This window comes from Luteipulveratus flavus (assembly GCF_029439465.1).
GTDB classification, from domain to species: Bacteria; Actinomycetota; Actinomycetes; order Actinomycetales; family Dermatophilaceae; genus Luteipulveratus; species Luteipulveratus flavus.
In genome coordinates this window covers 57,672-276,866 of record NZ_JAROAV010000033.1, presented here as the reverse complement: position 1 = coordinate 276,866, position 219,195 = coordinate 57,672, and the positions used below count along the sequence as shown (strand labels likewise).

Sequence of the window (219,195 nt, the reverse complement as noted above, 5' to 3'; positions counted from 1 at the left end):
CGCCGGTTGAGCCGGGCGAGCCGCGCCCCTTCGCCGGTTGAGCCGGACGAGCCGCTAGGCGAGCCCGAGTCGAAACCTGGTGACGTACAGGGAGACCGACCGTGCGCGGTCACCGGGTTTCGACTCGGCTCCGCTGCGCTCCGCCGGCTCAACCAGCGGGGTGGGTGGGGCAGTGCACAGCAATGTCCGAAGGGGTCGTCTCAACCGCCGGTTGAGCCGCGTCCCTTCGCCGGTTGAGCCGGACGAGCCGCTAGGCGAGTCCGAGTCGAAACCTGGTGACGCGCAGGGAGACCGACCGTGCATGGTCACCGGGTTTCGACTCGGCTCCGCTGGGCTCCGCCGGCTCAACCAGCGGTGGGTGGCGCTCCGCCGGCTCAACCAGCGGTGGGTGGCGCTTCGCTGGCTCAACCAGCGGTGGGTGGCGCTCCGCCGGCTCAAGCAGCGGGAGCCAGGTACTGGCTACGGGCGGCCCTCGAAGATGGCGAACGAGGCGGCCCGTGCGTCATATGTCCCGCCGGTAGGAACGGTCTCCTGCGGCACCTGCTCCGGTCGCTCGAACCTGCTGTCCCACAACAGGTTCCAACCGGCGACGTCCGCCTGCCGTGGCAACGTGAGCCGGGCGTCCTCCGATGCACCGTGCAGCACCATCAGGAGGCGTGAGTCACCAACGTCAGCACCGTCGAAGACCACGGCCAGAGTTCGGGTCGAGCCGTCCTCCCACTGCTCTGGCGTGAGGACGCCGCCGTCGGGGCCGTGCCAGTGCAGCGCGGCCAGCTCGTCACCGTCGATCGGGTCGCCTGGGAAGAACTGCCGCTGCCGCAGCACCACGTGCTCACCCCGCAGCCGGCTGAGGAAGGCCGTGGTCTCCAGCAGGTCGCCCTGCCAGTCCTCGAGGTTCCAGTCGTACCAGGCGATCTCGTTGTCCTGGCAGTAGGCGTTGTTGTTGCCGTCCTGGCTCAGCCCGATCTCGTCGCCGCCGCGCAGCATGGGTACGCCGGAGGAGACCAGGAGGGTCGCGAGCAGGTTGCGCATCGAGCGCCGGCGGACGGCGGCGACCTCGGCCGGGACGTCGTCGTACCCCTCGACGCCGTGGTTCCACGACCGGTTGTTGTCGCTGCCGTCGCGGTTGCCCTCGCCGTTGGCCTCGTTGTGCTTGCGGTCGTACGCCGTGAGGTCGGCGAGGCTGAACCCGTCGTGAGCGGTGACGACATTGATCGACGCGAGGGGACTGCGGTGGCCGCGGCCGAACAGGTCGCCGGACCCCGCGAGGCGGGTCGCGAGGTCGTGAACCCCGGAGCCCGCGCGGCCGGCCTCGTCGAGGGCCAGATCGGGCAGCCAGAACGTCCGCGCGGTGTCGCGGAAGCGGTCGTTCCACTCCGAGAACGGCGGCGGGAGCTGACCGGTCCGCCAGCCGTCGTGACCGACGTCCCACGGCTCGGCGATGAGCTTGACGCCGGCCAGCACCGGGTCGGTGCGCAGGGCCATCAGGAACGGGTGGTCCGGGTGGAACTCGCCGTCCTTACCCCGGCCCAGGGCGACCGCGAGGTCGAACCGGAACCCGTCGACGTGCATCTCCTGCACCCAGTAGCGCAGGGAGTCCAGCACGAGCCGCATCGGCACCGGGTGCGTCAGGTCGACCGTGTTGCCGCAGCCGGTGACGTCCTGGTCGCGGCCGTCGTCGTCGAGGCGGTAGTAGACGCGGTTGTCCAGCCCGCGCAAGGACAGCGTCGGTCCGCTGTAGGAGCCGTCCTCGCAGGTGTGGTTGTAGACGACGTCGAGCAGCACCTCGATGCCGGCCGCGTGCAGCAGCTTGACCATGCCCTTGAACTCGTCCAGGACGCCCTGCGGGTCGTTCGCGCTGGCGTACGCGGCGTGCGGGGCGAAGTAGCCGAGCGTGTTGTAGCCCCAGTAGTTGGTCAGGCCGGACTCCGCCAGGTGCAGCTCGGAGACGAAGGAGTGCACGGGCAGCAGCTCGACCGAGGTGACGCCGATGCGCCGCAGGTGCTCGATGGTCACCGGGTGGGCGACGCCGGCGTACGTCCCCCGCAGGTGCTCGGGTACGCCGTCCAGCCGCCGGGTGAGGCCGACGACGTGCGTCTCGTAGACGACGGTGTCCTGCCACGGCACGTGAGGAGGCCGGTCGCCGGCCCAGTCGAACCCGTCGGTGAGCACGACGCTGCGAGGGACCGAGGCGGCGCTGTCCCGGTCGTCCCTCGTCGTGCCGTCACCGAGCAGGGACTCGTCCACCACGTGTCCGAAGATCTCGGGGGTCCAGGTCAGGTCACCCTCGATCGCACGGGCGTACGGGTCGACCAGCAGCTTGGCCGGGTTGTGCCGCAGGCCCTCACGCGGTGACCACGGGCCGTCCGCGCGGTAGCCGTACCGCTGCCCCGCGCGTACGCCCTCGACGTGGGTGGACCAGGTCCCGTCGGAGTGCCGTGCCATGGGGACCGAGCGCTCGGTGCCGGCCTCGTCGAAGAGACACAGGTGGACGGCGTCGGCGTGGCCGGCGTAGACCGCGAACTCGACCCCCGTGGCCGTCACCGTCGCACCCGGAGGAGGCGCGATGTTGGGGGAGCGGACCGGGTCGAGGACGGGGTTCGGGCCTGACATGGCTGCCAGGGTATTGATCGCGGGAGCGGCATCGTCGGGGACCGGCCCGACGGGTACGTTGGGCGCATGACTGATCCCACGTCCCTGCCCAACTTCCCGCCGCCGGCCGACGAGTCGCCGCTGCGCGGGCGCGTCCTCGATGTCCTGCAGGACGAGGGCTTCCGCCCCGACCTGGACGCCGACGGCGACGTCAGCTTCAAGGTCCAGGGCCAGCAGCTGTTCGTCCGCTGCATGGAGGGCGAGGTCCCGATCATGCGCGTCTTCGGTCAGTGGCAGATCTCCGAGGACCTCCCGCAGGACCTGGAGAAGCAGCTCCTCGCGGCGAACGACGTCACGCTGAGCCTCAACATCATCAAGACCGGCATCGCCAACGGCACCCTCGTCGCCACCGGTGAGCACCTGGTCGGGCCCGACGCCGACCTGAAGATGCTCGTCCAGACCACCATCCAGATGGTGCTGCAGTCGGTGCAGATGTGGCACCAGGCCGTGACCAGCGAGGGCCCGCACGCCGCCAACGGTGGCGTCCCGCAGGTCCAGCTGCCCGAGCCGCCCGCCGAGGGCGAGGACCAGGGCCAGGGCGGCACCCAGGCATGAGCCAGTATGGCGAGTACGTCTCGACCTCGGTCGAGGCGGGCATCGGCACGATCCGGGTCGACCGGCCCAAGATGAACCCCCTGGACGTGTCGATCCAGGACGCGCTCGGCGACGCCGCGCGTGAGCTGGGCCGCGACGACGCGGTGGCCGCTGTCGTCGTCTGGGGCGGCGAGCGCGTCTTCGCCGCCGGGGCGGACATCAAGGAGATGCTCGACATGTCCTATGCGGACATGGCCAAGCGCGGCGCGGTGCTGCAGGCGCAGTTCACCGAGGTCGCCCGCATCCCCAAGCCGACGGTCGCGGCCATCGAGGGGTACGCCCTCGGCGCCGGCTGCGAGCTGGCGATGACCTGCGACTTCCGCGTCGCGGCCAGCAACGCCAAGCTGGGGCAGCCCGAGATCCTGCTCGGCGTCATCCCCGGCGCCGGCGGCACGCAGCGCCTCACCCGGCTGGTGGGCCCGGCCAAGGCCAAGGACCTGGTCTTCTCCGGCCGGATGGTCGAGGCGGAGGAAGCCCTGCGGATCGGGCTCGTCGACGAGCTGTGCGAGCCTGGTCAGGCGTACGCCGCCGCCCTGGCGCGGGTCAAGCCGTACGTCGGTGGGCCGGCGATCGCGCTGCGCGCGGCCAAAGAGGCCATCGACCGCGGACTCGAGGTCGACCTGGAGACGGGTCTGGCCATCGAGTCGCAGCTGTTCGCCGGCATGTTCGCCACGCAGGACCGCGCGGCCGGGATGCGCTCGTTCGCCGAGAACGGTCCGGGCAAGGCGACCTTCCAGGGACGCTGACGTGAGGGTCGGGTGAGCCGAGCCGGTTCACCCGACCCCGCTCACGCGACCCAGCGGTAGCCCCGGCCGCGCACCGTCTGCAGGTGCTCGGCGCCGTACGGAGTGCCCAGCTTGCGCCGCACCCGCGCGATCATCTGGTCCACGACGTTGGAGTCCGCCTCCTGGGCTGCCGGGTCCCATGCGACCTCGAGCAGCTCGGCCCGGGTGACCACCCGTCCCGGATGGCGCAGCAGCTCGGCCAGGACCGCCAGCTGACCGGGGGAGAGCTCGACAGGGACGCCGTCGCGAGTCACCTCACCGGACGCGAGGTCGCACCGGACGGGCCCCGACACCAGGGGCGGTGGCACCGGGTCGCCGCGTCGACGCCCCAGGGCCCGCACCCGCGCGCTGATCTCCGTCAGGCGCACCGGCCGGGCGACGACGTCGTCCGCACCGGCCTCCAGCGCCGAGACCACCCCCGCGGCCGAGGCGTGGTGGGCGACGACCAGCACCGGCGTCCAGGCGCCCGCGTCCCGCAGCCGGGTCGCGACCTCGCGGTCCCGTCCGCCGGCGTCGTCCACGCACACCACCGCCACGCCGGGCCCGGTCTCTCGGCACAGCCAGACCGCCTGCGTCACGGACTGGGTGGTCTCCACCGCGAACGTGTGGGCCCGCAGCGCGCCGGTGAGGTTCGGATGGGTGTGGCGGCCGAGATCGACAATGAGCACCTTCATACCGCTCCAGGGGACGGCACCAGTCTGTGCCGGCGCTGTCGTGCAGCCGTGAGCCGGATGTTCGTACGGACATGGTCGACACATCCGAGCGTCATGCGGGCCTGTCCACCATGGCCGCTCCCCATCACAGGAGGCCAGATGAACAAGCACGTACGACGCACGATCGCGACGATCGGCACTGCGACGGTCCTCGTCGGTGGCGGAGCCGCCGTGGCGAGCTCCGCCCACGCCGACACGGGCGTGCCGGTGCTGGAGGCGATCAAGCAGTGCGAGAGCGGTGGCGACTACACCGCGCAGAACCCGTCGTCCTCGGCGTCCGGCGCCTACCAGTTCCTCACCTCGACCTGGCAGTCGCTGAACGCGTCGCAGGGCTACGCCACGGCCGCCTCGGCACCCGCGTCGGTCCAGGACGCGGCGGCACTGGAGCTGTACCAGGCTCAGGGCACCTCGCCCTGGGCGGCGTCCAGCTCGTGCTGGTCGAAGGCGTCCGGCTCGTCCACGGCGACGAACGCCTCGACCGGTTCGACGGGCTCGTCGTCCACGACGACGAACGCCTCGACCGCGACGAACGCCTCGAGTGGCTCGTCGTCCACGGCGACGGGCACGTCCGCGAGCGACTCCTCGAGCTCCTCGCGCACGTCGACGTCGACGAAGGCCGACGAGCGCGGATCGGGTCATGCGGCGAGCAGGGCGTCACGCTCCGACGCGACCGACCCCGCCCGCCACGCCGCAGCCGCGCACCGGGCACCGGTGAAGCAGGACGCCCGAGCGGGCGCCCAGCACGCTCACGGCGGCGAGGTCCAGCAGGACTGCGCGCGCTGAGTGACGCGCACGCACGGCGGCCCGGTCCCTTGCGGACCGGGCCGTCGGCGTACGCCGGGACGTACGAGCGCTGCCGTACGCCGGCACGTCGCCCCGTATGCGGCGCGTCGCGCTCCCTGGACCGCCCCGCGCGCGGGGGTAGAGTCCGAGCGAGTGCGACGGGTCGCCGCCGACCCGTCGTGAAGCCTGGTCGAGCGCGACCACTGCCCGGGAGGTAAGCCCGTGACCATCAAGGCCTGGCGTGTGGAGAAGGAGTGGCAGGAGCCGTTCGTCGAGGCGCTGCAGGCCAGAGGGGCCTCCGCCCAGGTGGTCGGTGACGCGCTCGGGAAGGTCGACGACGCGCTCACCCGCAGCGGCAGCACGGCTACTGCGCAGTTCGGTGACCCGAGGTCCTACGCTGCGACCGTGGACATCTCCGGAAGTGTTGACCAGCGAGTCTCCCGGATCCGGGCGATCCTGCTCGCGGTCGCGGGCCTGATCGGCCTGTTCCTGGCCCTGTGGGGCTTCACCGGCATGGTGCGAGAGGGCGTCGACACCATCGCCGGCATGCCTCCGGTGCTGCCTTTCGTGGTCGGCCTGGTGATCGTCGTGGCCGCGGCCGTCGCCGACACCGTCCTCGGGCGGCACGCCGACATCTTCGCGACCCCGGCCGGGCAGACCGAGGCGCCGGGCATGCTGGCCCTGGTGCTCAACCGGCTCGCCCCCTGGATCATCGTGGCGCTGACCCTCATCGGCATGCTGCTGATCTGGATCAAGGAGAGCTGAACCACCCCGGGCAGATCCTGCCCTCGCGCACGACCCGCTGTTACTGGCGGGTAGCATCGTGTGCGGAAGTCCATTCCACGCACCCAGAAGAAGAGGACGAACGACATGAACATCGTCGTCTGCGTGAAGTACGTGCCGGACGCCCAGGGCGACCGCACCTTCAACGAGGACAACACCACGGACCGCGCCAACGTCGACGGTCTGCTCTCCGAGCTCGACGAGTACGCCGTCGAGGCGGCGCTGAAGATCGTCGAGGCCGGCGAGGGTGAGGTCACCGTCGTGACGGTCGGCCCCGAGCAGGCCGCGGACGCGCTGAAGAAGGCGCTGCAGATGGGCGCCGACAAGGCCGTCCACGTGAGCGACGAGGCGATCCACGGCTCGGACGCCGTCGCCACCTCCTTGGTGCTCGCCGAGGCCGTCAAGAAGATCGGCTCCCCGGACCTGGTACTCACCGGTCTGTCCTCCACGGACGGCACGATGAGCGTCGTCCCGGCCATGCTCGCCGAGCGCCTCGGGCTGCCGCAGGTCACCCAGGTCTCGACGCTGGAGGTCGCCGACGGCACGGTCAAGGGCCGTCGCGACGGCGACGCGGTGTCGGAGTCCCTGGAGGCCTCGCTGCCGGCGCTGGTCTCGGTCACCGACCAGATCAACGAGCCGCGCTACCCCTCGTTCAAGGGAATCATGGCCGCCAAGAAGAAGCCGGTCGAGACGTGGTCGCTCGCCGACCTCGGTGTCGACGCCGGCCAGGTCGGCCTGGACGCCGCCTGGACCAAGGTCGAGTCCTTCGCCCAGCGCCCGCCGCGCGAGCAGGGCGAGATCGTCACCGACGAGGGCGACGGCGGCACCAAGCTCGCTGAGTTCCTGGCCGCCCAGAAGTTCGTCTGAGGAGTTATCACCCATGGCTGAAGTACTCGTCCTGGTCGACCACGCCGATGGTCAGGTCAAGAAGACGACCGCCGAGCTGCTGACGATCGCGCGCAGCCTCGGCACCCCGTCCGCGGTCTTCATCGGCGGCAACGTCGAGGCCGCTCGTCCGCGGCTGGCGCAGTTCGGCGCCGAGAAGGTCTACGTCATCGACAACGACGACGTGGAGAACTACCTCGTCGCCCCGCTGGCCGAGGCGCTGCACGCCGTCGTCCAGCAGGCGTCCCCGGCGGCCGTGCTGCTGCCGTCGACGACCCACAACAAGGAGGCCGCCGCGCGCCTGGCGATCAAGACCGAGTCCGGTCTGATCACCGACGCCGTCGCGGTCGAGGCCGGCGACGCGGGTGTGTCCACCACGCAGTCGGTGTTCGCCGGGTCCTACACGGTCAAGGCGACCGTCACCAAGGGCACGCCGATCATCACCGTGAAGCCGAACGTCGTCCCGCCCTCGGCCTCCCAGGCCGGCGCGACCGTCGTCCCGGTCGACGTCCAGGTCTCCGACGCCGCCAAGGGCGCGAAGATCGCCGGCCGCGAGGAGAAGCAGAAGTCGGGTCGCCCCGAGCTGACCGAGGCCGCCATCGTGGTCTCCGGCGGTCGTGGCACCGGCGGTGACTTCTCGCCGGTGGAGACCTTCGCCGACACCCTCGGTGCAGCCGTCGGCGCCTCCCGCGCCGCGGTGGACGCCGGCTGGTACCCGCACAGCAACCAGGTCGGCCAGACCGGCAAGCAGGTCAGCCCGCAGCTGTACGTCGCGGCGGGCATCTCCGGCGCGATCCAGCACCGGGCCGGCATGCAGACGTCCAAGACGATCATCGCGATCAACAAGGACGAGGAGGCGCCGATCTTCGAGCTGGTCGACTTCGGCGTCGTCGGTGACCTGTTCACCGTCCTGCCGCAGGCCACCGAGGCGGTGCAGAAGGCGCGCAGCTGACGCGCTCGCCCGCACCACCTACGACGCCCGCCCCGGGTCCGACCGGGGCGGGCGTCGTACGTTGTGCGGCGTGCCTGCTTCCGCGAACGACCTGACAGACGCCGAGTTCCACCGCCTCTACGGGGCCTGGGCCGGACGCGGGCCGGCTGACGTGGCAACGCTGTTCGCGGACTACGGCCGACCGTGGTGGATCGCCGGCGGGTGGGCGATCGAGGCATTCACCGGCGTACGCCGTGCCCACGAGGACTGCGACCCCTCGATCCTGCGCACCGATCTGCCTCGCCTCCGCCGCCTGGTGCGCGGGCGGTACGACGTGTGGACAGCCACCCGAGGCGCGCTGCGCCCGGTCCTCGATCTCACGCCGGCGGGGGAGGACCTCCCGGAAGCGTGCGGGCAGGTGTGGTTGCGTCCCTCCTGGGACCAGCCCTGGGAGTACGACGTGCTGCTGGCTCCGGGGGACGCTCGCACCTGGGTGTACCGCAGGGATCCATCGATGACGATGCCGATGAGAGAGGCGTTGTGGCGCAAGGACGGCATTCCGTACCTTCAGCCACAGATCCAGCTGCTCTACAAGGCACCCGGGCTGCGGTCCAAGGACCAGGCGGACTTCGATGCCACCCTGCCGCTGCTGGACGCCCGGCAACGGGCCTGGCTGGCGGAGGCGTTGCGCCGGACGCGGCCCGGCCATCCCTGGCTGGACCGGCTCTGACCGATCGGGCTACGACCAGGCCGCGTCGGCGGTGCCGGCGTTGGTGTCGTGGCGGTACGTCGCCTTCCAGCCCTTGAGGTGTGAGCCCTTGGGCACCCAGAAGATCATCGTGTACGTCTTGGGCTTGCCGACCTGGACCAGGTCGCTGGTGAGGTTCTCGCCCTCGGTGCCGAGCTGGCTGTAACCACAGACCGTCCCGGCGCCGTCGATCAGCTGGAACATGTTGCGGTCGACGAACGCGACCGAGCCGATCGCCTCCACCCTCACGGTCAGGGCGACGCCGTCGACGTTGTTCGGGTGGCGCTCGCTGGGCTGCAGCGGCCGTGCCGCCGGAACGCCGACGGTGACCCGGTGACCGACGGTGTCGGCGTCGCCGAACGTTGCCGTCCTACCGAAGCCGATCGACGGGCCGCCCTTCTCCAGGGCGAGCGTGCTCTTGGTGGTGCTGCAGCTGCGCGCGGCCGACTCGGCGCCCGCCGCGCCCGTGGCGGACCACGCGGCCTCGGCGGTGCTCCCGCCCTTGCCGTTGTAGAGCACCTTGTAGCGCGACAGCGGCGCTCCCTGGGGGACCAGGAACGCGACGGAGCCCTTGCCCGGGCGCTTCTCGTCGACCTCGGTCATGCCCAGCGGCGACGTCAGCGGGTTGGACTTGGGGCGTGCGCACTGCTTCCCGGCCGGGTCGACCAGCACGAAGGAGTCCGGGCCCACGGCGAAGACGCCATTGGTCACGACCTCGGCCTTGATCGGCAGCTCGGCGATGGCCCAGCCCTTGATGCCCGCGGACTTGGTGGACAGCACGGGCGTGCTGACCCGCGCCCCCACGGCCTGGCCGGCCTCGACCCGAGCCTCCTCGTCGAACCCGGTCGCACGACCCGCGTACGCCGGTGCGGCGGGACCGTCGCAGCCGGAGGGTCGGGCGGTGTCGGAGGCGTCAGAAGGCGCAGCGGCACCGCCCGACTTCTCGTCGAACGCGGAGCAGCCGCTGAGGACGATCAGGCCGGTCAGGGCGGCGGCGCAGGCGGTCGTGCGGGCAGGGCGTCGTAGCATCGAAAGACCTTGGGTGGGGGGATGGTGCGACGCACAGTCTCGCAAACGGTCCGCGTGTCTCGGGCGCGGGACCGGCGTTCCGGCGTGGACGTCCCAGATCCCGGGTCCGGCGAGCCGCCGCCGCAGCCGAACGAGGTGGTGGTCGGAAGGTGAGGTATGGCTCACGTTCTGACCACCGGAACGGGCCGGGGGAGCCGCCCGGACGGCCGCGTAACATCGATGGGTGCCCGTCTACCTCGACCACGCAGCGACCACGGCCGTCCTCCCGGCGGTCGTCGAACGCGTCGCCGAGCAGATGGGCGGCCTCGGCAACGCCAGCTCGCTGCACACCGCCGGCCGCGCGTCGCGCCGGGTGGTCGAGGAGAGCCGCGAGACCATCGCCGCCGCGCTCGGCGCCCGTCCGTCCGAGGTGGTGTTCACCTCCGGGGGCACGGAGGCGGACAACCTCGCCGTCGTGGGCACCTACCGCCGCCGCCGCGCGGACGACCCGAGCCGCAACCGGCTGCTGGTCAGTGCCGTGGAGCACCACGCCGTCCTGGACTGCGTCGAGCACCTCGTCGCGCACGAGGGCGCCCGGGTCACCTGGCTGGAGGTCGACGGCGAGGGTCGCGTCGACCCGGGTACCGTGCGCGCGGCCATCGAGCAGCAGCCGGACGACGTCGCGCTGGTCAGCGTCATGTGGGCCAACAACGAGGTCGGCACCGTCCAGCCCGTACGCGAGATCGCCGCGATCGCCCACGAGCACGACATCCCGTTCCACACCGACGCGGTGCAGGCGGTCGGTCAGATCCCGGTCGACTTCGGCGAGAGCGGCGCGGACCTGCTCGCCCTGACCGGCCACAAGATCGGTGGACCGCTCGGCGTGGGCGTCCTGGTCGCCCGGCGCGACGCCGCCCTGGAGCCGCTCACCTACGGCGGGGGCCAGGAGCGGCAGATCCGCAGCGGCACCCTGGACACGCCGGCCATCGCCGGCCTCGCGGTCGCCGTCGACCACGCGGTCGGCCACCTGCACGAGCACGCGGCACACCTGGCCAGCCTGCGCGACAAGCTTGTGCACGGCGCGACCGCCGCTGGGTACGGCATCACGGTGAGCGGACCGTACGAGGTGGGCGACGTGACGCGTCGTCTGCCGGGCAACGCCCACCTGCGGGTGCCGGACTGCGAGGGCGACTCCCTGCTCTACCTGCTGGACGCGGCCGGGGTGGAGTGCTCGACCGGTTCGGCGTGCCAGGCCGGCGTACCCCAGCCCAGCCACGTGCTGCTGGCGATGGGGGTGCCCGAGGCGCAGGCGCGCGGCGCGCTGCGGCTCACCCTCGGCCACACCTCCACCGACGCCGACGTCGAGGCGTTCCTCGCGGCGCTGCCGGCCGCGGTCGAGCGTGCCCAGCGAGCGCATCGTGCCTCGCGGGGGAGCGGGCGATGAGGGTCGTCGCCGCGATGAGCGGCGGCGTCGACTCCGCCGTCGCCGCCGCGCGGATGCTCGACGCCGGTCACGAGGTCGTCGGTGTGCACCTCGCGCTCAGCCAGTCCGCCGCCACGCTGCGGGAGTCCGCCCGCGGCTGCTGCACCATCGAGGACGCCGGCGACGCCCGCCGCGTCGCCGACCGGCTGGGCATCCCGTTCTACGTCTGGGACATGGCCGAGCGCTTCCGCGAGGACGTGGTGGAGGACTTCGTCGCCGAGTACGAGGCCGGGCGCACCCCGAACCCGTGCCTGCGGTGCAACGAGCGGATCAAGTTCGCCGCGCTGCTGGACAAGGCGCTCGCCCTCGGGTTCGACGCGGTGGCCACCGGTCACTACGCCCAGATCGTCCAGGGGCCGGACGGCCGCGAGCTGCACCGGGCGGTCGACCCGGCCAAGGACCAGTCGTACGTCCTCGGCGTCCTCACCGCCGACCAGCTGGCCCGGTCCTTCTTCCCGCTCGGCGACACCGCCAAGCCGCAGATCCGCGAGGAGGCCGCCGCCCGCGGCTTCGCGGTCGCCAAGAAGCCGGACAGCCACGACATCTGCTTCATCGCCGACGGTGACACCAAGGGCTGGCTGACCGGTCGCCTCGGGGCCCAGCCGGGCCCGATCGTCGACACCGACGGTGAGCAGGTCGGCGAGCACGAGGGCGCGTTCGCGTACACCGTCGGTCAGCGGCGCGGGCTCGGCCTGAAGGTCCCGCGGGCCGACCACGCCAAGCGGTACGTCGTCGACGTCCAGCCCCGCACCAACACCGTCGTCGTCGGGACCGAGGAGCTGCTCGGCGTCGATGTCGTCCGCGGCGACCACCTGCGCTGGTGCGGCAACCCGCCCACCGGTGAGGCCTCGTACGGCGCCCAGCTGCGTGCCCACGGCGAGGAGGTCCCGTGCCGCGCGAGCACCGACGGCACGACCGTCACGGTCCGTCTCGACCACCGCGTCCGCGGCGTCGCGCCGGGTCAGTCGGTGGTGCTGTACGACGGCACCCGCGTGGTCGGTTCGGCGACCATCACCTCGACCGGACGCAGCACCTCGCGCCCGCTCTGACCGGTCGGACGCACGGTTCCGGGGAGCCGAACGCCGACCACGCGCGTCGAACCCTGCGGGCCGGGCGACCGCCCGGCCGTGCCGTCGCTAGGCTGCGGCGGACGACCGTGACGAAGGGGATGCACGATGGTGCGACGGACTGCAGTGATGGCCGTACTGGCCGCGGGTGTGATGACCATGACGGCAGCGTGCGGGGGAGGGGACGACGTCTCGGTGGCTCCGGCGAGCACGGCTACCAGCAGCGCCGCGCCGACCGGGTCCGCGGCCCCCTCCAGCAACTCGACCTCCGAGTCGTCCTCGCCCAGCACCACCAGTGCCGCACCCTCCACCAGCAGCTCTGCGGCCGCGAAGTCCTTCACCGTGGGTCAGTGCCTCGGCGACAAGCCGTCCTACACCGCCATCGACTGCTCGGCACCCCACGACTTCGAGATCACCGCGGTCGTTCCCAGCACCGCCCACCAGGGCGACCTGGTCAAGCGGTCGGCGTACGGCACCGCCACCTGCAACGAGCAGACCTCCACCTACCTCGGCACCCAGGCCTGGCCGGTCACGCGGGTGCAGAGCGCTCCGCTGCCGAGCGTCGCCGACCCGCAGAACGCTTCCCGGTTCGTCTGCCTGACCTACCGCGTCGACACCTCCCTCGACAAGCGGGAGAAGGTGAGCGGCTCGATGAAGGGCAAGCTCGCCGGCGACGGGATCCGGCCGTACGTGATCTGCCTCAAGGGACGCGCCAGCCAGTCGAACGACGTCGAGTTCGTGCCCTGCAGCCAGCCGCACGTCTCAGAGGCCGTCGGCGGGAAGCTGAACGGCAAGGCCGACTCCCCGTTCCCGGGCGCGAGCAAGATCTCCAGCGACGCGCTGAAGTTCTGCACGCCGGTCGGCCAGAAGTTCCTCGGCACCAAGGTCCGCAAGGACATCGTCGTGTCGCAGAACTCCGGCGGTCCTGGGCCCTGGTCGCGTGGCCAGATGGTCACCGGCTGCTTCGTCGAGGTGACCAGCGGAACGGTCTCCAAGACGCTCGCGGGGATCGGCGCGAAGCCCCTGACGTCCTACCGGTGATGCGCACCGCGGCTCCCGTGTGCGTCGCCGCGGGTGCGCTGGCGCTCTCGATCGGCCTGAGCGGGTGCGACAACGCCTCGGTGACCGCGCCCACGACGGCGCCGTCGGTGGCCCCGTCGGGGTCGTCGACACCGGCGGCCACGACCCCGACGGCGGGCGCGTCCGCGGGGTCCGGTACGGCGGTCCGTCCGACGATGCCGACCGCGACGGGTGCCGACCCGGCACTCGCGGCCGGTCAGTGCACCCGCCAGGAGCCCCAGTGGACCCGCCTGGCCTGCACCGCGGAGCACACCTACGAGGTGACGGCGGTCGTCCCGAGCACCGCCCACCAGGACGACATGCTCAAGCGTCACGAGGCCGCGGTCGCGACGTGTGAGCGCAAGGGCGCCGAGTACCTCGGGTCCACGGCGCTGAACACCACGAGGTTCCGATCGGTCACCTACCCGATCGCCAAGGACCCGAAGGCTGCCACCCGATTCATCTGCCTGATCGGCATGTTCGACGAGGGTTTCGGCGGTGTGACGCAGGTGACCGGCTCGTCCAGGGGCCGGCTCGCGGGCACCGGCGCGTACGACCTGCGCGCCTGCATCGCGGAGAAGATCGCCGCCCGCCCGGACGTCTCGCCGGCGTCCTGCTCGGCCCCCCACACGACGGAGGCGGTCGGCGGCGGGTTCATCGGGCAGCCCGCCGACCCCTATCCGGGCGAGGCCGAGGCGGACAAGCGGACGTCGGCGCTGTGCGCGCCGCTCTACCGGGCGTTCGTCGGCGCCGCGACCAAGCCCCGTGCGGACATCGGGATGGTGACCGTCCCGCCGGCGCGGCAGGGCTGGTCGGCGGGGAGCCGTCGGGCGACCTGCTGGGTCGAGCTGAGGGCGGGCCGGACCACCGCCACGCTGAGGGGCATCGGCGACAAGCCGGTGCCGACGGCATGATCCGCGCGTCCGGCGTCGGCTCCTGGCCGCAGGAGCCGGTCCGCGAGGTCGTACGGCGGCTGCGTGACGTGCTCGCCGACGGTCACGTGCCGTACGCCCCGGAGATCCCCTCCCGTGGTCCGGGCGCGGACCTGGTCGGGCGGACCGCGGCGCAGCTGGCCGAGATGCCCGTCGACCTGCAGCCGCCCGGCTGGCGCCTGACCGACGCTCCGGGGCGAGACGTCTCGCGAGCGGGCGCGTACCTGCGGGAGGACCTGGACGAGCTCGCCGAGGCGTACGACGGCTACACCGGACCGATGAAGGTGCAGCTGTGCGGTCCGTGGACCCTCGCGGCGTCGTTGTGGCTGCCGCGCGGCGACCGGGTGCTGGTCGACGCCGGGGCCTCCCGCGACGTCGTCCAGTCGCTCGCCGAGGGTGCCCGGGAGGTGCTGACGCGGGTGCGCCGGCTGGTGCCGGGCGCGGAGCCGGTGCTCCAGCTGGACGAGCCCTCGCTGCCGGCGGTGCTCACCGGACGGCTGCGGTCGGCGTCCGGCTTCGGGCGGCTGCGCGCCGTCGACCCCGGCGTCGTCGAGTCCGGTCTGCGGACCGTGGCCGAGGCGGTGGACGGTCTCGCCGGGTCGGTGTCGGTGCACTGCTGCGCCCCGGACGTGCCGTTCGCGCTGCTGCGCCGGGTGGGCGCGGTCGGGGTCTCCGTCGACACCTCGCTGCTGACCGAGCGCACGTGGGAGTCGGTGGCGGCCTCGGTCGAGGGAGGCACCACGCTGTGGGCGGGCATCGTCCCGACCGACACGACCGCGACCCACCCGCGGCAGGTCGTCGAGCCGTTCCTGGACGCCTGGAGCCGGGTCGGGCTGGAGACCGCTCGGCTGTCGCAGGTCGTCGTCACTCCCGCCTGCGGGTTGGGGACGCGCACCCCCGCGGAGGCGGCGTCGGTGCAGCGGCTCGCCGTCGACGCGGCCGGCCTGATCGCCGAACGGCTCTGAGGTCCGCGCCGGCGGGAGCACACTGTCCGCGCCGTACGGCAGGATGGCGAGGGTGAGCACGACGGAGCAGTCAGCAGCCTCCAGCGCGGACGCGGACCTACCGGTCCCGGACGACGCGCGGCACGAGTGGGAGGACGTCGCCGAGCAGGTCCGCGCCCACCAGTTCGCCTACTACATCAAGGACGCGCCGACCGTCAGCGACGGCGAGTACGACCGGCTGCTGCGCCGGCTGGAGGAGCTGGAGGACGGGCACCCGTCGCTGCGGACGCCCGACAGCCCGACCCAGCAGGTCGGGGGCACCTACTCCACCGAGTTCGCTCCCGTCGACCACGTGGAGCGGATGCTCAGCCTCGACAACGCGTTCAGCGCCGAGGAGATCGCGGCCTGGGCGGCCCGGGTCGAGCGGGACGCGGGTGGCGCGACCGTGCACTACCTGTGCGAGCTCAAGATCGACGGCCTCGCCGTCAACCTCCTGTACGAGAATGGCCGGCTGGTGCGCGCCGCCACCCGTGGCGACGGCCGGACGGGCGAGGACGTCACGCTCAACGTGCGCACCATCGACGGAGTCCCGCACCAGCTCACCGGCGAGAACGTCCCGCGGCAGGTGGAGGTGCGCGGCGAGGTCTTCTTCCCGGTCGAGGACTTCGAGGCGCTCAACGCCTCCCTCGTCGAGCAGGGCAAGCCGCCGTTCGCCAACCCGCGCAACACCGCCGCCGGCTCGTTGCGGCAGAAGGATCCTCGCGTCACCGCGAGCCGCAACCTGCGGATGCTGGTGCACGGCATCGGTGCTCGCAAGGGCTTCGACATCACCCGTCAGTCGCAGGCCTACGACCTGCTGGCGGGCTGGGGGCTGCCGGTCTCCTCCCACACCAAGGTCTTCGGGGACGTCGCGGCGGTCCAGCGCTACATCGAGAAGTACGGCAAGGCGCGCCACTCGGTCGAGCACGAGCTGGACGGCGTCGTGGTCAAGGTCGACGAGGTGAGCGTGCAGCGCCAGCTCGGCTCGACCTCGCGGGCGCCGCGCTGGGCGATCGCGTTCAAGTACCCGCCGGAGGAGGTCAACACCCCGCTGCTGGACATCCGGGTGGACGTCGGACGAACCGGCCGGGTCACGCCGTACGGCGTGATGGAGCCGATCAAGGTGGCGGGCTCCACCGTCGAGCGCGCCACGCTGCACAACGCGTTCGAGGTCCGCCGCAAGGGCGTCCTCATCGGCGACACCGTCGTCCTGCGCAAGGCCGGCGACGTCATCCCCGAGATCGTCGGGCCGGTCGTCGACCTGCGGGACGGCTCCGAGCGGGAGTTCGAGATGCCGACGGAGTGCCCGTCGTGCGGCACTGCGCTGGCGTACGAGCGCGAGGGCGACAAGGACATCCGCTGCCCGAACTCCCGGACCTGCCCGGCCCAGCTGCGGGAGCGGCTGTTCAGCCTCGCCGGTCGCGGGGCGTTCGACATCGAGGCGCTCGGCTGGGAGGGCGCCACCGCACTGCTCGACTCCGGGGTGATCATCGACGAGTCGACGCTCTTCGACCTCACGACCGCCGACCTGGTCAAGGTGCCTCTCTACACCCGGGCGGCGAAGAAGACGGACCCGCAGGACGCGGTCGTCGACGGGAAGACGTTGTCCGCCAACGGGATTCGTCTCATCGCCAACCTGGAGCAGGCCAAGCAGCAACCGCTGTGGCGGGTGCTGGTCGCCCTGTCCATCCGCCACGTCGGCCCGACCGCCGCTCGCGCGCTCGCGTCCGAGCTCGGCTCGATCGAGGCGCTGCGCGAGGCCGATGCCGAGCGCATCTCGGCGACCGCGGGCGTCGGGCCCGTCATCGGTGAGGCCGTCGTCGCCTGGTTCGGCGTCGACTGGCACGAGCAGATCGTGCAGCGCTGGGCCGCGTCGGGCGTGCGGATGGCCGACGAGCGCGACGGCTCGATCGAGCGCACCCTGGAAGGGCTCGCGATCGTGGCGACCGGCTCGTTGGAGGACTTCACCCGCGACGAGATCAAGGAGGCGATCATCGCTCGCGGTGGGAAGGCCTCCGGCTCGGTCAGCAAGAAGACCGACTTCGTCGTCGTCGGCGCCAACGCCGGCAGCAAGGCGACCAAGGCCGAGGAGCTCGGGCTGCGGATCCTGGACGAGGAGGGCTTCCGCACCCTGCTCGCGCAGGGGCCGTCGGCGTTCCAGCAGGAGACCGAGGCCGACGGCGAGACCGAGGGCGACGGCGAGACCGAGGACGCGACGACGGCCGCCGAGGACGAGGACGGCGGGGCATGACGTCGGGTCGGGCCGTGCTGGTCGAGGACGTGCTGATCCACGTCGACCGCGCGCTGCGCGGGATGTGCGCCACGCTCACCGACCTGGGCGACGAGCTCGCCAACGTGCGGCCGGCGCTGCCGGGGGCGAACTCCGCCTACGCGATCCTCACCCACTGCCTGGGTGTCATGGAGTTCTGGGGCGGACAGGTGCTGGCGGGCCGCGAGATCGTCCGCGACCGGGCGGCCGAGCTGGTCGCCTCGGGTCCGGTCGCGGAGCTGGTGGCCCGGGTGCCGGCCGGTCGGGACCGGCTGCTCGCCGACCTGGTGGCGTACGACGGCGCGGCGCCCCCGACCGGACCCCTGGAGGACCGGGACCGCGACGACCTGCCGGAGTTCACGCGTACCCAAGGAGGAGTGCTGATGCACATCTACGAGGAGCTCGCCCAGCACCGCGGCCACGTCGACCTCACGGCCGACCTGGTCCGACACGCGTCCGGGGTCAGGCTGTGAGCGCCCACGACGTCACCATCTACTGGCGGCCCGGCTGCGGGTTCTGCGCGTCGCTGCGGGCCGCTCTCGGGCCCGACGCCGGCCGCGCCCAGTGGCGCAACATCTGGGAGGACCCGGAGGCCGCCGCCACGGTCCGCGACCTCAACGACGGCAACGAGCTGGTGCCGACCGTCGTGATCGACGGCGTCGGCTACTCCAACCCCGACCCCGCGCTGGTGCACGAGGCGTTGCTGGAGTAGCCGACCCCGATCAGCGGCGCGAGCCCTTCGGCGCGGCGTCGTGCCAGCCCCGTACGGCCCCGCGCGTCACTCCCTTGAGGCGCCGCTGCACGGCCCGACCGTAGCGACGGGCGAACGGCGGCTGGGCCTGCTGGGGACGCGGTGCCGGCGGCGCGGCAGCGGCCTGGGGCGCCGGAGCGGTCGGCGCAGGCTTGGCCGCGGCCGTCACGGACGCCGAGCCCGGGTACCAGTAGGGCTGCCACTGCGCGTTGAGCCCGGCCCGCTTGTCGTCCTTGACCTCGGCGGGCATGTCCCTCACCGTGACGCCGATCGCGTCGAGCTCGGCGACGTGCTCGGGCGTGAAGGGACGCCGACGCCAGGCGTTGACCATGTAGGTCCTGGTCTTGAGGTAGTCCAGGTAGCGACGGCCGTGCTTGTCGTCGGCGCCGAGGTGGGCGAAGATCGCCATTCGCTCCTCGTGCTCGGGCGCGACCTGGTCGGCCGGGAAGGCGTTCCACTCGTTCGGCTCGGGGAACCGTGCGCCCGGGTCCTTCAGCAGGGTGCCCGCGCCGGAGTGCGTCATGCGCATGCTCCAGACCAGCAGGTCACCGGGGTTGTTCTTGACGTAGATCGTCTCGCCCGAGGTCAGGTCGCAGAACACGTGCGAGCCCACCTTGAGGTTCAGGCCGCCGCTGTGCTCGGTGTGATCCTGGAGGTACACCCCGAAGCGCAGCTGGGTGTACTGGTCGTCCCAGTCGGGAGCCTCGGCGTCCTCCCGGTCGGTGTTGTCCTTGTGCCAGGCGCGGATCTTGCCGTTGATGGTCGCCGAGCTGTCACCGCCGTAGATCACCGTGTCGCTGCCGAGGAGCTTCTGTGCCACCTGGGCCATCCGCCCGTCGGTGAGCACGTGCCGCAGGGGTCCGGTCATCAGCTCCCCGCCGATCCGGCACTGCTCGGTGACCCCCTCGCGCATGCGCTCGACCTCCTCCGGGGAGTACACGTCGTGAAGAATCGCGTACCCCTTGTCCCAGAAGTCCTCGACGTCCAGGTCGGCGAGCTCGCGCTCGAACGCCTCGGTCATCGTGTTCGTCATGTGTTCTCCCTCACCCTCGGTTACGCACGAAAGTAACACCAGAGGTGACCTCCTACCGAGGCACCCGCGAAGCTCGCCGTGCCCGTGGCGCCGGTCCCTCCGACGGGCCGCGCCCGGGTGTCGACAACGCCGAATAGACTGCCCCGCATGTCCACGCTCTCCCGTGACGAGGTCGCCCACGTCGCCATGCTCGCCCGCATCCAGCTCACCGACGCCGAGCTCGATCACCTCGCCGGCCAGCTGGACCAGATCGTGGAGTTCGTCGCCGGTGTCGGTGAGATCGCCGCCGACGACATCCCGCCGATGTCGCACCCGCTGCCGCTGACCAACGTGACCAGGCCGGACGAGGTCCGGCCGAGCCTCACCGCCGACCAGGCGCTCGCGAACGCGCCCGCCTCGGAGCTGCAGCGCTTCGAGGTGCCGCGCATCCTCGACGAGGACTGACGAGCCGACCGAGACGCAGAAGGAACACATGACTGACATCACCCGGCTCACCGCTGCCGAGATCGCCGACCGGCTCGCGGCGCAGGAGATCAGCTCCGTCGAGGCCACCCAGGCGCACCTGGACCGCATCGCGGCCGTCGACGGCGACGTCCACGCCTTCCTCCACGTCGACGCGGAGGGCGCGCTCGCCGCGGCCCGCGAGGCCGACGAGCGCCGTGCGCGCGGTGACCACGTGGGCGCGCTGACCGGCGTCCCGATCGCGGTCAAGGACGTCGTCGCGACCCAGGGCCAGCCCACGACCGCCGGCAGCCGCATGCTCGAGGGCTGGGTCCCGCCGTACGACGCGACGCTGGTCACCCGGCTGCGCGCGGCCGGCATGCCCATCCTCGGCAAGACCAACATGGACGAGTTCGCGATGGGTTCCTCCACCGAGCACTCCGCGTACGGCCCGAGCCACAACCCGTGGGACCTCGAGCGCACGCCCGGCGGCTCCGGCGGTGGTTCCTCGGCGGCCGTCGCCGCGTTCGAGGCGCCGCTGGCCATCGGCACCGACACCGGCGGCTCGATCCGTCAGCCCGCCGCCGTCACCGGCACGGTCGGCGCCAAGCCGACGTACGGCGGTGTCTCCCGCTACGGCCTCATCGCCCTGGCCAGCTCCCTCGACCAGGCCGGTCCGTGCACCCGCTCGGTGCTGGACGCCGCACTGCTGCACGAGGTGATCGGCGGTCACGACCCGATGGACTCCACGTCCATCGAGGCGCCCGTCCCGCCGGTCGTCGAGGCGGCCCGCCGCGCGGACGTCACAGGCATGCGGATCGGCATCGTCAAGGAGATCTCCGGCGAGGGCTTCCAGCCGGGCGTGCAGCGTCGGTTCGAGGAGTCGGTGCAGCTGCTGGTCGACCGTGGCGCCGAGGTGGTCGAGGTCTCCTGCCCGACGTTCAGCCAGGGCCTGGCCGCGTACTACCTGATCCTGCCGAGCGAGGCGTCCTCCAACCTCGCCAAGTTCGACGCGATGCGCTACGGCCTGCGCGTCGGTCCGCAGGGGGTCGAGAGCCCCAGCGCCGAGCAGGTCATGGCCGCGAGCCGCGACGCCGGCTTCGGCGACGAGGTCAAGCGACGGATCATCCTCGGGACGTACGCGCTGTCCAGCGGCTACTACGACGCCTACTACGGGCAGGCCCAGAAGGTCCGCACGCTGATCGCGCGCGACTTCGCCGCGGCGTTCGAGAAGGCCGACGTGCTGGTGTCGCCGACCGCCCCGACGACGGCGTTCCGGCTCGGGGAGAAGATCGACGACCCGATGGCGATGTACCTCAACGACATCGCGACCATCCCGGCCAACCTCGCCGGGGTCCCTGGGCTGTCCCTGCCGAGCGGCGTCGCCGACGAGGACGGGCTGCCCACCGGGTTCCAGGTCCTCGCGCCCGCGACGCAGGACCACCTGATGTACGGCGTCGGTGCGGCCCTGGAGGCCGCGCTGCTGGAGAAGTGGGGCGGCCCCGTGCTGGCGAAGGCCCCGGAGCTGACCGCGAAGGAGACCGTCCGATGAGCGTCACGACCGCCGACGCGGTGCTGCCCTACGACGAGGCGCTCGCGACGTACGACCCGGTGATGGGCCTGGAGGTCCACGTCGAGCTCGGCACCGCGACCAAGATGTTCTGCGGCTGCTCGACGACCTTCGGCGCGGACCCGAACACCCAGACCTGCCCGGTGTGCCTCGGTCTGCCGGGTGCGCTGCCGGTCGTCAACGCGACGGCCGTGGAGTCGGCCGTCCGGATCGGGCTGGCGCTCAACTGCCAGATCGCGCAGTGGTGCCGGTTCGCCCGGAAGAACTACTTCTACCCGGACATGCCGAAGAACTTCCAGACCTCGCAGTACGACGAGCCGATCGCGTTCGAGGGGTACCTCGACGTCGACCTGGATGACGGCTCGACCTTCCGCGTGGAGATCGAGCGGGCGCACATGGAGGAGGACACCGGCAAGTCGCTGCACGTCGGTGGCTCCACCGGCCGCATCCACGGCGCGGAGTACTCGCTCGTCGACTACAACCGGGCCGGGATCCCGCTGATCGAGATCGTCACCAAGCCGATCCTCGGCGCCGGAGAGCGCGCGCCCGAGGTGGCGCGGGCGTACGTCTCGGCGCTGCGCGACCTGCTCAAGGCGCTGGACGTGAGCGACGTCAAGATGGAGCAGGGCTCGATGCGCTGCGACGCCAACGTCTCGCTCAAGCCCCGGGGCGCCGAGAAGCTCGGCACCCGTACCGAGACCAAGAATGTCAACTCGCTGCGCTCCGTCGAGCGCGCGGTGCGGTACGAGATCTGCCGGCACGCCGCGGTCCTGAACGGCGGCGGGTCGATCCTGCAGGAGACCCGCCACTGGCACGAGGACACCGGCGCGACGACGTCCGGGCGGCCGAAGTCGGACGCGGACGACTACCGCTACTTCCCCGAGCCGGACCTGGTGCCCGTGGCGCCGGCCCACGAGCTCGTGGAGCGGCTGCGGGGCACGCTGCCCGAGCCGCCCGCCGAGCGGCGCAAGCGGCTGCAGGCCGCCTGGGGCTACAGCGACCTGGAGATGCGCGACGTGATGAACGCCGGCGCCGTCGGCATCATCGAGGAGACCGTGGCTGCGGGAGCCTCTCCGGCGGCCGCCCGCAAGTGGTGGACCGGAGAGCTGGCCCGCCGCGCCAACGCCGAGGGGAAGTCCGTCTCGGACTTCAACGTCACGCCCGCGTACGTCGCGGAGCTGGACGGCCTGGTCGGGTCCGGACGGCTCAACGACTCGATGGCCCGGCAGGTCCTCGACGGCGTCATCGCCGGTGAGGGCTCGCCCACCGCGGTCGCGGACGCCCGCGGTCTGGAGCTCGTGCAGGACGACGGCGCCCTGGAGGCCGCGGTCGACCAGGTCATCGCCGCCAACCCCGATGTCGCGCAGAAGGTGCGCGACGGCAAGGTGCAGGCGGTCGGTGCGCTGATCGGTCAGGTGATGAAGGCGATGAAGGGCCAGGCCGACGCGGGGAAGGCGCGCGAGCTGCTGCTGCAGCGGCTCACGTAGTTGCCCGGACGAGGTCCTCGGCGCAGGTCCGGCGACGTACGCTGTCCTCGCGGCTCCCGGGGGAGAACGCGGCCGGCACCGGGCCGGTCGGCGTCAGAGCAGTCCGCGATCGAGAGGCTTCACACCGAGATGAGCACCACCAGGTCGTTGCGCGTCCGCGCCGCCGTCGTCGGCGCCGGGATCGTCCTCGCCACGCTGTCCGGGTGCGGCGGCGACGAGAAGACGTCCGCCGAGCCGTCCGGTGGTGGGACCGGTGGTGGGACCCCGACGTCGTCGGCCACGACGGCGCACCCCGACAGCCAGGGCGTCGGCCTCAACGGGTCCACCAAGGAGGCCGGCGGGGCCAGCGCGCCGGCCTCGTCGCGCGCCAAGGGCGACCCGGTCCGTCTGGTCGCGCCGTCGATCGGCCTGGACAAGAAGCTCGTCTCGCTCGGGGTCAACAGCGCCGGCGAGATCAACCCGCCCGCCGGCGTGCCGCAGTGGTACAACAAGTCCGTCCGGCCGGGCAAGGACGGTATCTCGGTCATCGCGGGCCACGTCATGTACGACGGGCCGGACGTCTTCTACAAGCTCGACCAGCTGGACAAGGGCGACGTCGTCACGGTCCAGTTCGCCGGCGGTCAGCAGAAGAAGTTCAAGGTGTACGACGAGGCGTCGGTCGACAAGAAGACGCTGCAGACCGACGCCCGGGTGTGGGGCTCGTCCAAGACTCCGGTGCTCGCGCTCATCACCTGCGACGCCGGTTCCAAGGTGGTCGGCAATCACCACGTCTCCAACTACGTCGTCTGGGCCGCGCCGATCTGATCGCTCAGTACGTCCGGGTCACCATCCCGCCGGTGAGGCCGTCTCCGGTGACATCCGGGTCGGTCTCGGCGATGGTGAGCAGGGGCCAGGTGCCGAGCGGCCGTCCGTCGGCGTCGTACGTGCGGACGGTGAGCCGCAGCGGATCGGTGAACCACCCGCGGGCGGCCAGCTCACCGCGGAAGACGCCCGGCGCGACCCGGGTGAGCCGGACCTGGCCGGAGTCCTTCCCGGAGATCTCGACGCGCTGGGCGTCGGGCGCGAGCAGGACGGCCTCCTGGTGCTGCTCCTGGTCGGTCGACAGCGCGAGCAGCGGACGCCGCTGCCACCGTCGCGCGTCGGTCGGCGCGTTGTAGACGACGGCCGCTCCGTCGTTGCCGGACGGGTCGGGCGTCACCGCGCGGACGCGCCCGCTGCGGAAGACGGTCCCGTCCGGACGCTGCAGCACCACGACCGAGCCGATCCAGTCGACGTCCGGTCGCGGCAGCGGAGTGACCTCGCTCTGCCGGCCCAGGTTGTCGAACGGCGCCGGCGCGGGCGCGCGGAAACGGAAGGTCCGGGTGTCGAGCACGGAGACCGCCGTCCGGGCGAGCCGGTGGCTGGACAGGAACTGGTCGATGAGATCGGCGTAGTCGCCGCTGTACCGAGAGCTCGGGGCCGGCGAGGGCGGCTGCGACTCCGACTGCTGGAAGGGCCACTCCACGATCGCGTTCTCGCCGGACTCGCCGCGCACGAGGGTGCTGTTGGGACCCTGGGCGGGCAGGGTCGCCGTACCGACGCCGTGGTCGAGCGCGACCGTGGTCCAGGTGCGGGTCGCCGAGCCGTCGAGGTGGTACAGCGGTCCCGGCGACACGCGGACGGCCGTCGGCACGTCGGGACCGAGGATGAGCATCTCCCCGGACGCGTCCGGCAGCTGGTGGACGCTGGTCAGCAGCGACGCGCCCGCGCCGAAGGACAACGTGGGCTGCAATGACCGGGGCGGTGCACCGCGCGGCCCGGTCCAGATGACCACGCCGGCCGGCCCCCCGTTGGTGGTGATGTCCTTGGTGTAGCCCAGGACGTAACGGCTGCGGCCCACGTCGCCGGCGTAGATGAAGCGGTCGATGTAGATCTGGGTCCCGGAGAGCTCGTCCAGCCGTGGTGAGCTCCGCAGCGGTTCCAGCAGATCGAGCCGGCCACGCAGGGAGCCTCGCAGCGGCCAGCGGGTGAGGTCCGTGCTGCGCGCGTCCAGCGGGGTGGACATCGTCCGGGAGCTCGTCGCGGTGGGGGAGTCGTTTACTGCCTGCGGCGCAGGTGAGTCGTCGGTCAGCGCGACGGTGGCGCCACCGGCCGCGACCAGCGCGAGGACCAGTGCGCCGACGAAGGCGCCGGCCGTCCGGCGGCGTCGTCGGCGCGCGGTGACGAGGGCGAGCTGCGTTGTCTGCCAGGGGTCTTCGTCGGCGAGTACGCGGTCGGTACGTCCGCGCAGTGCGCCACGCAAGGCACTCTCCAGCTGGGCGTGCGACCAGCTAGGCGGAACAACGGAGTGCAGCTCGGCGAGCCCATGATCGACCTCCTGGGCGACCTGCGCCGGCGTCGAACGGCTGACCACGGCGATCTCGTCGTCGGTGAGGTCCTCGATCGCCCGGAGCGCGAGCGCCAGGCGAGGGCCGACGGGAAGCCCGGCGTACGCCGTCACGAGACGGGCGGTGTGCTCGCTCTCGCCGATCGGCACGAGATCGTCGGACGGGTCGGACGGGTCGGACGGGTCGAACGGGTCGGACGGGTCGGACGCGTCGACGGGCTCGGGCGGCTGGTTCGAGGTCGACTCCGCGCGGTCACGGACGCGACGGACCAACGCGGTCAGGGCGGAGACGGACGGTGAGCCGGGCAGCTCCGCCCAGTCCTGATGGGTGCGGACGAAGGTCGCGAGTACCGCGTCGTGGGCCTGGCGCTCGTCCTGGAGCACGAGGAACGCGACAGCCGACCACCGGTGCCAGCGCGCCTCCACCAGCTCACGGAACGCCGCGTCCGATCCTTCGGGCTCGTTCACACCGTCGATTTTCCCACGCTCGCCGCTGGTGCGCGCCGATCAGGTTCACATCCGCACCGTCAGCGCGAGGATCCGGTCGTCGCCGTCCCGCGGCGAGCCACGGAAGGTGTTGCTGGTGACCACCCACAGCCGCCGGTCAGGGGCGACCACGACCGTACGGATCCGTCCGACCTCCTCGTGCAGCAGCCGCTGCGGCTCACCCGCGGCCGCGCCGGCCAGCGGCACCCGCCACAGGGTGCGGCCGGCGAGCGCTGCGATGTACGCCGCTCCGTCCGGGCCGATCGCCAGGCCGCTGGGGGAGGCGTCGGACGTCCGCCACTGCACGAGCGGGTCGACGTACGGCTGCTGCCCGGCCCTGCCCTCGACCCGCGGCCAGCCGTAGTTCGCGCCGGGCCGGACCAGGTTGAGCTCGTCCCAGGTGTTCTGGCCGAACTCGGTGGCGAACATCCGGCCCGCGGTGTCCCACGCCAGCCCCTGCACGTTGCGGTGCCCGAGGCTCCACACCGGTGAGCCGGGGAAGGGGTTGCTGCTCGGCGGTCTTCCGTCCTGGTCGACGCGCAGGATCTTCCCGCCGAGGTTCGAGCGGTCCTGGGCCCGGTCGCGCTCGCCCGCGTCGCCGGTGCCGACGTACAGCTGCCCGTCCGGGCCGAAGGCGATCCGGCCGCCGTCGTGGAAGCCGGCGCGCGGGATGCCCTGCACGACGACCGGGCCTGCTCGCAGCCGCCCCTCGTCGAGCGTGAACCGCTGGACCCGGTTGTCCGACTCAGTCGTGTAGTAGACGAAAACTCTTCTGTCCGAGGCGAACCGGGGAGACACCGCGATGCCGAGCAGGCCGCCCTCGCCGTCCGGCGACACCCCATTGATGTGACCCACGGGCATCGGCGCGGCACCTGCGCTGCTCACCGCCACCACGTCGGCCTTGTCCCGCAGCGTGACCAGCGCCGAGCGGTCGGGGAGGAACGCGACGCCCCACGGCACGTCGAGGTCCTGGGCGACGGTCGTGCGCGCGCCGACCACGTCTCCGGCGGGTCCCGTGGAGGCCGCGCTGTCGGGCGACTCGCCGCCGTCGGTGCACGACGCGGACAGCAGGACGAGGCTCGCCGCCGCGGCCGCGGCGAACCGGCGATGACGGGATCGGTCCATGACTCATTCTGACGGCCCGGGTGCCCGGCCGCACGGTGCTACGCGTACGTTGCCGACCATGCCCGTGATCTCCGTGCCGGACCCCCACTGGATCACCGCCCTGGAGGGCATCGAAGACGCCGAGCTGGTCGCCTGGGACCTGAAGGACTCCGTCCCCCGCGACGACATCGAGGTGGTCGTGCCGCCCTACATGGGCAACGCGGCGCGCCTGGCCCGGCTCGCCGAGCTGCCTCGGCTCCAGGCCGTCCAGCTGGTCACCGCGGGCTACGAGCACGCGGTGCCGTACCTGCCGTCCGGGGTCGCGCTGGCGAACGGCGCCGGCATCCACGACACCTCGACGGCCGAGCTCGCGCTCGCGCTGATGCTGGCGTCGCAGCGGCGCATCCCCGACTTCGTCCGCGCTCAGGAGAGCGGGAAGTGGTTGCGCGCCGCAGGAGCGCCGTCGCTCGCGGACCGCCGGGTCCTCGTGGTCGGGTACGGGTCGGTCGGGCGGGCGATCGTGAGTCGCCTGCAGGCGTTCGAGGCTCAGGTCACGGCGGTCGCGTCCCGCGCCCGCGGCGGGGACGAGCTGGTCGACCGGGTGCACGGCGTCGACGAGCTGCCCTCCCTGCTTCCCGACGCCGAGATCGTCGTCCTCATCGTGCCGCTGACCGACTCGACGCGACACCTGGCCGATGCGGGGTTCCTCGCGGCACTTCCGGACGACGCCCTCGTGGTGAACGTCGCCCGTGGCGGCGTGGTCGACACCGACGCGCTGCTGGCCGAGTGCCGTACGGGTCGGCTGCGGGCCGCCCTGGACGTCACCGACCCCGAGCCCCTCCCGAGCGAGCACCCGCTGTGGCGTACCGAGGGCGTCCTCATCAGCCCGCACGTGGGCGGGGCGAGCACGGCGTTCGAGCCACGCGCGCTGCGGTTCCTGCGGCGTGAGCTGGCCGCGTACGCCGAGGGACTCGGCCTGCGCCACATCGTCCACCGCGCCTGACATGCTGCACCCATGAACGACGCCACCCACCGGCAGCTCGTGCTGCTGCGCCACGCCAAGGCCGAGGACCCCGAGGCCGCGGTCGACCACGAGCGTTCCCTCACCGACCGGGGCCGGGCGGACGCCGAGGCCGCCGGGAAGTGGTTGCGCGAGCAGGGTTTCGCGCCCGACCTCGTGCTGTGCAGCACCTCGGCCCGCACCCGCGAGACGTGGGCCGGCGTGGTGGAGGCGAGCGGTCTGGGCACGGTCGTCGAGCACGACCCGCGCATCTACAACGCGCCGGTCGAGCGGTTGCTGACGGTCGTCCGGGAGGCGGACGAGGACGCACTGGCCGTCGTCCTCGTCGGTCACGCGCCGGGCGTGCCCGACCTGGCGGTCGAGCTGAGCGGGGAGGGCAGCGAGCCGGAGGCGAGGGAGGAGCTCGCCCACGGGTTCCCGACCTGCACGCTCGCGGTGCTGGACATCGACACCCCGTGGCGCGACGTCGCACCGGGGTCCGCGGTGCTGCGCACGGTGATCACCCCGCGCGGTTGAGCGACCACATCGCGGGACCATCGTCCCATTCCTCGGACACCGTCCTACGATCTGGTCATGAACCGGACGCCTGACCTGAAGCCCCGCAGCCGCGACGTCACCGACGGTCTGGAGAAGACCGCCGCGCGTGGGATGCTGCGCGCGGTCGGTCTCGGCGACGAGGACTTCGCCAAGCCGCAGATCGGCGTCGCGAGCTCGTGGAACGAGATCACCCCGTGCAACCTCTCGCTCGACCGGCTGGCGAAGGCGGTCAAGGACGGCGTCCACGCCGGCGGCGGCTACCCGCTGGAGTTCGGCACGATCTCGGTGAGCGACGGCATCTCGATGGGCCACGAGGGGATGCACTTCTCCCTCGTCTCGCGCGAGATCATCGCCGACTCGGTCGAGACGGTGATGAACGCCGAGCGCCTCGACGGCTCTGTCCTGCTCGCCGGCTGCGACAAGTCGCTGCCCGGGATGCTGATGGCCGCGGCCCGGCTCGACCTGGCGTCGGTGTTCCTGTACGCGGGGACGATCCTGCCCGGCGTGGCCAAGCTCTCCGACGGTACGGAGAAGGAGGTCACGATCATCGACGCGTTCGAGGCGGTCGGCGCCCACTCCCAGGGCCTGATGCCGCGCGAGGACGTCGACGCGATCGAGCGGGCGATCTGCCCGGGTGAGGGCGCGTGCGGCGGGTTCTACACCGCGAACACGATGGCCGCGGTCGCCGAGGCGCTCGGCATGTCCATCCCCGGGTCGGCGGCACCGCCCGCGGTGGACCGGCGCCGCGACACCTACGCGCGTCGCTCGGGTGAGGCGGTCGTGGAGATGCTGCGCCAGGGCATCACCGCCCGGCAGATCATGACCAAGGAGGCGTTCGAGAACGCCATCGCGGTCGTCATGGCGTTCGGCGGGTCGACCAACGCCGTCCTCCACCTGCTCGCGATCGCGCACGAGGCCGAGGTCGACCTCACCCTCGAGGACTTCCGCCGGGTCGGCGCGAAGGTCCCGCACCTGGCGGACGTGAAGCCGTTCGGCGCGTTCGTCATGAAGGACATCGACCACATCGGCGGCATCCCCGTCGTCATGCGCACGCTGCTGGAGGCCGACCTGCTGCACGGCGACTGCCTCACCGTGACCGGCAAGACCATGGCCGAGAACCTCCGCGAGATCGACCCACCGCACATCGACGGCAAGGTCATCCGCGCGATGGACCAGCCGATCCACCGCACCGGCGGCCTCACGATCCTCAAGGGGTCACTGGCGCCGGAGGGTGCCGTCGTGAAGTCCGCCGGCTTCGACAGCGACGTCTTCGAGGGGACGGCGCGGGTCTTCGACGGCGAGCGGGCCGCGATGGACGCGGTGTCCGACGGCTCGCTCAAGGCCGGCGACGTCGTGGTCATCCGGTACGAGGGTCCCAAGGGCGGCCCGGGTATGCGGGAGATGCTCGCGGTGACCGGCGCGATCAAGGGAGCCGGCCTCGGCAAGGACGTGCTGCTGCTGACCGACGGCCGGTTCTCCGGCGGGACGACCGGTCTGTGCGTCGGGCACGTCGCGCCGGAGGCCGTCGACCTCGGGCCGATCGCGTTCGTGCAGGACGGCGACGGGATCCGGCTGGACGTCGCCGCCGGCACCCTCGACCTCCTGGTCGACGAGGACGAGCTGGAGCGGCGGCGTACGGCGGGGGTCACGGCCCCTGCGCCGAAGTACACCCGCGGCGTGCTCGCCAAGTACGTCCGCCTGGTCGGCAGCGCCAGCACCGGCGCCGTCTGCGACTGACCGGCCGAGGTCTCACCCCCGTTCGTCGCGAAGATCGTCTGTCCGGTCATCCATGCAGGGCCGGGCAGACGATCTTCGCGGGAGGGGGCGCGTCGCGAGGATCAGGCGAGTCCACGATGTGGGATCGCGTTCTCATCCGTTGACACGACGCAGGGTGTGGGTCAGGCTGGGGGCGTGGCACGAATTCTCGTACTTCCCAGGCGCGCCTGCTGACGACCGGTCAGCTCGCGCGCCAGCCCTCAATGCCGTCACCGGCTGAGGGTTTTTTTGTGCCCGGACAACGCCATATCCGCCAACCGTGACCGAAAGCGGTGACCGACCGTGACCGAGACGACGACAGCTGCAGCAGCAGCGTCGCGGCCGCCCACGCCAGCCGACCTGGCAGCCCGCCCCAGCCAGAGGGAGCGCACCGTCACCGGCGCGCAGAGCCTCGTCCTCTCCCTGGAGGCGCTCGAGGTAGGCACGGTCTTCGGCATCCCCGGCGGCGCGATCCTGCCCGCGTACGACCCGTTGCTGGACTCGGTGAAGGTGCGGCACGTCCTCGTCCGCCACGAGCAGGGCGCTGGTCACGCCGCGACCGGGTACGCCGCGGCGACCGGCGCGGTCGGCGTCTGCATGGCGACCAGCGGCCCGGGTGCCACCAACCTGGTGACTCCGCTCGCCGACGCGTACATGGACTCCGTGCCGATGGTCGCGATCACCGGCCAGGTCGCCTCGCGCGTGATCGGTACGGACGCCTTCCAGGAAGCCGACATCCGCGGCATCACGATGCCGATCACCAAGCACAACTACCTGGTCACCGACGCGGCGGACATCCCGCGGGCGCTCGCCGAGGCGTTCCACGTCGCCTCGACCGGACGCCCCGGACCGGTGCTCGTCGACATCACCAAGGACGCCCTGACGGCCACGACGACGTTCGCGTGGCCGCCGGAGATCGACCTGCCGGGCTATCGGCCGGTGACCCGCCCGCACCACAAGCAGATCAAGGCCGCCGCCGCGCTCATCCGGCAGGCGAGGAACCCGGTGCTGTACGTCGGCGGCGGCGTCATCCGTGCCGAGGCCAGTGAGGTGCTGCGCGAGCTCGTCGAGCTGACGCAGATCCCGGTGGTCACCACGCTGATGGCGCGCGGCGCGGTGCCGGACAGTCACGAGCTGCACCTGGGGATGCCCGGCATGCACGGCTCGGTCGCTGCGGTCACGGCGCTGCAGAAGTCCGACCTGCTCATCGCGCTCGGCACCCGGTTCGACGACCGCGTCACGGGCGAGCTGTCCTCGTTCGCCCCGCTGGCGAAGGTGATCCACGCCGACATCGACCCGGCGGAGATCTCCAAGAACCGCGTCGCGGACGTGCCCATCGTGGGGGACTGCAAGGAGGTCGTCCGCGACCTGCTGACCGTGCTGCGCGAGGACATCGACGCCGGTCGCGGCGGTGACTACCGCGCCTGGCGCGAGACCACGGCCGGCTGGAAGCGGACGTACCCGCTGGGGTACACCGCGCCCGAGGACGAGAGCGCCCTCGCACCGCAGTACGTCATCGAGCGGATCGGCGCGCTGACCGGTCCGGAGGCGACGTACGTCGCCGGCGTCGGCCAGCACCAGATGTGGGCGGCGCAGTTCGTGCAGTACGAGCGACCGAACGCCTGGCTGAACTCCGGCGGCCTCGGCACGATGGGCTACTCGGTGCCGGCCGCGATGGGTGCCAAGGCTGCCGAGCCCGACCGGGTGGTCTGGGCGATCGACGGCGACGGCTGCTTCCAGATGACCAACCAGGAGCTCGCGACCTGCGTCATCAACAACATCCCGATCAAGGTCGCGGTCATCAACAACTCCAGCCTCGGCATGGTGCGCCAGTGGCAGACGCTCTTCTACAACGAGCGCTACTCCAACACCGACCTGCACACCGCGGCCGGCGGCAGCCGCGTGCCGGACTTCGTCAAGCTGGCGGACGCGTACGGCTGCGTCGGGCTGCGCTGCGAGCGGCCCGAGGACGTCGACGCGACCATCCGGCAGGCGCTGGAGATCAACGACCGTCCCGTCGTCATCGACTTCGTCGTCGAGCGCGACGCGATGGTCTGGCCGATGGTGCCGGCCGGTGTCAGCAACGACCAGGTGACGATCGCTCGCGCGATGACCCCCGTGTGGGACCGCGAGGACGACGAGGCGAGCGAAGATGGAGCGGCACGATGAGCTCACACACCCTGTCCGTGCTGGTCGAGGACAAGCCCGGTGTGCTCGCGCGCATCTCGGGCCTGATCTCGCGGCGTGGCTTCAACATCCACTCGCTCGCGGTCGGACCGACCGAGCACCCGGACATCTCGCGGATGACCATCGTGGTCGACGTCGAGTCCATCGCCCTGGAGCAGGTGACCAAGCAGCTGAACAAGCTCGTCGAGGTGCTCAAGGTCGTCGAGCTCGAGGAGGGCGCGTCCGTCCAGCGCGAGGTGCTGCTGATCAAGGTGCGCTGCGACGCCGTGGCGCGCAGCCAGATCCTGCAGCTGGTCGACGTGTTCCGCGCCAACGTGGTCGACATGGCCCCGGACTCGGTGATCATCCAGACGACCGGCCACCGCGACAAGGTCGACGCGTTCCTCGCGGCGCTGGAGCCGTACGGCGTCCGCGAGCTGGTGCAGTCCGGCGTGATCGCGATGGGGCGCGGGCCGCGCTCCATCACCGACCGCGCCCTCCGTTCCGCCTGACCCCACCCGACTCAACCATCAACACAAGGAGTTCCACCGTGGCCGAGATGTTCTACGACGACGACGCCGACCTGTCGATCCTCCAGGGGCGCAAGGTCGCCGTCATCGGGTACGGCAGCCAGGGGCACGCGCACGCCCTCAACCTGCGGGACTCGGGCGTCGACGTACGGGTCGGTCTCAAGGAGGGCTCGAGCTCGCGCGCCAAGGCCGAGGCCGAGGGCCTGCGGGTGGTCACCGTGGCCCAGGCCGTCCAGGAGTCCGACCTGGTGATGATCCTCGCGCCGGACCAGGTGCAGCGCACGCTGTACGCCGCCGAGATCGAGCCGCACCTCAAGCCGGGCAACGCGCTGCTCTTCAGCCACGGTTTCAACATCCGGTACGGCTACATCACGCCGCCGCAGGGCGTCGACGTCGCGATGGTCGCGCCGAAGGGTCCGGGCCATCTGGTCCGCCGTGAGTACGTCGACGGGCGAGGCGTGCCCGTGCTCGTCGCCGTCGAGGTGGACGCGTCCGGGTCGGCGTTCGAGCTGGCGAAGTCGTACGCCAAGGCGATCGGCGGCCTGCGCGCCGGCGGCATCCGGACCACGTTCAAGGAGGAGACCGAGACCGACCTGTTCGGTGAGCAGTCGGTCCTGTGCGGTGGCGCCTCGCAGCTGGTCCAGTACGGGTTCGAGACGCTCGTCGAGGCCGGCTACCAGCCGGAGGTCGCCTACTTCGAGTGCCTGCACGAGCTGAAGCTCATCGTCGACCTGATGGTCGAGGGCGGCATCGCCAAGCAGCGCTGGTCGGTCTCCGACACGGCCGAGTACGGCGACTACGTCTCCGGGCCGCGCGTCATCGACAGCTCCGTCAAGGAGAACATGAAGGCCGTGCTCGGCGACATCCAGGACGGCACGTTCGCGAAGCGCTTCATCGACGACCAGGACGCCGGGGCGCCGGAGTTCAAGGCCTTCCGTGAGAAGGCGGCCCAGCACCCGATCGAGGCCACCGGCAAGGAGCTGCGCGGCCTGATGAGCTGGATCAAGGACGACGTCAACGACGCCGACTACGTCGAGGGCTCGTCCGCTCGCTGACGCCACCTGTTCCGTACGCCGGCCGGTCACCTCTCCCCGAGGTGACCGGCCGCCGTCCGTCCCGCCTCCCTTGCCACCCCTCCCTCCCTTCCTGGCCGAGTGCGCGTGTCCTGTCACCGTTCCGCCCGGAACGGTGACAGGACACGCGCACTCGACCGGACGGGAGGCGCGGGACACGCGCACTCGGCCCGGCCGGTCTTGGCAGCGGAGAGCCGGCTGAAACCGAGGTGAAACCGGGCTGAAGGCGAGCCGCGGCAGGCTGCTGGGCAGTTGCACACCCGCTGTCCCAGGAAGGAGCCCACCATGACTCTGGCCGTGCATGCCACCGGGCTGGTGAAGCAGTTCAAGGACCTGCGTGCCGTCGACGGGATCGACCTGCAGGTCCACCAGGGCGAGGTCTACGGGGTCCTCGGCCCGAACGGCGCCGGCAAGACCACGATGCTGCGGATGCTGGCCACCCTGCTGCGCATCGACGAGGGGGAGGCGCAGGTCTTCGGCGTCGACGTCCGTCGGGAGCCGCACCAGGTGCGTCAGCTGATCGGCGTGACCGGTCAGTACGCGTCCGTCGACGAGAAGCTCACCGCCCGCGAGAACCTGCGGCTGTTCGCCCGGATCTACGGGCAGTCCAGCAAGCAGGCCGACCGGACCGCCGACGACCTGCTCGAACGCTTCGGTCTGACCGACGCCGCGACGCGGACGCTGGAGAAGTTCTCCGGTGGTATGCGCCGCCGGCTGGACCTCGCCTCGAGCCTGATCGCCCAGCCGCCGCTGATCTTCCTCGACGAGCCGACCACCGGCCTGGACCCGCGCACCCGCGGCCAGATGTGGGACACGATCCGCGACCTGGTCGCGCAGGGCTCGACGATCCTGCTCACCACGCAGTACCTCGACGAGGCGGACCAGCTGGCCGACCGCATCGCCGTCATCGACCGGGGCCGCAAGGTCGCGGAGGGCACCTCGGGGGAGCTCAAGGCGTCCGTCGGCAGCTCCACGCTGTCGGTGCAGCTGTCGGACCCGGTCGACATGGACGCCGCCGCGCGCTCGGTCGCCCAGGCCCTCGGGCGTACGGCGAACCGGACGCCCGAGTCGGCTCGCCTGACCGTCCCGCTCAACCGTCCGGACGAGGCTGCCGAGGCGCTGATCGCGTTGCGGCGCAACGACATCAGCGTCGCGGCCGTACAGGTCGAGCAGCCGACCCTGGACGAGGTCTTCCTCGCCCTGACCGGCGAGCACGTGAGCGACCGCGCCGAGGGCGAGGCCGACGACGACCACGACACCCGCGCTGCCGACGAGCGGCTCGACCCCATGGAGGTGACCCGATGAGCGTCGTCACCACCACCGGACCGGCCGCGCCCGCCCTGAAGTCCCACGTCAGCGTCCTGGAGACGATCCGGCAGAGCTGGCTGATGGCCGGCCGGGCGCTGCAGAAGATGCGCCGCAACCCGGAGCAGTTCTTCGACGTGCTGATCCAGCCGCTGCTGTTCACGCCGATGTTCGGCTACATCTTCGGCGGGGCGATCGCCGGCGGCACCAGCAAGTACCTGCCGCTGCTCGTACCCGGCCTGCTGGCCCAGACCGCGCTCACGACGTGCATGGGCACCGGCGTGACCCTGCGGGAGGACATGGAGAAGGGCGTCTTCGACCGGTTCAGATCGTTGCCGATGTCGCGGGTGGCGCCGCTCGCCGGACCGGCCCTCGCCGATGTCGTCCGGTACGTCGTCGCCACCGTCATGACGCTCGCCGTCGGCATCGCGATGGGCTACCGCCCGGACCCGTTCGGTCTGGTCCTGGCGACGCTGCTGATCGTCTTCACCGCCTGGTCGCTGGCGTGGGTGTTCACCGCGCTCGCCACGGTGATGAAGTCGGCCCAGGGCCTGCAGGGCGTGTCGATGATGATCATGTTCCCGCTGACGTTCCTGTCCAACGCCTTCGTCCCGGCATCGTCGTTGCCCGGCTGGCTCGAGGCGTTCGTCAACGTCAACCCGGTCTCGCACGTCGTGACCGCCCTGCGCGACCTGATGAACGAGGGTCAGGTCACCGGACAGGTCGGCTGGGCGGTGCTCGCCTGCCTCGCGGTCGTCGCGATCTTCATGCCGCTCGCCGTGAAGGGCTACCGCCGGCAGGTCTGAACCAGCTCCAGCGCCACACCCGCCGCCGCGGTGGGAGTCAGGTCGGCGTACGACGAGACCGCCTCGTCGTACGCCGACCTGCTGCGTTCGCGGGCCCGCTCCTGCGCGAACGGGTGGGTCATGCTCGGGTGGGTCCGCGGGTAGGCGAACCGCTCGGCCAGTGCCACCAGCCGCGCGCCGAAGGCCGCCTGCTCGTCGTCGTACGCGGGATCGAGCAGCGAGGCGCCGACCGCCCGGATCGCGCAGCCGGTGACGGGGAAGTCGAGGAACGCCGCGTGCTGCTCCTGCAGCGGGCTGCTGAGCAGCAGCCGGATCTTCTCGATCAGGTGGTCGACCAGGCCGGGCACCTGGTCGAGCCGGTACGCCCGCGCGTGGGCGGCCAGGGCGACGGACTCGGTGGCGACCGTCCACGGTTCCAGGCCGGGCGGGTCGGTGATGAAGAAGTCGTGCAGGCCCGAAGCGACGCGGTCGACGACCGTGCGCCACGCCAGCAGTCCCGCCTCCACGTCACCCTTGACCAGGTCGATCTCCGCGCGCACCCCGGCACTCAGCGTGCCCAGCCCGAACGGGTCCTCGGCGGGTTGAGCGCTCGCCTCATCGAACCACCGCTCCGCCTCCGCCACCTCGCCCAGCTGGAGGCTGGCGAGCACGAGGTTCCAGCGCAGCTGCTTCACGTCGGACCAGGCCCCGAGCTGCTCCAGGGTCGGCAACGCCTCCAGCGCGTTGCGGACGGCGGCGTCGTAGTCACCGACGTGGGCACTGAGCTCGGCGAGGCTCACTCGCTGGCTGCTGATCAGCCAGGGGCTGAGGGCGTCGATGTCGCGGAGGCGGACGGCGGCCGCGCGGCTCATCTCCAGCGCCTCGGCGACGCGGCCCTCGTTCTCCCAGAGCTGGCCGGCCATGCTGGAGGCAGCTGCGCCGAGCACCGCGTCGTCGCTGCGGACGAACGCCAGCAGTACCGGCGAGTCCGGCTGCAGGATCTCCCGCAGGTTCAGCAGCAACGTGCTGAACGCGCTCATCAAGGTCCCGGGCTCCGCCGGCGGCAGCCGCTTGAGGGCAGCGAGGGAGCGGGTCGCGGTCAGCCGCGACAGCATCAACGTGTTCGTCGCACACAGCACGAGGGCCAGTCGTCTGGTGTCGACCTCGGTCTCGTCCGGTACGTCGTGCGAGAGCACCCAGGCGACCTCGGGCGCGACCGCCACCACCCGGTTGTGGTTCGACTCGGCGGTCCACAGCCCCGCGAGCGCCGCGAAGATCGGCGTCACGCGCCGGGCGTCCTCGTGCTCCAGCGCCATCCGCAGCGCGGCGAGCAGGTTGTCCTGCTCCGTGCGGACCAGCGTGGTGGCGGCGATCTGGTCGGGGCCGAACATCGTCCACGCCTGCACCTCGCCGTACGCCGCCGCCCAGTCCAGGTACGCGGCCCGCACCGGTGCCGTGCGGTGCTGACGCTCGAGCTGGACGGCGCCGAACTCCCGCACGGTCTCCAGCATCCGGAAGCGCGTGGTGCGCGGCGCGTCGTACACCTTGAGCAGCGACTGACCGATCAGCTGCTCCAGGATCTCCAGCGTGGCGTCGGACGCCCCCAGCACGTGGTCGGCGGCCTCCCGGGTGAACCCGTCCGGGAAGACGGACAGGGCGGCGAGCGCGGACTGGTCGCGCTCGTCCAGCAGGTTCCAGCTCCAGTCGATGACGGCCTGGAGGGTGCGGTGCCGCTCCGGGGCGTCCCGCGGGCCGCCGCGCAGGAGCGCGAACCGGTCGGTCAGCCGCTGCTCGATCTCGGCGACCGACATGACCCGGGTGCGGGCCGCGGCGAGCTCTACCGCCAGCGGCAGGCCGTCCAGGTGAGCGCACAGCGCCTCGACCTCGTGCTCGGGCAGCTCGACGTCCGGGCGGGCGGCGCGAGCACGTTGGACGAACAGGTCGACGGACGTGCGGTCGTCCAGCTCGGGCAGCAGGTACACCGCCTCCGAGCTGATGCCCAGCGGTGCTCGGCTCGTCGTGAGGATCCGCAGGTCGGGGCTGAGGGAGATCAGGGACTGGACGACCTCGGCGACGCCGTCGATGACGTGCTCGCAGTTGTCCAGCACGAGCAGGGCCGGCCCGGGCTCAAGCGCCTCGACGATGCCGGTGACGACGTCGCGCGCGGCCGCGAGTCGCAGGGTGGTGGTGCGCAGCCGCGGGTCACGCACCCCCAGGACCGAGGCGATCTCGCCGAGGACGCCGTCGTCGGCGGAGACGCCGGCGAGTCCGACCAGGTGGACGATCCGTTGTGGGGCCCCGCGGCTCACGACGTACGCGAGCCGCGTCTTGCCGAGGCCGCCGGCGCCGACGATCGAGGTGACGCGGGTGGTGCCGACCAGGCGGGTGACGGCGGCGACGTCCGCCTGTCGCCCCAGCAGCGGGTTCGGGTCGTGCGGGATGCCGGTGCGCACCTGCGGCGCGTCACTGCTGAGCAGCTCGCGGTGGACCTGAGTGAGCGCCGGCCCGGGGTCGGCGCCCAGCCGGTCGCGCAGGCTGCGCCGGTAGGACTCGTATCGTTCCAACGCCTTGGCCGGACCGCTGACGGCCGCCTCGCTGCGCAGGAGGGCGGCGAGCAGCTCCTCGTCGCGCGGACGGTCCTGCAGCAGGGCGAGCAGCGCAGGTAGCGCGCGGTCGTGCTCTCCGGCCCGCGACAGCGCGATGGCGTGCACGCGGCACAAGGTGTCGTACGTCGACTGCGCCTCGTCGCGGACCTGGGCGAGTGCGCCGTCGCTGCCGTCACCTCCCGGGGCGGAGCCGTTCCAGTACGCGAGTCCCGCCTCCGCGTACGCCTGTGCGGCGTCGGCGTCCCCGTCGCGCGCCGCTCGTGAGGCGGCCGTCGCACACCGCTCGGCGTCTGCGATGTCGACCTGATCGGGTTCGAGGGAGAGGCGGTAGCCCGTGGGAGTGCTCACGATCGTGTCGTGACCGAGCTGGGACCGGGCGCGGGACACCAGCACCTGCACGGCCTTGGGCGGGTTCGCCGGCTGATCCTGCGGCCACAGCCCGTCGACCAGGCGGTGGATGCTCACGCCGGTACGCAGGTCGCGCGCCAGCAGGGCGAGCAGGTGGCGCAGCTGAGGACTCTCGATCTCCGCGTCCTGGTAGGCGACCCGCGTCAGCAGCGTCAGGGCAGCGGTCACTCGGACCAGCCTAGACGGCGCTCATCACCCGCGCTCTCGACATTCGTCCGCGCCGGCCTTCGGGCGTTTCACCATCTGAGAAAGCGGTTCCGCCTGCTGGACGCTGAGGCGTACCGTCACGGGCATGACGCGGCTGGTCCTCATCCTTCGGCGCCGCGGCGAGTCTCTCTAGTCAGCAGCTCGCCGCGGAGATCCCGCGTTGCCGCTGACTGAGACCACACGCACGTACGACCCGCTCACGAGACGTGAGCACCATGGAGGACTGATTCGGATGACCGAAGAGCAGAAGGAAGCCCGTCGCGCACTGCAGGAGTCCCTGGACCTGCGCGACTGACGATCGCCGCTCATCGAGCCCCCGGCCGCCACGGCCGGGGGCTCGTGCGTGCTCAGGCCGGGGCGATCCAGGCGCCGTGCGGGTGGGCGGTGCCGACCAGCGCCGGGCTCGCCTCGTGGCCGCCTCGCCAGCGCCGGAGCCCGAGGCTGGTGACACCGCCGTCCCGGACGTGCTCGTCGGGGATGCCGGGTACGCATCCCGGCGGCTCCGCCGTCGCCCAGGTGACCGGCACGCCGTCGGCCGCGACCGACTCCAGGGACGCGGCCACCTCCACCCGGCGGTGCGGCTCGACGTAGGTGAGCGCCCACGAGGTCAGGACCACCAGGTGCGCCCCGGCGAACGCACTCGCCAGCGCCTGCTCCGCGACGGCGGGGAGGTCGTCCACGATGTCGCCCCGGACGACGTCCACCGGGTGCTCGCGCGCCACCCGCACGGCCGCCCGGAAGCGCTCGACCCGTCCCTCGACCTCCGGCCACAGGCACGCCTCCAGCCACCGGACCCGGTCCTGGTCGGCGAGGTCGACGGGGGACCGGTCCAGACCGGCCCGGCCGGCGATGCGCGGCACCGTCATCGGGACGGCCGCAGGCGCACGCAGCTGCCCCCGGCAGTGCACCGCGGAGTCCGGGTCGCCCAGGGTGGTGTCGCCGATGTCGGTGCGGTAGCGGTCCACCTGCAGGAGCAGTCCGGCGCTCGCGCCCAGCTCGAGCAGCACGACCGGCGTCCTGGACAGGTCCGCGGCCGCGGCCGACAGCAGCGCCGCGACGTACACGCTGCGGTTGACCTCGTTGGTCTGGGTCGACCGGGTGCGCATCACCTCACCGAGCTCGTCCGCGTGGTCGAGCACGGTCCGCCGCACCTTCGGCCACGGGTCGCCCTCGACCCGCTCGTGGGAGCCGGTGACGCTCGGGTACCACCGGGCGATCGGCAGGTCCGGCTCGCGCAGGACGAGGTCGTGCAGGGCCGCCAGCCACAGCACCGGACGCCGCTGTCCCGGTGCGGCGTCCATCAGCAGCGACGCGGTCTCGTCGTCGTCCGCGACCGCCCGGGCCAGCCGGGAGTACAACGACAGCTCCGGGTAGGCATCGGCGAACTGACGGAAGTGCTCCTGGACGTCGCGCAGGGCGACGGCGTCACCGTACGCAGGCATGTCGCCCAGCCTAGGGACAGGCGGGCCTACGCTGCGGACATGACCAGCACCGAGGCCCTCGTCGTGACCGCGCCGGACCAGCTCGAGCTGCAGCAGGTCGAGGTGCCCGACCCGGAGCAGGACCAGGTGCAGGTCCGGGTCGCAGCGGTCGGGGTGAACTTCATCGAGGTCTACCAGCGGCAGGGCGTGTACGACGTGCCGCTGCCGTTCCGGATCTGCTCCGAGGGGGCCGGTGAGGTCGTCGGGACCGGTGAGCGCGTGGCGTGGGCGCAGGTCCCGGGCAGCGCGGCGCAGGTCATCAACGCACCGCGCGATGCGCTGGTGCCGGTGCCCGACGGCGTCGACCTGGAGGTGGCGGCTGCGGCGATGCTGCAGGGCATGACCGCGCACTACCTGGTGAACAGCACGTATTCCGTCAAGCCGGGTGACGTCGCGCTGGTGCACGCGGCCGCGGGAGGCGTGGGCCGGCTGCTGGTGCAGATGATCACCGAGCGAGGGGGCGAGGTGATCGCCACGGCCGGGACGCAGGGCAAGCGCGACATCGCCCTCGCCCTGGGTGCGCGTGCCGCGATCGACTACACCCAGGACGATGACCTGGCCGAGCAGGTGCGCGATGCGAATGACGGTCGGGGCGTCGACGTCGCGTACGACGGGGTCGGCAAGGCGACGTTCGACGCGTCGCTGGGGTCGCTGCGGCCGCGCGGGATGCTCGTCCTGTTCGGCGGCTCGAGCGGTCAGGTCCCGCCGTTGGACCTGCAGCGGCTCAACTCCGGCGGCTCGTTGTACGTCACCCGCCCGACCCTCGGGCACTACATCGCCACACGCGAGGAGCTGCTGCTGCGCTCGGGGGAGGTGCTGGAGTCGATCAGGACCGGCTCGCTCGACGTCGAGATCGGGGGGCGCTACCCGCTGGCGGAGGCGTCGCAGGCGTACGCGGACCTCGAGGGACGCCGGACGGTGGGCAAGCTGCTGCTGGTGCCCTGAGGTCGCCCGTCCGTATGCCAAGATCGTGATACCAGAATGCAAGACGCGGAACTAGCGTGGCCCCATGAGCACGGGAGCGCGAGACAGCATCGACCTGGCGGTCATCGGGGGAGACGGGATCGGTCCTGAGGTCGTCGCCGAGGGGCTGAAGGTCCTGGAGGCGGCCTCGGACGCCAAGGTCAACCGCACCGAGTACGACCTCGGCGCGCGCCGCTGGCACGAGACCGGTGAGACCCTGCCCGACTCCGTCCTGCAGGAGCTGCGCGGCCACGACGCGATCCTGCTCGGTGCGATCGGGGACCCCTCCGTCCCGAGCGGCGTCCTGGAGCGCGAGCTGCTGCTGCGCATCCGCTTCGAGCTCGACCACTACGTCAACCTGCGTCCCGCCCGGCTCCATCCCGGCGTCATCACTCCGCTCGCCGTCGACCGCGTCGCTCCGGACGGGGTCGACCTCGTCGTCGTCCGTGAGGGGACCGAGGGCCCGTACACCGGCAACGGCGGAGCGCTGCGGGTCGGTACGCCGGCCGAGCTGGCCACCGAGGTCAGCGTCAACACGCGGTTCGGCGCCGAGCGGGTCGTCCGCGACGCGTTCGCCCGCGCGCAGGCGCGGCCGCGCAAGCACCTCACGCTCGTCCACAAGCACAACGTCCTGCGGTACGCCGGCCACCTGTGGCGGCGGACCGTCGAGGAGGTCGGCACCGAGTTCCCCGACGTCGAGACGGCGTACGCCCACGTCGACGCCGCGACGATGTACCTGGTCCAGGACCCGGGCCGCTTCGACGTCATCGTCACCGACAACCTGTTCGGCGACATCATCACCGACCTGGCGGCCGCGGTGACCGGAGGCATCGGCCTGGCGGCCTCGGGCAACATCAACCCCGACCGGAGCGCCCCGTCGATGTTCGAGCCGGTGCACGGCTCGGCGCCCGACATCGCCGGCCAGGGCAAGGCCGACCCGACCGCCACCATCCTGTCGGTCGCCATGCTGCTCACCCACCTCGGGCGCACGCAGGAGGCTGCGCGCATCGAGCGCGCCGTGGCGGGCGACCTCAGCGACCGGCGCAACGCCGTCCGCACCACCGGCGAGGTCGGCGACGCCATCGCGTCCCGCCTGGCCTGAACGACCGTCCGCCCGGCCGGTCCCGCCCACCGCACCGCCCGGTCTCGACTGGAGAGACGGGGCTTGTGATCGGCGCCACCATGGGAGTCGTACGCTTCGGGTGAGCAGTCCGCGCCGTCCCGATGTCCTCGAGGAGCGAGTCATGTCCACGTCTTCGACCCTGTCCTTCACCGTCACCGAGCGGACGGACCGCGCGTCCGAGGCCGATCGCGCGGCGGTGCTGGCCAACCCCGGCTTCGGGCAGCGGTTCACCGACCACATGGTCCTGGCGACCTGGCGCAAGGGCGAGGGCTGGGGCGACGCCCGCGTCACCGCGTACGGCCCGTTGCAGCTGGAGCCGTCGGCCGCCGTCCTGCACTACGCGCAGGAGATCTTCGAGGGCATGAAGGCCTACCGGCACGCGGACGGCTCGGTGTGGACCTTCCGCCCGGAGGCCAACGCGGCACGGTTCGCCCGCTCCGCGCACCGGCTGGCGCTGCCGGCGATGGAGGAGGCCGACTTCCTGGGCTCCCTGCGCGCGCTCGTCGAGACCGACATCGACTGGGTGCCGGACGCGACCACCGGTGAGTCCAGCCTGTACCTGCGGCCGTTCATGTTCGCCTCCGAGGCGTTCCTCGGTGTACGACCGGCCAACGAGGTCACGTACTGCCTGATCGCCTCCCCGGCCGGGTCCTACTTCGCCAGCGGACTGAAGCCGGTGTCGCTGTGGATCTCCGAGCACTACTCGCGCGCGGGTGTCGGCGGCACCGGTGCAGCCAAGTGCGGTGGCAACTACGCCGCCAGCCTCGCCGCGCAGATCGAGGCCGCCGAGCACGGCTGCGACCAGAGCGTCTTCCTGGACTCCCTGGAGCAGAAGTACATCGAGGAGCTGGGCGGCATGAACGTCTTCCTCGTGTACCGCGACGGCCGGCTGGTGACGCCTGAGCTCAGCGGCTCGATTCTCGAGGGCGTGACGCGGTCCTCGATCCTGGAGCTCGCCAAGGACCTGGACCTGGAGCCGGAGGAGCGCCGGATCAGCCTGGAGGAGTGGCGCGCCGGTGCCGAGTCCGGCGAGATCACCGAGGCCTTCGCGTGCGGCACGGCGGCCGTGGTCACCCCGGTCGGCCGTCTCGTCTGGAACGGCGGCGAGGTGCGCACCGGGCCGCAGGGCGAGGGCGGCGAGGTCGCCACCAAGATCCGCGAGGCGCTGCTGGACATCCAGACCGGACGCACCGAGGACACCCGCGGCTGGCTCACCCGCCTGGCCTGACATGCCACCCCGCGTGGTCGCGACCGACCTGGACGGCACGCTGCTGGACCCGTCCGGGGCGGTCAGCGCTCGGACGCGGTCGGCCCTGCGCCGCGTCCAGTCGCTCGGCGTCGAGACGGTCTTCGTGACCGCCCGGCCACCGCGGTGGCTGGACGCACTGGCGAACGACGTCGGCGGCCACGGCATCGTGCTGTGCGGCAACGGCGCCTTCGTGTACGACGTGCGCTGCCAGCAGGTGCAGCGCACCCACGGGTTCGACCGGCCCACCCTCGACCGGCTCGTCCAGCGGCTGCGTACGACGGTGCCCGGCATCGCGTTCGCCGCCGAGTGCGCCGATGGCAGCCACGCCGAGCGCGCGTACCCGCCGTACCTGCCGGACTGCAAGCCCGCGGATCTACTGGTGGAGGAGATGGAGCGGCTGCCGGCGCAGACCGTCGTCGGCAAGCTGCTCGGCCGGCACCCCGGGCTGGACCCGCAGGAGTTCCTGGACCAGGTGGTCGCGGCGGTCGGCGAGGAGGCCGTCGCGGCCTTCTCCGGTGCCGAGGGCCTCGCCGAGATGAGTCCGGTCGGGGTCAGCAAGGCCATCGCGCTGGAGCGGTGGTGTGGCGAGCGCGGCCTCGGCCCGGACGACGTGTGGGCCTTCGGCGACATGCCGAACGACCTGCCGATGCTCGACTGGGCAGGCACCTCCTACGCCGTCGCGAACGCCCACCCGCAGGTCCTGGCGGCCGCCGACCGCCGGTGCGCGAGCAACGCCGAGGACGGGGTGGCGCAGGTGCTGGAGGCGCTGGTCGGCGAGCTCGCCGCCACGATCTGAGACGTGCGTTCCGATGACCGGACGTCGGTGCGAGACTGGCCGCGTGATGAGCCCTGGGTCTGCGGTCACCCCCGCAGTGACGATCATTATCTGCTAGCGCGCTGGATCTGCTCCGGCGCGCGAACCTCCCGTACCCCGGGAGGTTTTTTCGTCCCCGGGCACCATCACCGCACCGGAGGCGAGCGGCCGGAGCTCGGGAGTCACGCCCGAGCCATCACCACCTACCGACCACCGAGCACCTCCGTTCCCGCCAGAGGATGGGCCGCGATGAGCACCGTTCACGTCTACGACACGACCTTGCGCGACGGCGCGCAGCAGGAGGGTCTGAACCTCTCCGTCACCGACAAGCTGGCCATCGCCGCTCACCTGGACGACCTCGGCGTCGGGTTCATCGAGGGCGGCTGGCCGGGCGCGAACCCCAAGGACACCGAGTTCTTCCGGCGGGCCCACGACGAGCTGGACCTGCGCACCGCTCGGCTGGCGGCGTTCGGGTCCACCCGGCGTGCCGGCGCACGGGCGGCGGAGGACCCGCAGGTCGCCGCCCTCCTGGACGCCCGTACGCCCGTCGTCACCCTCGTCGCGAAGTCCCACCCCCGGCACGTCGAGCTGGCCCTGCGGACCACGCTCGCGGAGAACCTCGCGATGATCGAGGACACGGTCTCCCACCTCGTGGCCGCCAGTCGGACGGTCTTCCTCGACGCCGAGCACTTCTTCGACGGCTACGCCCTCGACCCGGCGTACGCGCTGGAGGTCGTCCGGACCGCGGCCGGTGCGGGCGCCGAGGTCGTGGTGCTCTGCGACACCAACGGAGGCATGCTCCCGCCGCAGGTCGGCCAGGTGGTCCAGCAGGTCGCCCGGGACACCGGCGCCCGCCTCGGCATCCACTGCCACAACGACACCGGGTGCGCGGTCGCCAACTCCGTCGCCGCGGTGCAGGCGGGCGCCACCCACGTCCAGGGCACGATCAACGGGTACGGCGAGCGCACCGGCAACGCCGATCTCGTGACCGTCATCAGCAACCTGCAGCTCAAGCTCGGCCACCCGCTGCTCCCGCCGGAGCGTCTCGCCCGAGCGGCCGCCCTGTCCCACCAGATCAGCGAGATCACCAACGTCGTCCCGTACAGCCGGCAGCCGTACGTCGGGGCCAGCGCGTTCGCGCACAAGGCCGGCCTGCACGCCAGCGCGCTGCGGATCGACCCGGACCTCTACCAGCACACCGATCCGGCGCTGGTCGGCAACCAGATGCGCACGCTGGTGTCGGACATGGCCGGTCGAGCCAGCATCGAGCTCAAGGGCAAGGAGCTCGGGTACGACCTCTCCGACCGTCCCGAGCTGCTGGCCCGGATGGTCCGGACGGTGAAGGACCTGGAGCTGCAGGGCTGGACCTTCGACGCGGCGGACGCCTCCTTCGAGCTGCTGCTGCGCCGGGAGGTCACCGGGGAGCCGCTGCGCTACTTCGACGTCGAGTCCTGGCGCGTCATCACCGACTCGGGCTCGGACTCCTCGCTGTCGGAGGCGACGGTGAAGCTGGTGGCGGCGGGGGAGCGGCAGGTCGCCGTCGGCGAGGGCAACGGCCCGGTCAACGCCCTCGACCACGCCCTGCGGCAAGCGCTCGCCGTCGCCTACCCCGAGCTCGACAAGCTCGAGCTCATCGACTTCCGGGTACGCATCCTGGACGCCTCGCACGGCACGGACGCGACCACCCGCGTCCTCGTCGAGACCTCGGACGGGAGCTCCTCCTGGGAGACCGTCGGTGTCGCCGGCAACATCGTGCACGCCAGCTGGCTCGCGCTGATCGACTCCTTCACCTACGGGCTGCTCTCCCAGGGCGTCGAGCCGCGCTGAGTGCCGATTCGTCCAAGCGGGGACCGCCCGGCGCGGCGGATACTGCCGGCATGGAGACGATCTACGAGCGCCTCGGTGGCGTCGACGTGGTGCTGGCCCTCGCGCGGGCCTGGCACGCGCGCTGCCTGGCCGACCCGGTCGTGAGCCACGCCTTCTCGCACGGCTTCCACCCCCAGCACGACGAGCGGCTGGCGGCGTACTGGGGCGAGGTGCTCGGCGGGCCGCCGACGTTCACGCGGACGCTCGGCGACCAGTCCACGGTGACGCGGATGCACTCGGGCAACGGCGAGCACCACGACATGGACCGGCGCGCGCTCGCCTGCTTCGAGGCGGCGCTGGACGACGTGCCGGTGTCCGACGACCCGCAGCTGCGGGAGGCGCTGACGACGTGGTTCGGATGGGCGATCCAGCGGATGGGCGACTACCACGAGTCGGCTGACGACGTCCCGGCCGGCCTGCCGATGCAGCACTGGTCGTGGGACGGCCCGACGTCCGGCTGAGACCGGTCAGGCGGGGGAGAGCGTCCGGTCCAGGAGCGCGCGCAGCTCGGTGTACATCCGCTCGGTCGCGGCCTCGTCGTACACCGCGGTGTCGGCCATCGTGTAGCCGTGCGCGGCGTCGGAGTACACCTCGTTCGTGGCGGTGAGCCCGGCGGCTTCCATGGCGTCGCCGAGGCGTTCGATCGCTTCCGGCGGCATCGACCGGTCCTGGTCGGCGTGGCCGAAGACGAGCTCGGCGCGCGCGTTCGGCAGACCCAGGTGCGGGCTGTCGGGCTCGTCGGTCGCGAGCCGCGCGCCGTGGAACCCGCCGACGGCGACGAAGCGCTGGTCCTGGCCGGCGGCTCGTACGGCGAGCTGGGCGCCCATGCAGTAGCCGACCGTCCCGAACCGGCCCCCGGTCACCCCGTCCAGGTGAGCGAGCGCGTCGGTGTACGCGGCGATGTCGGCGGTCGTCCGGTCGGCGGTGAGCTCGTCGACCCGCGGCATCGCCTGCTGGAAGAACTCGTCCCGGGCGCCGGGCTCGCGCAGGTCGCGCGTGGGGCTGGTCTCGGCGGCGGTGCCGCTGCGGTAGAGGGTGTTCGGTGCGAGGACGACGTACCCCCAGCTCGCGATGCGGTCGGCCATGTCGGCGATCTGCGGCCGCAGCCCGATGGCGTCCACGAACAGCAGCACGCCCGGACCGTGGCCGGTCTCCGGGCGGGCGACGTACGCCTCGCTCGGGCCGTCGGGGGCGGCGATCGTCATCAGCTCCATGCCCGCACGCTAACCGTTGTGCAGGACCGTCTCGCAGACCGCCAACAGCCGGCGGCGCAGGTCCTGGCCACGCGCGGCGAACGCGCGCTGCCGCCGGACGTACTCCGCCTTGCCCTCGGCGGTCTCGATCCGGACGGGCTCGACGTCGAGCTCGCTGAGGTCGTACGGCGCCGCCTGCATGTCGAGCAGCCGCACGTCACGGGCGAGGTCGAAGCAGTCCATCACCAGCTCCGACGGCACGGCAGGCGTGAGCTTGTACGCCCACTTGTAGACGTCCATGCCGGCGTGCAGGCAGCCCGGCTGCTCCATCAGGACTTGTGTGTCCCGTTGCGGCGCAACGGAGTTCAGCGGCCGGGCGGATGGGGTGAAGAACCGGTATGCGTCGTAGTGGGAGCAGCGGACGGTGTGCGACTCGACGACCTCGTCGGTCCCGGCCCCACCGAGGCGCAGCGGCCAGTCGGCGTGCCGGACCTCGTCCTGGTCGAGCCGGTAGACCATGGCCCACTCGTGCAGCCCGAAGCAGCCCAGGTGAGCGGGACGGTCGAGCGTGGCCCGCAGCAGGTCGCGGACGAACCGCACGGCATCACCGCGAGCGGACAAGAACTCCTCGACGTCGACGACCGACGCGCCGTGCCGCTCCACGTAGAACCGCCACGGTCGACCGGCACCTTCCAGGGCGACACCGACGCCAGGGTGCCAGCGGCGCAGCTGGGCGGGCCGGTGGGAGTAGTAGGTGAACAGGAAGTCCTCGACCGGGTGCGCCCGCGCGTCCTGTCGCCGCGCTCGGTGGGCGGAGGTCGCCCGGTCGACCCGGTCGTGGTGCGTTGACTGGATCGTTACCCAGGAGTCACGCGGGAGGAGTCGAACGGCCATCGCCACTACTGTATTCGTGCGACAGTGTCGTGATCTGCAGCACATCAGGAGGCACCATGCAGCGTCGCCGCGCGACCGTCATCCTCAGCGCCACCGCACTCGCCGCGACCTCGGTCATCGGCGTGGTCGCCTCGGGCTCCACCACGGCCTCGGCCGCCGGCTCCGACGGGTGGTACGTCGCGATGGGCGACTCGCTGGCCGCGGGCTACCAGCCGGGCCAGGGCGACGACAAGACCGGCGGCTACGTCGGCGGCGTCCTCGCCGGGGCGAAGAAGTCGGGCTCGGACCTGCAGCTGAAGAACTTCGCCTGCTCGGGCGAGGACACCACGACGATGACCAGTGGCGCGATCTGCGGCAGCTACGACGAGGGCACCAACCAGCTGGCCGCGGCCGAGAGCTTCCTCAAGACGCACCCGACCACCCGTCTGATCACGCTCGACATCGGTGCGAACGACGTGCAGCGGTGCGCGAAGGGGAGCAACGTCGACCTCCCGTGCATCACCGCCGGTCTGCAGAAGGTCGCCACCAACCTCCCGCCGATCCTCACCCGCATCCGCGCGGCGGCGCCGGACGCCCGCATCGTGGTCGCGAACTACTACAACCCCTTCCTCGCCGCGTGGCTGCTCGGCCCGGACGGCCAGTCGCTGGCCAAGGTGTCGGTCAACCTCCAGCGCAGCCTGAACTCGACGATCGACGGGGCCGCGAAGGGCGTCAACGCTCGGGTCGCCGACGTCGGTGCCGCGTTCAAGAGCGAGGACTTCACCTCCTCGACCACTCCGTCGCCGGTCGACCCGACCGCGAAGCTGCCGACCAACGTCGCGCTGATCTGTGCCTGGACCTGGATGTGCGCCAAGAACGACATCCACGCCAACGACACCGGGTACGGCGTGATCGCCCGGACCGTCCTCGGCGTCGTCGGCACGCTGCCCACGCCGACCCCGACGCCGACCGGTGAGCCGTCCTCTCCGACGCCGTCCAGCCCCACGCCGACCGGTGGACCGGGTAGCCCGACGACCACGGGCGGGCCGACCCCGACCGAGCAGCCGAGCACCACTCCGGTGCCGACACCGACCGGTACGGCCACCGGACCCATCGTCCAGACCGGGTAGGTCCTAGGCTCGGTTCGTGCGCATCGCGAGGTACACCACAGGCGAGGACCCCACGTACGGGCTGGTCGACGGCGCCGGCGACAAGATCGCCGAGATCTCCGGCGACCCGCTCTACAGCAAGATCGAGCTGACCGGCCGGACCACGACGGTCGACGAGGTCCGGCTGCTCGCGCCGGTGATCCCGCGCAGCAAGGTCATCGGCATCGGCAAGAACTACGCCGAGCACGCCCGGGAGATGGGCGGTGAGGCGCCGACCGAGCCGCTGATGTTCCTCGTCCCGAACACCGCCGTCGCCGGGCCGGACGACCCCGTGGTCATGCCGCCGCAGTCGCAGCGGGTCGACTACGAGGGTGAGCTCGCCGTCGTCATCGGGCGGATGTGCAAGGACGTGACCCCGCAGGAGGCCCGCCAGGTCGTCTTCGGCTACACCGTCGCGAACGACGTGACGGCGCGCGACCTGCAGAAGTCGGACGGTCAGTGGTCGCGGGCCAAGGGGTTCGACACCTTCTGCCCACTCGGCCCGTGGATCGAGACCGACCTGGACGTCAGCGACCTGCGGCTGCAGACCCGGGTGGACGGCGAGGTCCGCCAGGACGGGACGACGGCGGACATGATCCACGACGTGTGGACGCTGATCTCGCACGCCTCGCAGGCGTTCACGCTGCTGCCGGGCGACGCCATCCTGACGGGCACTCCGGAGGGAATCGGACCGGTCGAGCCGGGTCAGCGGGTCGAGGTCGAGATCGACCAGATCGGCGTGCTCGGCAACCCGTTCCTGCGCCGCTGATCTCGGCTGCCGCCTCGCGGTGCCCGAACTGCGTCTGGCGCTCCTCCCGGTGTCCTGACTGCGTCTGGTGTTCCTGACGCAGCTCGAACCGCGTCAGGAACACCAAACGCAGTTCGATCGCCGGTGGACGTGGACGCCTGCCGGTGTCGGAGGCCAGCGCTAGCGTCCACGCATGACCTCGATCGGTGTCATCTCCCCGCCCGACCAGCCGCCGGAGCTGTTGCGCGGCGTCGCCGTCGCGACCGAGGAGGCGGGCCTGGACGAGCTGTGGCTGTGGGAGGACTGTTTCGCCGAGAGCGGCGTCGCGGCCGCCGCCGCAGCGCTCGGCTGGACGCAGCGGATCGCGGTCGGCATCGGGCTGATGCCGGTGCCACTGCGCAACGTCGCCCTCACCGCGATGGAGATCGCCACGCTGTCCCGCCTCTTCCCGGGCCGGATCCTGCCGGGCATCGGGCACGGCGTCCTGGAGTGGATGGGCCAGGTCGGGGTGCGTGCCGAGTCCCCGTTGACCTTGCTGCGCGAGTACACCACGGCGCTGCGGTCCCTGCTGGACGGCGAGACGGTCACCACCGACGGCAGGTACGTCCGCCTGGACGACGTCCGGCTGACCTGGCCGCCCGCAGCCCGACCGCCGCTGCTGGTCGGTGCCGTCCGCCCGAAGACGCTCGCCCTGGCCGGTGAGCTCGGCGACGGAGTGATCTTCACCGGTGACACCTCGCCCGACCAGGTCGCCGACGGAGTCCGCGTCGTCCGTGAGGCCCGGGAGCGCGCGGGCCGCGCCGGCGCCCCGGACGTCGTGGCCTTCACGGCCGCACCTGTCGGCAGCCGCGCCGAGACACTGGCGGCGCTGGTACGCGAGCACGCCGACGCCGGCGCGACGCGGGTGACCGTCTGCGGGCTGGACGACGAGGGCCGTCCCGTCTCGGACGAGCGCATCCTCGACCTGGTCGGCGCGCTGGGCGAGGTCCGGGCGGCGGGCTGACCGGGCCGGACGCCCCAGGACGTGAGGAGACCGACACCGTAGATGACCGATCCGACGCGGATCGGCACTTAGGCTGGTGCGGTGTCTGACGCGCCGATCGGGATCTTCGACAGCGGGTACGGCGGACTCACCGTCGCCCGAGCGGTGCTCGACCAGCTGCCCCACGAGTCCATCGCCTACCTCGGCGACACCGCGCGCGCCCCGTACGGCCCTCGCCCGATCGCCGAGACCCGTGCGTTCGCCCTCGAGTGCCTGGACCGGCTGGTCAGCCACGGCGTCAAGGTCCTGGTCATCGCCTGCAACACCGCCAGCGCGGCCATGCTGCACGACGCGCGCGAGCGCTACGACGTCCCGCTCGTGGAGGTCATCCGCCCGGCGGTCCGGCGCGCGGCCAGCGCCACCCGCAACGGTCGCATCGGCGTCATCTCCACGCGGGGGACCCACCAGTCGCGCGCGTACCTGGACGCCTTCGCCGCTGCTCCCCACCTGCAGGTGACCAGCGAGCCGTGCCCGCGGTTCGTGGAGTTCGTCGAGGCCGGCGTCACCGGCGGCAAGGAGCTGATCGACGTCGCCCGTGAGTACCTCGAGCCGCTGCAGCAGCGCGACGTCGACACCCTCGTCCTCGGATGCACGCACTACCCGCTGCTCACCGGCGTCATCTCCTACGTCATGGGCGACACCGTCTCGCTGGTGTCGTCGGCGGAGGAGACCGCCAAGGACGTCTACCGGGTCCTCGCCGACGCCGACCTGCTGCGGGCCGACGACGCGGGGGCGCCCGGGATGTCGTTCACCACCACCGGCGACGCGGAGGAGTTCCGTCGTCTGGCGCGCCGCTTCCTGGGCCTCGGTCCGGAGTTCGACCACGTCTTCAGCAACGACTTCCAGCACGCTGCCGGGCGGGTGGCCGCCCGATGAGACTGATCGTGATCGGCTGCTCCGGCTCGTTCGCCGGACCCGACTCGCCGGCGTCCTGCTACCTGGTGCAGTCCGAGCACGAGGGCCGGACCTGGAACCTCCTGCTCGACCTCGGCAACGGCGCGCTGGGTGCGCTGCAGCGCCACGTCGCGCTGGACGCGGTGGACGGCGTCATGCTGACCCACCTGCACCCGGACCACTGCGCCGACCTCGCCGGGTACTTCGTGGTCCGCAAGTACATGCCCGGGGGTCCACTGCCGGGCGGTCTGCCCGTCCACGGGCCTGCGGGTACGCGGGAGCGGCTTGCGCGCCTGTACGGCGCCGACGCGCCGGAGGACGTCGGCGACCAGTTCACCTTCACCGAGCTCGCCGACCGCGCGCCGGTGCGGATCGGCCCGTTCGCCGTGACGCCGTACCTGGTCCACCACCCGGTCGAGGCGTACGGCTTCCGGGTGGAGGCCGACGGCGCCGTGCTGGCGTACACCGGCGACACCGACGCCTGTCCCGCGCTCGACGAGCTGTGCGCGGACGCCGACCTCGTGCTGGCCGACTCGGCGTTCGTCGACGGTCGGGACGACGACCTGCAGGGGGTGCACCTGACGGGCAGCCGCGCGGCCCGCGCGGTCGTCGACGCCGGCGGGGTGAAGCGCCTCATGCTGACCCACATCCCGCCGTGGAACGACCCGCGGGTGTGCCAGGACCAGGCCGCGACCGTCTGGTCCGGCGACGTCGAGCTCGCCTGCGCCGGCCGGACGTACGAGCTGTAGCCGAACGGTCCGCCGTTCCGCTTCCGGAAGACCGCGACCGGCGCGGCCGCCTCGACCGGCGATACTGGCCGACATGAGAGCTGCCGTCCTGGGTGCGGGGAGCATCGGGTGCGTCGTCGGAGCGGCCCTGAGCGAGACGGCGGAGGTGCGGCTGATCGGGCGGCCGCGTGTCGTCGACGCGGTCCGCGAGCACGGTCTGCGCGTGACCGGCTACGACGGCTCCGAGCACCGGGTACCGGCCGGCACGCTCGAGGCCACCACCCACGCCGCAGCGGCCGAGGGGTGCGACGTCCTGCTGGTGACGGTGAAGTCCGGCGCCACGCAGGAGGCCGTCCGCGAGGTTCAGCCCTACCTGCGGCCGGACACCGTCGTGGTCAGCCTGCAGAACGGCCTGCGCAACACCGACCGCATCCGCGAGGTGCTGCGCGCGCACGCCGTCCTGGCCGGGATGGTGTCGTTCAACGTCGTCCAGACCGACCCGGCGGTCCTGCACCGGGCGACGTCCGGGGAGGTGATGGTGGCCGACGACCCGGCCGTCGCGGACCTCGCCGACCTCGCGTCACGGACCTGGCTGCCGTTCCGGACGCGGACCGACATGGTCGAGGTGCAGTACGCCAAGCTGCTGCTCAACCTGATGAACGCCGTGGTCGCCCTGGCCGACCGTCCGCTGAAGGAGTGTCTTGGCGAGCGCGACTACCGGCGCGTCCTGGCCGCCTGTCAGCGGGAGGCGCTGGCCGTGTTCGCTGCCCAGGGCGTACGTCCGGCGCGTCTCGGCCCGATCCCCGCGGCGGCCGCCGCGCGGGTGCTCACCCTGCCCGACGCGCTCTTCACCCGGCTGGCCGCGGCGCAGCTCCAGGTCGACCCCAACGCCCGCTCGTCGATGTGGGACGACCTGCAGCGGGGGCGGACCACCGAGATCGAGGAGCTGCAGGGCGCCGTCGTCCAGCTCGGCGCCGAGCACGGCGTCGCGACCCCGGCGTGCGCGCGGATGGTCGAGCTGGTCCACGACGCCGAGGACGCCGGTCCGGGGCGCGGGGCCTGGTCGGGTCCCGGCCTGCTCGCCGAGGTCGCGACCGGACGCTGACGGCGGCGCTGGCGCAGCGCCGACGCTCAGACCGGCTGACCCGCCGGGCGCAGGACGATGTGCGCCACCTCGGCGCGTACGGCGTCGGCGAGGCTGCTGACAGCCGCCTTCGTCGCGCCGTAGGGCGAGCCCGGCACGGGCCGGCGCGCCGCCATCGAGCTCACCAGGACGTAGTGGCCGGACTCTCCTCCCACGAGGCGACGTCGCACGTTCTTACCAGCGCCCGGTCCTGGTCCAGGCCGAGGTCGTCGACCAGCGCACGCAGCCGTTCCTCTCGGCGCGCCGCCAGCACCACGCGGTAGCCGGCGTCACTGGCGCGTCGGGCACACGCGGCGCCGATGCCGCTGGACGCACCCGTCACCACGAGCACGTCGTCCTGCGGGGTGGTTCGCTCCATCGATCGAGCGTAGGACGCGGTACGTAGGCTGGGAACCATGACGAACGACGCCACGCCCCGGCACGACGGCCGCGCACCCGACCAGCTCCGTGACATCCGCATGACCCGCAACTGGAGCGACCACGCGGAGGGGAGCGTGCTGGTGGAGTTCGGCCGTACGCGGGTGCTGTGCACCGCCTCGTTCACCGAGGGCGTGCCGCGCTGGCTCAAGGGGCAGGGCACCGGCTGGGTCACGGCGGAGTACGAGATGCTGCCGCGCGCGACCAACACCCGCTCCGACCGTGAGTCGCGCAAGGGACGCGTCGGCGGACGGACGCACGAGATCTCCCGCCTGATCGGACGCAGCCTGCGCGCCGTCATCGACACCAAGGCGCTCGGCGAGAACACCATCGTGCTCGACTGCGACGTGCTGCAGGCCGACGGCGGCACCCGTACGGCGGCCATCACCGGCGCGTACGTGGCGCTGGTGGACGCGATCGCCGACGCCAAGGTCCGCAAGCTGATCCCGGCGAAGGCCGAGCCTCTCACCGGGTCCGTCGCCGCGGTGAGCGTCGGCATCATCGACGGCCGAGCCGTGCTGGACCTGGACTACCCGGAGGACTCCACCGCCGGCACCGACATGAACGTGGTGATGACCGGGCGGGGTGAGTTCGTCGAGGTGCAGGGCACCGCCGAGGGGACGCCGTTCGCCCGGGCCGAGCTCGATGCGCTGCTCGACGTGGCCGCCAAGGGCATCGCCGACCTGACCGCGCTGCAGGAGAAGTCACTCGCCGAGCAGGCGCGGGACCGGGTGCTCTGATGGGCCGCCGGCTGGTCCTCGCGACGCGGAACCCCGGCAAGCTGCGCGAGCTGCGCGGCCTGCTGGCGGGCGTCCCCGAGCTGGCCGACGTCGAGGTCCTCGGAGCCGGTGACATCGACGGCGTCGCGGAGGTCACCGAGACCGGCGTGACCTTCGAGGAGAACTCCCGGCTCAAGTCACGGGCTGTGTGCAGAGCGACGAGCCTGCCTGCCATCGCTGACGACTCGGGCCTCACCGTCGACGTGCTCGGTGCCGCGCCGGGCGTGTGGAGCGCGATGTGGTCCGGGCGCACGGGTGACGACCAGGCCAACATCGACCTGCTGCTGGCTCAGCTCGCCGACGTCGACGAGGAGCGGCTGACCGCGTCCTTCAGCAGCACGGTCGTCCTGACCCTGCCGGACGGCACGGAGCGCGTCCACGTCGGGCGGCTCGACGGCCGCCTCACCCGGGACCAGCGGGGCAGCAACGGCTTCGGCTACGACCCGATCTTCCTGCTGCAGGACGGGCGGACCCTCGCCGAGCTCGACGACGCGGAGAAGAACGCGATCTCTCACCGTGGCAACGCGTTCCGCGCGCTGCTGCCGGACCTGGTCGAGCTGCTGTCATGACCGAGCAGCAGAACGCCGGTGTCGCACGACGCGGCGCGCTGCTGATCGGTGCGCTCGGCGGCGTGGTCGTCGGTGCGGTGACCCTCGCGGTGGCCGAGCTGATCGACGGTGTGCTGCAGCGCGGCGGCTGGGCCGGGGGAGAGCCGTCGCCCGTCCTCGCCGTCGGCGGCGCGTTCGTCGACCGGACTCCGTTGTGGCTCAAGAACTTTGCTGTCGAGACGTTCGGAACCGACGACAAGCTCGCCTTGTTCGTCGGCATGGGGCTCGTGCTGGCCCTGCTCTGCTGCCTGATCGGCCTGATCGCCCTCCGCCGGCTGCAGGTGGCGCTGCTGCTCACGGTCGTCCTGGTGGGCGTCGCCGCTGCGGCCGTGGCGACCCGCCCGGGGAGCCATGCCCTGGACCTGCTGCCGATCCTTCTCGGCGGCGCCTGCGGTCTGCTGGTCCTGCGCGGGTGGTTCGGACGGATCGGCCGACCTGCCTCCGAGGGCAACGCGGTCGACCGACGTACGGCTGTCGGGATCGGCGCGGGTGCGCTCGTGGCGACCGCGTTGCTCGGGTGGGGCGGGCGGGCGCTCGGCAGCGCGGGTCGCGCGGTCGACGAGGCGCGCCGAAAGGTCGCGATCCCTCGGGTGCGGCGGCCGGTCGCGGTTCCGGCCGGCGCGTCGGTCGGCGTCGGGGGAGTGACGCCGTTCGTCGTCCCGCAGCGCGACTTCTACCGGATCGACACCGCGCTCGTCGTGCCGCAGGTCGATCCGGCCGGCTGGCGGCTGCGGGTGCACGGGATGGTCGAGCACGAGGTCGAGATCGACTGGGAGACCCTGCTGTCCAAGCCGATGCAGGAGGCCATGGTCACGCTGATGTGCGTCTCCAACGAGGTCGGCGGCAACCTCAACGGCAACGCCATCTGGACCGGGTGGCCGGTCCGTGAGCTGCTCGCGCAGGCCCGGCCGAAGCCCGGGGCGGACATGGTGCTCTCCCGCAGCGTGGACGGCTTCACCGCCGGCACGCCGCTGGAGGCGCTGACCGACGACCGCAACGCGCTGCTGGCCATCGGGATGAACCGCGAGCCGCTCGCGCCCAAGCACGGTTTCCCGGTCCGGCTCGTCGTGCCGGGCCTGTACGGGTACGTCTCGGCGACCAAGTGGGTCGTGGACCTGAAGGTCACGACGTTCGCGCAGGACGAGGGCTACTGGACCCCGCGCGGATGGTCGGCGCGCGGCCCCGTCAAGACCTCCTCGCGCATCGACGTCCCCTCCGACAACGACACCGTGCAGCGGGGTTCCGGCGGCACCGTTGCCGTCGCCGGAGTCGCCTGGGCGCAGCACCGGGGTGTCACCGGAGTCCAGGTCCGCATCGACGACGGCGAGTGGACCGACGCCCGGCTCGGCACCGACGCGACCGTCGATGCCTGGCGGCAGTGGGTGTACGCGTGGCCGGCCTCTCCCGGCAAGCACACGATCGCCGTCCGCGCCCGGGACAGCACCGGGGAGTGGCAGACCGGCGAGACCGCGCCGCCGGACCCCGACGGCAGCACCGGCTGGCACACGATCGGCGTCACCGTGACCTGAGCCGGTGTGAGGATGAGGCCATGGACACCCTCACCCTGCCGGACGGGCGCACCCTCGACTACATGATCAGCGGACCTGACGGGGGAGAGGTCGTGCTGTTCCACCACGGCACGCCGGGCTCGCTGCACGCCTCGCACCGCATCGAGGAGGCGGCGCACGACGCCGGTCTGCGAGTGCTGACGTACTCGCGCGCCGGTTACGGCGGGTCCACGTCGAAGCCGGGACGACGCGTGGTGGACGTCACCGCCGACGTGGCCGCGCTGCTGGACCACGTGGGTGCCGAGCGTTGTGTCGTCGCCGGGTGGTCCGGCGGCGGCCCGCACTGCCTGGCGACCGCAGCACGCCTGCCCGACCGGATCGTTGCGGCTCTCGTGATCGCGGGAGTGGCGCCGTACGACGCGGACGGTCTGACCTTCCTCGACGGCATGGGCGAGGACAACATCGACGAGTTCGGCGCGGCGGCCGAGGGCGAGCCCGCGCTACGGACCTACCTCGAGCCGTACCTGCCGCAGCTGCGCGCCGCCACGCCGCGGGACATCATCGAGACCCTGTCCTCGCTCCTGCCCGACGTCGACCGAGCCGTGATCACCGAGCGTACCGGCGAGGACCTCGCTCGCAACTTCCACGAGGCGCTCCGGGTCGGCCTGGAGGGTTGGCTGGAGGACGACCTGGCGTTCACCCGGCACTGGGGCTTCGAGCTGGACGAGGTGACGGTGCCGACGTACGTGTGGCAGGGCAGTCTGGACCTGATGGTGCCGTTCGCGCACGGCCAGTGGCTGGCCGCGCACCTCCCGAACGCGACCGCGCACCTCATCGAGGGCGAGGGACATCTGTCGATCGGGGACGGCCGGGCCGTGGAGATGATGGCCGAGCTCGCCGGCGCCTGGCGCGCGTGAGCCACGCCGGCGCCGGCTGAGCACACCTGGTGCGCGAGGCGGGATTCGAACCCGCACACCCGAAGGCGCCGGCACCTAAAGCCGGTGCGTCTACCCAGTTCCGCCACTCGCGCGCACCGGGAGCCTACGCGGTCGGCGGCTGAGACTCACGCGAGCTTGAGGGCCTTGGACAGAGCGGCGACGTGACCGGTGGCGCGCACGTTGTACTTCGGCAGCACCACGACGCCGTCCTCGTCCAGCACGATCGTGGACCGGATGACGCCGGTGACGGTCTTGCCGTACAGCTTCTTCTCGCCGTACGCGCCGTACGCCTCCAGCACCTGCTTGTCCGGGTCGGACAGCAGCGGGTACGTCAGCGCCTCCTGCTCGGTGAACCTCGCGAGCTTCTCCGGCACGTCAGGCGAGATGCCGATGACCTCGTACCCCGCGTCGCGCAACGTGCTCAGGGAGTCGCGGAAGTCGCACGCCTCCTTGGTGCAGCCGGGCGTCATCGCGGCCGGGTAGAAGAAGATGACCAGCTTGCGACCGCGGAAGTCGCCGAGCGAGACCTTCTCCCCGGTGGAGTCCTGCAGGGTGAAGTCGGGCGCGATGTCGCCCGTCTCGAGGCGGGGCATGGGTCCTCCTGGACGCGTGAACGGTGCCGGTGCGGGGTACGACCCCTACGTTAAGGTCGCAGCGACAACGATGTGGACGGCCGTCGCTCAACGAGAAGGAGACACCATGGCAGAGAAGCGCACGCGCTCCGAGCAGGAGATCGAGGCCGACCTCGCCGCCACCCGCCAGCGTCTGGCCGGCACGATCGATGAGCTGGCCTTCCGGGCCCAGCCCAAGGAGATCGCCAAGCGCCAGGTCGAGGGCGTGAAGCTCGCGGCCAACGACGCGACGCGGACGCCCGACGGCGAGCTGCGGCACGACAAGGTCGCCGGCATGCTCGGCGGCTTCGGAGCGGTGGCGCTCCTGCTCGGCCTCATCCGACGCGCGCGTGGCTGAACCCGCCACCTCCGGAGACCTCCCCATCCGGATGCTCCACGACCGCGTGCTGGTGTCCCAGCAGGGGGAGTCGGGGGAGCGCAAGTCCGGCGGCGGCATCGTCATCCCGGCCACCGCCAGCGTCGGCAAGCGGCTCGCGTGGGCGCAGGTCGTCGCGATCGGCGCCCACGTACGTCAGGTCCGCCTCGGCGACCGGGTGCTCTTCGACCCGGAGGACCGGGCCGAGGTCGAGCTGCAGTCCAAGGAGTACGTCCTGCTGCGCGAGCGCGACCTGCACGCCGTCGCGGCCGAGGCCCGCGACAACGGTCAGACCGGCCTCTACCTCTGACCCGATCGACGCCCGCGCAACACCGTCACACCCGCGAGTCCTGTCTGTCCGGCCCTCCATGGAGTGCCGAGCAGACAGGACTCGCGTGGTTCAGGACCCGGTGACCTCGGCGCGGGCGTCGACGAACGCCTGCACGCACGTACGGACGTCCTCCTCGCTGTGCGCCGCCGACAGCTGCACGCGGATGCGCGCCCGGCCCTGCGGCACGACAGGGTAGGAGAAGGCGATGACGTACACGCCGCGCTGCAGCATCGCGTCGGCGACCTGCGCGGCCGTACGCGCACCGTCCTCGCCGGGGAACATCACCGGCGTGATCGGGTGCGAGCCCGGCAGCAGCTCGAAGCCCGCGTCGGTCATCAGCTCCCGGAACAGGGCCGTGTTGCGCTGCAACGCCTTTCGCTGGTCGTTCGAGGTCTCCGCGAGCTCCAGGGCCTTGAGCGAGCCGGCCACCACGCTCGGCGCGACGGCGTTGGAGAACAGGTACGGCCGGGAGCGCTGGCGCAGCAGGTCGACGATCTCCTGGTGCGCGGCGACGTACCCACCGGAGGCGCCGCCGAGCGCCTTGCCGAGGGTGCCGGTGACGATGTCGACGCGGTCCAGGACGCCCTTGAGCTCGTGCGTGCCGCGACCACCGTCGCCGACGAAGCCGACGGCGTGCGAGTCGTCGACCATGACCAGCGCGCCGAACTCCTCGGCGAGGTCGCAGATCTCGTCCAGCGGGGCGTAGTAGCCGTCCATCGAGAAGACACCGTCGGTGACGACGACCGTACGGCGGGCGCCGGCGTCGCGGGCCGCCTCCAGCTGCGTCCGCAGGTCGGCCATGGCGGCGTTCTTGTACCGGAACCGCTTGGCCTTCGACAGCCGGATGCCGTCGATCAGCGAGGCGTGGTTGAGCTCATCGGAGATGATCGCGTCCTCGGCGCCGAAGAGCACCTCGAACGTGCCGCCGTTGGCGTCGAAGCAGGAGGAGTAGAGGATCGCGGCGTCCTGGCCGACGAAGTCGGCGATCCGGCGCTCGAGCTCGGTGTGCTGCGCCTGGGTGCCGCAGATGAATCGGACCGACGCCATCCCGAACCCCCACTGCTGCAACGCCTCCGACGCCGCGGCCACGATCTCGGGGTGGTCGGCCAGGCCGAGGTAGTTGTTGGCGCAGAAGTTCAGCGCCTGCGCCTGCTGCGTCGTCACGTGCGCGGACTGGGGCGAGGTGAGCTCGCGCTCGCGCTTGGTCAGGCCGGCGTCCTCGATCTCGGCCAGGGTGGCGGTCAGGTCGTCCTTGATGCGGTACATCGGTGGCTCCTTGCGTGATGGGGTCGCGGGTGCGGTCAGCTCCAGTCCATGACGACCTTGCCGCACTGGCCGGAGCGGGCGGCGGCGAAGGCGTCCTCCCACTGCTCGGCGGGGAAGCGGTGGGTGATGACCGAGCGCACGGCGTGCTCGAGTGCGCTGGAGGACTGCAGCATCGCGCTCATGGCGTACCAGGTGTCGTACATCTCCCGGCCGTAGATGCCCTTGATGGTGATCATGTGGGTGATCACCCGGCTCCAGTCGATCGGGAACGGCCCGGCCGGCAGCCCCAGCATCGCGATCCGACCGCCGTGGTTCATGTTGGCGATCATCTCCTCGACGGCGGAGGGGTGACCCGACATCTCCAGCCCGATGTCGAAGCCCTCGCGCATGCCGAGCTCGCGCTGGGCGTCGGCGACCCGCTCCCGGGTGACGTTGACGACGCGATCGGCGCCGGCGGCCCGAGCGAGGTCGAGGCGGTAGTCGCTGACGTCGGTGACCACGACGTTGCGGGCGCCGACGTGCTTGGCGATGGCCGCGCCCATGACCCCGATCGGGCCGGCGCCGGTCACCAGGATGTCCTCGCCGGCGATGGGGAAGGACAGCGTCGTGTGGGTGGCGTTGCCGAACGGGTCGAAGACCGCGCCCACGTCGGGGTCCATCGAGTCGGGCTGGACCCACACGTTGGAGGCAGGGATCACGACGTAGTCGGCGAAGGCGCCGTCCCGGTTCACGCCGATGCCGATGGTGCGGATGCACAGGTGACGACGGCCCGCGCGGCAGTTGCGGCACTCGCCGCAGACGATGTGGCCCTCGCCGGAGGCGCGCTGCCCGACCTGGACGCTGGTGACGTTGGCGCCGATCTCGACGACCTCGCCGAAGAACTCGTGGCCGATGATCTGGGGGACGCGGACGGTCGAGGCCGCCCACTCGTCCCACTTCTCCAGGTGCAGGTCGGTCCCGCACAGACCGGCCCGCAGCACCCGGATCTTGACGTCGTCGGGTCCGCAGGTCGGCTCGGGGGCGTCGATGAGCTCGAGGCCAGGAGCAGCGTTGGTCTTGGCTAGTGCACGCACGCGGGCCAGTGTGCCTCCCCGGTGCCGCCGCCGGTGGTCCGGGGCTAGTGCGCGAGCTTCAACCCGATCACGCAGCCGATGAGGCCGCAGATGAGCAGTACCTTCAGGATGCTGACGCTCTCCTCGCCGGTCGCCATCCCGTACGCCACCGTCAGCGCGGCACCGATGCCGACCCACACCGCGTACGACGTCCCGATCGGCAGGGTGCGCAGCGCGTAGGCCAGCCCGCCCATGCTCGCGGCCAGGGCGAGCAGGAAGACGACCGTCGGGAGCGGGCGCGAGAAGCCTTCGCTGCGGCCCAGCGCAACCGCCCACACGGCCTCGAGGACACCTGAGATGACCAGCACGAGCCACGCCATGACGTCTCCCTCACGAACGACGAGAGCCGAGGCTCGACATGGTCGAACCCCGGCTCTCGGAGTGGTGGTGCGCCATCAGGGACTCGAACCCCGAACCCGCTGATTAAGAGTCAGCTGCTCTGCCAATTGAGCTAATGGCGCAACGAGGGGAAACCATAGCAGGGTGATCGCCCGGTCATGAAATCGAGCCGGGCGGCCGCGCGAGCGACCCTCGCGGAGCCTGGTTCGGGTCAGCGGCGGAACTCCCGGATGGCCAGCCCGGCCGCGGTCAGGGCGACCAGGACGGCGCCGAACAGCATGGTCCGAGAGGTCGATTCGCCCGATGACGTCTCCGGACGGCGCTCGTCGAGCGTGCCGACCGCGCGACCCGTCGCCGGGGCCGGGCCGGCGCCGCTCGCGTCGACCACCGAGGGGACGCTCGCGCTCGGCGGAGTCGTCCCGGTGAAGCCGTCGACAGGGGCCGCGGGCTCGTTGACCGTGAGCGTCGTGCGCCGGGGACGCGACGTCGTGCCGGCACGGGGCGAGGCGTCCGAGGGGGCCGGAGGAGCCGGCGTGGTGGCCGGTAGGGGCTGGTCGGGCGACCGGGTCGGGCGCGGCGTGCGGGTCCGGGTCGACCCGGAGGTCGTCCGGCTCGTCGAGGAGTGACTCCTGGTCGTGGTCGGCTCCGCGGTCGTCGACGGTGACCGGGTGGTCGTCGTCGACGTGGTCGGGGTCGTGCTCGACGTGGGGGTGGGCCCGGTGGTGGAGGCGGTCCCGGTCGGGGCGGCGCTGACGAGGACGGCTGCGGTGGCGCCCATCATCAGGAGGATCGCGACGGCGGTGCGTCGGATCGGCTGGCCTGCTCGGTTCATGGCGACATTGTGCGGTGTCGCGCGCGGTGGTCGGGCATCCGATGTCGATAGGTTCGTGACGATCGCGGGTATGGACTCGGTACAGATGGTCGAGAAGAGGGACACGATGACGCTGCAGACACTCGAACCCGAGACCGCCGTCGAGCGCCCCGCCGGTGGTCTCGTCCCCACCACTGCGGGCCCCAGCTGGAAGGTCGCGCTGAAACGCGCGGCGCAGAAGTTCTCCCTGGACCAGTGCACCGACGTCGCGGCGATGCTGACGTACTACTCGATGCTGTCGCTGTTCCCCGGGCTGGTCGCGGTGGTGTCGCTCATCGGGGTGTTCAACATCCAGCCGGACGACCTGATCGACATCTTCGCCGGCGTCCTGAACAAGTCAGCGAGCGACTCGATGTTCGACACGCCGCGCAGCATCCTCGAGCGCTTCTCCAGCCAGGGCGGCGCAGGGTTCGCCCTGGTCATCGGTGTCCTCGGCGCGCTCTGGTCGGCGTCGGGGTACGTCGGCGGCTTCAGCCGGGCGCTCAACCGCATCTACGACGTGGGCGAGGGCCGCTCGGTCTTCAAGCTGCGCCCCTGGCTCTACCTCATCACCGCGATCCAGGTCGTGCTGATGGTGGCGGTGCTGGTCGCGATGGTGTTCTCCGGCAGCGTCGCCAGCGAGGTCGGCAGCAAGATCGGCCTCGGCGACACCACGGTCGCGGTCTGGAACATCGCCAAGTGGCCGGTCGTGGTGCTGTTCGTCATCCTGATCATCTCGCTGCTCTACTGGGCGACACCGAACGTCCGTAAGCCGCGACGGATGTTCTTCAGCTGGGGAGCGGCGTTCGGCTTCCTCGCCTGGGTGATCGCCTCCGGCGCCTTCTTCCTGTACGTCACCCTCACCGGCGGCTCGAGCTACAACAAGACGTACGGGCCGTTCGCGGGCGCGGTGATCTTCCTGCTGTGGCTGTGGCTCACCAACCTCGCGCTGCTGTTCGGTGCCGAGCTGGACGCCGAGCTCGAGCGCACTCGTCAGCTGCGCTCGGGCCTGCCCGCCGAGGAGATGATCCTGCTGCCGGCCCGCGACAGCACGGGCCTGGAGAAGAAGGCCGAGAAGTACGACGACGCGGTGCGCGAGGCGCACGCCCTGCGGCTCGCGTCCGACCACGATCCCGAGCTCGCGGGGAAGAACTTCGTGCCCGCACTCGCCGTACGCCGTAGCAACGAGAGGACCGCATCAGCGATGACCGCCAGCACCGAGGACCCCACGCGTCCCGCCACCCGCCGGGTGGATGGCACGACCGACACCTACGGGCGGTCGGAGGCCGCGCGGCTGCGGGAGGCGACGCACGGGCAGCCCTACGACTCCGCCCGGGAGCGGGAGATCGTGCGCCTGTCCCGCGAGGAGCGGCGTGAGACTGCACTGGTCGAGGCCGCCCACAACCGGCAGGTCCGCGACCGGCTGGAGGCGCAGGAGGCTCGTGCCAAGGCCGCCCGCCAGACGGCCGAGCGCAAGGCGAAGGAGGAGCGCGAGGCCCTGGAGTCGCAGGTCACCCGTGAGGAGCGGTGGGCCGAGGTCGACCGGGTGCGCTCCCGCTTCGACCCGCGGCGCTCGGTCGCTCGCGACGAGGTGTACTCCGAGCGGCAGGCCCGCCGCTCGGAGTTCGACGTCGAGCGCGCAGAGCAGGCCGCGCGACCCGAGCCGCCGAAGAAGCAGGAGAAGTCCGTCAGGACACCGATGCCGAGCCCGCTGCGCAGCGAGGTCGAGCAGGAGCGGGAGGACCGCCGCAGTGCGTGGTACGCCGCCCGTCGGCCTGCGCCCGCGGCGGCGCCCGTGGACGGCGCGACGCCCGAGCCGCAGTTCCGCCGCGACCGGCGCGCGCAGTCCTGAGACGAGACAGAACGGCCCGGCATCCTCGAAGGATGCCGGGCCGTTCCTGCATGGGGTGAGTAACGGGACTTGAACCCGCGACCCTCGCGACCACAACGCGATGCTCTACCAGCTGAGCTATACCCACCATGGCGACTGCCTCCGCAAGGGGAGGCAGCGCGGACCATCGTAGCGGTTCCGAAGGGGTGCTCGTGACACCCCTCCGCTCCGCGGGCGAGGTCAGTCGGTCGAGGACAGGACGAACCGCTCCGCGACGGCCTTCGCCCGGGTGCTGTCCGGCCCGGGCTGGGGCACGAAGACGGCCTCGCGGTAGTAGCGCAGCTCGTTGACCGACTCGCGGATGTCGGCGAGCGCGCGGTGACCGCCGCCCTTCTTCGGAGCGTTGAAGTAGGCCCGGGGGTACCACCGGCGCGACAGCTCCTTGATCGAGGAGACGTCGATGATCCGGTAGTGCAGGTGCTGCTCGAGCTCGGCCATGTCGCGGGCCAGGAAGCTGCGGTCGGTGCCGACGGTGTTGCCGCCCAGCGGCGCCTTGCGCGGCTCGGGGACGTGCTCACGGACGTACGCCAGCACCTGCTCCTGGGCCTCCGCCATGGTCACGCCGCCGTCGAGCTCCTCGAGCAGTCCGCTCGTGGTGTGCATGTCACGGACGAAGTCGCCCATCTGGGCCAGCGCCTCGGCCGGGGGCTTGATCACCACGTCGACGCCGTCGCCCAGCTGGTTCAGCTCGAAGTCGGTGACCAGCGCGGCCACCTCGATGAGCGCGTCAGCCTGCAGGTCGAGCCCGGTCATCTCACAGTCGATCCACACGATGCGGTCGGTCCGGGCACGTCCAGCGGCTGAGTCGGTCATCCGCCCACCTTAGGCACCTGCACTACCCTCCGGGCCATGACAGGTGGAGCGATGCACCCCGGCCGTCACGCCACGGCTCCCGCACCGGCCACCGGAATCCCGCCGGCGATGGCCCGCCGTCCCGCCCTGCGTCGGTGGCTGCTCGTGGCCGCGCTCACGGTGGTGTTCGGCCTCTGCGGTCTGCTGATGCTCGCCCTGGTCGGCGCGACCGCCGGCGTGACCGGCACCGTCCTGGGCGCCGTCCTGTCGGTGGTCGTCGTCGGCATCGTCGTCCCGGTGTTCCTGTGGGTCGACCGGTTCGAGTCCGAGCCCACCGGCATGCTGCTGTTCGCGTTCCTGTGGGGCGCGTGCGTGGCCACCCTGGGTGCCGCGTTCCTCAACGACCTGGGCGGCTACCTGCTCGGCGCGGGGGAGGAGGGCAACCCGCTCGTCGCCGTCGGTGTCGCCCCGGTGGTCGAGGAGACCCTCAAGGGGCTGGCGCCCGTCCTGCTCCTGCTGTTCCGGCGCCGGGAGATCGACGGCATCCTCGACGGGATGGTCTACGCCGGGCTCGCCGCCTGCGGGTTCGCCTTCGTCGAGGACATCCTCTACCTCGCCAACGGGTACGCCGACGCCGGCGAGAAGGGGCTGTTCGGCGTGTTCGTCGTCCGGGTCCTGATGAGCCCGTTCGCCCACCCGATGTTCACCATCTGCACCGGGATCGGGGTCGGTGTGGCCGCCACCGCCCGCAAGCCGCTGGTGCGCTGGACCGCGCCGCTGCTCGGCTGGGTCTGCGCGATCACGCTGCACAGCCTGTGGAACGCCGCCGCCGTGATCAGCTCCGGCGGCTGGCTGCTGCTGTACGTCGTCGTCCAGGTGCCGCTGTTCCTCGCCTTCGCCGGGCTGCTGCTGTGGGCGCGGCGGCGCGAGGCGAGCCTCATCGGCGCCCAGCTCAGCCCGTACGCCGACCACGGCTGGCTCACCCACGCCGAGGTCGCGATGCTCTCCTCGATGCCCGAGCGCCGGTACGCCCGCGCCTGGGCGTTCGCCCACGGCGGTGCCGAGAGCAAGAAGCAGATGCACGAGTTCCAGGACGCCGCGTCCGAGCTGGCGATGCTGCGGGCCCGGCTCAACCGCGGTCAGGTGGACGACCGGGCGCTCGCGGAGGAGCGGGGGCTGCTGGACCTGATGTCGGTGCGCCGCCAGCAGTTCCTCGGCACGGCGATCTACCGCAAGTTCGAGGTGCTCGGCCACCTGTGAGCCGCCGCCGGGGGCGACACGCCGACCGGATGAACGTGCTGTGGTGCCCCCGGCAGGACTCGAACCTGCAACCGGCGGATTAGAAGGCCGCTGCGCTATCCGTTGCGCCACGGGGGCATGGCCCGCGCGCTGCGCGAGTGGGCCGTCCACAGTCTAGGACCGGCTCCCGCCCGAGTTGCGCGACGGACCGCGGGCCGGGGTACAGTCCACCCTTGGTAAGGGATGCCTTTCCTAATGGACTCGACGGAGAATCGGTACCGCTGTGCTCGCGAACTACCTGATCGGACTGCGTGAAGGCCTGGAGGCCTCGTTGGTCGTCGTCATCCTCGTGGCCTACCTGGTCAAGACGGACCGGGCCAACCTGCTGCCCCGCGTCTGGCTCGGTGTCGCCGCGGCCGTGGCCGTCTCGCTCGGCTTCGGCGCGCTGCTCACGTACGGCCCGCAGGGGCTGACGTTCGAGGCGCAGGAGGCGCTCGGGGGGACGCTGTCCATCGTCGCCGTCGGCTTCGTCACCTGGATGATCTTCTGGATGGCGCGCACCGCCCGCACGCTGTCGACCGAGCTCAAGGGCGCGGTCGACCGGGCGGTCGAGGGCGGCAGGCTCAGCCTGGTCGTCGTCGCTGTGCTGGCCGTCGGCCGGGAGGGCCTGGAGACCGCGCTCTTCCTGTGGTCCGCGACCAGCGCCGCCACCCGGGACAACGCCTCGACCACCGAGCCGCTGATCGGCGCGGCGCTGGGCCTGGCGACCGCGGTCGTGCTCGCCTGGCTGTTCTACAAGGGCGCGCTCAAGCTCAACCTCGCCAAGTTCTTCACCTGGACCGGCTTCATGCTCGTCCTCGTCGCCGCCGGCGTCCTGTCCTACGGCGTCCACGACCTGCAGGAGGCGGGCATCCTCCCGGGTCTGCACGACCTGGCGTTCGACGTCTCCGGCACCATCCCGCCCGACTCGCTCCTCGGCACGCTGCTCAAGGGCACCCTCAACTTCTCGCCGGCGACCACCTGGCTCGAGGCCGCCGTCTGGCTCCTCTACGTCGTCCCGGTGATGACTCTGCTGGTCCGGCAGATCCGGACCACCCGTCAACCGAAGCCCGCGCCCGACGCGGCACGCAAGGAGGTCGCGGCGTGAGCCGTCGTACGTCGTCCCTCGTCATCACCGCCGCACTCGCGGCGACGGCCCTGGCCGGCTGCACGTCCAACTCGCCCAGCGGCGACGCGTCGGGCGACCACGCCAAGCTGTCGGTCAGCTCGGACGCGAAGACCTGTGACGTCTCCTCGAAGGAGGCGCCCTCGGGCAACGTGGTCTTCAACGTCACCAACAAGGGCAGCCAGGTCACCGAGTTCTACCTGCTCGGTGAGGACGGCCTGCGGATCGTCGGCGAGGTCGAGAACATCGCCCCCGGGCTGACCCGCGACCTGGTCGTGAAGGCCACACCGGGCAAGTACTTCACGGCGTGCAAGCCGGGCATGGTCGGCCAGGGCATCAGGTCGGCCTTCACCGTGACCGACTCCGGTGCCGACCTCGAGCCGTCGGGCGACGACAAGGTGCTCGCCCAGAACGCCAGCACCGGGTACGCCTCCTACGTCAAGGACCAGACCGAGCAGCTGCTCACCAAGACGGGGTCGTTCGTCAGCCTCTACAAGGCGGGCAAGGACGACCAGGCGCGGGCGCTGTACGCGGACGCGCGCCGGCACTGGGAGCGCGTCGAGCCGGTGGCCGAGTCCTTCGGCGACCTCGACCCGAAGATGGACCTGCGCGAGGCCGACCTGGAGCCGAAGCAGAAGTGGACCGGCTGGCACCGCATCGAGAAGGACCTGTGGCCGCCGAAGACCGGCTACACCAGGCTCACACCCGCGCAGCGCGCCACCGTCGCCGACCAGCTGCTGACCGACACGCGCACGCTGTACAACCGCACCCGCACGACGACCTTCACCGCCGACCAGATCGCCAACGGCTCCAAGGAGCTGCTGGGCGAGGTGGCGACCGGCAAGGTCACCGGCGAGGAGGAGACCTGGTCGCACACCGACCTGTGGGATTTCCAGGCCAACGTCGACGGCGCTCGCGTCGGCTTCGAGAACCTGCGGCCCATCGTCCAGCGCAAGGACAAGACGCTCGACACCAGCATCGCCACGAAGTTCACCGCCCTGCAGAAGCTGCTCGACCAGCACAAGAAGGGCGACGGCTTCGTGCTCTACACCGAGCTGACGCCGGCTCAGGTCAAGGAGCTGGCCTCCGGGGTGAACGCCTTGTCCGAGCCCCTGTCGAAGCTGACGTCCACCGTCACCCTCTGAGAGGAACCATGACCGAGGACAACACGACGCCCTCGCAGCGCCGCGGCCTCTCGCGGCGCCGGATGCTGGGCCTCACCGGGACGGGCGCCGCGGTCGGTGCCGCGACGTTCGCCGGGGGTCTCGGCGTCGGTCGGGCCACGGCCGACACCGTCCCGGCCGGAGGCGCCATGCGCCGCTACCCCTTCTACGCCCCGCACCAGAGCGGCATCGTGACGCCCGCGCAGGACCGGCTGCACTTCGCAGCCTTCGACGTGACGGCCACGACCCGCGAGGAGCTCGTCACCCTGCTCCAGGCGTGGACCCTCGCGGCGGCCGAGATGACCCAGGGACGCCCCGCGCAGGCGGAGGAGACGTCGTACGACGCGCCGCCCGCCGACACCGGCGAGGCCGACGGACTGCCGGCGTCCGGGCTGACCCTGACGTTCGGGTTCGGGCCCTCGCTGTTCCGCGACGCCCACGGCAAGGACCGCTTCGGCATCGCCGCGCGTCAGCCGCGTGAGCTCGCTGCGCTGCCGCACTTCCCGGGGGACAAGCTCGACCCGAGCCGCTCCGACGGCGACCTGTGCGTCCAGGCCTGCGCCGACGACCCGCAGGTGGCGGTGCACGCGATCCGCAACCTGTCGCGGATCGCTTTCGGCTCCGCGCAGATCCGCTGGGCGCAGCTCGGCTTCGGGCGCACGTCCTCGACCTCGACCGCGCAGGCCACGCCGCGCAACCTGTTCGGGTTCAAGGACGGCACGGCCAACCTCAAGGCCGAGGAGGCGGGCCAGGCCGACGAGCACGTGTGGGTGGGGCAGCGGGACGACCCCGCGGCGGGCTGGATGACCGGCGGCTCCTACCTCGTCGCCCGGCGCATCAACATGCGCCTGGAGACCTGGGACCGCGCCTCGCTGCGCGAGCAGGAGACCATCATCGGACGCGACCGTCCGCAGGGGGCGCCGCTGTCCGGTGGGACCGAGTTCACCGAGCCGGACCTCGCGGCCAAGGGGCGTGGCGGCGTGCCGCTCATCGCCGCCGACTCACACGTCCGCCTCGCTCACCCCCACACCAATGGTGGTGTCCGGATGCTGCGGCGTGGCTACAACTTCACCGACGGCAACGACGCCATCGGCCGCCTGGACGCGGGCCTGTTCTTCCTCGCGTACGTCCGGCGCCCGTCCGCGCAGTACGTCCCGATGCAGATGCGCATGGCCCGCCAGGACGCGATGATGGAGTACGTCCAGCACACCGGGTCCGGGCTGTTCGCGATCCCTCCGGGCGCGCGCGACGGCGGTCACATCGGGCAGACTCTCTTCGCCTGATCCGTACGCCGACGCCGCTCCTCGTGCTCGGCGACCGCCCGTCGACGAGGGAGTGGCCATGGCGACGTTCGACCGATCGGACGACCTGAAGGACGCGCGGTTCACCGGCGTCGACCTGCAGGGCGCCCGCTTCGTGGAGTCCGACCTCACCGGCGTGGTGATGCGCGGGGTCGAGGTCGCTCGCGCGGACATCGACGCTCCGTGGCTCGTGCACGGTGACCACTTCCTGGTCAACGGCGTCGACGTCAGCGGGTTCGTCGAGGCCGAGCTGGACCGGCGCTCGCCGGGCCGTGAGCAGCGGCGCGCCGAGGACCCGGACGGTCTGCGCTCGGCGTGGGCGGCCCTGGAGGGCACCTGGGCGGCCACCCTGGAGCGCGCGGCCGCGATGCCGGCCGGGACGGTCGACGTCTCGGTCGACGGTGAGTGGTCGTTCGCGCAGACGTTGCGCCACCTCGTCTTCGCGACGGACGTGTGGCTAGGCCGGGCCGTCCTGGGCATCGAGCAGCCGTACCACCCGCTCGGCCAGCCCGGCTCGGGCGCCGAGGGGCTGGACCTGTCGACCTTCGCCTCCGGCACCCCCGCGTACGGTGACGTGCTGGACGCCCGCGCAGACCGCGTCGCCATGGTGCGGGACTTCATCGTCTCGGTCACGCCGCAGGAGCTGGACACCGCCCGCGAGAACCCTTGGGCGCCGAAGTATCCCGAGACCACCCGCTCCTGCCTGCACGTGATCCTGGAGGAGGAGTGGGAGCACCACCGGTACGCCGTACGGGACCTCGACACGATCGCGGGGCGGCCCGAGGGCTGAGGAGACGAGACCGGTCGGCGCGCCGAGCCACCGTCACGACGGCCGACAGACCGAGAAACCGGGCGCGACGACGCGGTGTCCACTTGGAGAGCGGGCGCTCACAAGGAATGCTGTGCTCGTGAGCGGGAGCCGAGGCGCGCGACGGGTCGACCCCGACACGGTCGCCGTTGCCGGTGCGGTCGAGACGATGAGGGCAGCCGTCGAGCAGAGCGCCCTGCCGATCGGCACGGCCGGTGCCGACGAGGCGCGGCGGGACCGGGTCGAGCTGCTGAACCAGCTGGACGACTACGTGCTGCCGCGGCTGCGCTCGCTGGACGCACCGCTGCTGTGCGTCGTCGGCGGGTCCACCGGCGCCGGCAAGTCGACCCTGGTCAGCTCCATCGTCGGCGAGGTGGTGAGCCGCGCCGGCGTGCTGCGTCCGACGACCCGGGCCTCCGTCCTCATCCACCACCCGCAGGACGCGCGCTGGTTCGCCGACAACCGGATCCTGCCCGGCCTGGCCCGGCTGACCGGCGGCGTCGGCGCCGATGAGGACCCGGGCCAGCTGCGGCTGGTCGCCTCCGACCACATCCCGGCCGGCCTGGCGCTCCTGGACGCGCCTGACATCGACTCCGTGGTCGAGGCCAACCGCGACCTCGCTCGCCAGCTGCTCTCCGCGGCCGACCTGTGGCTGTTCGTGACGACAGCCGTGCGGTACGCCGACGCGGTGCCCTGGTCGCTGCTCCAGCAGGCCACCGAGCGCGGTACGTCCGTCGCCGTCGTGCTCAACCGGGTGCCGGTCGACGCGATGGAGGAGGTCCGTGCCGACCTCGCGCAGATGCTGATGGACCAGGGGCTCGGGCAGTCCCCGATCTTCGCGGTGCTGGAGAGCCGGCTGGACGAGCACGGGCTGCTGCCGTACACCGAGGTCAGCCGGATGAGGTCCTGGCTCACCTCGCTCGCCGCCGACGCTCACGCGCGCTCGACCGTCATCCGCCGCACGCTCACCGGCGCGATCGACTCGCTGTCCGGCCGGGCGAGCACGCTCGCCGACGCGACGCAGGAGCAGGCCGACGCGGCGGACGGGCTGGGCTCGACGGTCGCGGTCGCCTATCAGCACGCGCACGACGAGGTCGCCGAGGGGATGAGCGACGGCTCGCTGCTGCGCGGCGAGGTCCTGGCCCGCTGGCAGGAGTTCGTCGGGACCGGTGAGTGGTTCCGCCAGCTCGACGCCGGGGTGGGCAAGCTGCGCGACAAGGTGTCGGCGATCCTGCGCGGCCGGGGCCAGGGCGTCCCCACCGCCGAGCTGGGGGAGGCGCTGCACACCGGGGTGGCCGCCTTGATCGCCTCCCACGGCGAGGCCGCGGCGCTGGCGGTGGCCCGTCAGTGGCGTACCCGCCCGGGCGGCGCGGAGCTCCTGGCCGCCGATCCCGGCCTCGCGGGGGTGTCCACCGACTTCGACTCCCGGGTCCAGCGGCTGGTCCGCGAGTGGCAGGGCGAGGTCCTGGAGCTGGTCCGCTCGGAGGCCGGCGGCCGGCGGACGACCGCGCGGTTCCTCGCGTTCGGCGTCAACGGCATCGCGGTCATGCTCATGCTGATCACCTTCTCCGCGACCGCCGGGCTCACCGGTGCCGAGGTCGGCATCGCCGGCGGCTCGGCCGTCGTCGCCCAGCGGCTCCTGGAGGCGATCTTCGGCGACCAGGCGGTGCGCAGCCTGTCGGCCAAGGCCCGTCGCCGGCTGCTGGACCACGTCGACGACCTGTACGCCCACGAGCGCCGCCGGTACGACGACGCCCTGCGCGGCCTGTCCGTGGACCCCGACTCCGCCGACCGCCTCCGCGCGGCGGTCAACGCCGTGAAGGACGCGCGATGAGCCCTCTGCGCAAGCTGCTCTGGCATGCGGACAAGGTCACCCCGACCGTGTCCCAGGAGAAGCTGGTCGCTCGCAGCGACGCCTTGCTCCGCGCGGTGGACGCGGGCGAGGCGCACCTGCCCGCCGAGGACGCCGCCGCCGCTCGCGCGCTGCGGGCCAAGGTCCAGGAGCGCACCGCCGTCCGGGGCACCCGAACCGTCGCGGCGCTCGCCGGGGCCACCGGCAGCGGCAAGTCCAGCATCTTCAACTTCCTGGTCGGCGAGCCGGCTTCGCGGATCGGCGCCCGCAGGCCGACCACGGCGCAGTCGACCGCGGCCGTCTGGGGCGACGAGCCGAGCGCGCCCGTGCTGGACTGGCTGCAGGTCGAGCGCCGCCACCAGGTCGCCGGCGGGCAGGCCGACTCGGACGCGCTGGACGGACTGGTCCTGCTCGACCTGCCCGACTTCGACTCCCGCGTCTCCGCGCACCGCGCCGAGGCGGACCGGGTGCTGGAGCGGGCGGACGTCTTCGTCTGGGTCACCGATCCGCAGAAGTACGCCGATGCGGTGCTGCACGACGAGTACGTCCGCAGACTCGCGACGTACGACACCGTCACGCTGGTCGTCCTCAACCAGGTGGACCGGCTCACCCCGTCCCAGGTGCAGGAGTGCGTCGCCGACCTGGAGCGGCTGATGCGCCGCGACGGCCTCGGTGAGGTGACGGTCATCCCGACGTCAGCGGTGACGGGCGTCGGCCTGTGGGAGCTCGCCCGCGAGCTCGCCCGCGTCGTGCAGACCAAGAACGCCGCCGAGCAGCGGCTCGCCGCGGACGTGCGCTCCCGGGCGGAGGAGCTGCGGGCGTACGTCGGCGACGCCGAGCCCGAGGTCAGCGCCAAGGCCAGCCCCGAGCTGGTCGACGCCCTCGGTCGAGCGGCCGGGGTGCCGCTGGTCGAGAAGGCCGTCGAGCGCGACTACCGCATGCGAGCGGTCCAGGCGACCGGATGGCCGTTCACGAGATGGACGACCCGGCTGCGGGCCGCTCCGCTGCGTCGCCTGGGGCTGGACCGTCCCGGGTCCGACGGACGCCCCGCGCTCACGGGGGAGGACGTCCGCGTGCTGACCGGACGCAGCTCGCTGCCGCCCGCGACGCCGGCGGCCCGGGCCGCCGTCGAGGTCGCGACCCGCCGCCTCGGGGAGTCCGCCGCCGCGGGACTGCCGCCCTCGTGGGGCGAGGCCGTGCAGGACGCGGCCACGCCACCGGACCGGTCGATGACGGACGCGCTCGACCAGGCCGTGCTGTCGACGCCGCTGCCCACGGGTCGTCCGTGGTGGTGGGTGCTGTTCTCCGTGCTGCAGTGGTTGCTCGCGGCGGTGGCCGTGGCTGGACTCGCCTGGCTGCTGGTGCTGATGGTGCTCGGCTGGGTCCAGATCGACGTGGGCGTGCCGCGATGGGGCTGGCTGCCGGTACCGCTGGTGCTCCTCGTCGGGGGCGTGGTGCTCGGTCTGCTGCTGGCCGCGATCGCGCGGTGGATCGCCCGGAGGGCCGCTCGCCACCGGGCCGCCGCCACCCGCCGGCAGCTCACGAAGGCGATCACCGCGGTCGCGGACGAGAAGATCGTCGCGCCGGTCAGGCACGTCCTGCAGACCCACCGGACGACGCGCGAGGAGCTCGCCGAGGCGGCCCGCTGATGGTCCCGCTCGGGCGCCCACCCGGCCCGTCCCCATCCCGCGCTGCGCTGCGCTGCTCGAACTGCGTTCGGTGTTCCTGACGCAGCTCGAACCACGTCAGGAACACCGAACGCAGTATGAGCGGGGCGTGCCGGGTCAGTAGTGGACGGCGACGGTGCGGGCGCCCGGGTCGATGCGGCACCGACCGCCGTACGGCACGACGAGCTGCGGATCGGTGTGCCCGAGGTCGACGTCCAGCACGACGGGTACGTCGGGGGAGTACTCCCGCATGGCCCGCAGCACCGACTCGTGCTGCGCCTCGACGTACGCCGTCCGCTCCTGCGGGGTGGTCTGGTGCTCGAGCTCCCAGCCCTTGGGCCGGCCCATCAGCAGCGCGCTGAACCGCTGCAGCAGCCCACGCTCGCCCAGGCACATCAGCACCTCGTACACGTAGCTCGCGCTCGGCATCTCCTCCGAGGTCTCCAGGAAGAGCACGTGCCCGTCGTACTCGTGGTCGGGACGCAGCCAGCGGGCCGCGCGCAGGTTCCAGTCGACGATCTCCAGGCAGCCGCCCCACAGGTCGCCCTCGACGGTGTCGGCGCCGCCGTGCCACTGCCAGCCGGTGCCGGGGAACATCTCCGGCTCCTCCAGCAGGTTCGCCGGGTCGGCCCAGTCCTTGCCCATGTCGGTCCAGCGCTCGGCCGGACGCAGCTCGTACCAGCCGCCGTCGAAGAGCGCCGCGCGCAGCGCCTCCATGCTGTGCGGGTTGGTCGACCCGTAGCGACCGAGCACGGTCATGACGGTGCCGCCGTAGTAGGACACGATGCCGAGGTTGGACAGGTAGGCGCACAGGTTGGTGTTGTCGCTGAGCCCGTAGAACGGCTTGAGGTTCGCGCGGATCAGGTCGGCGTCCAGGTGCGGGAGGACCTTGATCTGGTCGTTGCCGCCGATGCTCGTCATGACCGCCGCGATCGTGGGGTCGGCGAACGCCGCGTGCACGTCGGCGGCCCGCTCGGCCGGTGAGGACCCCCACTTCCGGGTCGTCGCGTACTCCACCGGGACGAGGCCCAGCTCGTCGGCCATTCGCTGCAGACCGAGGTCGAACGGCGCCGGCAGGATCGCGGGGAGCGCCGCGGCGGGGGAGAGGACGGCGACCCGGTCGCCGGGACGAGGGCGTGGCGGGATGAGCATGCCGCTCACGGTAGGGGTGCCGTTCTCCACAACCCACTGGTTTGTGCTCCGGCCTCCACAGCGCGGATCCGGGCCGTGGTCGAGCAGGTGCCCGGGGACGCACGATCAGAGCAGTCCCGGCCGCCGGTGCCGGGTGACCGAGAGGGCAGGACGATGCTGAGGACTCAGGTGACGATCGCGGGCAACCTCGTGGGCGAGCCGGACATGCGGGCCACCAAGAAGGGTGAGCCGTTCGCCTCGATGCGGATCGCGGTGAACGCCCGCAAGAAGGACGCGGAGTCGGGTGCGTGGGTGAACTATGCGACCAGCTTCTACAACGTGTCGGCGTTCAACAACCTGGCGATCAACGCGCTCAACTCCCTGCACAAGGGCGAGCCGGTCGTGGTGTTCGGTGAGCTGCGGGTGCGGGAGTACACCGGGCAGCACGGCGAGACCCAGCGCTCGATCGACATCACTGCGGAGCACATCGGGCACGACCTCTCCCAGGGGCGGGCGCAGTTCGCCCGGGAGGCGCGGCCGCGGCTGGACCGCTTCGCCGAGGACGAGCCGGCCGCGCCGGGGGAGGAGCCCACGCCGGAGCCGTACGGCGACGTCGTCCGGGAGATCGGTCTGACGCCGGGTGACGCCGACGGACCGGAGTACGTCGAGGTGGGCCAGCAGGCGTCCTGAGCAGGTTCGATTGGGTTCCGCGGGCGTGCCACAGATAGCCTTTCCCGCATGGCCGAGTTCATTTACACCATGACCAAGGCCCGCAAAGCCGTCGGCGACAAGGTCATCCTCGATGACGTCAGCATGTCGTTCTTCCCGGGCGCCAAGATCGGCGTCGTGGGGCCCAACGGCGCGGGCAAGTCCACCATCTTGAAGATCATGGCCGGCCTGGACCAGCCCTCCAACGGTGAGGCCCGTCTCTCGCCCGGCTACAGCGTCGGCATCCTGCTGCAGGAGCCGCCGCTGGACGAGACCAAGGACGTGCGCGGCAACGTCGAGGAAGGCCTCGGCCAGATCAAGAAGGACCTCGACCGGTTCAACGCGATCTCTGAGGAGATGGCGCAGCCGGACGCGGACTTCGACGCCCTCATGGAGGAGATGGGCAAGCTCCAGGAGAAGATCGACGCGGCCGACGCGTGGGACCTGGACTCCCAGCTCGAGCAGGCGATGGACGCACTGCGCTGCCCGCCGGGCGACGCCGACGTGACCGTCCTCTCCGGTGGTGAGCGCCGCCGGGTCGCGCTGTGCCAGCTGCTGCTGTCCAAGCCCGACCTGCTCCTGCTCGACGAGCCCACCAACCACCTGGACGCCGAGTCGGTCCTGTGGCTGGAGCAGCACCTGGCCCAGTACCACGGCGCCGTCCTCGCGGTGACGCACGACCGGTACTTCCTGGACCACGTCGCGCAGTGGATCTGTGAGGTCGACCGGGGCCGGCTCTACCCCTACGAGGGCAACTACTCGACGTACCTGGAGAAGAAGCAGGAGCGACTTCAGGTCCAGGGCAAGAAGGACGCCAAGCTCGCCAAGCGACTGAAGTCGGAGCTGGAGTGGGTCCGCTCCAACGCCAAGGCCCGCCAGACCAAGTCCAAGGCTCGCCTCGCCCGCTACGAGGAGATGGCCGCCGAGGCCGACCGCACCCGGAAGCTGGACTTCGAGGAGATCCAGATCCCGCCGGGCCCGCGGCTGGGCGCGCAGGTGATCGAGGTCGCCGACCTCAAGAAGGGCTTCGGCGACCGCACGCTCATCGACGGTCTGTCGTTCACGCTGCCGCGCAACGGCATCGTCGGCGTCATCGGCCCGAACGGCGTCGGCAAGACGACGCTGTTCAAGACGATCGTCGGCCTGGAGGAGCCCGACTCCGGCTCGGTCAAGGTCGGCGACACCGTCAACATCAGCTATGTGGACCAGAGCCGCGGCGGGCTCGACGCCGAGAAGACCCTCTGGGAGGTCGTCTCCGACGGGCTGGACCACATCAAGGTCGGCAACGTCGAGATCCCGTCCCGGGCGTACGTCTCGCAGTTCGGCTTCAAGGGCCCCGACCAGCAGAAGAAGGCCGGCGTTCTCTCCGGTGGTGAGCGCAACCGCCTCAACCTCGCGCTCACCCTGAAGCAGGGTGGCAACCTCCTGCTGCTGGACGAGCCGACCAACGACCTGGACGTGGAGACGCTGGGCTCGCTGGAGAACGCCCTGCTGGACTTCCCCGGCTGCGCCGTGGTCATCAGCCACGACCGGTGGTTCCTGGACCGGGTGGCGACGCACATCCTGGCTTACGAGGGCACCGAGGAGAACCCGGCGTCCTGGTACTGGTTCGAGGGCAACTTCGAGGCGTACGAGGAGAACAAGGTCGAGCGCCTCGGCCCCGAGGCGGCGCGTCCGCACCGGGTGACCCACCGCCGCCTCACCCGCGACTGAGTCGGGCAGCACCTCCTCGCCGCTCGAGTAGCGCCGGAGCGCCGGCGGAGGCGCGTATCGAGACCAGACTCGGTACGCGCCTCCGCTGCGTCACTCCGGCGGCGCTGCGGGGACCCGGTTGCGCAGCCGGTGCAGCAGGCCGTCCTTGACCGACGGCCACTCCGAGGCGAGGACCGAGTAGACGACGGTGTCTCGCAACGACCCGGTGCGCTCGCGCCGGTCGGCCCGCAGCACGCCGTCCCGCCGGGCGCCCAGGCGCTCGATCGCCGCCCGGGACTGAGCGTTCATCCAGCTCGTCTCGTAGCGCACGCACTGCACACCGAACGTCTCGAACGCGTGGGTCATCAGCAGCAGCTTCGACTCCGGGTTGGTGCCCGTCCCGTGCGCCGACTCGCGGTTCCAGGTGTAGCCGATCGACACGCGCGGCACGTCGGCGTCGATGTCGTAGAACGTCGTCCCGCCGAGCACCGCGTCGTCCTCCCGGCGGACGGCGGTGAACGCGAGCATCTCGCCGCGTTCCTGCATCGCCAGCCGTCGCTCGATGTCGGCGGCCATGTCCTCCGGGCGGGCCACCGAGGTGTACCACCGCTCCCACATCCGTCCGTCCGCGGCCGCCTCCTGCAGGCCGGGCAGATGAGCGTGCGCGAGGGGCTCGAGGCGGACGAGGTGACCCGAGAGGGTCACCGGGGACAACGGCGTCGCCAGAGGCATGGGCGTCTTCACGTGGAACGGCAAGAATCTTGTCCACGCAGCGCGGCGGTGGCAGCCTGGCCTGGCCGGACCGGCATCGCCCACGCCCCCGCCGCACCATGCTCGAGCGCGAGCCCGTCGATCTGACGACGACGACCGCCTACCGACGGTCGCCTCCGGACACGCCTCGATGCGGGGGTAGCGGGGTGTGCGACAGCGCGGTCACGCGCAAGGAGAGTCACATGCTCCGTCATCGAACACGCTTTGCAGCAGCGGCAGGGCTGTCGGCCGTAGCGCTCGCCGGCTCCTCTGCCTTCCTCAGCGCCTCGGCGACCACCGTGGTCCGCACCGACATCCCGGTGTCGGTGGACAGGCCTTACGTCAAGGCCAACGGGCGGGCACCCACAGCCGGTGACGCGATCACCCGGTGCGGGGGCAACCGGCGCCAGCAGAACGAGCCGTCGGCCGCGATCGACGCCCGAACGCCGAACGTCGTGGTGTCCGGCTCCAACGACTACTGCACCACCGAGCTGGCGGGCGGCACCTGGACCGGCTTCTACCGCAGCACCGACTCCGGCGGCACCTGGACCAACAGCCTCCTGCCGGGCTACCCGACCGACCAGTCACCGGAGGGGCTGGCCAGCCCGTTGCACCAGCGCGGCATCACCAACGCCGGCGACCCGGTCCAGGCGTGGGACACCTCGGGGCGGCTGTTCTACATGGGCAACGCGTTCAACCGCGCCGCCCCGCAGAACGGCTCGGTCTGGATCGCGACGTACGACCAGGACGCCGCGCGCTACGTCCGGACGGTCATCGTCGGCAGCGGGACCCCGGCGGTGAACGGCCGGTTCAACGACAAGACCTCGCTGGAGGTCGACCGCGGCGTCTCCTCCCCCTACAACGGCAACGTCTACGGTGCGTGGAGCGTGTTCCAGGGCCGGGCGGGCAACAACGAGATCCTGTTCACCCGCAGCACCGACCACGGCGCGACGTTCAGCCACCCCACGAAGATCTCGACCGGGTCCAAGAACGTGCAGTTCGCCGACATCGCGGTGACCAGCAACGGCACGGTGTACGTCGCCTACCGCCAGTTCGAGACGAACCGTGGCCAGCAGGAGAGCTCGATCCAGTACGTCGTCTCGACCGACGGCGGGCGCAGCTTCAGCAAGCCGCGGACCGCGGCGACCTTCGAGCCGTTCGACGCGGCCGACACCGCCCGCAACGGCGCCGCCGCGGAGGAGGCGCACGAGCAGGCGTACGAGAACAGTGACGGGCCGGAGTCGGAGGCCGGCGAGGAGTCGGTCGGCGACAGCCGGGACTGCGGCTCGGGTCCGTTCGCGTGCCGGAGCGGGTTCGTGTTCTTCCGGCACGACAGCCAGCCGCGCATCACGGCCGACCCGAAGGCCGCCGACCAGCGCGTCTACCTCGTCTACGACGCCACCGTCCCGGGCACCGAGCAGGCCTCGCAGACGACGTACAACACCGCCGACCCGGTAGGGACGACGTTGCGGGTCGGACAGGGCGGGATCTACTTCACCTCCCTGAGCGGTAGCACCTGGTCCACGCCGAGGCGCCTGGCGCCCACAGCACGGGGTCACCAGTTCTTCCCCGACATCAACGCCGACGGGGGAGTCCTGCACGCGGTGTGGCACGACAGCCGCAACGACCCGGCGTACAGCGTGCAGTACCCGCCCGGCAACGACGGAGCCGTCCGCGACAGGGGCGGTTTCGCTACCGCCACCCTGGGTCTCGACACCTACGGTGCCTCGTCGCGCGACGGCGGCACGTCCTGGGCCACCGCGCGGCTGTCCCGCAGCAGCCAGATGCCGAACTACGAGATGTTCGGCGACCGGCAGGTGCCCTTCCACGGTGACTACAACTACGTGTCCTCGGTCGGGGCTCAGGCGTACAACACCTGGACCGACACCCGACAGGTCGCACCCGGCGACGACCCGCGGTACGTCGGCGGTGAGGGCTTCGACGTGCTGCAGTGCCGGGCACCTCAGCCCGGCGGTGGGTACGGTCCGGACGCCTGCCCGAACGCGGGCGGCCTGGACCAGGACATCTACGGGGCCGCGACCACCGGCTGAGCTCGCGGCGGCACGGCGTACGGGGCGGCGGACGACGTCGCCCCGTACGGCTGTCCGCCGACTGGGCACAAGCCTCTCGGGCATGGTGCACACTGCCGACCATGCTGCTGGAGATCCGTACCTACCGACTGCACCCGGGGACCGCCGAGGAGTTCGTCGGCGTGATGCGCGAGCAGGCGTTCCCGCTGCTGGAGCAGCACGGCATCCGCGTCGTCCGGGCCGAGCGGTCGCTGACGTCGGAGGACGGGCACGACGAGGCGTGCCTGATCCGGGCGTTCGCGAGTGCCGAGGAGCGGCACTTCCTCGAGACCTCGTTCTACTCCAGCGAGGCATGGCGGACAGGTCCGCGCGAGGCGATCCTGTCGCGGATCGAGAGCTACCACACCGTCGTCCTCGACGTGTCGGCTGAGGCCGTCGACGCGCTCGCCACCTGACGCGCCCGGTCGCCTACTCCTTGACCCGGACCATGCCCTCCTGGGCGACGGTCGCGACCAGCGTGCCGTCGGCGGCGAACATCTTGCCGATGCCCAGGCCGCGGCCGCCGGAGGCCGAGGGCGACTCCTGCTGGTAGAGGACCCAGTCGTCCGCACGCGGCGGCCGGTGGAACCACATCGCGTGGTCGAGGCTGGCGGCGCGGATGCGCGGGTCGGCCCAGCTGAGCCGGTGGCGACGCAGGACCGACTCCAGCAGGGTGTAGTCCGACCCGTAGGCGAGCACGGCGGCGTGCAGCAGTGGGTCGTCGGGCAGCCGCTCGGTCACCCGCATCCAGATGTTCTGCTGCGCGGCGGCCTGCGCCCCCGGCTCGAGGTAGAGCGGCCCCTCGACGTGGCGGATGTCCACCGCGCGCCGGTAGGCCCAGTGCTGGGCCATCGGGTGGTCGATGTCGCCGACCTCGTCGGCGGCGGTCCGTAGCCGGTCCGGAGACGGCGCGGCCGGCATGGTCGCCTGGTGGTCCAGCCCGTCGGCCGGCAGCTGGAAGGACAGGATCATCGACATGATGACCTGCCCGTGCTGCAGCGCGTGGACCCGGCGGGCGGAGAAGGACCCGCCGTCGCGCAGCCGCTCTACCGCGAACCTGATCGGCTCGCTGGAGTCCCCGGCGCGCAGGAAGTAGCCGTGCAGGGAGTGGATCGGCCGGGCCGGCTGCCCGGGCTGGTCCGCGACCGTACGGCCGGCGGCGATGACGCACTGCGCGAGCACCTGGCCGCCGAAGACCCGACCGTGCGGCTGCGGCTGGCTGCGCCCGACGAACAGGTCGGCAGCGTTGTCCCCGAGGGCCACCGGCTCGTCCGCCTCCGGCGAGTCGACCCGGATCCGCGCCTGCCCGATCGGCTGGAGGTCCAGCGTCTCCAGCAGGTCGTCGACGGGGTCCAGGGGCGAGGGGCTCTGCGCTGATGTCACGACGGGGACTCTAGCGACCGGGCGCGGAGGCACTTGTCATGATGGACGCCATGCCGTCCCGTCCGTACGCCGTCGACGTCCCCCTGCGCTGGTCCGACATGGATGCTCTGCGCCACGTCAACAACGTCCAGTTCGTCCGCCTGCTGGAGGAGTCCCGGGTCCTGGCGCTGCGCGACTGGTTCCGGCGCGACGACGGCAGCGTGCACCACCCGCAGCTGCTCATCGCCCGCACCGAGATCGACTACCTGCGCCAGCTGAAGTACCGCCCGGAGCCGGTCGTCATCGCGCTGTGGGTGAGCAAGGTCTCAGGCGCGTCGTTCGACATCTGCTACGAGGTGAGGGACTCCCGGGCCGACGACGCGCAGGTGTACGCCGCCGCCGAGACGACCCAGGTCTGCTTCGACATGGAGGCCCAGCGGCCGGTCCGGCTCACCGACCAGGACCGCGCGCTGCTCCGCAAGGTCGAGGGCGCGCCCGTGGCGCTGCGACGCCGACCCGTCGGGCACGCATGAGCGGGCTGCGTCTGGCCGACACGGACTCCCTGGCCGACCTCGCCACGTACGTCTCCCGCGCCCGCGCGCTCGATGCGGACGGTGCCGTCCGGCTGCAGGCGGCGGGGACGACGCTCGCGGCCTGGGTCGGTGTCCTGCGCGGGCGCGGGCTGCTGGGGCAGGGCACGGTCGTGGGCCTGCGGGTCCTGCGACTCGGCGAGCCCGCCGAGGTCGACACGGTCGTCCCGCTCGCGGCCGTCGGCGACCGGCTCGCCCGGGCGACGGCGGACCAGCCCGTCCTGGACCTGCCACCGATGACCGTACGGGCGGCCTGGGCGGCGGTCACCCCGCCGCGATCAGGGTGGCAGCAGGTCGGCGAGATCGCTCTGGACCAGCTGAGAAGCGTTGCGACAGAAGGAGTCTCCGAGGTCGCACAGGGCGCGCCGGAGGGGTCGGGGGCCGCCGCCGTCGAGGACCTGCGGCACCGGGTGTGGACCCGTCCGATCGCTCACGACGGAGGCGCCGACGGGCTGCCGTCCGGCGTGGCGTTCGGCGCGTACGCGCTGGGCTTCCTGCGCGGCGACGTCGGCCAGGTCCACTCGGCGGCGCGCTGGTTCCGGCTCACGACCCCAGGTGGCCACGTCCTCGTCCGCGCCTGACCCTGGCCGCCCTCAGGATCGAGTTCCGGCGTCCAGGCCGACGCGCCACGTGCCCTGGACCCCGATGGGTACCACCCGGACCGCGAGGTCCTGCCCTTCCATCGACGGGGCCTGCACGACGCTCAAGGCCGCTCCCTTCGTCGGCTGCCAGAAGGTCAGCAGATCACCCTGGCAGCGTGTGCTCGGCTCGGGCCCGGGGCACGGATCGATGACGTGCCCGTTGACCTCGATCCGGAAGCGTCCACGCGGGGCATCGAGGGTGAGCGTGCCGCCGTTGGCGTACACCCGGGCTCGGATCGTGACGGGCTCGGTGCCTCGATGCACCTCGGCGGAGACGCCCGGGCCGGAGAGCTCTGTCGTGCGGGTGAGAGACGGGACGCGGTCCATCGGGAACTGGTCCCAGGGGACGAAGGAGTAGACACCCACGCGAACGCTCGAACCGACGCGACGATCGGGGACCATCCGGACGGACCGCGATCCGGTCGGGGGCATCGCCACGGTGAGGTCCGCGCCGAAGTTCCCGGCAAGGGCCGGATCGAAGCACGTGAGTCCGTCCGGGTGCACCTCCTGGCCGCGGTTGTCGTACACCTTCGTGGCCGCTCGGGCGGATCTCTGCTGCTGGGTGCATGCGAGGGCCAGGGCCACCTGGTCGCCGTACCCGGCCGGCCAGTCGAACGATGTCGCCGCGCTCGCGCGGGTCGGCACCGTCCGGACCTCCTTGAGCACGAGACCGTCGAGGTGGAGCGGGAGGTTCGCTGCGCGTGCCTCCGCCGCGAGAGACGGCGGGACCGACGCGGACCGGTGCACCTGGGACGGCAGCGGTGGCACGGGCGTCGCGGGCATGGTCGGCGGCTGCGGTGAGCGGAGCCCGATCGTCCAGATCGTGAGGGCGAGGACCGCGATGGTGCACGCCGCAGCGATCAGGGCGCCGCGCTCGTGCCGATGCCGGCTGACCTTGTGGCGGACGCCCGCGACCGTATCCCCCGCGGGCACCTCGACCGCTGCGTCGGCGAGGGTGTCCAGCGAAGCCCTCAGCTGCTCGTCGGTGATCTTCATCGGGTCCTCCTCGGCGCGTCGTCTCTCGCCTCGACCAGGTGATCGGACTCGCGCAGGATCACGAGCGCGCGTGACGTCTGCGACTTGACGGTTCCCGGGCTCACACCGAGCGCGTCGGCGATCTGTCGTTCGGAGAGGTCGTGGAAGTAGCGGAGCACGATCACGGCACGCTGCTTGGGAGTCAGGGTCGCCAGCGCTCTCTGCAGGACATCCCGCTGATCGATGTCCCGAGAGGGATCTGGCCCAGCGTGCTCAGGGAGGACCTCCGTCGGCGTCTCGCCGTGCCAACGACGTCGGCGGTCACGGTAGAACTGATGGACCATCACCCGGCGCACGTAAGCCTCGTGGTTGTCCAGGTGGCTCCAGCGTGGCCACGCCTTCGCCAGCGCGGTCTGGACCAGATCCTCGGCCAGCGGGGCGTCCTGCGTCAGGAGCAGTGCAGTGCGTCGGAGGGCGAGACCCCGCGCCCGGACGAACTCGGCGAAACCTGCTGGCTCATCGTTCATGACGGCACCCCCATGCCCAGTAGAGGCATGAGGGTGCCAACTCGGTTGTCATCGCCTCGCGACGATCTCAGCGACGGCTCAGCGGTACCAGACGGTCGTGTCGGTCGGGACCGCCCCGTCGGCGAGCGGGCCGCTGGCCAGCAGCACCTGCGCACCCTCGCGGATGGCGACCGGCTCCGCGCCGAGGTTGGCCAGCACGTGCACCTGACCGGTCGGAGCGTCGTTGATCAGGGAGACGACGTCCGAACCGTGGTCCTCGACCTCGAGCGAGCCCTCGCCGAGACGCAGCTCGCGACGCAGTCGGAGCATGGAGCGGTACAGCTCCAGCGTCGAGCCGGTGACGCCGTCCTGCCGGTCGACGGCGAGTGCGGCGTACGACTCGGGCTGGGGGAGCCAGGTGTGCTCGCCGGGCCCGAACCCGTAGGACGGTGCGTCCGAGCGCCACGGCATCGGGACGCGGCAACCGTCGCGGCCCCGCTCGGTGTGCTGCGAGCGCTCCCAGGTGGGGTCCTGGCGGGCGTCGTCGGGCATCAGGGTGTGGTCGGGCAGCCCGAGCTCCTCGCCCTGGTAGAGGTAGGCGCCGCCGGGCAGCGCGAGCATCAGCGCGGTGGCCGCACGGGCGCGGCGCAGGCCGAGCACGGCGTCCGGCTGCGGGTCACCGACGCCGATGCCGTTGGGCCGGCGCTCGCCGGCGGGCAGACCCAGACGCGAGGCGTGCCGGACGACGTCGTGGTTGGACAGCACCCAGGTCGTCGGCGCGCCCACCGAGTCGTTCGCGGCGTACGAGGACGCGATGACCTCGCGCAGCGACTCGGCCCGCCACGGGGTCTCCAGGAAGTCGAAGTTGAACGCCTGGTGGAACTCGGTCGGGCGGACGTACCGGGCGGCGCGCTCGGCGGGGGTCACCCAGGCCTCGGCGCACATGATCCGGTCAGCGCGGCTGTCGCCCGTGGTGTTGTACGACCCCAGGACGCGTCGCCAGCTCTCGTAGATCTCGTGGACGCCGTCCTGGTCCCACATCGGGGCGCGGCGTCGGGGCCGGTCGCTCTGCTCGGCGTCGGCGCTGCCGAGCATGGTCTGGTGCGCGGACCAGTCCGGCAGGCCGGCTTCCTTGATCAGCCCGTGCGCCACGTCCACGCGGAACCCGTCGATGCCTCGGTCCAGCCAGAACCGCAGGATCGACTCGAACTCCTCGCGCACCTGCGGCAGCTCCCAGTTGAGGTCGGGCTGCTTGGGGTCGAACAGGTGGAGGTACCACTGGCCCGGCGTGCCGTCCGGCTCGGCGACGCGGGTCCACGCCGGACCGCCGAAGACGCTCTCCCAGTCGTTCGGCGGCGTCGAGCCGTCGGCACCCTGGCCGTCGCGGAACATGTACCGCTCGCGCTCCGGGGAGCCGGCCGGCGCGGCCAGCGCGGCCCGGAACCACGGGTGCTCGTCGGAGGTGTGGTTCGGGACGAGGTCGACGATGACGCGGATGCCGAGCTCGTGCGCGCGGGCCACCAGCGCGTCGGCGTCGGGCAGGGACCCGAACAGCGGGTCGATGTCGCGGTAGTCGGCGACGTCGTACCCGGCGTCGGCCTGCGGCGACACGTAGAACGGCGACAGCCAGACGGCGTCCACGCCGAGGTCGCGCAGGTAGGGGAGCCGGTCGATGATGCCTGGCAGGTCACCGATGCCGTCGCCGTCGCGGTCGGCGAACGAGCGCGGGTAGATCTGGTAGATCACCGCGTTGCGCCACCAGGCGGAGTCGTCGGGGGTCGCCACGTGCAGCGTGCGGACCGCGGGACCGGTCGTGAGAGTCGTCTGAGCCACTGATCCAGTGTGGTCCTTCGTCGAGCCGCTGTCGAATCGATTCGATAGCGGTTCGTCAGCGCTGTGCAGGGGGAGCCTCGTCAACCCGGTTGACCAGCGAGTACGCGGCCCGGGTGAGGTAGTCCCGCAGCACCAGGTCGTGCGTCTCGTCCAGCCCGAGCGTGTCGACCGCGGCCATCATGTGCAGCAGCCAGCGGTCCCGCTGGTCCGGCGTCACCGCGAACGGCATGTGCCGCATCCGTAGACGCGGGTGCCCCCGCTGCTCGGAGTACGACGTCGGGCCGCCCCAGTACTGCTCGAGGAACATCAGGAGTCGCTCCTCGGCCGGCCCGAGGTCCTCTTCGGGGTAGAGCGCGCGCAGCGGCGGGTCCTGCGCGACACCGCGGTAGAACTCGTGCACGAGGCGGGCGAACGTGTCGTGCCCGCCCACCTGGTCGTAGAAGGTCTGCGCGCTCACGCCGTCCACCCTCTCAGCCGGCCCGGTCACAGCACGGCCGCTTCGGCGCCGTGGGCCGCGAAGCCCGGACCACGGATGCCGGCCTCGTCCAGGGCCACCTTGGACCGCTCCCGCAGCTCGCGGGACACCGAGAAGTTCTCGTTGGGCGCGCAGCGGGCCATGATCCGCACCGTCATCACCCCGCCGGTGACCGACTCGACGCCGGCGACCTCGGGAGTGTCGAGCAGCCGGTCCTCCCAGGGCTGCTCGTGATCCAGCGTGGCAACCACCTCGCGCAGCACGGACAGCACCTTCTCGACCGGCTGGTCGTACGCGACGGGGATGTCGACCAGCGCGGTCGACCAGCCCTGGGACCGGTTGCCGATCCTGACGATCTCGCCGTTGCGGATGTACCAGACCACGCCGTTGGCGTCCCGCAGCCGCGTCACGCGCAGGCTGACCTCCTCGACGGTGCCGATCGCCTCGCCGGTGTCGATCACGTCGCCCACGCCGTACTGGTCCTCCAGGATCATGAAGACACCGGACAGGAAGTCCTTGACCAGGCTCTGCGCACCGAAACCGATGGCCACGCCGCCGACGCCGGCGGACGCCATGAGGGGAGCGAGCGGCACCCCGAGCTCGGCGAGCAGGGTGAGCGCGGCGATGGTGAAGACGACGATCGTGGTGATCGACCGCAAGATCGAACCCATCGTCGCCGCCCGCTGGCGACGTCGCTCGTGGTCCAGCCCCGCTGCCTGCCGCAGCACGCGCCCCGCCCGCCCGGCGCGACCGACCCGGCTCGCGCTCGGCTGGAGGCGCGGCTGACGGCTCTCCATCGCGCGGACGGCGCGTCGGATCAGGCGATGGATCACCCATCGCACCACCACGGCACCGAGGACGACACCGATCAACATCAACGGCCGTGGTCCGCCCCCGGACCCGGTCAACCAGTCCCAGCTCATGAGCACCATGCTCTCAACCGACCTGCGGTCGCCGTGCCCCACCCGGGACAACCACCGCTCCTCGCGTGCCCCGCATCCGCTCTGCGACACTCGGTGGCGCATCCCATCCCTCGGCCCGCGAAAGCAGGACCCGTGTCGCACGCTGCCTCGTCCCCCCTGCAGGACCTCGCCCGTTCCCACGGGGTCGCCACCGAGTACTGGGACTGGCGCGGCAAGCACGTCCGGGTGAGCGACGAGACGATCCGTACGGTCCTCGACGCGATGGGCGTGGAGTCCGGTTCGCAGGAGCAGGTCGAGCAGGCTCTCGCGGCGAGCAAGGACGACGCGTGGCGACGCGTGCTGCCCCGCGTCGTCGTGCTGCGGGAGGGCTGGACGCCCTGGGTCGCCGTGCACGTCCCGCACGGGAGCGCGATCACCGGTGTCATCCACCTGGAGAGCGGTGAGGAGCGCAAGCTCGCGCAAGCCGACCACGTCGTCGACCCGCGCAAGATCGACGGGGTCCAGACCGGTGAGGCGACCCTCGAGCTGCCCGGGGACCTGCCGCTCGGCTACCACACGCTGGTCGTCACCTTCGGCGAGCAGGAGGCGTCCACCAGCGTCATCGTGACCCCGGAGCGCCTCGAGCTGCCGGCCGCCCTGCAGACCGCGCGCGCGTGGGGTCTGACGACCCAGCTCTACTCGGTGCGCTCCGATCGCTCCTGGGGCCTGGGCGACGCCGCCGACCTCGCCGAGCTCGGTACCTGGGCCGCCCGGCAGGGGGCCGACTTCGTCCTGGTGAACCCCGTGCACGCCGCCGAGCCGGTCCCGACGATGGAGCCGTCGCCGTACCTGCCGACCTCCCGGCGGTTCGTCAACCCGATGTACATCCGGGTCGAGGAGGTGCCGGAGGTCGGGTACCTCTCGGCGGCCGAGCACCAGATGATCGAGTGGCACGGCGACGACGCCCGCCGGCTGAACGCGCTCGCGGACCTGGACCGCGACGGCACCTGGGAGGCCAAGCAGGCGGCGCTGCGGATGGTCTTCCGGCAGGAGCGGACCCACCGCCGCCGGCGCGACTTCGAGGAGTTCTGTGAGCGCGAGGGCCAGGGCCTGGTCGACTACGCCACCTGGTGCGCCCTGGTCATCGACCGCGGCCTGCCGTGGGAGACCTGGCCGGAGGAGCTGCGCGACCCCCGCGGCGAGGCCGTGGCCCAGGAGCGCGAGCGGCTCGCCGAGGAGGTGGAGTTCCACTGCTGGCTGCAGTGGGTCGTCCAGAGCCAGCTCGCCGACGCCCAGCGCGAGCTGAAGGCTGCGGGCATGTCACTCGGAGTCGTCCACGACCTGGCGGTCGGCGTGCACCCCGGGGGCGCGGACGCGTGGGCGCTCGGCGACGTCCTGGCACTGGGGGTCAGCGTCGGGGCGCCGCCGGACGACTACAACCAGCGCGGCCAGGACTGGAGCCAGCCGCCGTGGCGCCCCGACCGGCTCGCCGAGACCGGGTACGCGCCGTACCGCGACATGCTGCGGACCATGATCCGGCTCTCCGGCGGGCTGCGGGTCGACCACATCCTCGGTCTGTTCCGGCTGTGGTGGGTGCCGAAGGGCCGCCCGGCCACCGAGGGCACGTACGTCCGGTACGACCACGAGGCGCTGGTCGGCATCCTCGCGCTGGAGGCGCACCGGGCGGGCGCGCTGGTCATCGGTGAGGACCTCGGGACGGTCGAGGACTGGGTGCGCGACTACCTGTCCGACCGCGGGCTGCTCGGGACCTCGATCCTGTGGTTCGAGCGCAAGAACGACATCGAGCCCAAGCCGCCGGAGGCCTACCGCGAGCTGTGCCTGGCCAGCGTCACGACGCACGACCTGCCGCCGACGGCCGGCTACCTCGACGGCGAGCACATTCGGGTACGCAACCAGCTGGGTCTGCTCACCCGGCCGCTGGAGGAGGAGGTCGCCGAGGACGAGGCGCAGCGCGACGCCGTCCTGGCCGAGCTGCGCCGGCGCAACCTGCTGGCCGGCGACGCCTCCGTCGAGGACGAGGTCGCCGCGCTCTACCGCTACCTCACCTGGACCCCGGCCAAGCTCATCGGCGTGGCCGTTCCGGACCTCGTCGGCGACGTGCGCACGATCAACCAGCCGGGCACGGATGAGGAGTACCCGAACTGGCGTCTGCCGCTGGCCGGTCCCGACGGTGAGACCGTCAGCCTCGAGGGCATCATGACCTCGCGCCGGGCCAAGCGGCTGATCCGCACGGTCACCCAGCGGCTGCCCGAGGACTGAGCGCCAGGACTGAGCGCCAGGATGCCGGCCGGGCAGGTCACCTGCCCGACCGGCGCCACGAGGGTCAGCCGCGGTCGGCGTCGAACTGCTGCGCGGCGACCGCCCGACGGATCACGTCCCGGTTCTCGGCGACGGCGCGCGCGAGTCCCGCCGACGCGTCGCGGTGCGTGTCGAGCCACCCCTGCGAGGCGTCCAGCAGCGCCTGGTCCGCCAGCGGCATCGGGTACATCAGGTCGGCGATCGACGCCGCCGTCGCCAGCGTGCGCGAGGACCAGACGTCGGCGACGGCCTCGTGGTAGCGCTCGACGTACGGCGCCAGCAGCTGCGGGTCGTGCACCGTCTGGAAGCCCGCGCCGATCGCCCGGAGCGTCTGGTTGGCGGCGTCCTCCCGCTCGACGACCAGCTCCCAGGCCTTGGCCTTCGCCTCCGCCGTCGGCATCGCCGCGCGCGCCCGCGCAGCCCGCTCCGCACCGGTCGCGGTCGCGTCCCGCTCCTGCTCGGCGGTGATCGCGGCGTCGTCCGCGGCACCGGCCGCGGCGAGCGAGGTGAGCAGGGTCCACCGCATCTCGGTGTCGACGTCCAGGCCGGCCAGCGTGCTCGTGCCGTCCAGCAGCCCGCGGACGTACGCGACGTCCTCCGGCTGGTGCGCCTCCGCGGCGAACGCCTGGACGAGCTGCAGCTGGGCGTCGCTGCCCGGCTCGGCCGAGACCGCGAGCCCGCGCAGCGTCCCGGTGATCTCGCTCAGGACCGCCTCGCGGTGCTGCGGCGCGACGTACATCGTGGCGGCGACGCCGACTCGGCCCAGCAGCGCGCGCAGCAGGTTGGAGTCGGTCTCCTCGCGCAGCGTCGCCAGCGCCAGCGAGACGAAGTCGCGAGCCGACATCTGGGCGTCGCGGGTCATGTCCCAGGCGGCACCGAGCACGAGCGCCCGGGCGAGCGAGTCGGTGAGCGCCCGCGGGTGCTGAACGGCGGTGCGCAGCGAGTCCTCGTCGAGCCGGATCTTGGCGTACGCGAGGTCCTGGTCGTTGACCAGCAGCAGGTCGCCCTTGGCCTTGCCGACCAGCTGCGGCAGCTCGGTCCGCGCACCGGCGACGTCCACCTCGATGCTCTCGGTGCGGACCAGGCGCTCGCCCTGCAGGGCGTACAGGCCGACGGCCAGGCGGTGCGGCCGCAGCGTCGGGAGCTCCTGCGTCGCCGTCTGCTCGATGGCCGCCGCGGTGATGATGCCGTCCGCGTCGGTCTCGACGTGCGGCGTGAGGGTGTTGACGCCCGCGGTCTCCAGCCACAGCTGCGACCACTCCTTCAGGTCGCGGCCCGAGGTGGCCTCGAGCTCGACCAGCAGGTCGCGCAGCGTGGTGTTGCCCCACCGGTGCTTGGCGAAGTAGGTGCGCAGCCCGGCGACGAACGGCTCCCGGCCGACGTAGGCGACCAGCTGCTTGAGCACCGAGGCACCCTTGGCGTAGGTGATCCCGTCGAAGTTGACCTCGACGGCCTCCAGGTCGGTGATGTCCGCGGCGATGGGGTGGGTCGAGGAGAGCTGGTCCTGGTTGTACGCCCAGGCCTTCTCGACGGCGCCGAACGTCGTCCAGGCGGTCTCCCACTGGGTGGCCTCGGCCTGGCAGGTCGTCGAGGCCCACTCGGCGAACGACTCGTTCAGCCAGAGGTCGTCCCACCACTGCATGGTGACCAGGTCGCCGAACCACATGTGCGCGAGCTCGTGCAGGATCGTCAGCGCCCGCCGCTCGATCAGCGCGTCGGACACCTTGGCGCGGAAGACGTAGATCTCCGCGAACGTCACGCAGCCGGCGTTCTCCATCGCGCCGGCGTTGTACTCCGGCACGAACAGCTGGTCGTACTTGCTGAACGGGTAGGGCTGGTCGAACTCCTCCTCGAAGAAGGCGAAGCCCTTCTTGGTGCAGTCGAAGATGTTGTCGGCGTCCAGGTAGGGGCGCAGCGACTTGCGGCAGTAGACCCCGAGCGGGACCGTGCCGTTCCGGGTCTGCACCTCGTCGCGGACGACGTCGTACGGGCCCGCGACCAGCGCGGTGATGTAGCAGCTGACCCGCTCGGTCGGCTCGAACGCCCAGGTCGCCGCCGGCTCCTGCTCGCCCCGGACGTCGGTGTACGTCGTCTCCGCGGGCGTCGGCTCCGGCGTCGGCTGGTTGCTGATGACCTCCCAGCGGGCCGGCGCGGTGACGGTGAACGCGAACGTCGCCTTCAGGTCCGGCTGCTCGAACACCGGGAACATCCGGCGGCAGTCGGCGACCTCGAACTGGGTGTAGAGGTAGACCTCCTGGTCGGTGGGGTCCACCATCCGGTGCAGGCCCTCGCCGGTGTTCATGTACCGGCCGGTGGCCTCGACGACCAGCTCGTTGGAGGTCTGCAGGCCGGGCAGGGCGATGCGCGTGCCGTCGTAGTGCGCGGCGGGGTCGAGGGACTCGCCGTTGAGGGTGATGCTCTCGACGGAGTCGCCGAGGAAGTCGATGAACGACGTGGCGTCGGCGGTGCCGGCGTCGAACGTGACCGCGGACCGGGTCCGGAACGTCTCCGCGCCGGTCGTGAGGTCGAGGGTGACCGCGTAGGAGGCGACGGTCAGCAGGTCGGCGCGGGTCCGCGCCTCCTCACGGGTGAGGTTCTTACCAGGCACAGGTGGGCTCCCGGATGTTCGAGGGTGACGGATCGTCCCGGGCATCGTGGCACAGCGCGGCGGTGGCAGGATGAGCGGTCGTGGCCCCACCCCGACGGGGCCGTCCCTGACGAAGGAGACAGACGGTGCGAGTCCACATCGGTGGCGACCACGCGGCGTACGAGCTGCAGCGAGCGCTCGTGACCTGGCTGGGGGAGCAGGGACACGACGTCGTCGACCACGGACCCGGCGCGTACGACGCCCTGGACGACTACCCGGTCTTCGTGCTGCGCGCGGCCGAGGGTGTCGCGGCGGACGAGGGCTCGCGCGGCATCGTGCTCGGCGGGTCGGGCAACGGCGAGCAGATGGCCGCGAACAAGGTCGACGGCATCCGCGCAGCGCTCTGCTACAGCACCGAGCTCGCCGAGCTGGCGCGGCTCCACAACGACGCGCAGGTCATCGCGATCGGCGGCCGGTTCACCGACGAGGAGACGGCCAAGCAGATGGTCACGGTCTTCCTCGACACGGCGTTCACCGGTGAGGAGCGTCATCAGCGCCGGCTGGACATGGTCACGGCCTACGAGGCGGACAAAACTTTGCCTGAGATGCCCTGATGGCACATACCGCGAGTCAGTGCATAGATCAGGGCTGACCGCGTTAAGGAAAGAGTAAAGATCTTTCAGCCCCGGAAATTTCGGGGATAACTTGCCCGCGTGGCCATTGATGTGACGACTGCTCCGCGGCGAGTCGCGCGGCCGGTGAGGCGAGCAGTCGCCGACCGGCCGATGTCGACCCAGCGCGCCGCCGTGACTGCCCTGATCGGTGTCGTCGTCGTCCTGTCGGTGTGCCTGCTCGCCTGGCCCGAGCGGATGTCCTACGCCCCGTTCGTGCCCGTCGTGGTCGCCGCCGGACTGTTCCTGCACGCGGTGCAGATGTACGCCGTGTTCGCCGTCTCCGCCGGCGCGCTCCTGCTGACCTCGGTGACCGCCCACGAGCGGCCGACGTCGCCCACGCTGGTCGCCGCGCTCGTCGTGGTCATGCTCCTGCTGGTCGCCGTCGACCGGCGCCGGGCACACCTGGGGATCTCCCCGGTCGCCGGCGCGACGATGCTGGTCGACCTGCGCGACCGGCTGCGCGACCTCGGCCGGCTGCCGGCGGACCTGCCGGCCGGGTGGCACGCCGAGAGCAGCATCCAGCCCGCGTTCGGCGACGCCTTCTCCGGTGACTTCCTGGTCGCCAACCGCGGCACCGACCGGCTCGACCTCGCGCTGGTCGACGTGTCCGGCAAGGGCATGGAGGCCGGTACTCGCTCGCTCATGCTGTCCAGCGCCTTCGCCGGTCTCCTCGACGCGACCACGCCGGCGGGGTTCCTGCCGGCCGCCAACAGCTACCTGCTGCGCCAGCACTGGTCGGAGGGGTTCGCCACCGCGGTGCACGTCTCGGTCGACCTGGCCACCGGCACGTACGACGTGGGGTCGGCTGGTCACCCGTCGGCTCTGCACTACCACGCCGGGTCGGGGCGATGGGCCCCGGTCGACGGAGCCGACGGCGTCCTGCTGGGCGTCCTCGAGCCCGAGTTCGCGGCCTACGACCGGGCCCACGGACGGCTGGAGCGCGGCGACGCGCTGCTGCTGTACACCGACGGGGTCGTCGAGGACCGCGACGGCATCACCCGCGGGATCGACCGGATGCTCGGGGCGGCCGACCGCGCCGTCGGCGCCGGGCCCGGCGTCGCGGACCGCATCTGCGCGACCGCCATGTCGGGAGAGAGCGACGACCGCGCGGTCGTCGTCCTCTGGCGCGACTGACCTCACCACGACGAAGGCCGGGGAGCAGGTGCTCCCCGGCCTTCTACGCGTGTGACGACAACGATGTCGCCTCCGTGGTCACTGCGCGGCGTCTGCGTCCTCGTCGCCGCCGAGTCGCTCGCGGGCGGCGTCCTGACCCTGGTCGACCTTGTCGGCGTACTTGCCGCCGGTCTTGTCGTCGACGAAGTCGCCGCCCTGCTCCACGCCCTGCTGGAGCTTGTCGTCGCCGACCTGGTCCTGCAGGCCCGAGGCCTTGTCCTTGGCGTCGTCCAGAAGACCCATGAGAATCACTCCTCGTCCCGGCCGTGCACCGGAAAGTCGTGCCCGGCTCTGCACCGAGCGACTCCTGTCAACCTTGCACACCTGGGTGCGTACGTCGAGGCCCCGGAGCGGGGCGTGGACCGGTCGAGGACAAGCGGCGCCGCCTGCCGGAACGGCGAACGCGCCTGGGGGAGAAGGAAAGAACGACGCCGGTCGACCGGGTCGTCCTCGGTGGTGGAGCGGGTGACGAGAATCGAACTCGCGTAGCCAGTTTGGAAGACTGGGGCTCTACCATTGAGCTACACCCGCGTGCACGACCCGTCCCACCGGAAGAGCCCGGTGTCGATCAGGTCGTGCGGGGCGTTAGCCTACTGCCCCGGTCCGGTCCCTCCCAAACCACCCTGGTGGGGCGCCGGTCGCGGGGTATGGCGCAGCTTGGTAGCGCGTCCGCTTTGGGAGCGGAAGGCCGCCGGTTCGAATCCGGCTACCCCGACGTTCATTTGCTGTCGTCGTTCCTCCTCCGGTCGGCGTCGCAGGCTCCGCCGATCCGGCATCGTCACGCACGACGTTCATCCGCTGTCGCCGTTCCTCTTCCGGTCGGCGTCGCAGACCGGTCTCGGATTCGTCGGGTGCGGGCCCTGCCGTTATCATGGGTCCTTGGTGCTGTGGCTCATCACCTCCGCCGCCACGGCTCGGCCCCTTCCCACGGCGTTCGGCGCCTGGGCGTGGTCCTTTTGCAACCGACATCAACTGGAGTGCAGGCAGTGAAGAGTGCCGTCGAGAACCTCAACCCGACCCGGGTCAAGCTGACCGTCGAGGTCCCGTACGAGGAGCTCAAGCCGAGCCTCGACGCGGCGTACCAGAGCATCGGCCAGCAGATCCAGATCCCCGGCTTCCGCAAGGGCAAGGTCCCCGCGCGCATCATCGACCAGCGCGTCGGCCGCGGTGCGGTCATCCAGGAGGCCGTGAACGAGGCGCTGCCGGAGTTCTTCGGCAAGGCCGTCGACGAGAACGACGTGCGCCCCCTCGGCCAGCCCGAGGTCGACATCACCCAGGTGCCCTCCGCCGACGGCGACGAGCTGCACTTCACCGTCGAGGTGGACGTGCGCCCGGAGATCACCCTGCCGTCCTTCGACGGCATCGAGGTCCAGGTCGACCCCTTCGAGGTCACCGACGAGGACATCGACGCCGAGCTGACCGCCCTGCGCGAGCGCTTCGGCACCCTGGTGGGCGTCGAGCGGGCCGCGACCAAGGGCGACTTCGTGTCGATCGACCTCAAGGCCTCCATCGGCGAGGAGGAGATCGACGCCGTCAACGGCGTCTCCTACGAGGTCGGCTCGGGCAACATGCTCGAGGGCCTGGACGAGGCGCTCGAGGGTCTATCGGCCGGCGACAGCACGACGTTCACCGCGCCGCTGGCCGGTGGCGACCGCGCCGGTGACGACGCCGAGTGCGTCGTGACCGTCGAGGCGGTCAAGGAGCGTCAGCTCCCCGAGCTGGACGACGAGTTCGCACAGCTGGCCTCCGAGCACGACACCCTCGATGAGCTGAAGGACGACGTACGCGGCCAGGTCGAGCAGCGCAAGCGCTTCGAGCAGGGCGTCCAGGCCCGCGACAAGGTCCTGGACCACCTGCTGGAGACCGTCGACGTCGCCGTCCCGGACAGCATCGTCGAGGCCGAGGTCAACAGCCACCTCGAGGGCGAGGACCGCCTCGAGGACGACGAGCACCGTGCCGAGGTCGACGAGAGCACCCGCAAGGCGCTCAAGACCCAGTTCCTGCTCGACGAGATCGTCGCCAAGGACGAGGTCCAGGTGTCGCAGGAGGAGCTCATCGAGTACCTCATCATGAGCGCCCAGCAGTACGGCATGGACCCGAACCAGTTCGCGCAGGCCCTCGACCAGCAGGGTCAGGTGCCGGCGGTCATGGGCGAGGTCGCTCGTCGCAAGGCGCTGAGCACCGTCCTGGAGAAGGCCGTCGTCACCGACACCAACGGTGAGACCGTCGACCTGAACGCTCTCAACACCGGTGAGGACGCCGAGGCCGGCGACGCCACGGACGCGCTGACCCCGGTCGACCAGGACCAGGACGAGGACACGGAGCAGACCGAGGAGTCGGAGCCCGCGAAGGCCTGACCCACCCCGCATCACCACCGAGCGGCCGTCCCCACGAGGGGCGGCCGCTCGTGGCGTCCCCGGCGGCCCCGCTCCGTGACCCGCGCGGCTGGTCGCCCTGGCCCCGGTGCCGGGCGTACGGTCCAGGTATGCGGGCGAGCGTGGTCGCGCACGGGTTGCGGGTGCACGCCGTTGCGGGGACGCACACGGTGCTGCTCGGCATGGACCTGGACGCGCCGGCCGGCTGCCTCGGGTTCGGGATCCGGCGGGTTGACCACACCGAGCACGAGGCGTACTGGCTGCGCGGGATGAAGACCTTCCGCTCGATCGTCCCGGACCCGACACCCGGCAGCGACTGGTCCACCGCGGTCCATCCCGTGCAGGGCTTCCAGTGGGGTGACTACACCGCCAAGCCCGCGCACGACTACACCTACGAGGTGTCGGCGTTGGGCGGCCGGCCCGGTGCGCTCACGCCGCTCGCGACCACCGCCGTCGACGTCCGCACCGAGGACGAGGACGACGGCCGCCACGGCATCTGGTTCAACCGCGGGGTAGCCGGGTCCCAGGCGTACGCCAAGCGCTTCGCGGGCCTGCGGCCGAGGAGCGCTCGAGACGAGTCGGACCCCGCGATGGTCTGGCTGTCCCGCGGACTCGGCGAGGCGTTCGTGGCCTTCTGCGGGGAGGCGGCGACCTCGGCGTGGAGCCTGCGCGGTGCGTTCTACGAGTTCACCTGGCGGACCGGGCTCGAGGCGCTGGGCGCCGCCCGCGACCGGGGAGCGGACGTGGCGCTCGTCGTGCACGGCCGGAGCCGCGCAGACGACGACACGACGGCTGCGGATGCGCGCCAGGCGGCCGCCACGGCCGGCCTGTCGGCGGCGATCACCTGGCGCGACGCGCGCAACGTCTCCGCACTGATGCACGACAAGTTCCTGGTGCTGCTGCACGAGGGCCGGCCGGTGGCGGTCTGGACGGGCTCGACCAACCTGACCCAGGGCGCGGTGTTCGGGCACTCCAACGTCGGCCACGTGATCCGTGACCCAGCGGTGGCCGCCGCCTTCCTGCAGGAGTGGGAGCGGCTGCGGTCGCCCGCGACGACCGCTGAGCTGCGCACGGAGCACGCCGGCGAGAACCAGGTCCACGACACCGTGCCCGCGCCCCGCGGGGTCGTCTCCGTGTTCTCGCCACGCGGCCCACAGGTCGACGTGCTCGGTTGGTATGCAAGGCTTTTCGACTCTGCGACGACCAGCTCGCACATCACCGGTGCGTTCGGGCTGAACGCGGCGTTCCGCGAGACGCTGCAGCAGGACAAGGACGTCGTCCGGACGGTGCTGCTCGACAAGCCGCCCCCGGCGAAGGACCGGGTGCCCACCTCCGACCCCGACGTCCGGGTGTCCACCGGCGCGCACCTCGCCGACGGCCCGTTGGAGCAGTGGGCCGGTGAGCGGCTGACCGGCTTCAACACCCACGTCCGGTATATCCACACCAAGATCATCCTGATCGACCCGCTGACCGACGACCCGACGGTGCTCACCGGCAGCGCGAACTACTCGGTCGCCTCGACGGGGACGAACGAGGAGAACACCGTCGTCATCCGGAGCGACGCGGACTCCGCAGACGCCGTCCGGCGCGTGGCCGACATCTACCTCACCGAGTACCACCGGCTGTTCATGCACTTCGTCTTCCGGGCGTGGGCGCAGCGGCGGCACACCGGTGCGGCCGCACGCAGCGACGGCGTCGGCCACCTGAGCGAGACGGACGCCTGGACCGCTCCGTACTACCGGTCGGGCTCCTGGCGGCAACGTCAGCGGCTCGTCCTGTCGGGACAGTCGGGCTGACCGGGCCACGGACGTACCGGGCAGGCCTTCTGCTCACGGCGAACACCGGCCCCACCCGGGACGAAGCGGGTCCGGGCGGACGTTAGGGTCCACAAAGAGGTCAGCACCCGTAAGGGTTACGACGGATGGAGAAGCAGTGACATCGATGGAGACCCAGCGCCCGGTCGCCGGCCTGGACGACCAGATCTACAACCGCCTGCTCAAGGAACGCATCATCTTCCTCGGTTCGGAGGTGCGCGACGAGAACGCCAACGCGATCTGCGCCCAGCTCCTTCTCCTGGCCGCCGAGGACCCCGAGAAGGACATCTGGCTGTACATCAACAGCCCCGGTGGCTCCGTGACGGCCGGCATGGCGATCTTCGACACCATGCAGTGGGTCCCCTGCGACGTGGCGACGGTCGCGATGGGCCTGGCCGCCAGCATGGGTCAGTTCCTGCTGTCGGCGGGCACCCAGGGCAAGCGGTACGCCACCCCGCACGCGCGGATCATGATGCACCAGCCGCTCGGCGGCATCCAGGGCACCGCCTCGGACGTGAAGACCCAGGCCGAGCAGCTGCTGTTCATCAAGAAGCAGATGGCCGAGCTGATCGCCGACCACACCGGCCAGACCGTCGACCAGATCGAGGCCGACTCCGATCGTGACCGCTGGTTCTCCGCCGCGGAGGCCAAGGACTACGGCTTCGTCGACCACGTCTTCGAGCGATCGACCGACCGTACCGACGCACCCGACGACGTCGACGCCGACGACGTCCGCAAGTGAGGAACGAGATGACCGAGAACCTCTATGGGCCGAGCGGTCTCTACCGTGGCCCTGCGCCCACCAGCCGCTACATCCTGCCGCAGTTCGAGGAGCGCACCTCCTACGGCATGAAGCGGCAGGACCCGTACACCAAGCTGTTCGAGGACCGCATCGTCTTCCTCGGCGTGCAGGTGGACGACGCGTCGGCGGACGACATCATCGCCCAGCTGATCGTGCTGGAGAGCCAGGACCCCGACCGCGACATCCTGATGTACATCAACTCGCCCGGCGGCTCCTTCACGGCGCTGACCGCGATCTACGACACGATGCAGTACATCCGTCCGGATGTGCAGACGTTCGTCATCGGTCAGGCGGCCTCGGCCGCCGCGGTCCTGCTCGGTGCCGGTGCGGCGGGCAAGCGGTTCGCCCTGCCGAACGCCCGCATCCTGATCCACCAGCCCGCCATGGAGGGCGCCGGTGGCCAGGCCTCCGACGTGGAGATCCAGGCGAACGAGATCTTCCGGATGCGCGGCTGGCTCGAGGACACGCTGGCCCACCACACCGGCCGCTCCAAGGAGCAGGTCGAGAAGGACATCGAGCGCGACAAGATCCTGACGGCCGAGCAGGCCAAGGAGTACGGCCTCATCGACCAGGTCCTCAGCAGCCGGAAGGCGTCCGCCGAGGACTGAGCCGACCCGTCCCGCAAGCAGCCGGTCACCCGCCACGGGTGACCGGCTGCTTGCGCTCTCGCAGCGAGGCGTGCGACACGGCCGCGCCGCGGGGAGCCGTCCACGGCATGGTCAACCCGGTCACGATCGGCCACCTCGGCATCCCGCCGAGCACGCTCACCCGATCCGACCTGCGTCACCGCTGAGCGGGGACGCCCGTTCCGCCATCAGCGGACAAGGGGTGTGCCGGTCGCCGTCGCCACGCTCTAATGGGTTTCAATGAAGGTCCCCCGCACGGAGTAGGGGTAGCGTCGCTCGCACCGGCATCGCCGGCTTGCGGTGCACCGACACTCGGACCAACGAAAGGGACGCGCGTGGCACGCATCGGAGAGGGTGGCGACCTGCTCAAGTGCTCGTTCTGCGGCAAGAGCCAGAAGCAGGTCAAGAAGCTCATCGCCGGCCCGGGCGTCTACATCTGCGACGAGTGCATCGACCTGTGCAACGAGATCATCGAGGAGGAGCTCGCGGAGTCCTCCGAGCTCGGTCTCGACCAGCTGCCGAAGCCGCGGGAGATCTTCGAGTTCCTCGAGCAGTACGTCATCGGCCAGGACGTCGCCAAGCGCGCGCTGGCCGTGGCGGTCTACAACCACTACAAGCGGATCCAGGCGGCCGAGCAGGGTCCGAAGAAGGACGGTCAGGCGGTCGAGATCGCCAAGTCCAACATCCTGCTGATCGGTCCCACCGGTTGCGGCAAGACCTACCTGGCCCAGACGCTCGCCAAGATGCTCAACGTCCCGTTCGCCATTGCCGACGCCACGGCGCTCACCGAGGCGGGGTACGTCGGTGAGGACGTCGAGAACATCCTGCTCAAGCTGATCCAGGCCGCCGACTTCGACGTGAAGAAGGCCGAGACCGGCATCATCTACATCGACGAGGTCGACAAGGTCGCCCGCAAGAGCGAGAACCCCTCGATCACCCGGGACGTCTCCGGCGAGGGCGTGCAGCAGGCGCTGCTGAAGATCCTCGAGGGGACCACGGCGTCGGTCCCGCCGCAGGGCGGTCGCAAGCACCCGCACCAGGAGTTCATCCAGATCGACACCACCAACGTGCTGTTCATCGTGGGTGGGGCGTTCGCGGGTCTGGAGAAGCTCATCGAGGCCCGCGCCGGCAAGCAGGGCCTGGGCTTCGGCTCGGAGCTGCGGGCGGCCAAGGACGCCGCCGAGCACTTCGACGACGTGCTGCCGGAGGACCTGATGAAGTTCGGGCTCATCCCCGAGTTCATCGGTCGCCTGCCGGTCATCACGACCGTCGCGCCGCTGGACCGCGACGGCCTGGTCTCCATCCTCACCGAGCCGCGGAACGCACTGGTGAAGCAGTACGAGCGGATGTTCGAGATCGACGGCGTCGAGCTGGAGTTCACCGAGGACGCCATCGAGGCGGTCGCGGAGCAGGCGATGCTGCGCGGGACCGGCGCCCGTGGTCTGCGGGCCATCATGGAGGAAGTCCTCCTGCCGGTCATGTTCGACGTCCCGAGCGACGACGACATCGCCCGCGTGGTGGTGACGCGCGAGGTCGTCCTCGACAACGTCAACCCCACGATCGTCCGGCGCGACACCGGCACCCGGAAGCGCAACCAGCGCAAGGAGTCCGCGTAGGCGCAGCCGCCTCGTTCGTACACGGCAGCCTCCGAGCCTCGGCTCGGGGGCTGCCGCACGTCCGGGACCGCATCGCCGGTCTCGTCATCCGGACGGCGACCGAGCGGGCTCGGCCTGTCGTTCCGGGTCACCGTGACCCAGGTCACACCGATCTGCCCGAAGCACTTGTCGCGCGTACTTGACAAACCATACGGTTTTGTCAAGTACGCGAGGAGAGGACAGCGCCATGGCAGTGGCGGAGCACGACCGCAGCACGGTGCCCGACGGCTCGACCGAGCAGTGGCGTGACAAGAAGCGCTACCTGTGGCTGCTGGGCCTGGTGATCCCGTCACTGGCGATCATCGCGATCGTGACCTTCCTGCTGACCGGCTGGACCTGGGTCGTCTGGATCGGCCCGATCCTGATCCTCGGGATCGTCCCGGCCATCGACCTCGTCGCGGGCCTGGACCGCTCGAACCCGCCCGAGGAGATCATCGAGGCGCTGGAGAAAGACCGCTACTACCGCTGGATCACTTTCTTCTATCTGCCGATCCAGTACGTCGGCCTGGTCGGCGCGACGGCGGCGCTCGCCGGTCACAACCCCGTCGGCTGGACCGCCGAGTGGCTGGGCGTGGCGTCCTGGCTGGCGCAGTACGGCTGGGGAGCCGACCTGGTCGTGGACGACCTGCACCTGACGCTCGTGCAGAAGATCGGCATCGCCGTGTCGATCGGCTGCGTCGGCGGGATCGGCATCAACACCGCCCACGAGCTCGGCCACAAGAAGGAGTCCCACGAGCGGTGGCTGGCCAAGATCGCCCTGGCCCAGAGCTTCTACGGCCACTTCTACATCGAGCACAACCGCGGCCATCACGTCCGGGTCGCGACGCCCGAGGACCCGGCGAGCAGCCGGGTCGGCGAGAGCTTCTACCAGTTCTGGCCGCGGACGGTGTGGGGCTCGCTGCGCAGCGCCTGGCGGCTGGAGCGCAAGAGGTACGCCCGCAAGCACCAGCACCCGTACCGCATCGGCAACGACGTGCTCAACGCCTGGCTGATGTCCTCGGTCCTGTTCGCGACCCTGACCGGGCTGTTCGGCCTCGGCGTGCTGCCGTACCTGGTGCTGCAGGCCGTCGTCGGGTTCAGCCTGCTGGAGGTGGTCAACTACATGGAGCACTACGGCATGCGCCGCCAGATGGTCGGCATCGAGGGCCGGCGGCGGTACGAGCGGGTCAACCCCAGCCACAGCTGGAACTCCAACAACATCGCGACCAACGTCCTCCTCTACCACCTGCAGCGGCACAGCGACCACCACGCCACCCCCACCCGCCGCTACCAGACGCTGCGCGACTTCAAGGAGTCACCGGCGCTGCCGACCGGGTACGCGGGGATGATCATGCTCGCCGTCGTACCGGCGATCTGGCGCCGGGTCATGGACCCGCGGGTGCTGGCCCACTTCGACGGCGACATGAGCCGGGCCAACCTCAGTCCGCGTCATCGGGAGGCCGTCCTCGTGCGCTATCCGGTGCCGACCGGGCCCCAGGTCGTCGGGACGGACCCGACCGTGCGCGACGTCGACGGCGAGATCCTCGCCGCCCGCTGCCCCGGCTGCTCCTACGTGTACGAGGTCGCGGCCGGCGACGAGCACGAGGGTTTTCCTGCGGGGACCGCCTGGCGGGAGATCCCGGACAGCTGGTGCTGCCCCGACTGCGGGGTACGGGAGAAGGTCGACTTCGTGCCGGTCGAGAGGGCTGTTGCAGACTGAGGCCATGCCCCGGAGTGCTGTGCGCGACGACTCGACGACCAGCATCCGGGAACGCGTCATCGCCGCGGCGGGGCGCCTCACGGTCGAGACCGGCTGGGCGTCGGTGACGATGGGCCGGCTGGCCACCGACGTCGGCGTGAGTCGGCAGACCGTCTACACCGAGGTCGGGTCCAAGAGCGACCTGGCCGAGGCGCTGGTGCTGACCGAGCTCGCACGGTTCCTGCAGGTCGTGGAGGCGGCGTTCGACGAGCAGCCGGACGACCTCGTCGAGGCGATACGCGCGGCGGCGCGGGGTGTGCTGGAGCTCGCCGCCGAGAGCGCGATGCTGCGCGCCGTCGTGTCGGCGACGCACGGCGCGGACACCGAGCTCCTCCCGCTGCTCACCACCAACTCGCGGTCGCTGCTGGCCAGGGCCACCGCCGTCGTTGCCGAGCGGGTCCAGCCGTACGAGCCTGGGCTCACGCCCCCTCAGGCCGCGGCAGCCATCGACGTGGTCATCCGGGTGGTGCTGAGCCACGTCATGCAGCCGACGGGGAGCCCGGGCGAGACCACGGACGGGATCGCCTGGGTGGCCGAGCGGATGCTCCGGGCCGACCGCTAGCGACCTCCGTGCTCCGCGTCGCCGGACGTCGGGGCGACCAGTGTCGCGACCGCGAGCACTCCGGCCGCGACCACCACGAGGCCGAGGACCGACCACCACTGATGGTCACCGGGTCGCGTCGCCAGGGCGAGCACGACCACGGCGAGCAGGCCGGTCAGCACCGCCACGACGCCGTACCGGCGCTGCCACAGCCGACGCACCTCGCGAGGCACCGGTGCGGAGTCCGGTGCCGACGCGATCAGGGACTGGGCGGCGTGAGCAGCGAGCAGGCACAGCCCGGCCGGCAGGGACCACCACGTCGTCGGGTCCTCGGTGCTGACGTACCAGAGCCAGACGCCGACGACCAGCACCAGCAGACCGGTCGGCTGGTACGGGTCGAGCAACAGGACGACCAGCAGCACGACCCCGATGATCGTCACGAACCCGGACACCGCGCCCGGGGCGGCTGCCGTACAGCACCAGAACAGCAGGTACGCGGCGAGCAGGAGCCCGTTGAGGGCGAGGCGGTCGCCGTGCAGCGCACGGGCTCGCTGCATCACCACCTCGTAGATGGTCATCGGGCGGCCGTCCGAGGCGGCCGCCGGGCGATCTGCCGCAGCACGAGGTCGAGCGAGCCCGGCCCCTTCCAGGGGACGACGGGGACGCCGCGCTCCTGCAGGCGAGCGATCTCCAGCTCTCGCTCCAGGCGTCGGATGCGCCACGCCGTCAGCCGCTCGGGCTCGCGCGCAGGGTCGATCTCGACGTCCGGCGGGAGGCAGTCCACGACGACGGCGGTGACCCCGCGCTGCGTGAGACGGACGGCCTGCTCGGCGGCGTCCTGGGTGATGAGCGGCGAGAGGATGAGCACCAGCGCCCCGGCGCCGGGGCGCACGGGAGTCCGGGTCCGCCGCGACCCGGCGATGCCGGTCGAGGGGTGCACCTCGGCGAGGGAGTCGATGATGCGCCGCTGCTGGCGGGCGCCCATCGCCGGTGGGACCCGGAGCGGCTGATGCATGCCGATGACCTGCAGCCCCACCCGCTCACCGCGCGCCAGCAGGTGGGCGGCGAGCGCAGCCGCGGAGCGTACGCCGAGGTCCAGGGAGCTCTGCTGACCCTGATGGCCCCCACTGACCCCGACGTCCAGGTGTGCGTCGACCAGCAGGAGCACCTCGGTGTCCTGGTCGGCGTAGCTGGTCCGGACGTGGATCTGCCCGGTACGCGCCGACACCGGCCAGTGGACCCGGCGCAGGCGGTCACCACGCTGGAACGGTCGGATGTCGGCGAACTCCGCGCCCTCTCCGGGACGCCGGCTGCGGTTCAGGCCGACCAGACCCAGCGGGTGCGGTGCCGCTGCGACGAGGGAGAAGTGCTCCTCCTGGGGCGCGGTGTGGGTGATAGTGCCGCTGCGGGCGACCGGTCCGAACCGGAACGCCGACCACGGCGAGATCAGCGTGACGGTGCCGTTCCCGACGGTGCGTCGTCCCCACCGCTGCGGAGCCCAGGTGATGCTGCCGCGCATCCGGCCACCGGCCAGCAGGCCGATCGAGACGCCGAGCTCGGGGTCGGTACGGACGTACGGCACCTCCTCCAGGACCGTGATCACCTGCTCGGCGCCCTCGGCATCGGCGACCTCGATGTCCCAGGCGGAGCTCTCCGCCTCCCGCAGCCAGGAGGTACGCACGCCGGTGCGGATGCGGGGCACTCCGGTGGGCCGGGTCGCGAGCGACCATGCGGTGATCACGACGAACGGGGCGGCGAGCACGAGCAGGTCGGGGCGGCGCAGGACGACCGCGAGGACCAGGCACACGCCACCGACGAGCGCCGCCTGCAGGAACCACGGCGTCGGGCGCCACCGAGCGATCGCCCCGTCGCCGGCGGTCACCTCCGGACGGTCGCTCATCAGCCGCCCGTGCCGCTGGTCGCGGGGGCCGCCACCGAGGACAGGATCGTCCGGACCACCGTCGTCGGGGTGTGGTCGGTCATCCACAGCTCGGGCTTGAGGCTCATCCGGTGGGCGAGGACGGCGACGGCAACCGACTTCACGTCCTCGGGGATGACGAAGTCGCGACCGCGGACCACCGCGTGGGCGCGGGCGACGAGCAGCAGCGCGAGCGAGCCACGCGGCGACGCGCCGATCTGGACGTGCGCGTGCTCGCGGGTCGCCTGGGTGAGCCGGACGCAGTAGTCGGCGACGGAGTCCTCGACGTCCACCTGCTCGATGGCCTGCTGGGCCGCCAGCAGGCCGGCCGCGTCCAGAACGGCCGGGAGCACGATCTCCTCCTGCCGTCGACCGGTGCGTCGGCGCAGGACGTCCAGCTCCTCGTCGTGCGAGGGGTACCCGAACGACACCCTGGTCAGGAACCGGTCCAGCTGAGCCTCGGGGAGGGGGTAGGTGCCCTCGTACTCGACCGGGTTGGCGGTGGCGATGACGTGGAAGGGCCGCGGCAGCCGGAACGTCTGCCCCTCGATGGTGACCTGCCGCTCCTGCATCGCCTCCAGCAGGGCGGCCTGCGTCTTCGGCGGCGTCCGGTTGATCTCGTCCGCGAGCAGGAGCCCGGTGAACAGCGGCCCCTCCCGGAACGAGAACTCCCCCCGCGACTGGTCGTAGATGAACGAGCCGGTGAGGTCCGCCGGGAGCAGGTCAGGCGTGAACTGGGCGCGGGTGAAGTCCAGACCGAGCGACTGGGCCAGGGAGCGCGCCGCAAGCGTCTTGCCCAGCCCCGGAAAGTCCTCCAGCAGCACGTGCCCGCCGGCGAGCACGGTGGAGAGCACCAGCTCGAGGGCGGCTCGTTTGCCGACGACGGCCCGCTCGACGTTGTCCAGGACGGCCGCCGCCGCGCGGGTGGCGTCGGGGATCGTCATCGGCGGTGCGGGAAGAGTGCTCACAGGGCCTCGATTCGAGAGATCAGGTGGTCCAGGGTCGCGGCGTCGGGAGTCGGCGCAGGAACGCTCAGCAGGTACGTCGTCAGCTGCGGGTCGCGCTCGGCCAGGAGACGGCGGACGACGTCCGCCGCGTCCTCCTCGGGCGTCGTCGCGTGGGCTGCCCGCAGCCGCCCGGCCGTGACCGCGAGGAGGGACTGCTGCAGCGCGGTGGGTGCGGCCACGGCGGTGCTGCCCTGTCGAGTGGGCGGGTCGACCGTCTCGTGGACCAGCCAGCGCAGGACCCCGAGCCGTCCGTCGCTCGCGGACCGCCGGGCGGACTGCATCGTGTGCGGCTGCCAGTCGACGGCCTCGAGGTCTCGGACGTGGTCGGACGCGAACCACCACAGGCCGGCGAGGATCGCCACCAGGGCGAGGACACCGAGCGGGTTCGGATCGGTGACCAGCCATCGCATCGCGAGCAGGGCCACACCCGACACCGCGACCACGACGAGGACCCTGCGCCGCCAGGAACGGCCGTTCATGCCGGGCCCCGTGCTCGTAGCGCCGCGTGGATGTCGGTGAGGTCGCGCTGCGCGCGCTCGCGGTGCTCCTCGGTCAGCGCGTGCCGGCTGTAGCGCGCCTCGCGGTAGAGGTCGGCGAGGTCGCGCAGTGCCGCGCGGTCGGTGTCGAGGCTGCCGAGCACCCGCAGGGTCAGCTCGGCCGTGGTCTCGCTGCGGGCGCGCCGGATGCCGGCCTCGGCGACGGCCCGTTCGAGCTCCACCCAGCAGGCGATGATCGCGTCGGTCGGAGCGCCGTCGACGAGGGCGCGGCGCTGGTCGGCCTCGCCGGTCGCGACGGTCTGCGCCACGGGCGGTGGGGGAGCCAGGGCGTCCAGGTGCTGCCGGCGCGGACGCGCTCGCCAGCCCCGGACGATCGCGACGACCAGTGCGGTCACGAGGCTGAGGACGATCAGCCCGAGCAGGATCTGCAGGGCCAGACTGAGGTCGGCCGCGAGCCGGGCGCCGGACGGACCCACCGAGGTCCCCGACGGCGAGAGCGTCTCGGTCGTGCTGGTCGCGGTGGCCGCCCGCGGCGTCGGCTGCTCCCAGTCGCGGCGGGGGGAGTGCGCGATCGGAGACCCCTGTGTCACGGCGTAGGCGAGAGTGATCAGGCCCAGCGCCGTGACGGATGCGACGATCCCGGCGCGGCCACTGAGCCGTGCCGGGACGTCACGCAACGAACCCCCGGGCATGATGCGCACGTTACGCACCGAGCCACTGGTTCGGGGTCGTACTGGTTGCCCTTGTCGAAGTTGTGACCTTCGCCGCGGACCCCTCGATCAGGCCTTCGGAGGCGGCGGCACGAGCTCGACGTCGCTCACCTGCAGCTCCTCCGCCTCGCCGTACGTCATGCCGGTCACCTTGCCCGCGGCGCGCAGGTCGCGCTCGGCCGCGCGGACGTGCTCGACGAGCGGGCCGGGACCGGCCAGGGTCATCGCGCTGACCTCGGCCCGCATACCCATCTTGGCGTCGGACTTGGCCTTGCGGATGCGGGCCAGGGCCGAGCCCACCGCCGGGAGCAGCGATGCGTCGCCGGCCGCGGACGCGAGCTCCTCGCTCGTCGGCCAGGACGCGCGGTGCACCGACCCCTCACGGAACCAGGACCACACCTCCTCGGTCGCGTAGCACAGCACCGGCGCGAGCAGCCGCAGCTGGACGTCGAGCGCGACCCGCAGAGCGGCCCGGGCGGAGGCCGCCGCCTCGGGGGAGACCTCGCCGCCGCCGTACGCACGGTCCTTGACCAGCTCGAGGTAGTCGTCGCAGAAGGACCAGAAGAAGGTCTCGGTGACGTCCAGGGCGCGGGCGTAGTCGTAGTGCTCGTACGCGGTCGTGGCCTGCTCGACCACGGTCGCGAGGCCGGCCAGCATGGAGCGGTCGATCGGCTCGGTCACCGACTCGACGCCGCCCACCGGCTCGTCACCGCCCATCGTGAGGGCGAACTTGCTCGCGTTGAGCAGCTTGATCGCCAGCCGACGGCCGATCTTCACCTGCTGCGGGTCGTCGACGGTGTCGGTGCCCGGGCGGGCGATCGCCGCCCAGTAGCGGACCGCGTCCGTGCCGTTGGTCTCGAGCATCTCGATCGGCGTGGTCGCGTTGCCCTTGGACTTGGACATCTTCTTGCGGTCCGGGTCCAGGATCCAGCCGTTGAGGTAGGCGTTCGTCCACGGCACGGTTCCGTGCTCGTAGTGCGCCCGCACGACGGTCGCGAACAGCCAGGTGCGGATGATGTCGTGGCCCTGCGGGCGCATGTCCATCGGGAAGACCGCAGCGAACAGGTCCTTGTCGTTCTTGCCGAGCGGGTCGCTCGCCACCGGCCAGCCCGCCGCGATCTGCGGCGACAGCGACGAGGTCGCCCAGGTGTCCATGATGTCGGTGTCGGCGGTGAAGCCGCCCGGCTGGTCGCGCTGCGACTCGTCGTACCCGTCCGGGGTCTGCGACACCGGGTCGACGGGCAGGCGGCTCTCGTCCGGCACCAGCGGCGCGTCGTGCTGCGCCTCGCCGTGCTCGTCCAGCCGGTACCAGACCGGGAACGGGACGCCGAAGAACCGCTGGCGGCTGATGAGCCAGTCACCGTTGAGGCCCGAGATCCAGTTGGTGTACCGGCTGCGCATGAAGGCCGGGTGGAACCCGATCTCGCTGCCGCGGCCGATGAGCGCCTCGCGCAGGTCGGCGTCCCGGCCGCCGTTGCGGATGTACCACTGCCGGCTGGTCACGATCTCCAGCGGCTTGTCGCCCTTCTCGTAGAAGTTCGCCTTGCGCTGGGTCTTGCGGGGCTCGCCGAGCAGGTCGCCCGACTCGCGCAGGGCGGCCACCACCGCCTCCCGGGCGGAGTGGACGGTCTTCGTGGCGAGCTGCTCGGCGTACAGCTGCTCGCCCGGACCACCGGCGATCCACTCCGGGGTCTCGCCGGAGATGCGGCCGTTGCGGGTGATCACCGACCGGATCGGCAGCTGCAGCTCACGCCACCACTGCACGTCGGTGAGGTCTCCGAAGGTGCAGCACATCGCGATGCCGGCGCCCTTGTCCGGCTCGGCGGCCGGGTGGGCGAGCACCGGGATCTCCACACCGAACAGGGGAGAGGTCACGGTCGTGCCGAACAGCGGCTGGTACCGCTCGTCGTCCGGGTGCGCGATCAGCGCCACGACCGCCGGGATCAGCTCCGGGCGGGTCGTCTCGATGTGCACCGGCTCGAAGCCGTCCCGGTGGAAGCGCACCGTGTGGAAGGCCCCCGGGTAGTCCCGCGCCTCGAGCTCGGCCTGCGCGACCGCGGTCTGGAACGTCACGTCCCACAGGCCCGGCGCCTCCGCCTGGTACGCCTCGCCGCGGGCCAGGTTGCGCAGGAACGCCTGCTGGGCCACCGCGCGCGAGCGGTCGTCGACCGTGCGGTACTGCACGTCCCAGTCCAGGGACAGGCCGAGCCTGCGGAAGGTGTCCTCGAACGCCTTCTCGTCCAGCTCGGTGAGCTGCTGGCACAGCCGGATGAAGTTCGCGCGGCCGACCGGCTTCTGGTCAGCCGCCTTCATCGCCTTGCCCGAACCGCCCTCCTGCGGCGGCGCGAAGTCCGGGTCGTACGGCAGCGAGGCGTCACCGCGCACGCCGTAGTAGTTCTGCACCCGGCGCTCGGTCGGCAGCCCGTTGTCGTCCCACCCGATCGGGTAGAAGACCTCCTTGCCGGTCATCCGGTGGTAGCGGGCGAGGCAGTCGGCCTGGGTGTAACCGAAGACGTGGCCCACGTGCAGCGAGCCGGACGCGGTCGGCGGCGGGGTGTCGATCGAGAAGATCTGCTCGCGAGAGAGGGTCAACGCGCGATCGCGGTCGAAGCGGTACGTCCCCTGCTCCGCCCATACCTTGCCCCAGCGGTCCTCAAGTCCATCGACGGTGGGCTTGTCCGGAACCCGCGCGGCGCGCGGCTGGGGTGCGTCAGTCATGCCGCCAATCGTCCCAGATCTCCGCCGCCCGCCTCACACGGGTTTCGTCCCGGCGCTCGCGGCCACGGCGGCGAGGACGTCAGCGCGCTCGCAGGCCCGCGCGAACGCCGCGATGCGTCGATCGATGTCGTGCTGGAGCAGTGCGCGGCCGATGCGTTCGGCGATGGGACGCAGGAGGCGCGGTCGGCAGGTGAACGTGTACTTCCACGTCGCTCTGGTGCCGCCGTCCACCGGCTCGAAGCGCCAGCCGCCACCGAACGTCTCGAAGAACCACGGGCCCTCCTCCATGGTCATCCCGACCGAGGACGGCGGCCGGTAGGACACGTACCGGCTCACCATCCGCAGCCCGTGCCGCGACCGGGTGAGCGTCCGGACGCCGCGGTCCGGGACCGCGGCGCCGTCCATCAGGTGCTGGTGGTGGATGAACGGGTCCCAGCTGCGGCGGACCTCGCCCGTCGTCTGCGAGACCGCGAACGCCACGTCCGGGGCGACGTCGACGACGACCTGTGAGGAGATCCGTGGCATGTCGTCACGATACGTGCGGGGGCCGCCACGCCACCTCGGAGAATGTCGTGCGGCGGCACGTCGAGTACCGTCGGCCACAAGAGCGGCGGGTCAGCCGACCGAGGGAGGCACTGATGAGCGATCAGTACGGCGGGTACGCACCGCAGACGCAGCACGCCGGAGGCTACTCGGGCGGCGCGGGTCAGCAGTCCTACGGGCAGCAGTGGGGCACCTCCGACCAGGAGGGTCCGGCTCTGCAGCAGTTCGTCAGCGTCATGCCCCCCGACTCCGACGTCACCCGCCCGTCGGAGGAGTTCCTCTCCTACGCCGAGGGCAAGGTCGGTCCCGCGCTGATCCGGCTGTGGCGCGAGCACGGCCTGGGCTTCTACGGCGAGCAGCGCCTCGCGATCGTCGACCCCGGCGACTGGATGGCCGTGCTGCAGGAGTGGCTGGGGGCGGACGTGTCGTCCTTCCCGATCGCGGTCACCAGCTTCGGCCACGTCTACCACTACGACCGGCAGGGCGGCCAGGAGCGCGTCCAGTGCCTCGACCCGCACTTCCAGAGCAACACCGTCGTCGCGCAGGACCTCACCTCCTTCTTCAACGAGCACCTCACCGGCGGCAGCTCGCACATCTCGGACCTGGAGGGTCCGCGCGGTGGGGCACGCCAGAAGCTCGGTCCGCTCGCCGAGGGTGAGATCTACTACTTCATGCCGATGCTCGCACTCGGCGGCACGGTCAGCCCGGACTCGCTCGCCAAGGGTCCCGGCCCGGAGCACCTGGAGCAGATCCACCGCGCGGTCGGCCAGTCGCGAGGCTGACTCAGAGCGGCCGCCCGGGGTTCATGATCCCCAGCGGGTCGAAGACCGCCTTCACGGCGCGCTGACGCGCCAGCTCCGCCTCCCCGAGCTCGCGCGGGAGCCACCGTCGCTTCAGCGTCCCGACGCCGTGCTCGCCGGTGATGGTGCCGCCCATCCGCAGGGCGACGTCCACCAGGTCGGCGAACGCCCCCTCGGCCCGTTCCCGGCTACCGGGGGAGTCGTCGAAGAACAGGCACGGGTGCAGGTTGCCGTCCCCGCCGTGGCCGGAGAGGGTGATGTCGACGCCCGTCCGCTCACCGACCTCGTGGGCCGCCGCGATCAGGTCGCCGAGCCGGGACACCGGCACGCACACGTCCTCGATGAAGTGACTGCCCTTGCGCTCCAGCGCCGGCGCCAGCGCACGCCGCCCCGCCATCAGCGCCTCGGCCTCCTGCTCGTCGTCGGCGACGGCCACCGCGTCCGCGCCGGCGTCGCTGAGCAGCTCGGCGTAACGGCGGACGTCCGCGTCGGTGCTGCCGGGACGGTCGGACTGGACCAGCAGCGCGGCGGCCGCGTCCTCGGGGGAGCCGAAGTCCTGCATCGCCTGGATCGCGCGCAGGGAGGGGCCGTCGAGCACCTCGAGCAGGTTCGGACCGTGCCGGTCGTTGCGCAGCGCCAGCAGCCCGCGAGTGGCGTCGGCGAGCGAGGCGAACGTCGCGAGGACGGTGAGCGGCGGGTCGGAGGCCGGGACGAGGCGCAGGACGGCCTCGGTCACGACGCCGAGCTGGCCCTCGGAGCCCACGAACAGGCCGGTCAGGTCCAGGCCGGCGACGCCCTTCGCGGTGCGCCTCCCGGTGCGGATGACCTCGCCGCCGGCGAGCACCACCTCCAGGCCGAGGACGTAGCCGGCCGTCACGCCGTACTTCACGCAGCACAGGCCACCGGCGTTGGTCGCGACGTTGCCGCCGATCGTGCAGAACGGCGAGGAGGCAGGGTCGGGCGGGTAGGCCAGGCCCTCGGACGCGGCGGCCTGCTTGAGATCGGCCGTCACGACACCCGGGCCGACCGTCGCGTACCGCTCGGCGCGGTCGATCTCCAGCCGCTGCAACGCCTCGACGTTCAGGACGATGCCGCCCGCGATCGCCGTCGACCCGCCGCACAGCGAGCTGCGGGCACCCTGCGGCACGACCGCGACGCGGTGGGCCTGGGCGTGCTCCAGGACGGCCACGACGTCGGCGCGGTCGCGCGCCCGCACCACGACGTACTCCTCCGGGGCGGTGGATCCCAGGCTGCGGTCGGTGGCGTACCCCAGAGCGACGTCGGCGTCCTCGACGACGCGCCCAGGAGGCAAGGGCGGCAGGCTGATGGTGCTCACCCGCCCATCGTGCCCCGCCTTCTTTCGCCGACTGCGCGTGTCCTGCTGGATTCACACCCGGAACCCCGCACGACACGCGCAGTCGGCCGCGAACGGTGGGCCGGCGGCGGTCGACCCGAGAACCGGTTGGGATCGGACGTCCGCCACGCCTAGACTGGGTGCACAGGCGTCTGAGCCGTCATCAGCGGCGAGCCTCCGGAAGAACGGGTCGAGCAGGCGAGGCGCAAGCCGAGCCGTGTCGAGACCTCAGTAGACCCGGACGGGACGAGCCCGTCACAGCTCACGCACGAGCGGTCGTACGACCCGGTCACCGGCCGGCGGACGACAAGCGAGGTGGTACCGCGGTGCCGCCCGGACCTCCGGGCACGTCGTCCTCGCAACGAAGGACGACGACGCGAGGAAGATGCCACGCCCATGACCTACCCGAAGGTCGACCTCAGCAGCCCCGACGAGACCCCCAAGGGCGTCTCGGCGACGCCGGCGTTCCCCGACATCGAGCAGGGCGTGCTCGCGTACTGGGAGGGCGATGACACCTTCCGCGCCTCGGTCGAGCAGCGCGACGCCGGCACGGACGGCGACAACGAGTTCGTCTTCTACGACGGCCCTCCCTTCGCCAACGGCCTGCCGCACTACGGCCACCTGCTGACCGGGTACGTCAAGGACCTCATCCCGCGCTACCAGACGATGCGTGGGCGCCGCGTGGAGCGCCGCTTCGGCTGGGACACCCACGGTCTCCCGGCGGAGCTGGAGGCGATGAACCAGCTCGGGCTGAAGACCAAGGACGAGATCCTCGAGATGGGGATCGAGACGTTCAACCGGGCGGCCCGCGACTCCGTGCTGCGCTACACCTCCGAGTGGGAGGCCTATGTCAACCGCATGGGCCGTTGGGTCGACTTCGACAACGACTACAAGACGCTCAACCCGACCTACATGGAGTCGGTCATCTGGGCGTTCAAGCAGCTGTACGACAAGGGGCTGGCGTACGAGGGCTTCCGGGTCCTGCCGTACTGCTGGAACGACCAGACGCCGCTGTCCAACCACGAGCTGCGGATGGACGACGACGTCTACCAGATGCGCCAGGACCCGGCCGTCACCGTCGGGCTGCGCCTCGAGACCGGCGAGCTGGCCCTGATCTGGACGACGACGCCGTGGACGCTGCCGTCCAACCTGGCGATCATGGTCCGCCCCGACATCGACTACGTCGTGGTGGAGTCCGACTTCACGGGGACGACCGAGCGGTACGTGCTCGCTGAGGCGCGGGTCGCGGCGTACGCCAAGGAGCTCTTCGGTGACGCCAAGGCCGACTGGCGCGAGCACGTCGTGGAGCGGCTGATCGGCGCCGACCTGATCGGCCGCGCGTACACGCCGCCGTTCACCTACTTCGAGGGCCACGAGCGGGCCTTCCGGGTCGTCGAGGCCGACTTCGTCACGACCGAGGACGGCACGGGCCTGGTCCACTCCGCCGGCGCGTTCGGTGAGGAGGACATGCAGGTCACCGACCGGGAGGGCATCACGCCGGTCGTCCCCGTCGGGCCCGACGGGTGCTTCACCTACCCCGTCGCGGAGTACGAGGGCATGCAGGTCTTCGACGCCAACCCGCACATCATCGACCACCTCAAGGCGCGCACCCGGGGCGAGGGCGAGACCGGTGCCACCACCGCCGGCACGGTGCTGCTGCGGCGGGAGACGTACGACCACAGCTACCCGCACTGCTGGCGCTGCCGGCGACCGCTGATCTACATGGCGGTGAGCAGCTGGTTCGTCGAGGTCACCAAGATCAAGGCCCGGATGCTGGAGCTGAACCAGGAGATCACCTGGGTGCCCGGCAACGTCAAGGACGGTCAGTTCGGCCGGTGGCTGGAGAACGCCCGCGACTGGTCGATCACCCGCAACAGGTTCTGGGGCAGCCCGCTGCCGGTGTGGAAGTCGGACAACCCGGAGTACCCGCGGGTCGACGTGTACGGCTCGTTCGAGGAGCTCGAGCGCGACTTCGGCCGGGTGCCGACCGGGGAGGACGGCGAGCCCAACCTGCACCGCCCGTACATCGACGAGCTGACCCGTCCGAACCCCGACGACCCGACCGGGCAGTCGACCATGCGCCGGGTCGAGGACGTCCTGGACGTGTGGTTCGACTCCGGCTCGATGTCCTACGCCCAGGTGCACTACCCGTTCGAGAACGCCGAGTGGTTCGAGCACCACTTCCCGGCCGACTTCATCGTCGAGTACATCGGGCAGACGCGCGGCTGGTTCTACATGCTGCACGTCCTGGCGACGGCGCTGTTCGACAAGCCGGCGTTCAGCTCGGTGATCTGCCACGGCATCGTGCTGGGCTCGGACGGGCAGAAGATGTCCAAGTCGCTGCGCAACTACCCGGACGTCAACGAGGTGTTCGACCGGGACGGCGCCGACGCGATGCGCTGGTTCCTCATGCAGAGCCCGATCCTGCGCGGCGGCAACCTCGTGGTCACCGAGCAGGGCATCCGGGACGGCGTGCGCCAGGTGCTGATGCCGCTGTGGAGCAGCTGGTACTTCTTCAGCCTCTACGCGAATGCCGCCGGGTACGAGGCACATTCGGCGACGACGTCGAGTGACGTCCTTGACCGGTACCTGCTCGCCAAGCTGCGCGACCTCGTCGAGGGCGTACAGGCGCAGCTGGACGAGTACGACGTCGCGGGTGCCTGCGACTCCGTGCACGGCTTCCTCGACGTACTGACCAACTGGTACATCCGCCGGTCGCGCGAGCGGTTCTGGGGCACCGGTGACGAGGCCGGCCACGAGGCGTTCGACACGCTGTACACGGCGCTGGAGACGGTCTGCCGGGTGGCGGCGCCGCTGCTGCCGTTCACGACGGAGCAGATCTGGCGTGGTCTCACCGGTGAGCGCTCGGTCCACCTGACCGACTGGCCGGACGCGTCGTCCCTCCCGGCGGACGCCGAGCTCGTCGCGGCGATGGATCGCGCCCGCGAGGTCTGCGGTGCGACCCTGAGCCTGCGCAAGGCCGAGCGCCTGCGGGTGCGCCTCCCGCTGTCCCGCGTCACGGTCGTGACCGCCGACGCGGCCGCGCTGGAGCCGTTCACCGCCGTCGTGGCCGAGGAGGTCAACGTCCGCAAGGTCGCCCTGGTCGACATCGCGGACGCCAGCGCGTCCGACTTCGGGGTCTCGCAGCGGCTCGTGGTCAATGCCCGCTCCGCCGGGCCCCGGCTCGGCAAGGACGTCCAGGTGGCCATCAAGGGCAGCAAGTCGGGCGACTGGTCGGTCGGCGACGACGGCGTCGTCACCAGTGGCGGTCTGCCGCTGCAGGAGGACGAGTACACGCTGGAGACCGTGGTCGGCGAGTCGGCGTCCGGCAGCAGTCGTGCCGTGCAGATGCTGCCCGGTGGCGGGTTCGTCGTGCTGGACACCGAGGTGACCGAGGAGCTCGCCCAGGAGGGCTTGGCCCGCGACGTCATCCGCGCGGTCCAGGAGGCCCGTCGCCGGGCCGGCCTCGACGTGAGCGACCGCATCTCGCTGTCGGTGCTCGGCGACGACGACGTGTGGCAGGCCACGGTGGCCCACCAGCAGCTGATCATGCGCGAGACGCTCGCCGTCCAGTTCGGGTCGGCGGGCTCCGGTCACGACCTCGGCCCCGGCCGCGGTGAGCAGGCCAAGGTGGGCGACGGGCTGACGGTGACGATCGAGGTCGAGAAGGTGGACGCATGAGCGGCGAGGAGTCCGGCAGCGGGACGGCCACCGAGCGGTCGGTGGTCGTCCGGCAGGCCGACGGCGACGACCTGACGGCGGTGGTCGAGGTCGGCCACCGGACCTGGCCGGTGACGTACGGGCCGATCGCGGGCGACGACTACGTCGCGATGGGGCTGGCGAAGTGGTGGACCCAGGAGGCGACGATCCCCGCGATCCGCGCCGGACGCGTCCTGGTGGCCGAGGTGGACGGCGAGATCGTCGGCATGGCGAGCGTCGGCCCGTCCGAGGGTCACCTGATCCTGTGGAAGCTCTACGTCCTGCCGTCCCACCAGCGCGACGGCCTCGGCGCCCGGCTGCTGCGCGCCGTGATCGACAAGGCGCAGGAGGACGGGTACGACGAGCTGCGGCTGTCCTACCTCGCCGGGAACGACGGTGCCGGCGCCTTCTACGAGCACTTCGGGTTCCGCGAGACCGAGCGCGAGTCCGGCGGCTCGGGGATCCCTGACAGCGTGTGGATGGCCCGCCCGCTGCGTACTGACGAGCAGGAGGAACGGCAGTCGTGAGTCCCGCACCCGACGCGGCCCAGCGCGAGGCCGCCCGCAACCTGGAGCTGCGCAAGCGGATGCGCGAGGTCGAGGAGGTGATCCTCGGGCGCACGCCGGAGAGCTCGCCCGAGCCGTCCCTGGAACGCGTCGCGCGGTGCATGGAGCTCATGGGCGACCCGCAGCGGTCCTTCCCCCTGGTGCACCTCACCGGGACCAACGGCAAGACGTCGACGGCGCGCATCGTGGAGCGGCTGCTGCGCGAGACGGGGCTGTCGACCGGCCGCTTCACCAGCCCGCACCTGCACGACATCCGTGAGCGGATCTCGTTGAACGGCAAGGCGATCGACCGTGAGCGGTTCGTGTCGACGTACGACGAGGTGCTGCCGTTCGTCGAGATGGTGGACGCCGAGTTCGCGCAGAACGGCGGCGTGCGGATGACGTACTTCGAGGTGCTCGTGGTGCTCGCGTACGCCGTGTTCGCGGACGCGCCCGTCGACGTCGCGGTGGTCGAGGTCGGGCTCGGCGGTGTGTGGGACGCGACCAACGTCGCCGACGCCACCGTCGCCGTGATCACGCCCATCTCCATCGACCACCAGCGGCTGCTCGGGTCCACGGTGGAGGAGATCGCGACCGAGAAGCGCGGCATCGTCAAGGAGGGGACGATCGCGGTCGTGTCCCGTCAGGAGCCCGAGGTCGACGAGCTGATCGAGGAGCGCGTCGAAGAGGTCGGCGCCACCCTCCACCTGGAGGACCGCGCGTTCGGCGTCACCGAGCGCGAGCCGGCGGTGGGTGGTCAGCAGATCTCCGTCCGCGGGCTCGCCGCGCCGTACGACGACCTGTTCCTGCCGCTGTTCGGCGAGCACCAGGCGCACAACGCCGCGACGGCGATCGCCGCGGTCGAGGCCTTCATCGGTGGTGGCGAGCAGCCGCTGGTCGACGACGTGCTGCGCGCCGGGCTGGCCGGCGTGACCTCGCCGGGGCGGCTGGAGATCGTCCGCCGGTCCCCGACGGTGCTGGTGGACGCCGCGCACAACCCAGGCGGGGTGCGGGCGCTGCGGGACGCGATCAACGACTCGTTCACCTTCACCCGCCTCGTCGGCGTCATCGCGGTGCTGCAGGACAAGGACGCCGAGGCGATGCTGGAGGCGCTCGAGCCGGTCCTGGACCACGTCGTCATCTCCCGGACGACCTCGCCGCGCGCGACGCCCGTCGAGCAGCTCGGGGCGCTGGCCCGCGAGGTCTTCGGGGACGACCGCGTCACCGTCGTCCGCGACCTTCCGGACGCCCTGGACCAGGCGGCCGCGCTCGCCGACGAGGGCGGCGTCGGCGGTGGCGTGCTCGCCACCGGGTCGGTCGTGACCGCCGCCGAGGTCCGCATGCTGCTCGGTCATGGGGAGGCCGACGCGTGATCGGTCGTCTCCTCGTCTACGGCGTGGGGGAGCGGATGACGAGGCGTTTCGCTGCCGTCGTTCTCGCCGGCCAGGCGTTCGCGCTGTTCTTCGGATCCCTGGTGGCGTACGCGATCTCGCGTGCCGACGGCGACTCCGCCCACCGCACGTACCTCGTCGGAGGCTGTGTGCTGGCTGTGCTCTGCCTGCTGACTTCCGGGGCATTGCGCCGTCCGTGGGGAGTTCTGCTCGGCTGGCTTCTGCAAGCCGCTACGCTCGCCTCCGCGTTCATCGTTCCAGCCATGGTCGTCGTCGCTCTGATCTTCGGCGCCCTCTGGGTCACCGCCCTCTTCCAGGGCAACAAGATGGACCAGCTGACCCGCGACTACCCAGGGAGTTAACGCATGAGCTGGATCGAGGCCGTGGTCCTCGGCATCGTCCAAGGCCTGACCGAGTTCCTCCCGATCTCCAGCTCAGCCCACCAGCTGCTCGTCGGACGACTGTTCTTCGACAACGACGGCGGCGGCTCGGCGTTCACGGCGATCAACCAGCTGGGCACCGAGGCTGCGGTGATCGTCTACTTCCGGCGCGACATCGCGCGGATCATCAAGCAGTGGGCCCTGTCCCTCGTCGGTCGCGTCGAGCGTGGCGACCCGGACGCCCGGATGGGCTGGCTGGTCATCATCGGCACGCTGCCCATCGCGATCCTCGGCCTGCTGCTGCAGAACTGGATCGACAGCACGCTGCGCAACCTGTGGATCACCGCGTCGATGCTGCTCGGCTTCGGCCTGGTCATCGCCGTCGCGGACGCGCAGGCCCGGCAGCGCAAGACGCTCACCGACCTGGACGCCCGGACGGGTACCGCGTTCGGTTTCTGGCAGGCGCTGGCCCTGGTCCCGGGCGTCTCCCGCTCGGGCGGCACCATCGCCGGTGGTCTGTTCATGGGCTTCACCCGTGAGGCGGCGGCGCGGTACTCCTTCCTCCTGGCCATCCCGGCCGTCCTCTCCTCCGGTCTGTTCAAGGTCGTCAAGATCGGTGAGGACGACCCGAACCCGCCGTGGGGTCCCATCGCGATCGCCACCGTCCTCGCGTTCGTCGTCGGGTACGTCGTGATCGCCTGGCTGATGCGCTACATCACCACCCACGACTTCAAGCCGTTCGTGATCTACCGCGTGATCCTGGCGATCGTGGTGTTCGGCCTGCTGATCTTCGGCGTCGTCGACGCCGCCGCCCCGCCCGCCTGAGCATCGTCCCCACATCTCGGGCACGGTGGAGGACCAGATGTCAGGTCGATCGGACTGGACGATGACCAGGTCGGACTCATGGATAGGGTTTGCGCCGTGACTGCACAGATCGAGCGTTCCCTGGTCATCGTCAAGCCCGACGGCTACCGTCGCGGACTCACCGGGGAGGTGCTGCGCCGCATCGAGGCCAAGGGATACACCCTGGTCGCGCTGAAGGTCGAGATCGCCGACCGTGACCGCCTCGCCCAGCACTACGCCGAGCACGAGGGCAAGCCGTTCTACGAGCCTCTGGTCGAGTTCATGTCCTCCGGCCCGGCGACGTTCGCGGTCATCGAGGGTCAGGACTGCATCAAGGGCTTCCGCTCCCTCGCCGGTGCGACCAACCCGACCGAGGCGGCGCCTGGCTCCATCCGCGGCGACCTCGGCCGCGACTGGGGCCTGAAGGTGCAGCAGAACATCGTGCACGGCTCGGACTCCCTGGAGTCGGCCGAGCGCGAGATCGGCATCTGGTTCCCCCGCGCCTGAGTAGCCCTGCGCGTGACCCGATGAGTGACCCCGAGCGGTCACTCATCGGGCTCGTACGGGCGGGTGCGGCGCCACAGGTGACCCGAGCGGTCACTGGTCGCGACCGGTACGCCGCCGACCCGGGACGATCACCCTGACATCCCGTTCAGCCGAGTGCACGAGATGCCACGACGATCAGGTGGAGAGGGCGTCGTCGACGCCGGCGATCGCCTGCTCCAGCAGCTCGGCCAGCTGGACCCGCTGGACCGAGCTCAGCCGTTCCAGCACGTCGGACTCCACGACGTCGGAGTCCTTGATCACCTGCTGGAAGGTCTGCCAGCCCTGCTCGGTCAGCGTGACGAGCACGCGGGTGCGCTTCTCCTGGTCGGGCGTGCGGTCGACCAGCCCCCGTTCGGTCATCTTGTCCAGCCGGTGCGTCATCGACGACGGGGCCACGGACAGGGCGCCGGCCAGCTGGGTCGGGGTCATCACCGTGCCGCGCGGCGCGGTGGCCAGCTGCGAGATGACACCCCACTCGCCGCCGGTGAGGCCGACATCGGTGAGGGACTGGCTGTACCACTGCGACAGGCGGCGGTGCAGGCCGTGCACGGCGGTGATGACCCGCTGCACGTCCTCACTGCCTCCGGCGGCGACGTAGGCCGCGACCTCGGCCTCGTAGCGCTCGCGCTCACTCGGCGCAGGCGCCTTCTTGCGGGGCGTCATGGAGGGTCAGTGTGCCAGTGCCGGAACCGGCCGCGCAGGACGACCCCGCCCCTCTACGATGTCGCGCCGGGGAGGAACCGGCGCCGCACCGCTGCCGTCCGAGCCGCGGCCCCGCCCGACCGACCCCAGGAGATCCATGTCCACCGGCGTCCCGCTGACCGAGCTCGCGCCCGGTGTCGTCGTCCGGATCCACGGCCGCAGCACCCCGATCGTCGCGTCCGTCTGGCTCGAGCAGGACGACGTGGTGTGGTCCGAGCACCTGCTGCAGGACGCCGGTCTCGGCCAGCAGTGGCTGTCGGTGGAGGAGGACGACGGTCTGGTCCTGACCTCCTGGACGCCCCGGCCCGACCTCGTCGGTGAGCCCGACGGCCGCTGGGTGCGCATGGACGGCCGGCGCTGGCGCCGCTACGAGAACGGCGAGGCGAACTTCATGGTCGAGGGCTCGCTGCCGTACGGGAAGGCGGGCCGCTGCACGTACGCCGACTACCGCAGCGACGACCAGCGGCTCTCCTTCGAGCGGTTCGGCTTCCTGCCGTGGGAGATCAGCGTCGGACACCGGCTGCCCACCTCCGCGGTGTCGGCCTCCCGGGAGGCCTGAGCGGTGCACCATCTCCTGGACCTCCCGTACCTGGACACCCGCGCCGAGGACCTGCGCTGGTCCGTCGAGCTCGCGCCGCTGCCGGCCCTCACCGTCGCCGAGCCGGCGGACCTGCCGGTCCAGCTGCGCATCCTGGGCGCCTCCCACCAGGTGGTGCTCGCCCTACCGGGTTCGCCGGCCCTGACCGAGACGGTCGCGTACCTGCCGCAGGTGGCGACACCGCTGCCCACACCCGTCGTTCGCATCGAGCCGGCGACGCACCCGGTGTCGTACGAGATGCGGACCCGGGTGCGCACGCTCGACGAGAGCGGCTTGCGACGCGAGGTCGACGCCCTGCTGGACGCCCTGAGCGGTGAGCCGGCCGCCGTGAGCGCGGTGTTTCCCGGGCACCGGCACGCCGCGACGGCGCTGCACGCACGGCGGACCGGTGACGGAGTCGAGTGGCGCACCTGGCACGCCTACCCCCAGCACGGCCAGCTCGTGCAGACCCACACCCGAGTACGGCGTGCCGGCGCCGTACGAACCGAGGAGACCCGATGAGACGCCCGATGGCCCTGCTGCTCGTGGGACTGACCGCGACGACGCTGCTCACCGCCGGATGCGGCGACGACCGCGACGACTGCATGAGGTCGTACAAGGAGCAGCAGCGCAGACTCACCGGGATCACCCCCACGGACGCGCAGGCACGCAACGCCTGCGGCCGTGACTCCAGCCGCGGCTACTACGGGTCCGGCGGCAGCCGTGTCCGTGGTGGCGGCTCCGGCGTCGGCAAGTAGCCGACCGCCGGGCACGAGCAGTCGGTCAGCGAAATCAACGAGAGGGAGATGATGGACGCAGGAGATCTGTTGTACGACGTCGGCGCGATCGCGGCGTACGGAGCCGTCGGGCTGGTGCTGATGGGAGTCGGCTACGCGATGGTCGACGCACTGACGCCCGGACGGCTGCGCGACCTGATCTGGGAGCAGCGCAACGTCAACGCCGCCGTGCTGCTCGCCTCGAACATGCTGGCGGTCGCGATCATCGTCGTGGTCGCCATCCGGTCCAGCTACGACGGGCTGGGCGACGGGTTGATCTCCAGCGCGGTGTACGGCGTGCTCGGCATCGTGATCATGGCGGTCTGCTTCGTCGTGATCGACGCGCTCACGCCGGGACGGCTCGGCGACCTCGTGACGGACAGCGAGCGTCACCCGGCCGCGTGGGTCGGTGCGAGCTCGCACATCTCGGTCGCGCTGATCGTCGCCGCCGCGATCTCCTGAGGCCGTGGTCGCTGCAGTGAGCACCGCGGACGAGCGGGGGACGCGCACCGCCCGGTGGCGTCGGACCCTCGTCCTCACCGCGGTGTTCGTCTGCGCGGCCTGCGGCCTGGTGTACGAGCTCGCGCTCGTCGCGCTCGGGTCCTACCTGCTCGGCAACACGATCACCCAGGCGTCGGTGGTGCTGGCGCTGATGGTGTTCGCGATGGGCATCGGCTCGCTGGTCGCCAAGCCGCTGACCCGGCACGCCGCCGTCGGGTTCGCCGTCGTGGAGATCGTCCTGGCCGCGGTCGGTGGCACCAGCGTGCTGGTGCTGTACGCGGCGTTCGCGTGGTGGTCGCTCTACCAGCCGGTGCTGGTGGTGCTCGCTCTGGTCATCGGGCTGCTGATCGGTGCCGAGATCCCGCTGCTGATGACGCTGCTGCAGCGGATCCGCCGGCAGGAGGCGTCGAGCGCGGTGGCGGACCTGTTCGCCGCGGACTACGTCGGTGCCCTGCTCGGCGGGCTGGCCTTCCCGTTCGTGCTGCTGCCGTGGCTCGGCCTGCTGGAGGGCACCGCCGTGGTGGGCGCCGTCAACGCGGCGGCGGGGGCGGCGGTGGCGCTGGGCCTGTTCCGCGCGGACGTCCGGCGGGCGCTGCGGGTCGCCCTGGCCGCGGGGCTCGCGGTGGTCATGGTCGCGCTCGGGCTGGTCGCCACCCAGGCGTCGGCGTTCGAGACCACCGCACGGCAGCGGATCTTCCGGGATCCGGTGGTGGTCGCCGAGCGCAGCCCGTACCAGGAGATCGTGGTGACGCGCAGCCTGCGCGGCGACGACACCCGGCTGTTCCTCAACGGCGACCTGCAGTTCTCCTCCCTGGACGAGTACCGCTACCACGAGGCCCTGGTCCACCCGGCGATGGCAGGCCCGCACGCGCGGGTGCTCGTCCTCGGCGGCGGCGACGGCCTGGCCTCACGAGAGCTGCTGCGCTACAAGGACGTTCGCAGCATCACGCTCGTCGACCTCGACCCCGCCGTCGTCCGGCTGGCCAGCACCGACGCGACGCTGCGACGCCTCAACCACGACGCGTTCGCCGACCCGCGCCTGCACGCGGTGCACGCGGACGCGTTCACCTGGCTGCGCGCCAACCAGCAGCAGTTCGACGTCGTGGTCGCGGACATGCCGGACGCGGACGACGTGGCCACGGCCAAGCTGTACTCCGTCGAGCTGTACGGCCTGGTGCGCCGGGCGCTGGCACCGGGCGGGCGGGTGGTCGTGCAGGCCGGGTCGCCGTACTTCGCGCGGCAGGCGTACTGGACGACGGCGGCCTCGCTGCGGACGGCGGGGCTGAGCCCGACGCCGTACCACGTGGACGTGCCGTCGTTCGGTGACTGGGGCTACTTCCTCGCCGCGCCCGGTCAGGCTCCTCCGGTCCGGATGCCGGTGGGCGCGCCGTCGACGCGGTTCGTGGACAGCGGCGTCCTGGCCGCAGCCGGGGTCTTCCCGAGGGACCGTGCGCCGCTGCGACTCGCGCCGTCGACGCTGCTCGAACCGAGAATCCTTCAGCGACAGGGGGACTGGCGCGGCTACTGACCGCGCAGCGCGGCCTTCACCAGCGGGATCGCGGGCGGGCTGACGCTCAGCTCGCGCACACCGAGTGCCACCAGCCGGGCCGCCACCTCCGGGCGGCTCGCCGCATCACCGCACACCGCGACGTCGACGCCCGGACCCACCTCGTCGCAGACCAGGGCGACGAGCCGCAGGACCGCGGGGTCCGCCGGGTCGAGCAGGTCCTGCACCGCCTCGTTGCCCCGTCCGGCCGCCATGACGTACTGGGTGAGGTCGTTGGTGCCGATGCTGACGAACGAGAGCCGCCGCGCGACCTCGGCCACGCGCAGCGCCGCGGCCGGCACCTCGACCATCGCCCCGACCGCGAGCCCGGGCGGCACGCCGCCCTCCCGGTCGCCGGCCTCGGCGAGCCGTGCGAGCGCCCAGTCGACCTCGTCCGGCCGGGACACCATCGGGAACATCACCCGGACCGGCGCCTCGCGTGCGGCCCGGCAGACCGCCTGCAGCTGCTGCACCAGCGGTTCGGGACCGGTACGGAAGACGCGGAGCCCACGCGCGCCCAGGAACGGGTTGTCCTCGGGCGCGATGGCCAGGAAGGGCAGCGGCTTGTCGGCGCCCACGTCCCACGTCCGGATCGTCACCGGCCCGTCGACGGCACCCGCCAGGTCGAGGAACGCCGCCGTCTGCTGCTCGACCGAGGGCAGCTCGGGCAGATCGGCGAAGAGCACCTCGGTACGGACCAGTCCGATGCCGTCGGCCCCGGACTCGCGTAGCCCGTTCGCATCGGTGGCTGCTCCGACGTTGGCCACGACATGGACGGCGGAGCCGTCGCCCAGGACGACCGGGTCGCCCGCGGCCGCCTCGGCCTGCTCACGCTCGTGGCGACGTGCCTCGATGAGCTGCTCGAGCTCCGCGCGCTGGTCGTCGTCGGGCCGGACGAGGAGCCGGTGCGTACGGGCGTCGAAGGCGAGCAGGTCCCCGTCGTGGATCGCGACGTCGCCCACGTCGGCCAGCAGGGGGATGCCGCGAGCCTGTGCGATGAGCACGCCGTGACCGGTCGTGCCGCCCCGGCGGGTGACCACGCCGCCGACGGATGACGGGTCGAGACCGGCCGCGCGTGCCGCGTCCAGCGTGCCGACCACGAGGATGCCGCCGGCGTCCGGACGCGGGGCCTCGGTGCCCGGACGACCCACCAGCGCGGCCAGGACGCGGTCGCGGACCTCCCGCACGTCGTCGGCGCGGGCCCGCTGGTAGGCGTCGGGCAGCTCGGCGAACCGCCGGTGGACCTCGTCCGCCGTCGCCGTCCAGGCCTCGGGCGCACTGCTGCCGGAGGTGATCGCCGCACGGGTGGGTTCGAGGAGCGCCGGGTCGGCGAGCAGCGCCCGGTGTGCGTCGAGGATCGCCGCGGTGGCGGACTGGTCCGCCGTCTCGGCGAGTGCGCCGATCTGGTCGGTGGCGGCCCGGAGAGCGCCGTCCAGCCGTTGCTGCTCGGCATCCGGGTCGCCGGCTCGGTAGTCCGAGACGTCCACCGAGGTGTCGACGACGACCGCCGGGCCGATCGCGACGTCGAGGCCGGACCCGCGGGCGGTCGGAGGGGTCGTGGGTGGCGGGGGCCGGTCGCCGAACTGGTGCTGCGCCAGGTCGTCGACCGCCTCCAGCACGCGGGCGGCGTCCGGACCGCTGGCGGTCAGCTCGAGGCGATGCCCTCGACGAGCGTCGAGCGTGGCGACGGCACTCAGCGAGGACCCGTCGACGGGGCCGCGGCCGCTGGTGAGGTTGCGGACGCGGACCCGGGCGTCGTGCCCGGCGAGGGTGCGGACGAGCAGCGCGGCCGGCCGTGCGTGCAGCCCGTGCGGTGCGGTCACCTCGACCTCGGTGCGTGCGTCCGCGGACGCCGGACCGTCGTCGGACGAGCCGTCGGCGGGCTCCGCGTCGGGTGCGCCGTCGGGGGAGAGGTGCTCCCGCTTGGCCAGCAGACCCTGCTCGGCCTCCCGCGCGACCGCCGCGAGGTCGCCGCCCACCGACGCGGCGACCGTGGCCGCCACCAGCCCCTCGACGACCGGAGCCGCCGTCAGGCGGGTGCGGGCGGCGACGTCGGGATCGACCAGCTCGAGCGCCATCTCGGCGCTGAGCACCGCGCTGCCCAGGTCGAGCAGCACCAGCACGCCGTCGCCGCTGTCGGCGTCCGCGACGGCGTCGGCCACGGCTGCGGCATCGGTGCCGAGCGACCCGTCGTCCAGGCCGGCCGCGATCCTGGTCCGCGGCCCGTCGTCGCCCGCCACCATCTGACCGGCCAGCTCGACGGCCGCCTCCGCGAGCGCCCTGCTGTGGGAGACCAGGACCAGGCCGATCATCGCCGGCCCCTCAGCCCAGCGTGCGTGCGGCGGACTCCAGCAGCAGCGTCGTGCTGGCGGCACCCGGGTCGAGGTGCCCGGCGCTGCGGTCGCCCAGGTAGCTGGCCCGGCCCTTGCGTGCCACCAGTGGCTCGGTGCCGTCACGCCCCTCCGCCGCCGCCTCGGCGGCCGCCCGGAGCGACCCGCCCACGTCCTGACCGCCGCTCACCGCCTCGTCGTACGCCTCCAGCGCCGGCGCCCACGCGTCGTACATGGTCTTGTCGCCGGCCTCGGCCTTGCCGCGCTGCTGGATGCCCTCGACGCCCGCGCGCAGGGCGGCGCCGAGATCGGCCGCCTCGATCTGCTCCTTGCCGGCGAGCGGCCCGGCCATCCGCAGGAAGAACGTGCCGTACAGCGGACCGCTGGCGCCGCCGACCGTGCTGACCAGCGTCATCCCGGCCTTCTTCAGCAGGGCCGCGGCGTCGTCGTACGACTCGTCCAGCAGGGCGGCCACGGCCGCGGTGCCCCGGGCCATGTTCGTGCCGTGGTCCGCGTCACCGATGGCGGAGTCGAGCTCGGTCAGCTCGGCCGCGTGCTCCTTCATCGTCCCGGCGAGGTCGCGCAGCCAGGCGACGACGTCGTCCAGGGTCGCCATCACGCGCCCCAGCGCAGGCCCGGGGTGTTGACGGGCGCGTCCCAGAGGCCGATGAGGTCGTCGTCGAGCGTCAGCAGCGTGACCGAGAGGCCGGCCATCTCCAGCGAGGTGATGTAGTTGCCCACGAGCGAGCGCGCGACCTGGATGTCGGCCTTGGCGAGGATCGTCTGCACCTCGTTGAACATCAGGTACTGCTCGATCAGCGGGGTGCCGCCCATCCCGTTGACGAATGCCAGCACCGGCTGGCCGTCCTTGCGGGGGAGGTCCTCCAGGATCGGCTCGACCAGCTGCTGCGCGAGCTCGCGGGCGGACGCCATCGGCCGGCGTTCGCGGCCGGGCTCGCCGTGGATGCCGATGCCGAGCTCGAACTCGTCGTCACCGAGCTCGAACGTCGGCTTCCCGGCCGACGGGACGGTGCAGGAGGTGAGGGCGAGCCCCATCGAGCGGCCGCTCTCGTTGACCTTCGTGGCGAGGTCGGCGATCTCCTCCAGCGGTCGGCCCTGCTCGGCGGCCGCGCCGACGATCTTCTCCAGCAGCACCGTGACCCCGACGCCGCGGCGGCCGGCGGTGTACAGGGAGTCCTTGACCGCGACGTCGTCGTTGGTGACGACGGTCCGCACCTGGATGCCGCTGTCGGCGTCGGCCATCTCCGCGGCCATCTCGAAGTTCATCACGTCGCCGGTGTAGTTCTTCACGATGTGCAGCACGCCCGCGCCGCCGTCGACCGCGGTCGTCGCCGCCATCATCTGGTCCGGTACGGGAGAGGTGAACACCTCGCCGGCGCAGGCGGCGTCGAGCATCCCGAGGCCGACGAAACCACCGTGCATGGGCTCATGGCCCGACCCGCCTCCGGACACCAGCCCGACCTTGCCCCGGACGGGAGCGTCCTTGCGGTAGATGACCTTCTTCTCGAGGTCGACCCGGAGGTGGTCGGGGTGAGCTGCGGCCATGCCGCGGAGCGCCTCGACGACCACGTCCTCGGGGTCGTTGATGAGCTTCTTCATGTCCCACATGCGAGCACACCGCACCCGCCGGCGCCAGGGACTCGGCCAGATTCATCGCGTCGCGCTCAGGTGGTGAAGATCTCCAGGTCGAGGACCAGGCGTCCGGCGCTGTCACGGCTCTGGGTGGCCCGGTAGTACGCGCCGTCAGGTCCGGCCCTCCCGTCGGACCGGTAGTACGACCGGACGCCCGGGGCGGCGAGCGGCGACGAGGCTCCCGCCGGCAGCCGCAGCCGCGCGGTGAGCCGCCAGTCCTGGAAGCGCTGGTAGGAGGAGTCGACGACCTCGGTCGCCGGGGGCAGCGCCAGGTGCGAGGCGCGGGCGATGGAGGGGAGCGGGACGTTCGTGCACTCCTGGCCGGCTCGGCCGGTGCACGAGATGGTCCCCGACGGTGCCGGCCGGCCCGCGGCCTCGCCGCGGTCCACGTACAGTCCGACGGCGACCGCCACCCAGAACATGAGTCCGACGAGAGCGGTCGCGCCGACGACCACGATGCAGCGTCCGGTGCGCATGGAGCCTCCCTGGTGGATCCCTCCGAGCAGTGACGCGTGCGAGGATCGCCGGGTTGCACGGCCGGGTCGTCCGATCGGGGGCGGACCTGCGTCCTCGGACGATTAGGGGAGTCCCCGCGGGCGCTGATAAACTGGTTCCCGCCGTGAACCGGCCGCGGAGACAGAGCGCCCTGGTGGACATGCCCAGGAGCACCGCGCAACGACCTGACGAAACGGAGTCGCCACACCATGCCTCTCGACACTGCCACCAAGCAGAAGATCATGACGGAGTACGCCACCAAGGACGGCGACACCGGTTCGCCCGAGGTGCAGATCGCGATGCTGACGCAGCGCATCAAGGACCTCACCGAGCACGCTCGTTCGCACCCGCACGACCACCACAGCCGCCGCGGCCTGCTGCTGCTGGTCGGCCAGCGCAAGCGGATGCTGCGCTACCTGGAGAGCGTCGACATCGAGCGTTACCGCTCCCTCATCAAGCGACTGGGTCTGCGTCGCTGACCACACGACTTACGACCACGAGGCGGTCACCTGCGGGTGACCGCCTTCTGGCGTAGGAGGGGTGGGCGACCTCCGCGCCGCCACGTCCTGGTGGCGGCCGGCGTACCACCCCTTTGAGAAGGAGGCCCACGGACAACGACGATCCGTGGCCCAGACATGAAGAACAGGAGGGCCCATGGAGGGTCCAGAGATCACGTTCGCCGAAGCCACTATCGACAACGGCAGCTTCGGCACCCGCACCGTCCGCTTCGAGACGGGGCGGCTGGCCAAGCAGGCCGCCGGAGCCGTCGTCTGCTACCTGGACGACGAGACCACGCTGCTGTCGACGACCGCCGCCGGCAAGCAGCCCAAGGAGCAGTTCGACTTCTTCCCGCTGACGGTGGACGTCGAGGAGCGCATGTACGCCGCGGGCAAGATCCCGGGCAGCTTCTTCCGTCGTGAGGGCCGGCCGTCGACCGACGCCATCCTCACCTGCCGTCTGATCGACCGCCCGCTGCGCCCGGCCTTCATCAAGGGCCTGCGCAACGAGGTCCAGGTCGTCATCACGGTGCTGTCGCTCAACCCCGACCACCAGTACGACGTCCTCGCCATCAACGGCGCGTCGGCGTCCACGCAGATCTCGGGTCTGCCCTTCTCCGGTCCGATCGGTGCGACCCGGGTGTCGCTCATCGACGGCCAGTGGGTCGCGTTCCCGAACTTCTCCGACAGCGAGCGCTCGACCTTCGACATGGTCGTCGCCGGTCGGATCGTCGGTGACGACGTCGCGATCATGATGGTCGAGGCCGAGTCCACCGAGTCCACCTGGGACCTGGTCACCAACCAGGGCAAGCAGGCCCCGACCGAGGAGATCGTCGCCGAGGGTCTCGAGGCGGCCAAGAAGTTCATCCGGGTGCTGTGCGAGGCGCAGGCCTCGCTCGCGTCCGAGGCAGCCAAGGAGGTCCAGGAGTTCCCGCTGTTCCTGGACTACCAGGACGACGCGTACGCCGCGGTCGAGAAGGCCGGCTCCGCCGACGCCTCGGCTGCCATGCAGATCGCCGACAAGCAGGAGCGCGAGTCACGCCTGGACGAGATCAAGGACCGGCTCAAGGCCGACCTCGCCGGTGAGGGCAAGGAGTTCGAGGGCCGCGAGAAGGAGATCTCCGCCTCGTTCCGCTCGCTGCAGAAGAAGCTCGTCCGCGAGCGCATCCTGCGCGACAAGGTCCGCATCGACGGCCGTGGCCTCGCCGACATCCGCGCGTTGAGCGCGGAGGTCGAGGTGCTGCCGCGGGTGCACGGCTCGGCGATCTTCGAGCGCGGCGAGACCCAGATCATGGGTGTCACCACGCTGAACATGCTGCGCATGGAGCAGCAGCTGGACACCCTCTCGCCGGTGACGCGCAAGCGCTACATGCACAACTACAACTTCCCGCCCTACTCCACCGGTGAGACCGGCCGGGTGGGTTCGCCGAAGCGTCGCGAGATCGGTCACGGTGCGCTCGCCGAGCGCGCCCTGATGCCGGTGCTGCCGACGCGCGAGGAGTTCCCCTACGCGATCCGTCAGGTGTCGGAGGCGCTCAGCTCCAACGGCTCCACCTCGATGGGCTCGGTCTGCGCCTCGACGCTGGCCCTGCTCAACGCCGGTGTGCCGCTGCGCGCGCCGGTGGCGGGTATCGCGATGGGTCTGGTCTCGGCCGAGCTCGACGGGAAGACCGAGTACGCCGCGCTGACCGACATCCTCGGTGCCGAGGACGCCTTCGGCGACATGGACTTCAAGGTCGCCGGTACGCGTGAGTTCGTCACGGCCATCCAGCTCGACACGAAGCTCGACGGCATCCCCGCCGACGTGCTCGGCGGCGCGCTGACCCAGGCCCGGGACGCGCGACTGCACATCCTGGACGTCATGAACGAGGCGATCGACGCCCCGGACGAGATGTCCCCGTTCGCCCCGCGCGTCATCGCGGTGAAGGTGCCGGTCGACAAGATCGGCGAGGTCATCGGCCCGAAGGGCAAGATGATCAACCAGATCCAGGAGGACACCGGCGCCGACATCTCCATCGAGGACGACGGCACCGTGTACATCGGCGCGACCGACGGTCCGTCGGCCGAGGCCGCGCGCGCGGCGATCAACGCGATCGCCAATCCGCAGATGCCGGAGGTCGGGGAGCGCTTCCTCGGCACCGTGGTGAAGACGACGACGTTCGGTGCGTTCGTCTCGCTGCTGCCGGGCAAGGACGGTCTGCTGCACATCTCCGAGGTGCGCAAGCTCGTCGGTGGCAAGCGGATCGACGCGGTCGAGGACGTCCTGAAGATCGGCCAGAAGGTCCAGGTCGAGCTGAAGGAGATCGACCCGCGCGGCAAGCTCTCGCTCGCGGTGGTCGAGGACGCCTCCCAGGGTGACGCCGCCGCGTCGAGCTCCGACGCTCCGGCGGACGAGGCTGCGGTCGCGGAGCCCGCCGAGGTCGTCAGCACCGAGGCGCCCGCTGCCGCGCCGGCGCAGGACGCGCCGGCCGGTGACGACGACTCCTCCGAGGACGGTGGCGAGGAGCGCAAGCGCCAGCGTCGCCGCCGTGGCGGTCGTGGCCGTGGCCGCGGCACCGAGGGCGACCGGCCCGAGCGCAGCTCGGACGCCGGTGAGCCGGCTGCTGCCGCAGCCCCGAGCTCGGAGGACGCCGCGGGCTGACCCGCCGTCCGATCACGCTGTGGCCCGGTCCCTTCGGGGGCCGGGCCACAGGCGTACCTGCGCACCGGCGGGGCACCGTTCACGCCGGAACGCGCATCCGGCGCACGCCCCACAGGTCGGGCTGCGAGACTGGCGCGATGCCTGACTCCTTCCTTGTGCTCGGCCCCCTGCTACGACACGTCGGACAGACCGCGGCCACCGTCTGGGTGCAGACCGAGGCCGACAGCGTCGTCACGGTGCACTGCGACGGGCGGTCCTGGTCCTCGCGCACCTTCGGCGTCCACGACAAGCACTACGCCCTGATCGTCGTCGACGGGCTGGTCCCGGGCACGGTGCAGGAGTACGCCGTGGAGGTGGACGGGGTCCGGGCGTGGCCCGAGCCGGAGAGCACCCTGCCGCCGAGCCGGATCGCGACGCTGCGCCCCGACAAGGCGCCTCGCCTGGCGTTCGGGTCCTGCCGCACGAGCGTCCCGCACGACCGCGAGGGCACCAAGACCCATGGCGTCGACGCGCTGCGCTCGTACGCCCTCGACATGGCGGCCAACGCTGACACGCACGCCTGGCCGGACCTCGTCGTGATGCTCGGCGACCAGGTCTACGCCGACGAGATCTCCGATGAGATGGAGGAGTTCATCCGGGAGCGGCGTGGTCTGGAGGAGGCGCCCGGCGCGGAGCTGAAGGACTACATCGAGTACGCCCACCTGTACCGCCTCGCCTGGTCGGACCCGGTCAACCGGTGGCTGCTCTCGACCCTGCCGAGCGCGATGATCTTCGACGACCACGACGTACGCGACGACTGGAACACCTCCGCCACCTGGCACGCGAAGATGAACGCGACCGAGTGGTGGCACGAGCGCATCGTGGGCGCGCTGATGTCGTACTGGGTGTACCAGCACGTCGGCAACCTCTCGCCCAAGGAGCTCGCCGGTGACGAGGTGTGGCAGCTGATCGTGCAGCACGCCGAGTCCGGCGCCGCCGAGGAGCTGGACCTCACGGCCACCCTCCGTGCGCTGGCCGAGCGCGTGGACACCCAGCCGGAGACCTACCGGTTCAGCTACACCCGCGACCTCGGTCGTGGCCGGCTGGTGATGATCGACTCCCGCGCCGCTCGGGACCTGCGTCCCGAGCACCGCGCGATGCTGGACGAGGTCGAGGCCCGGTGGGTGGACGAGCAGCTGACCGGCGACGTGGAGCACCTCTTCATCGGGACGTCGCTGCCGTTCCTGATCGCGCCGGGTATCCACGACCTGGAGGCGATCAACGAGGCGATCTCCGAGGGGGCGTACGGTAAGCGGCTCGCCGGCGCGGGCGAGCGGCTGCGGCAGGCGGTCGACCTGGAGCACTGGGGTGCGTTCCAGCGCTCGTTCGCCGAGGTGCTGGCCGCCGTCGTCGAGATCGCCCGGGGCGAGCGGGGTACGGCGCCGCGCGCCATCACGTTCCTGTCCGGCGACGTCCACCACTCCTACGTCGCACAGATCCCGCGCGAGCAGTACGGCCTGACCTCCGAGATCGTGCAGGCGGTCTGCTCGCCGATCCGTAACCCGCTGCCGAAGCACGCGCGCGTCCTCAACGACCTGCTGGGCCGCGGGCTGGCCCGACCGATGCGCTGGCTCGCGGGCCGCGCGTCCAAGGTGCCGGACCCTGCGTACACCTGGTCGGTGACGGAGGGGCCGTGGTTCGACAACAACCTGGCCGTCGCCGACGTGGAGGAGGACGGTCGCCTGGAGCTGCGGTGGTACACCGGCGACGTGCACGACGAGCAGTACGACGCACCCACCCCGCGCGAGGTCGCCCGCGTCGAGATCGGCTGAGGCCGTGACCGATCGCATCCCCGTCGCCGTCATCGGCGCCTCCGGCCGCATGGGCATGCAGGCCTGCCGGGCCGTCGAGGACGCGCACGACCTCGACCTCGTCGGCCGGTTCGGCGCCGGCGACGACCTCGGCGACCTCGCCGGAGCCCGGGTCGCGGTCGAGCTGACCGTGCCCGACGCGTCGCCGGCGAACGTCGCGCACTGCGTCGAGCGAGGCGTGCACGCGGTCGTCGGCACGACGGGCTGGTCGCAGGAGCGCCTCGACGCGCTGAGCGAGCGGCTGTCCGGGCAACCGGGCGTCGGGGTGCTCATCGCGCCCAACTTCGCGATCGGCGCGCTGCTGATGATGTCGTTCGCGCAGCAGGCGGCCCGCTTCTACGAGTCGGTCGAGGTGGTCGAGACCCATCACCCCGGCAAGGTGGACGCGCCGTCGGGGACCGCTGCGCGCACGGCGTCCCTCATCGCCGCCGCGCGTCGCGAGGCGGGTCTGGGCGAGGTTCCCGACGCCACTTCCTCGGACCCGGACGGCGCACGCGGGGCTCGCGTCGACGGCGTCCCGGTCCACGCGCTGCGGATGCGCGGCCGCGTCGCCCACCAGGAGGTCGCGTTCGGCGCGGTGGGCGAGGCGCTCACGCTCCGGCACGACTCCTTCGACCGGGTGAGCTTCATGCCGGGCGTCCTGTCCGGTGTGCGGCAGGTCGGCGACCACCCCGGCCTCACCGTCGGGCTGGAGCACTACCTCGGTCTCTGACCCCGCTCGCGCGCCGGTGACGCGACCGCCGGCCACCTGGTGTTCAGCCGCCTGTTGCCCGGCCGACCTAGCGTGATGTCATGCAGGGTGTGAAGAGGACGTGATCGACGGGATCCTCGGCTGGATCGAGCAGCTGATGGGCTCGGCCTGGGTGTACCCCGCACTGTTCGGGATGTCGTTGGTGGACTCGGTGGTCCCGGTGTTCCCGAGCGAGGCGCCGCTGATCATGGCGGGGGTGTACGCGGGTTCGACCGGCACGCCGAGCCTCCCCGCGGTCCTGCTCGCCGCCGGCCTCGGGGCCTGGATCGGCGACCACCTCACCTTCTTCCTGGGCCGGCTCCTCTCCGGTCGGGTCGATGCGGTGCCGTCGGACTCGCGGCGCGGTCGGGCGATCGCGGCCGCCAGGGCGATGCTCGACCGGCGCGGTGGCATGGCCCTGGTGGTCGCCCGGTTCATCCCCTGGGGCCGGATCGCGACGACGCTGGTGCTCGGCGCGACGCGGTACCCGTTGCGGCGGTTCAGTGCGTTCGACGCCCTCGGCGCGAGCCTGTGGGCGCTGCACGGCTGCCTGATGGGGTTCATCGGCGGCGCGGCCTTCGAGAACCAGCCGCTCAAGGGGCTCGCACTCGGCATCGGCATGGCGATGGCCGCGTCGGTGCTGATCGAGGTGGGCCGCCTGGTGATCGCGAGACGACGGACGGCCCGTGCCGCTCGCCGCCCGGAGCCGGAGCGTGCCCCGGCGGACGCCTGAGCGGACGACCTGCCTCCACCGCCGGCCGGGCGAGGCCGCCGACCTGGTCGAGCAGCACCTCCGGTGGGTGATCTCCAGGGTGCGGATGGATCGCGCCTAACCGATCCCCACGGCGCGAAGCCCTGCGGCGGTCGCGGCGGCGGCCACCACGACGACGATGAACGGAGCCCGCAGCAGGAGCGCCACCACCGCGACGCCGAGCGCGGCGGTCCGGGCGTCCACGACGAGACCGCCGCCGGGGGAGACGAACGCCTGGACCACCACGAGCGCGGCGAGCAGGGCGATCGGCAGCAGCCGGACCATCCGGGACACGACGGGCCCCTCCAGCAGGTGCGCGGGCACCACGTAACCCGCCAGCTTCAGCGCGTACGCAGCGCCGGCGGCCAGCAGCACCGTGGTCCAGGCGCTCATCACGCGCCCTGCGTACGTCGGGGCAGCAGGCCCGCGACGACGGCGGCAGCGCTCGCGGCCAGGACGGGCACGCCGGCCGCGGTGTGCGGCGCGAGCAGGAGGGCGATGGCGGCGGCGCCCACGGCGACGACCCGCGCCTCGCCGGTGCCGAGGCGCGGCCACAGCAGCGCGATGAAGGCGGCGACGGCGGCGGCGTCCAGGCCGTACCGGCGTGGGTCGCCCAGGGCGTTGCCGACGAGCGCGCCGACGAAGGTCGTGACGTTCCAGCCGACGAAGACGCCCAGGCCGGTCCACCAGAACCCGACCCGGGACAGCGCCGGCTCCGGCTGGGCGACCCCGACCGCGGTGGACTCGTCGATGGTGACGTGCGCCGCGAGCACCCGCCGCCAGCCGCGGGCTTGCAGCAGCCGGTTGACCTGGAGCCCGTAGAGGCCGTTGCGGACGCCGAGCAGTGTCGATGTCGCGACGGCCGAGACCCCGGACCCGCCGGCGGCGATGACACCGACCAGCGCGAACTGCGAACCGCCGCTGAACAGCAGAAGGGACAGCGCGACCGTCTGCCAGGTGGTCAGTCCGGCCGCGACCGACAGCGCACCGAAGCTGACGCCGTACAACCCGGTCGCGACGGCGACGGACAGGCTCTGCCGGACGACGGCACGCCGACGCGACTGCGGGTCGTCCTCGACCACGGGCTCACTCATCGGTGATGGAGGCGAGGAGCCTGACCTCCCGCAGGGTCCGGCCGTCGTCGGACACCGAGCGGTCGCGCCAGGCACCGTCGGCGTGCAGCCCGGCGCCCTCGAGGAAGCGACGTGCGGACTCGTCGGTCGCCGGGACCCAGGTCTCGACCTCCCGGAAGTCGTTGGCGCGCAGCGTGTCGACGGCCGCGTTGAGCAGGCGCGAGCCGTGCCCGGTGCGGCGTTCATCGGGCAGGACGCACAGGACCAGGACCTCACCACGTCCGGTCTCCTCGGTCGGGCCGACCGCGACGAGACCGACGACGTCCTCGCCGCGCGTCGCGACCAGCAGCCGGTGCTGCGGCGTCGGCGGCTCCTGCAGCGAGCGGGTCCACACCTCGGTGAACATCGCTGCGTCGAAGCCGTCGATCGCCTCGGCGGGCAGCAGGTCGACGTACGCGGCCCGCCACACCGTGCTCTGGACCGCGCCGACCGCTGCCGCGTCGGCGACCCGGGCGGTACGGACGGCGGCGTCGGGGACCGGCTGCGATGCGCTCATGGGAGCAGTGTCGCAAGGACGGTGGGTATGACAGTCGAGGAGCAGAATTGCGATCTCGTGTCATAGGCGGCATCCTGGGAGGTATGTACGGCAACGACTTCGGCACTGACGCCGAGCCGCTCAATGCGGCCGAGGGTGGCGCCCTCGACGACGTCCTGCAGTCCGCCACCGAGCGCCGGACGACGCCCGGCTCCTTCGACGACCTCATCGCGCGCGAGCAGCGCATCGAGCCGCGCGACGACATGCCCGACGACTACCGCAAGACGCTGATCCGGCAGATCGCTCAGCACGCGCACTCAGAGATCATCGGCATGCAACCGGAGGGCAACTGGATCTCCCGGGCGCCCTCGCTGCGCCGCAAGGCGATCCTGATGGCCAAGGTGCAGGACGAGGCCGGTCACGGGCTGTACCTCTACAGCGCCGCCGAGACGCTCGGCGTGGACCGCTCCGAGCTGCTGGACAAGCTGCACTCGGGGCGGCAGAAGTACTCCTCGATCTTCAACTACCCGACGGCGACCTGGGCCGACGTGGGTGCGATCGGCTGGCTGGTCGACGGCGCCGCGATCATGAACCAGGTGCCGCTGTGCCGCTGCTCCTACGGCCCGTACGCCCGCGCGATGATCCGGGTCTGCAAGGAGGAGTCCTTCCACCAGCGCCAGGGGTTCGAGATCCTGTGGACGCTCGCGCGCGGCACCGACGATCAGAAGGCCATGGCGCAGGACGCCGCGGATCGCTGGTGGTGGCCGGCGCTGATGATGTTCGGGCCGCCCGACACCGGCGAGGCCGCGAAGGGCGGCGGTCACACCGAGCAGTCGATGGCCTGGGGCATCAAGCGGTTCAGCAACGACGACCTGCGCCAGAAGTTCATCGACATGACGGTGCCGCAGGCGCAGAAGCTGGGCCTGACGCTGCCCGACCCGGACCTGCGCTGGAACGAGGAGCGCGGGCACTGGGACTTCGGCGCGATCGACTGGGACGAGCTGTGGCGGGTCATCAAGGGTGACGGCCCGATGAACGCCGCCCGCATCGCCCACCGGGTCACCGCGCACGACGACGGCGCGTGGGTGCGCGAGGCCGCGACCGCGTACGCCGAGAAGTCCGCCGCACGAACGAAGGGAGCCGTGGCATGAGCGAGGGTGCGCTGTACGAGGTGTTCGTCCGGCCCAAGCGCGGCCTGTCGCACGTGCACGTCGGGTCGCTGCACGCGCCGGACGCGACGATGGCGCTGCGCAACGCTCGTGACCTCTACACCCGGCGCCAGGAGGGCGTCTCGGTGTGGGTCGTGGCCGCCGACGACATCACGGCGAGCAGCCCGGACGAGAAGGACTCCTTCTTCGACCCCGCTGCCGACAAGGTCTACCGCCACCCGACGTTCTACGACGTGCCCGAGGATGTGGAGTACCTGTGAGCGGCGACGTCACGTGGGTGGGCAAGGCGCCCGAGTCCGTGGTGCCGGAAGGGGACTCGCTGGTCGCGGCGTACTGCCTGCAGCTCGGCGACGACGCCCTGATCTACGCGCAGCGCCTGGGGGAGTGGATCTCGCGGGCGCCGCAGATCGAGGAGGACATGGCGCTGGGCAACATCGGCCTGGACCTCCTCGGGCAGGCACGCGCGCTGCTGACCCGCTCCGGTGAGCTCGACGGCACCGGCCGCGGCGAGGACGACCTCGCCTACTTCCGCGACGAGCGCGAGTTCCGCTGCGTCCACCTGGTCCAGCAGCCGCGGGGCGACTTCGCCTTCGAGATGGCGCGGATGGTGTGGTTCGCCGCCTACCAGCGCGAGCTGTACGCCGCTCTCACCGGTTCGTCGGACCCGGTCCTGGCCGCGATCGCCGCGAAGGCGGTCAAGGAGGTCGACTACCACCGCGACCACGCCGAGCAGTGGGTGCTGCGGCTGGGTGATGGCACGCAGGAGTCGCACGAGCGCATGCAGGCGGCCCTCGAGGTCGTCCTGCCTTACCTCGCCGAGCTGTTCGACGATGACGCGGTGTCCTCCGCGGCGGCCGAGGCGGGCATCGGCGTGCTGCCGTCCTCGCTGCACGACGCCGTGGTCGCCCGTGTCGCCGCCCTGGTCGAGCGCGCCACGCTGACCCTGCCGGACGACTCCCGGTGGCGCTCGCGCGGTGGCCGGCGTGGTGTGCACGACCAGTGCATGGGCTACCTGCTCGCCGAGATGCAGCACATCGCGCGCTCGCACCCGGGAGCCACCTGGTGACCGCCGCCACCCGGGCCCGTACGGACGTCGTCGCCGCGGTGCGCGCCGTCCCGGACCCCGAGGTCCCGGTCATCTCCATCGAGGACCTGGGCATCCTGCGCTCGGTCGAGGTCGACGGCGAGGTCGTCCGGGTCGTCATCACCCCGACCTACTCCGGCTGCCCGGCGATGCGCGCGATCGAGGACGGCATCGGTGCGGTCGTCGCCGCCCACGGCCTGCGCGCCGAGGTCGACGTCCGGCTGGCGCCTGCCTGGACGACCGACTGGATGTCCGAGCGTGGCCGGGACGCGCTCGCGCGGTTCGGCATCGCCCCGCCGCAGCCCGGTGCGGGCGTCGCGGCGGCCGGCCCGGTGTCGCTCGACCTGAGCGTGCGGCGGGTCGCGTGCCCGCTGTGCGGGTCGGAGCACACGGAGCAGATCTCCCGGTTCGGCTCCACCTCGTGCAAGGCGCTGCGTCGGTGCCTGGACTGTCACGAGCCCTTCGAAGAGTTCAAGGCCATCTGATGCCCCTGCTGAACCAGACCACCCGTCGCACGCGTCCGCGCTTCCACCTGCTGCCCATCGCGGGCGTCCAGCAGCTGACGGACGACGCCGTGGCGATCTCCTTCGCCGTGCCGGACGAGCTCGCCGACGACTTCGCGTTCGAGCCGGGCCAGCACCTTACCCTGCGCGCGACGATCGCGGGTGAGGAGGTGCGGCGCTCGTACTCCATCTGCCTCTCCCGCGGAGAGGCGTTGCGCCGCAAGCAGGTTCGCGTTGGTTCGGCGGTCGTGCCCGGCGGTGCGATGTCCACCTGGCTCAACGAGAAGATCGACGTCGGCCACGAGATCGAGGTCATGTCACCGCTCGGCGGGTTCACCGTGCCGACCGACCCGACGGCGCGTCGCCATCACGTGTTCATCGCCGCCGGTTCCGGCATCACCCCGGTGCTCTCGCTGCTGGCGACGGTGCTCGAGGAGGAGCCGCAGTCGCGGGTCACGCTGCTGTACGGCAACCGTCGCACCTCCTCGGTGATGTTCCTGGAGGAGCTGGAGGACCTCAAGAACGCCCACCCCGGCCGCTTCCACCTGGTGCACGTCCTGTCGCGCGAGGCGCAGGACGTCGACCTGTTCCACGGCCGGCTCGACCGCGACCGGCTCCAGCGTCTCTTCGACACGCTGCTGCCGGTCGACGGCGTCGACGAGTGGTACCTGTGCGGCCCGTTCGGGATGGTCGAGGGTGCGCGAGAGCTGTTGCAGGAGAAGGGTGTCGGGCACGAGCACGTGCATCACGAGGTCTTCCACGTCGACGAGGTCGGAGCTCCGGCGCCCGTCGTCGTGAGCGATCCGGGTGCGCCGCCGGAGGCCGTGGTGACCGTCAACCTGGACGGGCGCACGACCGAGGTCGAGATGCCGAGCAAGCAGGAGACGATCCTGGACGCGACGCTACGGACCCGGCCGGACGCGCCGTTCAGCTGTACCGGCGGCGTGTGCGGGACCTGCCGCGCCCGCGTGGTGCAGGGCGAGGTCCGGATGGACCGCAACTACGCCCTGGAGCCCGAAGAGGTGGATGCGGGCATCGTGCTGGCCTGCCAGTCGCACCCGGTGACCGACGAGGTCACGCTCGACTACGACGCCTGAGCTCAGGGCGTCGCCGCGGTCCCGTTCGACGCGGACCCGACCGCCCCCGACGTCCCCGCGCCGACGCTGCTGCCCGAGCCGGTCGACGTCGCGGGTGCCGCAGGTGCCGGCGGGGTGGACGGCCGTGGCGCCGACGTCGACGACGGCGCCGGCGTGCTCGTCGCCGTGCTGCTCGGTGCGCTGGTCGGCGGCGGTGTCGGCTTGGGCGTCGGTGTGCTCGTCGTGGGCTTGCTGGTGGGGGTTTTCGTCGGAGGCGTGCTCGTCGACGGCGGGCGCGTCGGTGACGCTGTCGTGGTCCTCGGCGGCGTGCTCGTGGCGGTCGGCTTCGTCGGCGCCCCGGACTTCTGGGTCGGTGGGGGAGTGGAACGCGGCTGTGGAGCCTTGCGGACCGTGGTGTGTGAGGACCGGGCCTTCGTCGCGGTGCGATCCCGGTGCCGGCGGACCTGGGAGCCCCGATCGGGTGTCGTCGTGGCGCCGGGCCGCGCTGACGTGGCGGTGGACGGCGTCGGTGTCACGGCTCGCGGCGCCGACGGTGTGGGGGCGGCCGCCCACGGCGCGACGGTGCCGGTCGGTGCTGCCGCACCGGGCGTGCCCCCGACGACCGAGGTGGCCGAGGCGCGCGGCGTGGTGTCCGCCTGTGCCCGCTCCCCGTCGAACAGTCCGGTCACCGTGGACCCGAGTCCCGTGGCGGCGGCCGTGATGCACACCAATAGGCCCGCTGACGCGGCTGCCAGGGCGACGCGCCGCCGACGCCCGGCCGTACGCACCGGAGCAGGTCCGTCGGGCGCGGGTACGGCACCGGCGGCGACCACCGGTGCGCGGTCGAACCGGTCGAGGGGACCTGCGACGACCGGCAGGTCGTCCTCGGTGTCGTCCTCGGTGTGCGCGGCAGAGGGGGTCACCACCGGCAGGTCGTCCCGCGTGTCGTCGTCCGAGCGGGCCGCGGCAGGCCGGACCACGGGCCGGACCGAGGGAGAGGTCGGGCGCGACGTCCCGAGCACACCCCTCGCGACCGTCAGCTCCGGCTCCCGGTGGACCAGCGGCGGGTCACCCGTCCGGTCGCCGATCGCAGCCGCCAGGGCCGGGTCGGCTGCTCCCGTACCGGTCAGCACCGCGACCTGGACCACGCCGTCCGTCGTCTCGGTCGCGCGACGACGCAGGTCGAGCACCGCCGCGGCACGCCACTGCGCCGTGACAGCACCGTCCGGTGCGGCCGTCGCGAGCAGGTGCTCGGGCACCCAGCCGCCGGTGGTGGCGACCAGCACGGTCGCGGTGATCTCCCGCTCGCGCACGTCCGTCACGACCGCGGTGTACTCGCGGTCCCGCCCGCCGTGGGCGCGCAGCAGCCGGTCCGCGCGCAGCCCGTGAGCCGCCAGCGCAGCACCGGAACGCCGCTGGAAGGCGACGCGTGGCATCCCGAGGTCGGCGAGGGCCTCCCGCAGGCGGCGGCACGTCGCCGGCCCGGCGTCGTCGGGGACGGCGACGAGCAGCTCCATCTCTCCGTGGGAGGCGCCGGGTGCGGCGCCCTCGATGGCGTCGGTCATCAGCCGGGCCGCCAGCGCCGCAGGGTCGAGGTGACGGCCCCCGAGGACGCAGGCGAGGTCCTCACGCAGCCGGGCGAGCGGATCGGTCACGCCGCTGTCGGGGCGCGAGGCGAGTCGGGCGGCCGCTGCGTCGCCGGTGCAGATGGTGCCGTCCGAGTCGAGTGCCACGGCGCTCGGTACGACCGTCGAGGCACGCTCGTACGTCACGCGGTCCTCGACGACGACCGCGGTGCGCTCCGGGCCGGAGTCGACACCGATCCTGAGCATCCGGCTGCCCCCTCCCACGGGTCCGCGCCATCGTCCCGGCACGGGCCTCGCCGTCCAGTAGAAGTCGGTATCCCGGCGGGGTCAAGACCGCACGCGCAGGCGGGCACAATGAGCGCCGTGAAATCTGCCGTCGACGCCGCTCTGGACCACGTGCGAGCCCTGGCCGCGGCGTCGGACCAGCAGGTGCCGCCGGCGGCGATGGAGCGCGTGCGCCGTACCGGGACGGTCACCGTCAACTTCCATCCCGACCGGCCGGCGCGCGACGGGCGGACCGCCGCGCAGGCGCTGGCCGACGACGGCGTCTACCGCAGCCAGTTCGAGACCGGCATCTCGGCCGGTGGCCTGGATGCGGTGATGAGCGGCGCACGCTCGCGCTGGGAGAGCACGATGTTCGGCGGTGCGTACGACCGCGCGCCGCTCGGCGACCGTCCGCGGTACGGCGGCCTCGACCTGGTCGGCTACGACACCGGCGCCTGCCCGCGGTTCGGGTCCTGCCACCTACGGCTGCGGACGAGTCTGCGCGAGCACACGACGTACACCTTCGGCGACAGCGCGACCGAGCCGGAGGCGGCCGGCACCTGGGACGCCCTGGAGCCGGTGATCGCTGCTGCACTGCATGACGGGATGCCGGAGGTCCGGGGGACGCAGGAGCACACCGGCCGGCTCGACCGGTACATCGAGGCGCAGATCCACAGGGCGGTGCTCGTGGCGACCGATGTCGCCGCCCTCGTCGCCGACCCGTCGTTCCGAGAGACCGGGGTCGGGAACGATCTCGAGCGGCTGTCGGCCCGGCACGGCGTGCCGATCGTCTGGCACCACGGGTACGTGCTCGACCCGGACACGCTCGACCCGCAGTTCCGCACCGAGCTGTCGCCGGTGCTGGCCCAGGACGTGCACGACCGGCTGGCCCGTCCGGGGCAGCGGCTGGACGCGGAGCTGGTCGGGCGGGCGGTGCAGGACGTGCTGCGGTCACCGCGGGACTGGGCGGCCTACGGCGAGGAGGTGCAGGTGCTGCAGGAGCTGAAGTACCTGTGGCACCACCTGGTCGAGCTCGGTGCACCGCCCCCGGACCTGACTGCTGCGGCGACCGGGCCCGTCGATCAGCGGACGCGGTCGTAGGTCACCCAGGCGAAGCCGTCCCGCGTCTCACGCGCCGTCTCGCGCCAGTCCTGCGGGTCGACCTCGGGGAAGTAGGTGTCGCCCTCGGGTGACTGCTCGACGAGCGTCAGCTCGAGGCGGTCGGCGAGGGCGATGGTCTGGGCGTAGATCTCGCCGCCACCGGCGATGAACAGCTCGGTGTCGGGAGCCGCCGTGAGGGCCTCGGGGAGGGAGTGGGCGACGACCGCGCCCGGCGCGGACCACGCGAGGTCTCGGGTGATGACGATCGTCGTGCGGCCGGGCAGGGCGCGACCGATGGAGTCCCAGGTGCCGCGACCCATGATCATCGTGCCGCCGATGGTGAGCGCCTTGAACCGCTTGAGGTCCTCCGACAGGTGCCACGGCATGTCCCCGTCGCGCCCGATCACCCGGTTGCGGCCCATCGCGGCGACGAGGGTGAGCCGCTGGGCGAAGCCACGCTCCATCACCGGCGGGACCTGACCCGCCGCCATCGCCTCGATGACCTGCCGCTCGTGCGGCACCAGGCGCTCGGGCAGGGCGTCCAGGGCGAACCAGCGCATCTCCGCGGCCTTGTCCGGCTCGCGCAGGGTCGGCTCGCCCTGCCAGCGCCGGACGCGGAAGAAGAAGTCCGCGCGCTGCTCGACCGGCAGGCCGGTGAGGCTGTGCCGCTGCACCGTGGTGAGGGGCTCCAGGTCGGCGGGGTCGACAACGACGCCGAGCTCCTCACGCGCCTCGGAGACCGCCGCGCTCGCTGCCGACTCACCCGCCTCGACGTGGCCGGCGGCGGCGCACGCCCACCAGCCGTCCATGAAGTCGGTGCCGCGGCGCAGCTGGAGCGCGACCTCCGTCCGGCCCTCGCTCTCGCGGGTGAGCACAACGTACGAGGCGGGCACGAGAGGGACACGCGCGTGGCGGTCGCGCGCGAGGTGAGCGGAGGTCATACGGCGATCGGCGCCTTGATCGAGGGGTCCGCGACGTAGCCCTCCAGCCGGATGTCCTCCAGCTCGAACGCGTCGATGTCCTTCACGTCCGGGTTCAGCACGAGGCGCGGCAGCGGCTTCGGCTCGCGGGTCAGCTGCAACCGGGCCTGCTCGACGTGGTTGAGGTAGAGGTGGGCATCACCGAGGGTGTGCACGAAGTCGCCCGGCTGCAGACCGGTGACCTGGGCGACCATCGAGGTGAGCAGCGCGTAGGAGGCGATGTTGAACGGCACGCCGAGGAAGACGTCGGCCGAGCGCTGGTAGAGCTGGCAGGACAGCCGACCGTCGGCGACGTAGAACTGGAACATCGTGTGGCACGGCGGCAGGGCCATCGCGTCGACGTCCGCGACGTTCCAGGCCGACACGATGTGGCGCCGGGAGTCGGGGTTGCTGCGGATGCCGTCGATGACCCGGGCCAGCTGGTCGATGGTGCGGCCGTCGGGGGTGGGCCAGGACCGCCACTGGTGCCCGTAGACCGGACCCAGGTCGCCGTTCTCGTCGGCCCACTCGTCCCAGATCGAGATGTTGCGCTCGCGCAGCCAGGCGACGTTGGTGTCGCCTCGCAGGAACCACAGCAGCTCGCCGAAGATCGAGCGCAGGTGCAGCTTCTTGGTGGTGAGGACGGGGAAGCCCTCCTCGAGCGGGAACCGCATCTGGTGGCCGAAGACCGAGAGGGTGCCCGTGCCGGTCCGGTCGTCCTTGCGCGCGCCGTCCTGGAGAACCCGCTCCAGCAGAGAGAGGTACTGCTTCACGGCCGTGACGCTAGCAGCGGGCGCCGACACCCGCCCGACGGCGCGGCGTCTCCGGGCGCGACCGGCCCGCGCCGCGGAGTGTGACCCAGATCACAATTGTGTACGGTAACGAAACCGTCGACCACCCGATGTAACCGGTGATCGCGTCGCCACCCGGACCCCCGAGCGGGTGGCGACGCGATCTGTATGTGCGGTCCGACTCGCGAACCTGCCCGGGACCCGAGGCGTTTCAGCGGCTAGCCTGGGCAGCCATGACGAGCACTCCTTTCGGCCGCGTCCTGACGGCCATGGTGACCCCGATGCACGACGACGGTTCGCTGGACCTCGACGGCACCGCGAAGCTCGCCGCGCACCTGGTCGACCAGGGCCACGACGGCCTCGTGGTCAACGGCACGACCGGTGAGTCGGCCACCACCACCGACGAGGAGAACTTCGCGACGGTCAAGGCCGTGGTCGACGCGGTGGGGGACCGGATCCAGGTCACCGCCGGGGTCGGGACCAACGACACCGCCCACTCGGTCCGGGTCGCGCACGAGATGGCTCGCCTCGGCGCGGACGCCGTCCTGATCGTGACGCCGTACTACAACAAGCCCACGCAGGCGGGCATCGTCGAGCACTTCCGCGCCGTGGCGACCGCCACCGACCTCCCCGCGATGGTCTACGACATCCCGGGCCGCACCGGCACCGCGCTCGCGACCGACACCACCCGGCGGCTCGCCGAGATCGACCAGGTGCGGGCCGTCAAGGACGCCAAGGGCGACTTCTTCGAGGCGAGCCGGCTCATGGCGCAGACCGATCTGCTCTGGTACTCCGGCGACGACGTCGTCAACCTCGCGCACCTGGCCCAGGGCGCGACGGGCGTCGTGTCGGTCGTCGGTCACGTGGCCGGCCGGCAGTACGCCGACCTGGTCGCCGCGGTCGACGCGGGCGACCTGCCGCGCGCCCGTGACATCCACCGCCGCCTCATCCCCGTCGTGGACGCGATCATGCACACCAGCCAGGGCGCCATCCAGGCCAAGGCCGCGATGCACCTGCTCGGTGTGATCGACTCAGACTTCTGCCGGCTGCCGCTGCTGCCGGCCCCCGAGGAGCACCGCGCCACCCTGCGCGAGGCACTGATCCAGTCAGGACTGATGTGAGCCACCCGCACCCCGAGCTCGCCCTCCCGCCGGCCCTCCCGAAGGGCGGCGTCCGTGTCGTCGCGCTCGGCGGGCTCGGCGAGGTCGGCCGCAACATGACCGTCATCGAGTACGACGGCCGCCTGCTGGTCGTCGACTGCGGCGTGCTGTTCCCCGAGGACCACCCGGGGGTCGACCTGATCCTGCCCGACTTCGAGTACATCGCCGACCGTCTTGACGACATCGACGCCATCGTGCTCACCCACGGTCACGAGGACCACATCGGCGCGGTCCCGTACCTGCTGCGGATGAAGCGCGACATCCCCCTGATCGGCTCGACGCTGACGCTGGCGCTCATCGAGGCCAAGCTCAAGGAGCACCGGATCCAGCCTTACACCCTCGCGGTGAAGGAGGGCGGCCGGGAGCAGCTCGGGCCGTTCGACTGCGAGTTCGTGGCCGTCAACCACTCCATCCCGGACGCGCTCGCCGTGTTCATCCGTACGCCCGGCGGCACGCTGCTGTGCACGGGTGACTTCAAGATGGACCAGCTCCCGCTGGACGGCCGGATCACCGACCTGCGCTCGTTCGCCCGCTTCGGCGAGGAGGGGGTCGACCTCTTCCTCACCGACTCCACGAACGCCGAGGTACCCGGCTTCACCACCCCGGAGCGCGACATCACCCCGGCGATCGAGCGCGTCTTCGAGAAGGCCGACCGGCGGATCATCGTCGCCTGCTTCTCCTCCCACGTCCACCGCGTGCAGCAGGTGCTGGACGCGGCGGCGATGCACGGCCGCAAGGTCGCGATGGTGGGCCGCTCGATGGTCCGCAACATGGGCATCGCCGCCGACCTGGGCTACCTGCACGTCCCGGACGGGGTCCTCGTCGACCTCAAGCGGCTGGACAACCTGCGCGACGACCAGGTGGTCCTCATCTGCACGGGGTCGCAGGGCGAGCCGATGGCGGCGCTGTCCCGGATGGCCAACCGCGACCACAAGATCGACGTGGGCGAGGGCGACACCGTCCTGATGGCCAGCTCGCTCATCCCGGGCAACGAGAACGCCGTCTACCGCGTGATCAACGGCCTGATGCGACTGGGCGCGAAGGTCGTGCACAAGGGCAACGCGCTCGTGCACGTCTCCGGCCACGCCAGCGCCGGCGAGCTCCTCTACTGCTACAACATCGTGCGCCCGAAGAACGTCATGCCGATCCACGGCGAGTGGCGTCACCTGGTCGCCAACGGTGAGCTCGCCGTCGCGACCGGCGTCCCGCGCCGGCAGGTCGTCCTCGCCGAGGACGGCGTGGTCGTGGACCTCGTCAAGGGCAAGGCCGCCATCACCGGCGCCGTGCCCTGCGGCTACGTCTACGTGGACGGTTCCCTGGTCGGCACGACGGACGAGACGCTGCTGAAGGACCGCCGGATCCTGCGGGACGAGGGATTCGTCACGATCATCGTCGTCCGCGACGCGGCGACCGGGAAGATCGCGGCCGGTCCGGAGATCCAGACGCGCGGCTTCGCCGAGGACGAGCAGGTGTTCAACCGGGTGCTGCCGCGGCTGGAGGAGGCCCTCGAGGAGGCCCGCAGCAAGGGCATCACCGACAGCTACCAGCTCCAGCAGGTGCTGCGCCGGACGGTCGGCGGGTTCGTCGGCAGCAAGCTGCGCCGCCGGCCGATGATCATCCCGATCGTCATCGACGCCTGAGCGACCTCACGCACTCGCCCGGTCGCGGAACATCCTGCGGTACGCGGTCGGGCTGGTGCCCAGCCGCGCCGAGAAGTGGTGGCGTAGCGCCGCTGCCGAGGCGAATCCCGTGGCGGCGCAGACGGACTCGACCGGGACGTCGGTGCTCTCCAGCAGCTCGACCGCGCGCTGCACGCGCCGCTCGATGACCCACTGCGCGGGGCTCGTACCCGTCGCGGCGACGAACCGCCGCGCGAACGTCCGCTCGGACATGGCGCTGCGGGCAGCCAGGTCGGCGACCCGCAGCGGCTCGTCGAGGTGCTCCTGCGCCCAGTGCAGGGTCGACGAGAGGCGGTCGTCCACCGGGTCCTGGGGTACCGGTGCCTCGACGTACTGCGCCTGGCCGCCCGGCCGGTGCGGTGACACCACCATCCGGCGGGCGACCGCGTTGGCGACGGCCGCCCCGAGGTCGCGCCGCACGAGGTGGAGGCACAGGTCGAGTCCGGCCGCGCAGCCGGCACTGGTGAGCACGTCACCGTCGTCGACGTACAGCGGGTCGGGGTCGACCTGCACGGCCGGGTACCGCTCCTGGAGCGCCGCGGCGTAGCGCCAGTGCGTGGTGGCCGGGCGGCCGTCCAGCAGACCGGCGGCCGCGAGCGCGAACGCTCCCGAGCAGATCGACACCATCCGGGCGCCTCGACCGTGTGCCGTGCGCAGGGCGTCGATGAGCCCCGCGGAGACAGGCCCGGCCGGGTCCTTGACGCTCGGGATCACCACGGTGTCGGCGGCCGCGAGCGCGTCCAGGCCGTGCGGGGTGTGCAACGAGGCGCCGCCGAGGATGCGCAGCGGCGAGCGCTCGGCGCAGACCGTCAGGTCGTACCAGGGCTGGTCGATGTCCGGCCAGGAGAGGCCGAACACCTCGGTGACGATGCCGGCCTCGAAGCCGGTCATGCCGTCGTACGCGAGGACGGCGACGGTGCCGGGAGCAGTCGGGACAGCCATGGCTGAATTTTAGCGAAAGGCGACTTCTCTGCCACTGTTGCCGCCATCGGCCGCCGGGCAGGCTCGACCCATGAGCGCGATGACGAGGATCCTGAAGGACCTGGCCTGGGGCGTGCACGCGGCGCACGCCGTACGGCACGGCCGCCCGGCGCCCGATCAGGCCAGGGCGGCCAGGGCGAGGCCGGCGAGCGAGATCAGCCAGCTGACGAAGCTGCCGACCAGGAGGTACTCGGTCACCTCGTCGATGCCGACCTCGGACTGCTGCTGAGGCGCTGCCCGGCGGGCGTTCAGCTCGGGGAACCGGATCAGGCCCTTGGCCGCGATCACCAGCCCGGCCGCGGCGGCCTCGCCGGCGAGACCGAGGCAGAGGATGAACAGCCGCTCCATCGGCCCGAGCAGCCGCCCGCCGCGCAGCCGGTCGGCGGGCTGGGGCTGACCGCTCGGCTTCAACGCTCCGACCGAGGCGAGGACGAGCCGTACGAGCTGGTTGGCTGTGCTGAGCTGGACGAGCGCGACGGCGAGGACGAGCAGGAACCGCTCCGGGCCCACGTCCTGCAGGTGCGGCAGGTCGACCCAGTGCAGCCACCGGCCGAGCGCGCCGCCCGCGGTCGAGCCGGCGCCGGCAAGAAGCAGGAGGACGACCACGCCGCCACCGAGCACGAGGAGCGGGCGGATCTCGTGCCGGTGCTCCCGCTCGGAGCGGGCCGCCAGGCCCACCCATGCGGAGGCCACGAGGGCGCACCCCGCGAGCAGCAGCAGATCCGGCCAGCGGGTCAGGTGGGTGAGCAGGGCCGTCACCACGATCGTGGCGAGGGCCGCGACGATCGGGGCGCGGGTGGAGGTGGGACGGCGGGCGCGCAGCAGGTCGGCGACGGCGACGGCGAGCAGCAGGACGGCGACCTGGCTCATCGGACCTGCTCGAGCCGGGCGGAGGCGGCCACGATCGCGTCGAGGCCGTCGCGAACGGCACGTTGTGAGACGGCCGAGGGGCTGATGCCCTCCGCCTCGGCGAGCGTGGTCTTGGCCTGACCTGCCATGAGTCCCCTCAGGATTCGCACTGATCGATCGTCCAGCGATCCAACCAGGTGGTCCCGACAGATGAGCGCGGCGTTGACCGCCTCCGTGGGTGGCCCGTCGTCGCCGGAGGGCTGGTAGGAGGTGCGCAGCGTGCGGAGGCCGGGCTGGGTCGCGGCGTCCTCGGTCGCGACGATCGCGGCGCGGGCACTCCACCAGGCCGGGCCGTCCTGGATGCGCCGTTCCTCGTCGAGGACGGTGATCTCGCCCCAGCCGACGCCGAACCGGACGTCGACCTCGGGGAGGAGGGCCAGCCGGATCCGGAAGGCCGCCCCGAGCGCAGCGCCCACGTCCGCGTACCGCCCCTGGAACTCGTCGCCCGCCGTGATCGCGGGCACCTCGATGGCGGCGCCACTGTCGGTGCTGCTCAGGACACCGGTGACGGCGCGGTGGAGCGCGACCCGGTCGGCGGCCTTGCGCGAACCCACCAGGTCACCGATGAGAGCCGCTTGGTAAGCAGATGCCTTACGTTCGCTCATATGAAGAACATACCTTCATTTGCCCGGATTGAAGGTCGTGGACTTACTCTTCTCCGGCCGGTGTCGCGCGACGCGACGCCTGGGTGGACGAAGGGGAGCGGATGCGTACTGCGACGAGCCGGCTGCTGGGGGTCGCGATCGCGCTCACCGGGGGAGCGGTGGCCGCCCGCTGGTGGGACACGCCGCGTGCTCGTATCCCCGTCCTGCAGTCGGCCTTTCCCGTCGTCGGGATCGTGGCCGGTGCTCTCCTCCTGCTCGCCCTGCTGCTGCGCGGCCGACGGCTCGCGGTCGCGGCGGCGCTGGTCGCCTGCGTACCCGCCGTTCTCGGCGTCCGCGCGGCCCTGCCGGACACGGTCGACGCCGGCCCGCGGGACGAGGTCGTCATGGTCTCCAACCTGGAGATCGGCAGCGCCGACGCGGCGTCGGTCGTCCGCGCGGTGCGCGAGCAGCGAGTGACCAGCCTGGTCCTCGTCGAGGTCACCCCCGACGCCGCCGACCGGCTGCGGACCGCGGGCCTGGAGAAGCTCCTGCCGTACGCGGTGGGGTCACCGCAGCAGGGGGCCGAGGGCACGGTCATCCGCAGCAGGCACCCGCTGACCACGCTGCACAGCGCACACGTCTCACGACGCTTCGACCAGCCGGTCGCGCGGGTGCACGCGGACGAGGGCGCGTACGTCCTGCGCGCCGTCCACCCCTACCCGCCGGTGCCGGACCTGGTCGCCTCGTGGCACCGCCAGCTCGGTGAGCTCGCGGCCTGGCGCGATGCCCAGCCGGCCGACGAGCCGCTGGTGATGGCGGGCGACTTCAACGCCTCGGCAGCGCACCCCGCGTTCCGCCGGGTCGTGCGAACCATGACCGACGCGCACCGTGCCACGGGCGCCGGGTGGGTCCGGACCTGGCCGCAGGGCCACACGCTGCCGCCGTTCGTCCAGCTCGACCACGTGCTGGTGCGGCGCCTCGGGGTGGTGGACGCCGGCGTCGAGGAGATCGACGGCACCGACCACGCCGCCGCATGGGCGCGGCTGCGGGTCGGCTGAGCCGTCACCAGGGGCGCGGCTCCGACAGGTCACGCGGGTCGTCCTGCGCCACCCAGCCGTCGACCGTGTACTCGTAGGCCGAGCTCGGACCGTGCTCGACGAGGCCGCGTACGCCGCGGACGAGACGCTCCACATGCTCACGGGTGGTGGCCAGGCCGATACTCGCGCGGACGGCCGTGCCGTCACCGTCGAAGAGCGTCTCGCACAGCAGGTGCGCGCAGAACCGGCCGTCACGCACCGCCAGGCCGTACTCGTCGGCGAGGACCTGGGACACCAGCGACGGCTCGTACCCCTCGACGGTGAACGTCGCCACACCCACCCCGTCGGCCGCCGGGCCGAGGACGTGATGGACCCGCACGCCGGGGACGGCGGCGAGTCCCTCGCGCAGCGCGGCGAGCAGCTCGGCCTCGTGGGCCTCGACGGCGTCGCGGTGAGCGCTCAGCGAGGCGCAGGCACTGGCGAGGGCGATCGCGCCGACGGCGTTGGGCGTGCCGCCCTCGTGCCGCGCCGGCCCCTGCTGCCAGCGGGTGTGGCGGTGCGACACCGTGTGCGTCGCACCGCCCGCGGGTAGGTACGGCGCCGCGGCCTCCAGCCAGTCGCTGCGGCCGACCAGCGCGCCGGCGCCGTACGGGGCGTACATCTTGTGCCCGGACAGCGCGACCCAGTCGATGCCGAGGGCGTCGATGTCCACCGGGCGGTGCGGAGCGAGCTGCGCGGCGTCGAGCACGGTGCGCGCGCCGTGGCGCCGGGCGATCGCGGCGAGCTCGGCCACCGGCCAGATGTCGCCGGTCACGTTGCACGCCCCGGTCACGACGACCAGGCGCGGCTTGCCGGCCGGTCCCTCCCGCAGCGCGCGCTCGAGCAGCGACTGCGCGTCCAGCGCGCTCGTCGGGACCGGCAGCCGGAGGGTCGCCTCCGCGGGCCACGGCAGCAGCGCCGCGTGGTGGGCGGACTCGAAGACGATCACCTCGGCGTCCTGCGGCAGGGCATGCGCCAGCAGCCGGAGTGAGTCGGTGGTGTTACGGGTGAAGACGACCTCGTCGTCGGGACGGGCCCCGACGAACGCGCCGACCTCGGTGCGGGCCTGCTCGAACCAGTCGGTCGTGAGCCTGCTGGTGTAGCCGGCACCGCGGTGGACCGAGCCGTAGCGGCGCTGCACCGTGGACACGGCCTCGGCGACCGCGGTCAGAGCGGGCGTCGTGGCGGCGTGGTCGAGGTTGCCGAAGTCCACGACCGTGCGGTGCACGGTCGGGACGCCGAGCTCGGCGCCGACGGTGAGCGGCAGGGCGCCGACCGCTCGTCGCGGCGCGGGGGCCGGACGACGGACCAGGCTCAGCCGCCGGCCGGGCTGCTCGGACAGGGACGGGGACGTCAGGGGTGCCGTGGACACAAGGCATCGCTCCTTGGTGGATCGCGCTTGCCGAGTGCGGTCGCACCCGGCCGGGTCGTCACCCGGAGCACCCCACCGCGACGGAGGGTTGCCGCTCAGCCAGCCGGGGCTTGACGCTGAGACTCTTGACCTGCGGACACGGTAGCCACGCCGCGGCGAGCGGGTCCACCCCGGTCCGCAGTGGTCTTGCCATCCGAGAGGCATTCCGCTGCCGCGCACGGCTCCCGGAGCCGCGCCGCCCGCGTGTGACCTATGGGTCTGGTGGGGTTCGCGGCTACCCTGCGAACGTGGCCACACGTCAGTCCACGTCGTCGAAGGGCGGCTCGAGCGCGAGCCGCTCGAAGTCGACGCGCCCCAAGTCGTCCGGGGGGAGCACGCGCCGCTCGCCCGCCAAGAAGTCCACCGCGGCCGCGCGGGGCAGCACCCGTGCCCGGGCCGGCGGTCCGCCGCTGCCCCTGCGCGCCCTGCGCGGTACCTGGATGGGTGTCGCGCACCTGTTCGGCGGAGCGGCACGACGGGCGGGCACCTCGGCACGCGACCTGGAGCCGGAGCACCGACGGGACGGCATCGGCTTCCTGCTCGTCGCCCTCGCCATCGTGGTCGCCGCGCGTGAGTGGTGGGGGCTGACCGGGCGGTTCGGCGACGTCGTCCACGCCGTCGTCGTCGGCACGTTCGGTGTCGTCGGGCTCGCCCTGCCGCTCGTGCTCCTGCTGCTCGGGGTGCACATGATGCGCTCGCCCCGCGGCCACCAGCCGACCAACCGGGTCCTGATCGGGCTGGTCATGCTCACCCTCGCGGCGTGCGGGCTGACCCACCTGGCCAAGGGGGTCCCCGACCCGTCGAACGGCGCGGACGAGATGCACGCGGCCGGCGGCATGATCGGCTTTCTCGCCTCCAGCCCGCTCGTCGCGGGCGTCCGGGTGTGGGGCGCACTGCCGATCCTGCTGCTGCTCGGCGTGTTCGGGCTGCTCGTCGTGACCGCGACGCCCGTCCACCAGATCTCCTCGCGAGCCCGTGAGCTGCGGGACCGGCTGCTGTTCCACCACCCCGTCGAGGAGGACGAGGAGGAGCTGGACGCGGTGGCGGCCGACCGGCACGGGTCGGAGATCGACGGCTCCCGCCCACGCCGCCGTACGGCACGCAGCAAGTCCGAGTCGGACGAGGGCATCGACGGCGACGAGGCGTTCGAGCAGGCCGCCCAGGTCGCGCCGCGCCGTACCAAGGGCGGGCGGGTCCTGCGGCCGGGGGAGAAGGCCCCGGCGCCGCAGGACGTCTACGACCACGACGAGGTCGAGGGCGGGTCCGGCGCGGCCGCGGCCGAGGCGCTGGAGCGCGCTCGCCGGGGCGCCGGCGGCGCAGGGGCCACGACACCCGCGACCGAGCAGGCGAGCCGCACCCTGGAGGCGCCGCCGACCCAGCAGCTGCCGCAGCGGGTCGAGCAGCTGGCCCTGGCGGGCGACGTGACCTACTCGCTGCCGGACAGCAAGGTGCTCGAGGCCGGTACGCCGCACAAGTCGCGGTCGGCGGCCAACGACCGCGTCGTCGAGGCCCTCACCGACACGCTGGAGTCGTTCAACGTCGACGCCCAGGTCACCGGGTTCACCCGTGGCCCAACCGTCACGCGGTACGAGGTCGAGCTCGGCACGGGCACCAAGGTCGAGCGGGTCACCGCGCTGTCCAAGAACATCGCGTACGCCGTCGCGTCGGCTGACGTGCGCATCCTGTCGCCGATCCCCGGCAAGTCCGCGATCGGCATCGAGATCCCCAACAGCGACCGCGAGACGGTCAGCCTGGGCGACGTCCTGCGCAGCCAGGCCGCCCGGAGCAACACCCACCCGATGGTCATGGGGGTCGGCAAGGACGTCGAGGGCGGGTACGTCACGGCGAACCTCGCCAAGATGCCGCACCTGCTCGTGGCGGGTGCGACCGGCGCCGGAAAGTCCAGCTTCGTCAACTCGATGATCACCTCGATCCTGATGCGCTCGACCCCGGACGAGGTCCGCATGGTCCTGGTCGACCCCAAGCGGGTGGAGCTCACGGGGTACGAGGGCATCCCGCACCTGATCACCCCGATCATCACCAGCCCCAAGAAGGCCGCAGAGGCGCTGCAGTGGGTCGTGCGCGAGATGGACACCCGGTACGACGACCTCGCGGCGTTCGGGTACAAGCACATCGACGACTTCAACAAGGCGGTCCGCGCGGGGAAGGTCAAGCCGCCGGCCGGGTCGGAGCGGGTCATGCACCCGTATCCGTACCTGCTGGTGATCGTCGACGAGCTCGCCGACCTGATGATGGTGGCGCCGCGCGACGTCGAGGAGTCGATCGTCCGGATCACGCAGCTGGCACGCGCCGCGGGCATCCACCTGGTCCTGGCGACCCAGCGTCCGTCGGTCGACGTCGTCACCGGCCTGATCAAGGCCAACGTGCCCTCGCGGCTGGCGTTCGCGACGTCCTCGCTCGCCGACTCCCGGGTCGTCCTGGACCAGCCGGGCGCCGAGAAGCTCATCGGCCAGGGTGACGCGCTGTTCCTGCCGATGGGCGCCTCGAAGCCGATGCGCGTGCAGGGCGCCTGGGTCAAGGAGTCGGAGATCCAGCAGGTCGTCTCGCACGTCAAGGAGCAGCTCAAGCCCTCCTACCGCGACGACGTCACCGTCGCGGCGCCCAAGAAGGAGATCGACGAGGACATCGGCGACGACCTCGACATGCTGCTCCAGGCGACCGAGCTCGTCATCACGACGCAGTTCGGCTCCACCTCGATGCTGCAGCGCAAGCTGCGGGTCGGGTTTGCCAAGGCCGGACGGCTGATGGACCTGCTGGAGTCGCGTGGCATCGTCGGCCCGTCCGAGGGCTCCAAGGCCCGCGACGTGCTGGTCAAGCCGGACGACCTCGCGACGACCATGGCCCTGCTGCGCGGCGAGGACGTCCCCGTCGCCGACGAGGGTGCCTCACCGGCGTACGACGACGGTCACGACAGCGACGACGAGGAGTCCGAGGATGCCTGGGAGCTCACCGATCGACGCGTCTGACCCGGTGGGCTCGGTCCGACCGCTCGGGGTGGACCGGTGATCCGGGCCCGGGCCGGGGCGGCGGCCGCAACGGCGGCGGTGCTCGCGGTCGTGCTGCACGTGCTGGGGTCGTTCGCGGGGTATGAGTACGCCAAGAACCCGCGCGACGTGAGTCGGGACCTCGACCTGATGGTGCTGCGCCGGATCGGGGAGATCCCCTGGCCGTTCGGCAACGGTTTCAGCTCGAGCACGATGCAGCTGGCGTTCGTTGCCGCGATCCTGCTCGTCGGTGTGCTGACCTGGCTGCTGACCTTCGCCACGATCCGGGTGCTGGCCGCGGGCAGCCGGGCCGGCGCCGTGCTGCTCGGGACCTGGGCCGCGGTGATCCTGGCGACCGTCGCCGGCAAGGGCCTGTGGACGTCGGTGTACGTCACGGACGTCCTGCAGGGACGCAACCCCGATGGTGCGGTCGCCGCGGCGATCACCTCCGCGCCCTGGTGGGGTGTGCTGGTCGGGTGGCTGCCCGCACTGGCCGCCACCGCCGCGTACGCCGCGACCAACCGCGGCCGCGCGGTCACCGCCCCGTACCAGCCGGCGTGGCAGCCGGACGGGCGCCCGACGGCGGCCCCGGACGACCCGCCCAGCGACGGGCCGACCATGTCGGACGGACGCGCCGGGTGAGTGTGTCCGGCAGCACCAGGATCACCGCGCCCAGCTGGTGGCGCCGGCTGGCCGACCTGCCGTGCGCCGTGCTGCTCGCGGTCCAGCTGCTCGGCATCGTCGTGTACCCGTTCACCGAGAGCGACCTCGGGCGCGCGGCCTTCTCGCTGTTCCAGCTGCTGGTGCTCTTCGTCGCGGTGGCCGCCGTCCGGATGACGCCGGCGCTGAACCGGATCTCGGTCCTGCTCGGCGTGCCGTCGGCCGTGCTGACCCTCGTCGAGGTCTTCATGCCGGACGACGACGTGGTCGCGCTGCTGAGCGGCGTCACCCACGCGGCGTTCTACTTCTACCTGGCGTACGCCCTCCTGCGGTACATGTTCGCCGACGAGCACGTCACCACCGACGAGCTGTACGCCACGGGCGCCTGCTTCACCGTGGTCGCCTGGGCCTTCGCCTACGTCTACGCCGTGGTCCAGGTCGTCTGGGGGTCGGGACAGTTCCTCGCCGCAAAGCACACGGGCGACCTCAGCTGGATGGAGATGCTCTTCCTTTCCTTCACCACGATGACCGGGACGGGCCTGTCCGACATCTCACCCGTCGGTTCCCACTCCCGCTCCGTGGTGATGCTGGAGCAGCTCGCTGGGGTCTACTACCTCGCGCTCGTGGTCGCGCGCCTGCTGGGTCTGACGCTGGCCAGGTTCCGTCCCCGCTGACGGCCCGGCTTTCAGCAGCGCGGGATCGCCGCGGTGTAGGTCGTCGAGCTCGGCGTCGCCACGTAGTAGTCCGTCACCCAGGTGCCGTCCGTGAGCCGGTCCCACACCGCCGTCGTCCCGACCTTGGACCCGGGCGCCTGACAGCTCACCCAGGCGAGCGCGCCGGCGGCCAGGGTGCCGCGCACGGCGTACGACGTGCTCGGCCCGGCCCGCCGGCTGAGCCCGGCGACCGTCACCTGGTAGGGGAAGGCGCAGCGGGGCAGCGGACTCGTGTACGTCGTGGAGGAGGCCGTGCTCACGTAGTAGTCGGTCACGTACGTGCCGTTGGTGAGCTTGTCCCACACGCTGGTGCTGCCGACCGTCGTGCCCGGCGTCTGGCAGGTGACCCAGATCGTGGAGCGCGGCGCGTACGACGTGGCGATCGGCGCCCGTGACGACGGTGCGGTACGCCCGTTCAGCGGGGTGCTGCTGGTGACCGTCCACGGCATCGCCACCGTGGCGACGGGCGCGTCGAAGCGGCTGCTGTCGATGTTGAGCGTCACGCCGCCCCACGTCTCGTTGTGGTCGCCCTGGTACTGCTTGGCGCGCTGGCCGTTGGTCCAGGCGCTGTCCGAGACGCCGGCCCACCCGGTCAGCGCGGTGCTCTTGTCCCAGCGCGCGATCCACAGCGCGTCGGACCGGGCGTACGCCGTCGAGGAGTAGGTCTGGGAGAGCGCGGGCGCACCCGAGCTGAGGTTCGCGTACACCCCGGACACGTAGCCGCGGCGGTGCAGCTCGGCGGTCCAGGCGGACAGGTAGGTGAGCACCGTCGTGCGGCAGGCGGTGTCGGCGGGGTTGTAGTGCTCCATGTCGCCGTAGATCGCCGAGCCCGGCAGCATCCCGAGCGCCCGGGCCCTGGTGACCGCGTCGGCGGCCTGCGAGGCACCCTGCGATGCGGCGGAGGACGGGGTGATCTTGACGGCGTTGGGGCGGTAGGTGCACGGCGCCTGCAGGCCCATGTACACCGGGATCACCCGCCAGCCCATCCGCGCGACGGCCGTGACCCACGAGGCGGTCAGCTGGGGCTGCGCGCAGGTCCGGTTGGCCCCGCCGACGTAGACGCCGACCGCCCGGTACGGCGAGACGCGCCACGCGGAGATCTGCGCGGTCGTCGGTGCGGTGCAGGCGTCCAGCGCCCACCCGGTGAACCGGGTGGCCGACGCGCTCGCGGGGTAGGTGACCGACGTCGCCGGTGCGGCGACCGCGGGTGGTGGAGCCAGGCCGAGCACGAGCAGCAGGGCCGACCCTGCTGCGACCATCATGGAACGCGCGCGGTACGTCATGACCCGCTCCCTGCTCGAGGGCGGCGGCCCGCCCCGGTGGAACCCGTCCTCCAGTACACGTCCGCGGCGGCCGGTCCCGCCACCGGCATGCGAACCCCATCGGTCCGCCGAAAGAATCGGCGCGGTCAGTCCGGCAGCCGCAGGCGGTAGCCCTGGCCCGGCTCGGTCAGCAGGTAGCGGGGACGGCTCGGCTCCGGCTCCAGCTTGCGGCGCAGCTGGGCGGCGTACACCCGCAGGTAGTGCGCCTCCTTGGCGTACCCGGGCCCCCAGACGGCGTGCAGGAGCTCGGCCTGCGACACCAGGTGGCCGGGTCGCGCGGCCAGCGCCTCCAGCAGGCTCCACTCCGTCGGCGTGAGCCGTACGGCGGTGCCGTCCCGGGTGGCCCGCCGCTCGCCGAAGTCCAGGGTGAAGTCGGCGGTGGCGACGCTCGGCGGGTGGGCGTCGGTCGGGGCGTGCCGGCGTACGGCGACCCGCACCCGGGCGAGCAGCTCGGCCATGCCGAACGGCTTGGTGACGTAGTCGTCGGCGCCGACGTCCAGCGCCTCCACCTTGTCGTCGGACTCGTGCCGCGCGGACAGCACGATGATCGGGATCTCGCTGAACCGCCGGACCTGCCGGATGACCTCGACGCCGTCCACGTCGGGCAGGCCCAGGTCGAGGACGACGACGTCCGGTGCGTCCTCGGTGATGACCTGCAGGGCGCTGCGGCCGTCGAAGGCGTGCTCGACCTCGTAGTCGCGCGCCCGCAGGTTGATGCTCAGGGTGCGCACCAGCGCCGGCTCGTCATCCACGACGAGGATGCGTGTCACGACGAGTCTCCTTCGGCAGCAGGGGTACTGGCGGGTCCGAGGGGGAGCCTGAGCACCATCGTCAGCCCTCCTCCCGGCGTGTCCTCCGCGCTCAGCGTGCCGTGCATCGCCTCGGTCAGGCCACGCGCCACGGCGAGTCCCAATCCGACGCCCTCACCCCGGGGCGCGTCGCCGTACCGCTGGAAGGGCGCGAAGATGCCCTCCTTCTGCTCGGTCGGCACGCCGCTGCCGCGGTCCACGACCCGTACCTCCAGGTGGTCCTGCATCCGCTCGCCGCTGACGAGGACCTCCTGACGTCCGGGGGAGTAGCGCAGCGCGTTCTCGACGAGGTTGGCGAGCACGCGCTCGACCAGGCCGGCGTCGGCGACGACGGTGAGGCGTCGCTCGGGCAGCCAGGTGCGGATCCGGTGCGGTGCCGAGACCGTGCCGACGGTGGCGTGCAGCAGGTCCTCGACCACCACCTCGTCCGCGTGCGGCGTCACCGTGTCGGTCTGGATCCGGGACATGTCCAGCAGGTTCTCGATGAGGGCGTCCAGCCGGTCCGCGGACTCCTCGACCGTCGCCAGCAGCTCGGCCTGGTCCTCCTCGGACAGGACGACGTCGCGCTCGCGCAGGCTGGAGACGCCCGCCTTGATCGCGGCGAGCGGCGTCCGCAGGTCGTGCGACACCGCCGCGAGCAGCGCGCCGCGGGTGCGGTTGTCGCGAGCGAGACGGAAGGCGGACGCGGCCTGCTCGGACAGGGCGTGACCGCGGATCACCGCCGCCGCGTGCGACGCGAACGCCTCGACCAGGCGGCGCTGGTCAGCACGCGACTCGTCACCCGCCAGGACGAGCAGGTGGGCGTCGTCGACCGCGGCCGTCGTCAGCGTCGCGCCCGGATCGCCGAGCGGCACCTCGCCGCTGACGACGACCGGGTCACCGAGGCCCGTCCGGCTGCGTCGCACCACTGCTGCACCGGTGGCCGAGAAGATGTCGCGCGCCTGGTCCAGCAGCGAGGAGAGCGGCCGCTCGGCGTCCAGCAGTGAGTGCGCGAGGTCTGCAAGGATGCGCGAGCTGCGTTGTGCGGCAACGGCTTCGGCCGTACGACGCACGCTGAGGTGGACGACGGACGACACGGCCGCCGCGACCAGGACGAAGACGACGAGCACCACGACGTTCCGCGGCTGGTTGATGCTCAGCGTGTGCACGGGTGGGGTGAAGAACCAGTTGAGGGCCAGGCTGGCGAGCACCGCCCCCGCGAGCGCCGGCCACAGGCCGCCGACGATCGCGGTGACGACGGTGAGCAGGAGGAACAGCAGGACCTCCAGCGGCAGGTCGTGCTCGGACCGCGTCACCTCGAGCAGCCAGGAGAGCAGGACGACCCCGGCGGTCGCGAGCAGCCAGCCCCCCACCGTACGGCTGAGCCCGACCGACCCCGGTGCGCGCCGCCGTACCCGGCCCGAGGTGTAGGGGTGGGTGACCATGAGGACGTCGATGTCGCCCGAGCCGGCGACAACCTGCTCTCCGACGCCCGGCGTCAGCATCGCCTGCCACCGGTGACGCCGGCTCGCGCCGACGACGATCTGCGTGGCGTTCACGCTGCGGGCGAAGTCGAGGATCGCCGACGGGATGTCGCTGCCGGTGACGACGTGCATCTCGCCGCCGAGCTCGCGGGTCAGGGTGCGCGCCGAGGTGACCGCGGCGTCCGAGACGTCCCGCAGGCCCGAGTCCGGCACCACCTTCACGGCGATGAGCCGGCCGCCGGCACCGCGGGCGGCGATCCGCGCCCCGCGCCGCAGCAGCACGTCCTGCTCCGGGCCGCCGGTGAGGGCGACGAGCACCCGTTCCCGGGTCGCCCAGGTGCGGTCGATGTCCTGGTCGTGGCGGTAGCGGGTGAGCGCCTCATCGACCCGGTCGGCCACCCACAGCAGGGCGAGCTCGCGCAGCGCCGACAGGTTGCCCGGCCGGAAGTAGTTCGACAGCGCGGCGTCCACCCGCTCGACGGGGTAGACGTTGCCGTGCGCGAGGCGGCGCCGCAGCGCCTCCGGCGACATGTCGACGAGCTCGATCTGGTCGGCCGCCCGGACGACCTCGTCGGGCACGGTCTCGCGCTGGCGCTGCCCGGTGATCTCCCTGACGACGTCGTTGAGCGACTCCAGGTGCTGGACGTTGACGGTCGAGACCACGTCGATGCCGGCGTCGAGGATGCGGTCGATGTCCTCCCAGCGCCTCGCGTGGGAGGACCCCGCGGCGTTGGTGTGAGCGAGCTCGTCCACGAGCGCGACCTCGGGGTGGCGACGGATCACCGCGTCGACGTCCAGCTCCTGCAGCAGCCGGTCGCCGTGCTGGACCGCGATGCGGGGCAGGACCTCCAGGCCGTCGAGCATCCCGGCGGTGTACGCGCGACCGTGCGTCTCGACCAGGCCGACCACGACGTCGGTCCCGCGCTCGCGCCGGCGCTGCGCCTCGGAGAGCATCGCGACCGTCTTGCCGACGCCGGGGGCCGCCCCGAGGTAGATGCGCAGCCGACCGCGTGCCATACGGCGATTGTGCCGCGCGCTCCCGCCCGGGCCGACGTCCACCGCCCGGGTGCTCATCGCCGGGCCGCGGCGTCCAGGGCGAGGTTCAGCTCCAGCACGTCCACCCGCGGCATGCCGAGGTACCCCAGGGTGCGTCTCTGGGTGTGGTCGGTGACGAGCCGGCGGACCTGCTCGGTCGTCAGGCCGCGGGCCCGGGCGACCCGGAAGACCTGAGCGGCCGCGTACTCCGGGCTGATGTGCGGGTCCAGGCCGCTGGCGCTCGCCGTCAGCGCGTCGGCCGGGGCGGACGCGCCGCCGGCGCCGAGCGCGGCCCGCCGCTGGGCGACCTCCCGGAGCAGCCGCGGGTCCGTGGCGGTGAGGTTCGACCCGCCGCTGGTGTCACCGGCGTACTCCGAGACCGACGGGCGGGAGTGGAACCACTGCGGACCGGTCCACTGCTGACCGAGCAGGGACGAACCCACGACGACGCCGTCGCGACGCACGAGCGAGCCGGACGCCTGGTCCCGGAAGGCCGCCTGCCCGACGGCCCACACGACCGCGGGGTAGAGCACGCCGACGAGCACGGTCATGACCAGGAGCATCCGCAGCCCGGCCACGGTCTGGCGGCCGAACGAGCCGAGGTGGACCGTGCGGGTCCGGGAGCGGCCCGAGGAGGTCGGGGCCGAGGTGGCAGCCGAGGTGGGGGTGGTGGTCGACATGGTGATCACAGTCCTGGCAGGAGGGAGACGAGGAGGTCGATGAGCTTGATCCCGATGAACGGGGCGACGACCCCACCGGCGCCGTAGATCAGCAGGTTGCGGGCGAGCATCTGGTCCGCGCGCAGGGGTCGGTAGCGAACTCCTCGCAGCGCCAACGGGATCAGCGCGACGATGATCAGCGCGTTGAAGATGACGGCCGAGAGCATGGCCGACTCCGGCGAGCCGAGCCGCATGACGTTGAGCGAGTCCAGACCGGGGTAGAGCCCGACGAACATCGCGGGGATGATCGCGAAGTACTTCGCCAGGTCGTTGGCGATCGAGAACGTCGTCAGCGCGCCCCGGGTGATCAGCAGCTGCTTGCCGATCGCGACGATGTCGATGAGCTTGGTCGGGTCGGAGTCGAGGTCGACCATGTTGCCGGCCTCCTTCGCGGCCGACGTCCCCGTGTTCATCGCGACGCCGACATCCGCCTGGGCGAGCGCCGGCGCGTCGTTCGTGCCGTCGCCGGTCATCGCCACCAGCCGCCCGCCGGACTGCTCCTCACGGATGAGCCGCATCTTGTCCTCGGGCGTCGCCTCGGCCAGGTAGTCGTCCACGCCCGCCTCGGCGGCGATCGCCTTCGCCGTCAACGGGTTGTCGCCGGTGATCATGACCGTCCGGATGCCCATCCGGCGCAGCTCGGCGAACCGCTCGACCATGCCGGGCTTCACCACGTCCTTGAGGTGGATCACCCCGACCGTGCGACCGGCGCCGTCGGCGTCCCGCACCGCGACCACCAGGGGAGTGCCGCCGGCGGCGGAGATCCCGTCCACGACCTCGGTCAGGTCGGCCGAGGGCGTACCGCCGGAGTCGGCGACCCAGCGGCGTACGGCGCTCGCCGCGCCCTTGCGGACCTGCGTCCCGTCGGCGAGGTCGACCCCGCTCATCCGCGTGTGGGCGGTGAACGGCACGGACGTCGAACCCTCCGGCGTCACCACGTACTCGCCGAGCTGCGTACGGGTCCACTCCACGATCGAGCGGCCCTCCGGGGTCTCGTCCGCGAGCGAGGACAGGAACGCCAGCCGGTTCACGTCGGTGGCGTGCGCGCCGCCCACCGGGACGATCTCGCTCGCCTGCCGGTTGCCGAGCGTGATGGTCCCGGTCTTGTCCAGCAGCAAGGTGCTCACGTCACCGGCGGCCTCCACGGCGCGACCGGACATGGCCAGGACGTTGCGCTGCACCAGCCGGTCCATGCCGGCGATCCCGATCGCCGAGAGGAGCGCGCCGATGGTCGTCGGGATCAGGCAGACCAGCAGCGCCACCAGGACGATCACCGACGGGCCGTCACCGGTGAAACCCGCGAACGGCGGGATCGTCGCCACCGCGAGCAGGAAGATGATGGTGAGGACCGTGAGCAGGACCCCGAGCGCGATCTCGTTGGGGGTCTTCTGCCGCGCGGCGCCCTCGACCAGAGCGATCATCCGGTCGATGAACGTCTCGCCCGGCCTGGCCGTGATGCGCACGACGATGCGGTCCGACAGCACCGTCGTCCCGCCGGTGACCGCACAGCGGTCGCCACCGGCCTCACGGACGACCGGTGCGGACTCGCCGGTGATCGCCGACTCGTCGACCGTGGCCATGCCCTCGACGACGTCGCCGTCGCCCGGGATCAGCTCGCCGGCCTCGACCACGACGCGGTCGTCCAGCCGCAGGTCGGCACCGGCGACCTGCTCCACCGCGCCGTCCGCGAGGAGCCGCCGCGCCGTCGTGGTCGTTCGGGTGCGGCGCAGCGTGTCCGCCTGCGCCTTGCCGCGCCCCTCGGCGACCGCCTCGGCGAGCCCGGCGAACAGCACCGTGAGCCAGAGCCACACGGCGACCGAGATCGCGAAGACCGAGGGGTGCAGCACGGCCAGCACCGTGCTGAGCACGGCGCCGACCCACACCACGAACATCACGGGGGAGCGGAACAGGTGCTGCGGGTTGAGCTTGCGGACGGCGTCGGGGAACGACGCCGTGCCGAGAGCGACGAGCTGGTTCATGAGAGGGCCTCCGCGAGCGGACCGAGAGCGAGGACGGGCAGGAAGGTCAGGCCGGTCACCAGGACCGCGACGCCGACCATGAGCCCGGCGAACAGGGGAGTGTGGGTCGGCATCGCGCCGTCGGTGGCCGGTCGTCTCCGTTGCGCGGCAAGGGATCCCGCGAGCGCCAGGATCAGCAGGATCGGGACGAAGCGACCGAGCAGCATGCAGGCGGCGAGCGTCAGGTTGAGGTACGGCTGGTCGGCGGTGAGCCCGGCGAACGCGCTGCCGTTGTTGTTCGACGCCGAGGTGAACGCGTACAGCATCTCGGTGAGCCCGTGCGGGCCCGTTCCGAGCAGGCCGGCCCGGGCGGTCCCGAGCGCGAGTGCCGCGCCGGTTCCGAGCAGGACGAGGGCGGGCGTCGTCACGGTGACGAGGGCGACCAGCGTGATCTCGCGCCGGCCGACGGTCTTGCCGACGATCTCCGGAGTGCGGCCGACCATCAGCCCGGCGACGAAGACCGCCAGGATCGCCACGACGAGCGCGCCGTACAGGCCGGCTCCGACGCCGCCCGGCGACACCTCGCCGAGCATCATGTTGAAGAGCACGCCGCCGCCACCGAGCGGGCTGTAGCTCTCGTGCAGCGAGTTGACCGCGCCGGTCGAGGTGGCGGTCGTGGTGTGGGCGAACAGCGTCGAGCCCCAGACGCCGAACCGGACCTCCTTGCCCTCCATCGCCCCGAGCGGGCCGGTGGCTGCGGCGGTCTCGGCCCAGGTGATGACCGCGAGCATCGCCACCCACAGCGTCGCCATGAACGCCAGCACCGCCTGCCCCTGACGCCGGTCGCCGACCAGGACGCCGTACGTCCGCGGCAGCGAGAACGGGATGACCAGCATCAGGACCACCTGGACCAGGTTGGTCACGGCGTTCGGGTTCTCCAGCGGGTGGGCGGAGTTGGCGTTGAGGTAGCCGCCGCCGTTCGTGCCCAGCTCCTTGATCGCCTCCTGGCTCGCGATCAGACCGCTCTGCACGGTCTGGTCCACCCCGGACAGGCCATGCACGACCTCGGGCGCGGTGAGGTCCTGGACCACGCCGCCGGCGAGCAGCACGATCGCGCCGATCGCGGCCAGCGGCAGCAGGATTCGCACGACCGACCGGGTCAGGTCGACCCAGAAGTTGCCCAGGGTGGTCGACGCGTTGCGGGTCAGGCCGCGGATCAGCGCCACCGCGATCGCCAGCCCGACCGCGGCCGACACGAAGTTCTGCACCGCGAGGCCGAGGGTCTGCACGACCGGCGACGCGCCGACCTCTCCGACGTAGCTCTGCCAGTTGGTGTTGGTCGCGAAGGACACCGCCGTGTTCACGGCCGTGTCGGTGTCCATGGCCGCTCCGCGGGCCAGCGGCAGGCTGCCCTGGAACCGGATCAGGGCGAAGAGCCCGACGATGCTGACGGCCGAGAACCCGGCGACGGAAAGGGCGTACGTGGACCAGCGCTGCTCCGAGGACGGGCTCACCCCGCACAGGCGGTAGACGGCGGACTCGACCCGCAGGTGCCGCTCGCCGGTGAAGACCCGCGCCATCGCGTCGCCCAGCGGGACGTGCGCCACGGCGAGGACGAGGACCACCGTGGCGATCGTGAGCAGCCCCGAGAGGGTGGTGCCCATCAGAACCGCTCCGGTCGGACGAGCGCGTAGACGAGGTAGATCAGGAGTGCGGCGGCGACGACGCCACCGACGAGGAGTTCGGCCATGCCTTCAGCGAACGTCCGGACGGCGTGGGCACCGCGCGAATTGACGCGGTGCTCACGCGTCTTGACGCCTTCTTGACGGGTGGCCCGGCGCCGTCACGCCGCGACGGGCCACCCGGTCGGTCAGCCGTCGAGCTCCTCGTACGTTGCGAGGCTGGGGCCGCGGGTCGCCTGCAGCTCGCGGGCCTTGGCCTCGGCGTCGCGCATCACCCGCAGCACGTTGCCGCCGGCCACCTTGCGCAGGTCGTCGTCCGACCAGCCCTTCTCCTGCAGCGCCGCGAACAGCACCGGGTAGCCGGAGACGTCCTCCAGGCCCGTCGGGAGCGCGCCTGTGCCGTCGTAGTCGCCCCCGATGCCGATGTGGTCGATGCCGCACACCTCACGGATGTGCTCGAAGTGGGGGACGACGTCCGCGAGCCCCGAGGCCGGCCGGGGGTTGCGAACCATCCACTCCTTCACGAACGGAGCGAACTGGGAGAGGTCGAACGGGGCGAGCCCAGCGGCGGCCGCAGCGTCGACGGCTGACTGGCGCCAGGCAGCACAGGCCTGCGAGACGAACTCGGGGACGAAGGTCGCCATGATCACGCCGTTGTTGTCGCGCAGCGACTCCAGCACGTCGTCGGGCGCGTTCCGCGGGCTGTCGCAGACGGCGCGGGCCGAGCTGTGGGAGAAGATCGTTGGCGCCTCGGTGGCCTTCAGCGCGTCGCGCATCGTGTCCGCCGACACGTGGCTGAGGTCGACCAGCATCCCGGTGCGGTTCATCTCGTGGACCACCTCGACGCCGAACCGTGACAGGCCGTGGTGGACGGGCTCGTCGGTCGCCGAGTCGGCCCACGGCACGTTGTCGTTGTGGGTGAGGGTGAGGTAGCGGACGCCGAGCACGTACATCATCCGCAGCGTCGCGAGCGAACAGCCGATCGAGTGCCCGCCCTCGGCGCCCATCAGCGAGGCGATCCGTCCGCTGTCGAACACCGCCTCGACCTCGTCGGCCGTCCGGGCGATGCCGAACGCGTCCGGGTAGCGGCCGACCATCTGGTGCACCGCGTCGATCTGCTCCAGCGTGGCGCTCACGGCGGAGTCGCCCTGCAGCTGGGCGGGGACGAACACCGACCAGAACTGACCACCCACGCCGCCAGCGCGCAGCCGCGGCACGTCGGTGTGCGTACGACCCTGCGTGCCGGCCGCGATGTCGAGCCGGTCGAAGTCGTAGCCGACCTGCTTCCTGGCCTCCCACGGCAGGTCGTTGTGCCCGTCGATCAGAGGGCTGGTGCGCAGGATCTCGGTCACGGGGGTGGGGGACTGGCTCATGCCGCCCATCCCATCACGCGACGTCCGGCCTCCTGGGCGCAACTACAGTTGAGCCCATGCCTTCTCCCTCCCGCAGCGTCGCGCTGGTGACCCTGGGCTGCGCTCGCAACGAGGTCGACTCCGAGGAGCTCGCCGGCCGACTGTCCGATCAGGGCTGGACGCTGGTCGAGGACGCCTCGGACGCCGACGTCGCCGTCGTCAACACCTGCGGCTTCGTCGAGCAGGCCAAGAAGGACTCCATCGACGCGCTGCTGGAGGCCGGCGACCTCAAGGAGAGCGGGCGGACCCAGGCGGTCGTCGCCGTGGGCTGCCTGGCCGAGCGGTACGGCGAGCAGCTGGCCGCCCAGCTGCCCGAGGCGGACGCCGTCCTGGGCTTCGACTCCTACCAGGACATGTCCAGCCACCTCGGCGCGATCCTCGACGGGCACGCACCGGCGTCCCACACCCCGAGCGACCGGCGCCGGCTGCTGCCGCTGTCGCCGGTCGCGCGCCAGGACGGCGCGGCGGGCGTGGCCCTGCCCGGTCACGGTGAGATCCGCCGCCCGGACGACGTCTCGATCGCCTCGCCCGCGTCCTCGCCGCGCGTGGTCCGCGCCCGCCTGGACGGCCGGCCGTGGGCTCCGCTGAAGATCGCCAGCGGCTGCGACCGGCGGTGTGCCTTCTGCGCGATCCCGATGTTCCGCGGCGCGTTCGTCTCCCGTCGGCCCTCGGACGTGCTCGCCGAGGCGCGCTGGCTCGGCCAGCACGACGTCAAGGAGATCTTCCTCGTCAGCGAGAACTCCACCTCGTACGGCAAGGACCTCGGCGACCTGCGGCTGCTGGACACGATGCTGCCCGAGCTCGTCGCGGTCGAGGGCATCGAGCGGGTCCGGGTGTCCTACCTGCAACCGGCCGAGATCCGCCCGGACCTGCTGGACGCCATGACCGCGACGCCCGGCGTGGTGCCGTACTTCGACATCTCCTTCCAGCACGCCTCGGAGCCGCTGCTGCGCCGGATGCGCCGCTTCGGGTCCCGGGAGGCCTTCCTCGGCCTCCTGGAGCAGGTTCGCGAGCGCAGCCCGCAGGCCGGCATCCGCTCCAACGTCATCGTCGGCTTCCCGGGCGAGACCGAGGCCGACCTGGAGGAGCTGGAGCAGTTCCTGGTCCACGCCCGGCTCGACGTCGTCGGCGTCTTCGGCTACTCCGACGAGGACGGCACCGAGGCCGAGACGTACGAGGCCAAGCTGCCCGAGGACGAGGTGGCGGCCCGGCTGGAGCACATCCGCACCCTCGTCGAGGAGCTGAACCTGCAGCGCGCCGAGGAGCGGGTCGGCGAGACCGTCGAGGTCCTGGTCGAGAGCCTCGGGGACGAGGACGACCCGCGTCCGGTCGGTCGCGCCGCGCAGCAGGGGCCGGACGTCGACGGCGTCACCTACCTGCCCGAGACGGCCGACGTCGTGGTGGGCGACATCGTGCGGGCCGAGGTCGTGGCGACCGAGGGCATCGACCTCGTCGCGGAGCGGCGATGATGCATCCCCCGGCGGCGACCCCCGACCCGGCCGCCCACCCGAGCGACGGCGTCAGCAACTGGAACGTCGCCAACTACCTGACGATGCTGCGCATCGCCCTGGTCCCGGTGTTCGGCTGGCTGCTGCTCGCCGACGGCGGCGAGTCCGACGGGATGCGGATCGCGGCCTTCGCGGTGTTCGCCGTCGCGTCGCTCACCGACCGCATCGACGGGGACCTCGCCCGCGCCCGCGGGCTCGTGACCGACTTCGGGAAGGTCGTCGACCCCATCGCCGACAAGGCGCTGATGGGGATGGCGCTCATCGGGCTGTCCCTCATCGACGAGGTGCCCTGGTGGATCACCGTCGTCATCCTGGTGCGCGAGATCGGCGTCACCCTGCTGCGGTTCGCGGTCATCCGGCACGGGGTCATGCCGGCCAGCCGCGGCGGCAAGCTCAAGACGGCCCTGCAGGCGTTCGCGATCGGTCTGTTCGTGCTGCCGCTGGAGGGCGTGCTGCACGGCATCGCCTGGGTCCTGATGGTCGCCGCGCTGGTGGTCACCGTGGTGACCGGCGTCGACTACGTCTTCCGGGCGGTGCAGCTGCGCCGCAACAGCGAGCGCACGGCAGCCCGACGGGCACGGCGACGGTCCCACCGGTGAGCGACGCGGCGGCACTCGTCCGCACGCTCACCGATCGCCACGAGACCGTGGCGTGCGCGGAGTCGTTGACCGGGGGCCTCGTCTGCGCGCGGCTCACGAGCGTGCCCGGCGCGAGCGCGGTCGTCCGCGGCGGCGTCGTGTCGTACGCCACGGACGTGAAGGCGGACGTTCTCGGCGTCGACGCCGGTCTGCTGGCCGCCGGCGGGGCCGTGCAGGCGCAGGTCGCGCTGCAGATGGCGGTCGGCGTACGCTCCCTGCTCGGCGCGACGTGGGGGCTGGCGACGACCGGCGTCGCCGGCCCGGACCCGCAGGACGGGTACGCCGTCGGGACCGTGTTCGTGGCCGCCGCGAGCGACGACGGCGCCCAGCACGCCGCTCTCACGCTGGACGGCGACCGCGAGCACATCCGCGCATCGACGGTGCAGGCCGTCCTGGACCTGCTGGGTGCTCGCCTGCGATCCTGAGGAGTCGGGCGCAGTCGGGCCCGGCTGGGTTTTCCACAGCATGGCTATGTACCGTGGATCGGCCCGGCGAGGTCCCTGACCTCGCCGTCGGCGTGTCCCGTCCGCAACGCCAAGGAAGGCGTATGACTACCAGCACGACCACTGCCACCACCACGCGAGAGCTGACCGTCAGGGGCATCGTCCTCGGTGGGATCATCACCCTGGTCTTCACCGCGGCGAACGTCTACCTCGGTCTCAAGGTCGGGCTGACGTTCGCCACCGCCATCCCCGCGGCGGTCATCTCCATGGCGATCCTGCGACGCATCGGCGGGACCAGCGTCCAGGAGAACAACATCGTCCAGACGATCGCGTCCGCGGCGGGCACGCTCGCGGCGATCATCTTCGTCCTCCCGGGCCTGATCATGATCGGCTGGTGGCAGGACTTCCCGTACTGGACCACCGTCGCGCTGTGCGCCATCGGCGGCACGCTCGGCGTCATGTACTCCGTGCCGCTGCGGCGCGCGCTCGTCACCGGCTCCGACCTGCCCTACCCCGAGGGCGTCGCCGCCGCCGAGGTGCTGAAGGTCGGGACGGGCACCGAGGGCGACGCCGACCAGAACGCCCGTGGCCTCAAGATCATCCTCAAGGGTGCGCTCGTCGCCGTGGCGTTCAACATCCTCGGCGCGCTCAAGCTCGCGAGCACCGAGGTGACGAAGGCCGTCCGGATCGGCTCCGGCGGGACCGCGTTCTCCGCGAGCCTGTCGCTGGCCCTCATCGGCGTCGGCCACCTGGTCGGCCTCACCGTCGGCGTCGCGATGCTCGTCGGCCTCGCGATCGCCTGGCTCGTGCTCGTGCCGATCTTCACCTCCGGTGAAGTCAGCGGAGCGGCCGTCGCGGACGTCGTGGACAAGACCTTCACCTCCGACGTGCGGTTCGTCGGCGCCGGCACGATCGCCGTCGCCGCGATCTGGACGCTGCTGCGGATCCTGGCCCCCATCGCCCGGGGCATCCGCGAGGCGTCGGCATCGGCGCGCGCCCGGCGTCAGGGCGACACCGTCGACATCACCGAGCGGGACCTGCCGATCACGATCGTCGGGGGCACGATCGTGCTGTCCCTGCTGCCCATCGGCCTGCTGCTGTGGACCTTCCTGAACGGCACCACCATCGGGGGCAGCACGGCGCTGACGATCCTGGTCAGCCTGGTGTTCGTCCTCCTGATCGGCGCTGTGATCGCCGCGGTGTGCGGGTACATGGCCGGCCTCATCGGCTCGTCGAACAGCCCGATCTCCGGCGTCGGCATCGTCGTGGTCCTGGTCGCGTCGCTGCTGATGGTCGTGGTGCACGGCCGCGACGGTGACGCGCACCAGGTGACCTCGCTGGTGGCGTACACGCTGTTCGTCACGGCGGTCGTGTTCAGCATCGCCACGATCTCCAACGACAACCTGCAGGACCTCAAGACCGGCCAGCTGGTCGGCGCGACGCCGTGGAAGCAGCAGGCCGCCCTCGTCGTCGGCGTGGTGTTCGGCTCGATCGTCATCGCGCCCGTGCTGAACCTGCTCAACTCCGCGTTCGGGTTCCAGGGCGCGCCCGGCGCCGGCGACAACGCCCTCGCCGCGCCCCAGGCGTCGCTGATCTCCGCCCTCGCCAAGGGCGTCTTCGGCGGTGACCTGGAGTGGGGCTACCTCGGGCTCGGCGCCGCCATCGGTGTCGTGGTGATCATCGTCGACGAGGTGCTCACGCGCAGGTCCCGGTTCAACCTGCCGCCGCTCGCGGTCGGCATGGGCCTCTACCTGCCGATGGCGCTCTCCCTGCTCATCCCGATCGGTGCCATCCTCGGCCACGTGTACGACCGGTGGGCCGACCGCCGCAACGACCCGGAGCACGCCAAGCGGCTCGGCGTCCTGATGGCGACCGGTCTGATCGTCGGCGACAGCCTCTTCGGGGTCGTGTACGCCGGCATCGTCGCCGGCTCCGGCAAGGACTCACCCCTGGCGATCGTGGGCGAGGGCTTCACCAGCTGGGCCAACGGCATCGGCATGATCGTCTTCGTCGCCGCGATCGGGTGGCTGTACTCCTCCACCCGCGGGACCGTCCGCAACGAGGAGCGGATCACGGCTGACCGCACCGGCTGACCCCGCCTCGCCCCGCCCCGAAGCGCGGCCGCCCCGCCCCCACGCCCGAGACGACTGAGTCACTCGAATCTGACCGGCTTGCACGCAGGTCCGACTCGAGTGACTCAGTCGTCTGTTCGGCTCGGCTCTGGCGCTGGGCCTGGCTCCCGTCGGACCTGGGGGGTCCGGACGCAGGCCGGTGGTGGGTCAGTCGGGCTCGGCGGCCGGCGGACGGCCGCGGCGGGGGAGCGGGCCCGCGTCCTCGGGCAGCCGGCCCGCCCGCTGCAGGGCCTCGCGCAACGCCATCTCCACCTGCGCGTTGACGCTGCGCAGGTCGTCGGCCGCCCAGCGCGCGAGCGCGCGGTGGACGGCGGGGTCGAGCCGCAGCAGCACCGCCTTGCGCTCGGCGCCGCCCGGGTCCGGGGGAAGCGTCATGGCGGGGTCAGGTGTAGAGGCTGCCGGTGTTGACGACCGGGGTCGCTCGCTGGTCGCCGCACAGCACGACGAGCAGGTTGGAGACCATGGCCGCCTTCCGCTCCTCGTCCAGGTGCACGACGTCCTGACCCTCCAGCCGGTTGATCGCCATCTCCACCATCGACACGGCGCCCTCGACGATGCGCTCGCGCGCCGCGATGATCGCGCTGGCCTGCTGCCGCTGCAGCATCGCCTGGGCGATCTCCTGGGCGTACGCGAGGTGGCTGATGCGGACCTCGAGGATCTCGACGCCGGCGATCACGACGCGGTCGGCCACCTCGTGGGCGAGCTCGCCGGAGACGACGTCGGTGGAGCCGCGCAGCGACGTGCCGCTGCCGTCGGGGTTGTCGTACGGATGGGTGGTCGCGACGTGGCGCAGCGCCGCCTCGGACTGCACGCGCACGAAGTCGGTGTAGTGCTCGACGGAGAAGGTCGCCTTGGCCGTGTCCGCGACCTGCCACACGATGATGGCGGCGATCTCGACCGGGTTGCCGTCGGCGTCGTTGACCTTCAGTGCGTTGGTCTCGAAGTTGTTGACCCGCACCGAGACGTTCCGGCGCGTGGTGAAGGGCATCACCCAGGTGAGCCCCGTCCGTCGCACCGTGCCGACGTAGCGGCCGAAGAACTGCACGACCCGCGTCTGGCCCGGCTGGATGACCACCAGCGGCGTGGCGACGAGGAAGGCCACGACCGCCAGCGCCACCCCCGCCGCCGGGACGCCCGCCCCGAACGCGACGACCGCCGCGACGACGAGGGCCAGCGCGACCAGGAGCGCGAGGAAGCCGTTCATGGCCCAGGCCGGGCGTTCGTCGATGTCGACCCGCAGGCCCCGGTGCCCCACCGGCTGCGCGCTGGGCGGCTGCTCCTCCGGCCCGGGCGCGCTGTCGCCGTGGTGGCTCGCCGCGTTGGCGCCCGCGGGTCGCGCGGGTTGCTCCGGGCGCTGATCATTGCTCATGGTCGTCCCCGTTCGTCTGCTATCAAAATGATATCACTTTAATGCGGAACATCTCGCCCTGTCGATGGCGTTGACGCAGACACTGACCATCGAACAGAACGGCGTCGGTGCCGAGAGGTACGGTGGTCGCAGGAGATCAGCACACGACACCGCGAGGAGGGCGTCATGATCCTGCTCCGTCGAGAGCTCGGCGACGTGCTCCGCCACCAGCGCCAGACGCAGGGCCGCACGCTGCGCGATGTGTCTGCGGCCGCCAAGGTCTCGCTGGGCTACCTCAGTGAGCTCGAGCGTGGCGAGAAGGAGGCGTCCTCCGAGCTGCTGGCGGCGATCTGCGCCGCACTCGGGCTCCAGCTGTCCGAGACGCTCATGCTGGTGACCGAGAAGGTTGCCGTCGCCGAGGCCCTGTCCCAGCCGGTGCGCCTCCCGATCACCCCCGAGGTCGCCCGAGAGGTCGTCTCCCCGGCCGCCTGAGACGCGTCCTCGCAGGTCAGCGGGCGCCCAGCGGGCGCTGCCGCCGACCGTCGTCAGTGGGGGCCAGGCCGCCCTGGCAGCGCGGGCAGTAGAACATCGTCCGGTCCCGTGGCGCAGTCCCGATCATCGCCACCCGTACGGGCGCGCCGCACCGGCGGCACGGTCGACCGCTGCGCCCGTGCACCGAGGTCGGCTCCCGTGGGTCCCCGGTGAGGGCGGGGCGGGACGTCTCCACGCTCCCGGCGATCATCCGCCGGGCTCGTCGCACGATGCCGGTCAGGGTCGCGTCGTCCAGGCCCGACACGGGGGACCACGGGTTCACCCGCTGCACGAACAGTGGCTCCGCGGTGAAGATGGTCCCGAGGCCGGCGAGGTTGCGCTGGTCGAGCAGCGCGGCCCCGACCGGCTGCTCGCCCGCCGCCCGCAGTCGTCGTAGCGCCTCCCCCTCGTCCCAGTCCGCACCCAGGACGTCGGGGCCGAGGTGGCCGACGAGCGAGTGCTCCTCACCGGTCGGTACCAGGTCGAGCATGCCGAGCCGCCAGCCGAGCGCGGCGTGCGTGTCGGTCGCGAGCAGCGCCCGCAGGTCGGTCGCGTGCGCCATCCGGGAGGAGACCCTCGACCGCTCGGTGACCTGCCAGCGCCCGTCCATCCGCAGGTGGGTATGAAGCGTGAGACCGCCCTCGATGCGGTGCAGCAGGTGCTTGCCCCGACTGACCACCTCGATCGTCCGTCGGCCGGTCAGCTCAGCCGGACGGCGCAGGTCCCAGCGCAGCTCGGCGACCGCCAGCGTCCGCCCGGCCAGACCGCGGTGCAGTCGCCGGGCGGTCCGCAGAACCGCATCACCCTCGGGCATCGGTCACTCCGGCTGGTAGACGCCCAGCTCGTTGCCGGCGAGGTCGGTGAACATGAAGCGGCGCCCGCCGGGGTAGGCGTACGGCGCGGTGCTGATGGTGCCGCCGGCGTCGCGAACCGCCTGCTCGGCGGCGGCGAGGTCGTCCGAGCGCAGCAGCACGAGCGGGCCACCCGCTCCGCCGGCCCGCTCGCCGTTCAGCCCGCCCATCTCGTCGTCGCCGTCGGCACGCTGGATCCCGGCGTAGTCAGGCCCGTAGTCGGTGAACTCCCAGCCGAACGCGGCGGCGTAGAACGCCTTCGCCGCAGCGACGTCCGGGGCGCCGAGCTCGATGTAGTCGATGCTGTGATGGGTGACCATGGGCCGAGCGTACGGGCGGGGTCGGACACTCAGGCCCGCCTGGCCGACCGCTCCGCGGAGTCGTCGTCCAGCTGCCCCGAGCGCAGCCCGTCGCGCACGATCGCGTCGACGGTCTGCTCCACCGTGAGGTCGGAGGTGTCGATCCACCACCCCCAGTCGGCGAGCGTCTCCCGCATCTGCGCGCTGATCGGCTCGCCGCCGGGCGGGACCAAGCCGTTGACGGTGAGCTCGTGCTGGATCAGGTCGCCCTCGATGCACGCCGAGCGGGGGAAGCGTCCGGCGAGCGCACGCGCGACGGTGGTCTTCCCGGCGCCGGGGACGCCGACGATCAGGACGACACGGGCCCGGGTCTGGCGCGGCTCGATCGGCATGGCGTCACGATCGCAGACGCAGCCCCCTCGGTGTCGTGTGGAACCCGGCAGCCGTCAGTGCCTCGGCCAGCGGATGGGAGGAGCCCAGGAGCTGGTCGCCGTCGGCCTTGGCGACCGTGAGCTGACCCAGGGCCCCCTCGCGGACCGCGAGGGCCAGCGCGTCGGCCGCGGAGCGCAGGTCCTCCGGATCGTCGCTCCACGACAGCAGCGTCTTGCCGCCGCGCTCGACGTAGAGCACCAGGGCGCCGTCGACCAGGACGACCAGAGCGCCGGCCTTGCGCCCCGGCTTGTGCCCGCCGGCCGACCGGGAGCCCCCGCCCTCGGTGTCGCTCGCGTCGCCGGTCGGGCGCTCGGGCCACCCGAGCGCGGCGCCGTACGGGTTGGCCGGGTCCGCGGCGGCGAGGACGACCGCGCGCGACTCCTCCTGGCGGGCCGGCTGGTCCCACGGGTTGCGGGGGCTCCCCAGCGGCTTGCTCTGCGCGCGCAGCCGGTCGACCGCACCCGCGCCGGCGAACTGGGATGCGCCCAGGCCCTCGACGAAGTAGCCGCGCCGCACCCGGCCGGACTCCTCGGCGGTGGCGAGCACGCGGTAGACGGACGCGAAACCACCCGTCACCCCCTCGGCCGCGACCGTCCCGCGGGTCACCACGCCGTGCCGGTCCAGCAGCACCTCGGCCTGGGCGAGTGCACGCACGGTCGCGCTCGGCTCCACGGGCGGCAGCGTGGCCCAGCGGCCGACGCCCGTCGGCGGCCCGCTGCGACGCGGGACCGGCGGTCGCCCCGACCCGATGGCGCCGAGCCCGGCGCGGCCGGCGTGGCGGGACCGCCTCGGTCCGCTGCGGCGCGCCCGGTGGGTCGTCCGGCCGCCCGACAGCAGGGCTCGTAGGGGCGCGATGGTGTCGGCGCCGACGTGGCCGCTCCAGACGAGGTCCCACAGCGCCCCCAGCAGCTTCTCGTCATCGGTCGAGCCGAGCGCGTCCGAGAGCGTGCGGAATAAGTAGGCGCCCCCGCCGTCGAGCGCGTCCAGCACCGACTCATGGACGGGCTCCAGGACGAACGTCGCGTCCGGCGGCGCCAGGGTGAGGTGGGCGGAGTCGGCGAGATGGAGCGACACCCAGCCGTCGTCGCCGGGCAACGCCGCGTGGCCCTGCCACAGCACCTCACCGGAGGACATCAGCTCGTCCAGCAGGGCGGGGGAGTAGCCGACGACTCGCGAGGGCAGCACCAGGGTCTCCAGCGCGCTGGCCGGGACCTGCGCTCCGGACAGCTGCTCCACCGCACGGAGCAGGCCGTCGACCCCACGCTGCCCGGAGCCCACACCCTGCCAGGCCGGCAGGAACCGGGCCAGGTCGACGGCGGGCACCGGCTCCACCTCGGCGCGCAGCGACGCGAGCGAGCGGCGCTTGAGGACCCGCAGCACCTCGGCGTCGCAGAAGTCCATCGCGTGCGCCGCGCCCCCGAGCTCGGCCGGTCGCAGCTCGCCCTCCACGACCCTGCCGGCCGCGACGAGGCGCCGCAGGCCGTCCTGCACCACCGCTTTGCCCAGGCCCAGCGCGGCGGCTGCTTCGGCAGCGGTGAACGGCCCACGGGTACGGGCGTACCGGGCGAGCAGGTCACCGAGCGGGTCCGCGACGGGCTCCAGGAACGCGGCCGGCAGCCCGACGGGCAGCGCCGCACCGAGCGCGTCGCGCAGCCGGGCGGCGTCCTCCACGGCGGCGACCGTCTCCTGCTGGGCGACCCGGACGCGGATCAGCCGGCGGGTCCGGACCAGGCTCTCGACCCAGTCCTCGACGTGCGGACGCCCCTCCTCGGTGGTGCGCTCGCGGATCTGCTCCGCCGACAGGGGACCGAGCCAGCGGACCAGGTCGGCGAGGTCCTCGGCGTCCCGGCAGCGACGCTCGTCCACCAGGCGTTGCAGCTCGGCCTCGGTGCGCCGGATGACGTCGACGTCCAGCAGGTCGCGCAGGGCCGCACCCTCGCCGCGGCCGAGCAGCTCACCCAGCAGCGACGGGTCGAGCGCCAGCGCGGCCGCGCGCCGCTCGGCCAGCGGGGAGTCGCCCTCGTACAGGAACTGCGCGACGTACCCGAACAGCAGGCTCTTGGCGAACGGCGAGGGCGTGCTCGTCTCCACCTCGACGAGGCGCACGCGCCGGGCGGCCAGGTCACGCATGAGGTCGACCAGGCCGGGCACGTCGTACACGTCCTGGACGCACTCGCGGACGGCCTCGAGGACGATCGGGAACGAGGGGTAGCGGCTGGCCACCTCCAGCAGCTGGGCGGACCGCTGGCGCTGCTGCCAGAGCGCCTGACGGCGGCCGGGGTTGCGCCGCGGCAGCAGCAGCGCCCGCGCAGCGCACTCCCGGAAGCGCGCAGCGAACAGCGCTGAGCCACCGATCTCGTTGGTCACGACGTCGTGCACGTCGTCCGGGTCCAGCAGGATCGTCGACATCAGCTCGCGGCTCAGGTCGGAGCCCTCGGTGACGTCCAGGTCGAGCAGCCGGAAGACGATGCCGTCGTCACCGTGCATGGACTGCACGTCGACCCCGAACTTCTCGCGCAACCGCGCCGCCACGCACAGCGCCCACGGCGCGTGCAGCTGCGCACCGAACGGGGAGTGCACGACGACCCGCCAGTCGCCGAGCTCGTCGCGGAACCGCTCGACGACGATCGACCGGTCGTGCGGGACGTGCCCGGTCGCCTCCTGCTGCTCGCGCAGGTAGGAGAGCAGGTTGTCGCCCGCCCAGGTGTCCAGGCCGGCGGTCGCGACGCGCTCCCGGGCGGCGGCGTCGTCGAGGGCGATGACCTCGCGCACGAAGCCGCCGACGGCGCGACCGAGCTCGGCCGGGCGGCCCGGCGCGTCGCCCTTCCAGAACGGCAGCCGCCCCGGCTGACCGGGTGCGGGCGTGACGAGCACCTGGTCGTGCGTGATGTCCTCGATGCGCCAGCTGGTGGTGCCGAGGGTGAAGACGTCGCCGACGCGCGACTCGTAGACCATCTCCTCGTCCAGCTCGCCGACCCGGCGCCCGGGGCCGTCGGAGCCGGCCAGGAAGACGCCGTACAGCCCCCGGTCGGGGATGGTGCCGCCGCTGGTGACGGCCAGCCACTGCGCGCCGCGGCGGCCGGACAGCACTCCCGTCACGCGGTCCCAGACCAGCCGGGGACGCAGCTCGGCGAACTCGTCGCTCGGGTAGCGCCCGGAGAGCATGTCCAGCACCGACTCCAGGATCGAGCGGGGCAACCCGGCGAACGGCGTCGCCCGCCGGGTCAGCTGCTCCAGGTCATCGACGGACCAGTCGTCCATCGAGCACATGGCGACGATCTGCTGGGCGAGGACGTCCACGGGGTTGGCGGGGACGTGCAGCGACTCGATCCCGCCGCTGCGCATCCGCTCCACGACCACCGCCGTCTGGACGAGGTCGCCGCGAAACTTCGGGAACAGCACGCCTCGCGAGACCGCGCCGACCTGGTGGCCGGCGCGACCGACCCGCTGCAGGCCGCTGGCCACACTCGGCGGGGACTCGACCTGGATCACCAGGTCGACCGCGCCCATGTCGATGCCCAGCTCGAGCGAGCTGGTGGCGACCACCGCGGGCAGCCGGCCGGCCTTGAGGTCGTCCTCGACCTGGGCACGCTGCTCCTTGCTGACCGAGCCGTGATGGGCGCGCGCCAGGACCGGCGGTGCGCCGTGGCTCTGGCCCGACTGCGCCATCAGCTGCGCAGGCGTGCCGGTCGGCTGCGGACCGCCGACGCCCGCACCGGCCTCGTCCCCGGTGGCCGCTGCCTCCAGCCGCTCCTGCCAGATCTCGTTGAGCCGCGCCGTCAGCCGCTCGGCGAGCCGCCGGGAGTTGGCGAACACCAGGGTGGACCGGTGGTCGGCGACGAGGTCGACGATGCGTTCCTCGACGTGCGGCCAGATCGAGGCGCGCTCCTGCGGGTCGTCGGTCCCGGCCCCCGGGGTCTCGCCGATCTCGGTCATGTCCGGGACCGGCACGACGACCTCGAGGTCCCAGGACTTCTCCGACGGCGGCTGGACGGTGGTCACGGGGCGTCCGCCCGCGAGGTAGCGGGCGACCTCCTCGACCGGTCGCACGGTCGCGGAGAGGCCGATGCGCTGCACGAGCCGGTCGAGCATCGCGTCCAGCCGCTCCAGCGACAGCGCGAGATGGGCGCCGCGCTTGGTGCCGGCCACGGCGTGGACCTCATCGACGATGACCGTCTCGATGCCGGCCAGCGCCGCGCGCGCGCTGGAGGTCAGCAGCAGGAAGAGGGACTCGGGCGTGGTGATGAGGACGTCGGTCGGCCGTCGCTGGAACGCCCGGCGCTCCTGCGCCGGGGTGTCACCGGAGCGGACGGCCACGGACACGTCGGGCTCGGGCAGGCCGAGGCGGGACGCGGCGTGCCGGATGCCGACGAGCGGCGAGCGCAGGTTGCGCTCCACGTCGACCGCCAGGGCCTTCATGGGCGAGACGTAGAGCACCCGGCAGCGGCTCATCGGGTCCTCGGGCACGGGCAGGGCGGCGAGCCGGTCCAGCGCCCACAGGAACGCCGACAACGTCTTGCCCGAGCCGGTGGGTGCCACGACCAGGGTGTGCTGGCCGGAGCTGATCGCCTCCCAGGCGCCCGCCTGCGCGGCCGTCGGGTCGCGGAAGCTGCCCGTGAACCACTCCCGGGTGGCCGGCGAGAACCGGTCGAGGACGTCGTGCGGCATGCCGCTCAGCCTGCCACCGCCGTACGACAGCGCCTCGTCGCATACTGGATCGATGGCGGACGCCGCGCGCCGCAGGGCGGAGGACGCGATGCGCGCGACCCCTCGCACCCTCTTCCTGCCGCCGGAGGAGGTCGGTCAGGCGGGCGTGGACGCGCCCTTGTCGATCGGCTCGGGTCAGACCTGCTCGCAGCCCCGAACGGTCCTGGACATGCTGGAGCTGCTGGATGTGGGCGAGGGCGACCGCGTGCTCGACGTCGGATCCGGTTCCGGCTGGACGACGGCGATCCTGGCGGAGCTGGTGGGCGCGGGCGGCCGGGTGGTCGGGGTCGAGCGGGTGCCCGAGCTGTGCGAGCGCGCCGGCCGCGCCCTCGCGTCGGTCGACCGGCCGTGGGCTGACGTCCGGGAGGCTGCGCGGGGAGTGCTCGGCGCGCCGGACGAGGCGCCCTTCGACCGCGTGCTGGTGTCCGCGATGGCCGACCGGCTCCCGGCGTCCCTGGTGGACCAGCTGCGGGAGGGCGGCGTGCTCGTCGTACCGGTCGCCGGACGGATGACCCGTGTGTTGCGCCGAACGGACCACCTCGACGTCGAGGAGCACGGTGCGTACCGGTTCGTTCCGCTGGTGGTGGACGGCGACGACTGGTAGCCAGGGGTGATGACGACGTCACGGCCCACGCTCACCATCACCCGTACCGGAGGGATCGCCGGATTCCGGGACCGCATCACGATCGAGCCGGACGGCCGGGTCGAGGTCAGCAACCGGGGTACCCCCGACGGTGAGTCGGGCCGGCTCGTCGAGGACTGGCAGGAGCGGGTGAGCACGGCGAGCGCTGCGGTCGACTGGACCGACCTGGGGAGCGAGCCGCCGACCACTCGTCACCCGGACGACATGATCGTGGCCGTGCGGACCGACGACGGGGTCGCGCGCACCGACGACGACCGGCTGGGCGACCTCGGCCCGCTGGCGCAGGACTTGGTCACCGACCTGATGGGCGGCATCGAGGCGTCGACCTCGTGCCGACCGGACTGACGCGGCCGCCGAAGGAGGAAGGAGCGGCCGCGTCAGGGCCGGGTCAGCCGGTCGTGACGGAGGTGTCGTCGACGACGAAGCTGGTCTGCAGGGACGCGTCCTCGGTGGAGGCGAACTTCACCGTGATCGTCTTGCCCTTGTACGCCGACAGGTCCAGCGTCTTCTGGGCGTAGGTCGTGCTCGTGCCGACGTTGGAGTGCGTCGCGAGCGTGGTCGTCGTGGTCCCGCTGACGACCTGGACCTTCATCGTGTCGTACACCGTGCTGCCGGTCTCGGCGGTGTCGGAGCGCAGCCAGTACGACAGTGTCGGCGCGGTGGCCGTCGAGGGGATCGCCACCGACTGCGACTCGCTCTCGGTCGAGGTCGAGCCGTTGCCGCCGAGCCACATCTTCCAGCTGCCCGTACGCGCCGGCCGGCTGGTGCTGCTGGTGATCGGGCCGGAGGTGCCGGTCCAGTCCACCGCGCCGGACTCGAAGCCGGGGTTCTTGAGCAGGTTCGTGCCGGTGGGAGGCGGCGTCGTCGTCCCGTAGTCCTTGACCGCGTACGCCCACGTCATGTGCCCGATGGCGTCGATGTTGCGGTCCAGCGCGGTGAGGTCCAGGTTGGTGCTGGTGTCGCACGAGGAGTGGTAGCACGGGTCGAACGCACGACCCGCCGTCCCGCCCCACTTGCTCGCCTGCGCCGACGTCTTGGTGGTCTCCGCGCCGGTGAACGTGCCGGCCGTCGGGATGCCGAGGGAGCGGAACGCCGCGTGGTCCGAGCGGCCCTGCACGTCGATGTACTCCCAGGGAATGCTCTTGCTCGTGAAGTACGCGGTGAGGTCGTCGCGCGCTCCGTTGCCGGCCGGGTTGTCGTCGTAGACGAAGTAGCCCGGGTTCGGCGAGGCGATCATGTCGAAGTTGAGGTAGACCGCGATCTTGGCGCGCTCGGTCGAGGACAGGTTGTTCACGTAGTACTTCGAGCCGAGCAGGCCGAGCTCCTCGGCGCCCCAGAACCCGAACCGCAGCCGGTTCTTGGGCGTCTGGCCGCTCTTGGCGTAGGTCAGCGCGGTCTCCAGGATGCCGGCGCTGCCCGAGCCGTTGTCGTTGATGCCGGGCCCGCTGGAGACGCTGTCCAGGTGCGCGCCCTGCATGACGACGTGGTTCGGGTCGCCGTACGGCCACTCGGCGATCAGGTTGTAGGAGGTGCCGGCGCTGGTGGAGAACGACTGGACGGTCGTGGTGTAGCCGGCCGCGTCCAGCTTCGACTTCACCCAGTCGATCGACGCCTTGTAGCCGGACCGGCCGGTGTAGCGGTTGCCGCCGTTGGCGTTGGCGATGCTCTGCAGCTGGTCGAGGTGGGCCTTGGTGTTGGTGACGGAGATGTCGGGGTCGGCGAGCGTCGGCGTGCTGGCCGAGGCGGCCGGCACGATCGTCGCCGCGCAGGCGACGACGACGGCCGCGCCGTAACGCAGGAGGGAGGTACGCATGAGGTGTCCTTCGGGGGAGGAGCTGGCTGGGACGGGACCGGCCGCCGTCCCTCCGTGCGGGAGGAACGGCGGCCGGCGGGGAGGTACCGGTCTGGCGAAGGTCAGCCGGCGTTCACGGCGACGTCGTCGAAGACGAAGCTGGTCTGCAGCGAGGAGTCCTCGTTGGCCAGGAACTTCAGCGTGATCGTCTTGCCCTTGTACGCCGACAGGTCGAACGTCTTCTGGCTGTAGGTGCTGTTCGTGCCCACGTTGCTGTAGGAGGCGAGCGTGGAGGTGGTGGTGCCGGAGATGACCTGGACCTTGGCGGTGTCGTACGCCGTCGAGCCGGACTCGGCGGTGTCCGTGCGGACCCAGTAGGTGAGCGAGGCCGAGGCGGCGGTCGAGGGGATCGTCACGTTCTGCTGCTCGGACTCACTCGCGGTGCTGCCGTTGCCACCCAGCCACAGCTTCCAGCTGCCGGCGTGCGCCGGACGGCCGCTGTCGTTGGTGATCGGGCCGGACGTGCCGGTCCAGCTCGTCGCGCCCGACTCGAAGCCACCGTTGGCGACCAGGTTGCTGCCCGTGGGCGGCGGGTCGGTCGGACCCGAGGTGCCACAGGTCTCGGTGCCCGCGGGGACCGAGATGGCCGAGAACGCGTTGGCGACACCGGTGCACTCGGCCGAGCCCGAGCCGTACAGGTCCTTGGCCGACTTGATCGCACCGTTGCGAGCGGCGGCGTAGTTGCTGGTGCTCGTGAGGTAGGTCGACAGCGTGCGGTACCAGATCTTGGCGGCCTTGTCCCGGCTGATGCCGGTCACGGTCGAGCCGTTGCAGGTCGGGCTGTTGTAGCTGACGCCGTTGATCGTCTTGGCGCCCGAGCCCTCCGAGGCCAGGTAGAACCAGTGGTTCAGCGGGCCGGAGGAGTAGTGCGGGTCGAGGCCGCCGACCGAGGAGGACCAGCAGTCCTTGGAGCCGCCGTCCTTGGAGGGCTTGTCCATGTAGCGCAGCGGGGTGCCGTTGCCGTTGAGGTCGATGACCTCGCCGATCAGGTAGTCGGGCACGTCCTTGGGGTTGTTGGCGTAGAACTCGACCGCGGTGCCGAAGATGTCCGAGGTCGCCTCGTTGAGGCCGCCGGCGTCGCCGGAGTAGTTCAGACCGGCGGTGTTCTCGGTGACGCCGTGGCTCATCTCGTGACCCGACACGTCCAGCTCGGTGAGCGGGTGGGAGTTGCCCGAGCCGTCGCCGTAGGTCATCTGGGTGCCGTCCCAGAAGGCGTTGACGTAGTTGCTGCCGTAGTGGACCCGCGAGCGGGCGCCGGTGCCGTTGTTCCAGATGCCGTTGCGGCCCTGGACGTTCTTGTAGTAGTCGAACGTCTTCTCGGCGCCGTAGTGCGCGTCGACGGCGGCGGACTGGCGGTTGCTGTTGCTGCCGGTGCCCCAGACGTCGTCGCTGTCGGTGAAGGTGGTGCCGTTGCCGCTCGTGGCGCCGTTGAGGTCGGTCGTGTAGTTGCCGACCGAGTCCTTCATCGTGTACGCGCCGGAGCTGCCGGTCGTGCCGATGCTGACCTGGCCGACGTAGATGCCGTTGCCGGTGCCCTCGACGATCTCGTCGTTGGTGCCGAGCACGGCGCCGGTCTCGGCGTCGACGTAGGTGTGCAGACGGCTCGGGGTCTGGTCGGCCTTCACGCCCGTGGTGAGGACGTCGTAGGCCAGGCGCGGACCGGAGGCGTTGCCCGCGTAGACGACGAGCTCGCCCTGGCTGGACGCGGCCGAGGACTTCTCGGCGATGGCGGTGCGCTTGCCCGCGGCGAGCGCGTTGGACTTGCTGACCGACGGCGTGGTCGAGTCGACGGCGACGTTCTTGCCGGAGCCGTTCCAGCTGACGCTCTTGACGTCACCGGACTTGGCGTTGTGGCTGACGAAGTCACCGCCGATGACGCGCAGGCCCTTGAAGGTCCGGTTGTAGCGCACGTGCTTGGTGCCGTTGGCGTCGGTGATGACGTCCTTGACGACGAGCTTCTCGTCGCTGTCCAGGCCGAGCTTGCGGGCGTTGTCGTCCGCACCGGCCTGCGCCGCGGCGAGGGCCTGGCTGCGCGCCTGGACCGCCGAGGGAACAGAGGCGGGGACGGAGCCGAAGGCGCTCATGTTCGGGCAGAGGGCGACGGCTGAGGCCAGGGTCGTGCCGGCCACAACTAGCTTGAGGTGTTTCACGGGTTTCCTCCTCGGGGGCGGCCGCCGGTCTGGCGGTCGGGAGAGCCCTCAGTCGTCGCACTCGACCAGTCGTGTGCTTGTTCTGGTGGGCCGCCCGAAGATTCGTCGTTCTGGTTGCCTCGCGGCAAGACACCTGACGGTCACCGGCGTGAGATTTGGCGTTCCGCAGAGGAATGACGTCGTGCAGCACGCCGAACGTCAAGAGACAACAGATGAACATTCAAGACTCTGTATTGATGTTCCGACCTCGCTCGACCGGCTCGTGGAACGCCGCCACTCCCGGTCCGGGGCGCCGACCGGCCCCCGATCCGGGGCGCTCGGCGGGCACCGTCCCGCCTCCGGAGGCAAGTCGTAGAGCGACCGAAAACACCTGCGAGGCAACGTTATTCGCAGCGCCGACTGACGCTCGTCCACCCCGACCGAACCGGCACCTGCGCACGGTGGGCGAGCAGCTGCCCGCCCACCGTGCGAGCCGTCATTCGGCCGGACGGTTCACAGGCTGCTGCTGGGTGATGCAGTGGATGCCGCCGCCCCGGGCGTAGATCTCCCGTGCATCGACCCCGACCACGCGGCGGCCGGGGTAGACCTCCCGCAGCACCTCGAGTGCTCGCGCGTCGTGCGGGTCGTCGAAGGTGCACGCGATGACGCCGCCGTTGACGACGAGGTGGTTCACGTAGCTGTAGTCCACCGGCCCCTCATGGTCGAGAAGCGTTGCAGGAGCGGGGATCCGGACGATCGACAGTGGTGTGCCGGAGGCGTCCACCTGGGTCTCCAGGAAGGAGATCACCTCGGCGCTGACGGCGTGATCGGGATGACGCGGGTCCTCCTGGTCGTGCACCAGCACGACACCGGGGGCAGGCATCGTCGCCACGATGTCGATGTGCCCGCGGGTGCCGAACTCCTCGTAGTCGCGGGTCAACCCGCGAGGAACCCAGATCACCCGGGTCGCGCCGATGGTGCGCGCGAGCTCGGCCTCGATGTCCGTCCTGGAGGCTCCGGGGTTGCGCCCGGGGTCGAGCTGGACGGTCTCGGTGACGAGCACGGTGCCCTCGCCGTCGACGTGGATCCCACCGCCCTCATTGACGATCGGCGAGTCGATCACCTTGGCGCCGGCCTCCTGACCGACGAAGCGTCCGATGCGCGCGTCCTGGTCCCAGGTGGCCCACTCCTGCCCGCCCCAGCCGTTGAACACCCAGTCGACCGCCCCCAGCCGGCCGTCCTCGTCGAGCACGAAGGACGGTCCGATGTCGCGCATCCACGCGTCGTCCAGCGGCGCCTCGTGCAGCGTCACCCGCGGGTCGAGGTACGCCGTGGCGTCCTGCACGGCGGAGGGGTCGACGACCATGCGGACCGGCTCGAACTCCACGACGGCGTTCGCGACGGCCGCCCAGGTGCGCCGCGCCGCGTCGGCCGCTGCGGGGGAGTCACCGAGGGTGTAGCCGGCGTGCGGCCACGCCATCCAGGTGCAGGCGTGCTCAGCCGTCTCCGACGGCATCCGCCAGCGCGTCATGGCTCGACGTGCCGCTCGTGCTCGGGACGGACGGGCGCGGCGAGCGCGGCGTAGGAGTCCGGGCGACGGGTGGCGAGGAAGGGGAACAGGTCCAGCCAGTCCTTGCGCTGGCTCAGGTCCAGGTCGGCGACCAACGCCGCCGCCCGGTCCCGAGGGGCCTGGACGAGGACGCGGCCGTACGGGTCGGCGATGAAGGAGCTGCCGTAGAAGGTGATCAGGCCCTCCGTGCCGTACCGGTTCGGGACCACGACGAACAGTCCGTTGGCGATGGCGTGGCCGACGATGGTGTGCTGCCACAGCGGCTGGGTGTCGAACTCCGGGTGGTCCGGCTCGGACCCGATCGCCGTGGGGTAGGCGAGGACGTCCGCGCCGCCGAGGGCGTACAGGCGAGCGACCTCGGGGAACCACTCGTCCCAGCAGGTCGGCATCCCGAGTCGTACGCCCGCCTCGTCGAGGGGGACCACCGGGTAGGCGTCCTCCGGCGGACCCGGGCGGAAGTACTTGTCCTCGTAGTAGCCCGCGGTCACGGGGATGTGCGTCTTGCGAGTACGTGCGACGAGCCGGCCGTCGGGCGCGACCAGGACCGCGGTGTTGAAGCCCAGGCCGTCACCCTGCTCGGCCTTCTCGTAGAGGGAGGCGTGCACGAGGGCGCCCGACTCGGCCGCGGCTCGGCGGGCGAAGGCCACGGTCGGCCCGTCGTCCAGGCTCTCGGCGAGGTCGGACGGCGTGCCCTGCGGGAGTGCATCGGCCGGGTACCGCGACAGCGTCAGCTCCGGGAGGAACACGATCCGGGCGCCGGCGTCGGAGGCCGTCGTGATGCCGTCGAGCAGGGTGTCTTGCAGGCGGTCGGCGTCCTCGTCCCAGGCGTGCTGGACCAGACCGACGCGCAGCGGTGCGCGGTCGGGCTGGTCGACGCGTGCCCACGACGTGGGTACGGACGGCGCGGTGATGAGCTCCATGCGGGTCAGTATCGCGGGTGCGTCGCGTGGTCCCGGGGCCGCGGTGCCGCGGTGAGCGCAGGCCCGGCCGTGTGAGACGGTCTCGTGGTGCGGATGAGCGAGTTCTGGGTACTGATGGACGACGAGTTCGGTCCGTCGTACAGCCGGGTCCTCGCCCGCAACCACGTGATCCACGCCCTCGGCGACCTCACGGCCGAGCAGGCGCTCGAGGCGCAGCGCAGGCCCCGGGACGTCTGGCTCGCGCTGTGCGACGACATGGGCGTGCCGCCCGAGCGCCGTCTCGGCGTCGATCGTCCTGTCCGCGACAACCCCAGGGAGCCGTAGGTGAAGCGCACCGTCTCCTCCGTCCTCAACCTCCAGGTGGGCTCGCCCTCCCGCGTCGTGCTGCAGCTGGCCGTCGCGCCCCGACCGGGGCTGACGGTCGAGGACTCCCTCACGGTGACGGCCCAGGGGGAGGCCCGGGACGTCACCGCACTGATCGGGCAGCACGACGGCATCAGCCACGTGGTCGACCTCGAGCCCGGCCAGCACGAGGTCCGCTACGAGGCGACCGTCACCGGTGTGGCGGAGCCCTACGACGACGGCCTCGCCGACCGGCTGGTCTACCTGCTCCCGAGCCGCTACTGCGAGTCCGACCGGCTGATGGGGACGGCGCGCGAGGAGTTCGAGGGTCTGACGGGGATGGAGCTGGTCCGTGCGGTACGCGCCTGGGTCAAGAAGCGCACGGCGTACGTCGTCGGCTCCTCCCGGGTGACCGACAGCGCGATCAACACCTTTCTCGCGCGCGACGGGGTCTGCCGGGACTTCGCGCACCTCACCGTCGCGATGCTGCGCGCTCGCGAGGTGCCGGCCCGCCTGGTCGCCTGCTACGCACCCGGTCTGGTCCCGATGGACTTCCACGCGGTCGCCGAGGCCTACGTCGACGGGCAGTGGCACGTCGTGGACTCCACCGGACTCGCACCGCGCCAGTCGCTGCTGCGGATCTCGACCGGACGCGACGCCGTCGACACCTCCTTCCTCACCCGCTTCGGCGGCCGGTCCACGTTGCGCGGGATGCGCGTGACCGCGCTGCTGGAGGGAAGCCTGCCGACCGACGACCACGCGTCCTCCGTCGTCATGGCCTGAGGTCGGGCAGGCCGTTCCCGGCCGGTCGGTCGGCGGACCGCGACTCCCGACACGCGGTACGGCGAGTCGTACGGCACTCGTACGCATGTTCGGATAGGTTGTGCACAGGTGCCCATCTCGACGGTCGTCCTTCCACAGCGTGCGCGGACGACGGCGACGGCTGTCGGTGCAGGCTCCTAGCGTCTGACTCGTACCGAGGTCCATCGCACGCGTGGGCTGAGGTCGGTCGCCGGGAGGCGCGTCCGCCCACGTTGTCGAAGGAGAGCCAGATGGCACCCGCACCCAAGTCAGCCCCCGTCGTCGGGGACAAGCACAAGTCGCTCGACGTCGTCCTGTCGCAGATCGAGAAGTCGCACGGCAAGGGCGCGGTCATGCGTCTGGGCGACGACATCCGCCCGCCGATCGAGGTGATCCCCACCGGCGCCATCGCGCTGGACGTCGCACTCGGCATCGGCGGCCTCCCGCGTGGCCGCGTCGTCGAGGTCTACGGCCCGGAGAGCTCGGGTAAGACGACCGTGGCCCTGCACGCGGTGGCCAACGCCCAGCGGGGCGGCGGCATCGCCGCGTTCATCGACGCCGAGCACGCACTCGACCCGGAGTACGCCAAGAAGCTCGGCGTCGACACCGACGCGCTGCTGGTCAGCCAGCCCGACACCGGTGAGCAGGCGCTGGAGATCGCGGACATGCTGATCCGGTCCGGCTCGCTGGACATCATCGTCATCGACTCGGTGGCCGCGCTCGTGCCGCGCGCCGAGATCGAGGGCGAGATGGGTGACAGCCACGTCGGTCTGCAGGCCCGCCTGATGAGCCAGGCGCTGCGCAAGATCACCGGTGCGCTGAACAACACGGGCACGACGGCGATCTTCATCAACCAGCTGCGCGAGAAGATCGGGGTGATGTTCGGCTGCTTCTCCTACGGCACGATGGTCACCCTTGCGGACGGGTCACAGGAGAAGATCGGCAAGATCGTCAACCAGAAGATGCCGGTCGAGGTCATGACCTACGACCCGGTGGCCGACGCCGTCGTCGCCCGTCCGGTGACGAACTGGTTCGACAACGGCCCGGCGCAGCGGTTCTTGCAGCTCACGGTCGAGAAGTCCGGCGGCAACGGCAGGTCGCAGTTCGCCGCCACCGAGAACCACCTGATCCGTACACCGGGTGGTTGGCGCGAGGCCGGGGAGATCATCGCCGGCGACCGGGTGATGTCCGCCGAGACGGCACGGCTGAGCGAGCAGCAGTGGCAGGTCGTCCTGGGTGGCCTTCTCGGTGACGGGCATCTGGCGCCAAACCTGCGGTCCCGCAGAGGTGTCCGGTTCCGGATGGGTCACGGGTCGGCCCAGTCGGCCTACGCCGACTGGAAGGCCTCCCTTCTGGGAAACATCAGCCAGTCGCGCACTGTTCGCCCGAACGGCGCGGTGCACATCGACCTGACGCCTCTGCCGGAGCTCGCGGAGGTTCGTGAGTCGATGTACTGGGGTGACGGGAAGAAGTGCGTCACGGAGGAGTACCTCAAGGCGCTGACGCCACTGGCACTGGCGATCTGGTACATGGACGACGGGAGTCTCTCGATCCGATCGAAGGGCGTGCAGGAGCGCACGCTCGGGGGTTCGGGGCGGGTGGAGATCTGTGTCGAGGCGATGAGCGAGGGGTCCAGGACTCGCATGGCGGAGTACCTTCGCGACTCTCACGGCGTGGAGTGCCGCGTGCGTCTGTCCGGCGCAGGGCAGAAGGCCGTTCTGTCCATGACGCGAGCGGGTACAGACGTCTTCCTCGATCTGGTGGCGCCGTTCGTCCACCCGTCGATGGCGTACAAGCTGCTTCCGCGGCAGCGGGGCCGGTTCGCGGTCGAGCCGGAGTTCATCGAGCCGTACGAGGTCCTGGTGCCCTCCCGCGTGCTCGACGTGCACGTCAAGCCGCCGACCCGTTCGATGCATCGCTTCGACATCGAGGTCGATGGGACGCACAACTACTTCGTCGACGGGGTGATGGTGCACAACAGCCCGGAGACCACGACCGGTGGTAAGGCGTTGAAGTTCTACGCGTCCGTCCGGCTGGACGTCCGTCGCATCGAGACGCTCAAGGACGGCTCGGAGCCCGTCGGCAACCGGACGCGCGTCAAGGTGGTCAAGAACAAGGTCTCCCCGCCGTTCAAGCAGGCGGAGTTCGACATCCTCTACGGCCAGGGCATCTCCCGTGAGGGTGGCCTGATCGACATGGGGGTCGAGCACGGCTTCGTGCGCAAGTCGGGCGCCTGGTACACCTACGAGGGCGACCAGCTGGGGCAGGGCAAGGAGAACGCCCGCAACTTCCTCAAGGACAACCCCGACCTCGCCGACGAGATCGAGAAGAAGATCAAGGAGAAGCTCGGCGTGGGTCCGCAGGTGGACAAGCCCACCGAGGCTGCACCGGCGGGTGAGGTGCCGGTCGAGTTCTGATCGTGACGCGACCGTTCGATCGGCCTGCCGGGCCTCCTCCCGCGTTCGCGCAGCAGGAGACCCGGCCGGCCCGGCAGTCCAGCGCCCGGCGCCCGGACGTGCCCGACGACCCCGGACGTGCCGCGGCGCAGGACGTCGAGCCCGACGCGCACGAGGTGGCTCGCGCCATCGTCCTGCGTCAGCTGACCATGGCGCCCCGCAGCCGTCAGCAGCTGGCCGACAAGCTCCGGCAGAAGGGCTGTGACGAGCAGGTCGCCCACGAGGTGCTCGACCGGATGGAAGAGGTCGGTCTGGTCGACGACGAGGCGTACGCCCAGCTGGTCGTCCGCAGCCAGCAGTCCGGTCGTGGTCTGGCCCGCCGCGCCTTACGCCAGGAGCTGCGCCGCAAGGGCGTCGACGACGACGTCGCCGGCGCGACCTTGGAGCAGATCGGTGACGAAGAGGAGAAGGAGCGGGCCCGCGAGCTCGTCGCCAAGAAGCTGCGCTCGATGCACGGTCTCGACGCTGCGGTGCAGACCCGGCGGCTCGCCGGGATGCTGGCCCGCAAGGGGTACTCGTCCTCGGTGTCCTGGCAGGTCATCCGCGAGGCGATCACGGATGCGCCCGAGCACCAGCCGGACTGACGCGTCAGGATCGGCCCGTCCTGACCAGGGCCGGCGCTCAGGTCGACCGCTGAGCGCGCAGGCCCAGGTCGCGCCGTAGCGCCGGCAGCACCCCGACCAGCCTGGGGTCGTGCTCCCGGGCGGTGACCATGGACAGCCGGAGCCGGGCCGCGAACGGCAGACGCTCGACCGCCTCGCCCTCCCGCAGGTCGGACGCCACAGCGCTCCGCGGCACCACCGCCGGCTGGCCACGTCGCCGCGCCATCGCCAACGTGGTCGGCAGGGTGACGCCGCGGCGCGCGGTGGCGCCGAGCGACTCGAGCCTGGCCTGCAGCACCGGGGCGCCGAGGTCGTACGTCGAGAACGCCACCGACCGGCCGGCCAGCGGCAGCCGGCCCCGGCTCAGCGGTGGCACCCCCAGCGGGCGGAACAGCACGAGCTGGTCCTCGCCGAGGGCATGGACGAGCACACCCCGAGGGAGGGTGATCTGCTCGGCGATCGCGACGAAGGCCGCGTCCATCGTGCCTTCGGCGACCCAGGCGATCAGCTGGTCGCCGTGGTCGATGCGCTGGTCGATCGGCACGTCCGGGAGCAGCTCGTCCAGGGCCGGAAGCACCGCCGCCGCAAGGCTCGCGAACGTGCCGACGACCAGCGTTCGCGTGGTGGTGGCGGCGACGGTGGCCGCGTACATGCCATCGAGGTGACCGAGCACGTGCTCCGCCTGGCGGGCCAGCTCCAGGCCGGCGGGTGTGGGCCGCGCGCCGGTGGTGTCGCGCTCGAACAACGTCACCCCGCAGCGGCGCTCGACCCGAGCCAGGCGTTGGCTCGCCGACGGCTGGGTGGTGCCGAGCTCGCGGGCTGCGCCGCCCACCGACCCGGCGCGCCGGACCGCGAGCACCAGCCGCAGATCCTCGACACTCGGAGATGGGCTCATAGGGACAGCCTATGTCCGGCCAGCTCGAACCCAGGTCTACCGGGACCCGGCCGCCGGGCCGAGAGTCGAGTCATGAGTGCACGACGAGACGCGACCCTGCTCTTCGCGGGCTACGCGCTGAGCGAGCTGGCCTTCCGGTTCGCGCAGATCGCGCTGCCCCTCGTCGTGCTCCGCACCACGGGGTCGGTGGCCGCGACCGGGCTGGTCGGTGGCGCGTCCGGCATCCCGGCGCTGCTGTCGCCGTGGTGGGCTCGAGGGCTGCGGCAGCGCATCGCGTCCGGGCGCGGGCTGGCACTGACGCAGGTGGCCGAGGCCGCGGCGCTGGCCATGGTCCCTCTGCTCGCCTGGGCACACCTGATGAACGTCGTGACCCTCGCGGCCGCCGGACTGGCGCTCGGCAGTGCCCAGACGCTGTCGGCGCCCGGTCTGATGGCCCTGTTCGCCGATGTCGGGGACCGGCTGGGTCCAGGCCGCGCGGTCACCCTGCTGACCTGGCAGGACGGCGTCCGTCGGACCACGATGCTGCTCGGCCCGGCGATCGGCGGTGTCGCGGTTGCTCTCGACTGGACGCTGCAGGCGCTGTGGTTCGAGTCGCTCATGCTGCTGCTGTCCGCGCTGCTCGCCCTCCCCGTCCGCGGGTCATGCCTCGACGACGTGGGCCAGGCGGCTGCGGCGCCGGCCATCCGCGACGTGCTCGTGGGCCGGGCCGACATCGCCCGCGGCTGGGTCATGCGGGGGACCAGCTGTCTGACCTGGTTCGCGTTCACGATCGGCACGTCCGTCATCGGCGCCGACCGCGGTCGTCCGGGCCTCTACTTCGCGGCCGGGATGACCGGGTACGGCGTGGGGTCCCTGGCCGGGACAGCGGTCGCCTCCGCAGTGGTGCGCCGGTACGCCCCGATGACCGTGGCGCGTTCGGCCTGGGTCGTGGGCGGACTCGCCTGGATCGGCATGGCCGCCTGGACGACGCCGGTCGGGGTCGCCGCCTGCGCGGGCATCGGCGGCGGCTTCGTCGTCGTCGGGATCGCCGCCGTCAACCGGTCCATCACCGACGCCGGTGCCGGACCGGTCCGGCGCGCGCTGATGGGTGGTCAGTCCGTCGTCGTGAACGCGACCAGCAGCGCGGGCCTGCTCGCCGGGGCACCGTTGATCGGCGTGATCGGAGCGCGTCCGACCCTCGTCGGGACCGGGGTCCTCACCGCACTCGCTGCGCTGGCCGGTCCTCGTCTGCGGCTGCGCCGGCTCGAGCCTGCGGGCGGTGCCCCACTGGTTCCGGACGTCGGTCGTCCGGAAGCCGCTCTACCGTCACGGACATGAGCGACACGACGAGCAGCAACGCGCCGAAGCCACGGCTGGACCTGATCATCCTGGACTGCCCGGACGCCCTGGCGCTGAGCCGCTTCTACGGTGAGGTGCTCGGGTGGGAGGCCGAGGACGGCGCCGACCGGGACTTCGTCACCCTCGCACCTCCGCAGGGCGGCATCACGCCCGACAACCCGGACGGGCGGACCGCACTGGCGTTCCAGCGGATCGAGGACTGGGTCGAGCCCACCTGGCCCGGCGGCGCGCACCCGCAGCAGATTCATCTGGACCTCAGCGTGCCGGACATCGATGCGGCCGAGCCCGCCGTGCTGGCCGCGGGCGCGCGGGTGCACGAGCACCAGCCGTCGAAGGACGGCGGCTTCCGGGTCTACGTGGACCCGGCCGGCCACCCGTTCTGCCTCATCAGCTGATCCGCGCGGCGGACTCTCACATGGAGTGCACCGCTCGCTGACCCTGCCGTACGGCGTCGGTGGTCACGATGTCCTTGCCGAACGGCACCACCGTCACCGGGATGAGCTTGATGTTGGCGATCGCGAGCGGGATGCCGATGATCGTGACGGCCTGCAGGACGGCGGTGACGACGTGGCCGAGCGCGAGCCACCAGCCGGCGAGGACGAACCAGACGATGTTCAGGACCACCGCGCCTGCTCCGGCACTGGGCTTGTCCACGATGGTCCGCCCGAAGGGCCACAGCACGTACGAGGCGATGCGGAACGAGGCGATCCCGAACGGGATCGTGACGATCAGGATGCACATGATCAGCCCCGCGAGCGCGTAGCCGATCGCCAGCCACAGGCCGGCGAGCACGAACCAGATGAGGTTGAGGAGCAGCCTCATCGCGAGGTGCCATCCGAGCGCGTCGCGACGTCGAACGACCACAGCTCGGCGCTCATCCCCACCGGACGCTGTGATGCCCCGCCGGAGTGGGCGGCCTGACCGGACTCACCGCCGCGCTCGCCGGCTCGGTCGCCGGAGGTGCCGCGGTGGGCGTTCTCGAAGCTCTGGCCGCTCTTCCACGCCTCGAACGACTCCTCGTCGGCCCAGCGGGTGATGACCAGCCAGGTGGTGCGCTCGTCGGTCGGCCGGAGCAGCTCGAACCCCTCGAAGCCGGGCTGGTCGTCGACCGCTCCGGCACGCGGCGAACCGCTGCGCGAGCTCGTCGCCGCTGTCGGCGGGCACGGTGATGGCATTGATCTTCACGACGCTCATGGCATCGAGCCTAGAACCGGTCCCGGCGATCGTTCGGGGAGACCGGTGCGGCCGTCGTACCCTGGATGCCGCCATGAAGACCTATGAGGTGCGCACCCACGGGTGCCAGATGAACGTCCACGACTCCGAGCGCATCAGCGGCCTGCTGGAGTCGGCGGGTTATACCGACGTGAGCGGGCTGGCGACGGGGGAGCGCCCGGACGCACCGGACGTCGTCGTGTTCAACACCTGCGCGGTCCGGGAGAACGCCGACAACAAGCTGTACGGCAACCTCGGCCACCTCCGTCCGGTGAAGGACGCGCACCCGGGCATGCAGATCGCCGTCGGTGGCTGCCTGGCGCAGAAGGACCGGGGCGAGATCGTGCGGCGTGCGCCGTGGGTCGACGTGGTCTTCGGCACCCACAACGTCGGCTCGCTGCCGGTGCTGCTGGAGCGCGCGCGGCACAACGCCGAGGCGCAGGTGGAGATCCTGGAGTCGCTGGAGACGTTCCCCTCGACGCTGCCGACCCGGCGTGACTCCGCCTACTCCGGCTGGGTGTCGATCTCCGTGGGCTGCAACAACACCTGCACCTTCTGCATCGTGCCGAGTCTGCGCGGCAAGGAGAAGGACCGCCGGCCGGGGGAGATCCTCGCCGAGGTGCAGGCGCTGGTCGACCAGGGCGTCGTCGAGGTCACGCTGCTCGGCCAGAACGTCAACTCCTACGGCGTCGAGTTCGGCGACCGGCTCGCGTTCGGCAAGCTGCTCCGGGCGTGCGGTGACATCGAGGGGCTGGAGCGGGTCCGGTTCACCAGCCCGCACCCCGCGGCGTTCACCGACGACGTCATCGACGCGATGGCCGAGACCCCGAACGTCATGCCGTCCCTGCACATGCCGCTGCAGGCCGGCTCGGACAAGGTGCTGAAGGACATGCGCCGGTCGTACCGGTCGGCGAAGTTCCTCGGCATCCTCGACCGCGTGCGCGACCGCATGCCCGACGCGGCGATCACGACCGATCTCATCGTCGGCTTCCCCGGCGAGACGGAGGAGGACTTCGAGGAGACCTTGCGCGTCGTCCGCGAGTCGCGCTTCTCCTCCGCGTTCACCTTCCAGTACTCCATCCGTCCCGGTACGCCCGCGGCGACCATGCCGGACCAGCTGCCGAAGGCGGTCGTGCAGGAGCGGTTCGACCGCCTGCTCAAGGTGCAGGAGGAGGTCTCCTGGGCCGAGAACCGCGCTCAGGAGGGCCACACGGTCGAGGTGCTGGTCGCGCCCGGCGAGGGCCGCAAGGACGCCGCCACGCACCGGCTGTCCGGCCGGGCCCGCGACAACCGGCTGGTGCACATCGGCGTTCCCGAGGGCGCCGACCGGCCACGTCCGGGCGACATGGTGACGGTCGAGGTGACGTACGGCGCCCCGCACCACCTCGTCGCGGACTCCGGTGTGCAGGGCGGCACGTACAGCGTGCGCCGTACCCGAGGCGGCGACGCCTGGGAGGCGCTGCAGGAGGACGCCGCCGAGGGTGTCACCCGCAAGCCCGCCGTGGCGCTCGGCATGCCGCAGATCGGCAAGCCCGAGACGCCGGCTCTGGCCGCACCCGCCTGCGGCATCTGACGGCTCGCGCTGGTTGAGCCGGCACCTTCGCTGGTCGAGCCGGTCCGGAGCGCTAGCGGAGGATCCGTGTCGAAACCACCGCAGCCGCGAGGGAGTCTCCCTGTGTGTCACCGGGTTTCGACACGGGCTCGCGCTGGGCGCTCGCCCGGCTCAACCAGCGGATCGGGCTCAACCAGCGGATCGGGCTCAACCGGCGGATCGGGCTCAACCAGCGGATCGGGCTCGACAGGCGAGCGGTCAGTCGGCGAGGAAGGCCGGGACGCGGTCCTTCGGTCGGCCGATGATGGCCCGGTCGCCCTTGACCAGCACGGGTCGCTGCATCAGGCGCGGGTGCTCGACGAGCACGGCGACGACCTGGTCGGCGGTCGCGACGTCGGCGTCGGTCAGGCCGAGCTCGGCAAACGCGGCGTCACGGCGGACCAGGTCCGTCGGCTCGTCCTCCAGCCGGCCGAGCAGGTCACGCAGCAGGTCGGCGTCCAGCGGCTGATTCAGGTACTGCACGACCTCGGCGTCCAGCCCGGCGGTACGGATCGCGTCCGCCGCCGCGCGGGAGGTCGAGCAGCGGGGGTTGTGCAGCAGCGTCACGTCACTCATGGGGGCCGACGGTAGCGGCCGCGCTCGCGCGATGCGGCGGCGTCTCCACCGGCCGGTGGTGCCGTAGCCTGAACCCATGACCTCGGCGTCTCGTCCCTCGACCGCATGGTGGTGGCTGCCCTGACCGGCGGCCGCTGACGAGACCCACGACTCATCTCACGCCGCCCTCGGGCGGCGTTCGTCGTAGGTGGCGACCCTCCCGCGGGCACGAACCCGAGGAGCGACCATGACCAACCCTGAACCCGCTGACGACGCCTCGTACGAGATCGCGCGCGAGCGCAGCGACGAGCTGCACCGGACCATCGACGACCCCGACGCCCTGGGCCGCGCCGACCTGCGGATGCTGACCGGCGACCGGCCGACCGGTGAGCTGCACATCGGCCATTACCTGGCGAGCCTGCGCAACCGAGTCACGTTGCAGGACAAAGGTGTCGAGAGCTTCGTGATCATCGCCGACTACCAGGTCATCACCGACCGAGATGCCGTCGGCGCGATCGGCGACCACGTGCGCGGGCTGGTCCTGGACTACCTCGCGGCGGGAATCGACCCGCAGCGGTCCACGATCTTCACCCACTCGGCCGTGCCGGCGCTGAACCAGCTGGTGCTGCCGTTCCTGTCGCTGGTCACCGACGCCGAGCTGCGTCGCAACCCGACGGTGAAGGACGAGCTCGCCGACACTGGCAACCGCCCGCTCAGCGGACTGCTGCTGACGTACCCGGTGCACCAGGCGGCGGACATCCTGTTCTGCCACGGCAACGTCGTCCCCGTCGGGCGCGACCAGCTGCCGCACATCGAGCAGACCCGGGTGATCGCCCGGCGGTTCAACCGTCGGTACGCCGAGGGTCGGGTGGTCTTCCGCGAGCCCGAGGCGCTGCTCAGCGACGCACCGCTCATCCTCGGGGTGGACGGCCGCAAGATGGCCAAGTCCCGCGGCAACTCGATCACGCTGGGCGCGAGTGCGGACGAGACCGCTCGGCTGATCCGTGGCGCCCGGACCGACTCCGAGCGGCACATCACCTTCGAGCCCGAACGCCGTCCCGAGGTGGCGAGCCTGCTGACGACCGCGGGTCTGTTCCTCGGTGCGGACCCGCGGGCGCTCGCCGAGCAGGTCGGCGACGGGGGAGCGTCGGCCCTCAAGAGGCTGGTCACCGAGGCGGCGAACGACGGTCTCGCGCAGCACCGACTCCGCCGTGCCGAGCTCGCCCGCGACCCGGCATACCTCAGTACCGTTCTGCGAGAGGGGAATTCACGTGCCCACGAGGTCGCCGAGACGACGCTCGCCCAGGTGCGCGAGGTGATGGGGATGGCCTACTGACGGCGCTCAGTGGGCCGCGCGTGCTGCCTCGGACCAGGAGGTGCTCGGCCGTCCGCGGGTGATCAGCCTGCCGAACCCGGCGGCGACGAAGAACATGAGCACGCCGTAGACCGCGGCGGGCACCGCCATGTCCTCCTGGTCGAGGGCCGTGAGGGCGACGGTGATGGCGAGCGTGCTGTTGTGGACGCCGATCTCGAACGACGTCGCGACCGCCTGTCGGTGACTCACGCCGAGAGCGCGGGGCACGAAGAAGCCGGTGCTGAGACTGATGGCGCAGAACAGCACCGACACCAGCCCGACGTCGGCGATGTATCCACCGACGTCGTCACGCGCGCCGAGGATCGCGCCGACGATGACCAGCACCAGGATGGCAGCGGAGGCGATGCGGACCGGCTGGTCCATACGGTCGGCGAAATCGCGGTTGCGCCGTCGGACGAGCATGCCGATGGCCACCGGGACCAGGACGACTGCGAAGACCGAGAGCATCTTGCCGAGCTGGAGCCCGACCTCGCCCTCGCCGTCGAGGAAGTGACCCAGCGCAAGGTTGGTGATGACGGGCAGGGTGACGATCGCGAGCACGGAGTTGATCGCCGTGAGCGTGACGTTGAGGGCGACGTCGCCTCTGAACAGGTGGCTGAACAGGTTGGCCGTCGTGCCGCCGGGCGAGGCGGCGAGCAGCATGAACCCGACCGCGAGGAAGGGTTCGAGGTCGAACAGGACGACGAGCGCGAAGGCGACCGCCGGCAGCACGACGATCTGACAGACAAGTGCGACCAGCACCGCCTTGCGACTGCGCAGGGCACGGGAGAAGTCGTCCGGGGTGAGCGACAGGCCGAGCCCGAGCATGATGACGGCGAGCGCGATCGGCAGGCCGATCGTCGTGAGCGTGGAGTGCATGTGACGCACCTCACCACATGCGGTGGCCCGGCGTGGTGGGAACGGCTCCAGCCGTCACGCCCGGTGGAGGTTCGAGTACGCCGCGTGGCAGCGGTCGCAGTCACAGGTGCGGGTGGCGTGCATGGAGCCGGTGTTGCGGGGCGAGCCCGGCACGTACAGCGGCTCGGGGTCTCCGCCCGGCGAGGTGAACGTCTCCTGCACGACCGGCTGCGGGTCCGGTTCCGGGCGGCCGGAGACACAGCACGGGCATGCGGTGTAGCCGCGGTGGCGTTGCTCGTGCCAGTCGACCGGGTGGGGGCAGGCGCGGCAGCGGTGGGTGAGGATCGCCATGGACGCGACCCGACCACCTCGACCAGGTCGAAGGTCAACCCCGCGCGGACTCGTACCGGCGCAGCGCCTCCTCGCGCTCCTCCTTGTGGTCGATGATGCGCTCGGGGTAGCCCTCGTCGTAGCCGGCCTCGTGGTCCCAGGGTGAGTGCGCCTTCTTGCCCTCCAGGTGGCGCAGCTCGGGGACCCACCGCCGGACGTAGTCGCCCTGAGGGTCGAACTTCTCGCCCTGCGTCACCGGGTTGAAGACCCGGAAGTACGGGGCGGCGTCGGTGCCCGTGCCGGCGACCCACTGCCAGCCGTGGTTGTTGGAGGCGATGTCGCCGTCGATCAGGTGGTCCATGAAGTGCCGCGCACCGATCGGCCACCAGGTGTGCAGGTCCTTGGTGAGGAAGCTCGCGGTGACCATCCGGACCCGGTTGTGCATCCAGCCGGTCTCCAGCAGCTGACGCATGCCGGCGTCCACGAACGGGAACCCGGTGCGCCCCTCCTTCCAGGCCTCGACATGCTCGCCGGGGTCGTCGTACGTCATCCCCTTCAGCGCCGGCCGCAGGTCGTGCCACGCCGAGCGTGGGTGGTGGTAGAGGACGTCGGCGTAGAACTCGCGCCAGGCCAGCTCGGTGCGCAGGGTGGAGGCGCCGGTGCTCCGCAGCCGCGAGATCCGGGACAGCAGCGTGCGCGGATGGATCACGCCGAGCTTGAGGTAGGCCGACATCCGGGAGGTGCCGTCCACGGCCGGACGGTCGCGGTCGGTGTCGTAGGCGGCGATCGCCTCGTCGACGAAGTCCTCCCACCGCTCGCTCGCGGCGGCCTCGCCGACCGGGAGCAGCGGATCGCCCTTCGCGGCCTTGTCGACCGCGTCCTGGGCCGTCTTGTGGGAGTCGGCGGTCGCCCAGCGCAGGCTCTTGGGCGGGTTCGCGGCGCCGGGCCAGCCGTGGTCCTGCCACGCGCGCGAGAACGGCGTGAAGACGGCGTACGGCGTCCCGTCGTTCTTGACCACCCGGCCCGGGGCGACGGCGTACGGCGTCCCGGTCGCGACCAGAGGGACGTCCCCGAGCGCGTCCTCGACGGCCTCGTCCCGCCGACGTCCGTGCGGGGTGCTCTCCCGGGAGACGTGCACGCTGCTCGCGCCGACCTCCCGCGCCAGCGCCGGCACGACCTTCTCCGGATCGCCCATCCGCAGCACGAGCCTGCCGTCATAGGTGTCGGACAGGTCCTTCAGGGTGTGCGCCAGCCAGCCGCGCCGCGCGTCGCCCGCGCCCTTCCACAGGGCGGGCTCGACCACGAACACGGGGACCACGCCACCGGCACCGGCCTGCTCGACGGCGGCGTTCAGGGCGGGGTGGTCGTGCAGGCGCAGGTCGCGTCGCAGCCACAGGATCGCAGGATCGGCCATGCCCTCGACCCTAGGACAGTCGATCAGGAGTAGGGGACGCTCCAGCCGGTGGGTCGGACCGGCGGCAGGGGGCTCGGGCCGTCGCCGCGGCGCACGGCCAGGATCTGGTCCACTCCCATCCGGCCCTGCTCGAAGCTGAGCAGACCGCCGGCGAGGTAGAGCTCCCACACCCGCACCACCTCGGCGCCGACGAGGTCCAGGATCCGCTCGCGGTTCCGGTCGAACCGGGTCTGCCACGCCCGGACCGTCCAGGCGTAGTGCTCGCGCAGGGCGTGCACGTCGCGCACCTCCAGGCCGGCCGACTCGAGGTGGTTCACCGTCTCGCCGACCGGGCGCATCGTCATGTCGGGCGCGATGAACGCCTCGATGAACGGGCCGCCGCCGCGGTTGCGCCGCCCGGACCGGGACATCTGCTGGATCAGCACCCGCCCGTCGGCGCGCACGCAGCGGGCCAGCGTCGCCGCGTAGGTCGGGTAGTTGCGCTCGCCGACGTGCTCACCCATCTCCAGCGAGGCGACGGCGTCGTACGGCGGGTCGGCGATCTCGCGGTAGTCCTGCAGCCGGACGGTGACCCGGTCCTGCAGACCGCGCTCGCGGACGCGCTGCTCGATGAACGCCTTCTGCTGCTGCGAGATCGTGATGCCGGTGACCGAGGCGCCGTACGCCTGGGCGGCGTGCAGCGTGAGCGAGCCCCAGCCGCAGCCGACGTCGAGCAGCCGCATCCCGGGGCCGGCGTCGAGCCCGAGCTTGCGGCAGACCAGGTCGAGCTTGTCCCGCTGGGCGTCCTCCAGGGAGTACGTCGACGTCTCCCCGCCGTCCAGGTCCGCCCCGGTGACGTACGCGCAGGAGTAGGCCAGGTGGGCGTCCAGGACGAGGGCGTAGAACGCGTTGGACAGGTCGTAGTGGTGGTGGATCACCGCCTTGTCGCGGCGCATCGAGTGCAGCCGGCCGGTCACCGCGATCTGCGTGCTCGGCATCGCCGGTGGCGCACCCAGCACGTCCCACTCACGGGCCAGCCGCGCCGCCTGGGCGAGCAGACGCGGGCTGGGCCGTACGGCGGTCAGACCACGGCCGCGGACCTGGGCCCACAGGTGCCGCAGTCCGTCGGCGAGGTCCCCGTCGACGGCGAGCTCGCCCGCGACGTACGCCTGCGCGGCACCGAGCTCGCCCGGGTGCCAGAGCATCCGGCGCAGCGCCTGTGGGCTGCGCAGGTGCACGACGGGTACGCCGGCGGGTCCGGCGGTGCTGCCGTCCCAGGCGCGGATCCGCACCGGCAGCTCACCACCCGCGAGCGGTGCGAGGAGCTCGGCGAGCCGCGGCGCGACGGGGGCGGCGCTCATGCCGCGGCCTGCTGGTAGGTGAGCTGGTGGACGTCCAGGTACCCCGCGCGGAACCCGCCCTCGGAGTAGCGCAGGTAGAAGGTCCACATCCGGCGGAAGACCTCGTCGAAGCCCAGCCGCTCCAGGTCGTCCGTGCGGGTCCCGAAGGTGCTCGCCCACCGGTCGAGGGTGGCGGCGTAGCTGTCGCCCATCGCCAGGTCGTCGGTGCAGCGCAGGCCGCTCGCCGCCGCCGACTCCGTCAGCATGTCGGTCGAGGGCAGCGCGCCGCCCGGGAAGATGTACTTGTGGATCCAGGTGTAGCCGTCCTTGGTCTCCAGCGCGCGCCGGTGCGGCATGGTGATGGCCTGCACCACCGCCCGGCCACCCGGAGCGAGCGAGCGGTTCAGCACGGCGAAGTACTCGTCCAGGTAGTCCAGCCCGACCGCCTCGATCATCTCCACCGACACGACGGCGTCGTAGGTGCCGCTGACCTCGCGGTAGTCGCGCAGCGCGATGTCGACCCGATCGGCGTGGCCGGCGCGCTCGACCTTGGCCCGCGCCCACTCCAGCTGCTCCTGCGAGAGCGTCACGCTGTCGACCAGGGCACCGCGGGCGGCGGCCCGCAGGGCGAGCTCGCCCCACCCGGTTCCGATCTCCAGCAGCCGGGTGCCCTCCCGTACCCCCGCCTGGTCGAGCATCCGGTCGATCTTGCGGTGCTGGGCGGTGGCCAGGTCCTCCGCCGGGTCGGCGAGCAGGGCGCTGGAGTAGGTCATGGTCGGGTCGAGGAACAGCGCGAACATCTCGTTGGACAGGTCGTAGTGCCGCTCCACGTTGCTGCGCGAGTTCTCCGGTGAGGGCCGGTCCGCCCGGGGCTGGCGCGCGAGGTAGGAGGACCGCATCCGCTTCATCGGGGCGGGGACCAGGGCGTCGACGCCGGTCGCGAACGCCGCGATGAGCTCGGCCAGGTCGTCGCTGTCCCACTCGCCGGCGAGGTAGGACTCGCCGAACCCGATGAGGCCGGTCGAGCCGACCCGGCGCAGGAAGGCCCGCAGGTCGTGCAGCTGCATCGTGGGCGCGCCGGGCTCGGCCCGGGCGCCGCCGATCGCCGTCCCGTCGGGCAGCACCACGCGCACCGCCAGCCGGTCGACGGCGCGACGGAAGAGACCGCGGGTCACGGCGGCCGCCGTCCGGGCGCGCACACCCGGGGGGACCTGCGCGACGTCCGGCCACCGCTCGGGGTCGACCAGGACACGGGGGACGGCGGGGGAGAGGGTGGTCATACGGCCTCCTGGCGCTGATGACGCGGACGGGGCTGGACGGGGAGACGGCGAAGCCACAACCGGATGCCCTGCACCCGGATGCGGGCGCTCACCAGGTGCGGCGCGAGCGGCAACCGGACTGCGACGCGCAGCGCGTCGCGTGGGCCGGCCGGCCGGCCGGTCCATCGGGTGACGAAGGGCGGGTGCCCGTCGCGATGGAGCGTGATGCGGACGTCGACGGCCTCGCCTGGAACGGGGACCGACATGGTGTACGAGCCGTGCTGGTCGTTGAACGGCGAGACGTAGAGCGCCTTCTCGGTGGTGGCGGTGCCGCGCCGGTCGGGCTCGACGAGATAGGCGTGGCGCTCGCCGTAGGTGTTGCGGACCTCGGCCACGACCCCGACGAGCCGGTGGGCGGCGTCCCAGCACCAGTAGAGCGTGAGCGGGTCGAACGCGTGGCCGAGGCTGCGCGCTCCGGTGAGCGCGAGCACCTTGCCACCCCGCAGGTCCACGTCGTGCGTGCCGAGGAAGTGCTCGAGGTTCTGCACCCAGGTGGACGCGGGGTCTCCCAGGTGGTCGGCCGCCCGGAACGTGACGAACGGCTTTGCCCACCAGGGGATCTCACGCGAACGTGACACGTCGAGCAGCCAGGCGCACCCGTCGTACGTGAAGTCGTTGTGCAGTGGTGCGGTGCGGGTGTGGCGCACCTGGGTCAGCATGAGTCGCGGTCTCACCATCGGCCTCCGAGGGCCTCGGCCGCGCGCAGCCCCGCCAGCGCCCCGTCCTCGTGGAAGCCCCAGCCGTGGTACGCCCCCGCGAACGCGACGCGCCGGTCGGACAGCTCGGGCAGGCGACGCTGGGCGGCGAGGGAGTCGGTCGTGTAGAGCGGGTGCTCGTAGGCCATCTCGGCGAGAACCGCTCGTTTGTCGACACGCCCGGAACCGTTGAGCGTCACCAGGACTCGCTGGCCGCCCGGCGTGGGAAGTCGCATGAGCCGGGTGAGGTCGTAGGTCACCAGGACCCCGGTCGTCGGGTCGGTCGGGATGCGGTAGTTCCACGACGCCCGTGCCCAGCGCCGGGTCGGAAGGACCGTGGCGTCGGTGTGCAGCTGAGCCTGGTTGACGGAGTAGGAGATCGCGCCCAGGACGGCGCGCTCGGTGGGGGTCGGGGTCCGGAGGAGGGCCAGCGCCTGGTGGGGATGCGTGGCCACGACGACGCCGTCGTACTCCTGGACGGTGCCGTCCGCTGCCGTGACCGAGGCCCCCGACGCAGCTCGCTCCACGCCGGTGACCGGGCAGCCGAGCCGTACGGTGTGCACCCCCGCGAGCACGCGGTCGACGTATGCCCGCGAGCCGCCGACGACCGTGCGCCAGGTGGGGGATCCGGTGACGCTGAGCATGCCGTGGTGGTCCAGGAACGTCAGCAGCGAGCGCGCGGGGTACTCCAGCGAGCGGTCCGGGTCGCAGGACCACACCGCGGCCACGAGCGGACGCACGAACCACTCGACGAACGCGTCGCTGAACCCCTGCGGCTCCAGCCAGTCGCCGAGGGAGACGTCCTCGGCTCCCGGTGACCGGTCGAGCAGGAGACGGGCCGAGCGGTGGAAGCGGCGGACGTCTCGCAGCATCCGCAGGTACGCCGGGCGGCCGACGGTGCGTGGGTCGGCGAGGATGCCGGACAGGCCGCGCCCTCCGGCGTACTGCACCCCGTCGGCGTCGTGCCGGACCGACATCGACATGTCGGTGTCCTGGGTCGCGACGTCCAGCTCGGCGAACAGCCGCAGCAGGGTCGGGTACGTCCGTTCGTTGTGGACGATGAAGCCGCTGTCGACGAAGAGGCGCTGCCCCTCGAGGGTGATCTCGTGGGTGTGCGCATGCCCGCCGGCGCGCTCGTCCGCCTCGTAGAGCGTGACGTCGTGGGTCCGGCCGAGCACGTGCGCGGCGACCAGCCCGGACACCCCGCTCCCGATCACAGCAGCACGGGGTCGTCCCGTCATCGAGTCTCCTGGGGGGTCGAAGGCCGGCATCGGGGGGAGTTCGGAGCGTCGCGACGTCCGGATGGGTCTGCGGGTCGCACCGGCTGAGACGATATCCGCGATGAGTGCGCGCGAAACGATGAACGGCCGCGTCGTCGCGGTCGTGGGACCGACGGCGACGGGCAAGTCCGACCTCGGCATCGCGCTGGCCGAACGGCTCGGCGGTGAGGTGGTCAACGCCGACGCCTCCCAGCTGTACCGCGGCATGGACATCGGGACGGCGAAGGTTCCGGCGGACCAGCGGCGCGGTGTGCCGCACCACCAGCTGGACGTGCTCGACGTCACGCAGGAGTCGACTGTCGCCGCGTACCAGGCAGGTTCGCGCCTCGACATCGAGGCGGTGCTCGCGCGGGGGCGGGTGCCGCTGGTCGTCGGCGGGTCGGGCCTGTACGTCCGCGCCGCCCTCGACGTGCTGGAGATCCCGCCCACCGACCCGGACGTCCGCGCCCGCTGGGAGGCCGCCCTGGAGGAGCGCGGTGCCCACGCGCTGCACCGCGAGCTGTCCGAGCGCGACCCGGAGGCGGCCCGGGGCATCCTGCCGGGCAACGGGCGCCGCACGGTCCGCGCGCTGGAGGTCATCGAGCTCACCGGACGACCGTTCAGCTCGACGATGCCGCGCCGCGAGTTCCTGCGTCCCACAGTGATGCTCGGGCTGCGGGCTCCACGGCACGAGCTGCACGAGCGCGTGGCCGTCCGCGTCGACCGCATGTGGGCGGACGGGCTGCTGGAGGAGGTCCGCGGACTCGAGCCGCTGGGCCTGCGCCGGGGACGGACGGCCAGCAGGGCGATCGGGTACGCCCAGGCGCTCGGTCAGCTGGACGGCGCCCTGCCGGAGCACGAGGCCAAGGAGCAGACCGTCCTTGCCACCCGTCGGCTGGTCCGACGCCAGGAGGCGTGGTTCCGCCCCGAGCCACGCGTCGTGTGGTTGCCCTACGACGCGCCGGACCTCCTCGACCGGGCCCTCGCCGCGATCGGCGCCCCGACGCCTCTGACACCATGACGCCGTGACCACCATCGCTTTCGTCAAGGGCCACGGCACCCGCAACGACTTCGTCCTCGTCCCGGATCTGGACGGGGAGCTGTCGCTGGGTGCCGAGGACGTCCGCTTCCTGTGCGACCGGCGGGGCGGCATCGGCGGGGACGGGACGATCCGCGTCGTTCGCGCGGGAGCCGTCGAGGACGCACCCGCCGGCACCGACCCCGGCCTGTGGTTCATGGACTACCGCAACGCCGACGGCTCGGTCGCCGAGATGTGCGGCAACGGCACCCGGGTGTTCGCCGAGTACCTGCGGGCGAACGGCCTGGTGGAGGAGTCGACCTTCGACATCGGGACGCGCGCGGGCGTCCGGCGGATCGAGGTCGTGCCCAGCGGCTACGCGGTCGATCTGGGCGGCTGGCAGCTCGTCGGCGGTGCAGCTGCCGTGGAGCGCGGGGGCGACGCCCTCGTCCAGGTCGCCGGGGCGCCCGCGCCGATGCCCGGGCTGAGCCTGGACCTCGGCAACCCGCACACCGTCGTGGTCGTTCCTCCGGAGGTCGGCCTGGACGAGCTGGACCTCACCCGCGCGCCCCTGGTCGAGCCGCTTCCCGGGGAGGGCACCAACGTCGAGCTGGTCCGCGCCGTCGGTCCCGGGCACATCGCGATGCGGGTCCACGAGCGCGGCGTGGGCGAGACGGAGTCGTGCGGCACCGGCGCGGCGGCGGCCGCGCTGGCCATCTGGTGCTGGGCCGGGCGGCCGGCGGACCAGCTCGACTGGCTGGTCGACGTGCCCGGTGGCCGGCTGGGCGTCCACATCGGCGACCGGACGGTCGCGCTGTCCGGGCCCGCCGAGCTCGTCGCGTCGGGCACCGTCGAGCTCCCTGCCTGACCGGACCCGGGCGGCCGGGCGCGTCGCGCTCAGGGGCGGCGGCGCACCTGGAGGATCCGGAAGCCCTTGACGCTGGTCAGTCGGGACACCTCGTACGCGTCGCCGAGCTCGTCGGCCAACCACCGCTGCAGCGAGTCCGAGCCGAGGTTGCGCTGCACCACGAGGTGAGCGACGCCGCCGGGCGCGAGGCGCGGCAACCACGTCCGCAGCAGCTCGTGCAGCACCGCCTTGCCGACCCGGATCGGGGGGTTGGACCAGATCAGGTCGTACGTCGTCGCCGACGGCACCTCGGCCGCGGTCGAGGCGTGAATGCCGTTGGCACCCAGCGCTTCTGCGTTCCTGCGCGTGAGATCCAGGGCGCGCTCGTTCACGTCGACGGCCCAGACCGTCGCGTCCGGTGAGCGCAGCGCGAGGGTGAGCGCGACCGGACCCCAGCCGCAGCCCAGGTCCAGGAAGGTTCCGGTCGGTGGCGGGGCGGGCGCGTGCTGCAGCAGGACGCTGGTGCCCTGGTCGATGCGGTCCGGCGAGAACACACCGCGGGCCACCTCGACGGTGCGAGAGCGCCCGGCGATCGGGACCGTGATGGTGCGTCGTTCGTCCGCACTCGCCGGTCGGGCGGTGAAGTAGTGGTCGTGCTGCTCCTCGGACATCGCGTCGCAGCGTATCCCGGCGGGACATTTGTCCCGCGCGACCGCGAATCGACGGCCCTGCCTCCGGCGCGCTCGTCTCCCTAGCGTCGACGCCATCGACGAGAGCGCACCAGAGCGCACGAGAGAGGCAGGACGTCATGAGGTCAGCGGGTGTGGTGGCGGTGGCCACCGGTGCGGGTGTCCTGGGATGGGCGGTCGAGCGTGGTCTCGACGTGCCGCTGCGGGTGGAGACGAGCGGCACCGTACGAGCCGTCGGTGTCGTGAGCGTCGTGCTCGCCGCACTGGTGTCGGGTGTTGCAGCGGTCGTCGCGCGAGCACTGCTGCTGCGGCGCCGTGGTGGGCGGCGCGCCTGGTGGCTGCTCTGCTGGGCGGCGCTCCTGCTGTCCCTGGTGCTGGGCCCCCTCGCCGGCACGACCACGGCCACCCAGGTCTCGCTGGCGGTCCTGCACGTCCTGGTCGGGGTCACCCTCATGGTGGGTCTTCGTCCCGGCACCGAGCGAACGGCCGACGGACCGACGCGCGAGCCGCGGCCTCCTGCGGACGGGTCGGCTGAGACGGCACGGACGACGCGGCGATGAGTAGCGTGACGCCCATGGATCCCGGCCGGCCGCCGACCGACGCCGTCGCGCGGGTCGTGCCACCGGCCCGGTTCACCGAGCGACGGGACGTCTCGGTGCTGCCGGCGCCGATGCTGCGCTGGGCACGCGACGGCGTCGGTCCGTGGCCGGTGCTGCCGTGGCTGGTCATCAGCGCCATCGCGCCGGTCTCGGACACGCTGGCGCGGCGCTCCGTCCTGGGCGCGCTGATCCTGCTGGTGCACGTCGCCGGGTTCTTCGTCACGGTGCTGCCCGCCGGCCGCGGCGAGTCCGTACGGCGCGTGGTCGGAGTTCCGGTCGTGGTCGCCCTCGCCGCCCTGACCGTCGCGGCGGCCGGGGCCTGGGGCGACGACTGGCGCACGCTGCTCGTCCTCGTCGCCATCGAGGCGGGCACCGGACTGGACGTCGGCACGGCACCGGTGCTGGTGGCCGCAGTGACCGCGGCCGCCGTGCTGTCCAGCGGGCTCGGCGGCGGTGACTGGGGAACGGCCTGGATCCTCGGGCTCAACTGCTTCCTCGCCGGGATCGCCGCCTACCTCGTCTACTGGCTCTTCACCGCCGTCCACGAGCTCTCCCGCACGCGGGAGGAGCTCGCCAGCGCCGCCGTGTCGCGCGAGCGGCTGCGCTTCGCGCGGGACCTGCACGACGTCCTCGGCCACACGCTGTCGATCGTCGTCGTGAAGGCGGAGGCCGTCCGACGGATCGCGCTGCGTGACCCCGAGGCCGCAGCCGCCCACGCGAGCGACATCGAGGCGATCGGACGGTCGGCGCTGGCGGAGGTCCGCGACACCGTGGGCGGGTACCGCCGCACGACCTGGCAGGAGGAGGTCACCTCGGCCCACGTCGCGCTCGCCGCCGCCGGCGTCGCGCTGGACGTGCGCGGCCACACCGACGACTTGGACCCGGCGGTGGCGGACGTCCTGGTCTGGGTCCTGCGCGAGGCCACCACCAACGTCGTCCGGCACGCGCAGGCCTCCCGGTGCAGCGTGGCGGTATGCCGTACGGACGACGCGGTCACGATGACCGTGGCGGACGACGGGCGCGGGTCCGCGGATGGCGATGGTCACGGTCTGACGGGCGCGCGCGAGCGGGCGTCCTCCGCGAGGGGGACCTTGCGAACGACCAGCGACTTCAACGGCTTTCGCGTCGAGGTGACGTTGCCCGCCGACCGGGCGGAGACGCGATGAGCGTGATCACCGTGCTGCTCGCCGAGGACCAGGCGATGATGCGGGGCGCGCTCAGCCTGCTGCTCGGTCTCGAGGAGGACATCGAGGTGGTCGCGGAGGTCGGCACCGGCGACCGCATCCTCCCCGCCGCGCTCCGACACCGGCCGAAGGTCGCGGTCCTGGACATCGAGCTCCCCGGACGCAACGGCCTCGACGCCGCGGCCGACCTCGCCGAGCAGCTGCCCGGGTGCAAGGTCGTGATCGTCACGACCTTCGGCCGGCCGGGCTACCTGCGGCAGGCGATGGAGGTCGGCGTCCGCGCCTTCCTGGTCAAGGACCGCCCGGTGGAGGAGCTCGCCGCCGCGATCCGGCGGGTGCACGCCGGCGAGGTGGTCATCGACCCCGAGCTCGCAGCGGCCGCGCTCCGAACCGGGGCGAACCCGCTCACCGAGCGCGAGCGGGACGTCCTCACCGCGGCGACCGACGGCCGTACGGTCGCCGACATCGCCGGAACGCTCCACCTGTCGGAGAGCACCGTGCGCAACTACCTGTCCGCCGCGATCGCCAAGACCGGCACCCGCAACCGCATCGAGGCCGCGCACGCAGCGCAGGAGCACGGCTGGCTGTGACGGGCACGATCCTGGCGCGACGTTCACCCGTCGGCCACGGCCGTCACCCTCGTTCGCAACCCGTGCCGACCAGGCTCACCGCATGGCACATCTGACGCGCAGGACGGTCCTCGGCGGTGCGCTCGCGAGCGCCGGCACCCTCGGTCTGAGCACCCGCCGGGCGGTCGCGGCGCCGCTCGTGGTCTCCGGGCGCCCGGCGCTCACCCACGGGGTGATGTCCGGCGACGTCACGACGAGCGGCGGCGTCGTGTGGGCCCGTACGGACCGGGTCGGCCGGCTGGTGGCGCAGGTGGGGTCCGGCCGCTCGCGGCGGGTGATCCGGGGGCCGTGGGCGACGCCGGACACCGACCACACCGCGAAGATCACGCTGCACGGGCTGCGACCCGGCGCCGAGTACGACGTGCGCCTCGCCTTCGAGGGGCAGGACGGTCACCTCGGCGAGGAGGGCGTCGCGCACCTGCGGACGGCGCCGTCCTCGGGTCGGCAGAGCTTCGTCTGGACCGGGGACACCGCCGGCCAGGGCTGGGGCATCAACCCCGACCTGGGCGGGATGGTCGGGTACCGCACGATGCACGCGCTGCGCCCGGACTTCTTCATCCACTCCGGCGACACGGTGTACGCGGACAACCCGATCAGTGCGTCCGTCACCGAACCCGACGGCCAGGTCTGGCGCAACGTCGTCATCCCCGAGGTGACCGAGGTCGCCCAGACACTCGGCCAGTTCCGCGGGCGCCACCGCTACAACATGATGGACGCCAACATCCGTGCGATGTACGCGGACGTGCCGGTCCTCGCGCAGTGGGACGACCACGAGACCCTCAACAACTGGTACCCCGGCGAGGTGCTGGACGACTCCCGCTACACCGAGCGCCGGGTCGACGTCCTCGCCGCCCGGGCCAAGCAGGCGTGGCGGGAGTGGCAGCCGATCGGCGACGACGACGCCCGCGGCCGGCGTACCTCCGACGGGCGCAACCGCATCTACCGGAAGGTGGCCCGCGGCCGCCACCTGGACGTCTTCTGCCTGGACATGCGCACCTTCAAGAGCCCGAACACCGCGGGCACCGAGCCCTACCGCACCGCCATCCTCGGCCGCGAGCAGACGGACTGGCTGATCCGGGAGCTGCGCCGCTCGCGGGCCACCTGGAAGGTCATCGCCGCCGACCTCCCGCTCGGGGTGATCGTCCCCGACGGACCGGTGGCGCAGGAGAGCGTCGCCAACCGCGACCCCGGCAAGCCCCTGGGCCGCGAGCTGGAGATCGCGCACCTGCTCCAGCAGATCAAGCGGCACGACGTCCGCAACGTCCTGTGGGTGACGGCCGACGTGCACTACACCGCCGCCCACCACTACGACCCCTCGCGCGCGGCGTTCACCGACTTCACGCCGTTCTGGGAGCTGGTCGCCGGACCGATCTCGGCCGGCGCGTTCTCCCCGGGCGTGATGGATGCGACGTTCGGCCCGCAGGTCGTCTTCGCCAAGGGCGCCGCGTACGCGAACCAGTCACCCCGGTCCGGGAGCGCCCACTTCTTCGGTCACGTCGCGATCGCGGAGGACGGTCTGCTGACCGCGGGACTGCGCGACATCACCGGTTCCGTGCTCTGGTCGAGGGACCTGCAGCCGGAGTGATCGACCCGACACCGATCCGTCGGTCGACTTCCCCGCGAACGGGTGGTGGCGACCGCTAGGGTGGTCGGCTGCCATCAGGGATCGAGACGAACGAGGTCGGAACGAACATGGGCGAACGCCGGGCAGCACGGTACGACGAGGACGATCGTCCGGCTCCCCGGCGGAGGTCGGCCACTGTCGGCCTCGTGGTGGCGGTGACGGCGGTCCTCGGCTCCGCGGCGGCGTACGTCCACTGGACCGGAGTACCCGGTGAGGAGCGGACCGCGGCCGAGTCCTCGAACGGGTCGGGCTTGCTGGGCCCGGCCATCCTCGGCTCGGGCGCCCAGTCGAGCTCGGCCGCCGCGACCGGCGCCACCCCGACCCCGACGACGGTGTCCTCGTCCGCCCTCACGGCGCCGACCATGCCAGCCGTCGAGCGGGCCAGGGCCGTGACGGCCTCCCGGTCGACCTCGTCGACCTCGACCTCGACGCGGCGGACCGCGAGCCCGACGTCCACGGCCTCACGCTCGTCGCAGACACCGAGTCCCAGCGCATCCAGGCCGCCGGCCCCGGCGCCGCGGTCCGACGCCGCCGGCGAGGTCGTACGACTCACGAACATCGAGCGGTCCAAGGTCGGCTGCCGCCCGCTGAAGGTCGACTCCGCGCTGACGCGGGCGGCGGACGACCACGCCTCCGACATGGTGCGCCGCCACTACTTCAGCCACACCGGCGCCGACGGCTCCAGCTTCTCCGACCGGACGAGCCGGGCGGGGTACGGAGGTTTCGCCACGGCCGAGAACATCGCGGCGGGCCAGCCGACCGCCGAGGCCGTGGTGCGGTCCTGGATGCAGAGCCCCGGTCACCGGATGAACATCGTCAACTGCGCGTACAACCGCATCGGCGTCGGCTACGACGCCGGGTCCGTGGGGAGCGGGTACGGCGGAGGGTCCTGGGTGCAGGACTTCGGCATCTCCTGACGCGGATCTCGACGCGTCGGGCGGCATAAACGGCTCGCCGGCCACGTTCTCTCATGAAACTCTAGGGAGAACATGACTGCACGAGACGATCTGCTGAGTTCCCGGGCCGAGGCACTGTCCGAGGCCGACGACCTCGACCCCCGCTACGACGAGTCGGGCTTCGCGCTCGACGACTACGACGGCGAGCAGCTGGAGCGCGCCGACCGCGCGGCCCTGCGTCGCGTCGAGGGCCTCTCGACCGAGCTCGAGGACATCACCGAGGTCGAGTACCGCCAGCTGCGCCTCGAGCGCGTGGTCCTGGCCGGCGTCTGGTCCGAGGGGACCGCCGAGGACGCCGAGAACTCCCTGCGTGAGCTGTCCGCGCTGGCCGAGACCGCCGGATCGACGGTGCTCGCCGGCGTCCTGCAGCGCCGCAGCCGCCCCGATCCCGGGACGTGGTTGGGCGCCGGCAAGGCGCAGGAGCTGCGCGACGTCGTGCTCTCCGAGGGTGCCGACACGGTCATCGCCGACACCGAGCTGGCGCCGAGCCAGCGACGTGCGCTCGAGGACGTCGTCAAGGTCAAGGTCATCGACCGCACGGCGCTGATCCTGGACATCTTCGCCCAGCACGCCAAGTCCAAGGAGGGCAAGGCGCAGGTCGAGCTGGCCCAGCTGAGCTACCTCCTGCCGCGCCTGCGTGGCTGGGGTGAGTCGATGTCCCGGCAGGCCGGTGGTCAGGCCGCGGGCGGTCAGGGCATGGGCTCACGTGGTCCGGGTGAGACCAAGATCGAGCTCGACCGGCGCCGGATCAACAGCCGGATGGCCAAGCTGCGCAAGGAGATCGCGCAGATGAAGACCTCGCGCGACACCAAGCGGCACAGCCGCAAGGTGCACCACGTGCCGAGTGTCGCGATCGCGGGCTACACCAACGCGGGCAAGTCCTCGCTGCTCAACCGGCTCACCGGCGCCGGCGTCCTGGTGCAGAACCAGCTGTTCGCGACCCTGGACCCCACGGTCCGCCGGTCGCAGACCGACGACGGCCGGGTCTACACCCTGGCCGACACGGTGGGCTTCGTCGCCAACCTCCCGCACCAGCTCGTCGAGGCGTTCCGCTCGACGCTGGAGGAGGTGTCCGATGCCGACCTCGTGCTGCACGTCGTCGACGGCAGCCACCCCGACCCGGAGGGCCAGATCAGCGCGGTCCGCGAGGTGCTCGCCGAGGTCGGCGGTGACCAGGTCAAGGAGGTCATCGTCGTCAACAAGGCGGACCTCGCCGAGCAGCACGTCATCGACCGGCTGCTGAGGTCGGAGAAGCACAGCATCGCGGTCTCGGCCCGCACCGGCGCCGGGATCCGGGAGCTGCGCGACCTCGTCGCGGCCGAGCTCCCGCGCCCGGACATCCGGGTGGAGGTGCTGCTGCCGTACGACCGGGGCGACCTGCTCAGCCGGCTGCACGACGAGGGCGAGGTGCTGAGCACGGAGCACGAGGGCGAGGGCACCCGGGTCCACGCCAAGGTGATGCCGACCCTGCAGTCCGAGCTCGCCGCGTACGTCGTGTGACAGCGCCCCGGTCGCGCCCCCAGGGACGACCGGAGCGCTGCCTGCTCCGTGGAGTCGGTCAGCTCGTGTGCATCACACTGTCCGGCTCGATGTACTTGACGTGGTTGGCGTAGCGGTAGGTCGTGATGACGGTCCGGGCCGAGCCCTCCACCACCACGCCGCCGATGCCCAGGTGCCACTGGACGACCGACAGGCCCGCCTGCTGACCGAGGCGGCCGAGCTGCACCTCGGTGCGGGCGACCTCGTAGTCGGACATGCCGTCGGTGTCGATGACGACGATCCAGCGCTCGTAGGAGATGGTCTGGGTGTGCGTCGCGGCGGCGGCCACCGGGTGGTCGGTGGCCGCCGAGGCGGCGCCCGCCGGGACGAGGAACGCGACCGCGGACACGAGCGCGGCGAGGAGCGTGCGGAACGAAGGCATGCGGAACTTCCCCCTGCTGATGAATGTGGTGCGCGCCGGTCCGGCGGCACGCCAGCATCGCTCACGCGGTACGTTGCCGGTCGGCGACAACGAGCCGCATTCACTGTGAACGCGCTGGCAACACGGACAGTAGGGCCTGCCCGATCCCCGTGTCCAGACCGGGCCGACGGGCAGTCGCGCCGTCCACAGCGGAGCCGTTGCCGAGGTCGCTCCGGCGGGCCGCCTCTAGGCTGAGGCAATGCCCTCTGCTCCCACTCTCGATTCACTCCTGCACTCCGCGGTCACCGGCGTCGGCGGCTCCGAGCGCCCCGGTCAGACGGCGATGGCGCAGGCGGTCGAGGCGGCGGTCGAGTCGGGCGAGCACCTGCTGGTCCAGGCGGGTACCGGCACCGGTAAGTCACTCGCGTATCTCGTCCCCGCCGTCCGGCACGCGTTCGAGGTGGGGAAGCCGGCGGTCGTCGCGACCGCGACGCTGGCGCTCCAGGCGCAGGTGATCGACCGCGACATGCCGCGGCTCGCCGACGCGCTCACCGAGCAGCTGGGCCGGCGCCCTCGCTACGCCCTGGTGAAGGGCCGGCGCAACTACCTGTGCAAGAACAAGCTCTCCGGCGGCTACCCCGACGACGAGGAGGAGGGGTTGCTCGGCATCGGCGAGGTCGACAAGGCGGCCGGGCGCCTGGGGCAGGAGATCCTCCGGCTGCGCGAGTGGGGCGAGGAGACCGAGTCCGGCGACCGGGACGAGCTGGTGCCCGGCGTGTCCGAGCGCGCCTGGCGGCAGGTGTCGGTCTCGGCGCAGGAGTGTCTCGGTCAGCGTTGTCCGATGGTGGGGGAGTGCTTCGTCGAGCTGGCACGCGCGGCGGCCAAGGACGTCGACGTCGTCGTCACCAACCACTCCTTCATGGCGATCGACTCCTTCGAGGGTCGCCAGATGCTGCCGGAGCACGACCTCCTGGTCATCGACGAGGCGCACGAGCTCGTCGACCGCGTGACCTCGACGATCACCGACGAGATCACGCCCGGCATGATCAGCGCGGCCGCGAAAAGAGTTGGCAGGCTTGGCGACACGGCCACGCTGGTCGACGCCGGGGACTTCCTCGGGCAGATCCTGGAGGGCGTCGCCGAGGGCCGTCTCACCGGCCTGCCG

The 219,195-nt window shown here is 71.9% G+C and carries 204 protein-coding genes, 6 tRNA genes, 2 pseudogenes and 1 riboswitch (1 of these 213 cut by a window edge); of the genes and pseudogenes, 125 read left to right on the top strand and 87 right to left on the bottom strand.

Annotated elements, in window-relative coordinates; all coding sequences use genetic code 11:
• Positions 1 to 459: 459 nt before the first annotated feature.
• The gene (glgX, locus tag P4R38_RS14510) at positions 460 to 2,613 is read right to left on the bottom strand and encodes a glycogen debranching protein GlgX (RefSeq protein ID WP_277192778.1); all 2,154 of its coding nucleotides are present in this window, start codon (positions 2,611 to 2,613) and stop codon (positions 460 to 462) included.
• 66 nt (positions 2,614 to 2,679) lie between these two features.
• Between glgX and P4R38_RS14505 the strand changes: the two genes are divergently transcribed.
• Both P4R38_RS14505 and P4R38_RS14500 read left to right on the top strand, forming a co-directional pair.
• On the top strand, positions 2,680 to 3,207 hold the full coding sequence (locus P4R38_RS14505) for a hypothetical protein (protein ID WP_275238907.1): 528 nt from the start codon (positions 2,680 to 2,682) through the stop codon (positions 3,205 to 3,207).
• Entirely contained in the window at positions 3,204 to 3,992 is a 789-nt protein-coding gene (locus P4R38_RS14500) for an enoyl-CoA hydratase/isomerase family protein (protein WP_275238906.1), read from the top strand. The genes P4R38_RS14505 and P4R38_RS14500 overlap by 4 nt, the downstream gene beginning before the upstream one ends.
• Positions 3,993 to 4,033: 41 nt before the next feature.
• Here P4R38_RS14500 and P4R38_RS14495 read toward each other — a convergent pair whose 3' ends face one another.
• A complete protein-coding gene (locus P4R38_RS14495; protein WP_275238905.1) occupies positions 4,034 to 4,705 on the bottom strand; it encodes a response regulator transcription factor in 672 nt (223 codons plus the stop codon).
• 138 nt (positions 4,706 to 4,843) lie between these two features.
• On the opposite strand from P4R38_RS14495, the gene P4R38_RS14490 reads away from it, so the two are divergent.
• From P4R38_RS14490 to P4R38_RS14470, 5 genes are all read left to right on the top strand, one after another.
• Positions 4,844 to 5,527: a transglycosylase family protein gene (locus P4R38_RS14490; protein WP_277192777.1), complete on the top strand. Its 684-nt coding sequence runs from the start codon at positions 4,844 to 4,846 to the stop codon at positions 5,525 to 5,527.
• A gap of 222 nt (positions 5,528 to 5,749) precedes the next feature.
• Positions 5,750 to 6,292 (top strand): hypothetical protein, encoded by a 543-nt coding sequence (locus tag P4R38_RS14485; protein WP_275238903.1) that lies wholly within the window; start codon positions 5,750 to 5,752, stop codon positions 6,290 to 6,292.
• Positions 6,293 to 6,397: 105 nt separating this feature from the next.
• A complete protein-coding gene (locus P4R38_RS14480; RefSeq protein WP_275238902.1) occupies positions 6,398 to 7,177 on the top strand; it encodes an electron transfer flavoprotein subunit beta/FixA family protein in 780 nt (259 codons plus the stop codon).
• Positions 7,178 to 7,190: 13 nt separating this feature from the next.
• Positions 7,191 to 8,147 carry an electron transfer flavoprotein subunit alpha/FixB family protein gene (locus P4R38_RS14475; RefSeq protein WP_275238901.1) on the top strand — a complete coding sequence of 319 codons (957 nt, stop codon included), beginning with the start codon at positions 7,191 to 7,193 and terminating at the stop codon, positions 8,145 to 8,147.
• 70 nt (positions 8,148 to 8,217) lie between these two features.
• Positions 8,218 to 8,856, top strand: a complete 639-nt coding sequence (locus tag P4R38_RS14470; protein WP_277192776.1) for a hypothetical protein — start codon at positions 8,218 to 8,220, stop codon at positions 8,854 to 8,856.
• A 9-nt stretch (positions 8,857 to 8,865) separates the two neighbouring features.
• Here P4R38_RS14470 and P4R38_RS14465 read toward each other — a convergent pair whose 3' ends face one another.
• Positions 8,866 to 9,903: a hypothetical protein gene (locus P4R38_RS14465; RefSeq protein ID WP_277192775.1), complete on the bottom strand. Its 1,038-nt coding sequence runs from the start codon at positions 9,901 to 9,903 to the stop codon at positions 8,866 to 8,868.
• Positions 9,904 to 10,126: 223 nt separating this feature from the next.
• On the opposite strand from P4R38_RS14465, the gene P4R38_RS14460 reads away from it, so the two are divergent.
• The 8 genes from P4R38_RS14460 (at position 10,127) to P4R38_RS14425 (ending at position 18,387) form a co-directional block, all read left to right on the top strand.
• A complete protein-coding gene (locus P4R38_RS14460) occupies positions 10,127 to 11,326 on the top strand; it encodes a cysteine desulfurase family protein (RefSeq protein ID WP_277192774.1) in 1,200 nt (399 codons plus the stop codon).
• The gene (gene mnmA, locus P4R38_RS14455; RefSeq protein WP_277192773.1) at positions 11,323 to 12,414 is read left to right on the top strand and encodes a tRNA 2-thiouridine(34) synthase MnmA; all 1,092 of its coding nucleotides are present in this window, start codon (positions 11,323 to 11,325) and stop codon (positions 12,412 to 12,414) included. The genes P4R38_RS14460 and mnmA overlap by 4 nt, the downstream gene beginning before the upstream one ends.
• Before the next feature lie 126 nt (positions 12,415 to 12,540).
• Positions 12,541 to 13,473: a septum formation family protein gene (locus tag P4R38_RS14450; RefSeq protein ID WP_277192772.1), complete on the top strand. Its 933-nt coding sequence runs from the start codon at positions 12,541 to 12,543 to the stop codon at positions 13,471 to 13,473.
• Complete coding sequence (locus P4R38_RS14445) at positions 13,473 to 14,405, top strand: septum formation family protein (protein ID WP_277192786.1); 933 nt, start codon at positions 13,473 to 13,475, stop codon at positions 14,403 to 14,405. The genes P4R38_RS14450 and P4R38_RS14445 overlap by 1 nt, the downstream gene beginning before the upstream one ends.
• The gene (locus P4R38_RS14440; protein ID WP_277192771.1) at positions 14,402 to 15,388 is read left to right on the top strand and encodes a uroporphyrinogen decarboxylase/cobalamine-independent methonine synthase family protein; all 987 of its coding nucleotides are present in this window, start codon (positions 14,402 to 14,404) and stop codon (positions 15,386 to 15,388) included. The genes P4R38_RS14445 and P4R38_RS14440 overlap by 4 nt, the downstream gene beginning before the upstream one ends.
• 43 nt (positions 15,389 to 15,431) lie before the next feature.
• A complete protein-coding gene (ligA, locus tag P4R38_RS14435; protein WP_277192770.1) occupies positions 15,432 to 17,657 on the top strand; it encodes an NAD-dependent DNA ligase LigA in 2,226 nt (741 codons plus the stop codon).
• Positions 17,654 to 18,148 carry a DinB family protein gene (locus P4R38_RS14430; RefSeq protein WP_277192769.1) on the top strand — a complete coding sequence of 165 codons (495 nt, stop codon included), beginning with the start codon at positions 17,654 to 17,656 and terminating at the stop codon, positions 18,146 to 18,148. The genes ligA and P4R38_RS14430 overlap by 4 nt, the downstream gene beginning before the upstream one ends.
• Positions 18,145 to 18,387: a glutaredoxin domain-containing protein gene (locus P4R38_RS14425; protein WP_275238892.1), complete on the top strand. Its 243-nt coding sequence runs from the start codon at positions 18,145 to 18,147 to the stop codon at positions 18,385 to 18,387. Before P4R38_RS14430 ends, P4R38_RS14425 begins: the two co-directional genes overlap by 4 nt.
• A 10-nt stretch (positions 18,388 to 18,397) precedes the next feature.
• On the opposite strand, the gene P4R38_RS14420 is transcribed toward P4R38_RS14425, so the two are convergent.
• Positions 18,398 to 19,459: a phytanoyl-CoA dioxygenase family protein gene (locus P4R38_RS14420; RefSeq protein ID WP_275238891.1), complete on the bottom strand. Its 1,062-nt coding sequence runs from the start codon at positions 19,457 to 19,459 to the stop codon at positions 18,398 to 18,400.
• A gap of 147 nt (positions 19,460 to 19,606) precedes the next feature.
• Here P4R38_RS14420 and gatC point away from each other — a divergent pair, with 147 nt between their 5' ends.
• The 4 genes from gatC to P4R38_RS14400 all read left to right on the top strand — a co-directional run bounded on the left by gatC (position 19,607) and on the right by P4R38_RS14400 (position 23,761).
• Entirely contained in the window at positions 19,607 to 19,903 is a 297-nt protein-coding gene (gene gatC, locus P4R38_RS14415) for an Asp-tRNA(Asn)/Glu-tRNA(Gln) amidotransferase subunit GatC (protein ID WP_275238890.1), read from the top strand.
• Positions 19,904 to 19,931: 28 nt separating this feature from the next.
• Positions 19,932 to 21,452 carry an Asp-tRNA(Asn)/Glu-tRNA(Gln) amidotransferase subunit GatA gene (gene gatA, locus P4R38_RS14410; protein ID WP_277192765.1) on the top strand — a complete coding sequence of 507 codons (1,521 nt, stop codon included), beginning with the start codon at positions 19,932 to 19,934 and terminating at the stop codon, positions 21,450 to 21,452.
• A complete protein-coding gene (gene gatB, locus P4R38_RS14405) occupies positions 21,449 to 22,957 on the top strand; it encodes an Asp-tRNA(Asn)/Glu-tRNA(Gln) amidotransferase subunit GatB (protein ID WP_277192763.1) in 1,509 nt (502 codons plus the stop codon). The genes gatA and gatB overlap by 4 nt, the downstream gene beginning before the upstream one ends.
• A 129-nt stretch (positions 22,958 to 23,086) precedes the next feature.
• Positions 23,087 to 23,761 carry a class F sortase gene (locus P4R38_RS14400; protein ID WP_277192761.1) on the top strand — a complete coding sequence of 225 codons (675 nt, stop codon included), beginning with the start codon at positions 23,087 to 23,089 and terminating at the stop codon, positions 23,759 to 23,761.
• A 4-nt stretch (positions 23,762 to 23,765) separates the two neighbouring features.
• Here the strand turns inward: P4R38_RS14400 and P4R38_RS14395 are convergent, their stop codons facing one another.
• Together P4R38_RS14395 and P4R38_RS14390 are read right to left on the bottom strand one after the other, a co-directional pair.
• Positions 23,766 to 25,790 (bottom strand): RNA polymerase sigma factor, encoded by a 2,025-nt coding sequence (locus P4R38_RS14395; RefSeq protein WP_277192759.1) that lies wholly within the window; start codon positions 25,788 to 25,790, stop codon positions 23,766 to 23,768.
• Between the two features lie 45 nt (positions 25,791 to 25,835).
• Entirely contained in the window at positions 25,836 to 26,933 is a 1,098-nt protein-coding gene (locus P4R38_RS14390; RefSeq protein ID WP_277192757.1) for a PQQ-dependent sugar dehydrogenase, read from the bottom strand.
• A gap of 58 nt (positions 26,934 to 26,991) precedes the next feature.
• On the opposite strand from P4R38_RS14390, the gene P4R38_RS14385 reads away from it, so the two are divergent.
• The 8 genes from P4R38_RS14385 (at position 26,992) to P4R38_RS14350 (ending at position 36,105) form a co-directional block, all read left to right on the top strand.
• On the top strand, positions 26,992 to 27,915 hold the full coding sequence (locus P4R38_RS14385; protein ID WP_277192755.1) for a 2-hydroxyacid dehydrogenase: 924 nt from the start codon (positions 26,992 to 26,994) through the stop codon (positions 27,913 to 27,915).
• Positions 27,916 to 27,927: 12 nt separating this feature from the next.
• A complete protein-coding gene (locus tag P4R38_RS14380) occupies positions 27,928 to 28,449 on the top strand; it encodes a SixA phosphatase family protein (protein WP_275238883.1) in 522 nt (173 codons plus the stop codon).
• Positions 28,450 to 28,506: 57 nt separating this feature from the next.
• Complete coding sequence (gene ilvD, locus P4R38_RS14375) at positions 28,507 to 30,207, top strand: dihydroxy-acid dehydratase (RefSeq protein WP_275238882.1); 1,701 nt, start codon at positions 28,507 to 28,509, stop codon at positions 30,205 to 30,207.
• Positions 30,208 to 30,528: 321 nt separating this feature from the next.
• On the top strand, positions 30,529 to 32,394 hold the full coding sequence (locus P4R38_RS14370) for an acetolactate synthase large subunit (protein WP_277192752.1): 1,866 nt from the start codon (positions 30,529 to 30,531) through the stop codon (positions 32,392 to 32,394).
• The gene (gene ilvN / locus P4R38_RS14365) at positions 32,391 to 32,903 is read left to right on the top strand and encodes an acetolactate synthase small subunit (protein WP_277192750.1); all 513 of its coding nucleotides are present in this window, start codon (positions 32,391 to 32,393) and stop codon (positions 32,901 to 32,903) included. Before P4R38_RS14370 ends, ilvN begins: the two co-directional genes overlap by 4 nt.
• 38 nt (positions 32,904 to 32,941) lie before the next feature.
• Entirely contained in the window at positions 32,942 to 33,976 is a 1,035-nt protein-coding gene (gene ilvC / locus P4R38_RS14360) for a ketol-acid reductoisomerase (protein ID WP_277192748.1), read from the top strand.
• A gap of 303 nt (positions 33,977 to 34,279) precedes the next feature.
• Entirely contained in the window at positions 34,280 to 35,299 is a 1,020-nt protein-coding gene (locus P4R38_RS14355) for an ATP-binding cassette domain-containing protein (protein ID WP_277192746.1), read from the top strand.
• On the top strand, positions 35,296 to 36,105 hold the full coding sequence (locus P4R38_RS14350) for an ABC transporter permease (protein ID WP_277192744.1): 810 nt from the start codon (positions 35,296 to 35,298) through the stop codon (positions 36,103 to 36,105). Before P4R38_RS14355 ends, P4R38_RS14350 begins: the two co-directional genes overlap by 4 nt.
• On the opposite strand, the gene P4R38_RS14345 is transcribed toward P4R38_RS14350, so the two are convergent.
• A complete protein-coding gene (locus P4R38_RS14345; protein ID WP_277192742.1) occupies positions 36,087 to 39,266 on the bottom strand; it encodes an ATP-binding protein in 3,180 nt (1,059 codons plus the stop codon). The genes P4R38_RS14350 and P4R38_RS14345 overlap by 19 nt on opposite strands.
• A 386-nt stretch (positions 39,267 to 39,652) precedes the next feature.
• Positions 39,653 to 40,747 (bottom strand): DUF2332 domain-containing protein, encoded by a 1,095-nt coding sequence (locus tag P4R38_RS14340; RefSeq protein WP_277192740.1) that lies wholly within the window; start codon positions 40,745 to 40,747, stop codon positions 39,653 to 39,655.
• A 39-nt stretch (positions 40,748 to 40,786) separates the two neighbouring features.
• Between P4R38_RS14340 and P4R38_RS14335 the strand changes: the two genes are divergently transcribed.
• The 6 genes from P4R38_RS14335 to P4R38_RS14310 all read left to right on the top strand — a co-directional run bounded on the left by P4R38_RS14335 (position 40,787) and on the right by P4R38_RS14310 (position 47,262).
• Positions 40,787 to 41,731, top strand: a complete 945-nt coding sequence (locus P4R38_RS14335; protein WP_277192738.1) for a quinone oxidoreductase family protein — start codon at positions 40,787 to 40,789, stop codon at positions 41,729 to 41,731.
• 64 nt (positions 41,732 to 41,795) lie between these two features.
• Positions 41,796 to 42,851, top strand: a complete 1,056-nt coding sequence (locus P4R38_RS14330) for a 3-isopropylmalate dehydrogenase (protein ID WP_277192736.1) — start codon at positions 41,796 to 41,798, stop codon at positions 42,849 to 42,851.
• Positions 42,852 to 42,993: 142 nt separating this feature from the next.
• Complete coding sequence (locus P4R38_RS14325) at positions 42,994 to 44,100, top strand: branched-chain amino acid aminotransferase (protein WP_277192734.1); 1,107 nt, start codon at positions 42,994 to 42,996, stop codon at positions 44,098 to 44,100.
• A 1-nt stretch (position 44,101) separates the two neighbouring features.
• The gene (locus tag P4R38_RS14320; RefSeq protein ID WP_277192732.1) at positions 44,102 to 44,917 is read left to right on the top strand and encodes an HAD family hydrolase; all 816 of its coding nucleotides are present in this window, start codon (positions 44,102 to 44,104) and stop codon (positions 44,915 to 44,917) included.
• Between the two features lie 267 nt (positions 44,918 to 45,184).
• Complete coding sequence (gene cimA / locus P4R38_RS14315) at positions 45,185 to 46,762, top strand: citramalate synthase (protein ID WP_277192731.1); 1,578 nt, start codon at positions 45,185 to 45,187, stop codon at positions 46,760 to 46,762.
• Positions 46,763 to 46,812: 50 nt separating this feature from the next.
• A complete protein-coding gene (locus P4R38_RS14310) occupies positions 46,813 to 47,262 on the top strand; it encodes a group II truncated hemoglobin (RefSeq protein WP_277192729.1) in 450 nt (149 codons plus the stop codon).
• A 6-nt stretch (positions 47,263 to 47,268) separates the two neighbouring features.
• Here P4R38_RS14310 and P4R38_RS14305 read toward each other — a convergent pair whose 3' ends face one another.
• A complete protein-coding gene (locus tag P4R38_RS14305; RefSeq protein WP_277192727.1) occupies positions 47,269 to 48,015 on the bottom strand; it encodes a dienelactone hydrolase family protein in 747 nt (248 codons plus the stop codon).
• A 9-nt stretch (positions 48,016 to 48,024) separates the two neighbouring features.
• Positions 48,025 to 48,888, bottom strand: coding sequence for a 3-methyladenine DNA glycosylase (locus tag P4R38_RS14300; protein ID WP_277192725.1), 864 nt, complete (start codon positions 48,886 to 48,888; stop codon positions 48,025 to 48,027).
• Positions 48,889 to 48,944: 56 nt separating this feature from the next.
• Here P4R38_RS14300 and P4R38_RS14295 point away from each other — a divergent pair, with 56 nt between their 5' ends.
• From P4R38_RS14295 to P4R38_RS14270, 6 genes are all read left to right on the top strand, one after another.
• Positions 48,945 to 49,997 carry an SGNH/GDSL hydrolase family protein gene (locus P4R38_RS14295; protein WP_277192723.1) on the top strand — a complete coding sequence of 351 codons (1,053 nt, stop codon included), beginning with the start codon at positions 48,945 to 48,947 and terminating at the stop codon, positions 49,995 to 49,997.
• A gap of 16 nt (positions 49,998 to 50,013) precedes the next feature.
• Entirely contained in the window at positions 50,014 to 50,784 is a 771-nt protein-coding gene (locus P4R38_RS14290) for a fumarylacetoacetate hydrolase family protein (protein ID WP_277192720.1), read from the top strand.
• A gap of 172 nt (positions 50,785 to 50,956) precedes the next feature.
• On the top strand, positions 50,957 to 51,766 hold the full coding sequence (locus P4R38_RS14285) for an LLM class flavin-dependent oxidoreductase (protein WP_277192718.1): 810 nt from the start codon (positions 50,957 to 50,959) through the stop codon (positions 51,764 to 51,766).
• Between the two features lie 81 nt (positions 51,767 to 51,847).
• Positions 51,848 to 52,681 carry a glutamate racemase gene (gene murI / locus P4R38_RS14280; protein WP_275238862.1) on the top strand — a complete coding sequence of 278 codons (834 nt, stop codon included), beginning with the start codon at positions 51,848 to 51,850 and terminating at the stop codon, positions 52,679 to 52,681.
• Positions 52,678 to 53,448, top strand: a complete 771-nt coding sequence (locus P4R38_RS14275; protein WP_275238861.1) for an MBL fold metallo-hydrolase — start codon at positions 52,678 to 52,680, stop codon at positions 53,446 to 53,448. Before murI ends, P4R38_RS14275 begins: the two co-directional genes overlap by 4 nt.
• Before the next feature lie 73 nt (positions 53,449 to 53,521).
• Positions 53,522 to 54,532, top strand: coding sequence for a 2-dehydropantoate 2-reductase (locus P4R38_RS14270; RefSeq protein WP_277192716.1), 1,011 nt, complete (start codon positions 53,522 to 53,524; stop codon positions 54,530 to 54,532).
• Between the two features lie 26 nt (positions 54,533 to 54,558).
• Here P4R38_RS14270 and P4R38_RS14265 read toward each other — a convergent pair whose 3' ends face one another.
• The gene (locus tag P4R38_RS14265; protein WP_277192785.1) at positions 54,559 to 54,687 is read right to left on the bottom strand and encodes a hypothetical protein; all 129 of its coding nucleotides are present in this window, start codon (positions 54,685 to 54,687) and stop codon (positions 54,559 to 54,561) included.
• A 5-nt stretch (positions 54,688 to 54,692) separates the two neighbouring features.
• Positions 54,693 to 54,929, bottom strand: coding sequence for an SDR family oxidoreductase (locus P4R38_RS14260; RefSeq protein WP_277192715.1), 237 nt, complete (start codon positions 54,927 to 54,929; stop codon positions 54,693 to 54,695).
• Between the two features lie 37 nt (positions 54,930 to 54,966).
• Between P4R38_RS14260 and rph the strand changes: the two genes are divergently transcribed.
• The 4 genes from rph to P4R38_RS14240 are packed head-to-tail and all read left to right on the top strand — an operon-like array spanning position 54,967 to position 58,800.
• The gene (gene rph / locus P4R38_RS14255) at positions 54,967 to 55,728 is read left to right on the top strand and encodes a ribonuclease PH (RefSeq protein WP_275238857.1); all 762 of its coding nucleotides are present in this window, start codon (positions 54,967 to 54,969) and stop codon (positions 55,726 to 55,728) included.
• Positions 55,728 to 56,336 carry an RdgB/HAM1 family non-canonical purine NTP pyrophosphatase gene (rdgB, locus tag P4R38_RS14250; protein ID WP_277192714.1) on the top strand — a complete coding sequence of 203 codons (609 nt, stop codon included), beginning with the start codon at positions 55,728 to 55,730 and terminating at the stop codon, positions 56,334 to 56,336. Before rph ends, rdgB begins: the two co-directional genes overlap by 1 nt.
• Positions 56,333 to 57,904 (top strand): molybdopterin-dependent oxidoreductase, encoded by a 1,572-nt coding sequence (locus tag P4R38_RS14245; RefSeq protein ID WP_277192713.1) that lies wholly within the window; start codon positions 56,333 to 56,335, stop codon positions 57,902 to 57,904. The genes rdgB and P4R38_RS14245 overlap by 4 nt, the downstream gene beginning before the upstream one ends.
• Before the next feature lie 20 nt (positions 57,905 to 57,924).
• Positions 57,925 to 58,800, top strand: coding sequence for an alpha/beta fold hydrolase (locus P4R38_RS14240; protein ID WP_277192712.1), 876 nt, complete (start codon positions 57,925 to 57,927; stop codon positions 58,798 to 58,800).
• A gap of 27 nt (positions 58,801 to 58,827) precedes the next feature.
• Here P4R38_RS14240 and P4R38_RS14235 read toward each other — a convergent pair.
• Both P4R38_RS14235 and bcp read right to left on the bottom strand, forming a co-directional pair.
• Positions 58,828 to 58,913: transfer RNA gene (locus P4R38_RS14235), tRNA-Leu, on the bottom strand.
• A 33-nt stretch (positions 58,914 to 58,946) separates the two neighbouring features.
• On the bottom strand, positions 58,947 to 59,414 hold the full coding sequence (bcp, locus tag P4R38_RS14230; protein ID WP_277192711.1) for a thioredoxin-dependent thiol peroxidase: 468 nt from the start codon (positions 59,412 to 59,414) through the stop codon (positions 58,947 to 58,949).
• A 106-nt stretch (positions 59,415 to 59,520) separates the two neighbouring features.
• Between bcp and P4R38_RS14225 the strand changes: the two genes are divergently transcribed.
• Positions 59,521 to 59,790, top strand: a complete 270-nt coding sequence (locus P4R38_RS14225) for a DUF3618 domain-containing protein (protein WP_275238852.1) — start codon at positions 59,521 to 59,523, stop codon at positions 59,788 to 59,790.
• A gap of 31 nt (positions 59,791 to 59,821) precedes the next feature.
• The gene (locus P4R38_RS14220; protein WP_275238920.1) at positions 59,822 to 60,118 is read left to right on the top strand and encodes a GroES family chaperonin; all 297 of its coding nucleotides are present in this window, start codon (positions 59,822 to 59,824) and stop codon (positions 60,116 to 60,118) included.
• Between the two features lie 90 nt (positions 60,119 to 60,208).
• On the opposite strand, the gene P4R38_RS14215 is transcribed toward P4R38_RS14220, so the two are convergent.
• The 5 genes from P4R38_RS14215 to P4R38_RS14195 all read right to left on the bottom strand — a co-directional run bounded on the left by P4R38_RS14215 (position 60,209) and on the right by P4R38_RS14195 (position 63,688).
• Positions 60,209 to 61,405, bottom strand: coding sequence for a glycine C-acetyltransferase (locus P4R38_RS14215; protein ID WP_277192709.1), 1,197 nt, complete (start codon positions 61,403 to 61,405; stop codon positions 60,209 to 60,211).
• A 35-nt stretch (positions 61,406 to 61,440) separates the two neighbouring features.
• Positions 61,441 to 62,478, bottom strand: coding sequence for an L-threonine 3-dehydrogenase (gene tdh / locus P4R38_RS14210; protein ID WP_275238850.1), 1,038 nt, complete (start codon positions 62,476 to 62,478; stop codon positions 61,441 to 61,443).
• Between the two features lie 44 nt (positions 62,479 to 62,522).
• The gene (locus tag P4R38_RS14205) at positions 62,523 to 62,837 is read right to left on the bottom strand and encodes a DMT family transporter (RefSeq protein WP_277192707.1); all 315 of its coding nucleotides are present in this window, start codon (positions 62,835 to 62,837) and stop codon (positions 62,523 to 62,525) included.
• A 65-nt stretch (positions 62,838 to 62,902) separates the two neighbouring features.
• Positions 62,903 to 62,978 (bottom strand) — tRNA-Lys (locus tag P4R38_RS14200).
• Positions 62,979 to 63,067: 89 nt separating this feature from the next.
• On the bottom strand, positions 63,068 to 63,688 hold the full coding sequence (locus P4R38_RS14195; RefSeq protein ID WP_277192706.1) for a hypothetical protein: 621 nt from the start codon (positions 63,686 to 63,688) through the stop codon (positions 63,068 to 63,070).
• A 70-nt stretch (positions 63,689 to 63,758) separates the two neighbouring features.
• Between P4R38_RS14195 and P4R38_RS14190 the strand changes: the two genes are divergently transcribed.
• Positions 63,759 to 65,558 carry a YihY/virulence factor BrkB family protein gene (locus tag P4R38_RS14190; protein ID WP_277192705.1) on the top strand — a complete coding sequence of 600 codons (1,800 nt, stop codon included), beginning with the start codon at positions 63,759 to 63,761 and terminating at the stop codon, positions 65,556 to 65,558.
• Positions 65,559 to 65,609: 51 nt separating this feature from the next.
• On the opposite strand, the gene P4R38_RS14185 is transcribed toward P4R38_RS14190, so the two are convergent.
• Together P4R38_RS14185 and orn are read right to left on the bottom strand one after the other, a co-directional pair.
• Positions 65,610 to 65,685 (bottom strand) — tRNA-His (locus tag P4R38_RS14185).
• A 92-nt stretch (positions 65,686 to 65,777) separates the two neighbouring features.
• Entirely contained in the window at positions 65,778 to 66,410 is a 633-nt protein-coding gene (gene orn, locus P4R38_RS14180) for an oligoribonuclease (protein ID WP_277192704.1), read from the bottom strand.
• Between the two features lie 36 nt (positions 66,411 to 66,446).
• Here orn and P4R38_RS14175 point away from each other — a divergent pair, with 36 nt between their 5' ends.
• Entirely contained in the window at positions 66,447 to 67,649 is a 1,203-nt protein-coding gene (locus tag P4R38_RS14175) for a PrsW family intramembrane metalloprotease (RefSeq protein WP_277192702.1), read from the top strand.
• A 41-nt stretch (positions 67,650 to 67,690) separates the two neighbouring features.
• Here the strand turns inward: P4R38_RS14175 and P4R38_RS14170 are convergent.
• Positions 67,691 to 67,766, bottom strand: a tRNA-Arg gene (locus P4R38_RS14170).
• Between the two features lie 145 nt (positions 67,767 to 67,911).
• Here P4R38_RS14170 and efeU point away from each other — a divergent pair.
• The 6 genes from efeU (at position 67,912) to P4R38_RS14140 (ending at position 75,566) form a co-directional block, all read left to right on the top strand.
• The gene (gene efeU / locus P4R38_RS14165) at positions 67,912 to 68,775 is read left to right on the top strand and encodes an iron uptake transporter permease EfeU (protein WP_275238844.1); all 864 of its coding nucleotides are present in this window, start codon (positions 67,912 to 67,914) and stop codon (positions 68,773 to 68,775) included.
• Positions 68,772 to 69,938: an iron uptake system protein EfeO gene (efeO, locus tag P4R38_RS14160; protein WP_277192701.1), complete on the top strand. Its 1,167-nt coding sequence runs from the start codon at positions 68,772 to 68,774 to the stop codon at positions 69,936 to 69,938. The genes efeU and efeO overlap by 4 nt, the downstream gene beginning before the upstream one ends.
• 8 nt (positions 69,939 to 69,946) lie before the next feature.
• Entirely contained in the window at positions 69,947 to 71,239 is a 1,293-nt protein-coding gene (efeB, locus tag P4R38_RS14155) for an iron uptake transporter deferrochelatase/peroxidase subunit (protein ID WP_277192699.1), read from the top strand.
• A gap of 58 nt (positions 71,240 to 71,297) precedes the next feature.
• Complete coding sequence (locus P4R38_RS14150) at positions 71,298 to 72,047, top strand: DinB family protein (protein WP_277192697.1); 750 nt, start codon at positions 71,298 to 71,300, stop codon at positions 72,045 to 72,047.
• Between the two features lie 187 nt (positions 72,048 to 72,234).
• Positions 72,235 to 73,899, top strand: coding sequence for a GTPase family protein (locus tag P4R38_RS14145; protein ID WP_277192784.1), 1,665 nt, complete (start codon positions 72,235 to 72,237; stop codon positions 73,897 to 73,899).
• Positions 73,896 to 75,566, top strand: coding sequence for a GTPase (locus P4R38_RS14140; protein ID WP_277192695.1), 1,671 nt, complete (start codon positions 73,896 to 73,898; stop codon positions 75,564 to 75,566). Before P4R38_RS14145 ends, P4R38_RS14140 begins: the two co-directional genes overlap by 4 nt.
• 135 nt (positions 75,567 to 75,701) lie before the next feature.
• On the opposite strand, the gene P4R38_RS14135 is transcribed toward P4R38_RS14140, so the two are convergent.
• Positions 75,702 to 76,736: a S66 peptidase family protein gene (locus P4R38_RS14135; RefSeq protein WP_277192694.1), complete on the bottom strand. Its 1,035-nt coding sequence runs from the start codon at positions 76,734 to 76,736 to the stop codon at positions 75,702 to 75,704.
• Positions 76,737 to 76,889: 153 nt separating this feature from the next.
• Between P4R38_RS14135 and P4R38_RS14130 the strand changes: the two genes are divergently transcribed.
• Together P4R38_RS14130 and ettA are read left to right on the top strand one after the other, a co-directional pair.
• Entirely contained in the window at positions 76,890 to 77,405 is a 516-nt protein-coding gene (locus tag P4R38_RS14130) for a single-stranded DNA-binding protein (RefSeq protein ID WP_275238838.1), read from the top strand.
• 48 nt (positions 77,406 to 77,453) lie between these two features.
• Positions 77,454 to 79,136, top strand: a complete 1,683-nt coding sequence (gene ettA, locus P4R38_RS14125; RefSeq protein ID WP_275238837.1) for an energy-dependent translational throttle protein EttA — start codon at positions 77,454 to 77,456, stop codon at positions 79,134 to 79,136.
• 90 nt (positions 79,137 to 79,226) lie between these two features.
• On the opposite strand, the gene P4R38_RS14120 is transcribed toward ettA, so the two are convergent.
• Positions 79,227 to 79,847, bottom strand: a complete 621-nt coding sequence (locus P4R38_RS14120; RefSeq protein WP_277192693.1) for a GNAT family N-acetyltransferase — start codon at positions 79,845 to 79,847, stop codon at positions 79,227 to 79,229.
• Between the two features lie 221 nt (positions 79,848 to 80,068).
• Here P4R38_RS14120 and P4R38_RS14115 point away from each other — a divergent pair, with 221 nt between their 5' ends.
• Together P4R38_RS14115 and P4R38_RS14110 are read left to right on the top strand one after the other, a co-directional pair.
• Positions 80,069 to 81,916 (top strand): sialidase family protein, encoded by a 1,848-nt coding sequence (locus P4R38_RS14115; RefSeq protein WP_277192692.1) that lies wholly within the window; start codon positions 80,069 to 80,071, stop codon positions 81,914 to 81,916.
• Between the two features lie 101 nt (positions 81,917 to 82,017).
• The gene (locus P4R38_RS14110) at positions 82,018 to 82,350 is read left to right on the top strand and encodes an NIPSNAP family protein (RefSeq protein ID WP_277192690.1); all 333 of its coding nucleotides are present in this window, start codon (positions 82,018 to 82,020) and stop codon (positions 82,348 to 82,350) included.
• 13 nt (positions 82,351 to 82,363) lie between these two features.
• On the opposite strand, the gene P4R38_RS14105 is transcribed toward P4R38_RS14110, so the two are convergent.
• Positions 82,364 to 83,317 carry an acyl-CoA thioesterase gene (locus P4R38_RS14105; RefSeq protein WP_277192689.1) on the bottom strand — a complete coding sequence of 318 codons (954 nt, stop codon included), beginning with the start codon at positions 83,315 to 83,317 and terminating at the stop codon, positions 82,364 to 82,366.
• Positions 83,318 to 83,367: 50 nt separating this feature from the next.
• On the opposite strand from P4R38_RS14105, the gene P4R38_RS14100 reads away from it, so the two are divergent.
• Positions 83,368 to 83,829 carry an acyl-CoA thioesterase gene (locus P4R38_RS14100; RefSeq protein WP_275238832.1) on the top strand — a complete coding sequence of 154 codons (462 nt, stop codon included), beginning with the start codon at positions 83,368 to 83,370 and terminating at the stop codon, positions 83,827 to 83,829.
• Positions 83,826 to 84,467 (top strand): hypothetical protein, encoded by a 642-nt coding sequence (locus tag P4R38_RS14095; protein ID WP_277192688.1) that lies wholly within the window; start codon positions 83,826 to 83,828, stop codon positions 84,465 to 84,467. Before P4R38_RS14100 ends, P4R38_RS14095 begins: the two co-directional genes overlap by 4 nt.
• 12 nt (positions 84,468 to 84,479) lie before the next feature.
• On the opposite strand, the gene P4R38_RS14090 is transcribed toward P4R38_RS14095, so the two are convergent.
• The 5 genes from P4R38_RS14090 to P4R38_RS14070 form a co-directional block, all read right to left on the bottom strand.
• Positions 84,480 to 85,523, bottom strand: coding sequence for a hypothetical protein (locus tag P4R38_RS14090; RefSeq protein ID WP_277192686.1), 1,044 nt, complete (start codon positions 85,521 to 85,523; stop codon positions 84,480 to 84,482).
• Positions 85,520 to 86,029 carry a SigE family RNA polymerase sigma factor gene (locus P4R38_RS14085; RefSeq protein WP_277192684.1) on the bottom strand — a complete coding sequence of 170 codons (510 nt, stop codon included), beginning with the start codon at positions 86,027 to 86,029 and terminating at the stop codon, positions 85,520 to 85,522. Before P4R38_RS14085 ends, P4R38_RS14090 begins: the two co-directional genes overlap by 4 nt.
• Before the next feature lie 78 nt (positions 86,030 to 86,107).
• Entirely contained in the window at positions 86,108 to 87,841 is a 1,734-nt protein-coding gene (locus tag P4R38_RS14080) for a glycoside hydrolase family 13 protein (RefSeq protein WP_409201266.1), read from the bottom strand.
• A gap of 55 nt (positions 87,842 to 87,896) precedes the next feature.
• Positions 87,897 to 88,298: a globin gene (locus tag P4R38_RS14075; protein WP_275238830.1), complete on the bottom strand. Its 402-nt coding sequence runs from the start codon at positions 88,296 to 88,298 to the stop codon at positions 87,897 to 87,899.
• A gap of 26 nt (positions 88,299 to 88,324) precedes the next feature.
• Positions 88,325 to 89,239: a mechanosensitive ion channel family protein gene (locus P4R38_RS14070; RefSeq protein ID WP_275238829.1), complete on the bottom strand. Its 915-nt coding sequence runs from the start codon at positions 89,237 to 89,239 to the stop codon at positions 88,325 to 88,327.
• 132 nt (positions 89,240 to 89,371) lie between these two features.
• Here P4R38_RS14070 and malQ point away from each other — a divergent pair, with 132 nt between their 5' ends.
• Entirely contained in the window at positions 89,372 to 91,498 is a 2,127-nt protein-coding gene (gene malQ, locus P4R38_RS14065; RefSeq protein WP_277192683.1) for a 4-alpha-glucanotransferase, read from the top strand.
• Between the two features lie 64 nt (positions 91,499 to 91,562).
• Here the strand turns inward: malQ and pepN are convergent, their stop codons facing one another.
• Entirely contained in the window at positions 91,563 to 94,145 is a 2,583-nt protein-coding gene (gene pepN / locus P4R38_RS14060) for an aminopeptidase N (RefSeq protein ID WP_277192681.1), read from the bottom strand.
• Between the two features lie 125 nt (positions 94,146 to 94,270).
• Here pepN and P4R38_RS14055 point away from each other — a divergent pair, with 125 nt between their 5' ends.
• Together P4R38_RS14055 and P4R38_RS14050 are read left to right on the top strand one after the other, a co-directional pair.
• Positions 94,271 to 94,738, top strand: coding sequence for a ribose-5-phosphate isomerase (locus tag P4R38_RS14055; RefSeq protein WP_277192679.1), 468 nt, complete (start codon positions 94,271 to 94,273; stop codon positions 94,736 to 94,738).
• A 171-nt stretch (positions 94,739 to 94,909) separates the two neighbouring features.
• Complete coding sequence (locus P4R38_RS14050) at positions 94,910 to 95,932, top strand: PP2C family protein-serine/threonine phosphatase (protein WP_277192677.1); 1,023 nt, start codon at positions 94,910 to 94,912, stop codon at positions 95,930 to 95,932.
• A 78-nt stretch (positions 95,933 to 96,010) separates the two neighbouring features.
• Here the strand turns inward: P4R38_RS14050 and P4R38_RS14045 are convergent, their stop codons facing one another.
• Positions 96,011 to 96,214 (bottom strand): antitoxin, encoded by a 204-nt coding sequence (locus P4R38_RS14045; protein ID WP_275238824.1) that lies wholly within the window; start codon positions 96,212 to 96,214, stop codon positions 96,011 to 96,013.
• Positions 96,215 to 96,428: 214 nt separating this feature from the next.
• Positions 96,429 to 96,502, bottom strand: a tRNA-Gly gene (locus tag P4R38_RS14040).
• Between the two features lie 110 nt (positions 96,503 to 96,612).
• On the opposite strand from P4R38_RS14040, the gene P4R38_RS14035 reads away from it, so the two are divergent.
• From P4R38_RS14035 to P4R38_RS14000, 8 genes are all read left to right on the top strand, one after another.
• Positions 96,613 to 96,686, top strand: a tRNA-Pro gene (locus P4R38_RS14035).
• Between the two features lie 271 nt (positions 96,687 to 96,957).
• On the top strand, positions 96,958 to 98,328 hold the full coding sequence (tig, locus tag P4R38_RS14030) for a trigger factor (RefSeq protein ID WP_277192675.1): 1,371 nt from the start codon (positions 96,958 to 96,960) through the stop codon (positions 98,326 to 98,328).
• 128 nt (positions 98,329 to 98,456) lie between these two features.
• Positions 98,457 to 100,142: a phospholipase D-like domain-containing protein gene (locus tag P4R38_RS14025; protein ID WP_277192673.1), complete on the top strand. Its 1,686-nt coding sequence runs from the start codon at positions 98,457 to 98,459 to the stop codon at positions 100,140 to 100,142.
• A gap of 145 nt (positions 100,143 to 100,287) precedes the next feature.
• On the top strand, positions 100,288 to 100,902 hold the full coding sequence (locus P4R38_RS14020; protein WP_275238821.1) for an ATP-dependent Clp protease proteolytic subunit: 615 nt from the start codon (positions 100,288 to 100,290) through the stop codon (positions 100,900 to 100,902).
• Between the two features lie 8 nt (positions 100,903 to 100,910).
• On the top strand, positions 100,911 to 101,570 hold the full coding sequence (locus P4R38_RS14015; RefSeq protein WP_275238820.1) for an ATP-dependent Clp protease proteolytic subunit: 660 nt from the start codon (positions 100,911 to 100,913) through the stop codon (positions 101,568 to 101,570).
• A gap of 353 nt (positions 101,571 to 101,923) precedes the next feature.
• Positions 101,924 to 103,204 (top strand): ATP-dependent Clp protease ATP-binding subunit ClpX, encoded by a 1,281-nt coding sequence (clpX, locus tag P4R38_RS14010; protein ID WP_275238819.1) that lies wholly within the window; start codon positions 101,924 to 101,926, stop codon positions 103,202 to 103,204.
• A gap of 226 nt (positions 103,205 to 103,430) precedes the next feature.
• Positions 103,431 to 104,942, top strand: coding sequence for a fatty acid desaturase (locus tag P4R38_RS14005; protein WP_277192671.1), 1,512 nt, complete (start codon positions 103,431 to 103,433; stop codon positions 104,940 to 104,942).
• A 4-nt stretch (positions 104,943 to 104,946) separates the two neighbouring features.
• Positions 104,947 to 105,543 (top strand): TetR family transcriptional regulator, encoded by a 597-nt coding sequence (locus tag P4R38_RS14000; RefSeq protein WP_277192670.1) that lies wholly within the window; start codon positions 104,947 to 104,949, stop codon positions 105,541 to 105,543.
• Here the strand turns inward: P4R38_RS14000 and P4R38_RS13995 are convergent.
• The 7 genes from P4R38_RS13995 to P4R38_RS13965 all read right to left on the bottom strand — a co-directional run bounded on the left by P4R38_RS13995 (position 105,540) and on the right by P4R38_RS13965 (position 112,897).
• Positions 105,540 to 106,100 carry a hypothetical protein gene (locus P4R38_RS13995; protein WP_277192669.1) on the bottom strand — a complete coding sequence of 187 codons (561 nt, stop codon included), beginning with the start codon at positions 106,098 to 106,100 and terminating at the stop codon, positions 105,540 to 105,542. The two genes, P4R38_RS14000 and P4R38_RS13995, sit on opposite strands and share 4 nt — an antisense overlap.
• Positions 106,097 to 107,422, bottom strand: coding sequence for a DUF58 domain-containing protein (locus tag P4R38_RS13990; RefSeq protein ID WP_277192667.1), 1,326 nt, complete (start codon positions 107,420 to 107,422; stop codon positions 106,097 to 106,099). The genes P4R38_RS13995 and P4R38_RS13990 overlap by 4 nt, the downstream gene beginning before the upstream one ends.
• Positions 107,422 to 108,384: an AAA family ATPase gene (locus P4R38_RS13985; RefSeq protein WP_275238917.1), complete on the bottom strand. Its 963-nt coding sequence runs from the start codon at positions 108,382 to 108,384 to the stop codon at positions 107,422 to 107,424. The genes P4R38_RS13990 and P4R38_RS13985 overlap by 1 nt, the downstream gene beginning before the upstream one ends.
• 20 nt (positions 108,385 to 108,404) lie before the next feature.
• A complete protein-coding gene (locus tag P4R38_RS13980; protein ID WP_275238814.1) occupies positions 108,405 to 108,926 on the bottom strand; it encodes a hypothetical protein in 522 nt (173 codons plus the stop codon).
• A complete protein-coding gene (locus tag P4R38_RS13975; RefSeq protein WP_277192666.1) occupies positions 108,923 to 109,636 on the bottom strand; it encodes a DUF4129 domain-containing protein in 714 nt (237 codons plus the stop codon). The genes P4R38_RS13980 and P4R38_RS13975 overlap by 4 nt, the downstream gene beginning before the upstream one ends.
• A gap of 87 nt (positions 109,637 to 109,723) precedes the next feature.
• Complete coding sequence (gene valS, locus P4R38_RS13970) at positions 109,724 to 112,372, bottom strand: valine--tRNA ligase (protein ID WP_277192665.1); 2,649 nt, start codon at positions 112,370 to 112,372, stop codon at positions 109,724 to 109,726.
• A 33-nt stretch (positions 112,373 to 112,405) separates the two neighbouring features.
• Positions 112,406 to 112,897 (bottom strand): SRPBCC family protein, encoded by a 492-nt coding sequence (locus P4R38_RS13965; protein ID WP_277192663.1) that lies wholly within the window; start codon positions 112,895 to 112,897, stop codon positions 112,406 to 112,408.
• A 113-nt stretch (positions 112,898 to 113,010) separates the two neighbouring features.
• Between P4R38_RS13965 and P4R38_RS13960 the strand changes: the two genes are divergently transcribed.
• Positions 113,011 to 113,697, top strand: a complete 687-nt coding sequence (locus tag P4R38_RS13960) for a T6SS immunity protein Tdi1 domain-containing protein (RefSeq protein ID WP_275238810.1) — start codon at positions 113,011 to 113,013, stop codon at positions 113,695 to 113,697.
• 1 nt (position 113,698) lies between these two features.
• Here the strand turns inward: P4R38_RS13960 and P4R38_RS13955 are convergent, their stop codons facing one another.
• Entirely contained in the window at positions 113,699 to 115,051 is a 1,353-nt protein-coding gene (locus P4R38_RS13955; protein ID WP_277192661.1) for an FAD-binding oxidoreductase, read from the bottom strand.
• Between the two features lie 414 nt (positions 115,052 to 115,465).
• Between P4R38_RS13955 and ileS the strand changes: the two genes are divergently transcribed.
• From ileS to ndk, 6 genes are all read left to right on the top strand, one after another.
• Positions 115,466 to 118,750 carry an isoleucine--tRNA ligase gene (gene ileS / locus P4R38_RS13950; RefSeq protein ID WP_277192660.1) on the top strand — a complete coding sequence of 1,095 codons (3,285 nt, stop codon included), beginning with the start codon at positions 115,466 to 115,468 and terminating at the stop codon, positions 118,748 to 118,750.
• Positions 118,747 to 119,295: a GNAT family N-acetyltransferase gene (locus P4R38_RS13945; protein ID WP_277192659.1), complete on the top strand. Its 549-nt coding sequence runs from the start codon at positions 118,747 to 118,749 to the stop codon at positions 119,293 to 119,295. The genes ileS and P4R38_RS13945 overlap by 4 nt, the downstream gene beginning before the upstream one ends.
• Positions 119,292 to 120,686, top strand: coding sequence for a bifunctional folylpolyglutamate synthase/dihydrofolate synthase (locus P4R38_RS13940; RefSeq protein ID WP_277192658.1), 1,395 nt, complete (start codon positions 119,292 to 119,294; stop codon positions 120,684 to 120,686). Before P4R38_RS13945 ends, P4R38_RS13940 begins: the two co-directional genes overlap by 4 nt.
• Entirely contained in the window at positions 120,683 to 121,066 is a 384-nt protein-coding gene (locus P4R38_RS13935) for a DUF4233 domain-containing protein (RefSeq protein WP_275238805.1), read from the top strand. Before P4R38_RS13940 ends, P4R38_RS13935 begins: the two co-directional genes overlap by 4 nt.
• A 3-nt stretch (positions 121,067 to 121,069) precedes the next feature.
• Positions 121,070 to 121,909: an undecaprenyl-diphosphate phosphatase gene (locus P4R38_RS13930; protein ID WP_277192657.1), complete on the top strand. Its 840-nt coding sequence runs from the start codon at positions 121,070 to 121,072 to the stop codon at positions 121,907 to 121,909.
• 96 nt (positions 121,910 to 122,005) lie between these two features.
• A complete protein-coding gene (gene ndk, locus P4R38_RS13925) occupies positions 122,006 to 122,434 on the top strand; it encodes a nucleoside-diphosphate kinase (protein WP_275238803.1) in 429 nt (142 codons plus the stop codon).
• 174 nt (positions 122,435 to 122,608) lie between these two features.
• On the opposite strand, the gene P4R38_RS13920 is transcribed toward ndk, so the two are convergent.
• A complete protein-coding gene (locus P4R38_RS13920; protein ID WP_277192656.1) occupies positions 122,609 to 123,136 on the bottom strand; it encodes a MarR family winged helix-turn-helix transcriptional regulator in 528 nt (175 codons plus the stop codon).
• Positions 123,137 to 123,272: 136 nt separating this feature from the next.
• Between P4R38_RS13920 and P4R38_RS13915 the strand changes: the two genes are divergently transcribed.
• From P4R38_RS13915 to P4R38_RS13895, 5 genes are read left to right on the top strand one after another with little or no spacing between them, the layout of a single operon-like run.
• Positions 123,273 to 123,734, top strand: a complete 462-nt coding sequence (locus P4R38_RS13915; protein ID WP_277192655.1) for a DUF4178 domain-containing protein — start codon at positions 123,273 to 123,275, stop codon at positions 123,732 to 123,734.
• A 3-nt stretch (positions 123,735 to 123,737) separates the two neighbouring features.
• Positions 123,738 to 124,274, top strand: a complete 537-nt coding sequence (locus P4R38_RS13910; protein WP_275238799.1) for a DUF2617 family protein — start codon at positions 123,738 to 123,740, stop codon at positions 124,272 to 124,274.
• Positions 124,271 to 124,510 carry a hypothetical protein gene (locus tag P4R38_RS13905; RefSeq protein ID WP_275238797.1) on the top strand — a complete coding sequence of 80 codons (240 nt, stop codon included), beginning with the start codon at positions 124,271 to 124,273 and terminating at the stop codon, positions 124,508 to 124,510. Before P4R38_RS13910 ends, P4R38_RS13905 begins: the two co-directional genes overlap by 4 nt.
• A gap of 48 nt (positions 124,511 to 124,558) precedes the next feature.
• Complete coding sequence (locus tag P4R38_RS13900) at positions 124,559 to 124,990, top strand: DUF350 domain-containing protein (RefSeq protein ID WP_275238796.1); 432 nt, start codon at positions 124,559 to 124,561, stop codon at positions 124,988 to 124,990.
• A gap of 16 nt (positions 124,991 to 125,006) precedes the next feature.
• Entirely contained in the window at positions 125,007 to 126,557 is a 1,551-nt protein-coding gene (locus P4R38_RS13895) for a polyamine aminopropyltransferase (RefSeq protein WP_277192654.1), read from the top strand.
• Here P4R38_RS13895 and dhaM read toward each other — a convergent pair.
• The 4 genes from dhaM to P4R38_RS13875 all read right to left on the bottom strand — a co-directional run bounded on the left by dhaM (position 126,551) and on the right by P4R38_RS13875 (position 131,034).
• Complete coding sequence (gene dhaM / locus P4R38_RS13890; protein WP_277192653.1) at positions 126,551 to 128,887, bottom strand: dihydroxyacetone kinase phosphoryl donor subunit DhaM; 2,337 nt, start codon at positions 128,885 to 128,887, stop codon at positions 126,551 to 126,553. The genes P4R38_RS13895 and dhaM overlap by 7 nt on opposite strands.
• A 10-nt stretch (positions 128,888 to 128,897) precedes the next feature.
• Positions 128,898 to 129,521 carry a dihydroxyacetone kinase subunit DhaL gene (gene dhaL, locus P4R38_RS13885; protein ID WP_277192782.1) on the bottom strand — a complete coding sequence of 208 codons (624 nt, stop codon included), beginning with the start codon at positions 129,519 to 129,521 and terminating at the stop codon, positions 128,898 to 128,900.
• Entirely contained in the window at positions 129,521 to 130,525 is a 1,005-nt protein-coding gene (gene dhaK / locus P4R38_RS13880) for a dihydroxyacetone kinase subunit DhaK (protein ID WP_277192651.1), read from the bottom strand. Before dhaK ends, dhaL begins: the two co-directional genes overlap by 1 nt.
• 65 nt (positions 130,526 to 130,590) lie before the next feature.
• A complete protein-coding gene (locus tag P4R38_RS13875) occupies positions 130,591 to 131,034 on the bottom strand; it encodes a hypothetical protein (RefSeq protein WP_277192650.1) in 444 nt (147 codons plus the stop codon).
• A 228-nt stretch (positions 131,035 to 131,262) separates the two neighbouring features.
• Between P4R38_RS13875 and rpsO the strand changes: the two genes are divergently transcribed.
• The 5 genes from rpsO to P4R38_RS13850 all read left to right on the top strand — a co-directional run bounded on the left by rpsO (position 131,263) and on the right by P4R38_RS13850 (position 137,504).
• Positions 131,263 to 131,532 carry a 30S ribosomal protein S15 gene (gene rpsO, locus P4R38_RS13870; RefSeq protein ID WP_275238790.1) on the top strand — a complete coding sequence of 90 codons (270 nt, stop codon included), beginning with the start codon at positions 131,263 to 131,265 and terminating at the stop codon, positions 131,530 to 131,532.
• Positions 131,533 to 131,707: 175 nt separating this feature from the next.
• Positions 131,708 to 134,191 (top strand): polyribonucleotide nucleotidyltransferase, encoded by a 2,484-nt coding sequence (locus P4R38_RS13865; protein ID WP_277192649.1) that lies wholly within the window; start codon positions 131,708 to 131,710, stop codon positions 134,189 to 134,191.
• Positions 134,192 to 134,328: 137 nt separating this feature from the next.
• Positions 134,329 to 136,002, top strand: a complete 1,674-nt coding sequence (locus P4R38_RS13860) for an alkaline phosphatase D family protein (protein WP_277192648.1) — start codon at positions 134,329 to 134,331, stop codon at positions 136,000 to 136,002.
• Between the two features lie 4 nt (positions 136,003 to 136,006).
• Positions 136,007 to 136,753, top strand: coding sequence for a 4-hydroxy-tetrahydrodipicolinate reductase (gene dapB, locus P4R38_RS13855; protein ID WP_277192647.1), 747 nt, complete (start codon positions 136,007 to 136,009; stop codon positions 136,751 to 136,753).
• 100 nt (positions 136,754 to 136,853) lie between these two features.
• Positions 136,854 to 137,504: a DedA family protein gene (locus P4R38_RS13850; RefSeq protein WP_277192646.1), complete on the top strand. Its 651-nt coding sequence runs from the start codon at positions 136,854 to 136,856 to the stop codon at positions 137,502 to 137,504.
• Between the two features lie 96 nt (positions 137,505 to 137,600).
• Here the strand turns inward: P4R38_RS13850 and P4R38_RS13845 are convergent, their stop codons facing one another.
• Genes P4R38_RS13845 through P4R38_RS13835 form a run of 3 tightly spaced genes read right to left on the bottom strand, consistent with a single transcriptional unit; the run spans position 137,601 to position 139,151 of the window.
• Positions 137,601 to 137,915, bottom strand: a complete 315-nt coding sequence (locus P4R38_RS13845) for an AzlD domain-containing protein (RefSeq protein ID WP_277192644.1) — start codon at positions 137,913 to 137,915, stop codon at positions 137,601 to 137,603.
• Positions 137,915 to 138,616: an AzlC family ABC transporter permease gene (locus P4R38_RS13840; RefSeq protein WP_277192643.1), complete on the bottom strand. Its 702-nt coding sequence runs from the start codon at positions 138,614 to 138,616 to the stop codon at positions 137,915 to 137,917. The genes P4R38_RS13845 and P4R38_RS13840 overlap by 1 nt, the downstream gene beginning before the upstream one ends.
• Entirely contained in the window at positions 138,609 to 139,151 is a 543-nt protein-coding gene (locus P4R38_RS13835; RefSeq protein ID WP_277192642.1) for a GNAT family N-acetyltransferase, read from the bottom strand. Before P4R38_RS13835 ends, P4R38_RS13840 begins: the two co-directional genes overlap by 8 nt.
• Positions 139,152 to 139,234: 83 nt before the next feature.
• Between P4R38_RS13835 and paaA the strand changes: the two genes are divergently transcribed.
• From paaA to paaE, 5 genes are read left to right on the top strand one after another with little or no spacing between them, the layout of a single operon-like run.
• The gene (paaA, locus tag P4R38_RS13830) at positions 139,235 to 140,281 is read left to right on the top strand and encodes a 1,2-phenylacetyl-CoA epoxidase subunit PaaA (protein WP_277192641.1); all 1,047 of its coding nucleotides are present in this window, start codon (positions 139,235 to 139,237) and stop codon (positions 140,279 to 140,281) included.
• A complete protein-coding gene (paaB, locus tag P4R38_RS13825; RefSeq protein ID WP_275238780.1) occupies positions 140,278 to 140,559 on the top strand; it encodes a 1,2-phenylacetyl-CoA epoxidase subunit PaaB in 282 nt (93 codons plus the stop codon). The genes paaA and paaB overlap by 4 nt, the downstream gene beginning before the upstream one ends.
• A gap of 17 nt (positions 140,560 to 140,576) precedes the next feature.
• Positions 140,577 to 141,365 carry a 1,2-phenylacetyl-CoA epoxidase subunit PaaC gene (paaC, locus tag P4R38_RS13820; protein WP_409201272.1) on the top strand — a complete coding sequence of 263 codons (789 nt, stop codon included), beginning with the start codon at positions 140,577 to 140,579 and terminating at the stop codon, positions 141,363 to 141,365.
• On the top strand, positions 141,362 to 141,868 hold the full coding sequence (paaD, locus tag P4R38_RS13815) for a 1,2-phenylacetyl-CoA epoxidase subunit PaaD (protein WP_277192640.1): 507 nt from the start codon (positions 141,362 to 141,364) through the stop codon (positions 141,866 to 141,868). Before paaC ends, paaD begins: the two co-directional genes overlap by 4 nt.
• Positions 141,868 to 142,983 carry a 1,2-phenylacetyl-CoA epoxidase subunit PaaE gene (paaE, locus tag P4R38_RS13810; RefSeq protein WP_277192639.1) on the top strand — a complete coding sequence of 372 codons (1,116 nt, stop codon included), beginning with the start codon at positions 141,868 to 141,870 and terminating at the stop codon, positions 142,981 to 142,983. Before paaD ends, paaE begins: the two co-directional genes overlap by 1 nt.
• 2 nt (positions 142,984 to 142,985) lie before the next feature.
• Here paaE and P4R38_RS13805 read toward each other — a convergent pair whose 3' ends face one another.
• A complete protein-coding gene (locus tag P4R38_RS13805; RefSeq protein ID WP_277192638.1) occupies positions 142,986 to 144,794 on the bottom strand; it encodes a hypothetical protein in 1,809 nt (602 codons plus the stop codon).
• Between the two features lie 117 nt (positions 144,795 to 144,911).
• Here P4R38_RS13805 and P4R38_RS13800 point away from each other — a divergent pair, with 117 nt between their 5' ends.
• Complete coding sequence (locus P4R38_RS13800; RefSeq protein ID WP_277192637.1) at positions 144,912 to 145,913, top strand: DUF3626 domain-containing protein; 1,002 nt, start codon at positions 144,912 to 144,914, stop codon at positions 145,911 to 145,913.
• On the opposite strand, the gene P4R38_RS13795 is transcribed toward P4R38_RS13800, so the two are convergent.
• Positions 145,895 to 146,854, bottom strand: coding sequence for a dihydrofolate reductase (locus tag P4R38_RS13795; RefSeq protein WP_277192636.1), 960 nt, complete (start codon positions 146,852 to 146,854; stop codon positions 145,895 to 145,897). The two genes, P4R38_RS13800 and P4R38_RS13795, sit on opposite strands and share 19 nt — an antisense overlap.
• Positions 146,851 to 147,645, bottom strand: coding sequence for a thymidylate synthase (locus P4R38_RS13790; protein WP_277192635.1), 795 nt, complete (start codon positions 147,643 to 147,645; stop codon positions 146,851 to 146,853). Before P4R38_RS13790 ends, P4R38_RS13795 begins: the two co-directional genes overlap by 4 nt.
• A 251-nt stretch (positions 147,646 to 147,896) precedes the next feature.
• On the opposite strand from P4R38_RS13790, the gene dapA reads away from it, so the two are divergent.
• Together dapA and P4R38_RS13780 are read left to right on the top strand one after the other, a co-directional pair.
• Positions 147,897 to 148,784 (top strand): 4-hydroxy-tetrahydrodipicolinate synthase, encoded by an 888-nt coding sequence (dapA, locus tag P4R38_RS13785; RefSeq protein WP_277192634.1) that lies wholly within the window; start codon positions 147,897 to 147,899, stop codon positions 148,782 to 148,784.
• Positions 148,781 to 150,463, top strand: a complete 1,683-nt coding sequence (locus P4R38_RS13780) for a ribonuclease J (protein WP_275238772.1) — start codon at positions 148,781 to 148,783, stop codon at positions 150,461 to 150,463. The genes dapA and P4R38_RS13780 overlap by 4 nt, the downstream gene beginning before the upstream one ends.
• Before the next feature lie 6 nt (positions 150,464 to 150,469).
• On the opposite strand, the gene P4R38_RS13775 is transcribed toward P4R38_RS13780, so the two are convergent.
• From P4R38_RS13775 to P4R38_RS13765, 3 genes are all read right to left on the bottom strand, one after another.
• On the bottom strand, positions 150,470 to 151,444 hold the full coding sequence (locus P4R38_RS13775; protein WP_277192633.1) for a helix-turn-helix domain-containing protein: 975 nt from the start codon (positions 151,442 to 151,444) through the stop codon (positions 150,470 to 150,472).
• A gap of 156 nt (positions 151,445 to 151,600) precedes the next feature.
• Positions 151,601 to 152,353, bottom strand: a complete 753-nt coding sequence (locus P4R38_RS13770) for a hypothetical protein (RefSeq protein ID WP_277192632.1) — start codon at positions 152,351 to 152,353, stop codon at positions 151,601 to 151,603.
• Positions 152,350 to 152,997 carry a SatD family protein gene (locus P4R38_RS13765; protein WP_277192631.1) on the bottom strand — a complete coding sequence of 216 codons (648 nt, stop codon included), beginning with the start codon at positions 152,995 to 152,997 and terminating at the stop codon, positions 152,350 to 152,352. Before P4R38_RS13765 ends, P4R38_RS13770 begins: the two co-directional genes overlap by 4 nt.
• Before the next feature lie 101 nt (positions 152,998 to 153,098).
• Between P4R38_RS13765 and P4R38_RS13760 the strand changes: the two genes are divergently transcribed.
• The gene (locus tag P4R38_RS13760) at positions 153,099 to 154,034 is read left to right on the top strand and encodes an endonuclease/exonuclease/phosphatase family protein (protein WP_277192630.1); all 936 of its coding nucleotides are present in this window, start codon (positions 153,099 to 153,101) and stop codon (positions 154,032 to 154,034) included.
• A 4-nt stretch (positions 154,035 to 154,038) separates the two neighbouring features.
• Here the strand turns inward: P4R38_RS13760 and P4R38_RS13755 are convergent, their stop codons facing one another.
• Complete coding sequence (locus P4R38_RS13755; protein WP_277192629.1) at positions 154,039 to 155,424, bottom strand: aminotransferase class V-fold PLP-dependent enzyme; 1,386 nt, start codon at positions 155,422 to 155,424, stop codon at positions 154,039 to 154,041.
• An 18-nt stretch (positions 155,425 to 155,442) separates the two neighbouring features.
• A riboswitch (SAM riboswitch) is annotated at positions 155,443 to 155,555 on the bottom strand.
• Positions 155,556 to 155,711: 156 nt separating this feature from the next.
• Between P4R38_RS13755 and P4R38_RS13750 the strand changes: the two genes are divergently transcribed.
• The 3 genes from P4R38_RS13750 to P4R38_RS13740 are packed head-to-tail and all read left to right on the top strand — an operon-like array spanning position 155,712 to position 159,802.
• A complete protein-coding gene (locus tag P4R38_RS13750; protein ID WP_277192628.1) occupies positions 155,712 to 158,450 on the top strand; it encodes a DNA translocase FtsK in 2,739 nt (912 codons plus the stop codon).
• Positions 158,451 to 158,486: 36 nt separating this feature from the next.
• Positions 158,487 to 159,110: a hypothetical protein gene (locus P4R38_RS13745; protein ID WP_277192627.1), complete on the top strand. Its 624-nt coding sequence runs from the start codon at positions 158,487 to 158,489 to the stop codon at positions 159,108 to 159,110.
• Entirely contained in the window at positions 159,107 to 159,802 is a 696-nt protein-coding gene (locus P4R38_RS13740; protein ID WP_277192626.1) for an ion channel, read from the top strand. The genes P4R38_RS13745 and P4R38_RS13740 overlap by 4 nt, the downstream gene beginning before the upstream one ends.
• Positions 159,803 to 159,813: 11 nt before the next feature.
• Here the strand turns inward: P4R38_RS13740 and P4R38_RS13735 are convergent, their stop codons facing one another.
• The 8 genes from P4R38_RS13735 to P4R38_RS13705 all read right to left on the bottom strand — a co-directional run bounded on the left by P4R38_RS13735 (position 159,814) and on the right by P4R38_RS13705 (position 170,202).
• A complete protein-coding gene (locus P4R38_RS13735) occupies positions 159,814 to 161,124 on the bottom strand; it encodes a DUF1906 domain-containing protein (RefSeq protein WP_277192625.1) in 1,311 nt (436 codons plus the stop codon).
• A gap of 125 nt (positions 161,125 to 161,249) precedes the next feature.
• Entirely contained in the window at positions 161,250 to 161,933 is a 684-nt protein-coding gene (locus tag P4R38_RS13730) for a response regulator (RefSeq protein ID WP_277192624.1), read from the bottom strand.
• Entirely contained in the window at positions 161,930 to 164,452 is a 2,523-nt protein-coding gene (locus P4R38_RS13725; RefSeq protein WP_277192623.1) for an ATP-binding protein, read from the bottom strand. The genes P4R38_RS13730 and P4R38_RS13725 overlap by 4 nt, the downstream gene beginning before the upstream one ends.
• Before the next feature lie 53 nt (positions 164,453 to 164,505).
• The gene (gene kdpC / locus P4R38_RS13720; RefSeq protein WP_409201271.1) at positions 164,506 to 165,033 is read right to left on the bottom strand and encodes a potassium-transporting ATPase subunit KdpC; all 528 of its coding nucleotides are present in this window, start codon (positions 165,031 to 165,033) and stop codon (positions 164,506 to 164,508) included.
• Between the two features lie 122 nt (positions 165,034 to 165,155).
• The gene (gene kdpB / locus P4R38_RS13715) at positions 165,156 to 167,168 is read right to left on the bottom strand and encodes a potassium-transporting ATPase subunit KdpB (RefSeq protein WP_277192620.1); all 2,013 of its coding nucleotides are present in this window, start codon (positions 167,166 to 167,168) and stop codon (positions 165,156 to 165,158) included.
• A complete protein-coding gene (gene kdpA / locus P4R38_RS13710) occupies positions 167,165 to 168,811 on the bottom strand; it encodes a potassium-transporting ATPase subunit KdpA (RefSeq protein WP_277192619.1) in 1,647 nt (548 codons plus the stop codon). The genes kdpB and kdpA overlap by 4 nt, the downstream gene beginning before the upstream one ends.
• On the bottom strand, positions 168,811 to 168,897 hold the full coding sequence (kdpF, locus tag P4R38_RS20115) for a K(+)-transporting ATPase subunit F (protein WP_409201270.1): 87 nt from the start codon (positions 168,895 to 168,897) through the stop codon (positions 168,811 to 168,813). Before kdpF ends, kdpA begins: the two co-directional genes overlap by 1 nt.
• A gap of 120 nt (positions 168,898 to 169,017) precedes the next feature.
• Positions 169,018 to 170,202, bottom strand: a complete 1,185-nt coding sequence (locus P4R38_RS13705; protein WP_277192617.1) for a dipeptidase — start codon at positions 170,200 to 170,202, stop codon at positions 169,018 to 169,020.
• A 56-nt stretch (positions 170,203 to 170,258) separates the two neighbouring features.
• Here P4R38_RS13705 and rimO point away from each other — a divergent pair, with 56 nt between their 5' ends.
• The 4 genes from rimO (at position 170,259) to P4R38_RS13685 (ending at position 174,923) form a co-directional block, all read left to right on the top strand.
• On the top strand, positions 170,259 to 171,710 hold the full coding sequence (gene rimO / locus P4R38_RS13700; RefSeq protein WP_277192616.1) for a 30S ribosomal protein S12 methylthiotransferase RimO: 1,452 nt from the start codon (positions 170,259 to 170,261) through the stop codon (positions 171,708 to 171,710).
• Complete coding sequence (gene pgsA / locus P4R38_RS13695; protein ID WP_275238756.1) at positions 171,707 to 172,348, top strand: CDP-diacylglycerol--glycerol-3-phosphate 3-phosphatidyltransferase; 642 nt, start codon at positions 171,707 to 171,709, stop codon at positions 172,346 to 172,348. Before rimO ends, pgsA begins: the two co-directional genes overlap by 4 nt.
• Positions 172,345 to 172,812 (top strand): CinA family protein, encoded by a 468-nt coding sequence (locus tag P4R38_RS13690; protein WP_277192615.1) that lies wholly within the window; start codon positions 172,345 to 172,347, stop codon positions 172,810 to 172,812. Before pgsA ends, P4R38_RS13690 begins: the two co-directional genes overlap by 4 nt.
• 122 nt (positions 172,813 to 172,934) lie before the next feature.
• Positions 172,935 to 174,923 carry an OPT family oligopeptide transporter gene (locus P4R38_RS13685; RefSeq protein WP_277192614.1) on the top strand — a complete coding sequence of 663 codons (1,989 nt, stop codon included), beginning with the start codon at positions 172,935 to 172,937 and terminating at the stop codon, positions 174,921 to 174,923.
• A gap of 186 nt (positions 174,924 to 175,109) precedes the next feature.
• Here P4R38_RS13685 and P4R38_RS13680 read toward each other — a convergent pair whose 3' ends face one another.
• Both P4R38_RS13680 and P4R38_RS13675 read right to left on the bottom strand, forming a co-directional pair.
• The gene (locus tag P4R38_RS13680) at positions 175,110 to 175,337 is read right to left on the bottom strand and encodes a hypothetical protein (RefSeq protein ID WP_277192613.1); all 228 of its coding nucleotides are present in this window, start codon (positions 175,335 to 175,337) and stop codon (positions 175,110 to 175,112) included.
• Between the two features lie 7 nt (positions 175,338 to 175,344).
• Positions 175,345 to 176,331: an SPFH domain-containing protein gene (locus P4R38_RS13675; RefSeq protein WP_277192612.1), complete on the bottom strand. Its 987-nt coding sequence runs from the start codon at positions 176,329 to 176,331 to the stop codon at positions 175,345 to 175,347.
• Between the two features lie 165 nt (positions 176,332 to 176,496).
• On the opposite strand from P4R38_RS13675, the gene P4R38_RS13670 reads away from it, so the two are divergent.
• The gene (locus P4R38_RS13670) at positions 176,497 to 176,802 is read left to right on the top strand and encodes a helix-turn-helix domain-containing protein (protein WP_277192611.1); all 306 of its coding nucleotides are present in this window, start codon (positions 176,497 to 176,499) and stop codon (positions 176,800 to 176,802) included.
• Positions 176,803 to 176,818: 16 nt separating this feature from the next.
• Here the strand turns inward: P4R38_RS13670 and P4R38_RS13665 are convergent, their stop codons facing one another.
• The 4 genes from P4R38_RS13665 to P4R38_RS13650 are packed head-to-tail and all read right to left on the bottom strand — an operon-like array spanning position 176,819 to position 183,091.
• On the bottom strand, positions 176,819 to 177,655 hold the full coding sequence (locus P4R38_RS13665; RefSeq protein ID WP_277192610.1) for a DNA-formamidopyrimidine glycosylase family protein: 837 nt from the start codon (positions 177,653 to 177,655) through the stop codon (positions 176,819 to 176,821).
• A gap of 3 nt (positions 177,656 to 177,658) precedes the next feature.
• Positions 177,659 to 178,012 carry a VOC family protein gene (locus tag P4R38_RS13660; RefSeq protein WP_277192609.1) on the bottom strand — a complete coding sequence of 118 codons (354 nt, stop codon included), beginning with the start codon at positions 178,010 to 178,012 and terminating at the stop codon, positions 177,659 to 177,661.
• A 29-nt stretch (positions 178,013 to 178,041) separates the two neighbouring features.
• A complete protein-coding gene (locus tag P4R38_RS13655; RefSeq protein WP_277192608.1) occupies positions 178,042 to 178,383 on the bottom strand; it encodes a zeta toxin family protein in 342 nt (113 codons plus the stop codon).
• Positions 178,384 to 178,387: 4 nt separating this feature from the next.
• Positions 178,388 to 183,091, bottom strand: coding sequence for an ATP-dependent helicase (locus tag P4R38_RS13650; protein WP_277192606.1), 4,704 nt, complete (start codon positions 183,089 to 183,091; stop codon positions 178,388 to 178,390).
• A 52-nt stretch (positions 183,092 to 183,143) separates the two neighbouring features.
• Here P4R38_RS13650 and P4R38_RS13645 point away from each other — a divergent pair, with 52 nt between their 5' ends.
• Together P4R38_RS13645 and P4R38_RS13640 are read left to right on the top strand one after the other, a co-directional pair.
• Positions 183,144 to 183,734, top strand: a complete 591-nt coding sequence (locus tag P4R38_RS13645; RefSeq protein WP_277192605.1) for a protein-L-isoaspartate O-methyltransferase family protein — start codon at positions 183,144 to 183,146, stop codon at positions 183,732 to 183,734.
• A gap of 9 nt (positions 183,735 to 183,743) precedes the next feature.
• On the top strand, positions 183,744 to 184,118 hold the full coding sequence (locus P4R38_RS13640) for a hypothetical protein (RefSeq protein WP_275238745.1): 375 nt from the start codon (positions 183,744 to 183,746) through the stop codon (positions 184,116 to 184,118).
• A gap of 43 nt (positions 184,119 to 184,161) precedes the next feature.
• Here the strand turns inward: P4R38_RS13640 and P4R38_RS13635 are convergent, their stop codons facing one another.
• The 4 genes from P4R38_RS13635 to P4R38_RS13620 form a co-directional block, all read right to left on the bottom strand.
• A complete protein-coding gene (locus tag P4R38_RS13635) occupies positions 184,162 to 185,586 on the bottom strand; it encodes a M20/M25/M40 family metallo-hydrolase (protein ID WP_277192603.1) in 1,425 nt (474 codons plus the stop codon).
• A gap of 101 nt (positions 185,587 to 185,687) precedes the next feature.
• Positions 185,688 to 187,775: a M4 family metallopeptidase gene (locus P4R38_RS13630; protein ID WP_275238743.1), complete on the bottom strand. Its 2,088-nt coding sequence runs from the start codon at positions 187,773 to 187,775 to the stop codon at positions 185,688 to 185,690.
• Between the two features lie 475 nt (positions 187,776 to 188,250).
• Entirely contained in the window at positions 188,251 to 189,285 is a 1,035-nt protein-coding gene (locus P4R38_RS13625; RefSeq protein ID WP_277192602.1) for an agmatine deiminase family protein, read from the bottom strand.
• Complete coding sequence (locus tag P4R38_RS13620) at positions 189,282 to 190,244, bottom strand: nitrilase-related carbon-nitrogen hydrolase (protein ID WP_277192601.1); 963 nt, start codon at positions 190,242 to 190,244, stop codon at positions 189,282 to 189,284. The genes P4R38_RS13625 and P4R38_RS13620 overlap by 4 nt, the downstream gene beginning before the upstream one ends.
• Before the next feature lie 87 nt (positions 190,245 to 190,331).
• Here P4R38_RS13620 and P4R38_RS13615 point away from each other — a divergent pair, with 87 nt between their 5' ends.
• From P4R38_RS13615 to P4R38_RS13590, 6 genes and pseudogenes are all read left to right on the top strand, one after another.
• The gene (locus P4R38_RS13615) at positions 190,332 to 190,568 is read left to right on the top strand and encodes a DUF3046 domain-containing protein (RefSeq protein ID WP_275238740.1); all 237 of its coding nucleotides are present in this window, start codon (positions 190,332 to 190,334) and stop codon (positions 190,566 to 190,568) included.
• The gene (locus P4R38_RS13610; RefSeq protein ID WP_277192600.1) at positions 190,569 to 191,369 is read left to right on the top strand and encodes a transglutaminase-like domain-containing protein; all 801 of its coding nucleotides are present in this window, start codon (positions 190,569 to 190,571) and stop codon (positions 191,367 to 191,369) included.
• 269 nt (positions 191,370 to 191,638) lie between these two features.
• Positions 191,639 to 192,274, top strand: a pseudogene (gene recA, locus P4R38_RS13605) (recombinase RecA); the annotation flags it as partial.
• Positions 192,266 to 193,117: pseudogene (locus P4R38_RS13600) on the top strand (intein-containing recombinase RecA); the annotation flags it as partial. The pseudogenes recA and P4R38_RS13600, both read left to right, overlap by 9 nt.
• Positions 193,118 to 193,297: 180 nt before the next feature.
• Positions 193,298 to 193,804: a hypothetical protein gene (locus P4R38_RS13595; RefSeq protein ID WP_409201269.1), complete on the top strand. Its 507-nt coding sequence runs from the start codon at positions 193,298 to 193,300 to the stop codon at positions 193,802 to 193,804.
• Positions 193,805 to 193,806: 2 nt separating this feature from the next.
• Complete coding sequence (locus P4R38_RS13590) at positions 193,807 to 194,427, top strand: regulatory protein RecX (RefSeq protein ID WP_346770760.1); 621 nt, start codon at positions 193,807 to 193,809, stop codon at positions 194,425 to 194,427.
• Positions 194,428 to 194,464: 37 nt separating this feature from the next.
• Here P4R38_RS13590 and P4R38_RS13585 read toward each other — a convergent pair whose 3' ends face one another.
• The gene (locus P4R38_RS13585) at positions 194,465 to 195,340 is read right to left on the bottom strand and encodes a LysR family transcriptional regulator (RefSeq protein ID WP_277192599.1); all 876 of its coding nucleotides are present in this window, start codon (positions 195,338 to 195,340) and stop codon (positions 194,465 to 194,467) included.
• A 72-nt stretch (positions 195,341 to 195,412) separates the two neighbouring features.
• On the opposite strand from P4R38_RS13585, the gene P4R38_RS13580 reads away from it, so the two are divergent.
• Together P4R38_RS13580 and P4R38_RS13575 are read left to right on the top strand one after the other, a co-directional pair.
• Positions 195,413 to 196,657 carry an MFS transporter gene (locus P4R38_RS13580; protein WP_277192598.1) on the top strand — a complete coding sequence of 415 codons (1,245 nt, stop codon included), beginning with the start codon at positions 195,413 to 195,415 and terminating at the stop codon, positions 196,655 to 196,657.
• Positions 196,654 to 197,073, top strand: coding sequence for a VOC family protein (locus P4R38_RS13575; RefSeq protein WP_275238736.1), 420 nt, complete (start codon positions 196,654 to 196,656; stop codon positions 197,071 to 197,073). The genes P4R38_RS13580 and P4R38_RS13575 overlap by 4 nt, the downstream gene beginning before the upstream one ends.
• A gap of 16 nt (positions 197,074 to 197,089) precedes the next feature.
• Here P4R38_RS13575 and P4R38_RS13570 read toward each other — a convergent pair whose 3' ends face one another.
• Both P4R38_RS13570 and P4R38_RS13565 read right to left on the bottom strand, forming a co-directional pair.
• Positions 197,090 to 197,500: a YccF domain-containing protein gene (locus P4R38_RS13570; protein WP_277192597.1), complete on the bottom strand. Its 411-nt coding sequence runs from the start codon at positions 197,498 to 197,500 to the stop codon at positions 197,090 to 197,092.
• Positions 197,497 to 197,853 (bottom strand): antibiotic biosynthesis monooxygenase family protein, encoded by a 357-nt coding sequence (locus P4R38_RS13565; protein ID WP_346770759.1) that lies wholly within the window; start codon positions 197,851 to 197,853, stop codon positions 197,497 to 197,499. The genes P4R38_RS13570 and P4R38_RS13565 overlap by 4 nt, the downstream gene beginning before the upstream one ends.
• 92 nt (positions 197,854 to 197,945) lie before the next feature.
• Here P4R38_RS13565 and miaB point away from each other — a divergent pair, with 92 nt between their 5' ends.
• Entirely contained in the window at positions 197,946 to 199,463 is a 1,518-nt protein-coding gene (gene miaB, locus P4R38_RS13560) for a tRNA (N6-isopentenyl adenosine(37)-C2)-methylthiotransferase MiaB (RefSeq protein ID WP_277192596.1), read from the top strand.
• 237 nt (positions 199,464 to 199,700) lie between these two features.
• Here miaB and P4R38_RS13555 read toward each other — a convergent pair whose 3' ends face one another.
• Entirely contained in the window at positions 199,701 to 200,057 is a 357-nt protein-coding gene (locus tag P4R38_RS13555; RefSeq protein ID WP_277192595.1) for an ArsC/Spx/MgsR family protein, read from the bottom strand.
• A gap of 226 nt (positions 200,058 to 200,283) precedes the next feature.
• Here P4R38_RS13555 and trpS point away from each other — a divergent pair, with 226 nt between their 5' ends.
• The gene (gene trpS, locus P4R38_RS13550; RefSeq protein ID WP_277192594.1) at positions 200,284 to 201,372 is read left to right on the top strand and encodes a tryptophan--tRNA ligase; all 1,089 of its coding nucleotides are present in this window, start codon (positions 200,284 to 200,286) and stop codon (positions 201,370 to 201,372) included.
• Between the two features lie 6 nt (positions 201,373 to 201,378).
• Here trpS and P4R38_RS13545 read toward each other — a convergent pair whose 3' ends face one another.
• From P4R38_RS13545 to P4R38_RS13515, 7 genes are read right to left on the bottom strand one after another with little or no spacing between them, the layout of a single operon-like run.
• Complete coding sequence (locus P4R38_RS13545) at positions 201,379 to 202,269, bottom strand: bile acid:sodium symporter family protein (protein ID WP_275238730.1); 891 nt, start codon at positions 202,267 to 202,269, stop codon at positions 201,379 to 201,381.
• Positions 202,270 to 202,323: 54 nt separating this feature from the next.
• Positions 202,324 to 202,599, bottom strand: a complete 276-nt coding sequence (locus P4R38_RS13540) for a hypothetical protein (RefSeq protein ID WP_275238729.1) — start codon at positions 202,597 to 202,599, stop codon at positions 202,324 to 202,326.
• Positions 202,600 to 202,633: 34 nt separating this feature from the next.
• Positions 202,634 to 203,992 carry a cryptochrome/photolyase family protein gene (locus P4R38_RS13535; protein WP_277192593.1) on the bottom strand — a complete coding sequence of 453 codons (1,359 nt, stop codon included), beginning with the start codon at positions 203,990 to 203,992 and terminating at the stop codon, positions 202,634 to 202,636.
• A gap of 23 nt (positions 203,993 to 204,015) precedes the next feature.
• Entirely contained in the window at positions 204,016 to 205,332 is a 1,317-nt protein-coding gene (locus tag P4R38_RS13530; RefSeq protein WP_277192591.1) for an SAM-dependent methyltransferase, read from the bottom strand.
• On the bottom strand, positions 205,329 to 206,591 hold the full coding sequence (locus P4R38_RS13525) for an SAM-dependent methyltransferase (protein WP_277192590.1): 1,263 nt from the start codon (positions 206,589 to 206,591) through the stop codon (positions 205,329 to 205,331). Before P4R38_RS13525 ends, P4R38_RS13530 begins: the two co-directional genes overlap by 4 nt.
• Positions 206,588 to 207,289, bottom strand: coding sequence for a DUF1365 domain-containing protein (locus P4R38_RS13520; protein WP_277192589.1), 702 nt, complete (start codon positions 207,287 to 207,289; stop codon positions 206,588 to 206,590). The genes P4R38_RS13525 and P4R38_RS13520 overlap by 4 nt, the downstream gene beginning before the upstream one ends.
• A gap of 11 nt (positions 207,290 to 207,300) precedes the next feature.
• Positions 207,301 to 208,566 carry an NAD(P)/FAD-dependent oxidoreductase gene (locus P4R38_RS13515; RefSeq protein WP_277192588.1) on the bottom strand — a complete coding sequence of 422 codons (1,266 nt, stop codon included), beginning with the start codon at positions 208,564 to 208,566 and terminating at the stop codon, positions 207,301 to 207,303.
• A gap of 100 nt (positions 208,567 to 208,666) precedes the next feature.
• On the opposite strand from P4R38_RS13515, the gene miaA reads away from it, so the two are divergent.
• Positions 208,667 to 209,605, top strand: coding sequence for a tRNA (adenosine(37)-N6)-dimethylallyltransferase MiaA (gene miaA / locus P4R38_RS13510; RefSeq protein ID WP_277192587.1), 939 nt, complete (start codon positions 208,667 to 208,669; stop codon positions 209,603 to 209,605).
• Positions 209,606 to 209,609: 4 nt separating this feature from the next.
• Complete coding sequence (gene dapF, locus P4R38_RS13505; protein WP_277192586.1) at positions 209,610 to 210,470, top strand: diaminopimelate epimerase; 861 nt, start codon at positions 209,610 to 209,612, stop codon at positions 210,468 to 210,470.
• Positions 210,471 to 210,499: 29 nt separating this feature from the next.
• Here dapF and P4R38_RS13500 read toward each other — a convergent pair whose 3' ends face one another.
• Positions 210,500 to 211,120 (bottom strand): class I SAM-dependent methyltransferase, encoded by a 621-nt coding sequence (locus P4R38_RS13500; RefSeq protein WP_277192585.1) that lies wholly within the window; start codon positions 211,118 to 211,120, stop codon positions 210,500 to 210,502.
• A 137-nt stretch (positions 211,121 to 211,257) separates the two neighbouring features.
• Here P4R38_RS13500 and P4R38_RS13495 point away from each other — a divergent pair, with 137 nt between their 5' ends.
• From P4R38_RS13495 to hflX, 6 genes are all read left to right on the top strand, one after another.
• Entirely contained in the window at positions 211,258 to 211,698 is a 441-nt protein-coding gene (locus P4R38_RS13495) for a DUF6069 family protein (RefSeq protein WP_277192584.1), read from the top strand.
• A gap of 14 nt (positions 211,699 to 211,712) precedes the next feature.
• Entirely contained in the window at positions 211,713 to 212,903 is a 1,191-nt protein-coding gene (locus P4R38_RS13490; protein ID WP_277192583.1) for a sensor histidine kinase, read from the top strand.
• Positions 212,900 to 213,511 (top strand): response regulator transcription factor, encoded by a 612-nt coding sequence (locus P4R38_RS13485; RefSeq protein WP_277192582.1) that lies wholly within the window; start codon positions 212,900 to 212,902, stop codon positions 213,509 to 213,511. Before P4R38_RS13490 ends, P4R38_RS13485 begins: the two co-directional genes overlap by 4 nt.
• Before the next feature lie 82 nt (positions 213,512 to 213,593).
• Positions 213,594 to 215,135 carry an alkaline phosphatase D family protein gene (locus P4R38_RS13480; RefSeq protein WP_277192580.1) on the top strand — a complete coding sequence of 514 codons (1,542 nt, stop codon included), beginning with the start codon at positions 213,594 to 213,596 and terminating at the stop codon, positions 215,133 to 215,135.
• A gap of 185 nt (positions 215,136 to 215,320) precedes the next feature.
• Positions 215,321 to 216,091 (top strand): CAP domain-containing protein, encoded by a 771-nt coding sequence (locus P4R38_RS13475; RefSeq protein WP_277192579.1) that lies wholly within the window; start codon positions 215,321 to 215,323, stop codon positions 216,089 to 216,091.
• 72 nt (positions 216,092 to 216,163) lie between these two features.
• The gene (gene hflX, locus P4R38_RS13470; RefSeq protein WP_277192578.1) at positions 216,164 to 217,630 is read left to right on the top strand and encodes a GTPase HflX; all 1,467 of its coding nucleotides are present in this window, start codon (positions 216,164 to 216,166) and stop codon (positions 217,628 to 217,630) included.
• Positions 217,631 to 217,688: 58 nt separating this feature from the next.
• Here the strand turns inward: hflX and P4R38_RS13465 are convergent, their stop codons facing one another.
• Complete coding sequence (locus P4R38_RS13465) at positions 217,689 to 218,051, bottom strand: hypothetical protein (RefSeq protein WP_277192576.1); 363 nt, start codon at positions 218,049 to 218,051, stop codon at positions 217,689 to 217,691.
• A 238-nt stretch (positions 218,052 to 218,289) separates the two neighbouring features.
• On the opposite strand from P4R38_RS13465, the gene P4R38_RS13460 reads away from it, so the two are divergent.
• On the top strand, positions 218,290 to 219,195 hold the beginning of the coding sequence (locus tag P4R38_RS13460) for an ATP-dependent DNA helicase (RefSeq protein WP_277192575.1). Its footprint extends 1,401 nt past the window's final position; only the first 906 of its 2,307 coding nucleotides appear in the window; its start codon is at positions 218,290 to 218,292; its stop codon lies beyond the right edge, outside the window.

Coding starts and splice junctions, on each gene's coding strand:
- glgX (WP_277192778.1), bottom strand. CDS start 2,613: ATGTCAGGCCCGAACCCCGTCCTCGACCCGGTCCGCTCCCCCAACATC.
- P4R38_RS14505 (WP_275238907.1), top strand. CDS start 2,680: ATGACTGATCCCACGTCCCTGCCCAACTTCCCGCCGCCGGCCGACGAG.
- P4R38_RS14500 (WP_275238906.1), top strand. CDS start 3,204: ATGAGCCAGTATGGCGAGTACGTCTCGACCTCGGTCGAGGCGGGCATC.
- P4R38_RS14495 (WP_275238905.1), bottom strand. CDS start 4,705: ATGAAGGTGCTCATTGTCGATCTCGGCCGCCACACCCATCCGAACCTC.
- P4R38_RS14490 (WP_277192777.1), top strand. CDS start 4,844: ATGAACAAGCACGTACGACGCACGATCGCGACGATCGGCACTGCGACG.
- P4R38_RS14480 (WP_275238902.1), top strand. CDS start 6,398: ATGAACATCGTCGTCTGCGTGAAGTACGTGCCGGACGCCCAGGGCGAC.
- P4R38_RS14475 (WP_275238901.1), top strand. CDS start 7,191: ATGGCTGAAGTACTCGTCCTGGTCGACCACGCCGATGGTCAGGTCAAG.
- P4R38_RS14465 (WP_277192775.1), bottom strand. CDS start 9,903: ATGCTACGACGCCCTGCCCGCACGACCGCCTGCGCCGCCGCCCTGACC.
- mnmA (WP_277192773.1), top strand. CDS start 11,323: ATGAGGGTCGTCGCCGCGATGAGCGGCGGCGTCGACTCCGCCGTCGCC.
- P4R38_RS14450 (WP_277192772.1), top strand. CDS start 12,541: ATGGTGCGACGGACTGCAGTGATGGCCGTACTGGCCGCGGGTGTGATG.
- P4R38_RS14445 (WP_277192786.1), top strand. CDS start 13,473: ATGCGCACCGCGGCTCCCGTGTGCGTCGCCGCGGGTGCGCTGGCGCTC.
- P4R38_RS14440 (WP_277192771.1), top strand. CDS start 14,402: ATGATCCGCGCGTCCGGCGTCGGCTCCTGGCCGCAGGAGCCGGTCCGC.
- ligA (WP_277192770.1), top strand. CDS start 15,432: ATGGCGAGGGTGAGCACGACGGAGCAGTCAGCAGCCTCCAGCGCGGAC.
- P4R38_RS14430 (WP_277192769.1), top strand. CDS start 17,654: ATGACGTCGGGTCGGGCCGTGCTGGTCGAGGACGTGCTGATCCACGTC.
- P4R38_RS14420 (WP_275238891.1), bottom strand. CDS start 19,459: ATGACGAACACGATGACCGAGGCGTTCGAGCGCGAGCTCGCCGACCTG.
- gatC (WP_275238890.1), top strand. CDS start 19,607: ATGTCCACGCTCTCCCGTGACGAGGTCGCCCACGTCGCCATGCTCGCC.
- gatA (WP_277192765.1), top strand. CDS start 19,932: ATGACTGACATCACCCGGCTCACCGCTGCCGAGATCGCCGACCGGCTC.
- gatB (WP_277192763.1), top strand. CDS start 21,449: ATGAGCGTCACGACCGCCGACGCGGTGCTGCCCTACGACGAGGCGCTC.
- P4R38_RS14400 (WP_277192761.1), top strand. CDS start 23,087: ATGAGCACCACCAGGTCGTTGCGCGTCCGCGCCGCCGTCGTCGGCGCC.
- P4R38_RS14390 (WP_277192757.1), bottom strand. CDS start 26,933: ATGGACCGATCCCGTCATCGCCGGTTCGCCGCGGCCGCGGCGGCGAGC.
- P4R38_RS14385 (WP_277192755.1), top strand. CDS start 26,992: ATGCCCGTGATCTCCGTGCCGGACCCCCACTGGATCACCGCCCTGGAG.
- P4R38_RS14380 (WP_275238883.1), top strand. CDS start 27,928: ATGAACGACGCCACCCACCGGCAGCTCGTGCTGCTGCGCCACGCCAAG.
- ilvD (WP_275238882.1), top strand. CDS start 28,507: ATGAACCGGACGCCTGACCTGAAGCCCCGCAGCCGCGACGTCACCGAC.
- ilvN (WP_277192750.1), top strand. CDS start 32,391: ATGAGCTCACACACCCTGTCCGTGCTGGTCGAGGACAAGCCCGGTGTG.
- P4R38_RS14355 (WP_277192746.1), top strand. CDS start 34,280: ATGACTCTGGCCGTGCATGCCACCGGGCTGGTGAAGCAGTTCAAGGAC.
- P4R38_RS14350 (WP_277192744.1), top strand. CDS start 35,296: ATGAGCGTCGTCACCACCACCGGACCGGCCGCGCCCGCCCTGAAGTCC.
- P4R38_RS14340 (WP_277192740.1), bottom strand. CDS start 40,747: ATGCCTGCGTACGGTGACGCCGTCGCCCTGCGCGACGTCCAGGAGCAC.
- P4R38_RS14335 (WP_277192738.1), top strand. CDS start 40,787: ATGACCAGCACCGAGGCCCTCGTCGTGACCGCGCCGGACCAGCTCGAG.
- P4R38_RS14330 (WP_277192736.1), top strand. CDS start 41,796: ATGAGCACGGGAGCGCGAGACAGCATCGACCTGGCGGTCATCGGGGGA.
- P4R38_RS14325 (WP_277192734.1), top strand. CDS start 42,994: ATGTCCACGTCTTCGACCCTGTCCTTCACCGTCACCGAGCGGACGGAC.
- P4R38_RS14320 (WP_277192732.1), top strand. CDS start 44,102: ATGCCACCCCGCGTGGTCGCGACCGACCTGGACGGCACGCTGCTGGAC.
- cimA (WP_277192731.1), top strand. CDS start 45,185: ATGAGCACCGTTCACGTCTACGACACGACCTTGCGCGACGGCGCGCAG.
- P4R38_RS14310 (WP_277192729.1), top strand. CDS start 46,813: ATGGAGACGATCTACGAGCGCCTCGGTGGCGTCGACGTGGTGCTGGCC.
- P4R38_RS14305 (WP_277192727.1), bottom strand. CDS start 48,015: ATGGAGCTGATGACGATCGCCGCCCCCGACGGCCCGAGCGAGGCGTAC.
- P4R38_RS14300 (WP_277192725.1), bottom strand. CDS start 48,888: ATGGCCGTTCGACTCCTCCCGCGTGACTCCTGGGTAACGATCCAGTCA.
- P4R38_RS14295 (WP_277192723.1), top strand. CDS start 48,945: ATGCAGCGTCGCCGCGCGACCGTCATCCTCAGCGCCACCGCACTCGCC.
- P4R38_RS14285 (WP_277192718.1), top strand. CDS start 50,957: ATGACCTCGATCGGTGTCATCTCCCCGCCCGACCAGCCGCCGGAGCTG.
- P4R38_RS14275 (WP_275238861.1), top strand. CDS start 52,678: ATGAGACTGATCGTGATCGGCTGCTCCGGCTCGTTCGCCGGACCCGAC.
- P4R38_RS14270 (WP_277192716.1), top strand. CDS start 53,522: ATGAGAGCTGCCGTCCTGGGTGCGGGGAGCATCGGGTGCGTCGTCGGA.
- P4R38_RS14265 (WP_277192785.1), bottom strand. CDS start 54,687: ATGGCGGCGCGCCGGCCCGTGCCGGGCTCGCCCTACGGCGCGACGAAG.
- P4R38_RS14260 (WP_277192715.1), bottom strand. CDS start 54,929: ATGGAGCGAACCACCCCGCAGGACGACGTGCTCGTGGTGACGGGTGCG.
- rph (WP_275238857.1), top strand. CDS start 54,967: ATGACGAACGACGCCACGCCCCGGCACGACGGCCGCGCACCCGACCAG.
- rdgB (WP_277192714.1), top strand. CDS start 55,728: ATGGGCCGCCGGCTGGTCCTCGCGACGCGGAACCCCGGCAAGCTGCGC.
- P4R38_RS14245 (WP_277192713.1), top strand. CDS start 56,333: ATGACCGAGCAGCAGAACGCCGGTGTCGCACGACGCGGCGCGCTGCTG.
- P4R38_RS14240 (WP_277192712.1), top strand. CDS start 57,925: ATGGACACCCTCACCCTGCCGGACGGGCGCACCCTCGACTACATGATC.
- bcp (WP_277192711.1), bottom strand. CDS start 59,414: ATGCCCCGCCTCGAGACGGGCGACATCGCGCCCGACTTCACCCTGCAG.
- P4R38_RS14225 (WP_275238852.1), top strand. CDS start 59,521: ATGGCAGAGAAGCGCACGCGCTCCGAGCAGGAGATCGAGGCCGACCTC.
- P4R38_RS14220 (WP_275238920.1), top strand. CDS start 59,822: ATGCTCCACGACCGCGTGCTGGTGTCCCAGCAGGGGGAGTCGGGGGAG.
- P4R38_RS14215 (WP_277192709.1), bottom strand. CDS start 61,405: ATGTACCGCATCAAGGACGACCTGACCGCCACCCTGGCCGAGATCGAG.
- P4R38_RS14205 (WP_277192707.1), bottom strand. CDS start 62,837: ATGGCGTGGCTCGTGCTGGTCATCTCAGGTGTCCTCGAGGCCGTGTGG.
- P4R38_RS14195 (WP_277192706.1), bottom strand. CDS start 63,688: ATGAACCGAGCAGGCCAGCCGATCCGACGCACCGCCGTCGCGATCCTC.
- P4R38_RS14190 (WP_277192705.1), top strand. CDS start 63,759: ATGGACTCGGTACAGATGGTCGAGAAGAGGGACACGATGACGCTGCAG.
- orn (WP_277192704.1), bottom strand. CDS start 66,410: ATGACCGACTCAGCCGCTGGACGTGCCCGGACCGACCGCATCGTGTGG.
- P4R38_RS14175 (WP_277192702.1), top strand. CDS start 66,447: ATGACAGGTGGAGCGATGCACCCCGGCCGTCACGCCACGGCTCCCGCA.
- efeB (WP_277192699.1), top strand. CDS start 69,947: ATGACCGAGGACAACACGACGCCCTCGCAGCGCCGCGGCCTCTCGCGG.
- P4R38_RS14150 (WP_277192697.1), top strand. CDS start 71,298: ATGGCGACGTTCGACCGATCGGACGACCTGAAGGACGCGCGGTTCACC.
- P4R38_RS14145 (WP_277192784.1), top strand. CDS start 72,235: ATGAGGGCAGCCGTCGAGCAGAGCGCCCTGCCGATCGGCACGGCCGGT.
- P4R38_RS14140 (WP_277192695.1), top strand. CDS start 73,896: ATGAGCCCTCTGCGCAAGCTGCTCTGGCATGCGGACAAGGTCACCCCG.
- P4R38_RS14135 (WP_277192694.1), bottom strand. CDS start 76,736: ATGCTCATCCCGCCACGCCCTCGTCCCGGCGACCGGGTCGCCGTCCTC.
- P4R38_RS14130 (WP_275238838.1), top strand. CDS start 76,890: ATGCTGAGGACTCAGGTGACGATCGCGGGCAACCTCGTGGGCGAGCCG.
- ettA (WP_275238837.1), top strand. CDS start 77,454: ATGGCCGAGTTCATTTACACCATGACCAAGGCCCGCAAAGCCGTCGGC.
- P4R38_RS14120 (WP_277192693.1), bottom strand. CDS start 79,847: ATGCCTCTGGCGACGCCGTTGTCCCCGGTGACCCTCTCGGGTCACCTC.
- P4R38_RS14115 (WP_277192692.1), top strand. CDS start 80,069: ATGCTCCGTCATCGAACACGCTTTGCAGCAGCGGCAGGGCTGTCGGCC.
- P4R38_RS14110 (WP_277192690.1), top strand. CDS start 82,018: ATGCTGCTGGAGATCCGTACCTACCGACTGCACCCGGGGACCGCCGAG.
- P4R38_RS14100 (WP_275238832.1), top strand. CDS start 83,368: ATGCCGTCCCGTCCGTACGCCGTCGACGTCCCCCTGCGCTGGTCCGAC.
- P4R38_RS14095 (WP_277192688.1), top strand. CDS start 83,826: ATGAGCGGGCTGCGTCTGGCCGACACGGACTCCCTGGCCGACCTCGCC.
- P4R38_RS14090 (WP_277192686.1), bottom strand. CDS start 85,523: ATGAAGATCACCGACGAGCAGCTGAGGGCTTCGCTGGACACCCTCGCC.
- P4R38_RS14085 (WP_277192684.1), bottom strand. CDS start 86,029: ATGAACGATGAGCCAGCAGGTTTCGCCGAGTTCGTCCGGGCGCGGGGT.
- P4R38_RS14070 (WP_275238829.1), bottom strand. CDS start 89,239: ATGAGCTGGGACTGGTTGACCGGGTCCGGGGGCGGACCACGGCCGTTG.
- P4R38_RS14050 (WP_277192677.1), top strand. CDS start 94,910: ATGTCGACCCAGCGCGCCGCCGTGACTGCCCTGATCGGTGTCGTCGTC.
- P4R38_RS14045 (WP_275238824.1), bottom strand. CDS start 96,214: ATGGGTCTTCTGGACGACGCCAAGGACAAGGCCTCGGGCCTGCAGGAC.
- P4R38_RS14025 (WP_277192673.1), top strand. CDS start 98,457: ATGCGGGCGAGCGTGGTCGCGCACGGGTTGCGGGTGCACGCCGTTGCG.
- P4R38_RS14020 (WP_275238821.1), top strand. CDS start 100,288: ATGGAGACCCAGCGCCCGGTCGCCGGCCTGGACGACCAGATCTACAAC.
- P4R38_RS14015 (WP_275238820.1), top strand. CDS start 100,911: ATGACCGAGAACCTCTATGGGCCGAGCGGTCTCTACCGTGGCCCTGCG.
- P4R38_RS14005 (WP_277192671.1), top strand. CDS start 103,431: ATGGCAGTGGCGGAGCACGACCGCAGCACGGTGCCCGACGGCTCGACC.
- P4R38_RS14000 (WP_277192670.1), top strand. CDS start 104,947: ATGCCCCGGAGTGCTGTGCGCGACGACTCGACGACCAGCATCCGGGAA.
- P4R38_RS13995 (WP_277192669.1), bottom strand. CDS start 106,100: ATGACCATCTACGAGGTGGTGATGCAGCGAGCCCGTGCGCTGCACGGC.
- P4R38_RS13990 (WP_277192667.1), bottom strand. CDS start 107,422: ATGAGCGACCGTCCGGAGGTGACCGCCGGCGACGGGGCGATCGCTCGG.
- P4R38_RS13985 (WP_275238917.1), bottom strand. CDS start 108,384: ATGACGATCCCCGACGCCACCCGCGCGGCGGCGGCCGTCCTGGACAAC.
- P4R38_RS13980 (WP_275238814.1), bottom strand. CDS start 108,926: ATGAACGGCCGTTCCTGGCGGCGCAGGGTCCTCGTCGTGGTCGCGGTG.
- P4R38_RS13975 (WP_277192666.1), bottom strand. CDS start 109,636: ATGCCCGGGGGTTCGTTGCGTGACGTCCCGGCACGGCTCAGTGGCCGC.
- valS (WP_277192665.1), bottom strand. CDS start 112,372: ATGACTGACGCACCCCAGCCGCGCGCCGCGCGGGTTCCGGACAAGCCC.
- P4R38_RS13965 (WP_277192663.1), bottom strand. CDS start 112,897: ATGCCACGGATCTCCTCACAGGTCGTCGTCGACGTCGCCCCGGACGTG.
- P4R38_RS13960 (WP_275238810.1), top strand. CDS start 113,011: ATGAGCGATCAGTACGGCGGGTACGCACCGCAGACGCAGCACGCCGGA.
- ileS (WP_277192660.1), top strand. CDS start 115,466: ATGACCTACCCGAAGGTCGACCTCAGCAGCCCCGACGAGACCCCCAAG.
- P4R38_RS13945 (WP_277192659.1), top strand. CDS start 118,747: ATGAGCGGCGAGGAGTCCGGCAGCGGGACGGCCACCGAGCGGTCGGTG.
- P4R38_RS13930 (WP_277192657.1), top strand. CDS start 121,070: ATGAGCTGGATCGAGGCCGTGGTCCTCGGCATCGTCCAAGGCCTGACC.
- P4R38_RS13920 (WP_277192656.1), bottom strand. CDS start 123,136: ATGACGCCCCGCAAGAAGGCGCCTGCGCCGAGTGAGCGCGAGCGCTAC.
- P4R38_RS13915 (WP_277192655.1), top strand. CDS start 123,273: ATGTCCACCGGCGTCCCGCTGACCGAGCTCGCGCCCGGTGTCGTCGTC.
- P4R38_RS13905 (WP_275238797.1), top strand. CDS start 124,271: ATGAGACGCCCGATGGCCCTGCTGCTCGTGGGACTGACCGCGACGACG.
- P4R38_RS13900 (WP_275238796.1), top strand. CDS start 124,559: ATGATGGACGCAGGAGATCTGTTGTACGACGTCGGCGCGATCGCGGCG.
- dhaM (WP_277192653.1), bottom strand. CDS start 128,887: ATGATCGGCCTGGTCCTGGTCTCCCACAGCAGGGCGCTCGCGGAGGCG.
- dhaL (WP_277192782.1), bottom strand. CDS start 129,521: ATGGCGACCCTGGACGACGTCGTCGCCTGGCTGCGCGACCTCGCCGGG.
- dhaK (WP_277192651.1), bottom strand. CDS start 130,525: ATGAAGAAGCTCATCAACGACCCCGAGGACGTGGTCGTCGAGGCGCTC.
- P4R38_RS13875 (WP_277192650.1), bottom strand. CDS start 131,034: ATGCGCACCGGACGCTGCATCGTGGTCGTCGGCGCGACCGCTCTCGTC.
- rpsO (WP_275238790.1), top strand. CDS start 131,263: ATGCCTCTCGACACTGCCACCAAGCAGAAGATCATGACGGAGTACGCC.
- P4R38_RS13865 (WP_277192649.1), top strand. CDS start 131,708: ATGGAGGGTCCAGAGATCACGTTCGCCGAAGCCACTATCGACAACGGC.
- P4R38_RS13860 (WP_277192648.1), top strand. CDS start 134,329: ATGCCTGACTCCTTCCTTGTGCTCGGCCCCCTGCTACGACACGTCGGA.
- P4R38_RS13845 (WP_277192644.1), bottom strand. CDS start 137,915: ATGAGCGCCTGGACCACGGTGCTGCTGGCCGCCGGCGCTGCGTACGCG.
- P4R38_RS13840 (WP_277192643.1), bottom strand. CDS start 138,616: ATGAGTGAGCCCGTGGTCGAGGACGACCCGCAGTCGCGTCGGCGTGCC.
- P4R38_RS13835 (WP_277192642.1), bottom strand. CDS start 139,151: ATGAGCGCATCGCAGCCGGTCCCCGACGCCGCCGTCCGTACCGCCCGG.
- paaA (WP_277192641.1), top strand. CDS start 139,235: ATGTACGGCAACGACTTCGGCACTGACGCCGAGCCGCTCAATGCGGCC.
- paaB (WP_275238780.1), top strand. CDS start 140,278: ATGAGCGAGGGTGCGCTGTACGAGGTGTTCGTCCGGCCCAAGCGCGGC.
- paaE (WP_277192639.1), top strand. CDS start 141,868: ATGCCCCTGCTGAACCAGACCACCCGTCGCACGCGTCCGCGCTTCCAC.
- P4R38_RS13805 (WP_277192638.1), bottom strand. CDS start 144,794: ATGCTCAGGATCGGTGTCGACTCCGGCCCGGAGCGCACCGCGGTCGTC.
- P4R38_RS13795 (WP_277192636.1), bottom strand. CDS start 146,854: ATGACCTCCGCTCACCTCGCGCGCGACCGCCACGCGCGTGTCCCTCTC.
- dapA (WP_277192634.1), top strand. CDS start 147,897: ATGACGAGCACTCCTTTCGGCCGCGTCCTGACGGCCATGGTGACCCCG.
- P4R38_RS13775 (WP_277192633.1), bottom strand. CDS start 151,444: ATGGCTGTCCCGACTGCTCCCGGCACCGTCGCCGTCCTCGCGTACGAC.
- P4R38_RS13770 (WP_277192632.1), bottom strand. CDS start 152,353: ATGAGCCAGGTCGCCGTCCTGCTGCTCGCCGTCGCCGTCGCCGACCTG.
- P4R38_RS13765 (WP_277192631.1), bottom strand. CDS start 152,997: ATGAGCGAACGTAAGGCATCTGCTTACCAAGCGGCTCTCATCGGTGAC.
- P4R38_RS13760 (WP_277192630.1), top strand. CDS start 153,099: ATGCGTACTGCGACGAGCCGGCTGCTGGGGGTCGCGATCGCGCTCACC.
- P4R38_RS13735 (WP_277192625.1), bottom strand. CDS start 161,124: ATGACGTACCGCGCGCGTTCCATGATGGTCGCAGCAGGGTCGGCCCTG.
- P4R38_RS13725 (WP_277192623.1), bottom strand. CDS start 164,452: ATGGCACGCGGTCGGCTGCGCATCTACCTCGGGGCGGCCCCCGGCGTC.
- kdpC (WP_409201271.1), bottom strand. CDS start 165,033: ATGCTCCTGGTCATGACCGTGCTCGTCGGCGTGCTCTACCCCGCGGTC.
- kdpB (WP_277192620.1), bottom strand. CDS start 167,168: ATGAACCAGCTCGTCGCTCTCGGCACGGCGTCGTTCCCCGACGCCGTC.
- kdpA (WP_277192619.1), bottom strand. CDS start 168,811: ATGGGCACCACCCTCTCGGGGCTGCTCACGATCGCCACGGTGGTCCTC.
- kdpF (WP_409201270.1), bottom strand. CDS start 168,897: ATGGCCGAACTCCTCGTCGGTGGCGTCGTCGCCGCCGCACTCCTGATC.
- P4R38_RS13705 (WP_277192617.1), bottom strand. CDS start 170,202: ATGAGCCAGTCCCCCACCCCCGTGACCGAGATCCTGCGCACCAGCCCT.
- rimO (WP_277192616.1), top strand. CDS start 170,259: ATGCCTTCTCCCTCCCGCAGCGTCGCGCTGGTGACCCTGGGCTGCGCT.
- pgsA (WP_275238756.1), top strand. CDS start 171,707: ATGATGCATCCCCCGGCGGCGACCCCCGACCCGGCCGCCCACCCGAGC.
- P4R38_RS13685 (WP_277192614.1), top strand. CDS start 172,935: ATGACTACCAGCACGACCACTGCCACCACCACGCGAGAGCTGACCGTC.
- P4R38_RS13680 (WP_277192613.1), bottom strand. CDS start 175,337: ATGACGCTTCCCCCGGACCCGGGCGGCGCCGAGCGCAAGGCGGTGCTG.
- P4R38_RS13675 (WP_277192612.1), bottom strand. CDS start 176,331: ATGAGCAATGATCAGCGCCCGGAGCAACCCGCGCGACCCGCGGGCGCC.
- P4R38_RS13670 (WP_277192611.1), top strand. CDS start 176,497: ATGATCCTGCTCCGTCGAGAGCTCGGCGACGTGCTCCGCCACCAGCGC.
- P4R38_RS13665 (WP_277192610.1), bottom strand. CDS start 177,655: ATGCCCGAGGGTGATGCGGTTCTGCGGACCGCCCGGCGACTGCACCGC.
- P4R38_RS13660 (WP_277192609.1), bottom strand. CDS start 178,012: ATGGTCACCCATCACAGCATCGACTACATCGAGCTCGGCGCCCCGGAC.
- P4R38_RS13655 (WP_277192608.1), bottom strand. CDS start 178,383: ATGCCGATCGAGCCGCGCCAGACCCGGGCCCGTGTCGTCCTGATCGTC.
- P4R38_RS13650 (WP_277192606.1), bottom strand. CDS start 183,091: ATGCCGCACGACGTCCTCGACCGGTTCTCGCCGGCCACCCGGGAGTGG.
- P4R38_RS13645 (WP_277192605.1), top strand. CDS start 183,144: ATGGCGGACGCCGCGCGCCGCAGGGCGGAGGACGCGATGCGCGCGACC.
- P4R38_RS13640 (WP_275238745.1), top strand. CDS start 183,744: ATGACGACGTCACGGCCCACGCTCACCATCACCCGTACCGGAGGGATC.
- P4R38_RS13635 (WP_277192603.1), bottom strand. CDS start 185,586: ATGCGTACCTCCCTCCTGCGTTACGGCGCGGCCGTCGTCGTCGCCTGC.
- P4R38_RS13625 (WP_277192602.1), bottom strand. CDS start 189,285: ATGACGCGCTGGCGGATGCCGTCGGAGACGGCTGAGCACGCCTGCACC.
- P4R38_RS13620 (WP_277192601.1), bottom strand. CDS start 190,244: ATGGAGCTCATCACCGCGCCGTCCGTACCCACGTCGTGGGCACGCGTC.
- P4R38_RS13595 (WP_409201269.1), top strand. CDS start 193,298: ATGCATCGCTTCGACATCGAGGTCGATGGGACGCACAACTACTTCGTC.
- P4R38_RS13585 (WP_277192599.1), bottom strand. CDS start 195,340: ATGAGCCCATCTCCGAGTGTCGAGGATCTGCGGCTGGTGCTCGCGGTC.
- P4R38_RS13580 (WP_277192598.1), top strand. CDS start 195,413: ATGAGTGCACGACGAGACGCGACCCTGCTCTTCGCGGGCTACGCGCTG.
- P4R38_RS13575 (WP_275238736.1), top strand. CDS start 196,654: ATGAGCGACACGACGAGCAGCAACGCGCCGAAGCCACGGCTGGACCTG.
- P4R38_RS13570 (WP_277192597.1), bottom strand. CDS start 197,500: ATGAGGCTGCTCCTCAACCTCATCTGGTTCGTGCTCGCCGGCCTGTGG.
- P4R38_RS13565 (WP_346770759.1), bottom strand. CDS start 197,853: ATGCCATCACCGTGCCCGCCGACAGCGGCGACGAGCTCGCGCAGCGGT.
- miaB (WP_277192596.1), top strand. CDS start 197,946: ATGAAGACCTATGAGGTGCGCACCCACGGGTGCCAGATGAACGTCCAC.
- P4R38_RS13555 (WP_277192595.1), bottom strand. CDS start 200,057: ATGAGTGACGTGACGCTGCTGCACAACCCCCGCTGCTCGACCTCCCGC.
- trpS (WP_277192594.1), top strand. CDS start 200,284: ATGACCAACCCTGAACCCGCTGACGACGCCTCGTACGAGATCGCGCGC.
- P4R38_RS13545 (WP_275238730.1), bottom strand. CDS start 202,269: ATGCACTCCACGCTCACGACGATCGGCCTGCCGATCGCGCTCGCCGTC.
- P4R38_RS13540 (WP_275238729.1), bottom strand. CDS start 202,599: ATGGCGATCCTCACCCACCGCTGCCGCGCCTGCCCCCACCCGGTCGAC.
- P4R38_RS13535 (WP_277192593.1), bottom strand. CDS start 203,992: ATGGCCGATCCTGCGATCCTGTGGCTGCGACGCGACCTGCGCCTGCAC.
- P4R38_RS13530 (WP_277192591.1), bottom strand. CDS start 205,332: ATGAGCGCCGCCCCCGTCGCGCCGCGGCTCGCCGAGCTCCTCGCACCG.
- P4R38_RS13525 (WP_277192590.1), bottom strand. CDS start 206,591: ATGACCACCCTCTCCCCCGCCGTCCCCCGTGTCCTGGTCGACCCCGAG.
- P4R38_RS13520 (WP_277192589.1), bottom strand. CDS start 207,289: ATGCTGACCCAGGTGCGCCACACCCGCACCGCACCACTGCACAACGAC.
- P4R38_RS13515 (WP_277192588.1), bottom strand. CDS start 208,566: ATGACGGGACGACCCCGTGCTGCTGTGATCGGGAGCGGGGTGTCCGGG.
- miaA (WP_277192587.1), top strand. CDS start 208,667: ATGAGTGCGCGCGAAACGATGAACGGCCGCGTCGTCGCGGTCGTGGGA.
- P4R38_RS13500 (WP_277192585.1), bottom strand. CDS start 211,120: ATGTCCGAGGAGCAGCACGACCACTACTTCACCGCCCGACCGGCGAGT.
- P4R38_RS13495 (WP_277192584.1), top strand. CDS start 211,258: ATGAGGTCAGCGGGTGTGGTGGCGGTGGCCACCGGTGCGGGTGTCCTG.
- P4R38_RS13490 (WP_277192583.1), top strand. CDS start 211,713: ATGGATCCCGGCCGGCCGCCGACCGACGCCGTCGCGCGGGTCGTGCCA.
- P4R38_RS13485 (WP_277192582.1), top strand. CDS start 212,900: ATGAGCGTGATCACCGTGCTGCTCGCCGAGGACCAGGCGATGATGCGG.
- P4R38_RS13480 (WP_277192580.1), top strand. CDS start 213,594: ATGGCACATCTGACGCGCAGGACGGTCCTCGGCGGTGCGCTCGCGAGC.
- hflX (WP_277192578.1), top strand. CDS start 216,164: ATGACTGCACGAGACGATCTGCTGAGTTCCCGGGCCGAGGCACTGTCC.
- P4R38_RS13465 (WP_277192576.1), bottom strand. CDS start 218,051: ATGCCTTCGTTCCGCACGCTCCTCGCCGCGCTCGTGTCCGCGGTCGCG.